At 67.0% G+C, this 187,167-nt stretch carries 151 protein-coding genes, 1 tRNA gene, 4 pseudogenes and 1 riboswitch; of the genes and pseudogenes, 77 read left to right on the forward strand and 79 right to left on the reverse strand.

Features of this window, described 5'->3' with window-relative positions:
* Positions 1-51 precede the first annotated feature (51 nt).
* Positions 52-1,314, forward strand: coding sequence for an IS30 family transposase (locus tag MCHUDSM44219_RS04215; protein WP_082162034.1), 1,263 nt, complete (start codon positions 52-54; stop codon positions 1,312-1,314).
* 180 nt (positions 1,315-1,494) lie between these two features.
* A complete protein-coding gene (locus tag MCHUDSM44219_RS04220; RefSeq protein WP_048416984.1) occupies positions 1,495-2,655 on the forward strand; it encodes an NAD(P)/FAD-dependent oxidoreductase in 1,161 nt (386 codons plus the stop codon).
* Between the two features lie 16 nt (positions 2,656-2,671).
* On the opposite strand, the gene MCHUDSM44219_RS04225 is transcribed toward MCHUDSM44219_RS04220, so the two are convergent.
* From MCHUDSM44219_RS04225 to fdh, 5 genes are all read right to left on the reverse strand, one after another.
* Positions 2,672-3,220 carry a YceI family protein gene (locus MCHUDSM44219_RS04225; RefSeq protein ID WP_048416985.1) on the reverse strand — a complete coding sequence of 183 codons (549 nt, stop codon included), beginning with the start codon at positions 3,218-3,220 and terminating at the stop codon, positions 2,672-2,674.
* Positions 3,221-3,257: 37 nt separating this feature from the next.
* On the reverse strand, positions 3,258-4,226 hold the full coding sequence (locus MCHUDSM44219_RS04230; RefSeq protein WP_236695343.1) for a DUF3533 domain-containing protein: 969 nt from the start codon (positions 4,224-4,226) through the stop codon (positions 3,258-3,260).
* The gene (gene nrfD, locus MCHUDSM44219_RS04235) at positions 4,223-5,179 is read right to left on the reverse strand and encodes an NrfD/PsrC family molybdoenzyme membrane anchor subunit (RefSeq protein WP_048416986.1); all 957 of its coding nucleotides are present in this window, start codon (positions 5,177-5,179) and stop codon (positions 4,223-4,225) included. Before nrfD ends, MCHUDSM44219_RS04230 begins: the two co-directional genes overlap by 4 nt.
* Before the next feature lie 63 nt (positions 5,180-5,242).
* Positions 5,243-6,142, reverse strand: coding sequence for a 4Fe-4S dicluster domain-containing protein (locus MCHUDSM44219_RS04240; protein ID WP_048416987.1), 900 nt, complete (start codon positions 6,140-6,142; stop codon positions 5,243-5,245).
* Positions 6,139-9,402: a formate dehydrogenase gene (fdh, locus tag MCHUDSM44219_RS04245; protein WP_109777584.1), complete on the reverse strand. Its 3,264-nt coding sequence runs from the start codon at positions 9,400-9,402 to the stop codon at positions 6,139-6,141. The genes MCHUDSM44219_RS04240 and fdh overlap by 4 nt, the downstream gene beginning before the upstream one ends.
* Before the next feature lie 107 nt (positions 9,403-9,509).
* On the opposite strand from fdh, the gene MCHUDSM44219_RS04255 reads away from it, so the two are divergent.
* Positions 9,510-10,547, forward strand: coding sequence for a TerC family protein (locus tag MCHUDSM44219_RS04255; RefSeq protein ID WP_048416989.1), 1,038 nt, complete (start codon positions 9,510-9,512; stop codon positions 10,545-10,547).
* Here MCHUDSM44219_RS04255 and MCHUDSM44219_RS04260 read toward each other — a convergent pair.
* From MCHUDSM44219_RS04260 to MCHUDSM44219_RS04270, 3 genes are all read right to left on the reverse strand, one after another.
* Positions 10,504-12,186, reverse strand: coding sequence for a selenocysteine-specific translation elongation factor (locus tag MCHUDSM44219_RS04260; RefSeq protein ID WP_048417101.1), 1,683 nt, complete (start codon positions 12,184-12,186; stop codon positions 10,504-10,506). The genes MCHUDSM44219_RS04255 and MCHUDSM44219_RS04260 overlap by 44 nt on opposite strands.
* Positions 12,174-13,484, reverse strand: coding sequence for an L-seryl-tRNA(Sec) selenium transferase (gene selA, locus MCHUDSM44219_RS04265; protein ID WP_048416990.1), 1,311 nt, complete (start codon positions 13,482-13,484; stop codon positions 12,174-12,176). Before selA ends, MCHUDSM44219_RS04260 begins: the two co-directional genes overlap by 13 nt.
* A gap of 65 nt (positions 13,485-13,549) precedes the next feature.
* A tRNA-Sec gene (locus tag MCHUDSM44219_RS04270) sits at positions 13,550-13,644 on the reverse strand.
* Positions 13,645-13,684: 40 nt separating this feature from the next.
* Between MCHUDSM44219_RS04270 and selD the strand changes: the two genes are divergently transcribed.
* A complete protein-coding gene (selD, locus tag MCHUDSM44219_RS04275) occupies positions 13,685-14,674 on the forward strand; it encodes a selenide, water dikinase SelD (RefSeq protein ID WP_048417102.1) in 990 nt (329 codons plus the stop codon).
* On the opposite strand, the gene MCHUDSM44219_RS04280 is transcribed toward selD, so the two are convergent.
* Complete coding sequence (locus MCHUDSM44219_RS04280) at positions 14,661-15,242, reverse strand: TetR/AcrR family transcriptional regulator (RefSeq protein WP_236695344.1); 582 nt, start codon at positions 15,240-15,242, stop codon at positions 14,661-14,663. The two genes, selD and MCHUDSM44219_RS04280, sit on opposite strands and share 14 nt — an antisense overlap.
* Positions 15,243-15,302: 60 nt before the next feature.
* Between MCHUDSM44219_RS04280 and MCHUDSM44219_RS04285 the strand changes: the two genes are divergently transcribed.
* From MCHUDSM44219_RS04285 to MCHUDSM44219_RS04295, 3 genes and pseudogenes are all read left to right on the forward strand, one after another.
* Positions 15,303-15,761 carry a nuclear transport factor 2 family protein gene (locus tag MCHUDSM44219_RS04285; protein WP_048416991.1) on the forward strand — a complete coding sequence of 153 codons (459 nt, stop codon included), beginning with the start codon at positions 15,303-15,305 and terminating at the stop codon, positions 15,759-15,761.
* Entirely contained in the window at positions 15,754-16,581 is an 828-nt protein-coding gene (locus MCHUDSM44219_RS04290; protein ID WP_048416992.1) for an NAD(P)H-binding protein, read from the forward strand. The genes MCHUDSM44219_RS04285 and MCHUDSM44219_RS04290 overlap by 8 nt, the downstream gene beginning before the upstream one ends.
* Before the next feature lie 88 nt (positions 16,582-16,669).
* Positions 16,670-17,697, forward strand: a pseudogene (locus MCHUDSM44219_RS04295) (cupin domain-containing protein).
* On the opposite strand, the gene MCHUDSM44219_RS04300 reads toward MCHUDSM44219_RS04295, so the two are convergent.
* Positions 17,694-18,449, reverse strand: coding sequence for an NADPH-dependent F420 reductase (locus tag MCHUDSM44219_RS04300; protein ID WP_413783581.1), 756 nt, complete (start codon positions 18,447-18,449; stop codon positions 17,694-17,696). The pseudogene MCHUDSM44219_RS04295 and the gene MCHUDSM44219_RS04300 sit on opposite strands and share 4 nt — an antisense overlap.
* On the opposite strand from MCHUDSM44219_RS04300, the gene MCHUDSM44219_RS04305 reads away from it, so the two are divergent.
* The gene (locus MCHUDSM44219_RS04305; protein ID WP_048416994.1) at positions 18,419-18,976 is read left to right on the forward strand and encodes a TetR/AcrR family transcriptional regulator; all 558 of its coding nucleotides are present in this window, start codon (positions 18,419-18,421) and stop codon (positions 18,974-18,976) included. The genes MCHUDSM44219_RS04300 and MCHUDSM44219_RS04305 overlap by 31 nt on opposite strands.
* Here MCHUDSM44219_RS04305 and MCHUDSM44219_RS04310 read toward each other — a convergent pair.
* Positions 18,939-19,319, reverse strand: a complete 381-nt coding sequence (locus MCHUDSM44219_RS04310) for a nuclear transport factor 2 family protein (protein WP_082162037.1) — start codon at positions 19,317-19,319, stop codon at positions 18,939-18,941. The genes MCHUDSM44219_RS04305 and MCHUDSM44219_RS04310 overlap by 38 nt on opposite strands.
* A gap of 124 nt (positions 19,320-19,443) precedes the next feature.
* On the opposite strand from MCHUDSM44219_RS04310, the gene MCHUDSM44219_RS04315 reads away from it, so the two are divergent.
* Positions 19,444-20,358, forward strand: coding sequence for a quinone oxidoreductase family protein (locus MCHUDSM44219_RS04315; RefSeq protein WP_048416996.1), 915 nt, complete (start codon positions 19,444-19,446; stop codon positions 20,356-20,358).
* A 117-nt stretch (positions 20,359-20,475) separates the two neighbouring features.
* On the forward strand, positions 20,476-21,423 hold the full coding sequence (locus MCHUDSM44219_RS04320; protein ID WP_048416997.1) for an NAD(P)H-dependent flavin oxidoreductase: 948 nt from the start codon (positions 20,476-20,478) through the stop codon (positions 21,421-21,423).
* A 52-nt stretch (positions 21,424-21,475) separates the two neighbouring features.
* Here MCHUDSM44219_RS04320 and MCHUDSM44219_RS29925 read toward each other — a convergent pair whose 3' ends face one another.
* From MCHUDSM44219_RS29925 to MCHUDSM44219_RS04330, 3 genes are read right to left on the reverse strand one after another with little or no spacing between them, the layout of a single operon-like run.
* Complete coding sequence (locus MCHUDSM44219_RS29925; RefSeq protein ID WP_157868747.1) at positions 21,476-21,625, reverse strand: hypothetical protein; 150 nt, start codon at positions 21,623-21,625, stop codon at positions 21,476-21,478.
* Positions 21,622-22,563, reverse strand: a complete 942-nt coding sequence (locus tag MCHUDSM44219_RS04325; protein WP_048416998.1) for a manganese catalase family protein — start codon at positions 22,561-22,563, stop codon at positions 21,622-21,624. The genes MCHUDSM44219_RS29925 and MCHUDSM44219_RS04325 overlap by 4 nt, the downstream gene beginning before the upstream one ends.
* A 31-nt stretch (positions 22,564-22,594) precedes the next feature.
* Positions 22,595-23,104 (reverse strand): DUF4383 domain-containing protein, encoded by a 510-nt coding sequence (locus tag MCHUDSM44219_RS04330; RefSeq protein ID WP_048416999.1) that lies wholly within the window; start codon positions 23,102-23,104, stop codon positions 22,595-22,597.
* Positions 23,105-23,437: 333 nt separating this feature from the next.
* Between MCHUDSM44219_RS04330 and MCHUDSM44219_RS04335 the strand changes: the two genes are divergently transcribed.
* From MCHUDSM44219_RS04335 to MCHUDSM44219_RS04345, 3 genes are all read left to right on the forward strand, one after another.
* Positions 23,438-24,001: a hypothetical protein gene (locus MCHUDSM44219_RS04335; RefSeq protein ID WP_048417000.1), complete on the forward strand. Its 564-nt coding sequence runs from the start codon at positions 23,438-23,440 to the stop codon at positions 23,999-24,001.
* Positions 24,002-24,107: 106 nt separating this feature from the next.
* A complete protein-coding gene (locus MCHUDSM44219_RS04340; RefSeq protein ID WP_048417001.1) occupies positions 24,108-24,665 on the forward strand; it encodes a CsbD family protein in 558 nt (185 codons plus the stop codon).
* A gap of 26 nt (positions 24,666-24,691) precedes the next feature.
* Positions 24,692-25,369 (forward strand): hypothetical protein, encoded by a 678-nt coding sequence (locus MCHUDSM44219_RS04345; RefSeq protein ID WP_048417002.1) that lies wholly within the window; start codon positions 24,692-24,694, stop codon positions 25,367-25,369.
* A 97-nt stretch (positions 25,370-25,466) separates the two neighbouring features.
* Here MCHUDSM44219_RS04345 and MCHUDSM44219_RS04350 read toward each other — a convergent pair.
* The 5 genes and pseudogenes from MCHUDSM44219_RS04350 to MCHUDSM44219_RS04370 form a co-directional block, all read right to left on the reverse strand.
* Positions 25,467-26,035: pseudogene (locus MCHUDSM44219_RS04350) on the reverse strand (hemerythrin domain-containing protein).
* 206 nt (positions 26,036-26,241) lie between these two features.
* Complete coding sequence (locus MCHUDSM44219_RS04355; RefSeq protein WP_109777586.1) at positions 26,242-26,478, reverse strand: hypothetical protein; 237 nt, start codon at positions 26,476-26,478, stop codon at positions 26,242-26,244.
* Positions 26,479-26,887: 409 nt separating this feature from the next.
* Positions 26,888-27,700, reverse strand: a complete 813-nt coding sequence (locus tag MCHUDSM44219_RS04360; RefSeq protein ID WP_048417104.1) for a SigB/SigF/SigG family RNA polymerase sigma factor — start codon at positions 27,698-27,700, stop codon at positions 26,888-26,890.
* A 135-nt stretch (positions 27,701-27,835) separates the two neighbouring features.
* Positions 27,836-28,225, reverse strand: coding sequence for a hypothetical protein (locus tag MCHUDSM44219_RS04365; protein WP_048417004.1), 390 nt, complete (start codon positions 28,223-28,225; stop codon positions 27,836-27,838).
* A gap of 49 nt (positions 28,226-28,274) precedes the next feature.
* Positions 28,275-28,718 (reverse strand): hypothetical protein, encoded by a 444-nt coding sequence (locus MCHUDSM44219_RS04370; RefSeq protein WP_048417005.1) that lies wholly within the window; start codon positions 28,716-28,718, stop codon positions 28,275-28,277.
* 114 nt (positions 28,719-28,832) lie between these two features.
* Between MCHUDSM44219_RS04370 and MCHUDSM44219_RS04375 the strand changes: the two genes are divergently transcribed.
* Positions 28,833-29,525, forward strand: a complete 693-nt coding sequence (locus MCHUDSM44219_RS04375) for a TetR/AcrR family transcriptional regulator (protein WP_413783578.1) — start codon at positions 28,833-28,835, stop codon at positions 29,523-29,525.
* Here the strand turns inward: MCHUDSM44219_RS04375 and MCHUDSM44219_RS04380 are convergent.
* The gene (locus MCHUDSM44219_RS04380; RefSeq protein ID WP_048417007.1) at positions 29,522-30,265 is read right to left on the reverse strand and encodes an alpha/beta fold hydrolase; all 744 of its coding nucleotides are present in this window, start codon (positions 30,263-30,265) and stop codon (positions 29,522-29,524) included. The two genes, MCHUDSM44219_RS04375 and MCHUDSM44219_RS04380, sit on opposite strands and share 4 nt — an antisense overlap.
* A 62-nt stretch (positions 30,266-30,327) precedes the next feature.
* On the opposite strand from MCHUDSM44219_RS04380, the gene MCHUDSM44219_RS04385 reads away from it, so the two are divergent.
* Positions 30,328-31,071 carry an SDR family oxidoreductase gene (locus tag MCHUDSM44219_RS04385; RefSeq protein ID WP_048417008.1) on the forward strand — a complete coding sequence of 248 codons (744 nt, stop codon included), beginning with the start codon at positions 30,328-30,330 and terminating at the stop codon, positions 31,069-31,071.
* Entirely contained in the window at positions 31,068-32,006 is a 939-nt protein-coding gene (locus MCHUDSM44219_RS04390) for an NAD-dependent epimerase/dehydratase family protein (protein WP_048417009.1), read from the forward strand. Before MCHUDSM44219_RS04385 ends, MCHUDSM44219_RS04390 begins: the two co-directional genes overlap by 4 nt.
* Before the next feature lies 1 nt (position 32,007).
* On the opposite strand, the gene MCHUDSM44219_RS04395 is transcribed toward MCHUDSM44219_RS04390, so the two are convergent.
* Positions 32,008-32,685: a DUF1345 domain-containing protein gene (locus MCHUDSM44219_RS04395; RefSeq protein WP_236695347.1), complete on the reverse strand. Its 678-nt coding sequence runs from the start codon at positions 32,683-32,685 to the stop codon at positions 32,008-32,010.
* A gap of 152 nt (positions 32,686-32,837) precedes the next feature.
* Between MCHUDSM44219_RS04395 and MCHUDSM44219_RS04400 the strand changes: the two genes are divergently transcribed.
* From MCHUDSM44219_RS04400 to MCHUDSM44219_RS04410, 3 genes are read left to right on the forward strand one after another with little or no spacing between them, the layout of a single operon-like run.
* A complete protein-coding gene (locus tag MCHUDSM44219_RS04400; protein ID WP_048417010.1) occupies positions 32,838-34,283 on the forward strand; it encodes a DUF3375 domain-containing protein in 1,446 nt (481 codons plus the stop codon).
* Entirely contained in the window at positions 34,280-34,966 is a 687-nt protein-coding gene (locus tag MCHUDSM44219_RS04405; RefSeq protein WP_048417011.1) for a DUF4194 domain-containing protein, read from the forward strand. The genes MCHUDSM44219_RS04400 and MCHUDSM44219_RS04405 overlap by 4 nt, the downstream gene beginning before the upstream one ends.
* Positions 34,963-38,328 carry an ATP-binding protein gene (locus MCHUDSM44219_RS04410; RefSeq protein ID WP_048417012.1) on the forward strand — a complete coding sequence of 1,122 codons (3,366 nt, stop codon included), beginning with the start codon at positions 34,963-34,965 and terminating at the stop codon, positions 38,326-38,328. The genes MCHUDSM44219_RS04405 and MCHUDSM44219_RS04410 overlap by 4 nt, the downstream gene beginning before the upstream one ends.
* On the opposite strand, the gene MCHUDSM44219_RS04415 is transcribed toward MCHUDSM44219_RS04410, so the two are convergent.
* The gene (locus MCHUDSM44219_RS04415; protein WP_048417013.1) at positions 38,270-39,034 is read right to left on the reverse strand and encodes a hypothetical protein; all 765 of its coding nucleotides are present in this window, start codon (positions 39,032-39,034) and stop codon (positions 38,270-38,272) included. The two genes, MCHUDSM44219_RS04410 and MCHUDSM44219_RS04415, sit on opposite strands and share 59 nt — an antisense overlap.
* A 195-nt stretch (positions 39,035-39,229) precedes the next feature.
* On the opposite strand from MCHUDSM44219_RS04415, the gene MCHUDSM44219_RS04420 reads away from it, so the two are divergent.
* From MCHUDSM44219_RS04420 to MCHUDSM44219_RS04445, 6 genes are all read left to right on the forward strand, one after another.
* Positions 39,230-39,664: a hypothetical protein gene (locus tag MCHUDSM44219_RS04420; RefSeq protein WP_048417014.1), complete on the forward strand. Its 435-nt coding sequence runs from the start codon at positions 39,230-39,232 to the stop codon at positions 39,662-39,664.
* A gap of 252 nt (positions 39,665-39,916) precedes the next feature.
* On the forward strand, positions 39,917-40,684 hold the full coding sequence (locus tag MCHUDSM44219_RS04425; RefSeq protein ID WP_048417015.1) for a hypothetical protein: 768 nt from the start codon (positions 39,917-39,919) through the stop codon (positions 40,682-40,684).
* A gap of 1 nt (position 40,685) precedes the next feature.
* Positions 40,686-42,755 (forward strand): DUF6603 domain-containing protein, encoded by a 2,070-nt coding sequence (locus MCHUDSM44219_RS04430; protein ID WP_048417016.1) that lies wholly within the window; start codon positions 40,686-40,688, stop codon positions 42,753-42,755.
* Between the two features lies 1 nt (position 42,756).
* Positions 42,757-46,410, forward strand: a complete 3,654-nt coding sequence (locus tag MCHUDSM44219_RS04435; protein ID WP_048417017.1) for a hypothetical protein — start codon at positions 42,757-42,759, stop codon at positions 46,408-46,410.
* Complete coding sequence (locus tag MCHUDSM44219_RS04440) at positions 46,410-51,050, forward strand: hypothetical protein (protein WP_048417018.1); 4,641 nt, start codon at positions 46,410-46,412, stop codon at positions 51,048-51,050. The genes MCHUDSM44219_RS04435 and MCHUDSM44219_RS04440 overlap by 1 nt, the downstream gene beginning before the upstream one ends.
* A 3-nt stretch (positions 51,051-51,053) precedes the next feature.
* Entirely contained in the window at positions 51,054-52,793 is a 1,740-nt protein-coding gene (locus tag MCHUDSM44219_RS04445) for a hypothetical protein (protein ID WP_131722277.1), read from the forward strand.
* A gap of 11 nt (positions 52,794-52,804) precedes the next feature.
* On the opposite strand, the gene MCHUDSM44219_RS04450 is transcribed toward MCHUDSM44219_RS04445, so the two are convergent.
* A complete protein-coding gene (locus tag MCHUDSM44219_RS04450) occupies positions 52,805-53,386 on the reverse strand; it encodes a hypothetical protein (protein ID WP_048417020.1) in 582 nt (193 codons plus the stop codon).
* A 14-nt stretch (positions 53,387-53,400) separates the two neighbouring features.
* Positions 53,401-54,504: a peptidoglycan-binding domain-containing protein gene (locus MCHUDSM44219_RS04455; RefSeq protein ID WP_048417021.1), complete on the reverse strand. Its 1,104-nt coding sequence runs from the start codon at positions 54,502-54,504 to the stop codon at positions 53,401-53,403.
* Between the two features lie 322 nt (positions 54,505-54,826).
* Here MCHUDSM44219_RS04455 and MCHUDSM44219_RS31670 point away from each other — a divergent pair.
* The 5 genes and pseudogenes from MCHUDSM44219_RS31670 to MCHUDSM44219_RS29930 all read left to right on the forward strand — a co-directional run.
* A pseudogene (locus MCHUDSM44219_RS31670) lies at positions 54,827-55,129 on the forward strand (hypothetical protein); the annotation flags it as partial.
* Positions 55,130-55,131: 2 nt separating this feature from the next.
* On the forward strand, positions 55,132-56,004 hold the full coding sequence (locus MCHUDSM44219_RS28360) for an ABC transporter substrate-binding protein (RefSeq protein ID WP_157868748.1): 873 nt from the start codon (positions 55,132-55,134) through the stop codon (positions 56,002-56,004).
* A 12-nt stretch (positions 56,005-56,016) separates the two neighbouring features.
* Positions 56,017-57,645: an amino acid ABC transporter permease/ATP-binding protein gene (locus MCHUDSM44219_RS31580; RefSeq protein WP_048417023.1), complete on the forward strand. Its 1,629-nt coding sequence runs from the start codon at positions 56,017-56,019 to the stop codon at positions 57,643-57,645.
* A 40-nt stretch (positions 57,646-57,685) separates the two neighbouring features.
* On the forward strand, positions 57,686-59,140 hold the full coding sequence (locus MCHUDSM44219_RS04475) for a flavin-containing monooxygenase (RefSeq protein ID WP_053081179.1): 1,455 nt from the start codon (positions 57,686-57,688) through the stop codon (positions 59,138-59,140).
* 20 nt (positions 59,141-59,160) lie between these two features.
* The gene (locus MCHUDSM44219_RS29930) at positions 59,161-60,024 is read left to right on the forward strand and encodes an N-acyl homoserine lactonase family protein (protein ID WP_157868749.1); all 864 of its coding nucleotides are present in this window, start codon (positions 59,161-59,163) and stop codon (positions 60,022-60,024) included.
* Between the two features lie 8 nt (positions 60,025-60,032).
* On the opposite strand, the gene MCHUDSM44219_RS04485 is transcribed toward MCHUDSM44219_RS29930, so the two are convergent.
* The 3 genes from MCHUDSM44219_RS04485 to MCHUDSM44219_RS04495 form a co-directional block, all read right to left on the reverse strand.
* Positions 60,033-60,686, reverse strand: a complete 654-nt coding sequence (locus MCHUDSM44219_RS04485; RefSeq protein WP_048417024.1) for a GntR family transcriptional regulator — start codon at positions 60,684-60,686, stop codon at positions 60,033-60,035.
* Positions 60,687-60,783: 97 nt separating this feature from the next.
* Positions 60,784-62,007 (reverse strand): M20 family metallopeptidase, encoded by a 1,224-nt coding sequence (locus MCHUDSM44219_RS04490; protein WP_048417025.1) that lies wholly within the window; start codon positions 62,005-62,007, stop codon positions 60,784-60,786.
* Positions 62,004-63,470, reverse strand: coding sequence for a gamma-glutamyltransferase (locus MCHUDSM44219_RS04495; protein ID WP_048417026.1), 1,467 nt, complete (start codon positions 63,468-63,470; stop codon positions 62,004-62,006). The genes MCHUDSM44219_RS04490 and MCHUDSM44219_RS04495 overlap by 4 nt, the downstream gene beginning before the upstream one ends.
* A 93-nt stretch (positions 63,471-63,563) precedes the next feature.
* Between MCHUDSM44219_RS04495 and MCHUDSM44219_RS04500 the strand changes: the two genes are divergently transcribed.
* The 8 genes from MCHUDSM44219_RS04500 (at position 63,564) to MCHUDSM44219_RS28375 (ending at position 73,108) form a co-directional block, all read left to right on the forward strand.
* Positions 63,564-64,049 carry a GlcG/HbpS family heme-binding protein gene (locus MCHUDSM44219_RS04500; protein WP_082162041.1) on the forward strand — a complete coding sequence of 162 codons (486 nt, stop codon included), beginning with the start codon at positions 63,564-63,566 and terminating at the stop codon, positions 64,047-64,049.
* On the forward strand, positions 64,046-64,792 hold the full coding sequence (locus MCHUDSM44219_RS04505) for an SDR family NAD(P)-dependent oxidoreductase (RefSeq protein ID WP_048417028.1): 747 nt from the start codon (positions 64,046-64,048) through the stop codon (positions 64,790-64,792). Before MCHUDSM44219_RS04500 ends, MCHUDSM44219_RS04505 begins: the two co-directional genes overlap by 4 nt.
* Positions 64,793-64,804: 12 nt before the next feature.
* Complete coding sequence (locus MCHUDSM44219_RS04510) at positions 64,805-66,025, forward strand: diaminopropionate ammonia-lyase (RefSeq protein ID WP_082162042.1); 1,221 nt, start codon at positions 64,805-64,807, stop codon at positions 66,023-66,025.
* Positions 66,026-66,036: 11 nt separating this feature from the next.
* The gene (locus MCHUDSM44219_RS04515; RefSeq protein WP_048417029.1) at positions 66,037-67,488 is read left to right on the forward strand and encodes a purine-cytosine permease family protein; all 1,452 of its coding nucleotides are present in this window, start codon (positions 66,037-66,039) and stop codon (positions 67,486-67,488) included.
* Positions 67,485-68,279, forward strand: coding sequence for an SDR family NAD(P)-dependent oxidoreductase (locus MCHUDSM44219_RS04520; RefSeq protein WP_048417030.1), 795 nt, complete (start codon positions 67,485-67,487; stop codon positions 68,277-68,279). Before MCHUDSM44219_RS04515 ends, MCHUDSM44219_RS04520 begins: the two co-directional genes overlap by 4 nt.
* A gap of 7 nt (positions 68,280-68,286) precedes the next feature.
* A complete protein-coding gene (locus tag MCHUDSM44219_RS04525) occupies positions 68,287-68,991 on the forward strand; it encodes a YoaK family protein (RefSeq protein ID WP_048417031.1) in 705 nt (234 codons plus the stop codon).
* 552 nt (positions 68,992-69,543) lie between these two features.
* Positions 69,544-71,148 carry a PE-PPE domain-containing protein gene (locus MCHUDSM44219_RS28370; RefSeq protein WP_053081185.1) on the forward strand — a complete coding sequence of 535 codons (1,605 nt, stop codon included), beginning with the start codon at positions 69,544-69,546 and terminating at the stop codon, positions 71,146-71,148.
* A gap of 280 nt (positions 71,149-71,428) precedes the next feature.
* Positions 71,429-73,108, forward strand: a complete 1,680-nt coding sequence (locus tag MCHUDSM44219_RS28375) for a PE-PPE domain-containing protein (RefSeq protein ID WP_082162045.1) — start codon at positions 71,429-71,431, stop codon at positions 73,106-73,108.
* Positions 73,109-73,118: 10 nt separating this feature from the next.
* Here MCHUDSM44219_RS28375 and MCHUDSM44219_RS04540 read toward each other — a convergent pair whose 3' ends face one another.
* The gene (locus tag MCHUDSM44219_RS04540; protein ID WP_048417112.1) at positions 73,119-73,802 is read right to left on the reverse strand and encodes an aspartate/glutamate racemase family protein; all 684 of its coding nucleotides are present in this window, start codon (positions 73,800-73,802) and stop codon (positions 73,119-73,121) included.
* A gap of 310 nt (positions 73,803-74,112) precedes the next feature.
* Between MCHUDSM44219_RS04540 and MCHUDSM44219_RS04545 the strand changes: the two genes are divergently transcribed.
* From MCHUDSM44219_RS04545 to MCHUDSM44219_RS04555, 3 genes are read left to right on the forward strand one after another with little or no spacing between them, the layout of a single operon-like run.
* Complete coding sequence (locus MCHUDSM44219_RS04545) at positions 74,113-74,727, forward strand: TetR/AcrR family transcriptional regulator (protein ID WP_048417032.1); 615 nt, start codon at positions 74,113-74,115, stop codon at positions 74,725-74,727.
* Between the two features lie 10 nt (positions 74,728-74,737).
* Positions 74,738-75,313: a TetR/AcrR family transcriptional regulator gene (locus tag MCHUDSM44219_RS04550; protein ID WP_048417033.1), complete on the forward strand. Its 576-nt coding sequence runs from the start codon at positions 74,738-74,740 to the stop codon at positions 75,311-75,313.
* The gene (locus tag MCHUDSM44219_RS04555; RefSeq protein WP_109777588.1) at positions 75,310-76,899 is read left to right on the forward strand and encodes an MFS transporter; all 1,590 of its coding nucleotides are present in this window, start codon (positions 75,310-75,312) and stop codon (positions 76,897-76,899) included. Before MCHUDSM44219_RS04550 ends, MCHUDSM44219_RS04555 begins: the two co-directional genes overlap by 4 nt.
* Here MCHUDSM44219_RS04555 and MCHUDSM44219_RS04560 read toward each other — a convergent pair.
* Entirely contained in the window at positions 76,891-77,421 is a 531-nt protein-coding gene (locus MCHUDSM44219_RS04560; RefSeq protein ID WP_048417035.1) for a TetR/AcrR family transcriptional regulator, read from the reverse strand. The two genes, MCHUDSM44219_RS04555 and MCHUDSM44219_RS04560, sit on opposite strands and share 9 nt — an antisense overlap.
* Before the next feature lie 93 nt (positions 77,422-77,514).
* Between MCHUDSM44219_RS04560 and MCHUDSM44219_RS04565 the strand changes: the two genes are divergently transcribed.
* Together MCHUDSM44219_RS04565 and MCHUDSM44219_RS04570 are read left to right on the forward strand one after the other, a co-directional pair.
* Positions 77,515-77,790, forward strand: coding sequence for a hypothetical protein (locus tag MCHUDSM44219_RS04565; RefSeq protein ID WP_048417036.1), 276 nt, complete (start codon positions 77,515-77,517; stop codon positions 77,788-77,790).
* Positions 77,791-77,799: 9 nt separating this feature from the next.
* Positions 77,800-78,810, forward strand: a complete 1,011-nt coding sequence (locus MCHUDSM44219_RS04570) for a TIGR03617 family F420-dependent LLM class oxidoreductase (RefSeq protein ID WP_048417037.1) — start codon at positions 77,800-77,802, stop codon at positions 78,808-78,810.
* A gap of 3 nt (positions 78,811-78,813) precedes the next feature.
* Here MCHUDSM44219_RS04570 and MCHUDSM44219_RS04575 read toward each other — a convergent pair whose 3' ends face one another.
* Positions 78,814-79,773: a mechanosensitive ion channel family protein gene (locus MCHUDSM44219_RS04575; RefSeq protein WP_048417113.1), complete on the reverse strand. Its 960-nt coding sequence runs from the start codon at positions 79,771-79,773 to the stop codon at positions 78,814-78,816.
* A gap of 168 nt (positions 79,774-79,941) precedes the next feature.
* Between MCHUDSM44219_RS04575 and MCHUDSM44219_RS28380 the strand changes: the two genes are divergently transcribed.
* From MCHUDSM44219_RS28380 to MCHUDSM44219_RS04595, 4 genes are all read left to right on the forward strand, one after another.
* Entirely contained in the window at positions 79,942-82,398 is a 2,457-nt protein-coding gene (locus MCHUDSM44219_RS28380) for a cadherin-like domain-containing protein (protein WP_053081187.1), read from the forward strand.
* A gap of 93 nt (positions 82,399-82,491) precedes the next feature.
* Entirely contained in the window at positions 82,492-82,845 is a 354-nt protein-coding gene (locus tag MCHUDSM44219_RS04585; RefSeq protein ID WP_048417038.1) for a hypothetical protein, read from the forward strand.
* Positions 82,846-82,949: 104 nt separating this feature from the next.
* Complete coding sequence (locus MCHUDSM44219_RS04590) at positions 82,950-83,909, forward strand: hypothetical protein (RefSeq protein WP_048417039.1); 960 nt, start codon at positions 82,950-82,952, stop codon at positions 83,907-83,909.
* 196 nt (positions 83,910-84,105) lie between these two features.
* Positions 84,106-85,308, forward strand: a complete 1,203-nt coding sequence (locus MCHUDSM44219_RS04595) for a PE-PPE domain-containing protein (protein WP_053081188.1) — start codon at positions 84,106-84,108, stop codon at positions 85,306-85,308.
* Between the two features lie 4 nt (positions 85,309-85,312).
* Here MCHUDSM44219_RS04595 and MCHUDSM44219_RS04600 read toward each other — a convergent pair whose 3' ends face one another.
* On the reverse strand, positions 85,313-86,446 hold the full coding sequence (locus tag MCHUDSM44219_RS04600; RefSeq protein WP_048417040.1) for a PE-PPE domain-containing protein: 1,134 nt from the start codon (positions 86,444-86,446) through the stop codon (positions 85,313-85,315).
* Positions 86,447-86,722: 276 nt separating this feature from the next.
* Here MCHUDSM44219_RS04600 and MCHUDSM44219_RS04605 point away from each other — a divergent pair, with 276 nt between their 5' ends.
* The gene (locus MCHUDSM44219_RS04605) at positions 86,723-87,613 is read left to right on the forward strand and encodes a hypothetical protein (RefSeq protein ID WP_048417041.1); all 891 of its coding nucleotides are present in this window, start codon (positions 86,723-86,725) and stop codon (positions 87,611-87,613) included.
* A gap of 8 nt (positions 87,614-87,621) precedes the next feature.
* On the opposite strand, the gene MCHUDSM44219_RS28730 is transcribed toward MCHUDSM44219_RS04605, so the two are convergent.
* Together MCHUDSM44219_RS28730 and MCHUDSM44219_RS04610 are read right to left on the reverse strand one after the other, a co-directional pair.
* Positions 87,622-88,023, reverse strand: coding sequence for a hypothetical protein (locus MCHUDSM44219_RS28730; RefSeq protein WP_236695348.1), 402 nt, complete (start codon positions 88,021-88,023; stop codon positions 87,622-87,624).
* Positions 88,020-89,672 carry an NERD domain-containing protein gene (locus tag MCHUDSM44219_RS04610; protein ID WP_048417042.1) on the reverse strand — a complete coding sequence of 551 codons (1,653 nt, stop codon included), beginning with the start codon at positions 89,670-89,672 and terminating at the stop codon, positions 88,020-88,022. The genes MCHUDSM44219_RS28730 and MCHUDSM44219_RS04610 overlap by 4 nt, the downstream gene beginning before the upstream one ends.
* A 124-nt stretch (positions 89,673-89,796) precedes the next feature.
* Between MCHUDSM44219_RS04610 and MCHUDSM44219_RS04615 the strand changes: the two genes are divergently transcribed.
* The 8 genes from MCHUDSM44219_RS04615 (at position 89,797) to MCHUDSM44219_RS04640 (ending at position 93,943) form a co-directional block, all read left to right on the forward strand.
* A complete protein-coding gene (locus MCHUDSM44219_RS04615; RefSeq protein WP_048417116.1) occupies positions 89,797-90,108 on the forward strand; it encodes a WXG100 family type VII secretion target in 312 nt (103 codons plus the stop codon).
* Positions 90,109-90,119: 11 nt separating this feature from the next.
* Positions 90,120-90,392 (forward strand): WXG100 family type VII secretion target, encoded by a 273-nt coding sequence (locus MCHUDSM44219_RS04620; RefSeq protein ID WP_236695349.1) that lies wholly within the window; start codon positions 90,120-90,122, stop codon positions 90,390-90,392.
* Positions 90,389-91,663, forward strand: coding sequence for a WXG100-like domain-containing protein (locus tag MCHUDSM44219_RS04625; RefSeq protein WP_048417044.1), 1,275 nt, complete (start codon positions 90,389-90,391; stop codon positions 91,661-91,663). The genes MCHUDSM44219_RS04620 and MCHUDSM44219_RS04625 overlap by 4 nt, the downstream gene beginning before the upstream one ends.
* Before the next feature lie 4 nt (positions 91,664-91,667).
* Entirely contained in the window at positions 91,668-92,039 is a 372-nt protein-coding gene (locus tag MCHUDSM44219_RS04630; RefSeq protein WP_048417045.1) for a hypothetical protein, read from the forward strand.
* Between the two features lie 23 nt (positions 92,040-92,062).
* A complete protein-coding gene (locus tag MCHUDSM44219_RS28735; RefSeq protein WP_236695350.1) occupies positions 92,063-92,407 on the forward strand; it encodes a hypothetical protein in 345 nt (114 codons plus the stop codon).
* A 23-nt stretch (positions 92,408-92,430) separates the two neighbouring features.
* Positions 92,431-92,823 (forward strand): DUF6188 family protein, encoded by a 393-nt coding sequence (locus MCHUDSM44219_RS28740; RefSeq protein ID WP_236695351.1) that lies wholly within the window; start codon positions 92,431-92,433, stop codon positions 92,821-92,823.
* Positions 92,824-92,866: 43 nt separating this feature from the next.
* A complete protein-coding gene (locus tag MCHUDSM44219_RS04635) occupies positions 92,867-93,127 on the forward strand; it encodes a hypothetical protein (RefSeq protein ID WP_048417046.1) in 261 nt (86 codons plus the stop codon).
* A 77-nt stretch (positions 93,128-93,204) separates the two neighbouring features.
* Positions 93,205-93,316: riboswitch (SAM riboswitch) on the forward strand.
* A gap of 183 nt (positions 93,317-93,499) precedes the next feature.
* A complete protein-coding gene (locus tag MCHUDSM44219_RS04640) occupies positions 93,500-93,943 on the forward strand; it encodes a hypothetical protein (RefSeq protein WP_236695352.1) in 444 nt (147 codons plus the stop codon).
* Positions 93,944-94,081: 138 nt separating this feature from the next.
* On the opposite strand, the gene MCHUDSM44219_RS04645 is transcribed toward MCHUDSM44219_RS04640, so the two are convergent.
* Entirely contained in the window at positions 94,082-94,762 is a 681-nt protein-coding gene (locus MCHUDSM44219_RS04645; RefSeq protein ID WP_048417048.1) for an SIMPL domain-containing protein, read from the reverse strand.
* Between the two features lie 230 nt (positions 94,763-94,992).
* Positions 94,993-95,616: a DJ-1/PfpI family protein gene (locus tag MCHUDSM44219_RS04650; protein WP_048417049.1), complete on the reverse strand. Its 624-nt coding sequence runs from the start codon at positions 95,614-95,616 to the stop codon at positions 94,993-94,995.
* An 83-nt stretch (positions 95,617-95,699) separates the two neighbouring features.
* On the opposite strand from MCHUDSM44219_RS04650, the gene MCHUDSM44219_RS04655 reads away from it, so the two are divergent.
* On the forward strand, positions 95,700-97,037 hold the full coding sequence (locus MCHUDSM44219_RS04655) for an aminotransferase-like domain-containing protein (protein WP_048417050.1): 1,338 nt from the start codon (positions 95,700-95,702) through the stop codon (positions 97,035-97,037).
* 578 nt (positions 97,038-97,615) lie between these two features.
* Here MCHUDSM44219_RS04655 and MCHUDSM44219_RS31585 read toward each other — a convergent pair.
* The 3 genes from MCHUDSM44219_RS31585 to MCHUDSM44219_RS31675 form a co-directional block, all read right to left on the reverse strand.
* On the reverse strand, positions 97,616-97,966 hold the full coding sequence (locus tag MCHUDSM44219_RS31585; protein ID WP_237157327.1) for a metallophosphoesterase family protein: 351 nt from the start codon (positions 97,964-97,966) through the stop codon (positions 97,616-97,618).
* A 65-nt stretch (positions 97,967-98,031) separates the two neighbouring features.
* The gene (locus tag MCHUDSM44219_RS31590; RefSeq protein ID WP_272818929.1) at positions 98,032-98,154 is read right to left on the reverse strand and encodes a hypothetical protein; all 123 of its coding nucleotides are present in this window, start codon (positions 98,152-98,154) and stop codon (positions 98,032-98,034) included.
* A 63-nt stretch (positions 98,155-98,217) separates the two neighbouring features.
* Positions 98,218-98,622, reverse strand: a complete 405-nt coding sequence (locus MCHUDSM44219_RS31675; protein WP_413783580.1) for an NrtR DNA-binding winged helix domain-containing protein — start codon at positions 98,620-98,622, stop codon at positions 98,218-98,220.
* Between the two features lie 299 nt (positions 98,623-98,921).
* Between MCHUDSM44219_RS31675 and MCHUDSM44219_RS04670 the strand changes: the two genes are divergently transcribed.
* Complete coding sequence (locus tag MCHUDSM44219_RS04670) at positions 98,922-100,394, forward strand: GmrSD restriction endonuclease domain-containing protein (RefSeq protein ID WP_131722280.1); 1,473 nt, start codon at positions 98,922-98,924, stop codon at positions 100,392-100,394.
* 447 nt (positions 100,395-100,841) lie between these two features.
* On the opposite strand, the gene MCHUDSM44219_RS04675 is transcribed toward MCHUDSM44219_RS04670, so the two are convergent.
* The gene (locus MCHUDSM44219_RS04675; protein ID WP_131722281.1) at positions 100,842-101,549 is read right to left on the reverse strand and encodes a PDDEXK family nuclease; all 708 of its coding nucleotides are present in this window, start codon (positions 101,547-101,549) and stop codon (positions 100,842-100,844) included.
* A 214-nt stretch (positions 101,550-101,763) separates the two neighbouring features.
* Here MCHUDSM44219_RS04675 and MCHUDSM44219_RS04680 point away from each other — a divergent pair, with 214 nt between their 5' ends.
* Positions 101,764-103,545: an alpha/beta hydrolase family protein gene (locus tag MCHUDSM44219_RS04680; protein WP_048417052.1), complete on the forward strand. Its 1,782-nt coding sequence runs from the start codon at positions 101,764-101,766 to the stop codon at positions 103,543-103,545.
* A 1,066-nt stretch (positions 103,546-104,611) separates the two neighbouring features.
* The gene (locus MCHUDSM44219_RS29730) at positions 104,612-104,998 is read left to right on the forward strand and encodes a hypothetical protein (RefSeq protein ID WP_131722282.1); all 387 of its coding nucleotides are present in this window, start codon (positions 104,612-104,614) and stop codon (positions 104,996-104,998) included.
* A 118-nt stretch (positions 104,999-105,116) separates the two neighbouring features.
* Here the strand turns inward: MCHUDSM44219_RS29730 and MCHUDSM44219_RS04685 are convergent, their stop codons facing one another.
* The 8 genes from MCHUDSM44219_RS04685 to MCHUDSM44219_RS29735 form a co-directional block, all read right to left on the reverse strand.
* Positions 105,117-107,276, reverse strand: coding sequence for a GmrSD restriction endonuclease domain-containing protein (locus MCHUDSM44219_RS04685; RefSeq protein WP_162232085.1), 2,160 nt, complete (start codon positions 107,274-107,276; stop codon positions 105,117-105,119).
* Between the two features lie 55 nt (positions 107,277-107,331).
* On the reverse strand, positions 107,332-109,548 hold the full coding sequence (locus tag MCHUDSM44219_RS04690; RefSeq protein WP_048417054.1) for a 3'-5' exonuclease: 2,217 nt from the start codon (positions 109,546-109,548) through the stop codon (positions 107,332-107,334).
* Positions 109,549-115,929: a DEAD/DEAH box helicase gene (locus MCHUDSM44219_RS04695; RefSeq protein ID WP_048417055.1), complete on the reverse strand. Its 6,381-nt coding sequence runs from the start codon at positions 115,927-115,929 to the stop codon at positions 109,549-109,551. It abuts the gene before it with no gap.
* A gap of 3 nt (positions 115,930-115,932) precedes the next feature.
* Complete coding sequence (locus MCHUDSM44219_RS04700) at positions 115,933-116,628, reverse strand: DUF8548 family protein (RefSeq protein WP_048417056.1); 696 nt, start codon at positions 116,626-116,628, stop codon at positions 115,933-115,935.
* 3 nt (positions 116,629-116,631) lie between these two features.
* A complete protein-coding gene (locus MCHUDSM44219_RS04705; RefSeq protein ID WP_048417057.1) occupies positions 116,632-121,233 on the reverse strand; it encodes a DNA methyltransferase in 4,602 nt (1,533 codons plus the stop codon).
* 3 nt (positions 121,234-121,236) lie between these two features.
* Positions 121,237-124,134: a helicase-related protein gene (locus MCHUDSM44219_RS04710; RefSeq protein WP_048417058.1), complete on the reverse strand. Its 2,898-nt coding sequence runs from the start codon at positions 124,132-124,134 to the stop codon at positions 121,237-121,239.
* Positions 124,135-124,707: 573 nt separating this feature from the next.
* Entirely contained in the window at positions 124,708-129,684 is a 4,977-nt protein-coding gene (locus MCHUDSM44219_RS04715) for a DEAD/DEAH box helicase (protein ID WP_048417059.1), read from the reverse strand.
* On the reverse strand, positions 129,681-133,007 hold the full coding sequence (locus MCHUDSM44219_RS29735; RefSeq protein ID WP_131722283.1) for a hypothetical protein: 3,327 nt from the start codon (positions 133,005-133,007) through the stop codon (positions 129,681-129,683). The genes MCHUDSM44219_RS04715 and MCHUDSM44219_RS29735 overlap by 4 nt, the downstream gene beginning before the upstream one ends.
* Before the next feature lie 739 nt (positions 133,008-133,746).
* Here MCHUDSM44219_RS29735 and MCHUDSM44219_RS04720 point away from each other — a divergent pair.
* Positions 133,747-136,677, forward strand: a complete 2,931-nt coding sequence (locus MCHUDSM44219_RS04720) for a Kelch repeat-containing protein (protein WP_048417060.1) — start codon at positions 133,747-133,749, stop codon at positions 136,675-136,677.
* Here the strand turns inward: MCHUDSM44219_RS04720 and MCHUDSM44219_RS04725 are convergent.
* From MCHUDSM44219_RS04725 to MCHUDSM44219_RS04745, 5 genes are all read right to left on the reverse strand, one after another.
* Positions 136,670-137,287, reverse strand: a complete 618-nt coding sequence (locus MCHUDSM44219_RS04725; RefSeq protein WP_048417061.1) for an FHA domain-containing protein — start codon at positions 137,285-137,287, stop codon at positions 136,670-136,672. The genes MCHUDSM44219_RS04720 and MCHUDSM44219_RS04725 overlap by 8 nt on opposite strands.
* A gap of 92 nt (positions 137,288-137,379) precedes the next feature.
* A complete protein-coding gene (locus tag MCHUDSM44219_RS04730) occupies positions 137,380-137,751 on the reverse strand; it encodes a hypothetical protein (RefSeq protein ID WP_048417062.1) in 372 nt (123 codons plus the stop codon).
* Positions 137,752-137,964: 213 nt separating this feature from the next.
* The gene (locus MCHUDSM44219_RS04735; protein ID WP_048417063.1) at positions 137,965-139,116 is read right to left on the reverse strand and encodes a serine hydrolase domain-containing protein; all 1,152 of its coding nucleotides are present in this window, start codon (positions 139,114-139,116) and stop codon (positions 137,965-137,967) included.
* A 36-nt stretch (positions 139,117-139,152) separates the two neighbouring features.
* Positions 139,153-140,007, reverse strand: coding sequence for an SPFH domain-containing protein (locus MCHUDSM44219_RS04740; RefSeq protein WP_048417118.1), 855 nt, complete (start codon positions 140,005-140,007; stop codon positions 139,153-139,155).
* An 11-nt stretch (positions 140,008-140,018) separates the two neighbouring features.
* Positions 140,019-140,486: a membrane protein gene (locus MCHUDSM44219_RS04745; RefSeq protein WP_048417064.1), complete on the reverse strand. Its 468-nt coding sequence runs from the start codon at positions 140,484-140,486 to the stop codon at positions 140,019-140,021.
* Positions 140,487-140,851: 365 nt separating this feature from the next.
* Between MCHUDSM44219_RS04745 and MCHUDSM44219_RS04750 the strand changes: the two genes are divergently transcribed.
* The gene (locus tag MCHUDSM44219_RS04750) at positions 140,852-141,874 is read left to right on the forward strand and encodes a zinc-dependent alcohol dehydrogenase (RefSeq protein ID WP_048417065.1); all 1,023 of its coding nucleotides are present in this window, start codon (positions 140,852-140,854) and stop codon (positions 141,872-141,874) included.
* Between the two features lie 343 nt (positions 141,875-142,217).
* On the forward strand, positions 142,218-143,255 hold the full coding sequence (locus MCHUDSM44219_RS04755; protein WP_048417066.1) for a Gfo/Idh/MocA family protein: 1,038 nt from the start codon (positions 142,218-142,220) through the stop codon (positions 143,253-143,255).
* 1 nt (position 143,256) lies between these two features.
* Here MCHUDSM44219_RS04755 and MCHUDSM44219_RS04760 read toward each other — a convergent pair whose 3' ends face one another.
* A complete protein-coding gene (locus MCHUDSM44219_RS04760) occupies positions 143,257-144,117 on the reverse strand; it encodes an oxygenase MpaB family protein (RefSeq protein ID WP_048417067.1) in 861 nt (286 codons plus the stop codon).
* A gap of 96 nt (positions 144,118-144,213) precedes the next feature.
* Between MCHUDSM44219_RS04760 and ponA2 the strand changes: the two genes are divergently transcribed.
* The 3 genes from ponA2 (at position 144,214) to MCHUDSM44219_RS04775 (ending at position 148,162) form a co-directional block, all read left to right on the forward strand.
* Positions 144,214-146,685 (forward strand): transglycosylase/D,D-transpeptidase PonA2, encoded by a 2,472-nt coding sequence (gene ponA2 / locus MCHUDSM44219_RS04765; RefSeq protein WP_048417068.1) that lies wholly within the window; start codon positions 144,214-144,216, stop codon positions 146,683-146,685.
* Between the two features lie 77 nt (positions 146,686-146,762).
* On the forward strand, positions 146,763-146,984 hold the full coding sequence (locus tag MCHUDSM44219_RS04770) for a hypothetical protein (protein ID WP_048417069.1): 222 nt from the start codon (positions 146,763-146,765) through the stop codon (positions 146,982-146,984).
* On the forward strand, positions 146,981-148,162 hold the full coding sequence (locus MCHUDSM44219_RS04775) for a N(5)-(carboxyethyl)ornithine synthase (RefSeq protein ID WP_048417070.1): 1,182 nt from the start codon (positions 146,981-146,983) through the stop codon (positions 148,160-148,162). Before MCHUDSM44219_RS04770 ends, MCHUDSM44219_RS04775 begins: the two co-directional genes overlap by 4 nt.
* Before the next feature lie 7 nt (positions 148,163-148,169).
* Here MCHUDSM44219_RS04775 and MCHUDSM44219_RS04780 read toward each other — a convergent pair whose 3' ends face one another.
* From MCHUDSM44219_RS04780 to MCHUDSM44219_RS04805, 6 genes are all read right to left on the reverse strand, one after another.
* Entirely contained in the window at positions 148,170-149,315 is a 1,146-nt protein-coding gene (locus MCHUDSM44219_RS04780; protein ID WP_048417119.1) for a fatty acid desaturase family protein, read from the reverse strand.
* 98 nt (positions 149,316-149,413) lie between these two features.
* Positions 149,414-149,812: a hypothetical protein gene (locus MCHUDSM44219_RS04785; RefSeq protein ID WP_053081191.1), complete on the reverse strand. Its 399-nt coding sequence runs from the start codon at positions 149,810-149,812 to the stop codon at positions 149,414-149,416.
* The gene (locus MCHUDSM44219_RS04790) at positions 149,809-151,290 is read right to left on the reverse strand and encodes a glycoside hydrolase family 130 protein (RefSeq protein ID WP_048417071.1); all 1,482 of its coding nucleotides are present in this window, start codon (positions 151,288-151,290) and stop codon (positions 149,809-149,811) included. The genes MCHUDSM44219_RS04785 and MCHUDSM44219_RS04790 overlap by 4 nt, the downstream gene beginning before the upstream one ends.
* Complete coding sequence (locus MCHUDSM44219_RS04795; RefSeq protein WP_048417072.1) at positions 151,287-152,309, reverse strand: hypothetical protein; 1,023 nt, start codon at positions 152,307-152,309, stop codon at positions 151,287-151,289. Before MCHUDSM44219_RS04795 ends, MCHUDSM44219_RS04790 begins: the two co-directional genes overlap by 4 nt.
* Positions 152,306-153,421, reverse strand: a complete 1,116-nt coding sequence (locus MCHUDSM44219_RS04800; protein ID WP_053081192.1) for a glycosyltransferase — start codon at positions 153,419-153,421, stop codon at positions 152,306-152,308. Before MCHUDSM44219_RS04800 ends, MCHUDSM44219_RS04795 begins: the two co-directional genes overlap by 4 nt.
* Before the next feature lie 200 nt (positions 153,422-153,621).
* Complete coding sequence (locus MCHUDSM44219_RS04805) at positions 153,622-154,278, reverse strand: LuxR C-terminal-related transcriptional regulator (protein ID WP_048417073.1); 657 nt, start codon at positions 154,276-154,278, stop codon at positions 153,622-153,624.
* Positions 154,279-154,377: 99 nt separating this feature from the next.
* Here MCHUDSM44219_RS04805 and MCHUDSM44219_RS30230 point away from each other — a divergent pair, with 99 nt between their 5' ends.
* The 3 genes from MCHUDSM44219_RS30230 to MCHUDSM44219_RS28750 all read left to right on the forward strand — a co-directional run bounded on the left by MCHUDSM44219_RS30230 (position 154,378) and on the right by MCHUDSM44219_RS28750 (position 155,783).
* Positions 154,378-154,533, forward strand: a complete 156-nt coding sequence (locus MCHUDSM44219_RS30230; RefSeq protein ID WP_165762037.1) for a DUF6131 family protein — start codon at positions 154,378-154,380, stop codon at positions 154,531-154,533.
* Positions 154,534-154,624: 91 nt separating this feature from the next.
* Complete coding sequence (locus MCHUDSM44219_RS04810) at positions 154,625-155,206, forward strand: hypothetical protein (protein ID WP_048417074.1); 582 nt, start codon at positions 154,625-154,627, stop codon at positions 155,204-155,206.
* On the forward strand, positions 155,193-155,783 hold the full coding sequence (locus MCHUDSM44219_RS28750) for a hypothetical protein (protein ID WP_048417075.1): 591 nt from the start codon (positions 155,193-155,195) through the stop codon (positions 155,781-155,783). Before MCHUDSM44219_RS04810 ends, MCHUDSM44219_RS28750 begins: the two co-directional genes overlap by 14 nt.
* Positions 155,784-155,921: 138 nt before the next feature.
* Here the strand turns inward: MCHUDSM44219_RS28750 and MCHUDSM44219_RS04820 are convergent, their stop codons facing one another.
* The 7 genes from MCHUDSM44219_RS04820 to MCHUDSM44219_RS04850 all read right to left on the reverse strand — a co-directional run bounded on the left by MCHUDSM44219_RS04820 (position 155,922) and on the right by MCHUDSM44219_RS04850 (position 165,170).
* The gene (locus MCHUDSM44219_RS04820) at positions 155,922-157,259 is read right to left on the reverse strand and encodes an MFS transporter (RefSeq protein WP_048417076.1); all 1,338 of its coding nucleotides are present in this window, start codon (positions 157,257-157,259) and stop codon (positions 155,922-155,924) included.
* A gap of 18 nt (positions 157,260-157,277) precedes the next feature.
* Positions 157,278-158,783, reverse strand: a complete 1,506-nt coding sequence (locus MCHUDSM44219_RS04825) for a serine/threonine-protein kinase (protein ID WP_048417077.1) — start codon at positions 158,781-158,783, stop codon at positions 157,278-157,280.
* Between the two features lie 71 nt (positions 158,784-158,854).
* Positions 158,855-160,240, reverse strand: coding sequence for a WS/DGAT/MGAT family O-acyltransferase (locus tag MCHUDSM44219_RS04830; RefSeq protein WP_048417078.1), 1,386 nt, complete (start codon positions 160,238-160,240; stop codon positions 158,855-158,857).
* Between the two features lie 30 nt (positions 160,241-160,270).
* Entirely contained in the window at positions 160,271-160,972 is a 702-nt protein-coding gene (locus MCHUDSM44219_RS04835) for a mycothiol-dependent nitroreductase Rv2466c family protein (RefSeq protein ID WP_048417079.1), read from the reverse strand.
* Complete coding sequence (locus MCHUDSM44219_RS04840) at positions 160,969-161,748, reverse strand: maleylpyruvate isomerase family mycothiol-dependent enzyme (RefSeq protein WP_048417080.1); 780 nt, start codon at positions 161,746-161,748, stop codon at positions 160,969-160,971. Before MCHUDSM44219_RS04840 ends, MCHUDSM44219_RS04835 begins: the two co-directional genes overlap by 4 nt.
* A 70-nt stretch (positions 161,749-161,818) precedes the next feature.
* Entirely contained in the window at positions 161,819-162,670 is an 852-nt protein-coding gene (locus MCHUDSM44219_RS04845) for a type IV toxin-antitoxin system AbiEi family antitoxin (protein WP_048417081.1), read from the reverse strand.
* 121 nt (positions 162,671-162,791) lie between these two features.
* Positions 162,792-165,170 (reverse strand): S15 peptidase family protein, encoded by a 2,379-nt coding sequence (locus MCHUDSM44219_RS04850; RefSeq protein WP_048417122.1) that lies wholly within the window; start codon positions 165,168-165,170, stop codon positions 162,792-162,794.
* Positions 165,171-165,732: 562 nt separating this feature from the next.
* On the opposite strand from MCHUDSM44219_RS04850, the gene MCHUDSM44219_RS04855 reads away from it, so the two are divergent.
* Positions 165,733-167,367, forward strand: a complete 1,635-nt coding sequence (locus MCHUDSM44219_RS04855; RefSeq protein WP_048417082.1) for a fatty acyl-AMP ligase — start codon at positions 165,733-165,735, stop codon at positions 167,365-167,367.
* Positions 167,368-167,417: 50 nt separating this feature from the next.
* Entirely contained in the window at positions 167,418-168,209 is a 792-nt protein-coding gene (locus MCHUDSM44219_RS04860) for a GAF and ANTAR domain-containing protein (protein WP_048417083.1), read from the forward strand.
* Here the strand turns inward: MCHUDSM44219_RS04860 and MCHUDSM44219_RS04865 are convergent.
* From MCHUDSM44219_RS04865 to MCHUDSM44219_RS29740, 11 genes and pseudogenes are all read right to left on the reverse strand, one after another.
* Positions 168,206-168,967 carry a GAF and ANTAR domain-containing protein gene (locus tag MCHUDSM44219_RS04865; protein WP_048417123.1) on the reverse strand — a complete coding sequence of 254 codons (762 nt, stop codon included), beginning with the start codon at positions 168,965-168,967 and terminating at the stop codon, positions 168,206-168,208. The two genes, MCHUDSM44219_RS04860 and MCHUDSM44219_RS04865, sit on opposite strands and share 4 nt — an antisense overlap.
* A gap of 31 nt (positions 168,968-168,998) precedes the next feature.
* Positions 168,999-169,700 carry a GAF and ANTAR domain-containing protein gene (locus MCHUDSM44219_RS04870; protein WP_048417084.1) on the reverse strand — a complete coding sequence of 234 codons (702 nt, stop codon included), beginning with the start codon at positions 169,698-169,700 and terminating at the stop codon, positions 168,999-169,001.
* A 100-nt stretch (positions 169,701-169,800) separates the two neighbouring features.
* A complete protein-coding gene (locus MCHUDSM44219_RS04875; RefSeq protein ID WP_048417085.1) occupies positions 169,801-171,027 on the reverse strand; it encodes a fatty acid desaturase family protein in 1,227 nt (408 codons plus the stop codon).
* The gene (locus MCHUDSM44219_RS04880) at positions 171,018-172,124 is read right to left on the reverse strand and encodes a glycosyltransferase (RefSeq protein ID WP_330218601.1); all 1,107 of its coding nucleotides are present in this window, start codon (positions 172,122-172,124) and stop codon (positions 171,018-171,020) included. Before MCHUDSM44219_RS04880 ends, MCHUDSM44219_RS04875 begins: the two co-directional genes overlap by 10 nt.
* Before the next feature lie 169 nt (positions 172,125-172,293).
* A complete protein-coding gene (locus tag MCHUDSM44219_RS04885; RefSeq protein ID WP_048417087.1) occupies positions 172,294-172,749 on the reverse strand; it encodes a DUF5994 family protein in 456 nt (151 codons plus the stop codon).
* Between the two features lie 215 nt (positions 172,750-172,964).
* Positions 172,965-173,168: a cold-shock protein gene (locus MCHUDSM44219_RS04890; protein WP_048417088.1), complete on the reverse strand. Its 204-nt coding sequence runs from the start codon at positions 173,166-173,168 to the stop codon at positions 172,965-172,967.
* A gap of 83 nt (positions 173,169-173,251) precedes the next feature.
* Complete coding sequence (locus MCHUDSM44219_RS04895) at positions 173,252-173,737, reverse strand: DUF5994 family protein (RefSeq protein WP_048417089.1); 486 nt, start codon at positions 173,735-173,737, stop codon at positions 173,252-173,254.
* 197 nt (positions 173,738-173,934) lie between these two features.
* A pseudogene (locus MCHUDSM44219_RS04900) lies at positions 173,935-175,275 on the reverse strand (cytochrome P450); the annotation flags it as partial.
* 23 nt (positions 175,276-175,298) lie between these two features.
* Positions 175,299-175,538, reverse strand: a complete 240-nt coding sequence (locus MCHUDSM44219_RS04905) for a DUF6480 family protein (RefSeq protein WP_048417090.1) — start codon at positions 175,536-175,538, stop codon at positions 175,299-175,301.
* 156 nt (positions 175,539-175,694) lie between these two features.
* Positions 175,695-177,455, reverse strand: a complete 1,761-nt coding sequence (stpK7, locus tag MCHUDSM44219_RS04910; protein WP_048417091.1) for a serine/threonine protein kinase StpK7 — start codon at positions 177,453-177,455, stop codon at positions 175,695-175,697.
* Between the two features lie 257 nt (positions 177,456-177,712).
* Positions 177,713-177,928: a hypothetical protein gene (locus MCHUDSM44219_RS29740; RefSeq protein ID WP_131722284.1), complete on the reverse strand. Its 216-nt coding sequence runs from the start codon at positions 177,926-177,928 to the stop codon at positions 177,713-177,715.
* Between the two features lie 135 nt (positions 177,929-178,063).
* Between MCHUDSM44219_RS29740 and MCHUDSM44219_RS04915 the strand changes: the two genes are divergently transcribed.
* The 6 genes from MCHUDSM44219_RS04915 to MCHUDSM44219_RS04940 all read left to right on the forward strand — a co-directional run bounded on the left by MCHUDSM44219_RS04915 (position 178,064) and on the right by MCHUDSM44219_RS04940 (position 184,086).
* Positions 178,064-178,735: an HxlR-like winged helix-turn-helix transcriptional regulator gene (locus MCHUDSM44219_RS04915; RefSeq protein WP_330218602.1), complete on the forward strand. Its 672-nt coding sequence runs from the start codon at positions 178,064-178,066 to the stop codon at positions 178,733-178,735.
* 85 nt (positions 178,736-178,820) lie between these two features.
* Positions 178,821-180,419, forward strand: coding sequence for an aldehyde dehydrogenase (NADP(+)) (locus MCHUDSM44219_RS04920; protein ID WP_048417125.1), 1,599 nt, complete (start codon positions 178,821-178,823; stop codon positions 180,417-180,419).
* Between the two features lie 45 nt (positions 180,420-180,464).
* On the forward strand, positions 180,465-181,394 hold the full coding sequence (locus MCHUDSM44219_RS04925; protein ID WP_048417093.1) for a 5-dehydro-4-deoxyglucarate dehydratase: 930 nt from the start codon (positions 180,465-180,467) through the stop codon (positions 181,392-181,394).
* Complete coding sequence (locus MCHUDSM44219_RS04930; RefSeq protein WP_048417094.1) at positions 181,394-182,653, forward strand: glucarate dehydratase family protein; 1,260 nt, start codon at positions 181,394-181,396, stop codon at positions 182,651-182,653. The genes MCHUDSM44219_RS04925 and MCHUDSM44219_RS04930 overlap by 1 nt, the downstream gene beginning before the upstream one ends.
* 39 nt (positions 182,654-182,692) lie before the next feature.
* A complete protein-coding gene (locus tag MCHUDSM44219_RS04935; RefSeq protein ID WP_048417095.1) occupies positions 182,693-183,163 on the forward strand; it encodes a PNPOx family protein in 471 nt (156 codons plus the stop codon).
* The gene (locus MCHUDSM44219_RS04940) at positions 183,163-184,086 is read left to right on the forward strand and encodes a LysR family transcriptional regulator (protein ID WP_048417096.1); all 924 of its coding nucleotides are present in this window, start codon (positions 183,163-183,165) and stop codon (positions 184,084-184,086) included. The genes MCHUDSM44219_RS04935 and MCHUDSM44219_RS04940 overlap by 1 nt, the downstream gene beginning before the upstream one ends.
* Before the next feature lie 73 nt (positions 184,087-184,159).
* Here the strand turns inward: MCHUDSM44219_RS04940 and MCHUDSM44219_RS04945 are convergent, their stop codons facing one another.
* Both MCHUDSM44219_RS04945 and MCHUDSM44219_RS04950 read right to left on the reverse strand, forming a co-directional pair.
* Positions 184,160-185,686: an alkaline phosphatase D family protein gene (locus MCHUDSM44219_RS04945; protein ID WP_048417097.1), complete on the reverse strand. Its 1,527-nt coding sequence runs from the start codon at positions 185,684-185,686 to the stop codon at positions 184,160-184,162.
* A 234-nt stretch (positions 185,687-185,920) separates the two neighbouring features.
* Positions 185,921-187,117, reverse strand: coding sequence for an IS30 family transposase (locus MCHUDSM44219_RS04950; RefSeq protein WP_048417098.1), 1,197 nt, complete (start codon positions 187,115-187,117; stop codon positions 185,921-185,923).
* Between the last annotated feature and the right edge of the window lie 50 nt (positions 187,118-187,167).

The raw sequence follows: 187,167 nt of genomic DNA on the forward strand, positions 1-187,167 counted from the left end.
GGCGGTTTCAAGGGGTCGATGCAACACCCCGTGTGATTGAGGAGTGTTGCGATGGGTCGCGTGCCGTTGCGGTCGCGGATGCCGGCGTTCTGGGAGTACGTCCGGGCAGGTCTGAGTCCGGCTGAGGCCGGTGTGGCTGTCAGCGTGTCAGACGGCTGTGGGAAGCGGTGGTTCCGTGACGCTGGTGGCGTGAAACCAGCAAAGCCCAAGGCGAAATCGACTGGCCCGCGTCGGCGGCTGACATTGGACGATCGCATCGAAATCCAGGTAGGCGTGTGCACCGGTGAGTCGTTGCGATCCATCGGTCGACGATTGGGCCGGCCGGCGTCGACGATCAAACGGGAGATCGATAACAATAGCGAGCTGCGGAATCGCCACACAGGCCGTAGATCGGGGTATCGACGTAAACACGCCTTTGGTGCCCGCCAGAGCGGCAAAGCCTCGTCGGTGCGTTATTTGGCCACCGCTGCCCATGACCGCTCGGCCGAACGCGCCCGTCGACCCAAACAGCGCCGACTGGCCAGCGATGGCACCCTGCGCCAGGAGGTGCAAACTCGACTGGAGCTGCGCCACAGCCCTCAACAGATCGCGAGGCGGTTGCGCAGCGATTTCCCCGACGATCCGGAGATGTGGGTGTCACACGAGGCCGTCTACCAGGCCATCTACGTTCAAGGGCGTGGGTCGCTACGCCAAGAGCTGCACCGCTGTCTGCGCACCAACCGCGCGATCCGCCATCCTCAGCGCCCCACAGGAGCCCGTCGTGGTCGTATCCCGGGCATGGTCAACATCAGCCAGCGTCCTGCCGAGGTCGCCGACCGGGCGGTGCCCGGGCACTGGGAGGGCGATCTGATTCTGGGGTCGACCGCCTCAGCCTCAGCGATCGGCACCCTCGTCGAGCGCAGCACCCGGTTCGTCATGTTGTTGCACCTGCCCGACGATCACACGGCACTGAGCGTGCAGAACGCGATCGTGGACAAGATGAGCGAGCTGCCCGAGTGCTTGCGCCGTTCGCTGACCTGGGATCAGGGCAGCGAAATGGCCAACCACGCAGCGATCGCAGCAGCGGCCGATCTCGACATCTACTTCTGCGATCCGCATTCGCCATGGCAACGTGGCACCAACGAGAACACCAACGGGCTTCTGCGCCAGTACTTCCCCAAAAGCACCGACTTATCGCTGTGGGGGCCCGGCTACCTCGACAACGTCGCCACCGAACTCAACGGCCGACCCCGCAAAACCCTCGACTGGAAAACCCCAGCCGAAGCCCTCAACGAACTACTGTCAAAACCGCCAACTGTTGCATCGACCCCTTGAACTCAAGNACCCTCGACTGGAAAACCCCAGCCGAAGCCCTCAACGAACTACTGTCAAAACCGCCAACTGTTGCATCGACCCCTTGAACTCAAGCCGCGCCGACGGGATCTGTTCGCACACTCGTGACGCAACGGGCCGGCGGCGCGGTGTGGCAGACCGTGCAGTGGGTATGTCGACACGATGACTGATCCAGGCCTGATCGTGATCGGCAGCGGACCCGCCGGGGTCGGCGCCGCCGACGCCTACCGCGCCCGCCGGCCCGACGCGCCCGTCCGCATCATCAGCGCCGACGGGAGTCACCCGTACTTCCGTCCGCCGCTGAGCAAGGACTATCTGCGCGGCGAGACCGACGACGTCGGTATGCATCCGCCCGAGTGGTTCCGCGAGCGCGACATCGAGGTCGTCCTCGACGCCGCAGTGGATCACGTCGATGCCGGGGAACGCGTGGTGACGGCCGGCGGCGACAGATACCCCTACGGTGCGCTGGTGCTGGCCACGGGTGCGAGTCCGGCGCCGCTGCCGATCCCCGGCGGTGAGCGTGCGTTGCAACTGCGCTCGCTCGCCGACGCCGAGACGTTGCGCGGCGCAGCCCGCTCCGCCACGACCGCGGTGGTGATCGGTGCGGGGTTCATCGGTTGTGAGGCCGCGGCATCGCTTGCCATGCAGGGTGTTTCGGTGACGTTGGTGGCACCCGACGAGCTGCCGCAGCAGAAGCGCCTCGGCGCCGAGGCGGGTCGTCGGCTCCGGGAGCTCGTCGAGAAGACCGGCGCCCGATACCTCGGCAGCGCGAAAGTCGAGTCCGTTCAAGCTGATTCGGTGCGCCTGGACGACGGCACCACGCTTCCGGCGGACCTGGTGTTGGCCGCCACCGGCGTGCACCCCAACAGTGCGATCGCCGGGTCGCTGGGATTGACGCTGGAGGATTCCCGCGTGGTGGTGAATGCGGACATGAGTACCGGTGTCGACGGGATCTACGCCGCGGGCGACGTCGCGTTCGCGTTCAACAGCGGCGCCGGCCGGCGGTTGGCCGTCGAGCACTGGCAGGACGCGGAGGACCAGGGCCAGGTCGCCGGTGCCGCCGCGGCCGGCGAGGATGCCACATGGTCTGGCGTGCCCGGCTTCTGGACCACCATCGGCGATGCGGACGTCAAGTACCACTCCTGGGGTGACGGCTACGAGCGCAGCACGATGGTCGAGCACGGCGACGGCGGTTTCACCGTCTGGTACAGCGCGGGCGACGGCACCACCGTTGGTGTGTTGACCTACCAGGCCGACGACGACTACGACCGCGGCGAAGAACTGATCACCGCCGGCGAGCCGCCGCCGGTGGACAGGGGCTGAGGCCTGCCGAGAGGGCTCAGTCCTTGGCGTGCTCAGCGTGGAGGGACACGGCCACCTCGTCGGCCACCTTCATCGCGCCCATCATCAGCGAGTAGGGCTTGACCCCGAAGTCGTGGTGGCTGACCACCGCGTCGCACGCCATCCGCCAGGTCTTACCCAGGTCTTCGACGCGCAGATCCACCGACCGCGGACGCGACCGGCCGTGGATCTCCAACGTGCCGGACAGCCGATAGCCCCCGTCGACGGCGGTCACCTCGTCGCTGGTGAAACGGATGTGCGGGTACCGTTTGGCGTCAAGGCTTTTCAGGGCGTTGGAGCGGGCCAACGCCTTCTCCACGCCGGTCAGACCTTTGACCCCGCCGTCGCCCCGCAGCACCTGGAGGGAGTCGACGTCGACGGTCAGCTCCACCGCGGACGGTTCGTCGCCCGACCAGGTCACGGTGGCCTGCCACGCCGTCATGGCGATCGTCAGCCGGTGGCCCATCGCCGCGGCGGGTCCGGTGACCCCGGTCGTCAGAAGCAGTTCGCCGTGTGAAGGGTCCAGTGTCCACGCCGAGGCTGCCATCGCACGAATGTAGCGGTATCGGTCGGTGGACGAGTGATTATGCCTGCGCCGGGGAACGCTGCAGCCGCCGCGACGCGACGAGAAGTACCGCCGTGGACGCGACGAGCCAGACGGCCAGCACGACGTACGGGCCGGGCCGCTGATGATCGGGGAAGTAGGTGGCCGAGTGGACCGCCGAGACCGCCGCGCCGCTGGGCAGTGCGTGGTTGAGGAATGAAAACGGTTGGGGCAGCAGGGTCGCCGACACCGCGCCGCCCGAGGAGGTGTTGCCGAGCAGGATGAACACCAGCCAGGTGGGGATGATCGCCCAGCGATGGATCATCACCAGCATCGCCGAGTTGAACATGGCGGCGACGCCGATCTGCACCGACACCAGACCCCACAGCACAGGAAACGGAGTGCTCAGCGCGCCGAGCACCGGTCCCGCGACGGCGGCCAGGGTCGCCCCGCCGCCCACCGCCAGCACGGCGAGGCAGCCCAGCCAACGGCCCAGCGTCAGCGTCTTGACGTTGGCGCGCAGCTGGAACATGGTGACGAACCCGAGGATCGTGGCGGCGATGATGAGGTAGAACGTCGCCAGGCCGGCGGGGTCGGCGGCGGGCAGCGGATGCAGGTCGACGATCTTCAGCACGGGCTGCCCGCCTGCCTGGTCGATCTGCGTGAGCAGCCGCGCCGACGACGGGTCGCTGGCGCTGGAGATCAGCAGCTCGGGCGGGGCGGCGGAGGTGTCGATCACCGCGGTGATCTCCTGCCGGTCGACAGCCTGCACGGCCGCGGCGCGGCTCGGATAGTCGTGCGGCTCGAATTCGTGGAAGCGCTGCTGCAGGTCGGCGAGCAGTTGCGGCGACGCGTCCCCCACGACGCCGACCGGCAGGTGGCGCGGCACCGGTCGGCCCAGTGCGATCGTGTAGGCAGCGACGAACGACGCACCGAGCACCAGCGCGATGCCGAGGACGGCGCCGACCTTGCGCAGCTCCAACGGGATCGCGCGCAGCCGTGCCCTCACCCGTGCGCCGACGCCGTCTGTCGCTGCGCGATCCGCTCCCGTTGAGGCACCACAACGTATTTCGGGTCCTTCGTCGACGCCACGCCCGCCTCGAACACCCCGAACCGCTGCAGCGCGCTGCCGGCGAGCAGCGCTGCCCCCGATGCCGCGACAGCCCATCGGCGTCGGCCCGACACCACCGCGCCGACGGCGCCGCCGACGGTCAGGATCTCCGACCAGCGGCGCAGCGTGTGCGGCCGCCCGGTGGTGTACGCCTCACCGACCAGGCCCAGCCGACGTTCCATGGCCCGGGACGCGGCGACTTCCAGCGCGGCGCCGGCGACCGCCATCCTGCGCGCCGGTCCGCTCTCGGTCACCGGGGCGGCCAGCATGCCCAGTCCGGCGCCGCTGGCCGCCGCCGATCCGGTGAACACGAACGGCAGGTACGGGTGCGCCTCGTGCCACGCCGGAACGGCCGTCTGCGACAACAGCACTGCGGTGTAGGAGGCCACGCCCGGTGCCACCGCGGCGGCCTCCAGCCCGGCCGGGCGCGCCGCCCAGCTCAGCAGTCGGCCCAGCCGGGAACGCCGAAGCCGCCGCGGCATCAGCTCGGCGAGCGCCGCTACCCCCGCGCCGGGGCCGTAGCCGCCGAGGATCCAGGTGCCCATGCTCATCGGCGAACTCGGCTTGGCCACCCGCAGCATGTGGTGGAACCGCTCGGGCCGGCCGAGGTCGCCGATCAGGAAGTACATGCTCGCCAGCAGGCTCGCCAGCGCACCAAGGCGCGAGACCCGGCGCAGTTCGGTCCGCCCGGTGAGGTCGGCGCCGGCGGCCAGCATCGCCGAGCCCGCCGACAGGCCGCCGGAGAACAGGTACGCCGCGATCATCCAGTTCCACACCGGTGTCTTGAGGATCTGCCGGCCGTAGTAGGAGCGGAAGTCGGCCGGCGGAACCGCCGTGTGCTCGCGTGGCATCAGCTCTGCCTCCGGCTCTTCGCGCAAGCGCTCATCGCTGCCCTCGGCTCTTCGCGCAAGCGCTCATCGCTGCTTCCCGACGAACGCCGACACCGCGATGCCCACCAGCGCCGAGGCCGCCATTCCCGCGTACCGCCACATCGCGGCGGCGTCGCGGGTCGGCACCACCGGGTCGGGCGGCAGACCGTAGACCTCGGGGTCGTCGAGCAGCAGGAAGAACGCACCGTCGCCGCCGACGCCGTCGTTCGGGTCTTCGCCGTACAGCCGGGCCTCGGTGACGCCGCGCTCGTGCAGCGCCTCGACCCGCTGCGCGGCCCGCTCCCGGAGCTCGTCGAGCACCCCGAACTGGATGGAGTCGGTCGGGCACGCCTTGGCGCACGCCGGTTCGAGCCCGTCGTGGAGCCGGTCGTAGCACAGCGTGCACTTCCAGGCCCGGCCGTCGCCCTCGCGGCGCTCGATCACGCCGTACGGGCAGCCGGACACGCAGTAGCCGCAACCGTTGCAGATGTCCTGCTGCACAACGACAGTGGAGTACTCGGTGCGAAACAACGCACCCGTGGGACAGACGTCCAGGCAGCCGGCGTGGGTGCAGTGCTTGCAGACGTCCGAGGCCATCAGCCACCGGAAGTCGGGCAGCTCGCCCACCATCTCGACGGCCTTCTGGGTGATCTCGGGCATGCCCAGGTCGATCGGCTCGCGGCCCGGCTGCTCGATGAACGCCACATGCCGCCACGAGTTCGCACCGAGGTTGCCGGTGTTGTCGAAGGACATGCCCAGCAGGTTGAACCCGTCACCCTCTCCCGAGACGGGCAACTCGTTCCACTCCTTGCACGCCACCTCGCAGGCCTTGCAGCCGATGCACACCGATGTGTCGGTGAAGAACCCCACCCGCGGCGGATGCTCGTCGTAGCCGGCGTCGCCCGCCGGATCGTCTAGCGGGCCGTAGAAGCTGTTGCCACTCATGGCGTGTCCTCCGTGTGGTCGGGCGAGCGCCGCGTGGTGTCCAGGTCGGTGCCGGTGGCCTTGGTGATGCCCGCCCGTTGGCGGTAGTCCGCGATGTACGCCAGCAGTTCGGGTCCGCGCGGTCGCCGCCCCGGCTGGATGTCGCACGTCGCGACCTTGCTCTCCTGGATGAACACGTTCGGGTCGGCGACCACACCGAGGAGGTCGTTGACCACGTCGCCGTCGATCAGACCCGAACCGCCCCAGTGATAGGGCATCCACACCTGGTGCACCACATGGTCGTCGACGCGCAGTGGCCGCATCCGCTCGGTGACGAAGACGCGCGCGTCCACTGCCGCGCGGCTGGTCACCACGTGCGCCCACTCCATGTGTTTCAGCCCGCGTTCGGCGGCCAGCTCCGCCGACACCTCGACGAACAACCCGGGCTGCAACTCGGCCAGGTAGGGCAACTGCCGACTCATACCGCCGGCCGTGTGATGCTCGGTCAGCCGGGCCGCGGTGAACACGAACGGGAACACCTCGCCGTGCGCGTCGGGCCACGACGGGTTCGACGGGTTATCTTCGCGCCCATACACTTTGCGCGCCGGGTTGCCCTGCTGCTGATACAGCGGGTTGCGCACCGGCGACTCGTGCGGCTCGTAGTGGGTGGGCAGCGGCCCGTCGAGCACGCCGTTGGGCGCGAACAGCCAGGCCTTGCCGTCGGCCTGCATCACGAACGGGTCGTCACCGCGCAGCGCCGCGACCCCGACCGCGTCGTCGTCCGGCCGGTAGTCCGGTGGCTTGTTCTTCTCGAAATCCGGTGTGTCGTAACCGGTCCACTCGTTCTTGTCGGCGTCCCACCACACCAGTTTCTTGCGCTCGCTCCAGGGCCGGCCGGCCGGATCCGCCGACGCCCGGTTGTAGAGCACGCGGCGGTTCATCGGCCACGTCCAGCCCCACTCGTTGTCGTAGGGGCCCTGCTCGGTGTGGGGTTTGCGGCGTGCCGCCTGGTTCACTTCGTCGGCGTACACGCCGCTGTAGATCCAGCAGCCGCACATGGTCGACCCGTCGGCCTTGAGCTCGGTGTAACCGCTCACCGCCCGGTCGGTGGTGAGGTCGATGCCGCTGATCCGGCGCAGTACGTCGGCACCGTCGGGTTCGTCGCCGTCCATCCGGTAGTCCCACGCCAGGTCCAGCAGCGGGCGATCGCGCTCATCCGTTGAGCCGGCGAGCTTTTCGCGTAGGATCCGGCCGAGGTGGTAGAAGAACCACAGCTCCGAGCGCGCATCGCCGGGCGGTTCGACAGCCTTCTCCCGCCACTGCAGCATCCGCTGGGTCTGGGTGAAGGTGCCCGCCTTCTCCACGTGCGACGCCGCCGGGAACAGGAACACCTCGGTCCGGCATGTCTCGGGGGCGATCTCGCCGGTCTCGATCTCCGGCCCGTCCCTCCAGAATGTGGCGCTCTCGATCTCCACGAGATCGCGCACCACCAGCCAGTCCAGGTTGGCCATACCGAGGCGCTGCAACTTGCCGTGCGCCGATCCGACGGCCGGGTTCTGGCCGAGCAGGAAGTAGCCGAACACCTTGCCGTCGACCATGTCCATCACGGTGCGGTAGGTGCCGTGGTCACCGTTGATGCGCGGCATGTAGTCGAAGCAGAAGTCGTTCTCGGCGGTGGCCGCGTCGCCCCAGTACTCCTTGAGCAGCGACACCATGTAGGTATCGGCGTTGTGCCAGAAGCCTTTCTGGTTGCGGCTCTTGATCGCGTCGAGGTAGTCGGCCAGCGTCTCCTGCCCGGCCCGCGGCATCGCGAGATACCCCGGCAGCAGGTTGAACAGCGTCGGCACGTCGGTCGAGCCCTGGATGCTGGCGTGCCCGCGCAGCGCGAAAACCCCGCCCCCGGGCCGGCCGATGTTGCCCAGCAGCAGCTGGATGATCGCGCCCGCCCGGATGTACTGCGCGCCCATCGTGTGCTGGGTCCAGCCGACGCTGTACACCAGCGCGGCGGTCTTGTCCCGGCCCGACGCCGAGGTCCACCGGCGAGCGACCTCCAGGAACTGTTCGGCGGGCACCCCGCACACCCGCTCGACCATCTCGGGGGTGTAGCGGGCGTAGTGCCGTTTGAGGATCTGATAGACGCAGCGCGGGTCCTGCAGCGTCGGGTCGCTCGGAATGTCGGCCGCGCCCTGGATCGGCGCGCCGCCGGAGCCCTGCTGATCGGGTGAAGCATTCTCCTTGGCGTCCGACCCGCCGCCCTCGGCGTCGGTGTTCTGGTACTGCCACGTCTCCGGGTCGTACGACGCGGTCGCCTCGTCGTAACCCGAGAACAGCCCGCCGAGATCCTCGGCGTCCTGATAGTTCTCGTCGACCAGGAACGTGGCGTTGGTGTAAGCGGTGACGTACTCGCGGAAGTCGAGCTCGTTGGACAGGATGTAGTTGATCACCCCACCGAGGAACGCGATGTCACTGCCCGCGCGCAGCGGCACGTGCCGGTCGGCCAGCGCACTGGTGCGGGTGAACCGCGGGTCGATGTGCACCACCTGCGTTCCCCGTGACTTCGCTTCCATCACCCACTGGAAGCCGACGGGATGGGCCTCGGCCATGTTCGAGCCCATGATGACGATGAAGTCGGAGTTGACGAGGTCCTGCTGATAGTCCGTCGCCCCGCCGCGACCGAAGGAGGCCCCCAGACCGGGAACCGTGGCGCTGTGTCAAATACGCGCCTGGTTCTCGATCTGCAAAGCGCCCAGCGCGGTGAACAACTTCTTGATCAGATAGTTCTCTTCGTTGTCCAGCGTCGCCCCGCCCAGGCTCGCCAGCCCCATCGTGCGGCGCAGCGTGTGACGGTCGGAGTCGAACTGCTGCCAACCCTTCTCGCGGGCGTCGAGCACCCGGTCGGCGACCATGCCCATCGCCGTCTCGAGGTCCAGGTCCTGCCACTCGGTGGCGTACGGCGCGCGGTAGCGGACCTTCGTCAGCCGCTGTGGACCGGTCACCAGCTGCTTGCTGGCCGACCCCTTCGGGCACAGCCGGCCGCGGGAGATGGGGCTGTCCGGGTTGCCCTCGATCTGGACGACCTTCTCGTCCTTGACGTACACCTTCTGTGCGCAGCCGACGGCGCAGAACGGGCACACCGAGTGCGCGACGCGGTCGGCCTCGGCGGTGCGCGGGGTCAGCGTGAGGGAACGGTGCGACTGGGCGGCCTTGCCGCGGCCGAGCTTGTCGTCGCCGGTGAGTTGCCGATACACCGGCCACGACTGCAACAGTCCCTTGAGGTCCACCCGTCACCCCTTTCCGGATTCGATCCAACCGTCGGCACCGCGCGTTGGCAACCCCGGATACCCGCTTCTCAGCCGATCAACTGTCGGCTCTCAGGTACAAAGGACGCATGCTCGAGATCAGCCTGTTGACCTGGGGCGTGACGATCGGCCTGATCGTCGCGCTGCTCGCCGTGGACCTGATCCTGGCCGCGGTCCGCCCGCACCGCGTCGGTTTCCGCGAGGCCACCGCGTGGTCGGTGTTCTACATCGCGGTCGCCATCGGCTTCGGGGTGTGGTTCTTCCTCACCTACGGCAGCGACTTCGGCACCCAGTACTTCGCCGGCTACATCGTCGAGAAGAGCCTGTCGGTCGACAACCTGTTCGTGTTCGTGATCATCATGGCCACGTTCGCGGTGCCCGAAGAGCATCAGCACAAGGTGTTGACCTTCGGGATCATCCTGGCGCTGATCATGCGCGCCATCTTCATCGCGATCGGGGCGACGCTGATCTCGATGTTCTCGTTCATGTTCCTGATCTTCGGTGCGCTGCTGATCTACACCGCCATTCAACTGTTCCGGCACCGCGACGAAGACCCGGACGTCGAGAACAACATCATGATCCGGGCGACCCGGCGTTTCGTGCCCATCAGCAACGAGTACGACGGCGGCAAGCTGTTCACCCACCGCGAGGGCCGCCGGATGGCGACCCCGCTGCTCGCCGTACTGATCGCGATCGGCAGTGTGGACCTGCTGTTCGCGCTGGACTCGATCCCCGCCGTCTTCGGGGTCACCTCCGAGCCCTACATCGTGTTCACCGCCAACGCGTTCGCACTGCTCGGGTTGCGGGCGCTGTTCTTCCTCGTCAAGGGTCTGCTGGACCGGCTGGTCTACCTGTCCACCGGACTGGCCATCATCCTGGCGTTCATCGGCGTCAAGCTGGTGCTGCACTGGGCTCACGAGGACATCGACAAGCGCGTGCCCGAGGTCAACACGTATCTGAGCCTGGTGGTGATCCTCGTGATCCTCATCGTCGTGACGGTCGCCAGCCTGATCAAGACCCGGCGCGATCCGACCGCCAAAGCCCATCCCGGCTCGCTGCGCGCGACGCACAAGGACCACCCGCTCAGCGAGCGAGATCGCGCGAGCCGTCGGGACGGCGTCGGGTGACACCCCGCGCGTCGAGCGCTTCGAGCAGCGGGACCGCGACGCGCCGGGTGGTGTCCAGGGCGCGTTTGGCGTCGGCGACATTGAAAGGCTGCGCCACGTCGGCCAGCGTCGCGGCGGCGCGGTCGTAGACCTCAGGTCCCAGCACCACGCCGTCGGCGATCCGCACCAGCCGGCCCGCCCGCACCGCCGCCGCGAGTTCCTTCGGCCCCAGCCGCAGTTCGGTCAGCTCGTCGGCCTCGGGTGCGCGGAACGGTTCAGCCGCCAGTCGGTCCTCGAGAGTGCGCACCGCCTTCTCGACCCGCTCGGGCAGCGCCGTCCCGGGCCGGCGGATCCGCCCGTCGGCCACCTCGAGCCCGGTGCCCGCCGCCAGCGCCGACACGAGGTCGAGGGCGGGCAACTGTAATTCGCGGCGCAGCTCCTCGGTCGGCATGCCCGCGGCGATGTCGTGGCCGTCCGACCACCGCTGCACCGCCGCGGTCATCAGCGCGCGCCGCTGCGCCCACCATGTCGGGTCGACGACCCACTCCCCCACCCGGTCACCGTCGGCGTCGAAACCCATGGCGCGCAGGTCTTTCCCTCGAGCGCACACCGGTGGCCCAACCCGGCCGGTGGCCAGTTCGGCGGCGCGGTCGCGGGCGTCGCCGCGGCGCCGCAGCGCCGGTGGCGCCACGTCGAGCACCTCGACGCCCGCGGCGATGCGGTGTTCGCCGGGGTCCCGCAGCAGCCCGATGTCACCGATCCGCAGCGGCAGCGGGCGTGAGAGCCGCAGCCGCGCCCCGGCGTCACCGAGCGGCCGGACGTGCACCGCCACGCCGGCCGATCCGATGTGCAGCACCAGTCGCTCGTGCAGTTTCCCGGCTGCCCGGAGCGCGACGTCGATCTCGGCGGTGTCCCGCCACGCGCCCGGCGTGCGGATCGTGTCGCCGCGCGCAATGCCGCGGTGGTCGACACCTCGCAGGTTCACCGCGACGCGGGCCACCGCGGCGACCTCGGTGCGGTCGCGGCCCAGGGACTGCACGCCGCGCACGGTGACGCGCCGTCCGTCGTGCACCAGGTCGTCGCCGACACGGATGGTGCCGGCTGCCAGTGTCCCGGTCACGACGGTGCCGGCGCCGCGCACCGTGAACGACCGATCCACCCACAGTCGCACGTCGGCGTCCCGGTCCGGCACCGGTATCCGATCGGTGAGGGCCACGAGTTCGGCTCGTACAGCATCGGTTTCGGTGCCGAGCACGATCGGGGCGTCGGGCAGCCGGTCGCGCACCTGCGCGACGGCGGGCCCGGGGTCGGCGAGGTCGGCCTTGCTGATCACGACCAGCAGGTTGCGGACGCCGAGCGCCTGAAGCGCGGCGAGGTGCTCCTCGGACTGGGGCATCCAGCCCTCGGTCGCGGCGACGACGAACATCACCGCCGGAACGGGCCCGACGCCGGCGAGCATATTGCCGACGAACCGCTCGTGCCCGGGCACGTCGACGAACGCGATCTCGCGGCCGTCGATGGTGGTCCACGCGAAGCCGAGGTCGATGGTCAGGCCGCGGCGCTGCTCCTCGGCGAGCCGGTCGGGCCACATGCCGGTGAGCCGGTGGACCAGCGTGGATTTACCGTGGTCGACGTGGCCCGCGGTGGCTACGACGTACACGTCGAATCCGCCGACGGGGACGCACACGCACGCACCGCCTCGAGCAGCGCCACGTCGTCCTCGGGGGCGACGGTGCGCAGGTCGAGCAGGCAGCGGCCGTCCTCGATACGCCCGACCACCGCGCGCGCCCCGGTGCGCAACGCCGCGGCGTAGCGCTCGGGCAGACTGATTGCGGCGCTGGGCAATTCGACATCGGGGGCACCTCCGCCGCCGACGGCCGCGACGCACTCGACCACCTCGGCGCCGGGCAGCTGCGCGGCCAGCGCTGCGGCCCGGACACGCAGCGTGTCGACGTCGGCGCTGAGCGCCTGTGCCACAGGCGTGGGCGGCCCGGCCAGTGTGGCCTCCAGCGCGGCCAGCGTCATCTTGTCCACCCGCAGGGCGCGGGCCGCCGGGTGGCGGCGCAGCCGGTCGATCAGCTCGGCGGAGCCGAACAGCAGCCCGGCCTGCGGACCGCCGAGCAGCTTGTCCCCGCTGGCGGTGACCACGTCGGCGCCGTGACGCAGCACGGTGGTGGCGTCGGGTTCGTCGGGCAGCAGCGGATGCGGGCTCAGCAGGCCGGAGCCGATGTCGACCACCAGCGGCGCGTCGAGCGTCGCGAGGTCGCGCACCGGCACCGACGAGGTGAAGCCGCTGACGTGGTAGTTCGACGGGTGCACCTTGAGCACGAAGCCGGTGTCGGGCCCGATCGCGTCGGCGTAGTCCCGCAGGTGCGTGCGGTTGGTGGTGCCGACCTCGCGGATCCGCGCGCCCGTCGACGTCATCAACTCGGGCAGCCGGAAGCCGTCGCCGATCTCGATCAGCTCGCCGCGGCTGACGATCATCTCCTTGCCGGGGGCGAGCGTCATCGCGGTCAGCAGCAGCGCCGCGGCGTTGTTGTTGACCACGTGCACGCCCTGCGCGGCGGGCACGGCGGCGGCCAGTGCGGCCAGCGCACCGCGGCCGCGACGGGCGCGACGGCCGGTCTCGAGGTCGAACTCCACGTCGGTGGCGCCGCTGGCGGTCGTCACTGCGTCGATCGCGGCCTGCGACAGCGGTGCGCGGCCCAGGTTGGTGTGCACGACGACACCGGTGGCGTTGATGACCGGCCGCAGCGTGGCGGCACTTCGCGGCAGCGTGGCGACGGCGTGGTCGGCGACCTGCTCGGGGTCGATCTCCCCGTCGCGCGCCCGCTGCTGCGCGTCGGCGACCACGGACTTGACCAGCGCGCGGCCCAGCGTGCGGGTGGCCTCGACCAGGCGGGGGTCGGCGAGCACAGCATCGGTGCGCGGCACCCGCCGGCGCGGGTCACCTCCCATGGCGATTCCGGCGCGCCAACCGACGCTGACTGTCGTTTTGCGCGCCCGATTCGCAGGGGGAACGGTGGCGGAGGCGGACGGGAATCGAACCCGCCAGCGACAGGAACTGCCACTCAGCGATTTTGAAGATCGGGCCGGTCACCAGACCGGATACGCCTCCCTGAGCCACCCGTCCATCATGGCAGGGCAGCATGGAGTCCATGACGCACCGGCTCACCCAGTACGCCCACGGCGGCGGCTGCGCCTGCAAGATCCCCCCTGGCGAGCTCGAAGACGTGGTCCGCGGGCTGACGCACTCCACGCCGGTGAACCCGGTCGGCGAGCTGCTGGTCGGCCTCGACGACGGCGACGACGCCGCCGCGGTGCGCATCGAGGGCGGCGTCGCGCTGATCGCGACGACGGACTTCTTCACCCCGGTGGTGGACGACGCCTACGACTGGGGGCGGATCGCCGCGGCCAATGCGCTGTCGGACGTGTACGCGATGGGCGGCCGGCCGGTGGTCGCGGTGAACCTGCTGGGCTGGCCGCGCGACGTGCTGCCGTTCGAACTGGCGGCCGAGACGCTGCGTGGCGGGATGGACGTCTGCGTGCAGGCGGGCTGTCACCTGGCCGGCGGGCACAGCGTCGACGATCCGGAGCCGAAGTACGGCCTGGCGGTGACGGGCATCGCCGATCCGGACCGGCTGCTGCGCAACGACGCCGGACGCTCCGGCGTCCCGCTGTCGCTGACCAAGCCGCTGGGTATCGGCGTGCTCAACAGCCGCCACAAGAACACCGGCGAGCGCTTCGAGGAGGCGATCGCGGTGATGACCACGTTGAACGCCTCGGCGTCGGCCGCCGCACTCGCCGCCGGTGTCGAATGCGCCACGGATGTCACGGGTTTCGGCCTGCTGGGACATCTGCACAAGCTGGCCCGGGCCGGCGGGGTCACCGCGGTCGTGGACGCCGCGGCGGTGCCGTACCTCGACGGGGCGCGCGAGGCGCTGCGCGACGGCTACGTCAGCGGCGGCACCCGGCGCAACCTGGACTGGGTGCGACCGCACATCGACCTGTCGGTCGGCGAGGACGAGGCGCTGCTGCTCGCCGACGCGCAGACCTCGGGCGGGCTGCTGATCGCCGGGGAGATCCCCGGCGCCCCGGTGATCGGCGAACTGATTCCGCGCACCGAGCACACGATCATCGTCCGCTGACTCCCAGCGCGTGCAGCACCGAGTCGACCACCCGGTCCAGGAACGCCGGGTCGGTGTGTTCCCGGCGACCGCACAGCCGCCAGAACACCGGTGCCGCAACAAGATCCAGGACATACTCGCTGTCCACGTCTGAAGGCACCTCGCCGCGGGCGATCGCGGCGTCGATCACCGCCTGCCCGTAGCCGCGGCGGGCGTCCCCCAGGCGGTCGGTGAGCGCGGCCGCCAGGCCGGGATTGCGCATCGCCTCGGCGAGCAGGTCGGGCAGGATCCGCGACATCCGCGCATCGGTCAGCCAGGCGTCGACGCCGGCCACCAGGGCCGCGACGTCGGCGGCCAGATCGCCCGACGGCACCATCGCCGCCATCGGCACGCTGAGCCCGGTCACGACGTCGAGCACCATCTCCTGCTTCGACGGCCAGCGCCGGTACAGCGCGGCCTTGCCGGCGCGAGCGCGCCGCGCGACCCCGTCCATCGAGAGCCTGCCGAAACCCACGTCGGCGAGCTCGTCGAGTACCGCCTCCACGATGCCGTCGGTCACCTGGGCCCGCAGATTCGCTTTCGTCGCCACAACCGGAATACTATCCGAGACGGAACCGTTCCGTTTCGTATGACGACGAGAGACGACACCATGCCGACCGAAGACGAACGTGCACGTGCGCACACCGACCGTGTGATCGATGCCCTGCTCGACAGCCTCCGCCGCAACGACATGACCGCCTTCGCGGACCAGTGGGCACCCGCCGGTTCGATGGAGTTCCCGTTCGCCCCACCCGGCTACCCCGTGCTCCGCAGTCGCGACGACGTCCGGAACTACCTGAAGGACTACAGCGCCACGCTGCGCATCGACACCGTGACGGAGCGCCGGCGCCACCACACGCTCGACCCCTCCACCGTGGTCCTCGAGTTCTCCGCCGAAGGTGTTGCCGTGCAATCGGATTCCCCCTACCGAATGGATTACGTCGCGGTGCTCACGGTCGGACCCGACGGTGTGCAGCACTACCGCGACTACTGGAACCCCCTGGCGGCGACCGCAGCCCTCGGTGGCGCCGACGTGTTGAGCAGCGGCTTCGGCGGGCGTGATGACTGATCCGATCCTGGTCACGGGGGCGACCGGCAACACCGGCGCCCCGGTCGTCGCCGGCCTGCGCGAACGGGGTCTCCGGGCGCGGGCGGCCAGCCGCCACCCCGATCCCGCCGATGCGGACGCCGTCGTGTTCGACTGGTCCGACGACGCGACGTTCGCCCCCGCGCTGACCGACGTGCGTGCGGTCTATCTGGTCGCTCCCACCGGGGCGGCCGACCCGGTGCCGATGGTGCGCCCTTTCCTCGAGCAGGCGACGGCACGCGGCATTCGCCGGGTCGTTCTGCTGAGTTCGTCGGCGGTCGAGCGCGGCGAACCCGGACTCGGCGAGATCCACGACCTGGTCGCCGGGCTCTTCGCGGAAGCCACTGTGCTGCGGCCGTCCTGGTTCATGCAGAACTTCGTCGGCGACCATCCGCTGGCCCGGAGCATCCGCGAGACAAGGGAGATCGTCACGGCCACCGGCGACGGCCGGCTCGCGTTCATCGACGCCGCGGATATCGCCGCCGTCGCCGTCGAAGCTCTGACCGCCCCCGAGCCCGTGAGCGAGGAGCTGGTGCTCACCGGCCCCGAGTCGCTGTCCTATGCCGAGGCCGCGGCGATCGCCTCAGAGATCCTCGGCGAGCCGGTGCGCCACGTCGACGTGTCGACGGCCGAACTGACCCAACGCCTGGTGGCCGCGGGGTACCCGGCGGACTTCGCGGGCATGCTCGCCACGTTGGACGAGCGCATCCGCGCCGGCGAACAGGACTTCGTCACCCCGGCCGTCCGCGACGTCGCCGGGCGCACACCGACATCGCTGCGACACTTCCTCGCCGAGCACTGACCCCCTCTGCGTTCAGACTGCGTCCACGGCGTCGATTTCCCGGTTTTGGCCACCCTGGACGCAGTCTCAACGCTTTAGGATTCCGGCCATGACCAGCCCGCATGCCACTTCCCTGCGAAACGGCGAGATCGTCGAGGAGAACGAGCTCGGCTCGATCCGCCGCGTCACCGCCGACACTCTGCCGATCCTCTCCGGAATGTCGATCAAACGCATCGTGATCAATCCCGGCGCGATGCGCACACCGCACTGGCACGCCGACTGCAACGAACTGACGTACTGCATCTCGGGCACGTCGTTCGTCTCGGTGCTGGACAGCTACAGCCGCTTCAGCAGCTTCACCGTCAGCGCCGGCGACATGTTCCACATCGACTCCGGCTCGCTGCACCACATCGAGAACATCGGCGACGAGCCCGCCGAGTTCGTGCTGGCGTTCCGCAGCGAGCGCCCGGAGGACTTCGGGCTGGCCGCGTCCTTCGGCGCGATGACCGACGCGGTGCTGGGCAACACCTACGACCTGCCGGCGTCGGATTTCACGGCGATGCGCCGCGACACCACCGACCGCAAACTGGCACGGCGCAGCGGCGGCGCCGAGGTGCCCGCCACCGCGTGGTTCGACGATCCGCACAAGTTCTCCGTCGAGGCGCAGAGCCCGGCGATAGGGGTGGCGGTCGGCTCGGCGCGGCTGGCGCGGGCCCAGTACTGGCCGGCGCTCAAAGACCTGTCGATGTATTCGCTGCGCATCCGTGAGGACGGGATGCGGGAGCCGCACTGGCATCCCATCACCGCCGAAATGGGCTACGTGCACGAGGGTTCGGGCCGGATGACGGTGATGGATTCCGACGGCACGCTCGACACATATCTGCTCGAGGAGGGGGACGTGTACTTCATCCCGCGGGCCTACCCGCACCACATCGAAGTCGTCGACGCGCCCGACATCCACTTCGCGATCTTTTCGACCAGCCGATGCCCGGCGACATCGGATACCGCGCGTCGGCCAGCGCCTACTCGCGGGAGGTACTCGCCGCGACGTTCAACATGCACATCGACGACCTGCCGGCGTTCCCGTTCACCAAGACCGATCCGCTGATCGTCAACCGCACCAATCCCCTCGACTAGACCAGATCCATCTCCGGCGGTGAGGCGCCGCCGATCGGCTGGGAGATGAAGCTGCGCGTGGTCAGTGGTCCGCCGAACTGCTGCAGCAGGCCACCGGCGTCGTTGCGGCCCAAGTCGATCGGCTCGAAGCCGAACCGTTCGATCAGCGCCGCCACGTCGGCGTTGGCGTCGGGGTGGCTGCCGGAGACGAACAGCACCCGCCGGCCGCCGCGGCCGTCACCGGGTTCGCGGGCCAGCACCTTGGCCCACGTGTGGCCGAACGCCTTCACTACGCGCGCGTTGGCCGCCCACTCCTGCACCAGATCCGATGACGCACGCCCACCCAGGTCCGCGGCCGAAAAAGTCCGAGGATCAATGGCATTCGTCGCATCGACGACGATGCGCCCCGACCAGTCCGGCACCTGCGCCACCAGCTCGCGGACCGCGTCGAACGGGACGGCGAGGATCACCACGTCCGCCTGCAACGCGTCGGACACCTCGGTCGGGATGATGCGGGACCCGAGCCGCTGAGCCAGCGGCGCCACCGCGTTGGGTCCGCGCGATGCCGCCACGGCGACCTCGACATCCGCGCGCGCGAAGTGGGCCGCCACCGCGGAACCGATGTTGCCCGAGCCGATGATGGCGTAACTCATGTCGCCTCTCCGAAGGGTTTTGTAGTAGTCGTTAAACTTAAACGCATCGACGCTAGCAGACAGCCGCGTCGGCTGCCTAGGATCGCGGGATGGCCCGGCCGCAGAAGTTCGATCGCGCAGAAGCGCTGCAGGCCGCCATGCACCTGTTCTGGGAGAGGGGCTTCGACGGCACGTCGATCAGCGACCTCACGCAGGCGATGGGGATCTCGCCGCCGAGCCTGTACGCCTCGTTCGGGGACAAGCAGACCCTGTTCGAGGCTGCCGTCGAGCTGTACGAGCGTTCGGCGGTCGTCCCGCCGGCTCTCGAGGCCGCCACTGCCCACGAGGTGTTCACCGCGATGCTGGAGCGCGCCGTGGAGTTGTACACCCGCCCGGCGCATCCGCCGGGATGCTTCGTGATCTCCGACCCGACGCTGAAGGCCCGGCGCGGCACGGGACGCGACGCCATCGCGCGCCGGTTCCGCCGGGCGCAGCAGGCCGGCGATCTGTCCCCGGATGTCGACGTGGGGGCGTTGACCGACTACGTCGACCTGGTGCTGAGGGGGCTGTCCGCGAAGGCCCGCGACGGGGCGACCCGCCGGCAGCTGCGCGCGGCCGCCGACGTCGCGCTCAGGGCGTGGCCGTCGGCTCCTTCGTCACCACGGTGAACAGCTGCGCGATCACCCCGTCCTCGATGATCGCGACGTCGAACCCCGACACCAGCGGCTCCCCGCCGTCGGGCCCGAACACGTCGAACGCCAGATGGCCCATGTTCGCCACCTGATGGACCGGACCGGACTGGGTGAAGTTCAGGCCCGCCAATTGTCCGTCGAGCAGCGCCTGCGCCTTCTCGTGCAGCCTGTCCTGTCCGACAACCGTCTCCTCGGCGTCCGACCAGCGGACGTCGGGAGCGTAGTTGCGCCGAATCACCTGCAGCCTGCGGTCGGGATCGCGTTCGTCGAACACCGCGAGCAGGTTCTCTTCCATCAACCGAACGACGTCGTCACTCAACGACTTCCCCTTTCCGCGGGTCCTCTCAGTTTTATAGTGGTCATGCAAGTTGGGGTCAACCGCACGCCCTCGTCTCAGCGGCCCGCGACGCGTAGCCTGATGATGCAGGCATTGAGGGGGGCTCATGCGCGCAGCCGTACTGGAAACGATCGGACAACCGCCGCGGGTCACGGATTTTGCCGACCCGACCGGCGACGACGTCGTCAGCGTGACGCTGGCCGGCTGCAATCCCGTCGACCTCGCGCTGGCCTCGGGCGAGATGGGGCGGCTCGAGATCCCCAACGTGGTCGGCAAGGAGGGCATCGGAGTCACCGCCGACGGAGCGCGGGTGTATTTCGATTCTCCGCCAGCGCCTTTCGGCTCGTGGGCGGAGCGCGCCCGGATCGACCCGGAGAAGGCCTACCCCGTGCCGGACGCCGTCGATGACGACACGGCGGTCGCGCTCGGCATCGCCGGGCTCGCGGCCTGGCTTCCGCTGACCCGGCATGCCGATGTGTCGGCCGACCAATCGGTGCTGGTGCTGGGCGCGACCGGGGTGGTGGGCGCGATCGCGATCCAGGCGGCCCAGATCCTTGGTGCGGGATACATCGTGGGCGCCGGCCGTGACCCGGAGGCCCTGGAGAAGATCCTCGATCTCGGCGCCGACACCACCGCGCAGCTCGGCGGCGACGACGATGTGGCTGCCCTGCGGGCGGAGGCCGACGGCGGCTTCGACGTGGTGCTCGACCTCGTGTACGGCGATCCGTTCGTCGCCGCGCTGCAGGCCACCGCGGTGGACGCCACGCTGATCACGGTCGGGCAGGGCGCCGGGGGCGCTCCGGCGGTCCCGTTCCACGCGCTGATGGGCCGCTCGCACGTCGGGCACCTCAACGACCTGATGCCGGCACGAATCCTGCGGGAGGCCTACGACGAGCTCATGAACCTCGCCGCCGACGGTCGCATCCAGGTGGAGACCACCCGCTACCGCCTCGCGGACGCCGAAGCCGCCTGGCGGGCCCAGGCCGACGGCCCGCACGTCAAGATCGGCATCGAGATCTGACGCCCCCTTCCCGCGAGCGCGCGTGTCTGTACGCCTCCACCCGGCGTGTCGCGTGCCGTTGCGCGCACTCGGCGGAGGCGACCCTGCGACAGTGCACACCCGCCCTAGGATCGGACCATGGACCTACCCGACACCCCGTGGTCGGAAGCGATGAGGCTCGAGGTCCCTGTCGTCAGCGCGCCGATGGGCGGGGTGGCCGGCGGGGCGCTCGCCGCCGCGGTGTCGCGCGCGGGCGGGCTGGGCATGATCGGAATGGGCAGCAGCGCAACGACATCGATGCTGCGAGAGCAACTCGGACACGTCGGCGGCCTGGACCGACCGTTCGGAATAGGCCTGATCGGTTGGCGGGTCCGCGACGAGCCCGCGCTGCTGACCACGGCACTCGAAGCGCGGCCTGCACTGCTGTCGGTGAGTTTCGGCGACGACGTCACCTGGATCGGCCGCGCACACGACGCGGGCTGTGAGACGGCCACCCAGGTCGCCGATCTCGAGGGAGCGCTCCGCGCTGTCGACGCGGGGGTCGACGTGCTGGTCGCTCGGGGCGCGGAAGGCGGCGGGCACGGCCGACCCCGGGTTGCGACGTTGACCTTGCTCGCGCAGATCCTCGACCGCGTCGAAGTCCCCGTTCTGTCCGCGGGCGGCATCGGCTCGGCGCGGGCGCTGGCCGCAGTACTCGCGGCTGGAGCGGCCGGCGCCTGGCTCGGCACGGCGTTCGCGGCGTGTCGGGAGTCCCTGCTGCCGGACGGGGCGCGTCAGGCGATGATCGCCGCCCACGCCACGGACACCGTCACCACGCGCGCCTTCGACGTCGCGTTCGGGTATCCATGGCCGGCGCACACACCGGAACGGCTGCTGCGCAACGCTTTCACCGACCGATGGGACGGACGCGAAGAGGAGATCGACGGTGCCGCTGTCGACGCACTCCACACCGCCATCGCCCGGCAGGACTATCGGGTGGCGCCCGTCAACGCCGGGCAGGGCGTCGGCGAGGTGACTGCCGTCGAATCGGTGGCCACCGTCATCGCCCGACTTGCGGGTGTGATTCATCCGGCCGACAGCCGATGATGCGCGACCGCCCCTGACGGTGAATGGGTTCAGGAGCCCGCCCACATCGCCGCTAGTTGGACGATTCGGTCGCGGTGTTGTCTGCCGCCTGCTCGGCGCCGGCCGGGTGGTCGGTTTCCCGGGGATCCAGGTCCAGACTGTCATGCTCGTCGGGACCGGAGTTCACCTCGTCGCGCTGTGCGTCGCTGTCCGTCGCGCTCACGAGGTGGAGCCATTGGTCGAGGCGATCTCGACCTCTGCGGTGGCCTGGATCAGCGCCAGCAGTTCCTTGTCGAGGCCTGGCGCGAACTCCTCGCGCCGCTCCGGGGCGATGGTCATCGGGAAGCCCTCGGGCATGACCTCTGTGCTCAGCTCGGTAACATCATTCGACGGTGACGCACCCCGGTAGAGCTTGTCGGCCTGACTCTGGTCGTCGGCGCTGAAGGTGTACTGGATGCTCTGCAGCCCCTGGTCCAGAAGCTTCTTCACTTCGGGGAACTGCTCGGCGTTGGTCTTCGGGATCGGAAGCGCGGCACCCCAGTTCACGCCGAGGCTTTCCAGCGCCTTGGCGAACGCGTTCTCATGGGCCTGATCGCGGACGATGAGGTAGGCGATGGTGGACCGGGCAGCCTTGTTGTCGGTCATCTGGTAGATGCGGCACTTCTGCAGCCTGCCGGTCGACTCCAGCATGAGGTTGTACAGCAGATCGAGCACGAGATTGCCACTGTTGTAGACGTAGGACCCGGACCACGGGTTGCCGGCTGCGTCCACCGGCAGCGCACCTTGGGCACCCACCAGATAATGGTGGATGTTGCTGGTGTCCAATGCGATCTTCAGCGGAGTGGCGCCCTTGGCACCCGGCTGGTCCACCGGATCGGTCTTCTTGCCCTGGTATTCCGGAGATCCGTCCAGCAGACGCGAGATGGTCGTGCCGATCAGCTCGACATGGCTGATCTCCTCGGTCCCGACGCCCTGCAGCAGATCCTTGTACGGCTTGGACGTGGTGCCACCGCGAAAGTTCATGCTCTGAAACAGATATTGCATCATCGTGCGCATCTCGCCGAACTGACCGCCGAGACCTTCCTGCAAGGCATTCGCCGCGGCGGGATCGGGCTCGTCGACGGCGATCTCGTTGATGAGTTGTTGGGTGTGCAAGTACATGTTTCTCCTTGAGGATTCGAGGGTTCGCGCTTCAGCGCAGGGGGCGGACCTGGGTCGCACTGTCGCTGCCCACCGGGCGGCCGGTGTCATCGCGCCTGCGTCCGAGTGCCACGCCGAGGCCGATCATCGCGATGGACAGGAAGAGGTGCAGCCAGTTGTCGGCGTCGTTGACGGGAACCACGTTGGCCGCGCTGTCGTGGTCGATGACGAGACCGTAGACGAAGAGCAGCAGGTAGACGACGCCTCCGCCGATCAGATAGGAGCGGGCACTGTCGAACGTGCGTGCCAGCATGACTCCGGCCACACCGAAGGCAAGGTGCACCAGGTTGTGGAGAACGGACACGTTGAAGATCCCCAGCAGCGCGGCCTCGGAGTGATGGCCGGCGAACGTGAGTTGGTCATAGTTCGTGGTGATGCCGGGAATGAACCCCAGCACGCCGACGGCGAGGAAGACCACGCCGACAGCGAACGCCGCTTTCTGGACTGGCGTCCCGAATCGTGAGGTGAATCCTGGCTTGTGGGCCGGAGTGGACGCAGTCAAGGGATGCCTTCGGTAGAGGTGGGCCGGCAGTGCCCGATGAGGCTCATACGTTGCCGACAGGGCCGTGGTACCCCCGGCACCCTCACGCAAACGTCGTCAGGAACATCGTCGCCGGCGCGTACACTGGAAACGTCGGGTAGGTCAAGATCGAATTTCATTTCATTCGAGCGGATTTCGTCACATCTTCACAGGGCGGGTTTCGAACCGTTCGAGATGGTGCATCCGGACACCACGAGCACTCGAGCTCGTGTAGTCGCGTCGAGCCCCGGCGTTGCCACCCGACCGGGACAGCCGTCGGCCATCCTCGACATACTCACGATCTCAAGGAAATTCATGTCATCACGCAACACCGTAGTCCGGTCCCTTCACGACCTCGGCGCCGCAGCCTGGTTCGGCGGCTCCCTGATGGGGGCCGTCGGGGTCAACGGTGCCGCCGCCTCCGTTCGCGATTCGCATGACCGGATACGCGTTGCCGCGGTGGGCTGGGCCAAATGGGCTCCTGTCAGCGCCGTGGCCATCGGCGCGCACCTGCTGGGCGGCGCCTCCATCCTCTACGCCAACCCAGGACGGGCCAGGCACCAGTCGGGCGTCACGTCCAACACCGTCGCGAGGACGCTACTGACCGGCGCCGCACTGGGGGCCACCGCCTACAGCGGCGTTCTCGGCGCCAAAACTGCTCAGGGCGAGAGTGATCCGGCAGAAGGCGCGACGGATCCGTCGGCCTCCACTCCCGACGACGTGGCGCAGGCGCAACGCCAGTTGCGGTACCTGCAGTGGGCGCTCCCCGTGCTCACGGGCTCGATCCTGATCCTGAGCGCACAGCAGGGCGAACAACAACGTCCCGGCCAGATACTCGCCGGTGTCGGGAGCAAGCTCACCCGGCGCGCGCAGAACTGATCCAACCGCTCCACTCCCGAGAGATCTCGGGATCGAACCCACACATCGAAGACATCTCGGGACGACTCACCTGACGCCGATCCCGTTGTCAGCAAAAGGAGACACAATGACAGAGCACGAGAAAGCCGATCAGGCCCGCAAAGGGCTGATCGACTCGGTCAAGGGCAAGGCGAAGGAGTTCGTCGGCGCTGTGACCAACAATGATTCTCTGACCGCCGAGGGCCAACTCGAGCAGACGCAGGCCCGGGAACGCAAGCATGCCAACACGGTCGAGGCGGTCGCCGACGCCGAGGCCGAGCAGGCCCGCACTGAGGCAGCAGACGCGCTGCGGCAGGGTGCCCAGGAGCGCCGCGCGGTCAACGCCGAAGCCGCGGCCGCCGAGAAGGCAGTCCACGACCAGAAGACCGCGCAGAAGCGGGAGGCCGAACGCGCCGCCGCTACTCAAGCGGCCGAGGAGAAGGTGCACGCCGATCTCGACGCGCAGCACGCTGCACGCCAGGCCAAGGCCGACGAGCAGGCGCAGATCTCGGCAGCCGCACGCGAGGTCGCGGATGCTGCCGACGAGCAGGCAACCGCGGAGCACATCACCTCCAACGCCCACGAGGAAGCCGACCGCATCAGGGCGCGCGCGGCGCACCTCACCCACGAAGCCGACCTGCCTTGAGCACCGGCCAACCACAGGAGTCATCGATGAAACTCACGACATTCCCCTTCGCAGTATTGGGTTTTCAGTACAAGGTCGCCCGTATCCCGCTCCAACTGATCGAGGACAGGCTGTTCGCGCGCATGGACGCCGAGACTCCCGCACGTCTGTTCTACGAGCGCTCGCTGGGCATGATGGACGCGGCAGTTGGCTCCGCGCTGGGTGACTCAGAGCTCAAGATGCGCGGTGAAGCACTCGCCGAGCGCAGCGACGCGCTCAGCCGTGCCGCCCGCCTCGACGCCGCCGCAGCACGCAAGGAAGCGCACGCCGCGGCCGACTTGAGGTCCACTCTCAACAACGTTGCCGAGAAGAGCGCGCGGGCGCGCGCATCGGCCAACCGCGATGTCAAGCAAGCGTGGACCGAGGCCGAGGAGCGTAAGAGCGACGCAGCGCAGGCTGCCGGCGAGCGTGCAGAAGCGGGCAAGCATCAGGCGGACGAGGTCGCAAAACGTCGGACGGACTCAGTCAATGAGGCCAAACGCGTTGCGCAGGAGAATATTCGTGCCAACGAGGGTAAGGCCAGCGCAGCCGCGAAGTCCCAGCTGGACAGCGCCCAGGCGAAGCAATCCGAGGCTGACCACCGTCGCGCTCAGGCAGAACGCATCGAGCAGTTGGCCGACGCCGAGAAGCAGAAGCGCCAGGAAGCGACCTCACGAAAGTCCTGACACGGCAACCACCTGAGACGAAAGATCACCGCGTTCGGCAGTCTGCCGAGCGCGGTGATCTTGTCGGCGGCCATACCCCTCGCAGACCCGACGCTGTTCACCGCATGGCTGCGGAGATGATGTCGCGAGCACGGTCGAGCATCGACGCGAACGGCCCGATGGCGAAGTTCAGCAGGGACGATTCGACCCCGGGATGGGGTCGGGTGGGGGCGATGGCCTGCGCGGCCTGTACCGCAGACACCATCCTTTTCAACTCATCTGGGGCGAGGTCGCGCTGGAGCCGGTCGAACTCCTCGGTGTCTCCTCGCGTTCGGCATGATCCACCACGGTGGCCTTGAAGACGATGAGAGCGTCCATGAATTCCTGCGAGTCGATGTCCATGTCCTCCAGGGCCGCCAGCTGCTCTTTGGCCTCGTGCTCCTCGAGCAATCGGGCGTCGACGATGATGTCGCCGCCGTCGATGTCCCGCCGCGCCCGGGGGTGGACAACCATCTCTTCGGCCGTCTCGTGTACGGCCAGCAACTGCCGCAGCTCGACGAAGGCCCTCTCCCGCGCTGGAGACCCGGACGCGTGAACCACGTCGTCGAACATGTCTTTGATCTGATTGTGTTGCCCTCGAAGGAATTCGACCACATCGTCGGTCGAATGCACGAACGTCTCCACCACGGTGAGTACCTCTGACTTGTCTTTACCGGACGTGGACGCGAGACCTGCGCACCACAGTGACGTATTGCCGGAATGGCTTACAGCGAAACCCCTTGGGCCGCGATGGCCGGGGGCGGCTTCACGCTGGACAGACGAATGCCCCCACCACTGCAGAACCGCAGTGACGGGGGCAATCGATGCCGGGGCTCAGTCAGCCCTGGTGACGATCAGGCGTCGTCGTGGTGACGGCTGCCGGCCTTGGCGATCCCGCGGCTCACCATGTAGCCGATGCTGAGGATCACGACATAGAACCACGCACGGTCGGCCCGGAAGTAGTCCTCGTGCGCATCAGTGGTGCTGACGAGGAACGAGGCGACGAGAACGCCGACGACGGCGACCACGTACACGATGAATTCCGTTGTCTTGTAAGCAGCTTTGGTCTCCGCGCCGCGACGTGCCGGCATCCGCTCATGCTGACCGTCAACCGCACTGTAAGCGGCGGCGGGACGTTGGGCGGCGGTCGGATTGTTCGTGGTCATTTTCGTACTCCTTCTGATATCGGTCGATCCTCGACCGAAGATGGTGTGGTTCGTGAGACCCTCATCGAAGTGCAGCGATCCGGGGGGCCGAAGCGCGACGAGAGGTCGTGAGAGGGGGCGCACAGAGAGTGCCCCGAAAATGGTGATTTTCCTTGGTGTCCGGTGTCGAGCGATTGCTCGCGGCATATTGGGGCGAAACCGTTCGGACTTTCAGCGATACCAGGATTCTCTAGCACCAACACTGATGACACTATCCGTCGGTAACCGATTCACCTAATCGACTCTAACGATCTTGAAAACCGAATTTGATTGCGGGAAAACGTTTCCAGAGCGCTCATATCTTCTGCGCCGGCACGACGGTGTCGCGTACCGCAGCCAGAGAGCGCGCCAACAGGCGCGAGACGTGCATCTGCGAGATTCCCACGTGCTCGGCGATCTGGGTTTGCGTCATGCTCTCGAAGAATCGCAGTTTCAAGACCAGCCGTTCACGCTCGGGCAAGGCCTCCAGAGCCGGCCGCACCGATTCGATCTCGAGCACCTTGTCGAAGCGTGCGTCCAGGTCTCCGAGTCCGCTGGCCATCGTGCGACTTCCGTCGTCGTCACCCACCCCTGCCGGCGCGTCTGTCGACATGGTCGCGTAGCAGTTGAAGGCGATCTGTGCCTGCACCACGTCCTCGCGGTCGATGCCGAGATCGGCGGCGATCTCTCCGGCGGTGGGCGCCCGTTGCAGCTTCTGAGCCAGCTCGTCGCGCGACTTGTTCAACTCCAGGCCAATCTCTTTCAGCCTGCGAGGCACCTTCATCGCCCATCCCCGATCGCGAAAATGGCGGCGCACCTCGCCCATCATGGTGGGAATGGCGAACGCCAGGAACTCTGCGCCGTTGTCGGGGTCGAAACGGTTCAGCGCCTGCAGCAGTCCGAGTCGTGCCACCTGCACAAGATCATCGAAAGGTTCGCCGCGGTTGCTGAACCTTCGGGCGATGTGGTTGGCCAGCGGGAGGCACACGTCGATGATCTGCTCGCGCTGACGCCGGTACTGCACCGACTGTTCGTCGAGCGCCGCCAGACGCCGGCACATGTCGGCCACCCCGGCGTAGTTCGACCGCGGTGCTCGTGTCGTTGTCGACGGTTGTGTTGATACGGTCATCGCGGACACCCCCGGTGGAGTAGGTCATCGGTGGTGTTCTGCGATTCAGGGATGAGTGTCGCTCCAGTCATCGTTGCGCTCGGCACCGGAGAATGGCCGCGGTCGAGAACTCACGCGTGACGCCTGCCACCGCACTCAGCGTTTGTGGGTGCTGTGCGCCGGACCGTCGGCGGCCGAGGGACTGTCCGGGTCGAGGGCATCAGCGCGTTCGAACTCGTGGCTGAGCTCGTCCCGGGATACCGTCGCCTCGCGGTGGTGGCCGAGGGCTTCCTGCTGCAGGCCCTTCGCCTGGGCGGTCTTGATGTCGGCTTCGGCCTGCGCGACACGGGCTTTGGCCGCGGTCTCGTCGGCACGGGCCTCGCGTTGAGTGACGTGTCGCTTTTCGTCGCGGGCGTGACTTCGGATGCTGTGAGCCTCGGCGCGACGGCTCTTGGTGCGCCTGTCGCGAGCGAACCAGGCGACCGCGCCGAGCAAAAGCAATGCGACGATGACGACGATGGTCAGAACGATCGTGTTGGTGTTCATGCGAATTCCTCACTGCGGGGACGTGCTGGTCCCGGATGCCCCGGGACAACTACCGCCCGTGGTCGATGGCGGCCGGCGCGGACGGGCGTCCTCGCAATCGGGACATCAGTCCACCACGGGGCCGATCCGGTTCTCCAGCCGCGGAAGCACCGAAAGTATCTGCAGCGGAAAGATTTTGATGCTCGATCAGGTCAGCTCGATCGCGGTTGATGAACGCCGTCTCGCGCTGTGAGCGGGCGAGTTGCCGTCGGGCGTCACGGCCCCGGGCGGCGGTGCGGCGGGCACCGGCGAGCAGGACGGCGAGCCCCAGCACTCCGACCGCGCCGACGACGATGCCGAACAGGAACAGCGTGCCGGTAGACCCGGTGACGTGGTAGCCCAGCAGGGAGAAGGTCTCGGTCAGTTGATGTGTGGGTCCGGCGTTGCTCAACACCCCCACCAGTCCGACGACCGTGGCGACCGCGAGGACGAACAATCCGATGATGACGATCATGTGAGCCTCGGTCCTGTGTAGGACTCCAGTAGACACCCCACCACCGGTGGTGTCAACACCGTTGGCCCACACCGGTGGTCTATGGTGTTGGTCTACCTACAGAGGATGACCACCATGGCCTTGACAAGCGCTGAAGCGGATCCGGGTGACCGCCCGATCTCCCGCGCGCTGATCCTGCAGACCGCCTTGACGATCCTCGATCGCGACGGCGAGGGTGGTCTGTCGATGCGCCGCCTCAGCGAGGCGCTCCAGCGGGACGCGACGGTGCTCTACCGTCATGTGCCCAACAAGGCAGCGGTGCTCGACGGCGTCGTCGAGATCATCCTGAGTCAGCTCGCGGTCGACAGCACCGACCCCGACTGGGTCCGCCAGCTGCGGCTGGTCGCCCACGACTTCCGCCGGCTGGCGCTCGCGCATCCCAACGCCGTACCGCTACTGGTGACGCGGCCGCTGGCGACCCCGCTCGGACAGCGGCCCCCGGGGATGCTGCGCCCGCTCGAGGGGGTGCTCACCTTGTTGACAGCGGCAGGGTTCGCACCACCCGACGCGCTGCACATCTACCGCGTCCTGTTCGGCTACCTCCACGGCCACATTCTCGACGAGCTTCAGGAGATCGTGGAACGGCCCGAGGAAACCGACCACGTGCTGCGCCTGGGTTTGCACCGGCTCCCCGTCACCGAGTTCCCGAACCTGCGCGAGCTGGCGCCGGTGCTCGCCGCCTACGACGGGGCGGCCGAACTCGACCGCGGCCTCGATCTGCTTCTCACTGCGCTGGCATCGAATCTCGGCTCCGCCGGGATCCGCTAGAGGGTGGCCCAGAACCGGTTCAGCGCGTCCGCGCCGCGGTGCGGGTCCTCCACCATCCACCAGTGCCCGAGCCCGTCGAGCACCTCGGTGCGCGCGCCGGCACGGTCGGCCGCCCGCCGCCGGTGGTCGTGAGCTCCGATGAACGGATCCCCGGTGGCGAGCAGCGACAGCCCGGGCCGCGCGGCGGCTGCCTCCAGCGCCCGACCCGCGTCGGCCATCGCCGGCTGGGCGGCCGACCGATAGAGCGCCAGGATCGCCCGGCCCATGTCGGCGTTCTGGTGCTCGGCGATCGCCGCGCCGATATCGGCCGGAATGCCCAGCGACACCATCAGATCCGTGCGCGAGGCCAGATCGCCCCCGACCATGGCCTCGATGGCCTCCTCACCTGCCCCAGGGGTCTGCCACACCTGGGCCATGTCGTGCCAGACGTAGTCGGGATCGAAGAGTCCGATGACGTCGGTGGCCCAGCTGCGGACCAGTCCGGGCCGGTGCATCACGGCGTTGACGACGTGCCCGCCGCCCCAGTCGTGACCGACGAGGTCGATCGGGCCGTCGATGGCCTCCAGCTCCGCTTCGAGCCAGTCCCGATACCGGAGCATCGTCGCGTCGAATCCGTCCGGCAGCGGCGCGCCGAACCCCGGCGGCGAGAGGAGCACCACGTCGTCGCGACCCAGCACGGCGACCAGCGGCCCCCAGATCGCCTCGGTCTCGGGGTTGCCGTGAACGAACACCGCTGCCATGGGGGCAAGACTACGGACTTTCCGGGGGTTCCTCGGTGGGCGGGGGTGCCAGGGTGGAGGATATGAAAATCACCGTGATAGGCGCATCAGGACAGATCGGATCCCGGGTGGTGGAGGTGCTCACCGCCGCCGGGCACGACGTGGTCGGCGCATCGAAACGCACCGGGGCCGACGTGCTCACCGGCGAGGGCCTCGCCGACGCGGTCGCGGGCTCGGCGGTGCTCGTCGACGTCACCAATTCACCGTCCTTCGAGGACGGTCCGGTGATGGACTTCTTCAGCAGGTCCTCGGCGAACCTGGTCAAGGCCGCAGCCGATGCGGGGGTCGGCCACTACGTCGCCCTGTCGATCGTCGGCGCCGACGGTCTGCCCGACAGCGGCTACATGCGCGCGAAGGTGGTGCAGGAGCGCACCGTCGCGGATTCCGGCCTGCCGTACACCATCGTCCGCGCGACCCAGTTCCACGAGTTCGCCGAGGCCATCGTCGCCTCGCTCGTGGTCGGCGACGAGATCCACGCCCCGCAGGCCCGCATCCAGCCGGTCGCCGCGGCGGACGTGGCCGCGACGGTCGCCGACGCTGCTGGAGGCGCGCCGGCCAACGGCATCCTCGACCTGGGCGGCCCGGACAAGATGACTTTCGCCGAACTCGCGCGCACCGTACTCACCCACCGCGGCGAGCACACGCCCGTCGTCGTCGACCCGGCCGCGACGTACTTCGGCACCCGCGTCGACGACGACAGCCTGGTCACCGGTGTCGGCGCCGTGCTGGGCGACCTACGGTTCACCGACTGGCTGGCGTCGCGGTGACCGAGCAGCCCCGCGTCCTGGTCACCGGCGCCGCCGGCTACGTCGGCAGTCACATCGTCAATCAGCTTCTCGCACAAGGCTATCCGGTGCGTGCGGCGGTGCGCACCGCCGCACGGGCCGACGAGGTCCGTCGCACCGTCGCGGCGGGCGGATTCGACGACGGCGACGTCGAGTTCGCCTACGCCGACCTCGGCTCCGATGACGGCTGGGCGGATGCAGTGGCGGGCACGCGATACGTCCAGCACGTCGCCTCCCCCTTCCCCGCCGACAACCCCCGCAACGAGGACGAGGTCATCGTCCCGGCGCGCGACGGCGCGCTACGGGTCCTCGAAGCCGCCCGGGACGCCGGGTGCGCCCGGGTGGTGATGACGTCGTCGTTCGCCGCGGTCGGCTACTCCCCCAAGGCGAATCAGCAATGGACGGAAGAGGACTGGACCGACCCGACCGACGACAACATCGCCTACATCCGGTCCAAGGCCATCGCCGAACGGGCGGCCTGGGACTTCGCCGCGGCCGAAGGCCTCGACCTGACGACCGTGGTACCCGTCGGCATCTTCGGTCCGACGCTCGGGCCGCACCTGTCGACCTCGGTGCAGATCGTGCGGTCGATGCTCACCGGCGAGGTGCAGCGTCTGCCGGCCCAGTACTTCGGGGTGGTGGACGTGCGCGACGTCGCTGACGCACAACTGCGGGCGATGACGGCCGGTGACGCCGCCGGTGAACGCTTCCTGGTGGTCGCCGACGAGCCGGCGATGACGTTCGGTGAGCTGGCGGGCATGCTCGGCGTCACCGTGCAGGACGAGGGGCGCGACCTCGGCGAACGGCCGCAGATCAGCAACGCCAAGGCCAAGGCCCTGCTGGGATGGCTTCCGCGCCCCGCCGAGGAGACGGTGCGCGACACCGCCGGTTCGCTGCGCGATCTGGGTCTGGTCTGATCTAGAAGCCCGACGCGATCAGGTTGACGACCGACGCCACGATCACGGACCCGAACAGGTACGACAGCAGCGCGTGTTTGAGCGCGGTGGCACGCATCCGCGACGAGGTCAGGTTGGTGTCCGAGATCGCGAAGCTCATGCCGACGGCGTAGGCGACGTAGGCGAAGTCGCTGTAGCGGGGCGGCTCGTCGCTGTTGAAATCGATTCCGCCGACCGGCTTCTCGCGGAAGTAGATCTTGGCGTAGCTCAGTGCGTAGAGGGTGTGCACCGCGAACCACGAGATCACCACGCTGGCCACGGCGATGCCGGGCGCCAGCGCGGCGAAATGGTCGGGTCGCGCCTTGGCCAGCAGCAGGCCGACCCCGACCAGGCTCGCCAGCGCCCCGCCGAGGATCAGCGCGAAGACGGTCCGCCGGCCCGGCTCCTCGAACTCCGCATGGGACGCGGTGCGCTCCGCGTCGAACGGCCACAGCACCGACCAGGTCCACACCATGTAGGTGACGGCCAGCGCGTCCCACCCGATCAGTACCGAGAACCAGCCGAACCGCACCGAGGCGAGCAGGCCGGCGGCGACGCCGACGATCGCGGCGCCGATCAGGCGCACCGCAGGGGTGTGCATCCGGGCCGGCGTCATCCGAGCAGTCAACCAGGCGCCGACGCGGAGCGTGAGCAACGTCATCGACTTCTCAGCAGACCCTACGATCCCGCTGGTCACACCCGTCACAGCCTGGGCCGGAAACCTCGCGACACTCCCCTCCGGACCGCAGCGGTGTCGCCGCCGTGCCCTATGTTGGGGCGTCCGGCGAGCATCGAGGGCACCGAGGAGGGTGTGTGGACGACCACGGGGGGCGATCGGCCGCTGACCTGCTCGAGCTGAATCGCGACCTGCAGAGTTCGCCGACTGTCCGGCTTCTGGCCGCCACCAACCTGAGCCTGTACTCGACGTTGATGGACCGTCACCTGTCCGGCGGGGTGGTCGCCGAGACCGAGCTCGTGGTCCGGCTCGAGCGTGACCTCGCCGACCTCGAGGACGACCAGTCCGGGCTAGCGCTGATCAAGTCATGGGCCAGCCAGGGCTGGCTGCATCGCATCGTGGACGAACGCACCGACCAGAACGTCTGCTACCTGACCCAGGACGCGCGCCGCGCGCTGGACTTCCTGCGGGGCATGCGCCGCCAGGACACGATCGCCACCGGCGGGTCGATCAACGGCATCGCCGGCCGGCTCCGGCACGTCGCGCTCAAGGTCGGCAACGATCCCGCCCGCATCCGCAAGCACCTCGAGAACGAGATCGAGACGCTGCGCCGCGAACTCGATCAACTGGACCGCGGTGAGCGCCGCACCTTTTCGGAACCCGACGTCACCGACGCCTACGACGAAGCCCGGGCGATCGCCCTGCAGATGGAACGCCTCATCACCGACATCGGCCAGTACGGCATGATGATCGAGCAGGCCACCGCCGCCCTCGACGAGCCGATCGACAGCAACGTGGAGTACCGCGACCGTCAGCGGCAGATGTACGCCGACTACCAGGCGGCGTGGGATTCGCAGGGCCGCGACAGCCACCGCGCGTTCCTGCGGATGATCAACGACCCAGACCAGCGCGCCGAATTCGAGGCGGACGTCGCCGCCGTCGCCGAGGCGCTGCCTCACCTCGATCCGGCGCTGCGCGCGGTGATGGCGGGGTTCTTCGAACTCGTCGGCCACCAGATCGACGAGGTCGAGCGCATCCAGCAGCGCTGCGCCCAGCGGGTCAAACGGTTCACCGCGTTCGGCACCCTGGAGCAGAGCCGTGGTGTGGCCCGCCAGCTCAACGAGGCCATCGGCGCGGCCCGCACGCTGCTCAAGACCTCGCTCACCGATTCGCGGCTGGACCTCGAACTGCCCCTGGCCCGCCATGCGATCAGCTCCGTCGGCGCGCTCAGCTTCAAGATCGGCGATCTGTCGAATCCCAAGCCCGCCAAGGCCGCCGACGGGGAGGTCGATCTGGCCAGCTTCGCCGCGCTCACCACGCAGGTGGACGCGCCCGCGATGTCGGACATGCTCAACGCCGCCGTCGCCCGCGGGCCGGTGTCACTGCCCGACGCGGTGGCCATGCTCGATAACGCGTACCTCGGCCACGTCATCGTGCTGTGGTCCTGGGCGCTCAAGCAGCCGAACGACGACACCGGCAGGTCGACGACCGTCCGGTTCCGGTCCCTCGACGGCCGGGACCGCGAAATGGCGGTTCCCGAGCTGTCTTTCACCGAACCGATCACCGCGGGAGTGGCCTCGTGAGCACCGATACAGAGGCCGACTTCGCCGCCTTTTCCGACCTACCGCAGGTCGACCAGAGCGCCCGCCCCCCGCATCAGCGCCGGCCCCGATTCGACGGTGACGTCTCCGAACTGCCGGACCGGGCCTGCTGGGCACTGCAACACCTGCTCACCCGGCGCTACATCAGCGCCGAATCCGACAGCGACATCTACGCCTGGGTGCTCGAATATCGTCATCAGCTCTCGGTGCGGCTGTCCGAACTGGACCTGCTGCTGCGGATCGTCGATGGCACGGACGTGGCGTTCGTCGAGCAGGCCCGCTACGAATCGGCCAAGGGCATCAAGCTTCTGCGCCGCGAGCCGCTGGGCACCTATGACTCGATCCTCGCGCTGCACCTGGCGCAGATGATGCGCGCCTCGGGTGGGCAGAGCGTGCTGATTTCCCGCGAGGAGATGCACGGACTCTTCTCCGGTGTGCTCAACGACGTCGACCGGGACGCGGTGACGTTCGCCGGACGCGTCGACGCCGCGATCGCGCGCCTGACCGGTCTGGAGATCCTGCGGCGCAGCCGCGACGACGAGGACAGCTACACCATCAGCCCGGTGATCACCGCGGTGATGACCGCCAGCGTGATCAGCGAACTGCAGCAGCAGTTCGAGCTGTTGGCCAACGGCGGAACGACCGCTGAGGAGATCCAGGAGTGACCGAGCAGTTCCACCTGTCCCGGCTGCAGGTCATCAACTGGGGCGTGTTCGACGGGTACCACTCGATCCCGTTCAGCGAGGGCGGCGCTCTGATCGCCGGCGCCTCGGGCAGCGGTAAATCCTCGCTGCTGGATGCCATTTCGCTGGGCTTCCTACCGTTCAACCGGCGCAACTTCAACGCCTCGGGCGACAACACGGCCGCCGGGTCGAGCGCGGGCCGGCGCACTGTCGACAAGTACGTGCGCGGCGCGTGGGGCCAGCGCAGCGACGGCGGAACCAGCCGGGTGATGTATCTGCGCGGCGACGGGACGGCGTGGTCGGCGGTGGCCGTCACCTATGCCAGTGACTCCGGACGCACCGTGACGGGCCTGGTGCTCAAATGGCTGACCGGTGAGTCGCGCAACGACTCGTCGAGCCGGTTCGTGCTCGGCGACGGCGACCTGGGCATCGAGGACGTCTGCAACCGTTGGGCGGCACGACGTTTCGACACCGGCGTGTTCAAGGAATACGGCTGGCGATTCACCACGAAGGTCGAATCGCAGTATCTGGCGCAGCTGTACGCCACCATCGGCATTCGCGCCTCCGACGCCGCCCAGCAGTTGCTCGGCAAGGCGAAGTCGCTCAAGAGCGTCGGCGGGCTGGAGCAGTTCGTCCGCGAGTTCATGCTCGACGAGCCCGACAGCCTGGCCCGGCTGCCCGAGGCGCTCAAGCAGATCGACCCGCTGGTCGAGGCCCGCGAACTGCTCGCGGTGGCGCAGAAGAAGCGCAAGATCCTCGGCGACATCGAGAAGATCCAGCAGCGCTACGCCTCGGAGTCGACCGATCTGGGCATCATCGACCTCGTCGACCTGCCGATGGTGCGTGCCTTCACCGACCATGTCCGGCTCGCGCAGTGCCCGGCGCAGATCGCACAGCTCGACACCACCGTCGACCAGCTCGACAACGAGTACGAGGACGTCACCCGCGCACTGAATCTGGCCAAGGCGGAAGCAGATTCGCTCAACGCGCAGATCAGCGGCACCAGTGCGAACATCGGCCCGCTGCAGAGCCAGGTGACCGCCGCCGAGGCCGAGGCCGAGCAGGTGTCGCGCCGCCGCGGCGCCTACGAGGACATGCTCGCCGCGCAGGACCTCGAGGTGCCCGACACCGCCGACGAGTTCTGGAACCTGCGCGAAGACCTCCTCGCCCAGGCCACCGAGCTGCTGGCCAAGGTCGAACGCCACCGCGAGGCGTCCACCGACGCGGAGTACGCGCAGAAGGCGGCCCGCATCGCGCGTGACGACGCCGCCAAGGAACTCAAGCGGGTGGAGCACGTGGGGTCGGCGCTGCCCGAGTTCGCGCTGCTGATGCGCGAACAGATCTGCGCCGCAGTCGGAGTCGACGCCGCCGCGCTGCCCTATGTCGCCGAGTTGATGGACCTGCGGCCGGACCAGACGCGGTGGCGCACCGCGGTGGAGAAAGTGCTGCGCGGGGTGGGGCTGCGGCTGATGGTGCCCGACCAGCACTGGACGGCGGTGCTGCAGTTCGTCAACGAGACGAACATGCGGGGCCGGTTGGCGCTGCACCACGTGCGGGCGAAGATGCTGGGCGCCGATCCGGTGGATCCGGAACCGAACACGTTGGCAGGCAAGCTGTTCGCCGTCGATCCGACGCATCCGTGCGCGGCCGAGGCGGTCGACATGGTGACGGCCGCCGGCGATCACGTGTGCGTCGACACCCCCGAGGTGTTCGCGCGGTTCCGCCGCGCGGTCACCGATACCGGCCTGTACAAGGACTCCGACCGGCTGGCGATCAAGGACGACCGGCGCCCGCTCAAGCAGTCGGAGTACCTGTACCAGGGCGACGTGTCGGCGAAGATCAACGCGCTGACGGTGGATCTGGCCGCGGCCGAGGAGGCCTACAAGAAGGCGCGCCGCATCGCCGACGACATCGCAGCGCAGCGTCAGCAGTGGCGTGACCGGGCGGCGGCGTGCAAGGCGATCGGCGAGCAGTTCCCACAGTGGAGCCAGATCGACACCGAGACCGCCGACGGGCACGCCGACCGGTTGCGCGAGCAGTACGAGCTACTGCTGGCCGACAACCCCGACATCGAGGCGCTCAACGCGCGCGCCGACGAATGCTGGTCGCAGATCCAGAAATTGATGACCCGTCGCGGCGCGATCCAGACCCGCCGCGACGATCTCGACGCCCGCCGGACGCGGCTGCTGGAGTTGTCAGAACGCCTCCAGCCGGCGTTCGTGTCGGAGCCGCTGACCGAGTTGTTGAACCGCTACGCCGGGCAGGTGCCGGTCGTGCTCGAGCTGCTCGACCCCGAGCCGCACCGCGACGCGTTGTTCTCCGCGATCAAGAAGGAGCGCGAGCAGCTGCGGGAGAGCCGGCGCCGCTCCTACGACGAACTGGCCCGCATCCTCAACACCTTCGACACCGCGTTCCCGGACGCGATCCCGAACGACTCGGACAATTTCGATGAGCGGGTGCACGACTACGTCGCACTGTGCCGGCACATCGACGAGCGTGAACTGCCCGAGGCCTACGAGCGGATGATGCGGCTGGTCACCGAGCAGGCCCCGGATGCGATCCTGACGCTGCACCGGGTGGCCGAGCAGGAGGCGCGGCGCATCGCCGAGCAGATCGAGCGCGTCAACACCGGTCTGGGCGCCGTCGAGTTCAACCGCGGCACCCGGCTGACGCTGCGGGCCACCCCGCGCAGCCTGACCGCGGTGTCGGAGCTGACGGAGATCGTGCGGGCCATCTCGCGGCGCATCGCCGAGGTGGGGCTCGGCGACAAGCAGGCGATCCTCGACCAGTACGCCGACATCCTGCGGCTGCGCAACCGGCTGGCCTCGACCGCGCCCGAGGACAAGGCGTGGACGCGCGATGCGCTGGATGTCCGGAACCGGTTCACGTTCGACTGCGCGGAGTGGGACGTCGCGTCCGACGAGCTGATCCGCACGCACAGCAACGCGGGCGACAACTCCGGCGGCGAGCAGGAGAAGCTGATGGCGTTCTGCCTGGCGGGTGCGCTGAGCTTCAACCTGGCCAGCCCGGACAGCCGTGACAACAGGCCGGTGTTCGCGCAGCTGATGCTCGACGAAGCGTTCTCCAAGTCCGATCCGCAGTTCGCCCAGCAGGCGCTGCAGGCGTTCCGCAAGTTCGGTTTCCAGCTGGTGATCGTCGCGACGGTGCAGAACGCGACGACGATCCAGCCCTACATCGACAGCGTGGTTATGGTCAGCAAGACCGAGGCGACGGGCCGTAACGCGCGGCCGGTGGCGACGGTGGCCACCCGGTCGATCGCGGAGTTCACCGAGCTGCGGCACCAGATGCGGGCCGACGCGAAGGTCCCCGCGTTGGCGCGCTGAGACAGCGCTTACGAGACTGCTGCAGAAGTTGCTGTTGCACCGCCCGGATCAGATCGTCGTACGGCACCCGGACGTTCGGACGAAAACTCACCTGTGTGTCAGCCAGGAACTCGGCCAGGGCCGGCAGGTCGCGCACATCTCCTGATTCGGCGTCCCAGAATTCGACGCCCCGCTTCTGCCATTCATGAATGAGCCGCTCGTTGTACGCGACGATCTTGAAGAGCGCTTCGAACATCTCTTCTCGACGGTCGAAGACGATGCGTACGTCGAGCTCTTGAGTGATCTGCTCCAACATCGTGGTGACCTGGACAAGCTCCACCATCCCGTCCCGCAGCATCGCGATCTGCTCCGGTCGAAGTCTCGGACGCACCGAGCTGGACTGAAGGATATGAATTCCGGCGAACTTCAAGTTGCGGCGGACCCGGCGCAGCTGTTGATAGCCCGAACTCAGCTGCTGGAAAATCTCGAAACGCAGCTCGTCGCGAGCCCGCCGACGTTCCCTGTCTGAGTCGATCCTTCGGTATGTCGCAGCCACCGCGCCACCGATCACGGTCACCACGGCAAGCTGCAGAGCGCCTTCTGCGGCGTCCATCCAAAGGTCCGCCGCGCGATCCGGGACGATGAATGTTCCTACGACGACGACGAAGGCGATGAGCAGGATCACCGTCAGTGCCAGCAACGCCTTTTGTCTCTTTGTGGCCAGCATCGAATCACGTCACCCCTCGTATGCGTCCGGTCACTGAAGCTAACTCGCCATCACGGGTGAAAGACGACTAATCGGCTACGCGATCACTGCGCGACGTTGCGGACAATTTAGGTAGTCGACTACTCATGCTCGGGCGAGCTCCTCGTGGTTACGTTCTGAGTTGCTCCAGCCGCCGACGTAATCGAAAGGTCCACTATGGCCGACACCCTGCCCAACCCCGCCAGTGGCGATACCACCCGCTTTGAAGTCGCCCCCGACGGAATCCTGATTCCCGTTCCCGCGGAGGCACCGGCGGGTAAGCCCATTCGCGACGACGCACAGATCACGGTGAGTCCGCTGCGGGCGAGCGCCTACTACGTCGAGGTCTACAACGGACCGCCGGATCCGCCAAGCGAGATCGGAGACGTCCTCGGCGATGTGCTCAGCGAAGGCGCAACAGAGGCGATCGAGCGAGCCTTCGTCACCGGCGCCGAGAGCTTCGCACTGGCCTTCCTCGAGAAGACACTGTTCGTCGCCGGGATTCTCGCTGACGTCCTCACGACGTCACCTTTGCTGAGCGAACATTACTTTCGCGGCACCATGGATGACGGCACACAGGTCACCTACGTGGTCCTCACACCCAGAGATTGAGGAGGCGCCATGCCGGCCTGCCACCGCAACACTGGTCGGATCCTCGTGGTTCGATCGTCGAAGATCGAGACCCGTCGATCATCTGGACGGATCGCCACTGTGCTTGGTGTAATGAGAACCGTCACGGCGTCAGGGGGCCATCGCGCCGGTGTCGGAAGGGCGGGGCGAATGGGCCGGATCCTTTGTATTCGCAAAGTAATCGAGTAGAAGGCAATTGCCTTGCCTACTGCCACTCCCGAAACTCTCGTCGACGTGGTTCGTGCGATCCTCGTCCAGGCGCAGCAACATGCGGCCGGCGAGGTCGAGCACATCCTCGACCAGATCGAAGGTGACGCCGAGGCCGGCTGGGCCGCGTTGAAGAAGCTCGTCGACGACAGGCCGGACTGGTCGACCTTGCTACTCCTGATCCTGACCAAGATCCGTGACCTCGACAAGGATCGCATCGCCGTCGGCACCATGTCGCATCCCACGTGGAAACGGTTGCTCACGTTGACCTACCACGTGGACGGTGATGTGGACGCGTCGGTGATGCTGGGCCTGGCACTGACCGAGCCAGACGCCGCCCACGGCATCCTGCTCAAGTTCAACGGCAGAGTCGATCTGGATCTGGTCGATGACGGTGGCTTCCACGTCAAGCTCTCGTCCGATGGTGACGAAGCGAGCTGGGAAGTCCCCTTCGGAGCGGCCATCGCAATGCCGAAGCAGCGGGCGGTCGTCGACCTCACCGCCAGCTGGGCACCTGACCTCCACCTCGGCGACATCTTCTCGCTGGGTCCGCTGCGTCTGCACGCTCACGTCGACACCAGGACACCGGGGTACCGGACGACATTGAGTCTCGGCGAAAAGGGCCGTGAGGGCGTAGAAGCGCATCTGAAGACCAAGGACAAGTTGGGATTCCTGGGCAAGATCGTCGACATCGCTCCAATGGATGCCGTCTATTCGCCCAACGTCATGCTCGCTTCAGGTCAGTCGCCGTCCTTCTCGCTGACTCTTCGCGACGACGAGACGAAAGAGGTTTGAGATGGGCGACTCGTCGATCAGTGTCGGTCTCGAGATCCTCCCACGTGACATCGCCGGGAACACCCCCACGGTCGAACTGGTGGTCACCGGATCGACTCGCCTGGAGATCTCCGGACTCCGCTTGGCGGTCGATCAGGTTGGCGCCGGGATTCCCGTCGTTCTGGATCCAGCCGGCGGCTGGCACCTGAGACTGGGCGAACTGCAGATCTACCCGCCCGCCGGCGCCATGGCCAGTATCGAACTACCAGCGTTCTCCGGCGGCGGCTACCTAGAGCACCTGGATCCCGACGTATGGCGCGGCGCGGTGACGGCCCGCGTCGGACCGGTCGCGGTCAACGGCCTCCTCATCATCTCCGGGGGCGATGACGGGTTCTCGCTGTTGGTTCTGCTGGCGGGAGAGTTCACTCCACCGATCCAGCTGTCGTTCGGCTTCACGCTGGTCGGCGTCGGCGGCATGGTCGGCATCAATCGGGGACCGAATGTGAAGGCCCTGACAGCGGCCGCCGGCAGCGGCGACCTGTCGCGGCTGCTCTTCCCGCAGGACGCCGTCGTCGACGCGCCGCGGCTGCTTCCGGTCCTCGACAACTGCTTTCCTGCTTCCCCCGGCGACTTCATCGTCGGACCCATGCTCAAGCTCGGCTGGGGCACACCGACTTTCGTGTCGGCGACGATCGGTGTGCTGATGTCCTCCACCGCGGTCGTCGTGGTCGGCCGCGCGGCGATCACCTTACCGTTCGAGCAGGCAGCGTTGATCCGTCTGGAAGGCCTGCTGCTGGGGATCATCACGCCGTCGTTGGTGATTCTGCAAGCGACACTGGCTAATTCGCACATAGTCGGCATCCCGATCGACGGTGAGATCCGATTCCTGAGCCGCAGCGGACCCGGTGCCGTGGTGGCGTTCTCCGCCGGCGGCTTCCACCCGGACTTCACTCCACCGGAGCACATGACGGGGATGAAGCGGATCGGCACCGAAATCTCCCCTGGCCCGATTCTGCGGGCCCGCCTCGGCGTCTATTTGGCGGTGACGACCAACACGGTGCAGTTCGGTGCCGAGGCAGAACTGGTCGTCGGTTTCGACGAATTCAACATCAACGGGCACTTCAAATTCGACGCGCTGTTCGTCTTCGACCCGTTCGCATTCCAGGCCGACATCAGCGCACGCGTGGCGATCGAGGTCGCCGGCTTCGACGTGGGCTCGGTTGGCATGCGCGGTCACCTCTCCGGGCCCGCTCCGTACCGGATCAGCGGGCACGCCGAAGTGTCACTGGGGCTCGACGACATCGATGTGGACCTGCCGACGCTGACGTGGGGCGCGTCCAGTGCCCGGCCCCTGCCGCCGGCCCGCGATCCGGTCGGAGTGCTCGCCGATCAGATCTGGACCGTTGCCAACTGGGCCCCCGGCGATCCGCCGACCCTGCTGTCGCGGCTGCATCCCCGGCTAGGCGCAGATGTCATCGCCGTGCACCCGATGGGGCAGGTGAGTTTCCGGCAACACGCCGTCCCGATGAACATCCCGCTGCAGCGCATGGACGGGGTACCGCTCGCGGAGCCGGTGACGGTCGGCATCACCGCCAAAGATGTCCTACCTAATCAACTGCATTGGCAAACAGTGGAATTCGTACCATCCCAGTTCTTCACCTACGACCGACAGAAGGCGCTGTCTTCGGCCGGATTCGTCGACTGCGCGGGCGGCTTCGACTACAAGCCGGAGGCTGCGGTGGTCGCCGCCGACGCCCAGCCCCGTGAGCCGACACCGGAAGTCAGTGTGCTCGGCGACGGCCAACCATTCTGGCGCCTGATCACCGCGACCCTGCCCGAGGACGTCTTCCGACTGCGTCGCGATCTGGTGCCGAAAGAGTTGCCGCCCAAAGTCCTGCTGCGCGAACCGGGTCTGGCAGCCATCGCGTCGGTCCACGATCTCGCTGATCACACCGCCGACGTGACTGCGGTCGCAGGCATCGCCGGCCTGCCCGGTCACATCGGGATGGCCGCCGGGCTGCTCGACCAACTCGAGGTGGGAGGCCTGGCGGTGTCGAATTTGCAGTCCGTTCCGGCGTGGGAGCTGAGCTGACATGACTGACGACACTCTGCAGTTCATCTCGTGGTCGCGGCGCGGTGTCGGCGCCGGGACCACCGCCGAAGTCGACGGGATTCGGCGTAGCGTCAGCTTGCCTCTCCAGGTCACCGCCGCTGGTCGCCAGGTCGACGCGCCGTCCGCTCCGATCCGGCTGCTGGGGCCGGCCGACATCGAACCACTCGGGGCGGACTTCGGAATCGTTCGGCGCAGCCCTCGGCCCGACGGTCAACCGGTCGAGCCCAACTTGGTGGCTTGCATCGAATTCGACCACCCCGACGTGCCGTGGCTGTTCACCCCGGAGGCGGTCGCCGACGGCAAGCTGAGGCCGTGGGTGATGCTCGTGGTGGCGAAGATGTCCCGTGAGCGCGAGCGGGAAGCGTTACGGCAAAGCAAGACAACGCCGTACCAGGTGCTCAGCGTGAACGGCGACGAGCTTCCCGACCCGGACAACGCCTGGGCATTCGCCCATGTTCAGGCCGTCGCCGCCACTCCCGCTGAGGGTGCGGCCGCGACGCGGGACGACCCGTACTCGCCCGCGGTGCGCTCCCGGCTGCTGTGCCCCACCCGCCTCGACGAGTGCAGTCGGTACTTCGCAGCGGTGGTTCCGGTCTACGAGGCTGCCCGCCGGCTGGGGGTGGGTGAGGGGGAAGCGCACGGCGGATCTCCGATCTGGCAACGCGACGACAACCCGCGGCTGCCGGTCTACGACGGCTGGTTCTTCGAGACCGGCCCGAGAGGGGACTTCGAACAGCTCGCGCGGCGGCTGTCCCCGCTCACCGGAAAGCAGACCGACGAACTCGGGATCGGCGTCCGCCAGGTCGCTTTCGAGACTCGCGCCGCACTGATGCAGAGGCAGGACGACGGCGAATCCGAGATCTACCACGACGTGCTGGCGGTGCCGACCGCCATCACTCGTATCGCCGACCCCGGTCCGTTCGAGCCGCCGAGCGCGACGAACGACCCGGCGCCCGAGGTCGACGCCCTGCACTTCCGCCTGAAGCAGCTCGTCGATATCGTCGCCGGCGCCCAGCCCGTGGACCCGATCGTCGGACCGCCGCTGTACGGGCAATGGCACGCGTGCACGGACTCGATCGACGAACATCCCGAGAACGGGACGCTCGCGCCGGCCCCAGCGGACAACCGCCAGACCTGGGTGGAGCAGCTCAACGCCAACCCGTTCCTGCGGATCGCCGCCGGCCTGGGTACCCGGCTGATCCAGCACGACCAGGAAGAGTACGTCGCCGAGGCGTGGCGACAATTGGCCGATATCGCCGCCGCGAACCGTAGAACCCGCTGGGCAACAATGCTTTCGGCGTCGACAGCGGTGATCCAGAACAAGCTGAAGTTGGCCCCGCCCGCAGTGGCGCTCCAGACCATGTCCTCGGCGGTCACACGGCTGCGCGCCACCGACGGCCTGGAGACCGTGTTCGCAGAGCTGCAGAAGACCACGCTGCCGGTGGAGGCCATCAGTGCCGCGCTGACCCGGACCAGTCGGTTCGCGGTACGGATCGGGCGATTCGCCGAGCAGCCTCCGGCGACGTCGGTGGTGGTGTCGGCCGTCGCCGAGGCAATGGCCGTCAGCGCCAAGGAACTGCTGCCCGCCCGATTCACCGTTGCGCGCGGTGTGGATTCGGCGAAGGTCGGCGATCTGCTTCACCAATCGGGTCTGGCCGACGCAGTCCTGCAGACACCGGCCGTGGACATCGCGACCCGGTTGGAGCGCATCGCCGACGTGCCGAGAGCGATGCAGGTGGTCGCAACGAAAATCCGCGACGAACCCGGCCTTCAGGGGCCGCAGGTCGGAGTTGAGCTCAGTGACAAACTGCGCGACGTCATCGTCAAGGTCAAGCCGGCCGCCTTCGAGAAATTCGATGCCGCACGGATCGAGGCAGTCAAAGTCCATGTAGCCAGAATCCAGGCCGCGAAAATCGAAGCCGCCAGGATCGAAGCCGCCGAAGTCGAAGCGGCGAAGGTGGACGCCGCCAAGATCGACGTGGCCAAAGTCAAGTTCGACGCCGGGAAGTTCGACGCCGGGAAGTTCGACGTTGCCAAGGTGCTCATCGAGAAGGACGCGGTCGGCGAAAAGGCTTTTGACAAGAATGCCGCGCTGAAGAAGGTGGAGCTGAACCCGTTCGACGCAAAGGTGCAAAACCTGAAAGGCGCCGGCGCGTTCGTCCCGGATGCCCCGGTCGATGCCGGGTTTGCGGCGGCCGCCGAGATCCGAGCCGAGGATGTCCACGTGGCCGTCCCAGCGGTAGAGGACGTCGCCGCCGAGCAGATGGTGCTGCCCGCACACATCTTCGCCGCGCTCGAGGAGGTGGCCACCGCCGAACCGGAAGCCGGCGCAGAGGCGATCGACTTCGCGAAGATCCGGATCGTTGACGCCGCTGAGGGTTTCACGCTTGGCACGCAGCTGCTGGGCGCGCCCGGATCGGTCGTGTCCGCGACCGACGGCGGACGCCGCGCTCTGACCGCCGCAGCGGCGCAGGGAATCAAAGAACTGATGCTCGCCGACATCGGTGACCGACTGCCGTCGGTGGACGCCCAGTTGGGTGCGCTCAACGCCGCCGATTCGGCGCTCGTCGAGGCCGAGGTGGCCACGCTGGCGGCCCATCACGTTCCCCTCGGACGCGGCCCGCTGATACCGGACACGATCACGAAGTTCTCCTTCGACATCGCCGCCAAAATGGTCGAGGAGCTGAGCCCGGTCCGTAACTACGCGAAGTTGTTGAAGTTCGCCAACGTCTTTGCGCCCGGTGCCGTGTCGCGACGTGACGCGTCCGTCGATTACCCCGACGAACTGTTTCCGGCGATGGCCGCTCCGCTCATCCAGACGCCGTTGGCGACGCGCCTGGAGAAGATGGAGCCCGACTGGCTGCTCGGCGGATTGTCCAAGCTTCCGAATAACTCGATCTGCCTGATGGAGATCAACCGTCAGTTCGTCGAGGCACTGCTGGTTGGCGCCAACCACGAATTCGGCCGGGAACTGCTGTGGCGCGGCCACCCGACCGATCTGCGCGGGACCTCCTTCCCCAGGTTCTGGGACGGCCCCGACGCGGTCAGTATCAAGCCGATCTCGAACTGGACCGGTGACCTGGGCACGCACTCCGCGGGCGACATCGACATCGACCTGGTGGTGGTCGTGATCAAGGGCGACCTACTGCGCCGATACCCGAACACGCTCATCAGTGCCGAGAAGGGCGTCACCTCCCCGCTGCGAGAGCCGACCGATTTCACCTCCGACGGTCAGGTCGCCAAGGAGTGGTTCCGCGGATTCATCGGCAGCGACGTGACGTACAGCGTGCTGGGCATCTCGCACGAACGCCTACAGGAGACGGATGGCGACGACGATCGGCACTGCTGGTACATCTCCCTGCTGGAGCCCTACGACGAACTGCGGTTCGGCCTCGACGAGGGTGACTCGACACCGAACGCCTCGACGGACGGGGTCGACAAGCGCTATGACGTGACCGACACCTGGACCTGGCAGGGCACCCACCCCGGTGGTCCGTTGCCGCAGCCACTGCACTTGACCCCCGCCGACCTGCAGTGCCACAACAGCAGCGCGATCGCCGGGGCCAGCCTGCTGCAGCGGCCCTTCCGGTTGTTGTTGCGCGCCAAGACGTATGTGCCCAAGGAGGACGACTGATGCCCGACGCACAGGCACCCCCCGAGGCGCTGTGGTCCGACCTCGACTCCTCGGTTCCGATCGCGCTCCTGCCGGTGCGCCTGGAAACACGCTACGGCACCAGGTCGGCGACTGGGCCCGACGGCACCCCCGTCGTGCTGCCGGTCCTGCGCGTCCGCATCTATCCCGACGACATCTCGATCAGTACCTCGGGTACCGGGGTCACCCCGGCGGAACGTGCCGGGGCGAAAACGTTCTGGGACAACCAGAACCCCGAACCCCTCGATCAGCAGGAAAGGGACCGCGAAACGGCCGTCCCCGGCACGGTGGAGCACCGGCGCAGAAGCGCCTGGGAGGTGCTGGTCCGCACCGTCGGCGCGGGCCGGGCGGGTTATGTCGCACGATCCTGCAAACCGGGGGCGCCGCCGGTCGCTGATCTGGAGGAAACACCCCGAATGGCGCGCCTGCTCCCGGACAGCTGGGTGATCGTCGGCAGGTTGAACGGCCAGCAGGTATTCGCCACGCATGTCCCCCGTCCGTCGCAGGACCTTCCCGTCAGTCGTCTGGTCACCGACCTCAGCGCGGAGGATCCCCTACTTGTCACAGGAGACAGCACAGTCCGGTGGCTGACGGACTTCGACAGCGCCGTGGGCGTGGGCATGGCCGCCGTGATCGATCTGGCCACCGTCGAGGACATCGCCAACGGCGTACTGCCGGCGGTCGTCACGAAGGGGCTCGACTCGCTGGTCGTCATCGGCGTCTCCGGGGCCGCCGCGCCCCCGCAGCAGGCCGACGCGCTGACCGCGCTGCTGACCTCCCACGCTGACGACGACCAAGCCGCCTTCGTCGCGCCCGGCACGCCGACCAACAACCTGACCGGTCAGCCGTCGGGCTGGACCTCGGACGGCGACATCTTCGCCGGCTATGCGCGCGTCGTGGGAGACCCGCCGTTGACACCGGCGGCCACCGAGGTGCCCGCGCTGCGGGGCGGGGCCACCGACGGCGAGATCTTCGAGGCCGCTCTCGGCCTACCTGCCGGTGTCACGGCCGGCCTGGACGGGTCCGGCGCGACGGAGCAGCGCAACGCCCGCAACATGTCGACGGCACTGTTCCCGGTGACCATCGGCGAGGTGATCGGAACACTCAACCGGCCGGCTGCCGAACGATACGACGAGGCAACGGCGTTGGCGGTGATGTCCTCGGTCGTCCCGTTCGCCCGCGAGCACTGCGCGTCGTTCGTCCGCGGCCGCGGCCCGCTGCCGGTACTGCGCATCGGCCGCCAGCCCTACGGAATTCTGCCGATCACGTCCTGGAAGCGATGGCTGCCACTGCCCTCGGAACCTGCACACCTGGACCGGCTCGGCCAGATCCTGCGCGTGCTGCGGCCCTGCTGGGAGCAGGCGGCCAAGCACGTCAGCGCGCTCACCGCGGACACCGCCAACTCGGCAATGCTGGGCAGAATCATGATGCACGGGCCGGTACCGCACCCCGGCGCCTACCGGATCCGGGGTGCCAGCGGGCTGGCACGCAGCTTTCTGAACACGATCGCCTCGGTCGATGCGGTGGGCGCCGACGCCGACCCGCCGTCGAAGTTCGCAGCGGCCGTCGTTGGGCAGGACTGGGCGGTCCGCGACATCCAGATCGCCATGTACCGGGACCTGCTCGCCGTGACCATGGGGGATCTGCTGCGCTACGGCCAGTTACAGCACATGCGCCTCGACGACGACGCCGACCCGCTGACCGCGCCGGTGGCGTCCACCAACACCAAACGTGTGGGCTGGGAGACGCCGATGAAGTACCTGGGCCGGCTGGCCAAGGCCCATCCCGCCGACGAGAACCGACCGCGCGACCTGTTGTTCGTCCTCGTCGAACACGCGCTGGCGCGCGCCGGCGAGCTCGACATCCAGGCGTTCATCGGCAAGTTCGACATCACGAGGTTCAACACCATCATGGCGGTCGTACCCGAGGTTGCGGCCAGCACTCTGTCCGCGGGTACCGATGTCCGCCTGGCCTACGACGCCAAGATCGTCGACCTGGCCGGTGTCGGGGGTTTCGCGAACAATCCCGCCGTCGCGGACATCAGCGTCGCCCAACTCATCACGACGCAGGATCCGGAGCTGCGCAAGATCCGCTTCGATATGTTCGAGATCGGCACCGGCCAGGTGCCCGGGCTCGACGGGACCCGCCAGGCGGTTCTCGATCTCAGCGCGGCTAATCTGACAGACGCGGACTACACGCGGTTGACCGGTGAGACGCTGGCGTGTGCCGCCAACCGCCTCGATGCCTGGGTGACATCGATTGCCGCCCAGCGGTTGTCGACTATGCGTGACAGCAACCCCACCGGTGTTCACATCGGTAGCTGGGGTCTGCTCGTCGACGTGCGCCCGTGGCCGGCAGCGCCGATCCCCGATATCGCGGCGATCTCGCCGGCCTGGCCGAACATTCCGGTCGACGAGGTGCCGGTCGGCTGGGCGGAAGCGTTGGCGGCGCAGGGCGTCGAGGTGCCCGCGGTCGTCAAACCGGATCGCCAAGTCGGGTACGTGCACGCGCCGTCGCTCACCCACGCCGTCACCGCAGGCATCCTCCGGGCCGCGGAACTCGCCCACCGGGGTGACGGATCATCGCTGGCCTCCATCGATTTGACGTCGTCCCGGGTGCGCGCCGCCCAGGAGATCATCCAGTCGATGTCCAACGGCCAGCCGTTCGGCGCGCTGCTGGGCTACCGCTTGGAACGCGCGCTGGGCCATGCGCACCCGGACGCGATCACCGCGCTGCGCAAGGCCTATCCGCAGCGGCGCGCGACCGGTGCCTTCGGCAAAGAGGCCGCCGGTGACGACGCCATGGTACCCGCGGAGGTCGTCGACGGTTACGAGGTGTTCCAGCACAGCCAAACCGCCGCTAGGATCGCACAACTGGAGGGCGACAGCGACTTTCAGGACGCGATGGATGAGCTGAAGTTCATCGTCGACGCCGTCGCCGACGTGGTGGTGGCCGAGGGTGTGCACACCATCTCCTCGGGGCGGCACGCGGCCGCGGGAGCATTGTTCAAGGCGACCGCAGAGGCGCTACAGCCGCCCGAGCTCAGCGTCGGCACCGAGCCGCGCAACGGCACGACCATCACCAACAAGGTAGTCATCGGTGTCGCGCCCGGCGACGGCGGTGCCGCCGGATGGACTCGCGGCCGGCGGGCCGCCCTGGCTCCGGCGGCCGAACGGTGGGCACAGTCGATCCTCGGACCCGCGGCGCAGTGGGTCATCGAGGGGGAGGCCGGCGCGACGGTCGGGCTGGACACCCTCGGGGTCAGCGCGCTGGACGTGCTCGAGGAAAGCTACACCGACCACGGCGGTGTCCGAGTGTTCGACGCACGCCTGGGCTTCACACCGACCGGCGAGGCCTACGAAGCATTGGTCGCGCTGGCCGGCTCCGCCCGTGCGGTGCTGGCCAACAGCCGCCCACTGGTGCCGGCGGACGTGAACAATCCCGAGACGGCGCAGACGAAGTCCGCCGAACCAGTGCACGTCAGCCCCGTCGCGCCGCCGAGCGCCGCTCACCTCGCGGAACTCCGCGAGAACGTCGTGCAGGCGCTGACGGACCTCGGCGACGCGGTCACCGCGGTTGTCACCGCCGCATCTTTGGACGGAATACACCCGGACGACCCGGCCGAGGCCGGGCTCTTCACCACATTTGCCGAGTTCGGGCTGCCGGGCAGCCGGCCAGCCGCCGCACCGACCGTCGCCGACGCGGTAACCGCGGCCGGGGCGGCCGGAGTGGTGATCCGCGACGTCGACACCATCCTCGACCGCGGCCTGCAAGCTGTCCCCGCTGAGCGCCGCCCGGCGGACCCTGACCGTGCCCAGAACGTGAATGCCATTGCCGGCTCGGGTGATTTCTCGACGCTGGTCGAGGTGGTCCGCCGCATCGGTGGTGACGCGGTGGTGCCCACCATCGCAGTCCACAGTCAGCTCGGTCAGGCCCACATCGATACGCCGCGCGCCGGCGACGCCGAGCGTTGGCTCACCGGGATGAGCAGGGTACGGCGGGCGATCGCCGGCTTCGACGATCTGCGCCTGTTCGTCGAGGCCCACGGAACGGCGCCCGACCCGCTGACCGTCTACCAGTTCCCGCTGCCGCAACCCGGCGACGGCGAGGATGTGGACTACTGGCTCGGGGGACCCGCACCCGCCGTCGACGATGCGCAGCAGAACGCGTGGCGAAAGCACAAACGGCTCAAGCAACCGCACACTCACATCGTCGCGGCGGGAGACCCGGCGGTGATGCACGCGGAGACGGTTCGCGGGTTCGTCGTCGACGAGTCGGTGGAAACGATTCCGTTCGACACCGCCACCACCGGTGCCGCACTGCATTACGACGCGCCCAACGCGCGCGCACCCCAATCGATCCTGCTGGCGGTGCACCCGGACCCGGCGACACCGTGGGATTGGCGCCTTTTGGTCGAGATCGCCGAGGAAGCGCTGGCGTTGGCCAAGATCCGCAGTGTGGAGTTGGACGATCTGGCCGGCACCGCTATCGACGAGTACTTCCCGCTGACCTATGTCCGCGACGACGAGGATCCGAACACCACCGCGCTCGAGGAGCTCACCAAGCAACCGATCTGGCTCGGCGCGCTGCTCAACGCCAACCGCATGGTGTTGAAAGGATAAGTGATGGCACTTCTTCCGATCTGGTCGCGCGTGGAGCCGCACGCGTTCACCAGCGATATCGACTCCGGCCTGGCTGCCGAGATCGCCGATCCGCTGTGGATGGTGCTGCGGCAGTGGCAGTTAGGAGAGCTGCATGGTGATGACTCCGGCTCTCCGGCGGCGGTCGACATCTCGGTGAGCCACACCCCGTTCACGCGATATCGGCTGGGCTCCGCAGGCGAGGCCAAGCCTCTGGACGGTGTGGCGGGACCCATCGAGGCAGTCGTCGAGCGTGAGCCGGAGATCCGGCTGGGCGGCTGGACGCCGTGGTCGGTCGCGGTCCGCGCGGGCCGCCGGCTCAGCCGCATCCTGACCGAGGACGGATTACCCGGCGTCGCCGCACGGTTCGCCGACGATGAGCGCACCCGGTTCAACGCCAGCCGCATCGACAAAGAGCCCCCGCCGGAGGAGCCGGCGCACGCGAAGGCCCGGCCCGCGGTGCAGGGCGTCGACGATCACCGCTACCGGGCGCTGCTCACCGGCCGTGGCAAGATGATCGACGGGGTGGCAGTCCTGGAGACGGTCGCGGCGGGGCCCGTCGACCTCGAGATCGTCGGCGACGCCGATCCCGACGCTGTCGCAGCCGCGATCCAGCGGTGGTCGGAGGAGATACACGCCGAATGGGGGGTGACCACCGAAACCCCGCAATCAGCGGCGTGGGATCCGGAGCGGATGGAATACGGCTTTTCGCTTGCCGCCCCGCCGCTTTCCGGCGGGGATGGTGAGATCGTGCTGCGGGCGGCCGAATACGACGGCACCGGGGTGCGCTGGGACACGGTGGATCTCGACGCTGCTTCGGAGCCGCACGGTGCGGCCGGGGACGCAGGCGCCGAGACGCGGGTGCGGTCGCTGCTGCCCAGTGCCCTGCGCTACGCGGGCATGCCCGCTGACAGGTTCTGGGAATTCGAGGACGCCGCGGTGGCGCTGGGTCGGGTGCGCAGCGGCCCGACGGATCTGGTGAAAATGGTCGCCGTTGACTTCGCGATCGTCTACAGCCCGGACTGGCATCTGGTGCCGGTCGAGGTACCCGTCGGGAGTGTGGCACGGGTCGACTGGATGGTGGTGCGGGACACGTTCGGGGTGGCGACGCTGGTCGGGTCCACCGCCACGCAAGCGGCCGACGGTGCCGGCCGGCTGTTCCAGCCCGCGAATCTCAGCGGCGAGGGCGACAATCCCGTGCTGGTGGTGCTGCCGTCGGCGCTGGGGGCCCAGACCTCCGATCCGCTGGAAGACATTGCGCTGCAACGCGATGAGATGGCCAACTTGGCGTGGTCCATCGAGAAGCTGGTGCTGGGTCCGTCGGGACGTCCGGTGTCACGCGAGTGGTTCCCGACCGACTTCGATCTTCCCGCGGCGACCTCTGAGGAGCCGTCCGAGCTGGTGTGGCGGCTGGCTACCAGGGTGGCCAATCCGTGGACACCTCTGGTCGCGGTGCTCGACGAGCCCGGGATCCTGCGCAGAGCACGGATCTTGGACACCGAGACGACCGAGCTGCGCAGCGCGCAGAGCCTCCTGCTCTCCGGTGAGCACGATGTCAGGGACGAGGAGGTCACCCGCGTGGGCCTGCAGTTGCGGATGGTGCAACAGCGAGCGCGCACCTCCGATGGAGCCACCACGGTGTGGCGGAGCCGGGAAAAGCGGCCATGGAAGGGTGAGGCTTCGTCTGGTCTGCGATTCGATGCGACCACCCCGACGGCGGGCTGACTTCCCTGCGATCAGGCGACCAATGCCGGCACCTTGAATACGGACTCTGCTGTGTGCGGTGTGTGCTCGTCATATTCGAATTTCACGTGTGCGAGCAGGTAGGTGACGTCCGCGGAAATGGTTGTCGTGAAGGTGATCTGCTCGGTGACTCCGGGCTCGACGAAAATGTAGTTCCAGGGTACGAGGTCCGTCTTGAGAATCCTTTCGAATTGGACCCGCGCGGTCCCCTTGATGAACGTGAAGGGCTCGTCCTTAATCACCCTGGCAGTCAGGGTGACCGGTTGGATCGTTTGCCGAACGTTCCCAGCGTTTCGAGCTGTCACGACGAAGGTGACGAGGATCCGGTCAGCCCGTAGTCCGTGGAATTGGCAGCCTATTCGCAGTTCGATGTGAGGATCGTTGATGCGGTGCAGTACTTCCCGCTCGACTCGCCGCCGGTCCTCTTGCTCCTCGAGCGCCTCTTTGGCGCGCTCGTCCTGCACCCTGAGGCTGCGGTTGATCAACAGACCGATTAGAGCCACGGCAACCGGAGTCGCGATGGCCACAATCAGTTTGACGATTTCCAGGCTGTTCCAGACATGCTGATCGCTCACTGTCGGCCTCCAGGTCAGCCGGCCCGCTCGGCCGCGATCTTCATCATCGCCTGCGGGATGCCCGCATGCACCTGCAGTCGCGCGGTCTGCGGGTTCGGGTCGAATGATGCCGCCCACGGCCCGCCCCATCGCTCCCGCGGGAGAGGAAAGATGTTCTGCGCCGCCTGCGCAGGAATGTTGTTGGCAGCGGATTGTTGCGCCTTCACGACGTGACCCGCGGGGCCGGTCAGTTGTTGGGATAGATTGCTGTAGCTGGAGAACCCGCCGTCGAAATCGATGACCCCTGCGAGGCGCGGGCCGAGGTTGGTGCGAGTCCGGAACTGATGGGAGTAAGTGATCCCGGAACTGAAACTCGACACAACCACGCTGCTGATGGTCAGGTGCGGTGCGCCGACGGACATGCCTGTTGCGAGGCGGCCGAGGATGCAGCCCAGATAGTTGGCCCACCGCTGAGGGAAGATGCCACAATCGGCGGCTGCGGCCTGAGTCATCAGGGGCATCACCAGGATTCGATCGCTGGCAGAGGCGCAGAACTGCGACCCGAAGCTGTCGGAAAGGTAGTGGAAGACGTCGCGGAAGGAGCCGAGCCCGTGGTACTCGCCGTCCGGGTGGCCTGCCTGTGCAGGTGTCGGGTGAAAGAAGATGTGCACCCGGTCATATCGCAATGCGCCTTCGGGAACCAGGACGCCGAACCAGCGCGGCACACTGTGCTCGTTGAGCTGGAAGTAGTGCATCGCGCCGGCTCCGGCGACCCCGGCCCACTCGAACACGAAATCGCTGACCAGCGAGGCCTCGACGGGCGCCCAGGTGGTGGAGTCCACTGTCGTCGCCAGTGCGCCGTCGACCAATTCGGTGATGCCCACTTCATCCGGGAAGAGGATCGCGTTGAGCCGGGCGATCGTGTTGCCGGCCGGGTCGACACGGCCGTCAGGAGCCTTCATCCCCTGAAAGACCTGAAACGCTCGGATCGCGTCGGTGAGCCCGTCGATACTCATTGGGACGCCGAAGATTCCCCCGTTGTCGGGGCCGACGGTGACCAGCGCGCCTCCGATGACGGCTACATCGAGTGGCGCGTTAGCAGCGTTCGCGCCCACACCGGCGCCGATGGCGATCCCCATGCGGGCTCCCCCCATTGTTCGAGTCTCGCATCGCGGCGTTCTCATCGTAACGCTCGGTCAGCGGGGTCAATCGAAAATTGAGCGGTAGTGCTCTGGCCGTTCTCGTTGGGACTGCAGCCTTGGCGAGGGGGGCGCCGTACTGCCACCTCTGCCAGCGTCAACAGCGCGCCATTGCTCATCGACGAGCCAACTGGCACTGCCCCGCTCGACTACCTCCAGCAGTCCTCGGCTTACCGAGGTGATGCTGCAGGTCGTCCTTGTTGAACCTCCACCGAAGCGACCGACGGCTTGGTCGCAGATCCCTGAATCGATGACGGGACGCGAGCCGTTCTCCGAGTCCGATCCGCAGTTCGCCCAGCAGGCACTGCAGGCGTTCCGCACATTCGGTTTCCAGCTCGCGACCGTCGCGACGGTCGCCACCCGGTCGATCGAGGAGTTCACTCACCAGATGCAGCCGGACACGAAGTTCCCCGCGCGTCTGCTGCCGGTCGATATTTCACACGGGCGTAATGCCACATGCTTGACCCCAACTATTTTATATTCTATACCTGAGCCAGTGCCGTCTTTCCCCGGGCTGCACCACCCCGACAGAGGAGACGTCTCGTGCACATTTCCAAGATGGTGACCATGGCCATCGCTGCCGCACTCGTCCTCGGCACCAGCGCCTGCTCGGAGGACGACGCGGCGAACAACGCCGTGACCAGCGACCTCGCGATCGACAAGACGACGTGCGAGTCGCTGGCGCAGAAGTACCCCGGGCTCAACGGCAAAAAGCTGACGGTCGGGATCTCTCCGGCGCCCGCGAACTACTCGACATCGGACCCGAAGAACCCGTCGAACGTCATCGGGATCGAACCCGACCTGCTGAACGCCGCGGGACAGTGCCTCGGCTTCAGCACCGCGTACTCCAAGCTGGACTTCGCCGGGCTCGTGCCGGCGCTGCAGTCCGGCCGCATCGATCTGGTGGCGGCCGGGATGTACTCCTCGGAAGAGCGCGTGAAGCAGGTCGACTTCGTGAACTACATGAAAGCCAGTGAGGCTTCCCTCGTCGCAGCCGGAAACCCGAAGGACATCAAGGCCCTCGGTGACATCTGCGGGGTGACCGCTGCGCTCGTCGTCGGCACCGTGGAGAACGCGATCTTCGACACGCAGAGCAAGGAGTGCGAGGCCGCAGGAAAGCCGGCGCTCAAGACGCTGAACTTCCCGAGTATCGACCGCGCCCAGAGCGCCTTGGCGCAAGGGGAGGCCGACATCGTGCTGACCGATGCGGGCGTCGCCGCCTATCTCGCCGAACGGAACCCCGACAAGCTGGCGGTCGGCTTCCAGCTGCCTACCGACTTCGACTTCGGGTTCGGGGTGAACAAGGAGGCGACCGAGTTGCGCGACGGGCTGAACGCGGCCCTCGGGCAGATGTACGCCGACGGCGGTCTGCAGAAGGCCATGAAGCGGTGGGGCTTCTCCGAGAGCCAGGAGCTGCAACCCGCCGTCGTCACCAGCTGATCGGAAGTCGACATGACGGAATTCCTGCACTACCTCGTCGATCCCTTCCTGTGGCGCGGCCTGGTGGTGGCCATCCAGATCACCGCCGTCTCCATGGTGCTGGCCCTGGTTCTCGGGTTGGTGCTGGCGCTGATGCGGGAGTCGCGCCATGCGGTGGTCCGGCTGCCCGCGGCGTTCTACACGTGGCTGATGCGTGGCACACCGCTGCTGCTGCAGTTGGTGTTCCTCTACACGGCATTGCCCAGCCTGGGATTCAGCCTCGGGCCCGTCGTCACCGCGATGATCGGGTTCACGATGAACGAGGCCGCCTTCTCCGGCGAGATCATCCGCGGCGGCATCAAGTCGGTGGGCAAATCCCAAGTGGTGGCGGCGAGTTCGCTCGGGATGGGACCGTTCCTCACGCTCCGGCGGGTGATCATGCCGCAGGCGCTGCGCGCCATCGTGCCCGCACTGGGCAACAACGCGATCTCGATGCTGAAGTTCACCTCGCTGGCCTCGGTCATCGCCGTCAACGAGCTCACGCTGCGGTCGCAGACCATCGTGGCGACCAACTTCGAGTTCTTCCCCGTGTTCCTGGCCGCCGGCGCGATGTACCTCGCCGCCACCACGGTCATGGGGTTCGGGCAGTCGGCGCTGGAACGCAAGTTCGCGCTCGACCGGCCCACCACCCCGCAGGCCGGGTTCTTCGCCCGCGCGGTCGGGCTCCCCCTGCGCCGCCCGAAGGGCGGCGCCGCCACCCCGGAGCCGGACACCGACGTCCTGCCACAGAGTGAAAAGACCTCTGAGACAACGGAAGCCAAAGGGACGACGGGTGTCGCCGATCTGATCGCCGCGCAGGCCACGGCGCCGTCGGACCAGGCTGACGACGCCCACTTCGTCTCCTGCCGCAACGTGGCCAAGGCCTACGAGGGACGCGAGATCCTCACCGGCGTCGACCTCGACGTCCGTCAGGGCGAGGTCGTCGTGCTGATGGGGCCCAGCGGGTCGGGCAAGAGCACCATGCTGCGTCTGATCAACCACCTCGAAGACGTCGACGAAGGCGAGGTGTTGGTCGACGGACGGCACGTCGGCTACGAGCTCAAGGACGGCACGCTGCGGCCGGTGAGCCGGCTGTCCCAGGCGCGGGCCGACGCCCGTATCGGCATGGTGTTCCAGCACTTCAACCTGTTCGACCATCTGACGGTGCTCGACAACATCTGCATCGCCCCGGTGCGCGTCTACGGCCGGGACCCGAAGGAGACGCGCGAGCTGGCCATGGCACTGCTGCGGGACGTGGGCCTCGAGCGGCACGCGCACCACCTGCCGCACCGCCTCTCGGGTGGGCAGCAGCAGCGGGTCGCGATCGCGCGCGCCCTGGCCATCCAGCCCAAGCTGATGCTCTTCGACGAGCCCACCTCAGCGCTGGACCCCGAGCTCGTCGGCGAAGTGCTGCAGGTGATCCGGCGTCTGGCCGAGGCCGGGATGACGATGCTCGTCGTCACGCACGAGGTGCGCTTCGCCCGTGAGGTCGCCGACCGCGTCGTGTTCATGGACGAGGGCAAGGTCGTCGAGCAGGGGTCGCCCGAGGACGTTCTCGACCGGCCCTCGCAACCCCGCACCCAGAGGTTCCTCAATCTCGTGGCCCAGACCGGCCGTGTCTGAGCCCGCCATGCCCGTCGGTCAGTCAGTCAGGAGCGCACCAATGTCCGTGGCCAGCCCGCCCCGCGTCGCGATCATCGGCGCCGGCTTCGCCGGCATCGTGACTGCCATCAAACTGCAGCGGACCGGGATCGACTACGTGATCTTCGAGCGTTCCGAGGGTGTCGGCGGAACCTGGTGGGAGAACCGCTATCCGGGCGCGGAGACCGACGCCGCGTCGCACCTGTACGCCTACTCGTTCGCGCCGTACGACTGGAGCCGCACGCACGTCCGCCGCGCCGAGATCCAGGAGTACCTCGAGCACGTCGCCGAGTCGTTCGGCGTCATGGACTCGATCCGGTTCAAGGAGACCGTGGACTCCGTGACGTGGGACGACGCGTCCTGCGAGTACGTCGTGCAGACGGCCGCGGGTGAGAGCGAGCGCTTCGGGTTCGTCGTGTCCGCCGTCGGCCTGTTCGCGTCACCGAAGTTCCCAGTGTGGCCCGGACTCGAGGACTTCAGCGGTGAGGTGGTGCACACCGCCGAGTGGGACGAGGCGCTCGACGTCACGGGCAAGAACGTTGCCGTGGTCGGCACCGGATCCAGTGCCGCGCAGGTGGTGCCGACGGTGGCGCCGCACGCCCGGTCGGTCACGGTCTATCAGCGACAGCCCGGATGGGTGCTGCCCAAGGGGGACCGCGACTTCTCCGCGTGGGAGAGGCGACTCTTCGCCTGGTCACTGACCCAGCGGCTCAACCGGATTCGCCTCTATGTCCGTCAGGAGCGCCGGGAGTGGCACGGCGCGGTGTTCCGGCCGGGAAGCAGGATGAACCGGCGCTGGGAGAACAAAGCCCGCGCCTACCTCGCCGAGGTCTTCGCCGATCGCCCCGACCTCGCCGAGGCCCTGACGCCCGACTACGCGTTCGCCGGGAAGCGCACCGTGGTCTCGAGCGACTTCTACCCCTCGCTGCTGCGCGAGGACGTACACCTCGTCCCCAAGGCGGTGGTCTCCTGCACGAACACCGGCATCATCGACAGCGACGGCGTGGAGCGCGAAGCCGACGTGCTGGTCCTCGCCACCGGCTACGTGGCGACGAGATTCCTTGCCTCACTGCAGGTTCGGGGCCGCAACGGCATCGACCTGAGCACGGTGTGGGGACCCGACCCCTACGCGCTGGCAGGCCTGATGGTTCCGGGCTTCCCGAACTTCTTCATCATGTACGGCCCCAACACCAACGGCGGGCTCACGGTGTCGAACTTCGAGCACGAGGCGGACTTCATCGTCACCCAGATCACACGTGTGCTGCGGAAAGGCAAGTCCCAGGTGGACGCACGTGGCAGCGTGGTGAGCGCGTACAACCGCTGGGTCCAGCATCGCATCAGCAGCACCGCCTGGGTCGACGGCAGCAACTACTTCGCGTCGTCCACCGGCCGGATCGTGACGCAGTGGCCGGAGGGTGCCGCGGTGTACGCCCTCGTGCTGCTGGCGCTGCGACGGCTCGGCACGAGAGTGTCCTGACGACGACGAAGGGCGGACCGGTGGCTGGTCAGGCGTCACGCATGTTCCTGCTGCAGTACGGCGCGGAACGGGTGCCCCGGTCGCTGTCGCTGCGTGACGGGCCAGCCGATCTGGGGTGGGAGCCGCTGTACGGGGTGCTGGTCGACACCGGCGACGGCTGGGTGCTGTTCGACACCGGCATGGGCCGCGAGGCCCTCGACGCCGACGAGACCCAGGACAGCTACCGGGCCGCGGCCGTGGATGCCGGCGCGGATCCGGACCGCCCCACCTGGTCGCTGCACCCCGCGCCGCCTGACCCGACCCGCTGGAACTGGGGTCTCGCCGGTGACCCCCTGGTCGAGGCACTGGCCACGGTCGGCCTCGCGGTCGGTGATCTGCGCCTGGCCGTGATCAGCCACCTGCATCTGGATCACTCCGGCGGTATCCCGCTGCTGGCCGAGGCCGGCGTGCCGGTCGCGATCCACCGCGCGGAGCTGGCGTTCGCGCGCAGCGGGCGGGCGACATTCGAGGAGGGCTTCCGCGCGCCCGACTGGTCCGATCCGCGCACCCGCTGGGAGGTCCTCGACGGCGACGCCGAGGTCGCACCCGGGGTCACGGTCGTGTCCACACCCGGGCACACGCCGGGCCACGTCTCCCTGCGCGTCGAGCTGCCCCAGACCGGCACGTGGATCTTCGCCGCGGACGCCGCCGATCTGGGACAGAACCTGCTCGACCGGGTGCCGTGCGGTTACTGCGCCGGCGGTGCGGTGGAGGACGAGGCCGCGGCGTCGTCGTCCCTGGAGCGGCTACTGGCCGACGCAGCCGACGCGGACGCCCGGCTGATCCCCGGTCACGACCAGCTGGTGTTCAACGCCGTCCGGCACCCGCCGTCCGGGCATCGCTGAGCGCGTCGTCACTCGTTGAACAGCAGGGCGGCGACCGCCTTGCCGGTGTCCTCGATGTGTTGATGGGCCACGCGGTCGGCGGCGTCGGCGTCCTGGGCGCGCACGTGCTCGAGCACCTCTTCGTGGACGTGCCGCCAGTCCTCGCCCAGCTCGTGCGCGACGGTGGAGAAGTAGAACCGCGCCCGCTTCTCCAGGGCCGCCGAGGTGGTGGCGAGCACCGAGTTCCTCGCCGCGGCGCGCAGCGCCGCGTAGAAGCCGGCCCCGGAGGCACGCTCGTCGCCGGCGTCCTTGCTCTCCTGGATACGGGCGGCGAGCAGTTCGAGATCGGCGTCGGTGCGGCGCAACGCGGCCCACCGGGCCACGAGTCCCTCGACCACGGCGCGGAACTCGAAGAGCTCACCGAGTTCCTCGGCCGTCCGCTCGCGCACATGGACGCCGTGCCGCGGTTTGATGTCGACCCACCCGGCTTCGTGCAGGGAGCGCAGCGCCTCGCGGACGGGGATCCGGCTCATGCCGAATTGCGCAGCCAGGACGTCGGCGTGGATGCGTTCCCCGGGCTTGAGCTCGCCCGCGATGATCGCTGTCTCGAGCGCGTCGTGGACGCGGGTGGTCAGCGTGGCGTTCGCCGGGAACGCGGGCACCGACGGCGAAGTAATGCTCACGGCCTTCCTGTCCTGTGGTCTCGGCCGGCTCGACACGTTGCTGAACGAGCCGGCGCACTGTTGATGAAGTATACGAACCCGCGCCGCGGGACCCGTCTCACGGCGCGCGCAGGTACTCCAGGGCCGTCAGCGTGTACAGCGCGGCGCACCGCAGGACCTCGTCCTCGTCGGCGTAGTCGTCGATGCCCGCGGACCAGGTCGGCTGGGGCCCGTAGCAGAGCGCCTGCACACCCTCGCGGCGCCAGCGGCTGGCATCGCTGGCGGGCAGCCGGATCGCGTAGGTCGGCGCAGCGTCGATGACGGCCCGGGAGGCGACGCCCCAGGCGCGGGTCAGCGGCGCGTCAGGCGCGGTCCAGTTGGCGTCCCAGCCCTTGAGCCGGCGAACCCGCACCGACTCGATGTCCGCGACGGCGTTCTCGACCATGGCCAGCGCGTCGGCTGCGGGAATGCCGGGCGGCAGCCGCAGGTCGACCTCGGCGGTGGCAGCCGTGGCCATCTGGCCGACGAAGGTGCCGGCCGTCAGGGTGCCGACGTTCGCCGTGAGGACCAGCCCCGGATCCGGGTCGCCCCCCGACCTGGCCATCGCGGCGAGCTCGGCAGGCAGCGTCCCGGTCCGCCCGGTGAGGTCGTCGACCCGGGCCACCGCCTCCGCGATACGCGCCGAGGCCGAGCGGCCGCGCTGCACGGCGGACGAGTGACCGGCAGGCCCCTCGGCGGTCAGCGCGACCCACAGCACGCCCTTCTCACCGAGCGCGAGACGACGGAAGCCGGGTCCCTCGCCGCAGATGAGCGCGTCGCCGAACAGATCCGGGTGCTCGCGCAGCAGGAAGGCCGCCCCGTTGTCACCGAACACCACCTCGTCGCTGACCGCGGTGAACGTGATCCTGCCGCGCCAGGCTCCCTGATGTTCGGCGAGCAGCGCCGCGGCCGTGACCATGGCGGCCACCGCCCCCTTCATGTTTCCCATGCCCAGCCCGTAGAGCCGTCCGTCGGCGCGGGTCAGTTCCCACACCGGTTGACTCCAGGCGGACTCGTCGCCGGGCGGCATCGTGTCGAGGTGGACGTTGAGGACGAGGTGGGGGCCCGGTCGGCCGGAGTCGAGCTCGGCGATGACCGACGGCATGGTCTGGACGAGACGCTCCTGATGGGAGCCGATGCCGCGGTCCGTCAGAGCCCGCGTCACCACGTCGGCCACCGCGCGGGTGTCTCCGTCGGGGTTGACGCTGGGGGCGGCCACCAGTTCGGCGCACAGCGCGACGATCGCTTCGCGCTGGGCGTCGACACTGTCTTGTACCTGCGCCGTCAGGTCGTTCACGCTCATGCCGATCCTCGGGTGTCGGTCTGGCGTCGCCAGTCGGCGATCGCATACGGGCCGGGGTCCGTGCCGGCCGCGACGACGGCGCCGAACAGGTCGGCGCCCGCCTCGCGCGGCACCACCCGATGCCCGCGCGCGGACAGCGCGTCGCTTCCTGGGTGGCCCTCCTCGATCAGCAGGTCGCCGTCCTGGCTGCGCCATCGCAGCGCGCCGACGGCGTCCGCGAGCGGGGTTCCGGTGATCGTGGTCGCGGCGAGCACCTGTAGCAGCGTCTGCACCTGACCGTCGGCGCCCGGGGTGGCGATGCCGAGCACGCCGGCGGGCGAGGTCACCATCGCCGGCGCGAGCGTGTGCACCGGCCGCTTGCCCGGCGCCGCGGCGTTGTCCCCGTCGGTGAAGCCTGCGGCCCGGTTGTTCAGCACGATGCCCAGCTCGGGCACGAACACGCCGGAGCCGAAGTCGTCGAAGACACTCACCAGCGACGAGACGACCTGACCCGTGGCGTCGGCCGTGGCCACGCCGGCGGTGTGCAGGTAGGCGCGGGGGCCTGCGCGTCCCGAGGCCCGCTCGAGGTCGACCGCGAGGTCCAGATCGAGAAGCGAGGCGCCGCTCGCGCACGACGAGCGGTGTTCGAAGGCGGCCCCGGTGACCTCGACCAGGACGTGGTCGTCGATAGGCACGCCCTGGGTGTGGAGTCGACTCACCTGCTGCAGCGCCATCGCCAGCAGCACGCCCTGCGACATCGGCGGCTGGACGTGGACGCGTCCGGCGCCCCAGTCCACCACCACCGGTGGCGGACACGGAGTCTGGTGGTCGGCCAGATCCGCCAGGGCGAGCGATCCGCCGCAGCGGCGCACGGCGTCGACGACGGCCGCGGCGCCGGGCCCGCGGTAGAAGGCGTCGCGTCCCTGATTGGCGATGCGTTCGAGCAGGTCGGCCAGCTCGGGCTGCAGCCACGGACCGCCGTGCGCCGCGGCCGACAGCAGCGACCAGTCTCCGGCGCCGCCGTCCTCCAGGCGTGCCCGCTGCTGGGCGACGGACTCGAGAAGGTCTGCGTCCGGGACGATTCCATCGCGTGCCAGCTCGATCGCCGGGGCCAGGACGACGTCCAGCGGCAGTCGTCCCCAGCGCGCGCTCATGGTCGCCCAGCCGTCGACGAGGCCGGGAACGGTCACCGAGGTGCCCCCGGAATCGTGCGGCGCCGCGTCAAGACCCTGCGGACTCAACCCGGTCCCGTTCACCGCGGCCACCTGGTCGCGGTCGTGCACGAGCGCGAGCAGGTCGCCACCGAGCCCGGCCGCCTGCGGCAGCACCACGCAGATCACCGCCTGCGCGGCGACCGCGGCATCGGCCGCGCTGCCGCCCTGCTCCAACATCTGAATGGCGGCCTGCGTGGCCAGCGGGTGCGCCGTGGAGGCAGCGCCTCTGGCTCCCGAGGCGAGCGTGGCGCGGTGGCCGGACTGGGGCAACGGAGGTCTCCAGGGAAGTCGTGGGAAGGGCTTGCCAAATGCGGCGCTGAGATAGAATATAAATCATCCCAACAGCAATGTGAAGGAGCGAGGATGACTCAGACTGTGGCCACGGTGAGCGCAGTCGGGACGCCTGACCTGGTGCAGGCCCCCGATATGTCGCTTGCGGTCGCCGAGCTCATGCTCGCAGAAGTCAAGGCCCGCGCGTCGGCCAAAGGTCTGCGGTTGGCCGCAGCCGTCGTCGATCGCGGCGGCAACCTGGTGGCGGCCATGCGCATGGACCACGCCCAGCTCGGCGCGAGCTCGCTGGCCCTCGACAAAGCGGTGACCGCAGTTTCCTTCGGCATGCCGACCGCGGCCTGGACCGAGAGCAGCGCCCCCGGCGGCAGCGACTGGGGACTGGCGCACACCCTCGGCGGCCGGGCGATCGTCTTCCCCGGCGGCGTCCCGGTGTTCGCCGGGACGCACCTGGTCGGTGGGCTGGGCGTCAGCGGAGCCGCGTCCGAGACCGACGCGGCCTGTGCCGCGCTGGCCGTGCAGGGCGGGGGCCTCGACGTCGATGCCGGGGAGACCGCGTGAGCGGCGTCCTGGTAGCGGGCGGCGCGACGGGCATCGGAGCGGCCGCGGTCCGCGCCTTCCGTCAGCGTGGCGACCGGGTGCTCCTGGCCGACCGCAACGAGGAGGCCGGCAAAGCCCTTGTCGCCGAGGATCTTCCGGGCGAGGCCGCGTTCCTGCGCAGCGACTTCGCCGAAAGCGACGCAGCGGAGGCCGCCGTGGAGGCCGCGGTCAGCTTCAACGTCGGATCGCTCGACACGGTCTTCTACAACGCGGCAGTGCTGGAGGCGCGGCCTCTCGGCGAGTGGACCGCGCAGGACTGGGACCGCAGCTCGGCGGTGAACCTGCGTGCGCCGTTCCTGATGTCGCAGGCCGCCGCTCCGCACCTCCGCAAGTCCGAGACCGGCCGGATCATCCTCACCTCGTCCACGGGGGCGTTCCGCGGGCACGCCGGCATGCCGGCCTACCACGCCACCAAGGCGGGACTGCTCGGCATGGTTCGCGCCCTGGCCGACGAGTTGGGGCCCGACGGCGTGACGGTCAACGCCGTCTGCCCCGGGTGGGTGGACACCCCCTTCAACAGCACGTTCTGGGGTCACCAGCAGGACCCCGCCCGCGCCCTCGAAGAGCTCACCGAGCAGATCCCGCTGCGGCGGCAGGCCGACCCCGACGACATGACCGGTCTGCTGCTGTTCCTCGCCTCCTCCGCGTCGTCGTACATCACCGGGCAGGCCCTGGTGATCGACGGCGGCTACACCTCCGTCTGAACAGGTGCGTGCATGACGACTGTCGAGATCTATCCCAATCCCGCCGCCCGGCCGGCGGTGCCGACGGCCGGTTTCGCGCCCGCAAGCCGGGTGCCGCTGGAGACGCACAGGACCCTGCCCGGCTACGCGCCCACCGAGCTGCGCTCGTGCCCCGGACTCGCGGCCCGGCTCGGCGTGCGCACCGTGCTGGTCAAGGACGAGTCCGAACGCCTCGGCCTGCCGTCGTTCAAGATCCTGGGCGCGTCGTGGGCCGCCCTGACGACGGTGCAGGCGGCGTGGGGCGGTGAGACGGACGGATCGCTGTCCGTCGAGACGGTGCGCGCCTCCATCGGCTCGACGGCCGGTCGCGGCCTGGTCGCGGCCACCGACGGCAATCACGGTCGCGGAATCGCTCGCGTCGCAGCACTTTTGGGCTTGGAGGCCACCATCCTCGTGCCTGCGGGCACTTCGCAGGCACGTATCGACGCGATTGCGTCGGAGGGTGCCGCGGTCGAGGTCGTCGACGGCACCTACGACGACGCGATCGCCGCCTCGGCACGACTGGCCGACGACGACCATCTCGTCGTGTCGGACACGTCGTGGGAGGGATACGAGGCGGCCCCCCGAGCCGTGGTCGAGGGCTACTCGACGATGTTCTTCGAGATCGACGACGCCCTTGCCGCGCAGGGTCTGCCCCAGCCCGATGTCCTCGTCCTGCAGGCCGGGGTGGGCGCGTTCGCCGCCTCCGGCCTGCGCCACTTCCGCGACGGCCGTCCGCAGCCGCCGGCCACCGTGGTCGCCGAGCCGTCGACCGCCAACTGTCTGATGGCCTCCGCCCGCGCCGGCGGACTGACGCTGGTACCCGGACCGCACCGGTCCTCGATGGCGGGGCTCAACTGCGGCATGCCCTCCGAGCTGGTCTGGCCCCTGCTGGCCGCCGGCACCGACGTCTTCGTCGGCATCGGCGACGACTACGCCGAGGAGGCGATGCGGGCGCTCGCCGACGAGGGCATCGTCTCGGGCGAGTCGGGCGCGGCGGGACTCGGCGCTCTGCTGGCGCTGGCCGAGCGCGGTACGCCCGAGGAGCGGTCTGGCGCAGGGCTGCACGCAGATGCGTGCGTGCTCATCGTGAACACCGAGGGCGCCACCGATCCGGCCAATTACGAACGCGTCGTGGGCCGTTCGGCCGCTGACGTCGCATCAGCTCGGGACCACCTGGTCGTCGGCAACGGCGCTGACCACCGTCACCACTGAGGAGCACGCGCATGTCCCACACACCGGAGACGGTCGAGGCCAGCCGCCTCGAAACCAGTCACATCGACGCCATCGACCCAAGCCAGCGCCACGGCACACCGCGCGACCTGTTCACCGTCTGGTTCTCGGGAAACCTGAGCATCGGCAACGCCATCTTCGGCGCGTTGGCGATCATCGTCGGCAACTCCTTCTGGTGGTCCGTCGTGGCCGTGCTCGTCGGCAACGTGGTCGGCGGCACGTTCATGGCGCTGCACTCGGTGCAGGGCGCGCGGCTGGGTGTCCCCCAGCTGATCCAGAGTCGCGGGCAATTCGGCTTTTTGGGCGCGCTCCTGCCGGTGGTGCTGGCGGCGTTCCTCTACTGCGGCTTCTTCGTGGTCACCGCGGTGCTGGGCGGGCAGGCGCTCTCGGCGGCGATGCCGGGCACGTTCAGCGTCAACGGCGGTCTCCTCCTGTTGGCACTCCTGAGCCTCGGCATCGCGCTGCTCGGCTACCGCGCGATCCACTTCGCCGCCAAGTGGGCGATCTGGCCGCTGGCCGCCGCCGTGGTCGTGGTCACCGTGGGCTCGATCCTGCACGGCGGCGTCGAGCTCAGTGCCGGCTCCTTCCAGGCCGGTCCGTTCTTCACGGCCGTCGGCCTGATGGCGACGTTCCTGCTGACCTACGCCCCCTACGTGTCGGACTACTCGCGCTACCTGCCCGAGAACAGTTCCGCGACGGCATGTTTCGGCTGGACCTTCAGCGGGGTGTTCGTGTCCGCCACGTGGTGCAATCTGCTGGGTGTGGTGCTCGCCGCGCAGATCGGGGGCACCGACATGTTCCTGGCCACCCGCGAGGTGGTCGGTGTCGAGTGGGTCGCTGTGGTGACGCTGTTGGTCACCGCACTGGCCATCGCAGGCAACAACGCGTTGAACCTCTACGGCGGCATGCTGAACCTGATCACCGCGATCTCGTCGTTCAAGGACGTGCGACCTTCGGTGCTGGTGCGGCTGGGGTTCCTGCTGCCGACCTTCGCGATCGGACTGTGGCTCGGCCTCAACGTCACCGACAACTTCTCCGCCGAGCTCACGAACTTCCTGTCGTTCCTGACCCTCGGCTTCGTCCCCTGGGGCGCGATCAACCTGCTCGACTTCTATCTGGTGCGGCACGGCAGCTACGACGTACGAGCGTTCTTCACCCGCCGCGGCGGCGTCTACAACCACGACCCGGCCACCTGGACCTACGGCGGGTTCAACTTCCAGGCACTGCTGGCCTACGCCATCGGGGTGGCCGTGTCGCTGCCGTTCGTCACCAACGGCTGGTACGCCGGCCCGATCGCGGAGAAACTCGGCGGCGCGGACCTGTCCTGGGTGCCGGGCCTGATCGTCACCGGTGCGGTGTACCTCGGCCTCACGAAACTGGCTGGTGCGCAACGCCGTCACTCCGTCGTCCCACTGAACACGGCGGTCCCGGGAGGTGCCCGATGACGACCCTGCTGGAGGGCCGCACGGCGGTGATCACGGGGGCCGCACGCGGCATCGGCCTGAGCATCGCGACCCGGCTGGCCGCCCACGGCGCGCAGGTGGCGCTGGTGGACCTCGACGAGGAGCAGACGCGGGCCGCGGCGCGTGGCGTCGAGGAGTCGACGGGCGGCCGCGCGCTGGGCCTCGCCGCGGACGTGACCGACGCCGCGCATCTGCGCCAGGCGGCGGACGCGATCGAGGCCGAACTCGGTCCGGTGAACGTGGTGGTCCCCAACGCCGGCATCCTGGTGCTCAAGACCGCGCTCGACATCACGCCGCAGGAGTTCGACGCGGTGCTGCGCGTCAATCTGTTCGGAGCGTTCCTGACCGCGACCGAGTTCGCGCGCCGGATGCCGAGCAGCGATGCCGACGGCCGGATCATCTTCACCTCGTCCCTGTTCGGTCTGCGCGGTGGAGTCGGCAACGCGGCCTACGCCGCTTCGAAGTTCGGCATTCTCGGGATGGCGCAGAGCATGGCCGCCGAGCTCGCCCCCTCCGGGATCCGGGTCAACAGCGTGTGTCCCGGCCAGATCGAGTCGGCGATGATCCGGCAGCTGTTCGAGGACCGCGCCGCCGCCAACGGCACCACACCGGAATCGGAGCGTTCGGCGTTCGCCCGTCACATCCCCCTGGGCGGCCTGGGCGACCCCGACGACGTGGCCGACACCTACGTCTACCTCGCGTCGCCGCTGAGTAGCTATGTCACCGGCCAGCACATCGTCGTCGACGGTGGCTGGACAGTCGGTTCCGCCTGAGGCGCGGATGAAGAACGACAGGTGGGTCGTGTGGTCGATGCTGACCCTGTCCTTCACCACCGGGATCCTGGACGCGGCAACCTATCTGGGGCTCCACGGTGTGTTCACGGCGAACATGACGGGCAACCTCATCTTCATCAGCCTCGGAATCACCGGCGAGGCAACGGTTCCCGTGTTCCGGGCTTTTCTGGCACTGGGTGGGTTCGCGATCGGAGCGGCCGCGGCGGGCCGGTTGTTGCGGCCCGGGTTCGGTGACTGGCGCATCCCCGCCAGTATCCTGTTCGTCGGCGTGACGCTCGCGGCCTGCGCGCTCGCACACGGGCTCAGCACCGGGAGCGCACTGGTGCTGGACGCACTGACGGTGGCCCTCGCCTTCGCGATGGGCGTGCAGGCGATGGCCGCCCGTCGGGTCGGCGTCGGGGACGTCACGACGGTCGTGGTGACGTCCACCCTGGCCGGGCTGATGGGCGAGAACCGGTTCACCGGGCGGTCGGCCGATCGTGCCCTCACCCATCGTCGCGCCCTCGCGGTCGCGACGATGGGTGTGGGCGCGGTGGTGGGCGCCCTGCTCATGCACGTCGCGGTGGAGGTCGCGATCGCGGTGCCCGCTGTGCTGACGTTCGCCGTCGCGGCAGTGCTGACCGTGCGCGCCCGTAAGGCCACCCGATCAGCCGAGCAGGTCGGTGAGGTTCTCGACCGAGCTTCCCATTGACGCGCGTAGGGAACCCAATCACCCTGCTTGACAAACACTTTCACCGGACAGCGGGCAGCTGCCCACGCCACCGACGGTGAAGGTCGCTCGCTGCTTCCGAGATCATCGGCGCATCAAATCATCGCCAAGACGGGCGGCGCCATCTATGACGCGGACGTAACTGAAACTGCGGATGGCGAGTACATCCGACCTGAGCGACAGGGGTCCACAAGCCGCGGGCCACGGTGAATACACCCGAACCCTATCCAGAATGCGAACACAGTTATTCGGTGTGGGATAGCTGGCAAATCACACCCAGGAACATCGGCAAACCTATCTCGTTGCGCGTGCAACCACCGTTCGCAAAACCAGCTATTCGAGCCGCCGCCCTGTGGGAGACTTTCTCCAGCAAACATATGAGGTCGCATCTGCGATTTCCGTCACGTCGCCCCGAAGCGGGCTAACACCCCACCGCGCGGCTGCCTTGGGTTTTCTGAGCACCATTGGAGTTGGATCATGCCTGTAGCAAATACCGCTTCGCAGGAACGCAAATCTCCTCCATCAATCCGACCCGTGCGTCGTTCGACCACCGATCCTGCGCGGTACGTCGGTCGAGTCGGCGCGCTGGCGGTCGCGCTCGGTATCGGTGCCGCGCTGGTCGGCATGCCGGGTGTCGCGTTTGCCGACACCTCCGACTCCACCACCTCGCAGTCATCCGCCAGTGACGCGGCCGGTACGGCACGACCGTCGGTCGCCCATCCCCGGTCCGCGCGTCGCACGTCGGTGGGCAATCCCGAGTCCGCCGATGCGCCGAACACGGGGCGGCGGCACTCCCGCACGACGCCGACGAAGCGCGCCGACACCGGCAAGTCCGATACCAACGGCCCGGCATCGCGACGAGTGAACGATGCCACGCGCGCGGACGATCCGGGTACCGACGGCGCCGGCGACACCACGGCGCGGGCGACACGCAACCTGCCACAGCCGACCGAGGCAGCCGTCGAGCCGGCGGCGACGTCACCAGCCTCGGCATCCCGGACGCCCAAGCGCCTCTTCACCGCGGGTCGCGCGACGCAGGAGACCTCACCGATCCCCGCCGAAGCGTCTGCCCCCGACACCACAACGGTTGCCGTCAAGGTCCTCACGACGCTCACCACGAATCGGTCGACACGTCCGAAGCCGGCGAATCCGGCGCAGGCCGCGCTGCTGTCAACCTTGCTCGCATGGACCCGGCGGACGTCCGAGTCGACGGCCGATCCCGCCACCGGCGTCACGAACACCGGCGCCCCGATTGCCGCGCAGGCGGCTGCCACGACACCGGTCACTGTCGGCGCCGGCTCCACCGCGGGCGTCCAACTGCCCGCGGTTGCCACGGTCTTCACCCTGCGCGGCATGAACGTTCGGGGAACGTCCTACGATCCGATGCCGAAGCAGTACGGCAGCATGTTCGCCAAGGCCCCCTACACGATGGTGGCGTTGAACTACTCCGCCGCCTGGAACCGGACGTCGATCACCGAAGGCGTCCAATTGCTGGATGCTGCATTGGCTTCCACACCCGGCGACATCATCGTCATGGCCCACTCCGAGGGCGCGCAGGTCGCCTCCCGGTGGATGCGCACCTACGCCAACGACCCGACCAGGGCGGCGCTGGCCAGCCGAGTCACCTTCCTGCTCAGCGGTAACCCGCTGCGCTCGAGCCAGGGCGGCGGGGGCCAGATGATCGGGTTGTGGGAGAACGACGGCACCCGAGCACTTGCGACACCGACGACCACGCCGTGGCCGATCATCGACGTCGCCCGCCGGTGGGACGGCTGGGCCGACTGGCCCGACGACACCACCAACAAGGTCGCCGTCCGCAACGCGACGATCGGCATGACGCTCTTCCACGCGAACTACAACAACGTCAACCTCTACGACCCGGCGAACACCGTCTGGCACAACGGCAACACCACGTACGTCTTGACTCGCGAGAACAAGCCACCGCTCATCACCAGCTACTTCAGGGCCGACCCCAACTTCGTCAGCGTCGTCAGAGGGCAGATCGAGGCGGCATATCACCGCCCGCCCAACGACATTCCCGTCCCCGTCGTGCCCACGACGAGCACCAACTACCAGAAGATCCTGGTCAAACTCGGTATCCCGAACGCCGCCCCGTCGCGGTCGGCCGTGACAGCCTGAGCGCGGAGCGTCCAGTGCGCCCGCCGGTGAAGATCACGCCGCCACATCCGGGCTCTTCGTCGCCGTAAATCACTGCGGAAATCGTTTAGCCCCCTCTGCAGCGCGGACGTAACTGGATTTGGGGACGGCGAGCGCACCGGTTCAGGGAAAAGTGGGGCGAAAAGCTGCGGGGCCACGGTGAACGCGTCTGCAGGTTTCGAGCCGTCACAACCCAGCTATCGGATGCGCGGTAGCTGGCAAACTACTTTCTGAGCAAGCTGGCAGCCAGTGTTTTTTGCATATGCAAGTATTGCCATCAATCGGAAAGTTCAAATGTTCGCGTGTGGCAGACTCTGACCGGGAAAAACATGTGGTGACGGTTGCGAACGTCGTCAAGCCGCGCCATAACGAGCTAATACCGCACCGCGCACGTCCCCTGGCGCTGCGCATACCACCGGAGTCTGATGGCATGTCTTCAGCAAATTCATATTCAGCTACCTGCAACTCGTCGCAGGAAATGAATGACGGGAACATCCTGGGGTCAGTCCACCGCGGGCATCGTTCGACCAGGGATTCTGGGCGGTACATCGGACGAATCGGCGCGCTCGCGGTAGCGCTCGGTATCGGTACCGCGCTGGCCTCGATGCCGGGTGTCGCGTTCGCCGACACCTCCGACTCCACCACCTCACAGTCGTCCGCCAGTGACGCGGAAGGTACGCCACGACCGTCGGTCGCCCATCCCCGGTCCCCGCGTCGCACGTCGGTGGACAGCCCCGAGTCCACCGATGCGCCGACCACCCAGCGACGGCACAGCGCCACCTCGCGCGCGACGGCGACGAAGCGCGCCGACAGAGGCCAGGCCGAGACCGACGGCCCGACGCCGCGACGAGCGGATAACGCCACTCGCGCAGTCGATCCGGGTGCCGACGTTGCCGGTGGCACCACGGTGCGCGCGGCAAAGGAGACCTCACCGAACCCCGTCGGAGAACCTGCCACCGCTACCGAAACGGTTGCCGTCAAGGTCCTCCCGACGCTCACCACGAATCGGTCGACACGTCCGAAGCCCGCGACTCCGGCGCAGGCCACGCTGCTGTCCACCCTGCTCGCATGGACCCGGCGGGCGTCCGCACAAACGGCGGATCCGCCCACCGGCGGTGCAAACACCAGCGTCCTGACCACCGCACCGGCACCGCAGATCGCCGCTGCCGCCAGCACCTCCTCGGGCATCGACCTTCCCGCGAGCGCGACGGTCTTGACGTTGCGCGGAATGAACGTTCGGAAGACGTCCTACAACCCCATGCTGAAGCAGTACGGGGGCATGTTCGCCAAGGCCCCCTACACGATGGTCGAGGTGAAGTACTCAGCCGCCTGGAACCGGACGTCGATCACCGAAGGCGTCCAGTTGCTCGATGCTGCACTGGCTTCGACGTCCGGTGACATCATCGTGATGGCCCATTCCGAGGGTGCTCAGGTCGCCTCCCGATGGATGCGCACCTACGCCAACGACCCGACCAGGGCGGCGCTGGCCGGCCGGGTCACGTTCCTGCTCAGCGGTAACCCGCTGCGCTCGAGTCAGGGCGGCGGGGGCCAGATGATCGGCTTGTGGGAGAACGACGGCACCCGAGCACTTCCGACGCCGACCACCACTCCGTGGGCGATCGTCGACGTCGCCCGCCGGTGGGACGGCTGGGCCGACTGGCCCGCCGACACGTCCAACAAGTTCGCGGTTCGCAACGCCAGGAAAGGAATGACCAGTTTCCACTTCAATTACAACAACGTCGACATCTACGACCCGGCGAACACCGTCTGGCACGACGGCAACACCACCTACGTGTTGACTCATGAGAACACCCCGCCGATCATGCGCTCGCTCTTCGCCAACCCGAACCTCGCCAGCGTCCTCAGAGGCCGGATTGAAACCGGATATCAACGCCCGACCAACGACATCGCCGCCCCGTCGCGGTCGGCCGTGACAGCCTGAGCCTAGGCAGTCATTCGAGCGCGAAGTCGACCGCAGCCTGCGCATGCAGCAGCGTGGTCGGGAACACCGGAAACGGCACGTCGTCGGCGCCGAGCAACAGCTCGACCTCCGTGCAGCCGAGGATCACACCCTGCACCCCGGCCATGCGGCCGATGACCTCGCGGTAGACGCGGCGCGATTCGTCGCGAACCACGTTGTGGCACAACTCCTCGTAGATGATGCGGCTGACCTCCCGACGATCGTCGGCGTCCGGTGTCACGACGTCGACGCCGTACGCGGCGAACCGCGAGACGTAGAAGGACCGCTCCATCGTGAACGCGGTGGCCAGCAGCCCCACCCGCGACAGGCCTGCAGCCGCCACGGCGCGCGCGGTCGTGTCGGCGATGTGCAGCAACGGAAGCTCGACGGCGGCCTCGATGGCCGCGGCGACGTAGTGCATGGTGTTGGTGCACAGCACGATCGCGTCGGCGCCCGCCGACTCGAGCCGCCGGGCCTCGTCGGCCAGGCGGGCCGCGACCGCGTCCCAGTTCCCGTCGAGCTTGAGCGCCTCGATCTCGGCGAAGTCGACCGATGCGAGAAGGATTGGCGCGGAATGCAATCCGCCGAGACGATCGGCGACGAGCTCGTTGATCACGCGGTAGTAGTGGGCGGTGCTGACCCAGCTCATGCCGCCGATCAGGCCGAGTGTCTTCACCCCGGACATGCTACGAGCGCAGCGACACGCCGGCCCTGGTGGCACGGCTCCCCCACCTGGTGACACCAGGGACCGACGCGTCTGAGGAAAAGGCTCCGCTCAACCCCTCACTGCGCGCGCCTTGACAGTCATTGCGAGAGAAACCAAGAGCATCGTACATAAACATCGGTGTTTCTGAGAGACAACAAAGTTCTTGAAAAGGAAATGACTCGCACGTCCACCGGAGGGGACCCTGGCCCGCCTATACTTTCGACACAGTCACAGCACCTGCGAGATCATGCGACGCTGCCGAGGTCAGAGGGGGAACCCCGTGGTCGAGCGGCTTGCGTCCGGTCGCCATCACCTCAGTCGCGAAGAGGTGACGGCCCACCAGAAGCAGCGGTTGTTCAAGGCCCTCGCCACGGTGATGACCGCCAATGGTTACAGCAGCACCACCGTCGACGACGTCATCAAGGAGGCGAAGGTCTCCCGGGCCACGTTCTATCAGCATTTCGACTCCAAGCAGGACCTGTTCGTGGCCGGCTATGCGCGCATGCAGCGTCATGTCATCGATGACATCCTCACGGTCCCGGAGGTCGGCACCCCGATGCAGCGGTTCGCCGCGATGCTCGAGCGGTACCTCGGCTTCATCGCGCTCGATCCGGCCACCGCGCGGCTGTATCTGGTCGAGGTGTACGCCGCCGGCCCCGACGCCATGCGGCGGCGGATCGAACTGCAGCAGGAGTTCGTCGCCGGCGTCGTGGAGATCTTCGGTGCGCGTAGCGACTCCGACCGCTTCGCCTGCGAGGCGCTCGTCGCCGGAATCTCGACGCTGGTCACCCATGCCCTGAGCACCGGCGACGCCGACGCGGTCACCGGGCTGTACAAGCCCGTCCTCGACTACACCGATCGGGTGATCGGCCGCGCTCCCGTCACGGATGCATGATGGTCCCACCATGACAATCGAGTCGGCCGGCCTGCGGGAGCGCAAGAAGTGGCAGACCCGCCAGGCCATCCGCCGCGAGGCGCTGCGGCTGTTCACCGAGCAGGGATACGCGGACACCACGGTCGAGCAGATCGCCGAGGCCGCCGAGGTCTCCCCCCGCACCTTCTACCGCTACTTCCGCGTCAAGGAAGCGGTGCTGATCTCCGCGGACCACTCGCCGCTGATCGTCGCGGCCTTCATCGCGGCACCCCGGCATCTGACGCCGATCGCCGCATACGAATACGCGGTGACCGAGGTGTTCGGCTCGCTGTCCGAGCAAGACCGGGAAGCCGACCTCATCGGTCAGCAGCTGCTCTACCAGGTGCCCGAGGCGCACGGGCTGATCTACGCCGAACTCATCAAGCTGATCGGGCTCATCACCGATGCGCTGCAGCACCGGCTCGACGAGCCGACCGACGAGGCCGAGCGCAGCGTGCTGGCCGGCGCGATCGTCGGCGTGATCATGGGCGCCGCACACAACACCCCCCTACCCGAGAAGGCGCTTCCCAGCGCGCTGTCGATCCTCGACGCCAAGATGTCGTGGTGACGACGGCTGCTCCCTCGACCTGGGCACCGCTGCGCTCGCCGGTCTTCCGCGCACTGTGGATCGCGCAGCTCGTCTCCAACCTGGGCACCTGGATGCAGACCGTCGGCGCGCAGTGGATGCTCGTCGACGATCCGCGCGCCGCGGTGCTGGTGCCGCTGGTGCAGACGGCGACGACGCTGCCGGTCATGCTGCTGGCGCTGCCGTCCGGGGTGCTGGCCGACCTGATCGACCGGCGCCGGCTGCTGATCGCCACGCAGGGCGCGATGGCCGCCGGGGTGGCGTTCCTGGCCACGCTCACCGGATTCGGGCTGACGACGCCCGCGGTGCTGCTGATCGTGCTGTTCGTCATCGGGTGCGGGCAGGCGCTCACCGCGCCGGCCTGGCAGGCCATCCAGCCCGATCTGGTTCCGCCGCAACAGATCCCGGCCGCTGCCGCGCTGGGCAGCATGAGCATGAACGGCGCCCGGGCGATCGGGCCCGCGATCGCCGGTGCGCTGGTGTCGCTGGCCGGTCCGACGCTGGTGTTCGCGCTCAACGCGGTGTCGTTCATCGGGATCGTGGCCGTGCTGATCTGGTGGCGGCGTCCGCCGATCGAGCACAACTTCCCGCCCGAGCGGGCGCTCGCTGCGCTGAGCGCGGGGGGCCGCTACATCCGCAGCTCGCCGATCGTGCGGCGCATCCTGCTGCGTACCGCGCTGTTCATCGGCCCGGCGAGTGCGCTGTGGGGACTGCTGCCGGTGATCGCGGCCGACCAGCTGGGGCTGTCGTCGTCGGGGTACGGCCTGCTGCTCGGCGCGTTGGGAGTCGGGGCGCTGCTCGGAGCGTTGGTGCTGTCGCGGCTGCGGTCGCGGTTCGGGCAGAACACGCTGCTGGCCCTCGGGGCGGGTGGCTTCGCGGTGGCGACGGTGGTGCTGGCGCTGGTGCACAGCTTCGCGGCGGTCCTCGCCGCGCTGGTGGTCGGCGGGGCGGCGTGGCTGCTGTCGCTGTCGACGCTCAACGCGTCGATGCAGCTGAGCCTGCCGGGCTGGGTGCGGGCCCGCGGGCTGTCGGTCTACCAGCTGATCTTCATGGGCGGGCAGGCGCTCGGCTCGGTGGTGTGGGGCGTGCTCGCCGGGGCCACCAGCAGCGTGAACAGCCTGCTGGTCAGCGCCGGCCTGCTGGCGGCATGCGGGGTGTCGCTGCTGTGGTGGCCGCTGCACCGCAGCACCGGCAACCTCGACCTGTCGCCGTCGTCGCACTGGCCGGAGCCGACGCTGCTGTTCGAGCCCGAACCGCTCGACGGGCCCGTGCTGGTGCTGACGTCCTACCGGGTGGCCCCGGAGAACGAGGAGGCGTTCGTCGCGGCGATGGCGGTGCTGGGTCGGTCGCGCCAGCGCACCGGCGCGGCGCAGTGGCGGCTGTTCCGCAGCGTCGAGGAGGCGTCGACCTACATCGAGACGTTCGTGGTGCGCTCCTGGGGCGAGCACATGCATCAGCACTACACGCGGTTGACGGGCCAGGATCAGCTGATCGAGCAGAACGTGGAGAAGTACACCGACGGCGAAGCCGTGTCCCAGCACTACCTCGCGGTCCGCGACTCAGGCTGACCCGACCACCGGCCAGAACAGGTCGAACAGTCGCGCTTCCCACCCGTCGGCGACGGTCCCGGTGCGGGCGCGCTCGGCGGTGTACGCCCCGACCAGCGCGTCGATCAGCGTCGCCGCGTCGACGCCGGCCCAGCTGTCCTCGATCACCTGCTCCAGCGCGGCGCGCTGACCGGCGAGGATGCGCCGGAACACCTCCGTGAACTCCGGATCCTCGTCGGTGAGCAGCGCCGCGAAGCCACCGAACCCGATGCCGGCGTCGACGGCCTCGACGGCGTGCCCGATCACCCAGCGCAGCAGCTCGCGCGGGTCGGTGTCCGCGCCGGGCGGTTCCGTCGGTGCGAGCCGCTCCAGCGCGGCGGAGAGCATCTCCCGCCGGTCCTTGTAGCGCCGGTAGATCGTGGTCTTCGCAACCCCGGACCGGGCGGTGACCGCCTCGACGGTCACGCCCCGAGGCCCGCGGGTGCGCAGCAGGTCCAGCGTCGCGTCGGCGATGCGCTGGTCGACGTCGCGCCTCGGCGTCATCGCTGCTCCTTCGCGCGGAATATCCCGGTCGCGGAAAACGCTACACTAGGCGTAGCGCTACGGTGAGCGTAGCGTTTGACGGGAGGAGACCTCATGGCGACGTTCGCCTACCTCAACTTCCTGCTGACGTTCGTGGCACTGGGACTGTTCGTGCACGCGCTGGCGACAGGCAGCGCCGCGGCGGTGGCCTACGGCACGGCGCTGGTCGTGTTCATCGCGGCGATGATCGCGGGTTCACGCGTCGGCAAGCACGCATGGGCGAAGCCGGTGCGGGACGCACAGATCGACCGGTATCTGCAGCGCTATCGCGGTGTCGAGGACGCGCCGGCGCAGCCCGAGCACGAAATCCCGGAGAAGCTCGCAGCGTAGGGTTCGACCGTGCATGTCGACGCGATGACGATGCCGCAGCCCCTGCTCGAGGTCGCCGACCTCGCCCGGCGCACGCAGACCGCGGGGTTCTCGGGCCTGCTGTTCACCGAGACCGGCCGCACGCCGTATCTCAACGCGGCGGTGGCCGCGCAGGCGGCGCCGGGGCTGGAGCTGTCGACGGGCGTGGCGGTGGCGTTCCCGCGCAGCCCGTTCGTCACGGCGGCGACGGCGTGGGAACTGCAGGAGGCCTCGGGCGGCGCGTTCCGCCTGGGCCTGGGCACGCAGGTGCGCACGCACGTGGTCCGCCGCTACGGCGTGGAGTTCGAACATCCGGGGCCGCGGCTGCGGGACTACGTGCTCGCGGTCAAGGCATGCTTCGCGGCGTTCCGCACCGGGAAGCTCGAGCACCGCGGCGATTTCTACAGCCTCGACTTCATCACCCCGCAGTGGAGTCCCGGCCCGATCGACGTACCGGATCCGAAGGTCGACATCGCCGCCGTGAATCCGTGGATGCTGCGGATGGCCGGCGAGGTCGCCGATGGCATCCACGTGCACCCGCTCGGCGAGCCCGGCTACATCCGGCGCCACGTGCTGCCGAACCGGGCCGCCGGCGCGGAGAAGGCGGGCCGCTCCGCCGACGACATCGCGGTGATCGTGCCGGTGATGACGATCGTCGGCGACACCGACGAGGAACGGCACCGGGAGCGCGAACTGGTCCGGGCCAGCATGAGCTTCTACGGCAGCACCCCGAATTACGCGTTCATCTGGGACGAAGCCGGGTTCGAGGGCACGACGGCGCGGATCCGGGAGAAGCAGAAGGCCGGGGACTTCGCCGGCATGGCGGCGCAGATCACCGACGACCACATCGCGGCGTTCGCGACGGAGTCGACATGGGACGGCCTGGCCGACGCGCTGAGGGCGAAGTACGACGGGGTGGCGACACGGTTGGTGCTGTACAACGCGCTGGCCGACCGCGAGTGGTTCGAGCGATACGGGGAAGTGGCCCAGCGCCTCTCGTGAGCGCTATTCGCCGGCAGGACCGTTGACCGCGGCCAGGAACCGGTTGCCTGCGTAGGGCAGTTCGATTCCGTTCTCGTCGAAGGCGCGCAGAATCTCGCGCCGCAGCCGGCGCTGGACCGACCACTGGACACCGGGCCGGGTCTTCACGGTCATCCTCAGGGTGACCTGGTCGGACCGCACCTCCTGAACACCGAGCATCTCGGGTTCGCCGAGGACCTTGGCGGCGATTTTCGGGTCGTCGAGTGCGCTATGGGCGGCGTCGAGGGCGACCTTCTCGGCGCGTTCGACGTCGGCGGTGGGCGCGACCGGGATCTCGATGCGGGCGACCGCGTAGTCCTGGCTCATGTTGCCCACGCGGGCGATCTCGCCGTTGCGCACGTACCAGAGGGTGCCGTCGATATCGCGCACGGTGGTGATGCGCAGACCGACGCTCTCGACGTCGCCGACGGCGTCGCCGAGGTCGACGGTGTCGCCGACGCCGTACTGGTCTTCGAGGAGCATGAACACGCCGGTCACGAAGTCGCGCACCAGGTTCTGCGCGCCGAAGCCGATCGCGAGGCCGACGACGCCGGCCGACGCGAGGAACGGCGCGATGTTGACGCCGAGCACGTTGAGAACGCCCAGCGCAACCCAGATCAGCAGCACGATCGACACCGTCGACTTCAGCACCGAGGCGATGGTCTGCGCGCGCTGCTGGCGGCGCTCGGCGGCGCGGGCACTCGCGGCCGAGGACTGCCCGCGGTCGCGCAGGCCGCGCAGCAGCGGAGGTTTCTTGGCCGGCGCCTGGTCATCCGAGACGACGTTCTTGCGGGATCTGCCGGTGGCGGCCCGATCGATCATCCGGTGCAGCACATATCGTGCGACGAGCACGACCAGGATGTACGCAACGATCCGGATGGGAACTTCGAGCAGCCAGTGCCGGTTGGTTTCGGTCCATTCGAAGGCGAGGTTGTATACGTCCATCATCTCGACCGTATGTCTACCCACGGGGCCGAACGCAAATCATCCGGTGGGTGAACGTCCCGCAAAAGCCTTCGGGGTGCGCGTTGCCCGGAGTACGGTAACTGCACGTCAACGTCGAGGGGCCCGCTTGCTGCCAGTGAGTGGCGGGCCAGATGGGGACATCGTTACATGGGAACGTCCGTGCGCTGGAGACCGCGCCCCACCGCCTGGCTGGGTGCGGGACTGCTGGCGTTCGGACTCGGTGCCGCGGCGCTGGTCGGCGCCGGGACGGCCCAGGCCGACGACGGCGCCAACCAGGCGCCGTCGCGCATCAGAACCACTGTGGCCGAGCCGAATCCAGTGAGCGGACGGGTGACCGGCGCGGTGAGCGCAACGGACCCGGACGGTGACTCCGTCACGTTCCGCGCGGGGCGCCCGTCCCGGGGTGCGGTGACGATGGAGTCCGACGGGTCCTTCGCCTACGACCCGACCGACGACGCGCGTCGCCGGGCGCGGGCAACGCGCTTCACCGACGTCGACAGATTCCGGGTGACGGCCGACGACGGCCGCGGCCGGTCCCGATCGACGGCGGTCAGGGTGAAGGTCGCACCCAAAAACAGCGCACCTGTCGCGGGTGCGCCGAACCTCGAGGCGCCCCGGTCGACCGACGGGGCGCTCACCGGGTCGGTACCGGTCACCGATCCCGACGGCGATCGCATCTCCTACCGTGTGTCGACGGCGCCGCAGCGCGGCGACCTGTCGGTCGGCTCCGACGGGTCGTTCACCTATACACCGACCGGCACGGCCCGGCACACCGCGGCGACCGGCGCTGCCGGGACGACCACTGACGCCGCGGCACTGGCGGCCACGGACCGCTACGGAGCGGTGACGACCATCCCGCTGACGCTGACGATCGCGCCGAGGAATGCGATCCCGACCAACGCGAGGGTGACGGTGGGTCAACCGGATTCGTCGACGTGGATGGTGACGGGGACGGTGCGCGCCGACGACGCGGACGGTGACACCCTCACCTACCGCGGACCGACGGCCACCCCTAAGGGCGAAGTTGCCGTGACGGCTGTGGGTGCGTTCACCTACACCCCGTCGGCGACCGCGCGGCAGAACGCGTCGGCTCCCGGCGCGAGCGCGGCCGACCGGGCCGACACGTTCGTCGTGACGATCGACGACGGCCACGGCGGCACCGTCATAGTGCCGGTCGCCGTGCCGATCGGCCCGGGGCCGGTCACTCCCCCGCCGCCGCCCGGCGCGCTGCCCGCGTTCCCCGGAGCGGAGGGGTTCGGCAGTACGACCACCGGCGGGCGCGGCGGCGCCGTGGTGTACGTGACGAACACCAACGCCTCGGGTGTCGGCTCGCTGCAGTGGGCGATCGATCAGCCGGGGGCGAAGTACATCCTGTTCAAGGTCAGCGGTCTGATCGACACGCAGATCCATCTGACGAACGGGGATGTGACCATCGCGGGCCAGACGTCGCCGGGCGGGATCACGATCCGGGGTTTCGTCACCGACGAGACGCCGTTCCAGGACCAGGCGGTACGGGCGCCCGGTGACTACGCGGAAAACTGGGTGCTGCAGCACATTCGAATCCGGCCGGGTGTGAACGGACCGAGCGACGACGGGCTGCGTTTGCGCTACACGCGCAACGCGGTCGTCGACCACGTGTCGATCGGGAACGCCACTGACGAGGCGGTGGAGATCTCGTACTCCAACAACATCACGATCCAGAACTCGGTGATGGCCGAGACGGTGGGCGGCCACTCGTTCTACGGCGGGGTGCTGATGAACTACTCGAACCCGGCCCACGGGTTCGAGTTGAACAACATCACGCTGCACCACAACGTGTTCAACCGGATCGAGGGTCGGTTGCCGGAGGGCAGCCGGGAGTCGCTCGCGGCGGCGAACTCCACGATGAACCTGGAGCTGTCGAACAATCTGTACTGGGATCCGAGGTTCTTCATCGCGCTGGGGGTGAGCACCAACATCGTCACCGACAGCCGCGGCAACCCGTATCCGATCTACTGGAACCTCAACGCGGTCAACAACTATTTCCGGGTCGGGCCGCAGTTCCCGTACGGCATGTTCGACGATCAGATCCTGCGCGTGGCGGGCAACCGGCTCTACGTCAGCGGCAACCAGATGAGCAGCTATCCCGGCCGGTCCGACTATCAGCTGTTCCACTGCTGCAACGACTTTCCGACGGCGGGCATCCCGGACGCCGCGACGATCCGGGCGCAGAAGTTGACGGCGCGCAACCCGTTCCCCGCGATCACCTACACGCCGACATCCCAGTTGGTCGCCGAGTTACTCACGCGCGCGGGGGCATGGCCGCGCGACCCGATGGACCGCCGGCTATTCGCCTCGATCGCGAGCAACACCATCGCGACGGCCGCCCCGAACACGAACCCGGCCAATGATGCGTTGCTGCCGGCGTATACGGGTCAGCCGCCGACGGCGCCCGTGGATACCGACAACGACGGGATGCCCGACGCGTGGGAGATCGCCAACGGGCTGAATCCGTCGGTGGCCAACCAGAATGCGACGACGCTCTCGGCGTTGGGCTACACGGACCTCGAGGTGTACCTGCAGGAGCTGTCCGCCCGCCTTGTCGGGAGCGGGTCGATCGTCTAGTCGCGTCGGCCCGGCCATGTGCGACGAGTGCCCGATGTCAGCGACAATGTCGGCGTCTAGTGAGGTGTGCTGACAACGAGGGAAGATGAGGCGATGATTCGCGTTGGGCTCGCTGCAGGGTTTCTGTTCGGCGACGACGCGATCCTTCTTGCGATGGATAGCGAAGGCATCACCGCCTTCAAGAACACAGTGAGCGATGCCCTGCGCGAGGGGGCGTCGCACCTGGATGGGGACGGAGTCGCTCACGACTTCGTCGTCGACGCCGACGCCTCCTGTGTCGAACTGAGCGACGGTCGTGTGGTGTGGCGTTTCGATCGCACGACGGCCGGCGAGGTGGTTGATCACCTGAGCGCTCTGGCGTCGCACGACCATCCCGGCCACTCCTACGTCGATATCACCTCCCCGGTCGACACGCTCGTGTTGTCGCGCGACGAATACGCCGGGTAACGGAGGCCTCTGCGACGAGATCCACGTTGTGCAGACGGCTACGCGCACCTTCGCTGCAGAAAGTGGATCTCGGACTTGTCGGTGCCCGCTCGTATGGTCGGCGCATGGCCAGGAGGGACTCGGGGGGCGGCGGCTTCGTCGGCGTCCTCGGCGTGCTGTTCCTGCTCGGCCTGATCGTCAAGTACATCTGGTGGATCGTCGGCGCGGCGGCCGTCATCGGACTGTCGGTGGGCATCTACTACGCCAGCCGGGCCGCGATCCAGCGCGCCGAGGAGCGGCAGCGCCTGGCGGAACGTCGCGAGGAGGAGTTGCGGATCCGGGCCGAGCGGCAACGCCGGTGGACGCTACTCGGGGACAGCCGCGCCGTCTACGGCAAGGACGGCGAGGCCCCGACGCGCGCGGTCGCGCAGCCACCGGCCGACGACGACCGTCCCATCGCGAGGATGGCCACCACCGCCGGTGAGCTGGCGGCGCTGAAACGGGACAAGCCGCAGGCGTGGGAGCACGCGTTGTTCGCGTCGGTCCTGATGCAGCGCACCTCTGCGGTCCTGCCGCGGCTGCGCGACAGCGAGCTGGGATTCACCGCGTCGGGCAGCATGCACGTGTCGACCGGCCCGTATCTGGCGTCGGCGCTGAGCGACCTGCTCGACCAGATGCTGGCCACCACGCAACAGCTCGCGGCGTTCGTGAACGCCCGCGCATTCATGGCCGCCTTCGGGCGAGAAGGCGGCGACGGCGAGCCCGACGCCGAGGCGGTCGAGCACATCGCGCACCGCCTGATGGACTACCAGGAGCGGCTCCTCGAACTGTCCGAACAGTGCCGTGAGCTCGCCGCGCCGTCGGCTTACACCGACGTGATCGCCGACTGCGCAAGGCTTCTCGACATGCCGCTGCAGGGCATCCGCGAGTTCACCGCCGAGTATGTCGACATCATCGAGGCGCTGCCCCGCGTCCTCGAGCACGCCACCGGCACGATCCATCTGGGCGGCCTTGCGCTGGACCTCGACGTCGACGACGACTTGCTGAGCAGGACCGAGAAGCGCCTGCACGCCATGGTCCGCTGATTGCTCGCGAGCGCTCGATACTGACGACCATGTCAAAAGTCATAGATGACGTTTGACTGACGTACCGGACACGGCCCGCGCCCACCTTGTTTGCGACAAGATCGATGGCTAGTCTCGTCGCTACCGGGAAATCGTTGAAGAGCAGCGTTCCGGGCTTCGTCGGGGAACCACATCACGTTCCAGGAAAGATTTGCCCATGAGCGCTTCAGGCCGCCATCACGCCGACGGAGATCGTCGCCACCGCAGAGGTCCCCTGCTGGGGTTCGCCGTCGCCGGGGCGTTGCTGCCGCTGGTCGCCGCACCCACCGCGAGCGCCGCGAGTGTGATCCCGGAGGGGCCGCTCACGGTTCGGACGATCAGCCCGGTGAAGGGCAACTACATCAACGAGACGCTGCAGGGCGTGGTCTGCCAGGCACCGAACACGTGCACCGAGATCCCCTACCTCAGCTTCATCACCCCCTTCGGGGTCGCGCGGCTCGACAACGTCCTCAAGGCCGAAGCCAACGACGAGCCGATCGTCATCTACGCCTACAGCAACGGCGCGCAGATCGCCCAGCACTGGATCACCGACCACGCCGACGATGCGGACGCACCGCCGGCGGAGAACGTGACGTTCATCCTGATGGGCAACTCCACCCGCAAGTACGGCGGCGCGGACAAGGAGTTCGGCGTTTCGCAGCCGAGCCAGTACCACGTCATCGATATCGCCCGCGAGTACGATCCGGTGGCCGACTTCCCGGACAACGGGCTCAACCTGCTGGCGGTCGCCAATGCGCTCTCCGGGTTCATCACGCTGCACGACTACCGCGACGTCGACATCAACGACCCCAACAACATCGTCTGGGATGAAGGCAACACCACCTACGTGCTGGTGCCGACGGAGAATCTGCCGCTGCTGAACCCGCTGCGGCTCATCGGCTTGAACGCGCTCGCCGATCAGCTGAACGGACCGCTGAAGGAGATCGTCGACCAGGGTTACGACCGCAGCTACATCCCGGAGGACGCGCGGCCGACGCCGACCGTGGCCACTGCTGTCGCCGCCAAAACCCCCGTCGCGGAGCCTGATCCGGCACCGGTGCAGGCCACGACGAAGAAGGCCGCGGTCACGACGGAGGCGGTGAAGAGCGCACCGGAGCCCGACTCCGATGTCGAAGGAGACGTTCAGGAAGCGAAGCCGGCGAAGTCCACGACGACGTCGACGAAGGACGACGACGTGGCGGACGCGGTGCGGTCGATCACGACGACCGCGACGCGGGAACTGAAGAAGTTGACCGAGCCGCTGAAGTCCCTGCGCCCCTCGCGCGCATCGGCCGACGATGCGTCGTCGTCGAGCAAGCCGTCATCGCGGGATTCCGGGTCGTCGGATCGCAGCAGCGCCGGCGGGGACAGCGGCCAGTAGACCGCTACTCGCTGTCGCCGCCGGCGGAGGCGGTGGCCTTGTCGGCCTTCGCCGGCTCAGACTTGGTGGTCTCAGCTTTGGCGCTTTCCGCCTTGGTCTCGGTGGCCGAGGAGTCCTCGTCGGCGGTTTTGGCCGGCTTCGTGGCCTCTTCCGCGTCCGAATCATCGTTGCGTGCAGACTTTTTGGCTTCGACGGCTTCGCGCAGCTTCTCGATGCGCTCCTGCCGGCGGGTGACGGCGTCCTTCCACGAGGTCGCCCGCTTGAGGGAGCGCGTCGGCGTGGGTGCGTCGTCCTCCGGCTTGGCGGCGGTCTCAGCGACGAGCGTGGTGGTCGTCGGCTTGGGCGCGGGCGGCCCGGTCAGGGTCGGCGGGATGCCGGTCTCCATGGGCGGTCGGTTGTAGGCCGAGTCGATGATGGGCCGCAGCTTGCTGTCGAGGGCGGCGACGAACTTCGGGTCGAAGTGGAAAGCGACCATCGGCGCCAGGATCGGCAGCACCTCGGCGGGAATCAGGATGGTGGTCGTCGTTCCGCCGGCGCTGTTCACCTCGATGGTGTATTCGGTCGGGTTGTTGCGGATGTCGAAGTTGGAATTCTTCACGTGCAGGGTCATCGCTCCCATGACGGCGTTGCTGACGGCGAGCATGTTCCAGGTGTTGTCCGGGAAGTCCGCGAGACCGTCGTACTCGGTCTTGACGATGAGGACGTCATAGGGGGTGACGGGGGTGGGCAGGTCGGCGAGCTTGCCGAGGAAGCGCTTGCTGGGCGCGCCGTAGATGGCGACGTTGAGTTCCGAGGGCGGCGGCGGTTCCTTGCCGTCGGTGGTGTTGGCGCGGTCGGCCTCGAGCCGGCGCAGCACCTCCATGACCGACGGCGCGCCCTCGGAGACGCCGCCGATGGTCTTGGGTCCGGCGTAGGCGGGGTCGTAGACCGCGGCGTAGAGGTTGTCGGCGCCCTTGGCGACGGAGGAGTAGAGCTCCTTGCCGGGGAAGGGGACGTTGACGCGCCGGTCGTAGTCGGCGAAGTAGCCGCCGAACGCCTCGGCCATCTGCTGCTCGGTGAGTTTCGCGTACACGCCCTTTCCACCGAGGAGCAGCGCGGTCGAGGCGTTCGCTACCCCGGTACTCAGCGCAACGATCATGGCTCCAAGAAGGACGGCCAAGCGATACATTTTCCACCCCGTGTTCACGCAGAGAGCTCCCCGAGCCTGATAATTCTGACGCTACGGGCCGGCGCCGTTCGAGGAATCGGGGAAACCCCCCGTGTTTGCTTGGTCCGTTCTGCGTGAACGGGGCTTCATCGTCGTTCGCAGCATTCGCGTGGTCGCCGCACCCTTAGTGCGCAACGCAGCTTGAGCAGGTGTCGGCCTTGCGCCCATGTCCTAGCCTGTCGCACAACGCCGATCCCCGGGGAGACGATGAAGCCGTATCACGTCCACGCAACAACCACAGCCGTCGAGGTATGGACTGGCTACCGCGTCCAGTTCGGCGGGATGGAGAGACACCAGTGGCAGAAGACGCTGAAGGCGGAGGTGAAGGCAGCGTTCTGCGGTATCGCGGATTCGAACGCACCGTTCACCGGTTTCTACGACACCACCGACCGAGCGGTGTCCGATGTAGAGAACAGCTTGTTCACAAACTGGCTCGGCCACTTACCGACCGGAATCACGCTGCTGCGGTTCGAGCGTGGCCCCTTCGCTGCGCCTGAGCCCCCCGTAGATATCGACCGGGTTGGCGGTCACCTTCACTACTACCGCTACACGATCGGGGGCCGGTGGACGACCTGGGACGCCGACGCGGTGCTCGCCCGCTGGGACCGCGTCCCGCGACGACTGGCACTTGACGGCTCTGCAGGGCCGGGCTGGATGGCGCTTCGCCATGGCCGAGCAGACGGCAAGGTAGAACTGACTGGCGCGAGCCTCTATCCCGACGAGAACTTCGGCGTGCGGCTCACCGTGCACGCGACCAGCCAAGGTCCCAAGAACGCCATCACGGTCAGCGAGAATATTGTCGACGGCACGCTCGCGGCCTTCCACTCAGATGTTCTTTCGGAAGCCCTGTTTCCGAATCTCAAAGGGAGGTTCCCTCGCGTCACGGAGGACGAACTTCGGCGCGCGCTTGACAATCCGATAGGTCCGCTCTTCCTCACGCCGGCGATTCGTCCGTTCGGGAAATCCGTTCAATTCAGTCCGGCAGACGAGCGGTGCATCGTGGGCGAGGTGGAGATCCGTCGAGACGCCACCGGGTCGTGCTCGGAACTCAGCGGTGAGCTTTTCACCGTTAAACCGGTCCCGCAGTCCAGCTACTGAGCGAAATATCATTCAGCACTTCCAGACTCGGTGACCAACTGCAGAACAACCGGACGACTTGATTGGACTACCACATCGGGGAAGAGCGCGAGCAACGCGCAGACAAAGGCGGAGCGCTTCACGTTGAGGTGGTTGAGTAGGACGACTTGGCTGAGTTCGCCGTTCCGACGGAGATGATCCCACGCACGGACGATCATCCAGGCTGGAACATGCTGGGGACCCGTTCCCCGATCGCGAGACCGAGCGGTTTCTACGTACACACCCTCACGGTCAAGTCCGGCAATCCTGTTGACCTGTTTGTTGGCGATCGTCTCGATGTCGTCGCCCTCCCGCACTGCGGCGGCGACTCTTTCGAAAAGACCTTCGTCCATTTCGCGAGGCCGGTCTTCGTTCCGATGATGCGTGCTCACGGGATGTTCAGCCGCCGCGCGAGGTCCGGTCCCCCGACTTCCCGCAGGAAGTCCGGGTCACCGCAGACGACCAATTGATCTCGGGCGCGGGACAATCCGACATAGAGACGCTCGCGGGAGCGCTCGAACGCCGACTCCTCGTTGACGACGAGGACGACCGCTCGGCGTTCGAGGCCCTTGAAGCCGAGCACGTGACCGTAGAAGACCTGATCGGCGTCCCAGAAGCTGTCCCAGTAGGCGGCGCTGCCCGCGGCTTGGCGTTCGCGTTGCTCGGGATGGCGGCTGCCGGTGGTCAGCAGCGCCACGTCCTCGGGCCGCCAGCCCTGCTCGAGCAGCGCCTCCACTTCGTCGTCACCGACGTCCATCGCGTCCTCCCGCGTACACGCCACATACTTGACCGCTGGGCCTTCGCCCCCGAGGAAACGCATCGGGTGATCGACCAGCGGCTGGAACGCGTTGGCGATCTGACGGGTGTTGCGCAGGTTGTGGTCGAGCACGAGCGGAACCAGCGGCACCGGAGGTGAGCCGTGCCGGTGGAACACCCGCTGGCCTTCGTCGGTGAACACGTAGAGCCCGCCGGTCTCGTCGTCCCGCAACGCGGCCAGCAGCGGATCCCACCAGGCGTCGGCGAAGTCCTGCGCCTCGTCGACGACGATCGCGTCGAACCGGTGGCCCTGGTCGAGTTGCATTGCCAGCTCGGTCATCTGAGCCGGTAGGTGCCGTTCCCAGAACTCCACCGTCTCGTCGGTGCGCAGCGACTCGTCGGGTCCGGCGGGAGCGCCCCACGTCTTGCCGAGGTCGTGGAACTCGCCGACGTAGGCCGGCTGTTGACGCCGGTTCCAGGTCGCGGTGATCCGCTCGAGGTAGGAGGCAAGGCCGTGGGAGTAGCAGACTAGGGCGACGCGCTGCCCGTCGCGGGCCAAGCGGCGGGCCTGTTCCATCGCCAGGAAGGTCTTGCCGCTGCCGGCGCCGCCGCGGATCTCGACGCGATGCAGCAGCCGGATCGCGTCGAGGATGACGGACTGGTGTTCGGTGAGAACGTCTGCCGCGTCTTCGTTTTCGAGTGCGCGGGCGACGACGCTGCGCTGCGGGAGACCACGCCCGCTCAACGATTCGTTGAGTTCGGCGATTCCGAGACGGCTGAGCAGCGGCCGGTCGAGTTCCTGGCTGTGCAGGACCTCGCGCAGTTTGGCGACGATGTCGGGCAGGTCGGTGCGGTCGATGACCTTCCAGCGTGGACAGTCGGGCAGGGCGAAGTCGTCGGACAGGTCGGTGTTGGGCAGCACCACGACGTGGTCCCAGCGCAGTCGACCCTGCGTCCAGCGGGGATCCTTCTCGACGAAGTCACGCAGCGCGTAGCAGGCCTCACGGGCCTGACGGACGGGGTCGATCTTGTGCTCGTGGCCGCGGCGCTTCTGCCGCCAGGTCTCCCCGTCATGCCACACCTCGCCGCCCTTGACCTCGACGCAGACGATGCCGGCGCCCTCGATGGCGACGAAGAAGTCGATCTCGTGGTCTTTGAGGTGGTCGGTGACGCGTTTGCCGGGGATGACCAGGTCGCCGGGCTCGAGCTGGTCGATCAGGGCCTGCCAGACCCTGCGCTCGGCGCCGTTGGCCAGCCGTGGTGTCTCGGACACGGTGATGGTCATGCGTCGCCTCCCCCTTGAGTCGTTCCCGATGGTAGCGAGGACCGCGGACATGGCGAGAAATTGGCGTCAGGACCCCCTCCCGGCGGCGGCTAGCCTCGAACTACCGACGCTTTCGAGGAAGGTCATGCAAGAGCTGAGAGTAGATGTCGATCAGGCATTCGCCGCGTCCCGCGCGTTGGGCAACGACGCTGTGGAACTGAGCGAGGAGCTCGAGGATTTGACACGAGAGTGGGAGAACCTGACTCGCGGCTGGTCGGGTGTCGCTTCGTCCACGTTCTCCGACGCATGGGGAGAGTGGCTCGAGGTAGCAGTGACTTTGATCGACGCACTTGCCGAGCGGTCACTCAACATCGGGCAGGCTGCGGTTCGTTATGCCGAGCAAGACGTTCAGTCCGGCGAGGTGATCGGCTCCATCCAGACGGATCTGTACATCTGATGCGTTACAGGGTGGAACTCGATGAGCTGTTGAGCTTTGTCGATCGACTGCAGTCATTCCAGCAGCGAGCAGAGTCTTTGGCAGCCCGGATCGACGGGCAGGTTGAGGCCTTGCACGCGACGTGGTCCGGCGAGGCGGCAGAGGAGCACAGGGCGCGCCACACCGAGTGGATGACAGCTTCCTCCGAGATGCGCGAGGCGCTGGCCCAGCTTCGGGCGGCTGCGCACAACGCCCACCAGAACTACACCAGCGCGGGTCAGCTGAACGTCGCGATGCTGACGTGACCCTTCAGGATGTTGACACCGACACCTATTACGCGGTCGGTACGGGACTCTTCGAGAAGGCGGGCAAACTCTATAGTGCCTTCAACGTCAACGTGGGCATCCTCGGCACTACCGGATCGATGGCGGGCACCGACGAGTCGGGGGTGGCGTGGGCGGCCTCCTACGACGAGCGAGCGGCTGAAGTCCTCGGTGCTGCAAATGATCTGATCGCAGCGATGGAGAACTACGGCGGCGTGATCATCCAGGCGGGGTACAACCACGCCGTCGCCGAGCACAACGCGACTGCCGGCAACCAGGGTGCTCCACCAACGAAACCGCCCGAACCGCCGAGCACAGCCGGTGTTCTGACAACGCCTCCCTCCGCCGGCGGTCCCGGCAGAGGCCTGCTGGACACGATCGGGCTGATGCAGCAGGTGGGCGTCCCGGTGCCCGACGGCGACACGGACAAGGTGTCGAAGGCTGCCGATGCCTGGGACAGGATGGCTACGGTCTACCAGACGACGTCGATCGCCGAGGCGCTGGAGGTGGATGCCCGGGCGTTCCGCGACACGCACTCGCCCGAGGTGGAGATCATCGTCCGAGACCTCGAACAGCTGCGGGATGCCACGTCGTCAGTCGTGAACGGATGCGCTGAGCTGGCGCAGTCATGCCGAGACTATGCATCGGCTCTCGGTGACCTGCGGACGCAGCTGGAAGGCATCCTAGGGGATCTGGCCGTGGAACTGGCGATGACCGCGGCGATCGGCGTCGCGGCATCCTTTGTGTCGTTCGGAGTAGGCGGGGTAGCCGCGACGGCCAAAGCAGCGCAGTCGATTACGAAGTTCGCCCGCATCATCGCCGAAGCCGTTGGCGCTTGGAAGATCACCAAGAACATCAGCAGGGGCGTCAAACGGGCACATGACATTGCCGGGCTGCGTCAGAAGCTCCAGCGGATCAAAAACCTGGGACGGAAGGGCAAGCCGGAGGGGCCGCCACCACCACGGAACATCGGCGACCTGTTCGCCGGACGTATTCCGAAGGCCAGCGAACTGGAAAACTACGCGAACTCGCAAGGTTGGGCGAAGGTTCAGACACCTGGCGGACCACCGAAGTACGTGGACGAGAATGGTGTCGTTCGTATGACAATCAAGGAGGGAAGCCCGCGGACCCCGGGTAGCGAGGCTCCGCATGTCGAGCTCAGAGACGCGACCGGACAGAGGATCGATCCGAATGGGAATCCTGTGACGAGACGTAGTGAAGGCAACCACACGCCGATATTGTGGGATTGGTGAACCGATGATCGACTACTCGAAGTTTCCTGGCTTGGCAGGCGTGTATCTCGAGGACAGCTACGTACTCGAGATCGTCGAGACGCCCCAACAGATTGTCTTCAGGCTCGACGCGGTCTTGACACCCGAGAGTCCCGCCTACCATCCGCCGCGCCCCGGCGAGCACTACTGCTATGCCGCAGCGAATCTCGTGTTCCCTGACGTAGCAGTTGTCGAATGGATTCGTCGCACCGAGAAACACTTCACTGACGCGACTGGTGAGGAAGACCTGGGCAACATTGACATCCTCCAAGACGAGGGCGACGGCTTTATCGTGGAGGGCGATTGGGGCCGGCTGCGGATCGTCGGTCGGCAGCCCATCCTGAAGCTCACCTCGTGACAGAACAGTCGAGATGGCGACCGATGTCGGCGGACGAATCAGACTTGATCCGCGCCATCTTCACCTCGGCAGGCGTTCGCGGTGCAAAAGCGCTTCTGCGTGACCTCGACGGTGCCCTCGTCTCCAACGAAACGCACTGGATCCTCGATGTCAAGACACCGAACTCCGCAGCGGCTGCGCCATTTCCAGACGGCCCATTTCCAGCGCGCACATTTGTATCCAACGAAAGCCACTATCGGGGCGAGATCATCATCTGGCTCAGCGATGGCCACGTCTCAGGACTGGAATTCGCGTGGGTCACCGATCAGCCACCGTCGAGATGGCCACGTCCCGATGAGATCGAAGTGCACACAGGCGACGTCACCTGAGATGCACACTGAAGGAGTCAGCCATGATAGATCTGGGCTTGGGCGGAAAAAGGTTGCGGTCCGTGCTCATCGAGCATTCGGTGCTCCTGCAGCTATCAGAGGGGCATTTCGTCCTCATCGCGTCGCCCTTCACGCTGGTTCGCGAAGGAATGTTAGTCGCCTTTTCACCAGAGGAGGATCCTGACGAAGCCTTCGGACCGATCCGCCAGCTGATCAGACGAGCGGTCGTCGAGGCGACTGCAGATGAATCGGGATTACTCAGAATCTGTTTCGGAGATGGCACTGCGTTGCAGGTGCCATCGGATGATGCGTATGAGGCGTGGAACGTGTCGGGTCCGGGTGGCGCACTCGTCGTCTGCATGCCCGGCGGAGAGCTCGCCGTCTGGAATAAGGACACTTCAGGACTTAACAGTTGAGCGTGGGCCTCTCCCCTGCCCTGGCGACTGAAAGGATGACCTCGTGGACGCCCGTTTCAGCTTCCTCAGCATTTCTGACGCGGCATTGCTGAATGACGTTCTGGCTCGCCGCAACCCCAACCTCCTCGAGGGGCTGACACAGCTGAACCGATTGTCACTCGAACACGCGGAGCAGGTCGTGCTCCTGCTCAGCGACGAGTTCATCAATGCGCTGGACGACGACTGGGAACCGACCGAGTACGGCAAGAGGATCAGCGACCTCCTTGCTCAGGTCAATGCGGTCAAAATCGCGGAATGGCCGTGAATAGGGCGCCACTATGCGAGACGGTCGCTGTGCCCATCAGGTCCCGCCTTGTCGCTGCTATCCCATAAGCTGAGGGAGCTCACGAGCGGACGACTGTTCGGGTACCTGGCCCGTCGTCCCGGCAACCGCGCCACACCGCACGGTGCCCCAGGGGAAGAGCCGGCACGCGAAAGCGTGCAAGCGGTGGACGCCTGAACGCGGCGTCGCCAGAAGGCGCAAGATATGTCGGACAACATCGACAGTCCCACGGATGCGGCTGTGCGCGAGCGAGTCAAAGCTCTCTCTGTCCACGTCCCGTGCGGTGGAATCCGCGGCCCGATCCAACGAGGCACACGGTCGCGCTGGCAGTCCTGCCGATGTGAGGACCACCCCGTGCGTTGGGAAAAGGCCGACGTGTCGCGTGAGTACGACCTGTGCATCGTCTACTTCCGTGCAACGGCCGGCGGTACGTCGCGCTGGGCCTGGCTGGCATGCGAGCACTGCCGCGCAGTCAACAGCGACGTCGGAAGGAGTTGGGGATTCGAGCCGTTCAGGCTGGGTCGGCACAGCCTGATGCACGGAGTAGGGGTACGCATCGATGCGCCGCCCCACATCCGCGATGAGCAGAGTGCGCGTCTGAAGGAGTTCGCCCGCGGCGACGTCCGCCTTCGTGACTGGCGTCGCGCTGAGTACCCCGCGCTTGCGGCGAGTTTCGATCCTCTCGCCGATGTCCCGCTGGAAGTCTGGAGGCAGAAGCATCCCGCGAGCTGGGAAGCGTCGCAGGATGCCTTCGCTCGATTGATCGGCCCGGGCTTCCCCCAGGTCCGCCCGATGTGACCAACGCGCCCGGGATTGTCACCGGGATCGCCGGAGGTGTTGTGTCGAAACGCAATTCACGTACACCGGAGCGACGTCGGGCAAGACCTCGTCGGGCGACCGCACGGTCTAATTGTTTCGGCCTGCGACGAGGAGCCGTCAGGAGGCCGCGGCTGCGACGAACCGCGCGTCAACAGTCGCCGACACCCTGATGTCTTCCGGCACGAGCTCGACGTCCGGGCCGCTGCGAGAGGACGCCGGTGCCGCGTCGACGGATCCGAACCCGTCGCCAAACTGGGACTGTGCTTGGCCACCGAGCATGCCGGCATCGGCGATCGCGATGGGGCGGACGGTTCCGAGATCGAGAGCGTCGGCGTACAGCTGCGCGCGGGCTGCCGCATCCTGAACAGCCCGGGTACGGACCCGTGCGACCAGTTCCTCCCGGCTCTTGGTGGTGAGCGCCCACCTCACGTAGGAGAGTTCGAATCCTTCGGTTCCGGTAACGTGTCCGCCCACCCACTGTGACAGTGCGGTGAAGTCGCGGAACTTCACTTCGACGCGGACGCTCGCGTCATAGACGGGCGGGAGCTCTTCACCATCCTCGTTTCGGGGCCGATGGGACCAGGTGCGCAGCTGTGCTGCTGACCACCACGTGACGGCGCCATGGTCGCCGTCCTCGAGCCTGCGGATCGATTCCTTGACGACCTCGAGGTCACGAGCCACCTGGTCATAGACCCAGTCCTTCTCGGGGCCGTGATAACTGACAGAGGCGTGCACGGTCCCCCGCTCGGGCGGCTGGAAATCGGAGAACGAGCCCCGAACTGTGATCTCAGTGGACATTTGCCTGACGCTAGCGGGAAGCACCGACAGCCGACGTCACCATTCAGAACTTCGTCGGTTCGCCACGCGTCGGTTCTGCGGAATCAGGTTGCCACGCAGCAGCACTCTCTCGATGCATGACCAGCGAACCGCTCGTGCCGAAGGTGCAGTCCTGCGGTAGTCGACCCGCGGTCACGCCCACTGGGCCGGCAGCCGCTTCACCCGTCCTCCGTGTATTCCGGCACCCCACATCAGAGCAGCGCAGGCACCGCAGCGGGCAGATACGGCGCGACGTTGCGCCAAGCCCGATCGATGTAGTCCTGCTTTTCGCCGACCGGGGCGACGTAATGCAACGCCTCGAGGGCCTCGTCTTTTCCACGTAGGCGCGCGATCAGCCAGGCGGCCAGGTACTGCGAAGCCAAGCAGCCTCCGGCGGTAGCGATGTTGTCTGTGGCGAAGAACGGCTGGTTGAGCACGTCCACGCCGGCAGCGATCACCCAGGGCTTCGTCGTCAGGTCGGTGCACGCGGGCACATCACGCAGCAGTCCGAGCTTCGCCAGGACCAGCGCTCCGGAGCATTGCGCAGCGATGAGCTGGCGCTGCGGGTCGAGTCCCCGCAGAACATCCATGATCGCCGGGGTGTCGACGACCTCGCGGGTGGCGATGCCGCTGCCGACGATGACCGCGTCGGCAGCAACAGCGTCCTCCAGGCTGGACATCCGCTCGATGGTGACCCCGTTCATCGACGTCACCTGCGCAGTCGGGGCGGCGATGGTGACCCGCCAGTCATCGTCCTTGATGCGATTGAGGACCCCGAGCGCAATCAGGGAGTCCAGCTCGTTGTAGCCCTCGAAGGTCAGGATGGCGATGTGCATGACAGCGTCCTCTCGGCGTGATGATGCGACCGTAGAAGCGGCGATGCATGACGGACAAAGAATTGTCATGCATACAATCGGGGGTGCCCACCGCCAGGTACAAGCGCATCGTCGATGCCTTCGCCGCCGAGATCCGGACTGGGCGGCTCAGCGCCGGAACGCAATTGCCGACTCATCGCGACCTCGCCGCCCGCGAGGGCATCGCCGTCGTCACCGCCTCGCGTGTCTATGCCGAACTCGAAGCGATGGGCCTGGTCAGCAGCGAACAGGGACGCGGGACGTTCGTCCGCGACCTCGCACTTCCCCCCGGGCACGGCATCGATCAGCACGCCCTCACCGCAGACGCTGTCGACCTGAACTTCAACTATCCCGCGCTTCCCGGCCAGGCCGACCTGCTGCGTCAGGCGTTGCGTGAGCTGGCCGGCTCGGGCGACCTGGACGCGCTGCTGCGCTACCAACCCCACGGTGGGCGGGATCGCGATCGGGCCGCGGTGGCCACCCATCTGCTCAGTCGCGGACTCGACGTCACTCCCGACCGCGTGGCCGTGGTCAACGGAGCCCAACACGGGCTGGCGGTCACCGCGCTGGCCATGCTGCGACCTGGCGACGTCGTCGCTGCCGATGCCGTGACCTACCCCGGGTTCAAGGTGCTCGCCGAATCGCTGCACCTCGAATTGACGCCCATCCCAACAACTGTGGCCGGTCCCGACATGGACGGGCTGGATAGCCTGTGCCGGCGCCGGCCGGTACGCGCGATCTACGCGATGCCCACCCTGCACAACCCGCTGGGCTGGGTGATGACGGAAGACAGCCGCCGACATCTGATCGGCATTGCCCGCCGCCACGAGCTGCTCCTGATTGAAGACGGCTCGTATGCCTACCTTGTCGACAGCCCCCCACCACCGTTGGCCGCGACCGCTCCCGACATCACCGTGTATGTATCCGGGCTGTCCAAGAATGTCGCTACCGGACTGCGCGTCGGGTTCGTCGTCGCACCGCAAGAGCACATGCGCGCCATCGAACGAGCAATACGGGCGACGACGTGGAACACCCCTGCCCTCACCGCGGCGATCGCCGCACGGTGGCTGGAGGACGGCACGGTCGCCCGCCTCGAAGCCGAAAAGCGCGCCGACGCCACGCTCAGGCAGACGATCGCCCGAGAAACGTTGCAGCCCTTCGAACAGCTCGCGTATCCGGCGTCCTACTTCACGTGGCTACCGCTACCCGACGGCGCCCGCGCCGACCGGATCGCTGCGACCCTGGCGACACGCCAGATATCGGTCTCGACAGCCGAGCCCTTCGCGATCACCGCGAACCCGCCGCAGGCCCTTCGACTCGCCCTGGGTTCCGCCGCCTTGAGCACACTCGCCGATGCTCTCGCTGCCGTCCGTCGCGCCATCGAGGACGACGTTCATCGGTGACCACCTGTGGCGTCGTGACTCCGACCTTCGTGATCAACGACGAAGCGCGCCGCCTCGCAACGACTCCCGCTGGGACGCAGGATCATTCAGTTGAAACCCACGAGACGTGGCTGCGAGCCGACGGTGACGTAGTGGCCCGGATCGATCCTGCTCTCCCTCGACCAGCGGTACGCCGTCCAGGCGTCCGCCTTTGACCGCGCTGAAGTCGACGCATGCCGTGTAGTCGGTCCAGTCACGCAGGTGCTCGGGAGCACCCTGCCGCCAGTAATGGCCATAGACCACCGGCACATGTGCCTCTTACACGAACGTCCGTTCCCTCTAAGGGACAGCAACATCGGGCAGAGGCGGATAGGGCTCACCGGTTCTCGTCGTGAAGTTTCCGCCCACCTCTGCCAAGTCGCGCAGCGTGGTTGCGCCGTCGTTCCACCAACCGCATCCGCGCCTGGTTCCGCGGGTGACCGTCCTTGTCCAAATACGGTTTCTGACCATGCTCCGTCAGACTGATTTTTGGTCCCTTGAGTAAGGTTTCGACCGCGTCGTAGACAGCATCTTCTTCGGTCGACGTCCGTACGAGGTCATCAACCGAGCGGAGCCGGTTCCCGCCGAGCTCGCCTTTCAAGCAGATCGATCGAGTCCTTATGCCAGCAGGCGTGCACCACCCGTAGCTCGCCCAGATCGAGCCATATCGGCTGCGTCCAGAACCACTCCAGGTATCTCTCGCGAGTCTCACCGGCCACCTGGTCGAGGAACGCCCGGTATTGATTCTCGTTCTTCTCCGACCAGGGGTTGGTCGAATCGTCGTGAGGTCGCGGGTAATTCCCGGGCCTGTCCGGCGATTCGGTGGCATAAGCCAGAGCGTTGAACTTATGTTTTCCCAACACCATTCGTGCGGTGCCGGCGTCGGCCATCGCTTTGACCACCTCGAGCACCCGCAGCTGCTGCGAACCCCGTCGATCAGATCACCGACCAAGCTGGCAGTGCGGTTGGGATGCCGCTAGGCGCCCGAGTTTCCGGACCGGTGATAGCCCATCGCCGACAGGAGCGCCTCGAGTTGATCGGCGCATCCGTGGATGTCACCGATGATGTCGTAACCGTTGCTCCGGCGCTTATCCGTCATGCCTTCTCCTTGCTCGGCGCGGTCTTCACTGCGAAGCACTGTGTCTGACTACCTCCGTCCCGTTCAGCTGTTGTCGCGCGCGCGGGGCGGGTGGCGGAACAGCTCAGCGGGCCGCCCCCGACCTCGGGCGGTCATCACGCCGGTTGCGACGAGCTGCGGCTCCATAGCGCGCCGGAACCAGTCGCGCTGGATCTCACGTCCGGCGATGTGCTGATGGAGACTGTGCAGGTCCGGCATGGTGAACTCGAGACCGAGCAGACGGTCGGGATCGGGCGTGTTGGCATAGCGTCTGCGGACACGACACCGAGAGTTTGACGATGTCGGCGTGGTCGTAGATAAGCCGGCCCGGCGCTGTGACGGGCACCAGCCGCGTCGTGTCCGCGGACCGGGCTTTGAGTCGGTGCCGCGGCACCAAGTTGACGTGCGCCACCGACGGCAACCAGCCGCGGTCAACCCGGCCAGGGCCATCGAACACGGGCAGCGCGGAGAAGTCACGTGACACTTCGCCCACTTCCCGGCACAGACGCTCTGGAGCTGACATACACAGCCGGCGCAGTCGGCCAACAGCTCACGTTCCTCAAGGACCAGGTCTACCTAACCGTCCTTTTAAAGGGTTACCTCTCCATCGCCGCTAAGCTTTCCAGGCGAATTGAAGCGTCGCCGTCCGTGCTCACTCGCGCGGTCTTCGTCAGCCTGAAGCCACACAGCAGTACCTGTAGGTACTGTTGCCCGGTCAGCAACGTCGTCAACGAGCTGAGAGGTTCTCGGTGTCAGACTCCAGTCCCAATGAGTATCAGTGTGATAGTTGCGGGTGGATATACCGCGCGCCAGAAAATGCAGGCGTCGATCTTGAGGACCAACCCGAGGGGTGGTCGTGCCCCGACTGCAACGCCGAAGCCGGGTTCTTCAGGCTGATTGTTCCGCCGGACACAGATCTAGGTGCGGACGATGAAGACTACGAACCCCAGGCGGACATCTCAAAGGGCCCCGCGATTCTGGCCAAGCCGTGGACCCCCGACGTTGATTCTTTGCTCAAGCGATGGCACAAGAAGAAGCTCGACACTCAGCCTGACTTTCAGCGGTACGAGGTATGGCCGATTCAGAAGCGAAGCCGTCTTGTCGAATCTGTGCTCTTAGGGCTACCAATTCCGCTGTTTTATTTCGCTGAAGAAGAGGACGGAACTGAGGTAGTTATCGACGGTCAGCAAAGGCTGACTAGCCTCTTCCGATTTATAGATAACGAGTATTCCCTAAAAGGGTTGGGGCCGCTTCGCTCTTTGGACGGGAAGAAGTATCAAGACCTCGAGGAACGTCTCCAGGACGAGATCAGCGACTTCAGCTTGTCGGTGATTACTATTCAGAAAAATTCTGATCCAGACGTTCGTTTCACCATGTTCGAAAGGCTTAATGAAGGAGCAACAAAGTTAAACGATCAAGAGCTGCGAAACTCAGTCTATCGAGGTGAGTACAACGAGCAGCTGAAGCAACTCTCCTCCAACAAAGACTTCATGACGATTCTTAAGCAGTCTAAGCCTCATAAGCGCATGGTCGATGTAGAGCTAGTCCTTAGGTTCATGGCGTTCTACAACCAGACCTATCTCAAACATCCCGACAAAAAGACTAAAGAATTCCTCAACAATGAAATGGAGCAGTGGCGCCACCGCAAGGCGAAGGACCAGAAGAAGGCCGAGAAGGCATTCGGCGAAGCAGTTAAATCAGCGTTGACCGTGTACGGCGACAGGGTGGCACGCCGCTATGTCGCCGGAGATGCTAAAACCCCAGGGAAGTGGGAGCCTCGACTCAACCGGGCGCTCTACGACGTACAGATGTACGGGTTCACGCGTTACTCACGATCTCTAGTTACTAAGAACTCTGACGCGATTTACGAAGCAAGCTTGGATTTGATGTCCAACGGAACATTCAACGATCTTATTTCGCACACTATTTCTGAGTCTAAGCGCGTAGCGAAACGATTCACAATGTGGCTGGACATGCTTGAATCTGTCATAGGCAACCAACAGCAAGGATCGAGGATATTTCCGGAAACAGTGAAGAAGAAGCTCTATGATGCCGATCCGGCGTGCACGATATGCAAGCAGCAGATCAAGATTATCGATGATGCACATATTGACCATATAGTGCCCTGGAGCAAGGGCGGTACAACAACTGAAGATAATGCGGCGCTGACGCACCGCTTCTGCAATCAGCAAAAACAAGCGAACGATTCGATCACCGACTAGGCGGAGGCTCCGTTGCCCGATTGCAGCGCTTATCAGTGTCCGCACGCAGGAAAAGGGGGTGAGGTGGCGTCGCAGGTATCCCATCACGGCCGTTACGCGCCGCCCAGCCGAATTTGTGAACGGCGTCACGTGGAACTCGCGGCAGCGAAGTGAGCGATGGTGCAGTTTGCCGCTTAAACAGACTTAGATCACCGGACCGGGGATTCTGGGCCGTTGACATCAGAGTCGAAAACAGCGATAGCCATAACGTCCGTGATGGGTCGAACTGCACGTAAGGACGGTCTGATCAATATTGCCGCGATCGACTGTGCACGCTCGGCGCGCAATCTCTAGGCGTAGACGCCACGCACTACACGCATGCCGATGAAGAGCCCGGCCCCGGGTTGCTTATGGTGGGGCCTAAGTGGGTCGCAGTCGCACTACCCTGGCGTCCGGTTGACTCGCGCCTCATTGCTTATTCAGCTCGAACCGGACTCGATAGAGATACCAATCAGTCTTCACGCCCAGCTTCTCAGCCTGAACCTGAACGAGCTCGGCGAGATCGTCGTCTGGCTGTCCCGTGATGATGACCAGGCGAGCGCCGGGACGGTCACTTTTCTCCGCAAGAGACTTCAACGCTCTCATGTACTTCGACGCCTGCGCAACGATTCCCTGATCCGGTTCTTCCGCCTTGAGCTCGATACCGACCAGCTCTCGTGTCCTCGTATCGACCGCGAGCAGATCGATCTTGGAGCCTGGAGCCAGTTGCTTCTCCCGCTCGATGATCCGCAGATCCTTGGTCGCTTGGTCGAGAAAATTGTGATTCAGCCAAAGGAAGCGGGACAGCTGGCTTTCGACCTTGAACAATTCGCGGGTTGGCTGGAGTCCTTTGATTGGACGCTCCGCGTCGAAGAAGTAGATCAGGGACGCCGGCGTGTTGGCCGGGTCGAGCAATTCCGGACTGAACTCCAACCCTGCATTTCTGAATCGGTCACTCAGCTCCTCCAAAAGCTTCGTAGAAGTCCGCTCGTATCCTGCTTCACGAACGAGGACGCCTAGCTTGCTCTTCGGCATATGCCTCAGCAGCCGCGTCGTCGTGGACGCCGCGTCGACGCGCTGCCGCATCTTTGCGACCAGACGATCCAAACGATCTTCTCTCGTCAGTCGCGCCGCCATGTTCCCCCTCCACCAGCGCTTGCTTGACTCAGCTTCCCATCGTCCGCTAAGCAGGCGTTAGCCCGATTTCTATCACGGACAGTTGCTGCACGGTTCGATTCGCACATGCTCGCTCACTCCGAGCAAATCCGCTCGAACATTGGTCGGTTGCTTTCGGTGGTTCGATCCGGGCAGCTTGCGTGGAGGTCGCAAGTGACCATCAGGAGGGGAACGAATGAAGATCATCTTTCTGCACGGCATCGGCGACGGCGACCCTCACTATTCGTGGCTCGACGGCCTGAACAGAGGTCTTGTCCAAGCGGGCCATGAGCCCGTCGACCGGGAACAGGTCATCGCCCCGCGCTACTCCTCTTACCTCAAGACGGAAGGCCGCGGCGGCAAGCTTCCACCAATCACGTACAGGCCGCAGGACGAGGCTTCCGCGCGCCAGGAGTTCGAGCGCCGACAGGCTAGGGTGCAGCGCCTGCTCCGTACACAGCACGGCGTCCGGACCTTCGGCTTCAATCTGATCCCCGCGCCCGTATGGGACGTCGCACCTGAGTTCTTCGTGAGCCACGCCTCCGTCATGAATCTCGATCAGGTGCGTCGGTATGTTCGCGACGACAAGGTTCGAGCCGACGTCATGAACCACATCATCGACCATCTCCCTTCATACGGTGACGTCATCCTTATCGCTCACAGCCTCGGCTCCGTGATCGCAATCGATCTTCTCGATCACCTGCCGGAGAACCTCCACGTGCGTCGGTTCATCACCATCGGGAGCCCGGCGAACATTCGAGCCCTTCACGAGGGCAGTGAACGGCTCCTGAAGAAGTTTCCTTACTCACGGGTCGACGATTGGTCGAACTTCCTCAACGTTCGGGACATAGTGACCGGGGGGCGGGGGCTAGCGAGCACCTTCCCAGGAGCCCAAGATTTTCTTCTTACCACGATCACTGGCCACGATGCTGCAACCTATATAGGCGAAGCGTCCGTCTCGGCGCTGATCGCCGACGTTCTGTACCCCGGCAAGGAGGTGGTGAGAGCCTCAGCCGACATCGCGGTGCGAATGGGAGATGGCGAGGCGTCGATGCTCCTTCTGCAACACTTCGCAGAAGCCGTCGCCAACAACCTCAAAGACGACAACGCGCGGTCTCGGTACCGCGCCGCACTGCAAATTCTTCGCGATGACATTGCGGCGCAGCTGTTGCAGCAGGAGGCCTCAGGACAGCTACTCTCGCCGGAGATGGTCCAACTGTCGAACGGATCCTTAGCACCTTTGCCGCACCGCTGGGAATTCCATGACGCCGTCGCAGAGCTGGTAGTGCTCGCCCTGACGAATCCCGTGACGCCGTACGAGATCGACGCCGGTTCCGCCATCCCACTCGCGCTCGAACACATCTCTGTGGAACTCGGATTCACTCGCCGGATAGGTAAAGTCGTCGTCGCGGCGATCAACGACGTCCAACGATCTGTGGCCCCAAAGGGCGGGGTGCCCTGGGGACGTGTACTCACGGCGGCGGCAGGGGTCGCCTTGCTCGCAGCGGGACCCGTTGGTCTCGCCGTTGCCGCTCCGGCGGGTCTTGCTGGAGCTGCCGCTGTCACCAGCAGCCTCGCCGCATTCGGTCCCGGCGGGATGATGGGCGGACTGGCGATGCTCGGAAGTCTGGCTGGAACCGGAGCCGCGGCAGCGACAGCCGCCGCAGTCTCTGGACCCGGGGCTCAAACCACAGGACCGAACCTCGAAAGCCTGACGATGAGTGTGGCGACTGAGCACGCCCGCAAGAAGCTCGACCTGCCGCATGACCGGACGCTCTGGTACCAGCTCACCGACTTCGAAAGCCAGATCTCTTCTGCGCTCAACCGACTGCAACCGTTCAACGATCCGAAATCGCAGAGGCTTGTTCAGCTCGCTGCAGCAAGAGCGGCGGTCAAACAGCTGCTTCGATTCATGATCGAGAACGGATTGTCACCAGTTTCCATCACCGACGGCGAGCCCAAACAAGTCGGACGGTGATCGAAACGTCCGAGGATCTGGGCTGACTTTCTGTTCTTGATGCTGGCGACCACGTCTCCCCCTCCCTCGCCGGACGCGATGATGGCAACACAAACTTGAGCGATCGCCTAAACCGTCGCGGAGGTACGGGGGCAAGGTCTAGGAGATTGCTCGAGTTAACGTGCTGACTTCGCTTGGTTAGAGACGGCGTCATCGCGACGGCTTTGGAAACGTACTCCCGCGAGGCGTTCGCGATTAACTACGAAGACGTGCGCGTATTCACAGTATCCGGCGCTGGGTACAGACAACTATCCAAGATTCTGGACTTATCGGCGGAGGCTTGGGCGCTGTAGGCGCGATAACGGGAATGCCTGTGGCAGAGGTTCTTAACGCCGGCGGACGACGAACATTCTCATACGTGGATACGGTCGTTGAGTTCCGATCGGGGGCGGTAGACTTGATGCTGCAAGCAATGCCTTTTCCTCCGTTAAAATTGCGAACCCTTATGGGCCCGGCCTTCAACCGAATCGAGCTCGCGCACCAAAGCGGAGGGTGGCCAGCAGGTCTGCCCAGACCGGAGTGAGTTGACATACTGCTGGCAATAACACCTAAGGGTTCTCTTGGTCAGGCACGGGAACAAGACGCAAGCCATGTGATGGTACAAGGACAGGAAGTCGATTGCGTTCATTGAGTCACCAAACGATTCGCCGATGAACGGCGTAACTCGGCGCCTTTCCGGCCCTCATCGCCACCGGCTCAATTACGGTGGGCTTCGTGGCGAAAATTCGATCCCTTAAACCCGATCCCGAACCGGCCCGCCCTCCGAGGACGGAAGTCGACTGCTTGTACACAACTGTCTTTGATGACGCCGGCACGAAGCTGCTCCGATTGGCGACACTGGGGTCGGACTTAAGGAAGTTGGGGCCCAAACCCAGCCAAATAATTGAGATTGACGAAGCGACGGCAGATGCACTGGTCCGGATAGTGTTGGAGACATTCCCACGGATATCTGGTAACCCGACAAGCCAGTAGATGCGACTGAGTGTTCGCAGCTACGGCCCGCCTTCGGCAGCTATAAAGGGATTTCATGTCCAGCAATGAGTTTCATGACGAAATCATTCAGCTGGTGCGCCACGTCGACTGTCACTACGGCAGCGCACTTCGCGACGAAGAAGAAGGTCTAAGCATCGAAGACGCCGCCCGAAGGCGCGACGAAGTTCGACTCGACCGCATCATCGATCTCCGCCGCGCCGTTCACATGGTTGCGCTCGGCGAGCATTCCCAGAACAAGGCTCAGGCCGGCCACGAGGACGGGGTCCTGCGAGCACTTCTGCACTATGAAGGGCGCATGTCGGTGGGACTGCGGCGCCATATTCATGCACGGCTAGCGGAAATCCAACCCAAGTTTGGCTTGCGCGAGACCACGCAACCGTTGAGATGTGTCACCCGTGGAGCCCAAGCACGTCGACGTTGACCTCATAACCGGAGGGCGGTTGTACCAAGGCCCGGCACGACGAAGACCCGACCAATTCTATGTGATCGCAGCTAGGGTCCGAGCCGCACCTGATCTCCCTCGCGCGGTCCCGCCAACATCAACTATCAGTCGATTCCAGCTGGTCACCAGGCACTTCATCGTCGGTCTCCAACTCGGCGTCATCGCTCATTTCCGGGACCTGGTCAAGGTACTCGTTCCACATCTCAGCAAGAGAACGATGGTCATTCGCGCCAACGTTGAAGAACCACCATCCGTTTTCACTCTTGCCAGATATCCAGCGCGCCGCGCCAGACGGGGTGTCGAAGACGTGCCCGTCAACGTCAATACGACCGTCTGGCAGGACGATGGCTGTTCTTCCGCTTAACGACTTTCGGCGCACGTAGATAGTCGACCCCGCTTCGATCAAGCCGGCGCCGATAAGGTCGGCCATTGTGACGCGTCGGCGCGGCTGCTCTTCTGCATGTCCAAAGTTTGACCGGTGACCGTCTGGCACCGGCCAGATTTCGATGATCGCTTGTGTCATCACCGCGGTGCGCGCGCGCACTTTGGTGTCGTTCCATTCGAGGCCCGCTTGGCCGAGCAGATCCGAATTCAGTTTGAGCACATCGTGTTGCTGCAGGGCAGCGCGCTTCGTTTCCCACGGCGCGTTTGAGACCTTTGCGTTCAGCTTCGAGGTGAGGAGAGTCAAGTTCCCGATCGTATGAATAAGGCGGTCTCGTGCAGCCTCGTCTGGGGCTTGTTGTAGCGGCCAGTGCGCTTGCCACTTCTGCGGGAGCACGTGCTCGATGTGGTACGCCCCTCGGGCAACGCGTTCACCGCCAAGACCCGGGACGAGTCCCTTCCATCCTCGTCGATGATCCTCGATTGCCTCCAGAACCATCCGCAGCCGACCATTGCTAATCCGTTGGTAGGCCGGTGCGGCCGTCAGATCATTGGAAAGCTCAGCGTCATCAGGCCAGTAACGGCTGCTAACGTTCTGGCCCGCGAAGTACTGTTCAACCACGTCGCCGGCCTCGTCGCGTTCACCCTTGCTCAGCTGGGTGACCAACTCTGCAGCAACCTGTGTGTAAGAGCTCGTGCGAGCTCGGACGAGCATTCTGCGTACAAGCCAACTCTCAAGAACCTCAAGCACTTTTAGCTCTTGCTCCGGAGGCACTGGGTTCAATTCGGGGTCCCGAAGCCAAAGTACGACGGGCTTGAAGACCTCACTTTCCAACATGCTCGACCGGTAAGCGAAAAGTTGCAAACGGTCGACTGGATTGCTGGCAGTCGCGCCCTCGATGAATCGTCGATACACGACACTCGCTCGTGCAATCTGACCCACCAGCTGAATCATTGGCACTTCAGCTTCGTAGTCCGCGTAGCGCTTGAATCTGGCGAAGACCTCACGCGCAACGATCTCTTCGCCGGTGCGCGCAATGAGCCAGTGATTAAGGAAAATTGACGAACGAGAATAGCGCAACCGCCCGAAGGTCACCTCCGCTTCCCAGAATCCGGTCTCGAATTCTTTCCAATGCGATTCGTACGCAACCTCAACATCGACGCCCTGCTCGAGGAGGCGCTGGAACACGAAGTTCTTGATCAAGTCTGCGGCTGTGAGGCCCGCACCCCTGGCATTGAGCGTTTCGAAAATTTCCTGAGCGTTTTCGTCAGCGGCGAGATCGATTACTACGAGTTGGAGTAGTTCTCGGACGGCAAATTCGATACTGTCGGCCCTCTTGTTGACACCTTCGGGGCCGTCCAACTTTAACCACTCGCGCGCCTGCTCGGCAAAATAGCGATGCGCCTCAACGAGGCGCTCGCCGGCATGCGGAAGTGCTGCGTATTCGATCGGTGGCGGCGCGTCCATGACCGCATTGAATGACGGCCTGTCCCGGTTCGTTGGCCAAACCTTGAACTTGTCTTCGTGGTTCTCACAGAATGCTTCCGGGTTTCTGACGAGCGTTTCCAGGCGAAGCGCAGGCTGTCGCACGCCGGCCTGTGCAATTTCTGCATGTAGCGCATCGAGAAGCACCTGCAATGTAGTGAGTCGTTGCTGTCCATCGATCACGGTGCGGACCTGGAGCGAACCCACAGGATTCTGCAACTGTTGCAGGACTACAGCGCCTAAAAAATGGGGTTGCTGCTTTGTATTCGGCTCCGCGCGATGTCGTTCTGCCACTCGTATTACGTCGTGCCACAACGGCGCCCACTGGTTCTCCCGGTTCCAGACGTACGGCCGTTGAAACAGGGGCACAATCAGCCGCTGCGGCTGCATGAACACCGATTGTGGAGTTCGAACTTGAGTTTCCATCAGCTGTAGTGCCTTTCGCTTATTCGCCGGCCCCGAGCAATTCAGAACGCTTACCACTCCACGTCACAACCAATGCATCTCGCGCACGGCTACTCGCGACATAGAGCAGCGAACGCTCGCGCAACAGCGCCTCAGCACGTTCTTCATCCGGGACGTTCCGCAACGTCGCCGGCGACGGGACATGCTTCTCATCCGCCCCTGCGAGAACAACCCTGGAGAATTCCATCCCTTTAGCGCGGTGCATCGTCATGACAAGCGGCTGACCCGTTGTCGAAGCATTCTTGTCCACTGCACGGGCCGACACACCGCGCTCGCTGAGTCCTCGGACGAAGCGATCTCGCTCGTCCTGACTGCGCGTGAGCACGGCAATGCTCTCGGGCTCGACATCATCGTCCACCAACCACGACTTCAACTTGGTTGCGACCGCCTCCAGCTCGGCGGACATGTCAGCACACGGAATCAGTTCCGGCACAGGCCCATTGCGGGCGGAACGGTATTCGCTGGTCGACTCCTCGCCCTGTTCGAGATCGAGGTACTCGGCACCGGAGAGCACGCTCACAGCGAAGTGGAGGTTCTGCGCGGTGGTGCGGTAGTTCAGCGTCAGTCGGCGCGACCGGCCGACGATCTTGACCCCGAAGCGGCTCAGCACCACCGGGCTCCCATAGATTCGCTGGTGCGAGTCCTCGGCAATGAAAAGATCATTGGGACCTTCTGCGACCAGTGCTCGCAACAACGCCCAGTGGGTTGCGTGCAGATCCTGCGCCTCATCGACGATCACGTGATCGGCCAGATAGCTTCCGTCGCGCTCTGTGCGAACTCGTAGCGCCTCGGCGGCAAGCGCAAGAACCTCCGGGAAGCTTATGGTTTCGTCCATTTGGCTTCGCCGACGAAACGCCTCTACCAGCTTCCACACCGCGATGCGTTGCGGGCGGCTCAGTCGCACACCGCGTCCATGCCGTGCCACCTTCGCGTATTGCTCCAGTGTGGTGACGCGGTTCGCCAGAACGACGGCCACGTACTCGGTCTCAAGAAAGGCCGGGGTGGCGATTATCGAGTCGAGTCCGGAGTCGACGGATTGAGCAACTTCTCGCCAGACGGCGTCCGATGAGGTCCGCTTCGAACCGAATTCGATGGCGTGACGGAAAACTCGCTCGGAGGCTGCGGCCGCAGCATCGCCGGATCGATTCAGGACGTCTCTGCCGAGCGCGTCAATGCCGCCGACGTAGACGCCAGGGTCTCCTGGCCTCTCAGCCAGGAGCAACCCCGGGTCCAATGCCTTGAGGTCGGTCTTGAGTCCCTGCGCGAGTGTGGCGTTGAAGGTGGTCAAGACAATCCGGGCATCCGGGTTGTTGCGGGCGAGTCGGCGTACTCGATGGATCGCGACGACAGTCTTCCCTGTGCCGGCTCCGCCTGAAAGACGGAATGCACCAGAGAAATCGGACTCCACGTACTTCCGCTGTTCGGGGTGGAGGAACGTCCGCCATGCGGCGAAGTCTCCGCCTTCGATGACTCTACGAAGTTCTTCGTTGTCTTCAATGAAGGCGAATTGCATTTTCGACGCCGGACGTTCCAGAGCGGCAATGATCTGCTGGTCATCGTCAAGGGAGTCGTCGACTGGCTTTGTCGCGAATCCATGGTTTTCCCTGATGGTCTCGATGGCGAATCCGGTCGCCAACTCGAGGAGTGCGCTGCCCTCCCATTCGAGTCCGGTCGCCGCGGCCTCCAACAACTCGGACTCGTCCGAGGCCTCCATCGCTTTGGATGCGAGCGCGGCGTTGATACCCAACCCGTCCGTCAGATCGGAGAGCGTATAACCGACTCCGCCAAGGTAGGACGCCGCGGGCTTTTGGACGGGTGGCGAGACCGGCTGCTCCTGCGCGGGCGTCGCGGGCGCGGACTCTCCGATGAGTCCCTCGAGGGTTCCATTGATGGGGTTGACCCGCAGGGTCGCCCGTTCGGCGAGCTTGATCGCGTCGTCATGCGGCCACGTACCCATGTAGATGTACGTCGGCCCACTCTGCTTGTCGTCGATACGGAACAGCACCGCCCGCCAGTACAGATCGACGCGACCGGTACGGACTCTTGGATCGACAGCGCCCTTCATTGGCTCGATGTGCAGCTTGGCGGAGGTGTCGTCTGCGGCCAGCTTCTCGAAGAAGTCGTACACCTTGTTCTTGACCGAACCGTCCAGCTTGGACATGCCCTTGCTGTTTGACGCAATGACCAGATTCGCCACCTACACCACTCCGTTCAGTTTCAAGGCTTCGACGATCTCATCTATCTCGGGGGCGCACAGCGTCCATCCGTCCACTGATGCACTATGTTCGAACACCACCGCCACCCGCCCACTGGCCCAAGCCATGTCGAGTACGTCACCATCGGCCGTCTCGTAGCCCAGTTCGGGTGCCGTCGCACCAGCTGAAGCCAGCGCGCGGATGAGATCCCGCTCGGCGTCCGATACCGCCTCGTCGAACAGCTGTTGCCATTCCGCCGACAGCTCGGGCTCGTCGGTCTGGATGGATGGAGCCGACGCCCCATACGTCAGCAACGTACGAGCAGTAACCCGGTCGGGGTCGGCGATCCCCAGCCAGTTCGACAGCCGCAGCCATTCCTTCCAGGCTTTTCCGTCCAGGCTTTCCAACCGCTCGTCGCGGTCGTCGACAGCGAGCACCGCCCGCGGCGGATCCGACGTGGTGCGCACCCCGGCGGCAACGGTGACGCCGCCGTCGGTGTACGCCCAGCAAATGTCGGAACCGGCCGCGTCGAACGGCGCCGCGCCGTCCAGCGCCGCCCTAGCCGCAGCAGCGACCGAGTCGGCGTCGGACTTCACCCGGTTGTCACCACGCACGAACAAGTACGGCATCCAGGTGCTGAAGTGTCGCCACGCCTCGATGTCGGGCGCGACGACGAACTCCAGCAGCTGGGAGACCGGGTCCTTCGCTTGCAGGCGAATCAAACCCGGTTGGACGTGGAAGCGGCTGGTGACAAAGCTGGTTGCCTTCGGATCGAGCCAGGCCGGCTCGACCGACTCGCCGGATTTGAAGCGCTGTAGATCCTCGTGACCGAAGGACCACACCAGATAGCCCGCGGCCCGCAGCGCGGCACGCTTGTCGGCGTCGTCGGCCACGCGATTGCAGCCGGGGACGGCGTGAAAGGAGCGGCCGTCGGCGAAGATCGCGATACGTGGGATATCCGGGTCGGCCGTCTGCAACACGAAGTCGGGCTTGACGAAGTCCAGTGAAACCTGCGGTCGCAGTGACCATTTCCGCGCCTTGCTGCCCTGCAGCGTGATGGTCGCCGACGGACCGTAAACTCCTGGTTTTTCCACGACGGCCGCACCCATCAGCTTGAGCCGTTCGATGAACGAGCTGTAGAAGTCGCGCTCCAGGAATGACTCGTCGCTGAGCGGCGTGCTGGGTGGCGCCTTCTCGGTCACCTCGGCGGTCCAGGCAACCACGTCGGGAGTGCCGTGGGCGCCGACGTCCAGGATGTCGTCGAGCAGCTTCAACGCGGTGAGCCGGGACACCTTGTCCATCTCGTAGGGCGCGGCGAACGGGAGCAGGCATCGGTGGCAGGCCAGCCGCTCCTCGTCCCGGCACGGGCATTCCCGCAGGATCTGCCGGGCCGCGGCGAGGACCGCGAAAACCTTCGTGTGATCGGCGAATTCGGCGAGGTAGCCGGTCCCGCCGGGGACGGTGTCGTGGATCAGCAGGGCACGCCGGTCAGGTGCCCACAGCGCGTCGCTGATGGTGGCGACGTCGAGATGCTCAGGGGATCCGCCGATCACCTCGCGCAGGCCGAGCAGGATCGCGGCGGCCATGCTGGGGTGGGCGAAGTTGTCGTACTCCATCTGCGCCGGCAGGTGCAGCAGCACACCCTGAGTACGCAGCCGTCGCGCCAAGGCGATGTCACGGACGTCCTCGACGGCCGAACCGCGCAGGCGGCACCACGTGCGGTGCTCGTAGCGACTGTTGCGACCGGCGTCGCGGTCGAGTTGCCCGCAGGACGCACAGACCCGGAACAGGCCGCTGGCCGATTCCTGCCCGGCGATCATCCGCGTCTTGCCTTTGGATGTTCGTGCTCCGAGGTTGAGCCAGCGGATATCCAAGCGCCGCAGGTACTCCGCGCCGAAGGACGAGCTGGAGCGGTACCACGTGCGGCCAACCTGGGTCGGATCGATATCAGCAGCGGTAACCACCGTGAACGGTTCCTGTTGGCGGTTGTCGCGGAGGTCGTTGATGGTGGCCTCGTCCCGACGTACTTCGGCCGAGACCCGTGTCATCTCGACGACGGCGAGGTGCTGGCTCACATCGGCGATGCCGGTGCTGTGGCAACGCGGGCAGCTCGACACGGGCGCGGTCACCGCGGCAGCCGGTCCGCTGTGCACCCATCCGCATTGCGGGCAGATCTGCCACGCGTGGATGTTAGATTCACCGGCGCCCAGGTCGACCGCGTCGATGGCGACCGCGAGGCCTTGGGCGTAGAAGGTGGCGCCGGGGGCGAGTTCGGTGAGCGCAACCCGGGAGCCACGCTGGTAGCTGAGTTGTTCCCCCATGTAGTCGTTGCTGTCTGGGTCAATCCAGGTGACACCGACGTCGAGTGTCACCGCGTCGTCGAGGAGTGTGTAGTTGGGGAGCACTCCGTAGCGTTCGAGAACGGATATCCAGTAGTCGCGGGTCAACGAGGTGATCTGGGCACCAAGCAGTCTGCGCGATCCCTTGGCGATCTTGAAGGCACGCCGGTCGTCGTCGGTGGCTGCGGGTGAGGTGGCTCGGCGTTCGAATTCGGGCAGGTCGGCCTCGACGGTGGCCAGCCGCTCGTTGAGTTCCTTGAGGTCGACTTGCCATTGATGGGCCGCGGCCATCAGGCGCTGGGTGAGTCCGCTGGGTCCGCCCTGCGATGGCGGGCTCGCAAAGGAGCGCAGCGCCGCGACGGCGTCGGGGCCGAGATGGGAACCGAACTGGGCCTGGAAGCGGTCCAGCAGCGCGTCGGCGCGGGTGGCGGCGGTGTCCATCAGCTGGGTCAACCAGCCGTCGGAGCCGTTGTCACCGAGCACCGATCGCGCGTCCTTGGGCACCGCCACCTGGGGGTCGCGGGCGAACTGGTCGACGATGTGCGCGATGTACTGGCGTTGCAGGATCTCCTCCGCGTTGAGGAACGTCGCCGGTGGCCGTACGTCCCCTTGGATCACCGACAGCGGTTCGAACAGTTTGGGCAGATGTTCGCCGCGGCCGCGAACGTAGGCCAGTACCAGGGAGTTTCCGGTGAGTCGGCCGGCGCGCCCGACTCGTTGCAGATAGGAGGACACCGAGCGGGGCAGCGACCCGAGCATGACGGTGGACAGGTCACCGATGTCGATGCCCATCTCCAGGGTGGGGGTGGCGACGAGCACGTTGGGTGCCTGCGGGTCGGTCCCGCCGCGTTTAAAGGCGGTCTCGTAGTCGAGCCGGGTCTTGGTCGGCAGCAGGCTGGTGTGTTCGCGCGCGACGACGCGTTTCATCTGTGTGGAGTCATAGAGCCTGCGGTAGAAGTTGTCGGTCTTCGCGCTGCGGTGCAGTCGGCCTGGGCAGCGGATCAGCGTGCAGGGTGCGCCGTCGAGTTCGTCGACGGTGGTGGCGCTGCCCGGCGTCGGGGTTTGGCAGATGTCGCAGACCAGCAGGTGTCGCCCGTCTTCGAGCGAATCCATGGTCGGAGCGCTGACCTGGACGGTGGCCGCAGGCAGCCCGTAGACGACGGAACCTGTCTCGGTCGTGACGGTGGACAGCAGCATCTGTTCGGCGAGTTCGGCGAACAGCGCCTTAGCGAGAAAGGTGCCGTCGTGGGGGCTGACGTCAAGGCATCGCGATGTCCACTGCGCGTACCAGGACGATGGTGCGGTGATCGGGTCGAAGCCCTCTGGGAGAGCACCGGTTCCAGATTTGAGGGCCGGGAATGCCGGGGCGGGGCGTCCTTTCGGGAAGGCGGGCATGCCCTGGCCGCGTGGCCGCCCGCCCCAGAGGTGGTAGCGGTTGGCGTTCTTCTCCAGATAGGGCCGCAGCCAGTCGTGGTGGATGCCGCCACGGGTACGGATCCGTTCGACCGTACCCCGCACCCAGCGGGACAGGGCTGCATCGGACACGCCGGTCAGCGGGAGCTGGGTGGGGTCGTCCTTTTCGAGGGCACGGCGCCCGAGGATTGGGGCCTTGTGCGCCGCCCCGAGATAAACCTCGGCGACGACACTGCCGGTGAGCTCGAGGGTGCGGCCGGTGCGGGACTGCAGACCGAATTCCAGATCGACGTCGAACCGTAGCCGGCGCTTGGCCTTGTTCTCCGCCGCCCGCCGCGAGTTCGGGTGCACGTCGGACTTCCAGAACGGGACGAACTCATCGCGGTCCACCAGATCCGGCGGCAGCAGTTGGTAACGCAGCATCGGGTCGTTGCCGGCGCGGTCGATGACGGCCCTGGCGAGTTCGTCGAGGTCGAGTTCGGCATCGCCGAGCGCCCCGCGCAGCGCCGTGCGAAGGCTGAGGCTGTGCGAGCGGGCCTGCACGAACGCGGCGCGGTGCGCAGCGTCTTGCACGCTGTCGGTGAACATCAACGCCTTCTTCTCAGCGGCGTCGAGGTGCTTGTCCCCGAACATGTTCGACAGGGTCACCGACAGTTGCGTGGCGACTGCGCTGCCGAGGAAGCGAATGCCATCGACGGCCCCGCATGCCGGACACACATCGTTCTTGGATTCCTCGTCAGCTTCCGGCCCGACAAGGGTGAGCACCGGCAGCACTCGACCATCCACGACCTCGGGGCTCTGCGGATCCGGTGTGGTGTCGAGCAGTTCACGGTGGTCGAGGTGGAACCACCGCAATCCCTGGACACCGCCAGAGACTTGCGCTTCGGCAGGAGCCGAGATCAGCGATCGGAACCGGGAAGCGCCGGCGGCGTGGTCGGCGCGGATCGCCTCATCGGTGACATCCAGCGCGCTGCCGGTCGGCGCGAGTCGCGCTCCCCAGCCCGACCTTCCGCAGTGCCGACAGAACACCGCGGGCAGATACAACTCGTCGTCGACGGAGGTACCGTCGTCGGACCAACGGTATTCGGCGGCGGTCCGGACTGCTCGGTCCACGCGGCTGAGTTCTCGGATCCACAAATGCACGTCGACCCCGAGCGCCGCGCGTCCGGTCTCGGCGCGCACGTGCGACAGCATCGCAAAGACGAACTCCAGGAACCGAATCTGGATGTCACGCGTGCGGGCAGCATCGCGGTCGACAGGAACCGCCGGGAAGACCTTCTCAGCCAGGTCGGGCAGGGATACCGCATCGACGGCGTGCTCCAGCACGGCCTGGATGAACCGATGCCGCTTGAGCTGATCCAGCATGTCGGCGATGGTCAAGTTCGAACCGACAGCGGGACCGCCCGCATGTGTGGACTGCTGGAAGAGATCGGACTGTCCGGGTGTCTCGAAGAGCTCGGATTGGGTGGGATTTCCGAAGAATTCGGATGGAATGGGTCGCTCGAAGAGCTCGGCGAAGACCGCGGCGGCAATGGCGTGATTGTCGGTGGCGGAGGCTGCCGCGTTGGTGATCCGGTCGAGTGCATCGGGTAGGGCAGGTTCGATCGGCCGCCAGGCATGGTCGTGGCTGCCCAACCGTGCTCTGCGCCACTCGTCGGGAGTGAGGCGAGTTTCTTCGATCACCGCACCGGGGCCGAACGGTTCCCCGAAGACGGTGTGGGCGAAGTCGAGCATGGCCGTCGGAGCCGCGCGCGATCCCAGGGTGGCCGACGTCGCGACCGGGGTGACCTTGCCGAGCGGACGGGCCCGGTCGTCCTCGGTGACGCGCGACGCGGCGGTCCAGTGAGCTTTGAGCGTCAGGCCGAGGCGACGCAGCAGCATGGCGACGTCAGTGCCCTGCGCCCCGTCGTAGGTGTGGAATTCGTCGAGCACCAGATACTGCAGCGACTCGGCGGACAGCCGCCAGATGTCGGCGCGACCCGGATGCAGCAGCATGTGGTCGAGCATCTTGTAGTTGGTGAGCAGGATGTCGGGCGGCGAATCGTGCATGAGGTCGCGATCGGTGATCAACCCGTCGGCCGAGACCCGGGTGCGCCCGCCACCACCCCGCTCACCGGTGTAGAGGCCGGCGGTGACCGCGGTCAGGGCCGGGTCGCCAGAGATCAGTGTGGCCAGTCGCTCGGCCTGGTCGTTGGCGAGCGCATTCATCGGATAGAGGATCAGTGCCTTCATGCCGCTGACGCCGGATTTCTTGGCCCGCAGTACGTGATCGAGGATCGGGTACAGAAATGCCTCGGTCTTTCCGGAGCCGGTGCCCGTGGTCACCAAGGTGGGTTGGGGACGGTCTTGGTGCTGTGTGGAGAACCGCTCGAATGCCCGCGCTTGGTGCCCGTACGGCGTGAAGTCGGGCGGCCACCAATCCAGATGGTCACGCCAGCCATCGCTGGCTGGGGCGAACGGCAACCGCAACCGTACATACGGCCCTTTGAACATCCCGTTGTCGGGATCACCGATAAAGTCGGTGAGCGCCGCCTGCGCGTCGGGATCGGTCAGCGCGAATGTCGTTGCCAGGTAATCGGTCAAGCCCTCCCGCAGGTGCGTCGCCTGGAGTGTGGGAAGCAGTGCGCTCATCGGCTACATCCCTCGCCCGGCGTTCCACAGTGCATGGTCTATCTCCCAGGCTGTCACGGGGCACTCCAGTCCGGCGCTGACGGCCGGCACGAGTGCGGCAATGAGGTCACGCGCACCCACAGGATCGACAGTCACTTCGTGAAGGCGAAACCATCGCAGCACCATTCGGTCGGGCTTGATGAGATCGTCCTGGCCGATGAGCATCCACAGGTAATCCCGCCGCACCGCATGGGCTCCCTCGCCGGGGATCTTTCGCAAGTCCGCGTTCACGGCGGCGAACCGCTCGTCGTCGCCGAACAGTGCAATCGCATCACCTAGATCCCCCACACCATGTGATCGAAACGCGTGGATGTGCCGAAGCACGGCATCGGCCTTCCGGATCCCGCCTCGGGTCGATGTGTTCTGCCGGTTGGTGGGCGAAATCAACTCCTCGACGCTCAGGTCAGCCAGTTCGGCAAGCGGGAGTGGATCGGGGCCGAGCGGCTCGCTCATCGGAATCGTGGGTTGCTCGACGCCGAACTTCGTGGCGAGTCTGCGCACCAATGGGACAACGACGTTGTCGTAATGTGCTCCAATGCTCCACACGGCGTCTGCGATGCACAAACTGAGGCTGACCCAACGCCGTTCTCGTGGTTGAGGATCGAGTGTGACGATGGCCTTGACTAGCGCATCGAACTTGGCTGCGTCTACACCGTGCATCAATCACGCTCCTGCGCTTGCGATGTCGCTGAAGTGCTTGTGTGCTAACTCCATATCCCGTTCACGGTCAACACCGACGAACGGCTCGACATAGGTAACACCGTCGACCATCAAATCTTCGGACGTCAGCGCTCCCTTCTTCCGATACTCGGAGGCGAGCTTGCCCGGCAGTTGTCGGCCGTTCGCGTCGTACAGCGCGTCCCGCTCGTACTTCTGCAGCACCGGGAACTGAGTGCGGTAGATGGTCAGCAGCTCCTCCGCGGTGATGCCGAGCATGATCGCGACGATCGCGTCGACCTCCACAAGTGCTTGGCGGCGGTCGGCGGCACGGCGAAGCGGTGTCGCCCACTCCCATTTCGGTCCGGCCTCGCCCAGTGCTACGCGGTCAGCGTAGTCGACACCAATATGGGGAACCCACGAATCCTGTTGCCATGCATTGTCATAAAGCTCTTGCCAAAGCGGCCCGTAAGGGCGAACGAGGCAGTTCAAACGAAGGGTGCGCAGGAGAAGCTCAGATTCCAGCGCATGGTTGCGAATGTGTGGAAAGCGACGGACCACGTTCTGTGTCAGGTCAGCTACTCCCGCGACCTTCGCAAAGAAATCCACAGGTATGGACGACCAAAGCCCGCACGCCAGCACTACATCACGAGTGGTCTCTAGGCGTCCGGACAACACCAGGTGCATATGGGTCGGCTGTGGGGGAATTAACGCAGGATGCACTGTGCGGACCGTCGCGGGGTCCGCCATCCGTCTCCATACCAACCGGAAAAACGCGCAGCTCGGCTCTCCGCCCCATCGCGGGTAGCCGGCGATGAATTCGCGGTATTCCTTTGCGATCTTGTAACTGGTTCGCGGAATGAAGTCGCCATCGATGGTTTCCAAGTCGACAATCGCGGTGTCTTGCCGACTTCGCGCGTTTGGATTGGGTTGCTGGAAAATCGGATTCGAGACCGTAAAATGCGGACCTTGAAGAATCACGTCTCGCCATCGGACGGGAACCTCGGAAGCGGATTCAAAATAACCAAGCTTACGATCTGCAGTCTCGTGCCAGCCTGCCGTCCAGTCGAACTTCGTTTCACCTAGTCGAGGTGCCGCAGCAATCTTGTCGAGAACTGCTGCACTAGCGAGGTTCACCGGATACACCATTCGCGCCTCGTCCGCCGGCGTTCCGGGCTCATCGAGCAGTGCAGCCCAGTTGGCTAGAACCGTCTCGTTCACGCTTACGATTCGCTCGCGGTGAGGTCGCATGTCCCAGTGATCGTCCTGGTCACGTACGCCAGGACTCGGTCCCGACCCATCGTGCTGAAATGAACGTTCGAGAACATTCGGATGGTAGAGCCAACCTGCCTGGAGGAAGCTCACGTAGTCACGACGGATCCCGTAAAGATGTACGCCGAAGTCACGCTTATCGCTGATTTCTCCAAAAATGTATGCGTTGTTCTTAAACTGCCAGTGTCTTCGTAGTCTCCGATAGGTCTCACGACGCAAATCCTTGGCACGAAGTTCGCTGAAATGACTTTCTGGGTGGATTAGGCAAACACGACCCGTCTGAGACATCGACCGCCACGTCCGGTCCATGAAGCAACGGTACAAATCAGGCTGAAGTCCTATAAGGAGAGGCCGCTCAACGCCTGAACGAAGATGCTCGGTTGTACCTGCTTGCGCCGCTCGCTCGTTAATGAAAAGGTCTAGTGCTTGTGACTCAGACAGTGTCTCATCACGTTTGATGCGCTTTATCTCTTCTGAAGGTTTATCTGTTAGCTGCCACCACGGGTCGAACTCGGCCAGTACCCCTGCCTCATCCCAGTCGGGACGCACCCACGGCGGGTTACCAACCTGCAAGTCAAAGCCGCCCCGCGCGAACACCGACGCAAAGTCGAGTTCCCAGTGGAAGAAGCCCTGCACCTCGGCGATGCGAGCCGCAACCCCCAGCCACGGAAATCCATCGAGCGCCTTGACGATCGGGAGCGCTTGACCGAAGGTGCGGTCGTTGTCCTCTGCGATATCCAGGTCTTGCCAGCTCAGATCGCCGGCGAGGCTGATCTGCCCGTGCTTTTCGAACTTTCCTGCTTTGGGTGGCACACCCAGGATCGCCTCCAGCCCACCGATCCATTGGTCCCAGTCGGGTGGCTCGATGTCGGTGGTCAGCGGCCAGGACCACAAGGCACACCAAGCGTCCATCACCCGGCGCAGCCGTCGGTAGGCGCCGTTCTCATCGTGCAGCACCGCCTCGATCTCTTCGCGGGTCACCGCTGCGCCAGACCCGTCGTGGGATTCCAAACCCCACACGTCGATGTCGCGTCGGATCTCCGACTCAGCGATGGTCAACCGGCGTAATGTCAACTCCCACAGGGTCTCTACGCGCTGCGCAAGTGCCGCCAGACGTTTCTTGATCGCCGTGCTCGGATTAGAGCGAATACCGTTGCGCCACTGCCGCAATTCTTCACGCTTATCGGGTGCGTAGGTTTTAGCCTCGGGAGTGTCGATGACCGCGGCCCAGCCCTCGGACGGCAGCAAGAAGTGGTGAATGCCCGCACCGATCTCGTCGCCGAGCGGCACGTCCTTGGGTACCTCCTTCAGCCACGCCTTCTTAGCCAGCGATGTCGGTGCGTAGACGGCTCGCCGCGCACCGATCAACGAATTACCCCGCCGCAGGTGGAGCCCGAACCACGGTGCCTGCAGGCCGGCGACCATTGTGTCCAGCCACAGCGAGATTTCGGCCAGCTCAACCGCCGTGGCGTTCAGGTCCACTCCGTACACCTGGTGCAGCGCAAGGTAGGCCTTCACCTTCTGCAGCTCGACCTGATACTGGTCGGCGTCGATGACCTCGCCGCGGTCTTCCTGCTGACGCTTGAGGTATTCGGCAGCCAACTGGCGGACCGCCTCGATCGCGAACGCCCCCGACCCGAGCGCGGGCTCGCAGATGGTCAGCTGGAGGATCTGCTCCGGCGTCGTCCGCTGCCCGTTCTGATCAAGAAGCTCTTCCAACGCCTGCGACACAACGAACTTCGTCAACACCTCAGGCGTGTAATACGAGGCCGACTGCTGGCGTTCCCGACCGGCGAGCCGGAACACGAAGGTGCCCTGTCGGTGGATAACCGGAACGCGCTCGCCGGTGGACTCGTCCTCCACCGTTACGAAATCGGACTCCGAGAGGTGATCGGCGCGAGTCACCGGCACCACCCACGAACCCTTCTCCGGGTCGCCGTTCTTGGCGACCTCGTAGAGATCTTCGTCGGCGAAGAAGCCGGTGTAGGACATCAGGCCCTCATACACCGCGCCGAGCTGGTTGATGCCGAGCTCGGCGTAGGAGATGAACCCGCGGTCGGCACCCCTGCGTCCCTTGGACTCTTTGGAGAGCAGCAGGTGTTGCAGTACCTGTTGTGTCGCCTCGTTGCTGAGCCCGACCTGGTCGATGAGCACGGTGGCAGTGGGGGCGAAGAGGTCGGCACGCAGCGCGTTGAACTCCAAACCGGCTGCCGGATCATCAGTTCCGTCACCGGCGACCGGAGTGCGGGGATGATGCCCGCGGTCGACGAGGTGGAACAGTTTGGCCAGCGACTGGTACAGGTGCGTGCCGGACCTGGCAGTGGGCGAGACCAATTCGGTCAGGGTCAGCTCACGCAACCGGTCCAGGCCGTAGCCCTCACCGTATTCCGGGGCACCGGACGGCAGCACACGCATCTCCGGGGATGCTTCGGCGTAGAGCAGGAACAGGATGCGGTATAGAAAGCGCAGCGAGTGCTTGGCGAGTTGTTGGGCGTCGATCTCCTCCAGCGGCAGGCCGCGCTCGGCCCGGCGGCGCACCACATCGTTGGCGATGATCTCGATGGACAGCCGGATGCCCTCGCGCAGATCCTTGGACACCCCGACGGTGTGTTTCACCGAATCTTCGAGAACGCTCGTCCACCAGATGTTTCCGTCCGCATCGGGCAGCAAGGCCTGACGTCCGAGAATTGCTGCGGCGCGGTCGAGTTCACCACCGCGTTTGTCGTCGCGACGCTCGGTGACCACCAACAGATCGACGGCCAGATACCGACCCTCCGCCCACCGCTGAGCCTCGGCCAGCAGCACCCATTGCCCGGCCTGCACCACGATGAATGCGGGGGGCTCGTCGGAGCGGAACGCGGCCGACACCGCCTTAGGCACCGACTCGATGGGCTTGCCGTCCTCCTCCCCCGCGTCGAGCAGCAACCCGGTGTCGGGGGCGAGCAGGTCGTCGACCGATTCGACCGGGCGGGCCTGCAGGAACAAGGTGCTCGTCACACCGGCCGGCCGGGCGTTGGGCAGCCGCAGCTCGGTACCGGCACGCTCGCCGGTGTAGTCGGTCAGCGTCTCGGGGAAGCCGAGGACGGTCCGGATCAGGGCATGTGCCGCGGGCGCCCCGTCCGAATCCTCCGCCAGCGTCGACAACGCAGTCTGCAGGTCACCGGCCGCGCCGACCAGCCGTCGTCGCACCGTGTCCCGACCCTCGGCAGCTTCGGCGTCCCACTGCTTGCGCAGCTCGAGCACCTTGCCCTGGAAGGACTCCCGAGGCGAGTCGGTGGTGAAGTAGTGCTCGCTGATCCAGTCTTCGCCGACGACGATGGAATCGTAGGACGGCATGGCTCAGAGTTCCTTTCCGGCAACGGGGGTGGCGGTCGGCACGATGACCAGCAGCGGGCGAACCAGCTGCTGGGTGGGGGCCAACAGGTCGGCCAGGCGCTGTTCCTCGGTGATGCGCTGCCCGAGCTTGCCCACCTTCGAGCGCTGCGCTCCGACCAGCTCAAGTTGTTGCGCATCGGCGTGCCAACGCTGGGCCCGCTGACGCCACTGCGCCAGGCGTTCGGTGGTCACCTGTTCCTGCACATCGAGGATCCGACGCATCTCGCGGCTGGCGTGCTCGACTGCGACGGGGATCAGCGCCTGGTAGCGATCGGGGTCCGCGATGGCTCCGGGGTTGGAGGCGCCAGGTTTGAGCCCGGTCTGTGTGGTGAGAAAGCTGATGTCCTCGAGAGCCTCCACCATGCAGAAACCGGGGTTGGCCGGGTTCGGGAACTCGGCGGTGGAGAACACGCGCGAGATCAGTTGTCCTCGTTTGTTGCTCAGTGTCCCCATGAGCAAGACGGTGGGTGCATCGACGTCGCCGCGGATCGCGAACACCTGGTTGCGGCCCAATGCCGTCAACGCGCGGTCGCTGGCCCAGTCCAGCACGGGGTGCAGCGGGCCGAGGAAGTGAGCCTCCGGCCAGGTGGTGTTGTTGACGCCCTTGCCTTCTCGCGCGATGCGCAGTTGGGCGGTGCCCACCGTCGGGTTGGTGGCGAGCTTGAGGCGCTCCAATACCCGACCGTGATGCAGGTAGTTCTGCGGCAGCTGCGCCAAACGTTGCCGAAGGTCGCGGGGCGGGGACAGCTCGGCGATGCCGTGCGGGGCGCTGACGGTCCAGCCGATGCCGCCCTGCTCCGGTTTCGCGTGCGGTTTGTCGTGGAATGCGGCGTGCAGTGCCTCGTCGAGGAAGGTCAGGTCGTCGGGATAGAGGCTCTGGCGGGGTGAGGCCGGAAGCGGCGTCGCGGTCGCCTCGGCCGCGTCGAACTCGGCGAAGAACGCGTCCAGGTCGTCCCCGGCAGCGACCTCGTCGGCGGTACGGACCGCGTCGTCGAGGTCGGCACCCTTGGCGAGCACATCGCGGATCGCGTTCTCTTCCTCGGTGACGCTGTGCTTGCCCATCAGCGAGGTCACGTCACCGAGCGTTTCGTGGGCCTGGTTCTCCCGCTCCAGCAGCCGCGACAGCACCCGCAGGTCGCCGGAGAACTCGGGGTCGGAGGGTTCGAGGATCAGCGAGGAGATCACCGGCGGATGCTTCTGCCCGTAGCGGTCGATGCGGCCGTTGCGCTGCTCGATGCGGATGAGACTCCACGGGATGTCGTAGTGAATCAGGTGGTGGCACTGCGCGTGCAGGTTCACCCCTTCGGAGGCGACGTCGCCGGTCACCAGCACCCGGATAGGTGAGGTTTCCAGCTTGAAGTTGTCGACGATCTCCTGCTGCTCGACGTCGGAGAGTCCGCCGTGCAGCATGGCGATGTTCTCGTCCTTTAGACCGAGCGCCGAGGGCAGGCTTCTCCTCAGCCAGGCCAATGTGGCGATGCGTTCGGCGAACACAACCGCCCGCGTCTCGGATCCCTCGCCGACCCCGATCTGCTTGAGACGCTTGACCAATGCGGCGAACTTGCCGGCCTGCTCCCCCAACGCTGCCGAGTTGAGCTTGTCGAGGGTGTTGAGGGCCTTGAGCTCGGCCCGCTGCGCCGGCACGTTCTGGTCGAGCTTGGCGCGACGCTGTTTGATCGACTCGGCCAGCGCCGCCGGCGAGGACAGGAACGCTTTGGCCAATGTCCACGGGAACAACGCCTTGGTGTCGCCGGAGTAGGGCGAGCTGCCGGTGGCGGGGTGCAGCCAGGTCTGCGACAGCTCGGCGGCGACCGCGTCCTCCGCGGCGGACGGCTTGACCAGCAGGTGCACGGGCTCGGCGCGTTCGGCCCAGTCGCTGCCGACCTCGGCGGCCACGTCCGGGCTGTGCCGGTGCCGACGGATCAGCAGTGACTCGACGTCCTCTTTGGTGAAGCTGCCGTCGGCGTGCACCACCGTCGGGTCCAGCAGCCGCAGCAGTTCGGCGAAGGATCCCTCCTTGCCGTTGTGCGGGGTGGCCGACGCCAGGATCAACGCCTCGGTGTTCGGGGCCAGTACGCGGGCCAGTTCGTTGTTCTGGGTGCCGGCGTTGGTGAGGTTGTGGGATTCGTCGATGACCACGGCGTCCCATTGCTGGCGTTCGAGGTGGGCTTTGTAGCGGGGGCTCTTGAGCGTATCGATGGAGATGATGGCCCGCTTGAAATAAGTGAACGGGTTGCGGGTGGCGGGCAGCTTCTGGCGGACCTTCTGGATGCCGGTCGAGTCGAGGCGGACGAACGGCAGCGCGAACCGGCACCACAGTTCGTGCTGCATCTGCTCCAGGACATGCTTGGGGGTGACGATCAGAATGCGTTCACCGCGGCCCCGGCGCACCAGCTCAGACAGGATCATGCCGATCTCCAGCGTCTTGCCCAGACCGACGGCATCCGCGATCAGGATGCGCGGACGGATGTGCTGCGGGTCCAGCGCCTTCGTGACCGCCGCCTGTTGATAAGCCAGGGCATCGGCGAGCATGTGCGTCGAGACCGTCAGGGTCTGGTCGCCGTACGGGACCGGGGTCTTGCGCAGCAAGGCCTCCAGCCACAGGCGGGAGTCGCGGTAGCCCGACGAACCGTCCGCTACGACCTTCGCCTTGCTCGGATCTTGAACCTCAATCTTGTCGAGGCTGGAGTAGAACGCTGCCGTGGTCTCGGCGACCAACTCGGAGAGCCCACGCACCCGGACCAGCCAGCCGTCGGCTCCCTGCTCAGCAGAGGTGACCAGCCATTCTTCGTCACGGATGACGACGATCGAGCCGGGGGCGACGTTGAGTTCATGGGGGTTGTCTACAACGGGGGCGGACACGTCATCTCCGGGAGGTGGTTTAGCTGGGACGGGTTTACGGACAACTGCGATTGGCGGGAACAATGGTGTCGTCACTTCTGGCTCCGCTGCACTGGGCTCTGCTTCGCCAAGCGCAATGAATGCTTCGAGAACTACCGCGCGCAGCGTCTTGGCATTACGGAGTTCGCGCAAGTAATCCATCTGCGCCCGATGACTCCTCGTGCGCGCGTCGTCGTCTCGTAGCTCACGCAATGTGGCGACCACCCAGTCTCGCGAAGGCTTGTCGCGGTCGAGCCACAGTTCTCGTAGTGGCTCCCACGCCTCGACGACGAAATTCTCTTTGGGTCGAGCGCCATACGCGGTTTGGAGCACTTCTGCTGACGATAATCCACCGTCGTCGACGAACAGGTGATCGGAGAGCTGATCGAGCAGCGACTCGGGCAAGTTCGACCAGCGGAATTTGTATCTAGGCACAGCGTGCCCGCCTAGTGAACGTCGGAAACACCCCCATGCTGACGCTAGCCACGAGCCTTAGTCGCGTCATCGGCCTGAGAGGGAGGTACTCGCCTATGCGCCGGCCCGTGGGCTCAAAGGTCACGACTGACCTGCTGCCGGTGCTAAGACGGCCGACAGCTCGTCAGGCGTGACAACCGTCCAACCTTCCGACTCGAGCTCGGCACGGTCGGCAGAACCGAGTCCGAAATCGCAGGCGAGGAAACGGTCCGGCCACGCGAACGAGATCGGAATGCCACCTGGGGTTTCGAAACCGAGCTCGGGCTTGGGAACACCTGCTTCCGCGAGCGCGAGCACCAGCTCCCGTTCGGCCCCGACAGCACTTGCATAGGTCGGCGCCCATTCCGGCGGCAGCGCGCCAGGAATCGCCGGCCCGGTGACGGCTTCGTCGATCGTGCCTTCGTTGTCAACCAGTCGCAGTAGGACCTGCTCTGCTGCCCCCCGTGACAGAGAGTCGTGATCGCGCTGGTTCTGATAACTGCGGAGGCATCCGTAGCACGACGTCTCGGGCCCGCACTCACATTCGCTGACACGGCGGAGTGCGACTCGCAGGACTCGCTCCAGGTTCTGCTCAACCTGCAACACATGTCCGGCACCTCCCGGCACGGCATCGAACAAGGTGATCGACCAGCGGTCCGCGCCCGACGGTGTAAGTGAGCCGCCGATATCTTCGCGGGCGATTTCCAGCGTCTCCGAAGCGGCTTCGACGATCGCATACATCGTCGAGAGCCACGCCGCGTGCGTGGGATACACCCCGAAAACGGTGACGTCGACGGAGAGAAGATCAGTCTCGTACGAATGAGCAAGATCGAGAAGCCGCTGGGGCCCAGTGCAGGGCAGATTCTTCAGGAGATGGTTGTGCTTCGGCGGCTTCTTAGGGCTTTTCAGCCTCTGCGACCCGTACCCACACCAGTCGCAGATCCAGTAGCCCATCTTGTTCGGTCCGTCGGCTAGAGCAATGAGTTGGCCACGCGGGCCGGCATTCACAAGGACTGATCCCCCGCTCATCGGCTTCATGTACGAGCGCACCTCAGGGGGTTGCGCCAGAACGTGCACATCTCCGCTCCACGCTCGGCGTGGCGGACGTGGGCCCGGTTTGGCCGGCTCAGGGGCCGCCACAAAACCAAACTCGGGAATGGTCAACCGACGCATCGCGGTCTGCGCGACCTCTCCGCAGTACTGACACTTCTCGTCTGCAGACTCGATGCCGTAGCGGAAGCCACCACACCTGTTACACACGTAGTAGTAGTACTCAACGAGGTCCTTGTGCGGAAGCCGGTAGATTCCACGGGATGTCCAAAGATGACCCCCTGCAACGATTTCAGCGTCAGGAGCGTACTCGTAGATCGCCTGGGAAAGATCGCGGCTCAGGTCGAGCAGGCCGCCCTTGGATTTGCCGGTCCCGAAGTTGGTCCGCAGCTCCACCGTATCGACCGGGAACCCGTATTTAGGCAGGACATTGTGATTAGCCAAAAAGCCAAGAAGATCACGCTCCCGCAGTGTCTTCCCAACTCGCTGGTAGCGCTGGGCCAGCGCGTGCTTGCCTTCGCTTGATGCTCGCTGTTCCAACTCGTACATTGTGTTTACCTGGTCTTCAAATTCCTTGCGCACAAGTTCAATGTGCTCGATGAGCAGGTTCGCCCAGGTGCCCGCGACCAGATCGATTTCCGCTGCAACCTCGGGCGGGAGAATCCGACCTAGTGCCTCGGTGATCCCCGGCGGAACCGGGGTCAGAAAGTCCCTCACAAGACTGGCAGAAGGTTCGTTTCCGTTCTGTTGCAGGAAAAACTCACCAGCCTTCCGGTCGATGCGACGCGCAGTTTCGAAAAGCCAGCGGAAGAACGCGGCCATGGCCACCGACTGCGCGTGCCGGCGGTCGATGCGTAGATTCGTGAGCGGAACGTAGGGTGCTCGAACGTGTCCGGCGATCATCACCTCGGGCTCGCTGAACCGCGTGAGGTCGTGGGACCGTCGCATCGCATAAGTAACTACTAGGGCCGCGGCCCCAGAGCGGCGACCCGCCCGTCCGGCTCTTTGGAGGTAGTTGGCTGTACTTGGCGGCATGTTCCGCAACATGACAGCTTGCAGTTCGCCGACGTCGACACCGAGTTCGAAGGTAGTCGAACATGAGAGCGCGTTGATCTCACCTCGTACGAACTGGTGCTGAATCGCGGCAGCTTCGGTGTTGACCCATTGCGCGGTGTGTTCCTTCGCCGCCATGGGAACCGCATTCATGGTGCGATAGAGAGTCCGGTAGTGATCGTGGTCGCCGTCCTCTTGGGGTGCGAACTCGTCGAGTACTCCGTCGCACCCGAGGGCCGGGCAGACGTTGCGGACCGAGAATGACGTCACCCGCCGGCAGGTCCCACACTGAAAGGCCGGGGCTGCGGCATTTACCCATCTGAGCCGCAGGCACTCGTGGTCGAGCTGGTACACCTGACCCAGCCCGGATTCGGTCGAGCTGACGAGCCAATCCACGGGCGTCTCGGGCCGCACGATGAATTCCCAGATACCCCTCAAGAGCGCTTCGGCGTCGTCACTCTTGTCGAGCGCGGCTAGGACTCGCCGGGTGTAGTCGACGCGTCGGTTCGTACCGCGTCCTGGTAGCCAGGACAACACCTTTCGAATAGCCTGCGGGCCCTCGCGTCGCACACGGATAGGCCCTAACCGAGGCGCAAAGATCTCATCGTTGGGAGGCACATCTTCGGGCATCGTCACCGCACCCTGTTGGCGGAGGGTGCGCACAAGCTCCTGAAGGAACGCCCACGCCTCTTCCTCGGCGAGCCCAAGCTGCAGCAGCGGCATCGGGGCGCGCCACCGAGGATCGCGATACATGGTCACACCGATAAGCCCGAGACCTTCCAAAGACTGGCGGTCGTCGGTTGCGAGCACTTCGGCCATGACCCACGGAGCAACGATGCGCGTCTGCTGTTGCGACGTCATTCGGCCCGGGAAGTGTTTGATGGCGGCCGCCTTCGCGCGGGTCTTAAACACGACGTCTTCTATTGCCACCTCCTCTTCATCCGCGCGCAGCGCCAGCATCCCCTGCGATATAAGCCGGCGGCGCTGCAGCCGGCCGTAGGAATCCTCAAGATAAGGGGCAAAGTACGCGGCAGATTGTCGACTGTCACTGAAGGCCAACAACTTTCGACCCTCGCCCGGCGACAGAGCGCCGTGAGGGTCGTCCGCAATCGGCAGATTCTGGTAGAGCGCGGTTGTAATGACCGCACCACTTGCATCGGATCCCGTCTCGAACACTCGGACCGTTGCCGCTCCACGAGCACCACACACAAGACAACCGGCGATCTCCTCGCCCCGCTGCTTCAACTTGCGAACTGGTCTCAGTTCCGAAGCGCCGCAGGCGGAGCAAGATTGCTCATTTGGTTGCGCGAGGACACCGCACCCCGTACACAACTTCGCCGCGTCACCCGATACCTCGCTGTTGTCATCGACGACAGCGGCTTCATCCTCATCGTCAAGGCCATCATGATCGCCTAGGACAAGCCAGATGCCCTTGCTGCCAGCTTTGCGGGGCCGCAGCCGGACTACGCCGCCCTCAGGCGTCGGGGTGCCGTAGACATGGACTGCGCCACACCGCTTGCACGAACCGATTTCGAAGACTGGGGCATCGCAGTCGGGACAAACCTCGTGTCGGGCCAAGTGGACGTGCGGGCCACGCGGAGACAGGCAGGTGAATGCACCTTCGGTCGCACGCAGAAAGAGGTGATAGCGCGCAGAAAGTGGCGTCGTACCATCGGCTTCTCGCAGAGAACTCGCTAAGTCCACCATGGCTGCCAGGCCGGCGGCGCTGTCTGCCGCTTCGTCAAAAGTCCGTCTGGCCACCGTGGTAAACGGTTGCGGCGCTTTCGCCAAGATTGCGCGCATCACGGAGAGTGACTTCTCGTGTGAAAGCGCGGTGGCTGCGGTGGATTCCGCCGCTTTGGACCAGCCCGCCTTCTGCGCGGCTTCGAGCACCGCGGCTCCGGGGTCGGGTTCATTCGCAAGCGCTTCGTATTCCGATGCCGATAGCGGCCCCCAGAAGGGCCCCGAAGGTGCGGCGACACGTTCCGCCATCACAACATCCTGGTAATCCGGGTTGTGTTGCGACCATTCGAAGGGTTGGCCGAACAAACTGGACGCAAATCGGGTGACGGCGGACGGGTCGGAGTCGCCGCCGACCGTCGCCGAAGTGGCGATGCACTGGATCGGGTGGGAGGGCGCGACGCGGTCCTGCACACGCCGCAAGAGCATCGCAATCTCGGCGCCTTGTGTGCCGTCGTACACGTGGGCTTCGTCGACGACGATGAATCGCCATTTTGACTGTTCGCCTGTCGCAAACAAGTCCATGTCCTGTGGCCGCAGCAGGAGGTATTCGAGCATCGCGTAATTCGTCAACAGAATGTGCGGTGGACTTTCCCGCATCTCTTGGCGACTGAGAATCTCGTTCGACAGTGTCGGCTCACCGATATTGAGCTCCGCGAACAATTCTCGCGCCTTCAGCGGATCGGTCTCGGTTTCGCCGGTGTACCGACCGAATGTGATGGCGGGGTATTCGGCAAGCAGCTGGCGAAGCCTCTTCATCTGGTCGTTGGCCAGCGCGTTCATGGGATAGAGCAGCAGTGCCCGCACACCGGGCCCAAGAATTCCGCGCTCCTGCTCACGCAACAACGCATCCAAGATCGGGATGAGGAAGGATTCGGTCTTACCCGAGCCGGTTCCCGTGGCGACCACTATGTTCCGGCCGCTGTTAACCTTCCTTATCGCCTGCTCTTGGTGGACGTAGAGGGGGCGGTCGAGGGGTAGGGCGTCGCTCGCGAGATCCACGAATCGCGGCGCCAAGACTCCCTCATCGATGAGTGTTGTCAGCGCTGATCCCGGCGCATAGGGCGGAGTGGCTTCGAGGTACGGCCCTTTGTCCAGCATGTCGGTGTTATCGATCGCGTGCCGCAGTGCTGCGTCGATCTTCGGGTCACGAACTGCGAGTAGCGATGACAGGTAACGGCGATACGTCGCCTTGATCGAATCGGACGTCGCGACGGCATCAATACTGGTGGTCATTGCGATACACCACTCTCTTGCTTCAATCGGGTGCCAACGGTCAACTCAGCGATGATCAAATCGATGGTGACGAGCTGAGGTGCGACCTCGGCAAGACCTGCCCATGCCCGCTGTTCCCTGAGCATCCACTTCTCGGCTTCTAGATGTCCTCGTGCAGCGTGTCGTGCGGCTAGGGCGAAAGCCATCGAGATTGCGGGCACAACGCGCCACCCATCATCTCGGCTATGGTAGCGGCGGGCCTCAAATGCCTTCTGAGTCTTGGGATCCCCAATCATCCGCATGAGTCTCTCGCTCTCCGTCAACACGCTGCGCGCGTGTCGCATCAGCCATTCAAGCCGTGGGTCACGCCGCTTAGCGACGAAGTCCATCGCTGCAAGGACACGAGAATCCGCCGACAGAAGGCCTTGAGGAATCAAGCCCGCTGCGTGAATGAATTGCTCGCGTAGCAGTGGGTTCTGGTCTAGCAGCTCGGCAGAATCGTCCAGGCGGCCAGCACTCGCATATGGATCCTGACCGTCTAACAGACCATTCACGGCGTCGCCACAAACACTGATTGCGGCGTCGATCTCTTCGTCGGACCACAGCGAGTCTGCCGCTGACAGCAATGCGGCGGGAAGTGCTCCGCGCTTCGTCCATGGCGGCGCAGAGGTTTCATGCGCCTCTGCCAAGTTTGCCCAGGCTAAGCCTGAGCGAACCATCAGAGTCGGGATTGTGTCGCTTGGAGCCTCCGAACTCGACAGAGCGGCTAGTGCTGCCGCCGGGTTCGCATAAACCTCGGTATCGATTGCCTCAGAGACTTCGGCGATCCGCGCCCCAAGTCCCAACGATGGCAACAAAGCTCTTGCTGTCCATAACCGAACGAAGTCGACTATCTCGACAGGTTGTGAGTTATCGCCCGCAAGAAACATCGAAATGGCGGTTTCCTCGACGTCACCGTCGGTCACCCACCCTTCAGCTTCCACCAATCTGGACTTGCCTGCGAGTGGCCAATCAGGCGTCGGGAGGGGTATCCAAGGGTCGTCAACACGCGCCATCACGCGTATCGGGCCCGCGTCAACCAACCAGGGGGGCAACGCAACTCGACCATCGACAACGGGGACACAAGCGGGCTCGCGCCATGGAGCGCGAGTAGCAAACAGATAGGCGCTGAGACCCTCGACAGCGACACAATCCAGAAGTACGAGCTCGTCGCCGTCGAGCTCGATTCCGGTGAAGAGCGTCCGCGGCCTCACGTTCGCAACAACCAGTGCGCCGTCCTCGCTGAGCGCGAGCGTGACCTGTGGGCAATCCCTCAGCGTGTCGACAATCTCTGCGAAGTCAAACCGATATACGCCGGCTCGACCTCCGCGCGCTGCGAGCGATTGGACTACAACATTGTTCGCGATGAGGTGCAACGCTGGCTCTGCGCTAGCGCCGATATCAAGAAGCAGCTCGCCGGGAGTGTCCTGCATGTCCTCTCGCACAAGCGACAGCGGCCGAACCGACGGACTCATCGTGAGTCGTGCACTTTGATAAGCAACTGTCATGTGCGGTGGCACAATGGCAAGTGAACGGTACTGCGACTGCGCACCGGCCCGAATTACTTGTTCTCGCTTACGGGCATCGAAGTCCAACTGGCTGCGCGACAGCTCAACGCCGTCGGCAACCCGCACATTCGCGACGCACGGCAGTAGGCCGCCCGGTACGAAGCGGCGCCAACCCGGTGTGCAAGCAACTGCCAGTCCTTCGACAACTGTGAAGCTTCTGGTCGCCCCACGCCCCCATGGCCCGCGAACGCGAATGGTGTAATCACCGACGAGCGGGCGAGGCACTTTTTCCCAGAGCTGGTTGGGTCCCTCGTCTGAGGCAACCCGATGCCTCGCAATCACTTCCCCCGCTGTGTCGTGCAACGTGACGTCCCATTCGGCCTTGGACATGTTGGCCGGCACCGTAATGCGCGGCAACTCAGCGAGGACAGGTAAGCCGCTGGTCGTTCGAACGCCGCGTACAGGAGCTGCTGCGTCGATGCGAGCGGCATCAAACTTCCTGACTGTCCGAGTACTGCCGCCCAACGAGACTGACACGGCGTCACTCATGTCTGCTTGAACTAAACAGAATCCCGACCACCGCGGTGGTAGCGGGCTTTCGGCGACAATTTGAAACGATCCCGCAATCCGCAGGGACTCGAGATCGCCGGGGAACAACAGCCAAACCCTGGCTGCCGGGAGAGGCAAGCCGCGCGGTATCAGCTCGCAATCTTCGCCGAAGACAAGCAAAGGATCCTCATCGTCCACAACACTCAAGGAGAGCTGCAGGTGTTCACTACGAGCAAGCGCAACTGATGCCGAACGCACCGGCCTGCCGAGTGCCACGTCTGTTTGTGGAGCCGGCTCCGTAGAACCGGGCCAAAGCGACTCTGTCGCAACACGCTGGGTGTCCTCGTCGAGTACGACTATCCAGACAGCCCTTCCGTCCGGCGCGTCTCCGACAGGCGGCAATCTGAGAATCAGACCCTGCCCGAATGGATCGAGCACCAACCGCGGCCTCAGATCGGAATTGTCCTGCCGCACCCGCCCTGGCATAGACACATAGTCAATTGCTCGCTGCTGGTGCAGCTGTTCTGCCACGTCCCAAAACCGCTGCGGTAGAAGCACGTCTCCTGCGGATAGTCCAGCGGTGACGGCGTCAAGCAGGTCGAACGTACGGTCCGCAACGTCCACCGCGAATTCATCGCCGAAGCGAACGAACCTTTGAACAGGAACGTCGACGTTCTTGAATCCCGAACCTGAAGACACCTTGGCCGAAGCCCAAGAGATGAATTCTTCGGGCGTCAATCCGGGAGTTGTGCTGCGCTTCCAGGAGATGATTCTGAAGAAGTCACCGAGGCAATACGTCGGGATTCCCGCGTGAAGAAGAATCCTCCCTACGTACCTGGACCCGGCATCTTCGTTCTTGTCAAAGGTCGGCAGACCTAACCTGCGTAGATTGTCGAGGAAAGCCTTGCCCCAGGCCGGCTGAAAAGAAGGGTCTGGGTCGATGTCAATCAGACCGAGCAACTTCGGCCAGAACGTCGCTCGCTCGTAGTGCTCAGCAGCAACGCCGGCAGTTGCTAGCACATGAACCGACGGCCATCGACGCAGCATCAATTCGCCGGCCATTCCCGGCCCAACGTCCGCATACAGGCGCCCGAGTACTTTGAGCGAACGTTCGCGGTGGTGGACCGCGATGTCATCAAGCACCTCAGCGGCGAGCGAAGCTAGGTCAATGCGCTTTCGCCAGGTGCGTTCGCAGATATCGAGGAACTCGCGCGGCGATACCTTGCGCTTTGCCGCCGGCTCAGACATTGCTCGCCCCCTCGACCAGCGCTGCCCCGGCATAGCACCGTGCCATATCAGCCTCCCCCGAAGCTCTCGGCCTTTCCGTGAGCCCCACACATTCGCACAAGGCGCCGACAACTACGCGGAATAGTCCGCGCACTTTGGCTCGAACATCACGAAACGTCCCGAACGGCCTCGATATGGGTGTGATCAACCCGCTAACCCTTGCAACCAGCCAACGCATTCCTCCCGTACGCCTCCTCTAAGCGCGTACCCAGAAGCGCCGTTCTCACCCTGGCGGAGGAGCAATCAACAACATGGCACATCTTGACACAGAGTCGCTGGCCACACGTTCGCTAACCCAAATAACGCCGCCGATTGCATACTGGAACTCTCTGTCGACCGCAGTCGCCGACCGCGGATCAAGTGTAAATACCAGCTCAGCGGTGTTTCAGCGCATGGCTCCGACTGTGCTGATCCTTGTATCGCTGGCGATTCGACTCCGAGCCACAGCGCCGACTTCAGGTCCGAGTTGTTTGCCATCCACAGGCTCACATCGATACTTTTGAGGACATCCGCCCAGTATGGATGTCCAGGCAGTTTCTAGGAATCGGGGATCACCCTTAACTTGCAGCAATCGGTCGTCGACGTGGTGGGCACGCCGGTCGCACCGTGAGTTCGTCGACCAGCGCATTCCGGGCCCTTCCGGAGCCCCAGGTGGGTACCGTAAACCCACTACTCGCACTTCACCGGAGGACGTGGGGCGATGGCGGGCGAGATCGCGTACGAGCTGGCAGCCGCCGGGTTCGACGACGCCATCGAAGTGGGCCGGGGCGGTGGCGGCGTCGTCTACCGCTGCCACCAGCAGTCGCTCGGGCGCACCGTCGCGATCAAAGTCCTCGCGTCCAACCTGGACCAGGACGACCAGGAACGTTTCCTGCGCGAGGGCTACGCGATGGGCGGACTGTCGGGCCACCCGAACATCGTGAACATCCTGCAGGTCGGAATGACCGAACGGGATCGGCCCTTCATCGTCATGCCCTTCCACTCACGAGGTTCGCTCGCCGACCAGGTGCGGCGGCAGGGCCGCATCCCGTGGCCCGACGCCCTGCGCATCGGCGTGAAACTGTGCGGCGCGCTCGAAACCGCGCACCGCACAGGCACTTTGCATCGCGACATCAAACCCGCCAACGTCCTCGTCAACGACTACGGCGACCCGCAGCTCAGCGACTTCGGCACCGCTCGCATCGTCGGCGGCTACAAGACGGTGACCGGGTTCTTCACCGGCACGCTGTCCTACACCGCACCGGAGGTGCTCACCGGCAAGCCGCCGACCGTCGAGGCCGACGTCTACTCCCTCGGCGCCACGCTCTACGCGCTGATCGCCGGCCAGGCCGCCCACGATCGCAACACCGACGAGGAGCTGATCGCCCACTACCTCCGGATCACCTCCCAGCCGGTCCCGGACCTGCGCGACCACGGCATCCCGTCCGACGTGTGCTCGGCGATCGAGAAGGCGATGTCGCTCGACCCGGCCGAGCGGTTCGACTCGGCTGCCCAGATGGGCCGCGCCCTCCAGGAAGCTCAGCGGCACAACGGGTTGACCGCCGACGCGATGGCGATCGGTGAGCCGCCCCCTCCCCCCGCGGAACCGGAAGGCACACAGGCACTTCCGTTCTCCGAACCCTCCCACCCGACCGTCACGCCACCCCTACCGCCGGCGCCCCCACCGCCACCCCCGTCGCCCGACATGGTCGCCCGCAGCCCGTCGAACCCGCCGTCGGTCCCCCCTCCCCCGATGCCCGCCGCACCGAAGAACCGCAAGAAGACTCTGATCGCGCTCGCCGCCGCGGCGGCCGTGGTGCTGCTGGTCATCGGCGCCGTCGTCATCGTCGCGACGAACCGCGACACCACCAGCGACGCGACCGCCACCTCCTCAGCGCGGCCGACCGCCGAAGCGCAACCCGGGTGGCGGCCGATCGCCGACGCCCGCAAGGCCCTCGATGCGGCGGCGGCCACGCAGTCCGACGGCACCATCTGGATCTTCGGCGGCATGGGCGCCGACAACCGGGTCAGCGGCGCCCACGAGGGGTACGACCCGGCGATCGACAGCTGGAAGGGCGGCGAAGCCCTGCCGGTGCCGGTGCAGCGGGCGATGTCGGTGACGTGGCAGGACACCCCCGTCGTGCTCGGCGGCTGGCGCACCGAGGGCGCCAACACCAAAGTCGCCACCGACCAGGTGTGGCGCGTGGTCAACAGTCGCTGGGTGCAGTTGCCGCCGCTGCTGCAGCCGCGCGCCGCGGGGGCCGCCGCCGTGGTGGGCGACCGCATCGTCGTCGCCGGCGGAGTGGACGCCGACGGCAAAGTGCTCGACACCACCGAGGTGTTCGACGGCACCGCGTGGACGCTCGGCGCACCGATGCCGACGCCGCGGCAGCTGCTGGCTGCGGCATCGGACGGCAAGCTCGTCTACGCGGTTGGCGGCACAAGCGGCGCGGACCTGGCGACCGTCGAGGCGTACGACCCGGCCGCGAACACCTGGACGGCCATGCCCCCACTTCCCCAGCCGCGCAGCGACTTCGGGGTCGCGGTCACCGACGCCCGGCTGGTGGCGGTCGGCGGCACTGCCGCGGGGCGGCCCCTCAAGACGGTGTCCGCGCTCGACCTGACGACGGCCACGTGGTCCGACCTGCCGGACCTCGGCACCGCGCGGCACGGCGCGGCCGTGGCGGCCGTCGGCAAAACGGTGTACGCGATCGGCGGGTCGACCGGCCCGGGCGACGGCCAGGCCACATCGTCGGCCGAAGCACTGAAACTCGCGCCACGCACGCCGCAACCCGCGGCACAGTGGCGGTCACTGCCGGACGCGCCGACGCCGCGCTTGATGACGGCGTGGACCGTGCTGAACGACAAGATCTGGCTCATCGGCGGAATCCGCGACGGCGAGACCTTGCAGACCGTCGAGACATACGACCCCGCGACCCAACAGTGGCAGCCGCAGCAGTCGCTGCCGATCCCGCTGAACCACGCGGCGGCGGCGACCTACCGCGGCGAGGTCGTGGTCATCGGCGGCGCCACCGACACGATCACGCAGGCGTCGGACAAGGTGTTCGCGTTCCGCGACAACACCTGGGTCGAGCTGCCGAGCCTGCAGCACGCGCGGGCGGCGTCCGCGGCGGCGGTGGTCGACGACAAGCTCGTCGTCGTCGGCGGCCAGAACGACAAGCAGATCGTGCCGCAGACCGAGGTCTTCAACGGCACATCGTGGACACAGGCGGCCGACATGCCCACGCCCCGTGAGCATCTGGCGGCAGTATCGGACGGCGTCTACGTGTACACCGTCGGTGGGCGCTTCCTCAGCGCCGACGAGAACTCCGGGGCCTTCGAGCGGTTCGATCCGGCGTCCGGGAACTGGGAGAAGCTGCCGGACATGCCAACCCCGCGCGGCAGCTTCGGCGCCGCGTTCATCGACGGCCGCATCGTGGTGGTCGGCGGCGAGGAGCCGACTCGGGTGCTGCCCACCGTCGAGATCTACGACATCGCCAACCGCAAGTGGAGCACCCAGGCGCCCATCAACACCCCCGTGCACGGCGAAGCGGTCGCGGCGGTCGGCAACACCGTTTACAGCATCGGCGGCGCCGATCGGCCGACCCACGAAGGGCCGGTGGCGACCGTCGAGGCGCTGGACTTCACGTAGTGCTGTCGCGCAGCTGCGCGAGCGTCACCGCACCCCGGCGCAGCGCCTCGTTGGCCAGCCGCACCCGCCGGTCGCCCTCGCTGGGAATGGCGAACTTGTCGTAGAGGTTCTGCAGGTGCTGTTTGACGGCGGCCTCGGTGACATAGAGCTCGCCGGCCATCGCCCGGACCGACGCGGGCTCGGGGAACGGGTCGTCGGAGACCAGCGGGCGGCACAACACCACGAGCACGTCGTACTCCCGCCGGGTCAGCCGCGGCGGCCCCTCGACGGGCGCGGCGGAGACGGTCGCCTCGTCGCGGCCGCCGGCGGCGGACTCGCGCACCATCCAGAAGATCAATCGAGACTTGCCGACCCGCACCTCGTCGCCGGAGTGCAGGACGCGTTCCGCGGTGAGCTTCTCTCCGTTGAGGTAGGTGCCGTTGCGGCTGCCCATGTCACGGATCGACCATGCGGCCCCGAGGTTTTCGAACACGGCGTGCAGCCGCGACACCGTGGCGTCGTGCTCGAGAGCGATGTCGTTGCCCGAGGCCTTGCCGAGGGTCACGCGTTGGCCGGCCAGGGGCACGAGCTCCCGGCCGGACGGCGTGAAGACTTCCAGGTGGGAAGACATGGCATCGATTCTGGCGTAGCGAGACGGTTCATGGACGGCGAACGCGACTCGGCCCGTCACCGTGGTGGCGACGGGCCGAGCCGGGGAGGGGATCAGGGCTGAGCGAGGACGGGCGCGCGGTTGATCACCGGCGGCCGGAAGACGCTGCCGCCACCGGACTCCGTCGGCTGGAAGACGCCACCGTTCTTGGGCCCCGTCGGTTGGAAGACGCTGCCGCGGCTGGGCGCCGTCGTGACGACGATCGTGCCGCCGCGGCAGCTGACGATCTTCCCGTCGACGAAGACGTCCTGGCCGTCGTCGATCGGGATCGGGTAGCCGTCCGCGTCGGTGTAGGTGCAGCCGCCACCGGGGGTGGGCTCGTTGTCGGTGGCGAAGGCGGTGGCCGGAGCGACCGCGAGGACGGCGAAGGCGCCGAGGATGGTGGCGGCGTACTTGAGGCCCCTGCGGGTGGTCGATGCGCTCATGATGGTTTCCTCTCGGGTGGAGCTGGGTTGTTCTGCTGTTGAGAGGAATACTGCTGCTCAGAGGCCTACGCCGTAATCGCCGGCAAGCCAGAGTCCAGTGCCGGGGAAGGAAGAGTTTCCTTCCCCTGAGGTAAGGCAGTCGACCGTTGAGGGTGCGCTCACGGCGGCGAAATCGGCGAAATGTGCGCCGTCAGCGCAGTCTGAACGTCTGGCTCAGGAAACCGCTGAGCCGAGTTCCGCGTAGACCGCGGCTTCGAAGCCGAGGATCGTCTCGACCACCTTGTCGTCGAAGAACGGCAGCAGCTGCGTCGCGATCACCGCGCCGATCCCCGCCTTGCGGTCGATCCAGAAGAAGCTGTTGAACAGCCCCGACCAGTCGGCCGACCCGGCGCTGCGCATGCCGGGCAGGTCGATCAAGTACAGGTGGAACCCGAGGCCCCAGCCCTGGGGGACATCGAGCAACTGGACCGGCTTGGTCAGCTCGGGGATGGTCGGCTCCATCTCCTTCGGCAGTGGCGCCCCGTCGAGGTGATCCCGCAGCGCCAGGTCGACCGTCTCCTCCTTCAAGATGCGCGCGCCGTCGAGCTCACCGCCGGTGAGCCAGGCACGCACGAAACGCCCGTAGTCGGCGACCGTCCCGTAGGACCCGTGCCCCGCGGCGTCCCACTCCGGCTCGGCCGGCAGGTCGAGATCGGTTGCCAGCAGGCCACCGTCCGGCGCCCGGAAACGGATGGGCAGCAACCGCGCGCGCTGCTCGTCGCTCGGGTCGAACGTCGAGTCCTTCATACCGAGCGGACCGTAGACGTGCTCGGCGAGGTAGTCGGCCAGCGTCTGGCCGCTGACGGCCTCGACGAGCATGCCCAGCCAGTCGGTGCTGACGCCGTACTCCCACACCGTGCCGGGATCGTGGACCAACGGGGCGCTGAGGCTCTGCTTGATGCCCTCGAGCGGGTTGGGAAAGTTGTGCTCGTTGCAGTAGGCGAAGAGCTTGTGGTTGAGGAAGTGATAGCCGCAGCCGGCCGTGTGGTTCATCAGTTGCCGGACAGTCGCCTGCGTGGTGGGCGCCCGCAGGACCGGCTCAAGGCCGTCGACGTGGTCGAGCACCTGGAGTTCGCCGAACTCGGGCACGATCGACGCCACGGTCGCGTCCAAGTCGACGCGCCCCTGCTCGACGAGCTGCAGCGCTGCGGTGGTGGCGACGGCCTTGGTCATCGACGCGTTGCGGAACATGCTGTCCGGCTTCGCATCTCCGGCGGCATGCTCATAGAGGACGCCGTCACGGCCGACCACCGTCGCGGCGACACCATGCAGCGCCCCGTCGGCGGTCACACCGTTCAGAAGATCGTCGATCCGCTCGAAACCCATCCCACGCTCCTCAGCTGTCACTGGATACGTGCGCCATCATCGCACTGTGGCTTCCCGTTGAGGCTGCGTCAGCGCAGCCGAGATGTCCGACAGCGACACCGTCAGCGCAGCCTGAACATCGTCGGCGTGCTCCTGCGGTGTTGACCGTTCGAGGAAGCGCAGCAGTTCGACGGGGAAGGGCAGCACCAGTGTCGAGTTCTTCTCCGCGGCCACCTCGACCACCGTCTGCAGCAGCCGCAGTTGCAGCGCCGAGGGCTGCTCGGACATCACCGCGGCGGCCGCGGCGAGCTTCTGCGAGGCCTGCAATTCGCCGTCGGCGGTGATGACCCGGGCCCGCCGCTCCCGCTCCGCCTCGGCTTGCCGGGCGATCGATCGCTTCATCGAGTCGGGCAGGATCACGTCCTTGATCTCGACGCGGTCGATGTGGATGCCCCAACCGAGCGCCGGGCTGTCGATCATCAACTCCAGGCCCTCGTTGAGGTGCTCCCGGTTGGACAGCAGATCGTCGAGGTTGCTCTTGCCGATGATGGACCGCAGCGATGTCTGCGCGACCTGCCCTATCGCCGACATGTAGTCCTGGACGTCGACGGCCGCCCGCACCGGATCGGCCACCTTGAAGTAGATCACCGCATCCACCCGGACGGTCACGTTGTCGCAGGTGATGCCGTCCTGGGCCGGCACCGGCATCGTGATGATCTGCATGTTCACCTTCTGCAGATGATCGGCGACCGGGATCAGCAGTCTCAGCCCGGGCTCGCGCACCCGGGATTGCACCTTGCCGAACCGGAACACCACACCGCGCTCGAACTGCTGGATCACGCGCACGCTGGTCCCGAGAATCGAGAGCAGTGTCAGGGTGACCGCGCCGGCCACCACGTAGAGGGTGATCATCATGCCCCCGGCTACACAGCCGGAGTCACGTCGCGGCTCGCGTCCGTCGCGTGCGCGGCCGGCCGATGGCGCTCCGGCGCCCAGCCGACGTACGTCAGGTACACACCGATCAGCGCGGCCACGCCGCACACCGCCACCCACCACGCCGTCGCACCGATCATGCTGTCGGCCAACGACATCAACGTATCGGGGAAGAACAACAGCAACACCGCGCGGACGACGATCAGCCAGCCCAGCGCCGAGACGATGATGGCCGCGGGTCCGTGCCAGTACTGATGCAGGGCGACGACGACAAGGCCGGCGATCAGGATGAACGCACCCGATATCCACGGCCACGCCGAGGACGACGAGAAGTCCGACAGCAGCGCCGGCATATGCGACGCTCGCAGCACGGCCGCGAGGTCGACGATCACCAGGAAGGGTCCGAGCACACGGGCGAACATCCGCGTCCTGTCGTGGACCTGTTGAGACGTGTTCATTGCAGTGACCTCCATCCGACGGACGGCTCAGTCCGCCGGTCCGGACAACGCCGTCCCGTCAGATCCATCAGAGCACCGGGTTCTCTTCGGTGATAGGGACGGAAGTCACCAGGTTGCCGTTCATGCTGGACGGAGGGTCTCCGTCGTGCCACCGTGGACACAGCTGCACAGCATCTGAGGAGGTGCCGGCCATGGAACAGACCCAGGCGCATCAGGAGTGCCCCGACTGTCATGCGCTCACAGCAGATTTGGCGGCCCACAAGCAGTGGCATTCTCGGCTCGTCCACGACATCGCCACCGCGGTCGACAAAGACGCCAAACGTCGGGTGGGCACTCAATAACCATCCACCTGCCAAGCTGTTTCCATGCGCCATCTCGTCTTCGTCGAGCCGGGACGGCTCGAATGGCAGGACGCCCCCGACCCCGAGCCGGGTCCCGGGCAGGCCGTCGTCCGTCCGCTCGCCGTCGCCCGCTGTGACCTCGACCCCGCGATGGCCGGCTTCGGTATCTTCCCCGGCCCCTACCCCGTCGGCCACGAGATCGCCGGCGAGGTCGTCGCCGTCGGCGACGGCGTCACCCACATACAAGAAGGACAGCGTGTCGCCGTGCCGTTCCAGGTCTCGTGCGGCCGATGCACCCCCTGCACCGGCGGCCGCTACGCAGCCTGCGACCCCTACTACGCACGCGCCGGCGCCGCCTTCGGGTTCGGCGAATCCGGCGGTGGTCACGGCGGCGGCCTCGCCGACCTGCTGCTCGTCCCCGACGCCGACCACCTCCTCGTTCCCGCGCCGGAGTCGATCAGCGCCATCGCGCTCGCCACCATCCCCGACAACGTCATCGACGCCTACCGCACCGTCGTCGACGGCCTGCGCGCGCGCCCCGGCGCCGACGTCCTCATCGTGGGCGGTGACGCCCCCTCGATCAGCCTCTACACCATCCTCTGCGCGCGGGCCCTCGGCGCAGGCACCGTCCGCTACGTCGACAACGATCCGCAGCGCCTTGCCGCCGCGGCCGACCTGGGCGCCGACGTCATTGACGTCGGTCCGCAGTTCCCCCGCCGGCTCGACCGCGCGCCGATCGTGGTCGGCGCCTCGCTCAGCGTCGACGGGTTGCACTGCGCGATCCGTTCCACCGAGCCGTACGGGCGCCTCACCGTGGTGACGATCCACTTCTCCGCCGCGACGCCGCTGCCGATGCTCGAGATGTACACCCGCGGCATCACCCTGCACACCTCCCGCGCCGACTCCCGGCGCTACCTTCCCGATGTCCTCGAGCTCGTCGCCGCGGGCACCATCGATCCGCTCGAGGTGCCGACCACGCTCGTCAACTGGGACGACGCCGCCGACCACTGGCTCGAACCGGCGCTCAAGCTCGTCGTCACGCGCTGAGGCTCGCCTGACCGTCGGCTCAGTCAGTAAGCCCGTCGAATGGTCCGTCGGCGAGACCATACCGTTGTATGACCGCCCGCCACAGCATCTTTCGCTACCCACCGGTAACGATGGGATGTTGCGAGACGATGACAAGGACTACCAGCAGCCCTGCATGACGCGATTGACAGCTAAGGTATCCCCCTATGTCCCCGCACGCCCGCCCGGCGGCACGCATCAGCCAAACCTGCGCTGACACCGCCTACTTCGCTCAGGCGTCAAGTGGCACAGCATGCCGTGAATTATTCACACGGCTAACACGGCTGCCACCGTTCGCTCACACTCCTCTCCTGGGTGTCAAACCATGATCGACACCGGCGCAGCCATCGTGGGCACCGGCCTGATGGGCCGGGTGCACGCAGAAGCGTTGGCGCGCATCGGCGTTCCGGTGGTCGGCGTGGTCGGATCAAGCCCGGACCGCGCCGCCGCCTCCGGACTGGGCGCCTACTACTGCAGCTTCGAGGAGATGCTCGACGACCCCCGCGTCCGCTCCGTCCACATCTGCTCCCCCAATCATCTCCACTACGCCCAGGCGATGGCCGCTATGCGCGCAGGCAAGCACGTCATCTGCGAGAAGCCGCTCGCCCTCACCCCCGCCCAAGCCAGTGACATCGTCACCGCCGCAAAGGATTTCGGCGTCGTCAATGCCGTTTGCTTCATCTCCCGCCTCTACCCGCTGTGCCAGCAGGCCGCGCAGAGCGTCCGCGCCGGCGACCTCGGATCCCTGCGACTTGTCACCGGGTCCTACCTCCAGGACTGGCTGTCCAAGGAGACCGACACCAACTGGCGCCTCGACCCCGAACTCGGTGGCCCGCTGCGCACCGTCAGCGACATCGGTTCGCACTGGCTCGATCTCGCCGGCTTCATCAGCGGCCAGCGCGTCGAATCCGTGATGGCCGACCTCACCACCGCCCTGCCCGAGCGGTCCAGCACCGAGGACACCGCCGGCATCCTGCTCCGCTTCGACGGCGGCGCCCGCGGCGTCCTCACCCTCTCCCAGGTGTCCCCCGGCCGCAAGAATCAGCTCGCCGTCGAGCTCAGTGGATCCGGCGCGTCGCTGCGCTGGGACTCCGAGAACCCCGAGCAGCTGTGGACCGGTCACCGCGACCAGCCCAACCAACTTCAGCTGCGCGACACGGGCGACTACCCGGCCGGCCACGTCCAGGGCTACCCCGACGCGTTCAAGGCGTTCTTCCGGGCCGTCTACGAGGCCATCGACGCCGACGAACCCCCGGCCCAGCCGGCCTACCCCACCTTCGCCGACGGCTTCGAGCAGGTGCTCGTCGCCGAGGCCGTCGCCGAGAGCGCCCGGCTGGAGACCTGGGTCTCCGTCCAGCGCTGACCTACCCCGCGTTGGCCGTCATCGCCCACCGGATGCCGCCGACCAGCACGTGCCCCGCCGAGCGGACCACCGTCGCCTCGACCGGCGGCAGGTACGGCAGCCACAGCGGACTCCGCGCCCACCGCGGCAGCATCGCGACCGCGGCCGCGGCCAGTGCCGTGTACGGCGCCCGCGCCAGCACCGGCAGCGGCGGCGTCAGCAACAGGAACCGCGCCGCATCCCGCGCCGCGGCCGTCCCGCCCAGCTCCGGCCGGTACGCCGCGAGCCGCTCAGCCAACTCCGCTTCCGTGCGCGGCGGGTCGACCACCCCGAGCTTCACCGCCACCTGCGCGGTGTCGGCGACGTACCCGTCGCGGCCCTCCTGATCCAGCGGCTGCGAGCCGTACAGCTGATGCGCCCGCAGGAAGCTGTCGGTCTCGGCGATGTGCACCCACTCCAACAGGTGCGGGTCACCGGCCTCGTAGGGGCGGCCGTCCGGCGCCGTCCCGCGCACCCGGCGGTGGATACCGCGCACCTTGTCGACCGCGCGCTGCGCGTCGTCGGCCGCGCCGAACGTCGTCACGGCGAGGAAGGTGCTCGTGCGGGCCAGCCGGCCCCACGGGTCGCCGCGGTAGTCGGAGTGCTCGGCCACCCCCGCCATCGCCAGCGGATGCAGCGACTGCAGCAGCAGCGCGCGCAGACCCCCGACGAACATCGACGCATCGGCATGTACCTGCCGGATCGGCCGGTCCTCGGGGAACCACCGCGGGCCTGGCGTCTCGTGGATCCGCGCTCGGTTCTCCGGGCCCTCGGGGCCGGCCACCATGCCGAACAGGGCGCTGCCCATCCGGGTGCGGATCGCGCCGAGGTCATAAGGGGTCATGCCCCCATTGTCCTTGCCCGGCGGCTCGCCTTTGGTGCCGAAAGAATTTGGTCACATCCGCCCACCGGGCGTACCGGGCAGCCATAAGCTGACGCCATGCGCGGCCGTCGTCGGGCAACGTGGGGGGCCATCGCCCGGCTGGCAGGTTGCTGCGTCCTCGCCGGGCTGCTCGCCGCTGCGTTGATGTTCCCGTTCGTCGGCGGTGCCGGATCCGTGCTGATGCGTGTATCCGCCTCTGCCACAGAGGAATCCACGCAACTGCTCGAAGGAGAGGTGCCGACGGTGTCCACTATGGTGGACGCGGCGGGCACTCCGATCGCGTGGCTGTACGAGCAGCGCCGCTGGGTGGTGCCCAGCAATCGCATCGCCAACACGATGAAGCTGGCGATCATCTCGATCGAGGACAAGCGCTTCACCGAACACAACGGCGTCGACTGGCAGGGCACCCTGACCGGCCTGTCCGGCTACCTGCAGGGTGACGGCAACACCCGCGGCGGGTCGACCATCGAGCAGCAGTACGTCAAGAACTTCAACCTCCTCGTCACCGCACAGACCGATGCCGAACGGCGCGCCGCGGTCGAGATCAGCCCCGCCCGCAAGCTGCGCGAGATCCGGGCCGCCCTCGACATGGACGCCGCGCTGCCCAAAGCCGAGATCCTGGCCCGCTACCTGAACCTGGTGTCGTTCGGCAACGGCGCGTTCGGCGTGCAGGACGCCGCGCGCACTTACTTCGGCATCAACGCCGCCGACCTGAACTGGCAGCAGGCCGCCCTGCTGGCCGGGATGGTGCGCTCCCCCAGCGCGCTGGATCCCTACACCCACCCCGAGGCCGCGCTGGAGCGGCGCAACGTCGTGCTCAACACGATGATCGCGAACCTGCCCGAGCAGGCCGAGGAACTCCGGCTCGCCAAGGCCCAGCCGCTCGGGGTGCTGCCGCAGCCCGATCCGCTGCCGCAGGGCTGCATCGCCGCCGGTGACCGCGCGTTCTTCTGCGAGTACGCGCTGCAGTACCTGGCGCGCGCGGGCCTGAGCAAGGACGATGTGGCCCGCAACGGCTACCTGATCAAGACCACCCTCGACCCCATGGTCCAGGACCGCGTCAAGAACGCCGTCGACGAGCTGGCCGACCCCACCGCCGACGGCGTCGCCAGCGTGATGAGCGTGATCCGGCCCGGCAGGGACGCCCACCACATCGTCGCGATGGCCGACAACCGCACCTACGGCCTCGACCTCAACGCCCGCCAGACCGTTCAGCCCCAGCCCTTCTCCCTCGTCGGTGACGGCGCCGGGTCGATCTTCAAGATCTTCACCACCGCCGCGGCGCTCGAGATGGGCCTGGGCATCAACGCCACCCTCGACGTGCCGCAGACCTTCCGCGGCACCGGCCTGGGCGACAGCAGCGAGCCGGGCTGCCCACCGAAGACGTGGTGCGTGAAGAACGCCTCGAACTACTCCGGGCAGATGAACGTCACCGACGCGCTGGCCAAGTCGCCCAACACCGCGTTCGCGAAACTGATCGCCCAGATCGGGGTTCCCCGCGCGGTGGACATGGCCGTCCGGCTCGGCCTGCGCTCCTACGCCGAGCCCGGAACCGCCCGCGCCTACGACCCCGGGAGCAACGAGAGCCTCGCCGACTGGGTCAAGCGGCAGAACCTCGGCTCCTTCACCCTCGGGCCGCTCGAGCTCAACGCGCTCGAACTGTCCAACGTGGCGGCGACGCTGGCCTCGGGGGGCATGTGGTGCCCGCCGAACCCGATCGACACGGTGTTCGGCCGCGACGGCCGCGAGGTGCCACTGGAGACCGCGCCGTGCGAGCAGGTGGTGCCCGAGGGGCTGGCCAACACGTTGGCCAATGCGCTGGGCAAGGACCACACCAGCGGCACCGCGGCGGGCGCCGCGGGATCGGCCGGCTGGGACCTGCCGATGTCCGGCAAGACCGGCACCACCGAATCGCATCGCTCCTCGGCGTTCCTCGGGTTCACCAATCAGTACGCGGCCGCGAACTACATCTTCGACGACTCCCCGAACCCGTCGGGGCTGTGCACGTCTCCGCTGCGCAAGTGCGGCAGCGGAAACCTCTACGGCGGAACCGAACCGGCCCGCACGTGGTTCACGGCGATGGAACCGATCGCCGACTACTTCGGTCCGGTCGCGATGCCGCCCACAGACCCGCGCTATGTGGACGGCGGACCCGGCAGCGAGGTACCCAGTGTGGTCGGACTCAAGCTCGACGCGGCACGAAAGAAGTTGACGGACGCAGGATTCCAGGTCGCTCCGGACCCGACCCCGGTGAACAGCTATTCGAGCAGGGGCACCGTCGTCGGCACCACGCCACGCGGCAAGACCATCCCCGGGTCCATCATCACGATCAACACCAGCAACGGCATTGCCCCGGCGCCGGTGTACCAGCCGCCTCCCCCCAGCGCCCCGGCCGCGCCGCCGCCACCCGACGCGCCACCCCCTCCGCCGCCGCCGAACGTCATCGAGATTCCCGGCCTGCCGCCGATCGTGCTGCCCTGGCCGGCACCCCCTCCGCCACCGCCGCCGCCCCCTCCCCCGCCTGCGTGACGGGTCACGACGTCTGTGTTGACACCCACCCTGATCGAGCGTGTACTGAATCTCTTACCAGCAGAACGGATATAACCATGTTCTCCGCCATCGAGTCCCGGCTGCTCGCGCTCCTCGAATCCGGCGCCAAGGCATCGCGTCAGGTGCTGACGGGCATTCGTTCCTCCACGAGCCGGGGAGCCGACTCCCGACGCGATGCCACGCACCTGCGTGACAAGGAGGCGTTCGTCGAGCGCGGCCGTGACACCAAACTGGAACACCAGATCCGTGCGGACAACGCCCCGAAGACAGCCGAGTGACGACACACACCGACACCCCGGCGCTGTCTCTGGGAGTTCTCGCCACCTCGCGCAAACCCGACGAACGCCGGCTGCCCATCCACCCCGACCACTTCGCACGCATCGACCCGTCGATCGCGGCGCGCATCTTCGTCGAACAGGGTTACGGCGCCCATTTCGGCGCCACCGACGACGCCCTCGCCGACCTGGTCGGCGGCATCCGGACCCGCGAGCAGCTGATCGCCGACTGCGACGTCATCCTGCTGCCCAAGGTCGAAGCAGAGGACCTTGCCGAATTCCGCGAGGGGCAGATCGTCTGGGGCTGGCCGCACCTGGTCCAGAATCCCGACGTCACTCAGGCCGCCATCGACCGGCGCTTGACAATGATCGCGTTCGAGTCGATGAACCACTGGAACTCCGATGGAAGCTTCGCGCTGCACGTCTTCCACAAGAACAACGAGATGGCCGGGTACTGCTCGGTGCTGCACGCCCTGCAACTCATCGGTGTCACCGGGAACTACGGCCGGCGCCTGAGCGCCGCGGTCATCGGGTTCGGCGCCACCGCGCGCGGCGCCGTCACCGCGCTCAATGCGCACGGCGTCGACGAGGTCCACGTGCTGACCAACCGCGACGTCGCCGCCGTCGCCGCCCCGATCCCCTCGGTGCAGCTCTTCCAGATGAGCCATGACGATGACGACCCGCCCGAGGCGACGTGGGTCGACACCCCCGATGACGGCGTGATCCCCGTGGCCCAGCTGCTCGCCGGCCACGACATCGCCGTCAACTGCGTGCTGCAGAACCCGAACAATCCGTTGATTTTCGCCACCGAGGCCGACCTGGCCGCATTCACCCCCGGCAGCGTGATCGTCGACGTGTCCTGCGATGCCGGGATGGGGTTCACCTGGGCCGAGCCCACCTCGTTCGCCGATCCACTTCGTCTGTTGCCCAACGGTATCCACTACTACGCCGTGGACCACAGCCCGTCCTACCTGTTCAACTCCGCGACGTGGGAGATCAGCGAGGCGCTGCTGCCGCACCTGGAGACGGTCCTCGGCGGCCCCACGGCGTGGGAGGACAGCACCACGGTTCAGCGCGCCGTGGAGATGCGCGACGGGGTGGTGCTGAACGAGGAGATCCTGTCGTTCCAGGGACGCGGCGCCGAGTATCCGCACCGTCCGACGGCGTCCCCCGCCGACTGAGCAGCCCTCAGGCCGCGGCCTGCCGGCGGGCGGCTGCCCTGGCGGCGCGGCGTCGCGGCCGCATCGGAGCGACCTGCGCCGACCGCCGAGGTTCGAAGAATCCGTCCGGGAAGGCCAGCCGGTGGATGATGCCCAGCGTCGAACCATATTGGTGCGCAAAGGACGCGGTGTTGTAGGGCAGACCGTACTTCTCGCAGAGGGGACGCACCCGCCCGGCGATCTCGGCCAGCCGGTTGCTCGGCAGGTCGGGGAACAGGTGGTGCTCGATCTGGTAGCAGAGGTTCCCGCTGGCGAACGCCAGGAAACGGCCGGCCTTGAAGTTGGCCGCCCCGAGCATCTGCCGCAGATACCACTCCGCCCGCGTCTCCGCCGTCAGGACGTCGGCGGTGAACTTCTGCGTCCCGTCGGGGAAGTGCCCGCAGAAGATCACCACGTACGTCCACAGGTTGCGCAGCAGATTGGCCACCGAGTTCGCCGCCAGGGTCCGGCGCCAGCGCCGCAGGCTCAGCAGCGGCCACAGCAGGTAGTCCTTGAAGCCCTGCCGAACGGCTTTGGCGCCCAGTGCTTTCATCTGCGCTCTCCACTCGTCCTTACCGCGCCGCATGTCGATACCGTGCAGCGCGATTCCCCACTCGAACGTGAGCGCCAGGAACAGGTTCTGCAGCGGCTGCAGCAGATGTTTGCGCTCCCACGGCTGATCCGGTGTCACCCGCATCACGCCGAACCCGATGTCGTCGTCCTCGCCGAGCACATTGCTGAACACATGGTGGCGGTAGTTGTGGGAGGACTTCCACTGCGACGACAGCGCGACCATGTCCCACTCCCAGGTGCTCGAGTGGATCTCGGGATCGTTCATCCAATCCCATTGGCCGTGCGACACGTTGTGGCCGATCTCCATGTTCTCGACGCTCTTGGCGAACCCGAGCGCCGCCGTTCCGGCGGCCCAGCCCAGCTTCGATCGGGTGCCGGCGAGGAGCACGCGTGAGGCGACGTCGAGTGTGCGCTGGAACAGGATGGTGCGACGGATGTACGCGGCGTCGCGCGCACCGAGCGATTCTTCGATGTCGGCGCGGATGTCGTCCAGTTCGCGCCCGAGGCTCTCGATGTCACGGGTGGACAGATGGGTATACGCGGCGACGTCCGTGATGGCGATGAGGTGTCCTTGCGTGGTCCGGCCGATGATGTGCAGCGGGACCCGATGTTTCGAGATCCGGAGCCGGGGTGCCACAGGCAACGCGCCGGCGTGTACTTCTAGTGTACGCGGCCGCCGAGGTACTCAGGTCCTGACGGAAGGCGGACCGTCCTGGCGCGGTGCCGGCGATGCTGCAGCGGTTCGCGCGCCACCTTCTGCTCCTTGAGCTGCCGGATCACATCGTGTTTGGCCTGGGCGATCGCGTAGGCGAGGTTCGCGTCCGTCGAGACGGCGATCAGCGGGGGAAGCTCGGGCACGACGGTGCGCAGCGTGACCCGCTGCTCGCGGCGGCCGCGGTCCTGCAGTGACACCTGGACGCTGACCTCGTCGATGTCCCACCTGCCGAGGTGGGGCCGCAGCGAGGACAGGTCCTTGCGCACGAGCGGTCTCTCCTTGGCGGCGAAGCCCGCCCCGACGTGGACGACAAGTTCGCTTGGGTCGTGCTGACGTTCCCTCATGGCTGCACTATCTCGTCGAGCAGATCGGCGAGCGGCACCGTCGCCAGCCCGATCGCGGCGTCACAGATGCCGTACGGGATCACCAGCGTGCCGGCGTGCACGAGTCCGCCGCAGGAGTAGACGACGTTGGGTACGTAGCCGTCCCGATCGTCGGCGGCCGGTGTCAGCAGCGGCCGTCGTAGCCGCCCGATCATCCGCGTGGGGTCCTGCAGATCGAGCAGGATCGCCCCGATGCTGTACGTGCGCATCGGTCCGACACCGTGCGTAAGCACAAGCCAACCCGCGTCGGTTTCGATGGGCGGACCGCAGTTTCCGAGCTGCACCGTCTCCCACGTCTCGATCGGCTGCTGGCACGGCGACGCCGTCGGCCACACGGCCAGATGGTCGGCGAAGGCGACGGTGTTGGTCTCCCGGTCGGACCGGGACATGGCGGCGAAGCGGCCGCCGATCCGCCGCGGGAACAGCGCCAGACCCTTGTTGGCCGCAGCGCGCCCGACGAGCGGCCCTGAGGTGAATGTCCGGAAATCCGTGGTCTCCAGCAGCTGCTGACTGATGTGCGAACCGCTGTAGGCGGTGTAGGTGGCGTAATAGGTGACAGCGCCGTCGTCGTGGATGAACCGGACGAACCGGGCATCCTCCACACCGGCCTGCTCGGCCTCCATGGACGGCCACAGCACACGCTCGGACAGAGTGACATCACGGGCGAAACGGACCGCGTACGAGCGTGCGGCGACCTCGCGCACCATGCCGATGGTTTCCTCGGCGTGGCCGCGGGTGCGCAGATGGGAGCGCAGACTGTCCAGCCGCTCGTCGAGATCGGACCGGGTGAAGAGCTCGCCGAGCGCGCCGAAGATGTAGTCCGATGCCTCGCCGGCACGGTCCCTGCTACTCAGTTCGGCGCGCAGCACCGCGGCGTCCATCAGCGTGGACTCGACACGTCCGGTGGACGCGAACGGCGCGGCCTCATCGATGGTGGCCGCACCTGTCGCGTCGACGACACCGGTGCGGAAGCCGATCGAGGACCGGTGCCCCTCCCCGATCCCGCGCACACTCATCACGAACCGCAGACTCCCCGGCGGCAATCCCGTCTGATCGGGATGGGCGACCATGCTCGGATTGCACAGAGCCGCCCCCTCTATGGCGTACTCATTGGTGAACGTCGCTCCCAGCAACATCATTCGCGCATCGCTGAGGGTGCGGGCGGGGTCGAGGCGGTCGGCGAGTTCCTCGGCGTGCCTGCGGAAGGTGCCGCGCAGATCGCGGTGTCGGGCATCGAAGCGGACGAGGATGTCGTCCATGCCCGCCTGGACTTCGCCGTCGGTGAGCGCGAGCAGCCGCGAGAGCACCACACCGGCGCGTGACTCTTGGCGCTCGAAGCCCTCCTGACCTGGGACGAACAGCCGGGTGATCACCCGTGCCGGGTCGGCGTCGACTCGCGTAGCGCTGCGGGTCGCGAGCTCGGCTCGCGCCGATGTCATTGCGGCACAGGCGAAAAACGACGCGCCTGCTGCATGGTCGACAAAGCGGCCAGCGTGGACTCCGCACCTTGGTTCAGGTTCACCCGGTCGCCATGCAGGCCATCGAAACCTCCCCCGGTGCTGGGGTCCCACATCGGCATGCCGAGGTCGTTGTCGCCCTCGAACCAGGCGGCCGCTGCGCGCAGGCCCTCAGGCCAGGCCGGCCGCGGATCAACGGTGGCGGCGCGGGCGCACGCGTCGGCCAGGCTCGCCACTTCGATCGGCTGCTGGTCGAATGCGGGCCGCCGGTCGCCGGGACCCCGCCCCGCGACGGGTGTCGGGGACAGATGACCGTCGACCGTCTCGAGGTCGAGCAGCCACTCCAGCAGGTCCAGGCCGCGGTCGAGCAGCGCCGGATCGTCGAGGGCGACACCGGTCGCGATCATCGCTTCGACGAGCGCGCCGTTCGCGTAGCGCAGACGTGGCTCGGGCCAACGCCATTCGGGATCCTGCGGGGCAGCCGGAATGGAGCGCGCGTAGTCGGTCAGCAGGGCGCGCGCGGCCGGGTGTCCGGGGGTGACGTCGAGGAGTTCGGCGGCGCCGATCGCGGCGAAGGCCATCGCCCGCGGATGGGGTGACCTGGTCTGGGCCGCCCGCTCGAACTGCACGGTCGCGAGCCGGCGCACGAGGCTCACATCGCTGTGCGCGGCGGCGGTACCCAATGCCCACACCATCCGGCCCCAGTGGTCGTCGGTGCCCGGCTGGTCCTGCCAGCGTCCCGCGCTGTCCATCCGGTTGCGACATCCGCCGTCATAGGACTGGGCGTCGTTGAGGAAACCCAGGGCCTTGCCGGCCAGCCCGTTCACCGGACCGCCTGACCCCGGCTCCCGGGTGGCGACGATGAGCACCCGGGCCATGTCGTCGACGCAGTATCCGTGCTCGCGACGCGGCTGGGTCAGCTTGGCGTGCTCGAACGTGGCACGGTGGTCGGTCATCCGCAGCAGGTGCGTGAACACCACCGCGGGCACCGGGCCGGTCACGCGGACGCCATCCGCGCGGCGACCAGGCGCTGCGCGACCTTGATGTAGGACCCGGCCACCACGGGCCACGCCATCGACGGGGCCAGCTCACGTGCTTCGGAGGCCATGGTGCCGGCAACCCGCGGGTCGGTGAGCAGCCGGCGCAGGGCGCGCACCAGCGCATCGGGATCGTCGTGGGCGACCAGAGTGCCCGCGCCGTTGCCGAGCAGTTCGACGGCGTGCGGGAACGCGGTTGCCACGATGGGTCGTCCGCTGGCGATCGAGTCGACGAGCACGCCGGAGGTGACCTGCTCCTTCGAGTCGTACGGCAGCACGACAACCGAGGCGGTCTGCATCAGCGCGGTCAGCGCCGCGGGTGTGCGGTAGGCCGCGTCGAAGGACACCGAATCCTCGACACCGAGACGTTTTGCTTGTGCGACAAGGCTTTCCCGGTAGGTATCACCGTGCAGGGCCAGCACCTTGGGGTGCGTGCGGCCCGCGACGAGGTATCGGGGCTGCTGGGCGAGATCCTTGAGCGAGACCATCGCATCGATGACCCGCTCGATGCCCTTGCCCGGCCCCAGCAGACCCCAGGACAGGAGGATCGGCCGGCCCGACCGCTTCGATGCGGCGACCGTGGGCAGCGCCGCCCCGTGCGGGATGGTCGCGACCTTGCGGTCGTTGACACGGAAGCCCGCGCGCAGCCGCAGGCGCGCGGTGTTCGACATGACGACCACCTGATCCGCGCGTGCCATCACCTCGTCCAGAACCGAACGTTGATGGGGCGTCGGCGTTGTCAGCACCGTGTGCACGATCACGATCGAGGACACCGTCAGGGCCTTCATGATCTCGATGACCTCGTCGCCGTCGGCGCCGCCGTAGATGCCGTACTCGTGCTGGATGATCGCGACATCGCGCCGGTTGAGCAGCTCCGCGGCCGCCGCGACGGAGGCCGCGGAGCCGTTGACGAGCTCTCCCACGACATCGGTGCTGGCCGAACGGGTGCCGTCGGAGATGCGCACGACGTTCACATCGACGCCCCGCGCGGACAACCCGTTGGCCAGAGCGGCGCTGAACGTCGCCAGACCGCAGACGGTCGGCGCGTACGTGCTCAGGATCCCGACGGTCGGCAGGAAGGGGAGGTTGTCGAGCCCGAAGGGGGCGATCAGCGGACTGATGGAGGTACGTACATTCACAAGATTCCCGACTGGGCTGTTGCCACCGGCGTGACCGGCGTGTGCGAAGACTCGGGAAGACCTATGCGAAAACGAGAGACGGTCCAAGCGGGACTGCTGGGTGGACCAGCTTTGACCAGTCTACGCCCTCGGGGCCTCTACGGGCCGCCGCGCCAGTGCTCGATGCGGCTGTGGTCGGGCAGGAAACCGTGCTGCATTCCCCACAGCACGGCCTGCGTCCGGCTCTCGACGCCCACTTTGCGGTACAGCGACCGGATGTAGGACTTCACGGTGTTGGGACTGAGGTAGGTCAGCCGCGCGACGTCGGCGTTGCTCTTTCCCTGGGTGATCAGCGCCAGGATCTCCGCCTCGCGGTCGGTGAGGCCCTCGCTGCGGCCGGGCCAGTCGTTGCCCGGAGCGGGACGCGTGCGCGGCGGTGTCTCGCTGACCACGGTCTGCCCTCGGTGCACTGCCTCCAGGGCCGCCACCAGGTCACGCGCAGGCAGTGTCTTCGACAGATATCCGTGAGCGCCACGCTCGCGCGCGCTCGCGACCAGGTCGGGATGAAAGTTCCACGTGTACACGACAACTCGGCGAGCGCACGGATTGGCGACCAGAACGCCGATCTCCTCGTGGTCCGACTCCGGTTGCGCGAAGCTGTCATACAGCGCGATGTCGACGGTGTCCTTGAGCGGCATCGAGGCGTCGAGTTCGGCGACGACCACGCGATCGCGATACGGCTCGAGCATGTTCGCCACGCCTTGCACGACGACGTCGTAGTCGTCGATGAGTGCCACCGTGATCGCCTCGGTCACGGCGCTGACATTACCCCCTTAGGGGTGTACCGCCACACCCCTGAGGGTGGTCGACTGACATCGGTCTGAACGGCCGAAAGTCCAACGGAAGGTTCGATCATGATCATTCTCGGCATCATTGCGGTGATCGCAGGTCTGCTGCTGAAGATCTCCATTCTCACCACCATCGGGGTCATCCTCGTCGTCGTCGGGGCCATCCTCGCGGTCCTCGGCTCCACTGGTCGCGCGGTCGGTGGCCGCCGGCACTACTTCTGACCCCCTGACCTGCGGCTGGTGACACCGGTCACAAACTGACGTTTGCGTAGACGGTGCCCTGGCTATTCGACTTCCACGAGAGGAGTTCAAAATGCCTACCTGGCAATGGATTTTGATCGCTGCAGCAATCATCGTGGTGATCGCTGTCGTGATCCTGGCTGTGCGTTCCGGCGGCGGCCGCAAACGCAGTGAAGAGCTCAAGCAACACTTCGGACCCGAGTACGACCGGGTGGTCCACCAGACCGGCGACCCGAAGGCCGCGGAGAAGGAACTCGCCGCTCGCGCTCGCAAGCGCGACAAGCTCGACATCGTCGCGCTGCCCCCCGTGGCACGCAACGACTTCGAAATGCGCTGGGCGCAGGTGCAAACCGACTTCGTCGACGACCCCGCTCGGGCCGTCGGCACTGCCGACCTGCTCGTCACCGAGGTCATGCGCCAGCGTGGCTACCCGGTCGACGACTTCGAACGGCAGGCGGCCGATATCTCCGTCGACCACCCGCACATCGTCGAGAACTACCGCGCCGCGCACAGCATCCACGATGCGCAGCAACGCGGCGAGATCGACACGGAACGGCAGCGGGAGGCCTTCGTGCACTACCGCGCGCTGTTCGAACGACTGCTCGACACCACTGACAACGACACCTCTAAGGAGGCACGGCATGACCACGCATGATCAGCACACCGACGCCTGGGCCAACCAGGCACCGCAGGGCCAGCCCCAGTACGCCACGGAGGGGCAGAACTACATCCCCGAAGATCAGGTCGCCCCGGTGCAGCACGACACCACCGCGACGCACGGCGCCGGTCCGCCGACCACGCCGATGGACCCGGAGGTCGCCGGCGTCGCACAGCAGCACGGGCAGCACGGGCAGCACACCGACGTGCAACGCACCGACATGCAGCAGGACGCGGCATCACCGCGCACCGACCACACGGAGCACACCCAGCGCGCCGAACGCTCCGGACATGAAAGCGACGTCGACGGAAAGCTTTTCGCCGACGACGAGCTCGCCGGGCTACGGGCACGCTGGGATGCCGTCCAGGCCGGTTTCGTCGACGATCCGAAGGATTGCGTGCAGAAGGCCGACGGCCTGGTCGCCGACCTCGTGCAGCAGCTCACCACCGGCTTCGGGCAGGCGCGCTCGCGCCTGGAGGAGCAGTGGGGCCGCGGTGAGCAGGCCTCGACCGAGGACCTGCGCGTCGCCCTGAAGCGCTACCGCAGCTTCTTCGAAAGGCTGCTCTCGGTCTGACTTTCTGACACGGCTGCGCTGGCGGCGGGTTGAGACCGGTCGTCAGCGCGGCCTGTCGTCGACTGTGGGGGTTGTGCACGTAGATCACCGATTTAGCGTGCACAAGCCCCACAGTCGGAGCCTCAATGAGTCAGTGGCTCACGCCCGGAAGGCCGAGCCCCGCTCCCGATCGAGATACGTGTCGGCCTTGTTGCGCAGGAAGAACACGTACACCACCAGCGACACCGCGATGCACACCGTGACGTAGCCGATGAACAGCGGCACCTGGCCATTCTCCTTGGCCGCCTGATAGATCAGTGGCGCCGTCCCGCCGAAGATCGAGTTCGCGAGCGCATACCCGACCCCGACGCCGAGCGCCCGCACATGCGCCGGGAACAACTCCGACTTCACCAGCGCGTTGATCGACGTGTATCCCGTCAGGATGATGTAGCTGACCGCGACGAGCGCGAAAGACGTGAGCGGTGAACGTGTCTCGGGCAGGTACGTGATGAGCACATAGGTCCACACCAGCCCGCCGATGCCGAAGAACACCAGCATCGGTTTGCGCCCGATCCGGTCACTGAGGATCCCGCCTAGCGGCTGCAGCAGCATCAGGAAGATCAGCCCCGTCAGGTTGATCCACGTCGCGGTCATACCCTCGCCCTTGTACGCGGTCTTGACGATCGCCGGCGCGTTGACGCTGTAGGTGTAGAACGCGACCGTGCCGCCCAGCGTGATCAGGAAGCACAGCAGCAGCGGCCGCCAGTACTGCGTGAACAGCGCCCGCACCGACCCCGCGCCCGGATCCTCCCCCGCCTTGGTCGCCTCGATGACCTCCTCGGACAGCGACTCGTCCATCGTGCGCCGCAGCCAGAACACCACCACCGCCGCCACGCCACCGACGGCGAACGCGATGCGCCAACCGAATTCGCGCAGCTGGTCGTCGTCGAGTGTGGTCTGCAGGATCAAGAGCGTGAACTGCGCCAGCACGTGCCCACCGACCAGCGTCACGTACTGGAACGACGAGAAGAAGCCGCGCCGCTCCCGCGTCGCCGCCTCCGACATGTACGTCGCCGACGTGCCGTACTCGCCGCCGGTCGCGAACCCCTGCACCAACCGCGCCACGATCAGGATGATCGGCGCCGCCATCCCGATCACTGCCTGCGACGGCACCAGCGCAATCACCAAGGAGCACAGCGCCATCAGCGACACGCTCACCGTCAGCGCCGCCCGGCGGCCCCGCCGGTCGGCGAACCGGCCGAAGAACCACGACCCCACAGGCCGCATCACGAACGTGATCGCGAAGATCGCGTACACGTACACCGTCGAGTTCTTCTCCGACTCGTCGAAGAACTGGCCCTCGAAATACGTTGCGAACACGGTGTAGACGTAGACGTCGTACCACTCGACGAGGTTGCCCGACGAGCCCCGGATCGTGTTCCAGATCGCCCGCCGTGTCTCGGCGGCGCTCGACCGCGGCACTGTCGTGGTGGTCATCGTTGCCCTCCCCCTGTGTCAGCCCGAACCGTACTCCAAAGCCGGCTCCGGATCGACACTCCTGCTGCTGGAAATCGTCAACTGATTCGGCTGCACGTCGTAGCGGGTGCCGTCGGCGGGATTCGACACGGTGAAGCCGCTGCCCGAGCGCTGCGCGTTCTGCAGTTCGAGGCTCGCACCGTCGCTGAGCCGCTCGCCCCGGTAGTAGTAGCTGTCGCCTGACTTGCACACCACCGCCAGCGACAGCGACGTGCGGATCGCCGCCGCCGGCTTGCTGCCCTCGTCGCAGCGCGCCGAATGTCCCACGAAGCCTTGGGAATCCGTGCCTGACACCCCCTTGATCGGCTTACCGCTCGCCGTCGAGGTGGTGGTCGTCGTCGACGTGGTCGTCTCCTCGGTGGACGTCGAGGTGTCCGCGGACGACGAAGACGACGACGTCGGTGGCGGCCCGGCGAGCCGCGACGTCGGCGCGGTGCCGCTGCCGCTGAACGCCAACACCAGCGCCAACACCACCGCCGCGGTCAGCAGTACGATCGTCGCCACCATCAGCGCCACCTGGCCCTGACTGAACCGCCGGGCGGGTCGCTGCGGACGCGGCGGCGGTGCCGGCGCATACGGCGGCGGGGTCGGAAAGGCCGCGGAGAACTGCCGCGTCGACGGCGGTGTTGCTGCGGGAGGGACCGGCGCCGCGCTGGGCGCGCGTTCGGCTGCCGCACCCGCCGCGCGGGCCAGGTCCCCGGCCGAGGTGTACCGGTCGGCCGGCGCCTTCGCCATGCCGCGGCCGACGACGTCGTCGAACGCCCGGGTGATGCCGCGCCGCATGATGCTCGGCCGCGGCGGCGCCGAGAACATGTGCGCGCTCATCACCTGGCGCACGTCGGCCGCCTCGAACGGGGCCCGGCCCGTCAAGGTCTCGTAGAGCAGGCACGCCAGCGAGTACACGTCCGACGCCGGCCCACCGCGATCACCGCTGAACCGCTCCGGCGCCATATAGGCGCACGACCCGACCACCAGCCCCGTCGACGTCACGGTCGCCTCGCCGCCGCCGTGCGCGATCCCGAAGTCGACCAGATAGGCGAAGTCGTCAGGCGTCAGCAGCACGTTCTCGGGCTTGATGTCGCGGTGCACCAGACCGTTGGCGTGCGCGGCGTCGAGCGCCGCGGCGACCTGCCGGATGATCGCCACCGCCCGCCGCGGCTGCAGCGCGCCGTCGGTGCGCAGCACCTGCTTGAGGCTCGCACCCTCCACCAGGCGCATGTCGATGTAGAGCACGCCGTCGATCTCGCCGAAGTCGTGCACCGGGATGACGTGCGGTTCCTGCAGCCTGGCCGCCACCCGCGACTCCCGCCGGAACCGCTCCTGGAAGGAGGGGTCGGCGGCCATCTCGGGCCGCAGCAGCTTGATCGCCACCATGCGCTCGCGCGAGGTGTCATAGGCGCGGTACACCTCGCCCATGCCCCCGACCCCGATCACCGACTGCAGCTCGTAGGGTCCGAACCGCGTGCCGACCTTCGGGGAGCTCACATCCAATCCTTTCCGTTCGTCGCCGGGCACGCCGCAAGGCTTCCCGCTCCGAGCGGCTCCCTAACTGCTGGTCAGCAACCGCGCAGCAATTCGCCCAGCTCGGCGTCGAAGCGATCGGCCAGATCCCACAGGTCGTCGACCAGTTGCGGGCACGAGATTATGCCGACGTTGAGGCGGTCGGCCACCGACATCACCGTGATGTTCAGCCCGGAGCCATGGAAGATCGGGCCGAGCGGATACAGCGCGGTCACCTCGGCACCGCAGCTGTACAGCGTCGTCGGCGGGCCGGCGACGTTGGAGATCACCACGTTGTGGATCGCCGTGCGTGTCAGCGGCGTGTGTGACATCACACCCAGCAGCCAGCCGTACATCCCCCGGGACAGCAGCTGCGCCAGGTCGATGAGCAGCGTCGGTCCGAGCGACCCGCTGTGTTCTTTGGCGCGCGTGTTCGACTTGGCGATCGCGTGCAGCCGCTCGAGCGCATCGGCGACATCGGTGTGCAGGTTGCTGAACATGCCGGAGAGCTGGTTGCGGCCCGGCCGCGTCGACTCGCCGTGCACCGACGCCGGCACCACCGCGATCAGTGGTTTGGCGGGCAGCTCGTCGCGGTCGGACAGATAGCCGCGCAGCGCTCCCGCGCACAGTGCCATCACCACGTCGTTGACCTTCACGCCGCACGCGTTCTTGACCTTCTTGACGTCGGCCAGATCGAGCTGCACCAGCGCGATCGAGCGCTCCGAGGTCAGTTCGTCGTTGAACCGCGTCCTCGGCGCCGCGAACGGCGCGGCCATCGCGGTGCCCGTCACCGCCCGGTTGACGGTCTTCGCGACCATCGCCGCGGTCTCCGGGACCACCCGGGTGAGCTGCCAGGGTCGGGTCACGAACCGCACGAGACCGTCGGCCGCGATCGCCCACGGCGGCGCGTCATCGGGACCCTCGACGGGAGCCGGCGGCGGCGCGTCGGGCTCCAGATCGCACAGAGTCTCCAGGAGGTTCGCCGCGGACACGCCGTCGACCGCGGCGTGGTGCACCTTGATCATCAACGCGAGCGGGCCACCGTCGTCCAGTGCGGCGCCGTCGATGCCCTCGATCACCCACATCTCCCACAGCGGCTTGCTGCGATCCAGCGGCACCGACGCGATGTGCCCGCACACCTCGGCGAGCTCCTTGCGCCCGCCGGGCGACGGCACCCCGATGCGGTTCAGATGCCGATCGAGGTCGAACGACTTGTCCGGCACCCACACCGGATGGTCGAGATTGAGTTGGTTGTCGCCGAGCTTGGCGCGCAGTTCGGGCAGCGCCTGGATCCGCTCGCCGGTGTCGTGGTGGAACCGCTCGAAGGTGAAGCCGCCGGGCACCGTCGACGTGTCGACCATGACGACCGAGCACACGTGCAGGGGCACGGTGGCCGATTCGCTGTACAGCAGACCCGCGTCCAGACCACCCAGCCGTTCCACCCCGCGGAGGTACCCCCTTCTACGGCGGCGTCAAACTCCCGGCGGATCGAACGCGATGACCTTCCCGCGGTTGATCGACACCCAGTTCCTGGCCTCCAGGTATGGGCGGAACGTCTCGGCGATCGCCAGCTGGTCGGCGGGGGTCTTCGGCCGCTGCAACTCGTAGAGGTGCGGGAACTCCGTCCACGCGACCAAGGCGTCCCACAGCCGCACCGCCGCCTCGCCCGTCGGCGGGTCGATCAGCACCGGCCCGAACAGGCACTGCCCGTCGGGGAAGAACAGGGTCGGCACCCCGTAGCCGTCGGCGTCGACGACGCGCTGGTGGTCGGCCATCACCTCGTCGCCGGTGGTCGGATCGGCGATCGCCTGATCGACCAGGCCCGGGTCGAAGCCGAGCTCCTGCAGCAGGTGTTGCGCGACGGCCTTCTCGTGCGGCTTGTGCCCCTCTTCGTGCAGCGCCCGCGCAGCGCGCTCGTACCAGGCGTCGACGTCGGCCATCGACTGCCGGCGCAGCAGCGCACCGATCCGCATCATCGACCACCCGTAGGACCATTCCCGCTCCCATGGGTGCTTCTTGCCCTCCTGGCGGTTGATCTCCTCGAGGCTGAAGAACCGCCAGTTCACGGTGAGGCCGGTCTGGTCGCGCACCTCGCGGATCCACCGCGACGTCTGATACGCGTAGGGGCACATCACGTCGAAGTGGAAGTCGACGGAGTCGGGTCGGTTCGTCACATCGTGAACCTCAGGTTGCGGGCGGCGCGGTCGCCGAGCGCGTCGTCGCCCTTCCACGTGACCCTGCCGGCGTCGATCTGGGCCTGTGGGTCGATCCGTCCCGACCCGAGCTGGATGAACGTGGTCGAGTCGGTGGTGACGACGACGTCCGGGTCGTCGAGCTGGTCGACCTTCTTCGCCTTCCCGTCGACGCGCACGTGCAGCTGCCGGATGACCGGCCCGGTCAGGTCGAACGTGACGCTCCTGCCGTCGGGCAGCCCGATCTTCTTGCCGACGATGTAGCCGATGGAGTTCTCGACCTGGTCGAGTGCCAGCTCGGCGGCGATGCCGCCGTCGTCGGAGGCACGGCCCAGCGCGGTGGTGACGTCGCGTTCGTGGACCCAGATGTCGAAGACGCGGATCGCCAGGAACCGGCCGAGCGTGCCGGGTCCGACGGGCATCCAGGACGGCCGGTCCATGTCCTCGGCCGTCATCGACGTCAGGTCGCGCCGGCGCAGATCGAACACCGTCCGCATCTTGTCGGGGTAGGGGGTGGGGTCGTCGACGAACTCGGCGGCCCGCTCGAACGGGGGCAGCTGCTCGACGGTGTCTGGCCACCAGCCGGCCAGCACGGCCTCGATGCTGACCACGTGGTCGAAGACTTGGCGCACCGTCCAGTCGGGGCACAGCGACTGCGCCTGCCAGTCGGCGTCGCTCAGGCCTTCGGCCAGGGCTTCCATCGCGGCGTAACAGTGTTCGGTGGCCTGGCGGATGTCATCCAGCGTGCGGGGTGCCATGTGTCTTCTTTAGCGTTGAGACTGCGTCCACGGCGGCGTTTCGGGTGAAATGTGCGCCACTAGCGCAGCCTCAACGGGGTGAGAACCCGCCTCGCGCGATCACGGCACGGTCGACGCGCCGGAGGATGTCCGCCTGCCGGTGGCCTTTGAGCACCCGCACGACAATCCAGTCGAGTGACGCCACATACTCCGACCGGATGATGTCGTTGCGGTAGGTCCTGTCGTCCTTGCGATGGTGCTCCCCGTCGTACTCGACGGCAACCTTCAGCTCCTCCCACCCCATGTCGAGGTAGTAGCGGGGGTAGCCGTCGGGCGCGAGCACCGGGATCTGGGTGGCGGGCTTCGGATAGCCGGCGCGCACCAACATCATTCGCACTCGCGACTCCTGCGGCGATTCTGCTCCGGCGTCCACCCAGTCGAGCACCCGATCGACGCGGCGCAGATGCCGGACGTGCGGATGCCGCTGCGCCAGCCGGCGGACGTCGTCGTCCTTGTAATGCGTGGCTCGGGCCAGCGCGTCGAGCCGGGCGACCGCCTCGATCTCGAACCCGTGCCGAGCCAGATCGAACGCCGTGCGCTCAGGCGTCGTGACCGGCAGCCCACGAAAAGCGATCTCGTCCTCGAGCAGGGTGTCCTTGCGGGTGAGAACTCCAGGCGGAGCACGGTGATTCGGCCAGTTCAGCTCGATCACCGCGTCATCGTCGACCCACCTCGCACCCCACAGCGCCGACGCCGCCAGCCCCGATACGATGCCCTGCCTGCCCGACCACAGCCACGCCGCCGCCGCGCGGTGCCGCAACGCCAGCACGGCGTCTGCGGGCGCATAGACATCCGGCAGTATTCGTCGGTGCGCCGTCCGCAGTTGATGGCGTGTCAGTGCCCCACTCGCCAGCGCCTCGGACCCGAGAAACACCCCCTCCATGAACGAAGGGTCGCATCCGCCCGGAAGGCCCCGCCGAATCTATCCACAGGCTCGTTGAGACTGCGCCCACGGCGGGAAAAACGGGGAAACCGCCGCCGCCAGCGCAGTCTCAACGGAAACCTCAGGCCGCGACGGTCTCCTGCACCGCGTTGGCGGCCAGCGTCGGCAACGACACCGCCATGCCCTCGACGTCGATCCGGCCCCACGAGTAGAAGTTCAGGAAGTCGATCGTCGAGGTGACGATCTGCACGGTCACCGATTGCCCCGGCTGCAGCGTGTGCGCGACCTGCTCCAGCGAGTAGGTCACGGTGTGCGTCTGCCCGTCGAGCACGACCGGGATCGGCGTCGCCTGGTTGCCGAGCACCAGCCGCGTCTTGTCGTCGACGATCTGCGCGTAGACGTGCGTGGCGGTGCCGGTACCCGAGTAGGTCAGCGTCAGCTCCGGCGCCCCGACGATGTGCGTCACCTCCGTCGCGGCGGGCACCTCGAGATTCACCGCGTTGAGTGCCGGTGCGGCAGAGGGCAATCCGAGCACGATGCCGAGCAGTCCGCTGAAGATGACCCGCGGCTGCGGACCCGAGCCGCCGATGAACGGCACGAACGGGATGGTCTTCGGGTCGGTGCGCTCGCCGGTCAGCGGTGTGCCCGTGGTGGCGACGGGGTAGGTGTCCGACGAGTACCACTCGCCGTTCTGGTCGGTCCACTCGAACTGCGGTCCGGTGTCGGCGGTCGCGTCGTCCTTGACGTAGTGGTCCAGCCACGCCAGCGTGCGGTCGATGACGAGCTGCCCGTCGTTGCGGGTGCTCACACAGGCGCCGTGCCCGCCGCAGTACCAGACCACCTTGGTCGTCGTTCCGGCCGCGATGAGCGCCTTGGCGTTCGCGTCGGCCTGATTCAGCGTGAAGAGCGTGTCCACGGTGCCCTGGAACAGCAGCGTCGGCGTGGTGATGAGACCGATCCGATCGGCATAGCCGCGGTCGTTGAGCAGATCGACGTCGGCCGGGTCGACCGTGCCGAACAGGATGCCGCGGATCGCCGCCGGCAGGATCCGCTCGTTCGGCCGGGACAGCGTGAGCACCAGCACCGACGACAGCAGGGTGGCCCAGCCGCTGCGGACCGCCTCACGCGGGAACAGCACATCGGTCAGGCTGTTCCACGCGATCGTCGGGACGATCGCGTCGATCCGGTGATCGTAGACAGCCGAGGCCAATTGAATACCGCCGCCGTACGACGCCCCGACCATCCCGATCTTCGGGTCGTTGATGCCGTCGAGCGCGACGTCGGGCCGGGTGGCCAGCCAGCTGATGATGCTGGAGATGTCGCGGCCCTCGAAGTCGGGTGACTGCAGCTGCATCCGTCCACCGGAGCGCCACTCGCCGCGCGGATCCCAGGACACCACGTTGTAGCCCTGCTCGCGCAGCAACCCGATGCCGATGACGTCGTGCGGAAGCAGGCTGTCATAGCGCAGATTCAGCGTCGTCGGCCCCGGCAGTCCGAGGCCGGGCCCGTCGAGCACGGTCGGCGCCTGGCCGTTCTCGTCGTAGACCAGCGAGGGCATGAAGTTCACGAAGATCTTCGTGCCGTCGAACGACGTCACCCGGTAGCTCTTCGCCTGTGGCGTGCCGGGCGGCGCGAAGTGGTCGATCGGGAAGCCGATGATCGGTTGCAGGAAGTCGCCGACCAACGGAATCGCATGCAGCGCAGAGACGATCGGCGTGACGATGAACGTGCCCACCACCGGGATGTTCTGCAGCCACAGCAGCGGCGGATGCACCTCCTCGACCGTCACCCCGGTGGGGATCGGGTACCCGTCCGGGCGACTGGTGGTGGTCAGGTCACCGACGCTGGTCGGTGTCTCGTTGGTGGCATCGCGGCCCGCGGTCACCACCGACATCACCAGTGACGCCAGCGCCGGCAGCGCGGGATCCTCATCGGTGTCGGCGTCCGCATGCTTGGCGGCGAGGCGTTGGAACAGCGTGGTCGTGGCGCGGACCGGCGTGTCCGGTTCGTCCTGCTCGACCTCGACGGCCGCAGGCTCCGCCTCGGCCGACGGCTTCTCGACGACGGCGGTCGGCTTCTCCTCGGCGGCCGGCTCGGGCGCGGCGACGGGTTCGGGTGCGGCGGCCGGTTCGTCGGGCTCCGTCTTCGAGGCCTTGTCGGCGTCGGCCTTGTCGGCCTTATCGGCCTTATCGGCCTTGTCGGCCTTGGCGGCGGGCTTGTCGAACGACAGCTTGTGCCGTTTGCGGGCGGGCCTGGTGCCCGCATCCGGCGTGCCGTCGTCCGTCTTCTCCGCCGCGGTCCTGGTCGGCGCGGTCCTGGCCGGCGCGGAGACGGTGTCGGTCGTCGTCGTCGATCCGGACGACGCCGACGTCGATGACGTGTCCGACGCGGAACCCCCGTCGTCCGCGACCGCGACCCCGGCACCCGCGACGATCGCGGCTCCGATCCCGAGTGCTACCGCCAACCCGCCGACACGACCCACGAAAGACCCCGCACCCATGGGCTCCATAGATACCGTTCGGGTCCGATGTCCGTGGCGGGTTCGACCGATCGCGCCGGATACCGCCGTCGATTCCGGCGAAGACCACCGAAATCAGCCGCCGGTCGACGCCACCGGCAAATCATCGAAGGTGCGAACGTGGCACGGTAAGGTAGGCCCAGGTTGATTCCCCAGCCTCCCGGAAACGTCGCGGCGGCGATCTGATCCCCGCCGAGTCTCTGACTCGACGTCAGCCGACCTGTCATGGATGTCGGCGCCCGAGGGATCACGGTTGAGACACAGCTACTGCGACGTACGTCTCTTTCGGCGTGCTTTGTCGTTGATCGAGGTTCGTGTCGGTACAGTCGTTCCGTCTGACATGCTTCCCCGCGTTCCGACCGGACCGGGGACCGTCTGGGGTGACCCCAAGGAGGTCACGCGTTACCGCCGCCCGATCCTGGTCGGCGGTGGTCGAATTCCAGCGACACCCCGCACGAGTAGCGGCCCAGAGCGACAACGCCGGGCCGGCCGACCGAACACACCTTCACCGTCCTTCGCAGACCTGAAGCTTTAGGGGCCTGTCATGAGCTTTTTCACCGACACCATGTACGCCAACGCCCGCACCAGCACCAAGGGACTGAACACCGGCGAACCGCACGCACCCGTCCGCCACACCTGGGCGGAGGTGCACGAACGTGCCCGCCGGGTCGCCGGCGGACTCGCCGCCGCGGGCATCGGGCCCGGCGATGCCGTCGCGGTCCTCGCGGGCGCCCCCGTGGAGATCGCACCCACGGCCCAGGGCATCTGGATGCGCGGCGCGAGCCTGACCATGGTCCACCAGCCCACGCCGCGCACCGACCTGGTGCGCTGGGCCGAGGAGACCACCGCGGTGGTCACCATGATCGCGGCACGCGCCGTGGTGATCTCCGATCCGTTCATGGCCGCCGCGCCGGTGCTGGAGTCGCTGGGCATGACGGTGCTGACCATCGAGGGGCTCCTGGACTGCGCCCCGACCGACCCGGTCGACACTGATGACGACAGCGTCGCGCTGATGCAGCTGACCTCCGGGTCGACGGGGTCCCCCAAGGCCGTGCAGATCACCCACGCCAACATCGTCGCCAACGCCACGGCGATGACCGTGGGCTGCGACTTCGACGTCGACACCGACGTGATCGTGAGCTGGCTGCCGTGCTTCCACGACATGGGCATGACCGGCTATCTGACGGTGCCGATGTACTACGGCGCCGAGCTGGTGAAGATCACCCCGATGGACTTCCTCAGCGATATCCTGTTGTGGCCCAAGCTGATCGACAAGTACCGCGGCACGATGACCGCCGCACCGAACTTCGCCTACAACCTGCTGGCCAAGCGCCTGCGCCGCCAGGCCGCCCCCGGCGCGTTCGACCTCTCGTCGCTGCGGTGGGCACTCTCTGGCGCCGAGCAGGTCGATCCCCTCGACGTCGAGGATCTGTGCGACGCCGCCGCACCGTTCGGGCTGCGGCCCGAAGCCATCATCCCGGCCTACGGCATGGCCGAGACGACGGTGGCGGTGTCCTTCTCCAAATGCGGTGGCGGGATGGTGGTCGACGAGATCGACGCCGACCTGTTGGCCGTCCTGCACCGCGCGGTACCGGCCACCAAAGGCCACACCCGCCGGCTGGTGTCACTGGGCAAGCCACTCGACGGCCTCGAGCTGCGCATCGTCGACGAGGACGGCAGCGAGCTGCCGCCCCGCGGCGTCGGGGTGATCGAGGTGCGCGGCGAGCCGGTGACCAAGGGTTACACCACTGTCGCGGGTTTCCTTGCCGCACAAGATGATCGAGGCTGGTACGACACCGGCGACCTCGGCTACGTCACCGAGACCGGCGAGGTCGTGGTGTGCGGACGCCTGAAGGACGTCATCATCATGGCCGGCCGCAACATCTACCCGACCGACATCGAGCGCGCCGCGGGCCGCGTCGAGGGGGTGCGACCAGGCTGCGCGGTGGCGGTCCGCCTCGACGCCGGCCTCTCCCGGGAGACCTTCGCAGTTGCTGTGGAATGCAAAGACTTCCGCGACGAGGCCGAGGTGCGCCGCGTCGAGCGGGCGGTCGCCCACGAGGTGTTCGCCGAGGTCGACGTGCGCCCTCGCAACGTGGTGGTGCTCGAACCGGGGACCATCCCCAAGACTCCGTCGGGCAAACTGCGGCGTGCGCACGCTCTCTCGCTGGTGAGCTGACCAAAGACCCTTCTCCCCACCCGTGGAGAAGAGTACGGTCGGAAAACACCATGGCCGACTACGACGCGCAGCTGGGGCGCGAGGAACCGGTGGAACGGTCTGCCGCGCAACGCGAAGCCGACGATGTCGACCTGCTCGCCGGCCTGCGCGGAGTGACCGAGTTGGTGGCCGACTCCCGGACCGTGGCGGAGTTGCTGGGCGACGTCGCACACTTCGCGGCCGTCGCGATCCCGAACGTCGACGGCGCGAGCACGGCACTTGTCGGGGAGCCTTTCAAGGTCCGCGCCGTCACGGCGACAGCGGATTTCGTTGAAACCATCGACAAGGTGCAGTACGACGAGCTACGCGAAGGGCCGTGCCTGACGTGCATGCTGACCGGACGGGTGGCCGTCAGCGGCTCCCTGGGCAGCGACGATCGCTGGCCGCACTTCGGCGGCCGGGTGGCCCGGATGGATGTGCATTCGGCGCTGTCCCTGCCCCTGACCGTGGGCGGTGAGGTGATCGGCGCGATCAACGCCTACGCGAAGGCCCGGGATGCGTTCGGCGAGCACGCCGTCGTCATCGGCATGCAATTCGCCGGGTCGGCCGCGGTGTCGGTGTACCACGCCCAGCTGCTCAATGCCGCGCGGGCGCGCACCGAGCAGTTGCAGCGAGCACTCGGCAGCCGGGCGGTGATCGACCAGGCGATCGGGATCATCCGCAGCCGCACGGGCGCGAGCGCCGAGCAGGCATTCGAGCGGTTGACGCAGTTGAGCCAGCAGGACAACGTCAAGCTGGTCGCGCTCGCCGAGCGGATGGTGGACGAAGCCGTGCGTCGGGCCCGTGCCCGCCACCGGAGTTAATGTACTGGCCGCTGGGCGAATTGGGTGATCTCGGCGATCAGCGTCGGGCGGGAGTAGCGGTCGTTCATCAGCTGCCGAGCCAGTTCGGTCAGATGCCTGCCGTTGGCGTGCGAGTACGCGCGCAACGTCACGAACGCCTCCTCGACCGAGACGTCGAGGACTTCCCGTAGCAGCCCCTTCGCCTGCTCCACGACGGTGCGGCTGGCCAGCGCCGCGCGCAGCTGCGGCAGAACGGTCGTCGGCGTCGGCGCCTGCCCCTGCAGGATCGTCACGCATGCGATGTGCGCCAGCGTCTGAGCGAGCAGCAGGTCGGCGTGGGCGAGTTCACCGGGAGAGGTCCCGAACAAGCCGAGAGCACCGAGCACGATCCCGGCCGCGCGCATCGGCACGGCATGCACGGCGGCGAAGCCGTCGGCTACCGCTTCCGGGACGAAGCGTGGCCAGCGCGCCTGCGCATCAGCATCGAGCTGCGCGACCGACACCGGGGCGCCGGTCGTGTAGCAGTCGACGCACGGTCCCTCGTCGGCCTGCAGCTGGAACAGCTCCAGATCGCGGGCCTTTGAGGTGGTGGCCGCCAACAGATGCAGCTGACCTAACGGGTCGGCGAGCAGGAAGCCGGCCGCGGCCACGTCGAGGAGATGCCCGCAGCGTTCGGTGAGCTCGGTCAACAAATCCACCACGTCGAAATCGACGAGCAGACTGTCGACGAGGGAGTTCACCGCGTCGAGCACGCGTTCTTCACGCGGGGTTTCGGTCATGTCAGCCTCCATCCTGGTCCCTGTCGCGCCGTCACTCCAGCCGCAGTCGGCGTTCGAGGATGTCCCGGGCCACCTCCGTGGCGGAGCGGCCAACCGTGTAGGAGTGTGCGCGCAGACGCAGCAGCGCCTCAGCCGGTTCGACACCCAGTTGCGCGACAAGCATGCCGGTGGCCTGGCTGACCTCGGCACGCGACAGCGCGTTCAGCTCGGCCCACGCGGCGCTGTCCGGGTCGTTGACGGCGGCGTTCAGATCCGCGTCGAGAAGATCGAGCACCGGGATGCCGGCCAGCTCGGCGGCCGCGATCGCTCCGGCGAACTGTTCTTCCGCCAGCCGGCCGGGTGCCTCGCGGAACAGGTCCAGAGCTCCGACGTACTCGCCGGCCACCAGGACAGGCATCGCGAAGACACCCCGGATGCGCAGGTCGAGCATCGCGCGCCCGTAGACCGGCCAGCGCTGTTCACGCGGATCAGCCAGGTCTGCCACCATCACCGGCGCAGACGTCATGACCGACTCCAGGCACGGGCCCTCGCCGACGGTGAACTGCAGTTCGTCAAGGGCCCGGGCGATGCCGCCGCTGGATCCCAGCGTCCCGGTGGACGCGCCGTCGAAGACCAGCGAGAGGGCTGCGGCATCGACGTCGAGCAGGCTCACGCACGCTTCACAGAGCCGATCGGCAGCGTCGGCGCCACGGCGGCCGTCCACGGCGTCGAGAAGTTGTTCGCGGATCGCCACCCCTACCGCGCCATCGGCCCGACGCGGGATCGTCCCGGGGCGGGCGGCAATACGTTCATGTGTTCTGGCCTCGGTTCCGCGGGGAACAGCTGACCGGTGTTCACTTCCCCGGTCGCCGGCCTCGTAGGCTCAGGCTACGCCGCTGGGCGGCGCGCCGGGCTTGAAGCGCCGAACGGAGTCCGCCCTGTCGCCCACCCGGGACCGCCGCGGCCGCAACGAATTTCTTCTCCGAGGCGGTTTCCGGGGCGTCGTCGGCGGTCGCAGTCAGGAACCGGTCGGGTAGCGCGAGCTTGTGGATGGTGCGCAGGACCAGCAGGTACTGACGCGGCAGCGACGCGGTCGTGTAGGGCAGGTCGTACTTCGCGCACAGCTCGCGGACCCGCACCGAGATCTGGGCGTACCGATTGCTCGGCAGATCGGGGAAGCAGTGGTGCTCGATCTGGTAGCAGAGGTTGCCGCTGGAGAACGCCAGCGCGCGGCCGGCGCGGAAGTTCGCGGTGCCGAGGATCTGTCGCAGGTACCACTCCCCCCGGGTCTCCTCACCGAGCACGTCGGCGGTGAACTTCTCCGCCCCGTCGGGGAAGTGGCCGCAGAAGATCACGACGTAGGCCCACAGGTTGCGCAGCAGATTCGCCACACCGGCAGCAAGAAGCGTTCTGCGCCAACGCTTCACCGTCAGTGCGGGGAACACCACGTAGTCCTTCAGCGCCTGCCGGGCCACCTTGCGACCCAGCATCGAGCGGCGCACACCGTCCGACACCGGCCGGTCGCGCTCGGAGTGCACGCCCTGAAAGGCGATTCCCCATTCGAAGACCGCGGCCAGCAACGCATTCCGCAGCGGCTGGAACAGATGCGCCGGCTGCCACGGTTCGTCGCGGGTGACGCGCATGACGCCGAAGCCGAGATCGTGGTCGTGGCCGATGATGTTGGTGTAGACGTGATGGCGGTAGTTGTGGGAGTACCTCCACTGCGACGAGACCGCGACCATGTCCCACTCCCAGGTGCTGGAGTGGATCTCGGGATCGTTCATCCAATCCCATTGGCCGTGACCGACGTTGTGTCCGATCTCCATGTTCTCGACGCTCTTGGCGTACGCGAGAGAGGCGGTGCCGAGCAGCCACCCTGTGCGCGACCCGCTCAGCCCGATGACGAGTCGGGAGGCGACGTCGAGGGCGCGCTGGAACAGGATGGTGCGCCGGATGTAGGCGGCGTCGCGGGCACCGAGCGACTCTTCGACATCGCGTCGGATGGCGTCGAACTCGGCGCCCAGTGCCTCGATGTCGGCGTCGGTCAGATGCGCATAGGCGGCAACGTCGGCTATCGCCACGGACGTGTCCTCTCGATTGGTGCGGACGATGCGTCGATCTCGGCGACGGCGCGCTCGGCCACCAGGCGTTGACCCAGGGTGGTGTAGGCACCGCCGACTGCGGACCAGGCGAAATCGGGGGCGAGCTGTCGGGCCTCGGCGGCCATCGCGCCGGCCAGCCGCGGCTGGGTCAGGATCTGGCGCAGCGCAGAGGCGAGCCCGTCGGAGTCGTCGTGGTCCACCAGGATGCCCGCCCCGCCCGACAGTAGTTCCACCGCGTGCGGAAACGGTGTCGCCACGACGGGTCTGCCGTTGGCGATTGCTTCCACCAGGATCGCCGAGGAGACCTGGTCGGTGGAGTCGTAGGGAAGCACCACGACCGACGACGACTGGATGAGCGCGGTCAGCGACGCGCGGTTGTAGGAGCGGGGGTCGAAGGACACCGAGTCCGCGACGCCGTTGCGGCGGGCCCGGTCGATGCACGCCTCGCGGTAGGCGTCGCCGTGCACGGCTGCCTCCCGGGGATCCGTCTGACCGACGACCACGTACCGCGGACGGCCCGCGACGCTCTGCAGCGAGCTCATCACGTCGATGACCCGCTCGATGCCCTTGCCCGGAGCGAGCATGCCCCAGGTCAGGATGGTGGGACGACTGGGCCGCTTGAGCCGTGGCCCCGAGAACACGGTTCCGCCGTGCGGGATCAGGACGACCTTGCGCGGCTCCACCCCGTAGTCGCGGCACAACCGGGTCCGCGCAGCCGCCGACATCACGATCACACGGTCGGTCATGGCGACCATGCGTTCCATCACCCAGCGCTCGTGCGGGCGGGGGTGCTCCAGGATCTCGTGCGCGACGAGGACGGACGGAACGCGCAGGGCCTCGATGAGGGACAGCACCTCGTCACCGTGGGTGCCGCCGTAGAGCCCGTACTGATGCTGGATGATCGCGACGTCGCCGAGGTTCAGCCGGGCAGCGCAGGCCGCGACCGAGGCGGCCGAACCGTTGACCAACTCGTCGTCTGGCGATTCGGTCTCCGCGTCGTCGGCGATTCGGACGAGGTCGACATCGTTACCCAGCGCGCGCAGCGCGTCGGACAGGCCGGCGCTGAACCGTGCCACTCCACACAGGGTGGGCGCAAAGGTGCTGAGCACTCCGAAGCGCACGGGCCGTGACATCGGCAGTGCATGTGATGCAGACATGATCAGCCACTCGTGCCGTCGTCCGAAAATCGCTGAAAAATGTTGCGTGCCTTCACTTTCAAGTTATAGGGCCATCTGACACTGCTGCTCAGTCGGCGCCTCTGGTTGCGAGCAGCGCCCGGATGCTCGATGCGTTCTCCGAGGCTGCGGTCGCCATCATGGCGGCGTGTGCCTGGTCGGGGTCGGTATGCGCGGGTATCACCAGCAGCAGCATCTCACCGCCCCTGGATCCCTGCACCCCCAGCGTGCCGGCCGGATGCCGGTCGTAGCCGTCGAGCCGGACCAGCTGATCGGCGAAGCGCAGCTTCGCCGGAGCGTTCACCCACTCGGCGCGGTTGTACCGCACCCTCTCGATGTTGCCGAGTCGTACCGAGAGAACAGTCAGGAGATCGGGCAGTTCGGCACTCAGGTCGTCGCTGTGGGGCCACCACGCTCCGTCGACGAAGCCACTGATGGGTGCCTTGCGCTTGAGGCGCAGTCGGGGCGTGTTCTCGGGCCCCTGATGGAGTTGGTCGGATTCTTCGGTGTCGGTGTGTTGTGTCATTGGGGTGATCCCGCCTGGGCCCACGGGGACCCAAATCCGACCCGGCGACGACGCGAACTCAGACGTGCCGCGTGCAACTATTCTCCGGTTGTCCCAGCATACGCCTGACCAGTGAGAATCCTTGGCCAGATTGACGACTGGCCGGAGAACGATACCGAAATGAAAAGTGGGCTGGTGAGTGTGCCTCACCAGCCCACGATCGAAGCTCGTGCCGCTTAGACGGCCGTCACGTTCACGGCCTGCGGGCCCTTGTTACCTTGCTCGACGTCGAACTCGACGCGCTGATTCTCCTCGAGCGAGCGGTAGCCGCCGCCGGAGATCGCGGAGTAGTGGACGAAAACGTCCTCTGCACCGCCGTCGGGGGCGATGAAGCCGAAGCCCTTGTCGCCGTTGAACCACTTCACAGTTCCCTGTGCCATACTTTTTCAACTTCTCTCATGTGGAAGAACGCCAGTTTTCGGCGTCCCGACGCAACCGTATCACGTGGTCGCGCACACTCAGATCACGAACCGGTGGGCTGGCACCACTTCGCACTCTCGGTGCGAGCGAGACCCAGTACGACACAAGCGGTTTCGTAGAGCCGGCCGTTCTCGGTCTCGATGGATGCCGGGAGACCGGCTGCCGTGCGCAACACCATCGTGCCGAGCGCCTGCGATGTCATACTCGGTACGACAAGCAATTTCGCTCCGGCGTTGCGTCCCACGATCGACATCAGCCGAGGCCGCCGGTGATGCTCACCGGGCAACATCATCCGTGAGCCGGTGGCGATGGTCTCCAGGTCCAATTGACCCTCGGTGGCCGACCAGTTGATCTGGATGGTCTCGATCTCCCCCAGCGCCTTGTGCAGCGCCCCGATGAGATCAGGAAGTTCCGCGGCGATCGCGGAGGTATGTGGCCACCACGCCCCGTCGATGCCGCCGCCCAGTTCGGGCGCGAGTGTGACCCGAACAGGCTTCGACGCGCGACGGGCGCGCGGTATGCCGTTCACCGATGAGGCGAATCAGCAGAATGATTCTTCGACGGCAGATCGGAGAAAACGGGGGCCTGCACCGGCTCGTCGGACGACGAGGACGGGGCGGCGACTTGCGGTGCCTGACGATGTGAGAAAAGTTCAGACGATTCCATGAGCACGTCCTTGTGTGTTGAGAGAGTCCCCGCGGTGGTTGCGCGCGGTTCGATCGCGTCGGCGGCGGGACAACCCTGTGGTCCACGATACACCCCGGTGCTGCCCCCGGGCGTCGTGCGTCGCGTCCGCACCCGAATGCGCGCGCCGCGGTGGGGCACGAAGATGACGTGCCGGAGCCGTCGTCGCTCACCGCGTGACGTCGTGGTCTCGAGCTCCACACGACGCAGAATCTCCCCCAGGACCACCCGGAACTCCACCGTCGCGAACGTCGCGCCCAGGCACCGGCGGTTGCCGCCGCCGAACGGTAGATAGGTCGACGGACTCAGGGACGCCCCGAGCATGCGCCGCGGGTCGAACCGCAGCGGATCGGGGTAGTGCTGCGGGTCGGTGTGCACCCACACCATGCCCGGCACCGCCATCACCCCGGCGGGCAACAGGCGGCCCGCCAGCTCCACGGGCTCCGTCAGCACCCGGCCGACGTCGAACACCACCGGACGGATCCGCAGCGTCTCCCTGACCACGGCGTCGAGGTAGTCGTCATCGCCGTCGCGCGCCGCCCGGACCGCTTCCGCGAGTACATCCGGGGTGCGGGTCAGCCGCTCCAGCGCCCAGGACAGGCCCGTCGCCGTGGTGTCGTGACCGGCGGCCAGCAGTGTGATCAGTTGATCGCGCAGCTCCTGGTCGGACATCCCGCCGGCGCGCACCAGCATCGCCAGCGCATCGGAGCGCTCGGCCAGCGCGGGGTCGGCGCGATGGTCGGCGATCTCGGAGTACAGCAGCCGGTCGGCCTCGGCGATCGCCTCGCGCATCCGCCGCCACGGCCGCCTGCGCAACAGGTCCGGGTCGGCGATGGCCAGGGACTGCCAGGGGCCGAGGTTGAGCACCCGCGGCATGACCTCCCGCAGCGCGGCCAGCCGGACCGGGTCGGAGGCGCCGATCACGGTGCGCAGGATGGCCTCCAGCGTGATCTCCGACATCCGCGGCGCGACCGGGAACGTCCGGCCGACCGGCCAGGTCGCGATGTTGTCGGCGGCGATCTGCGCGATCAGCGGAACCTGCGCGGCGACGGCGTCGCGGGCGAACGGCGCGAGCATCAGCCTGCGCCGGTCGCGGTGAGCGTCCTCATCGACCACCAGAACCGAGGACTCGCCGAGCAGGCCGGTGAGAATCGAATTCGCTTCTCCGGCATGGAAAGTGCGGGCATCACCGGCGAACACGGTCCTGATGTCGGCCGGATCGGTCAGGTAGACCATGGTGCCCATGGTCGCCACCCGCAGCGTGAACGACGAGCCGTAGCGGCGCCGGCACGCCGCGATGAAGCGCGGACCGCAGGTGAACATCAACCCCGCCTGGACGGCCCGCGGCAGCCGCGGCCCCGGCGGCAACGACGTCGTCGCCATCACCCCAGCGTACGAGTTCCCGCTCAGCCCCAGAACTGAATGACGAGCACCACGGCCACGGCGGCGAAGATCGCCACGAAGAGCACGACGGCGACAACACCGACGGCCGTGCGCGGGTTCAGGTTGCGACCGGCGGTCAGATCGGCGTTCTTACTGGCGGAGGTCTGCGCCGATTGAGGCGAGATCTCCCCCGGGGGGACACCCCCAGCGCGCTCCTCGCTGGGGGTGTCCATGGGGTCGGGATCCGGGGGCAGCGCGGTCATGAGGAGTCCGCTTGTCGCTTGTCCTTCTCGCTGTCACTCAGGTCCTCGATCCGGTCGGCGTGCACCGAGGTCTGGGCAGCGTTGCCGTCTGTCATCGGGCCTCCTTCGCGGGAGGCGTACCCCTACTGGACCGATCTACACGCCGCAGCAGGGCGCTTATTTCGCGGCGCCGTTGATACTCGGCTGGTCGATCATGCCGCGCTCCACGCCCCAGATCGTGGCGATGGCGCGGTACTCGCCGGTCTCTATCAGGTGCTCGAGCGCCCTGCGCAACGGCTCCGCCAGCCCGGACCCCTTCTGCACCGGCCAGCCGTACGGCGCGGAGTCGAACACATCGCCGGCGGGCACCAGTTCTCCGCGGCTGAGCTTGATCGCGAAGCCCGTCACCGGCGAATCCGCTGACATCGCGTCGACCTCACCCTTGAGCAGAGCCGTGGTGACCTCGTCCTGGCTCTTGAACACGACGATGTCGATCGGCGCCAGGCCCGCCGCGGTGCACTGGTCACTCTTTTGCGGCAGCTCCTCGGTTTCCTGCAAGGTGCCTTGTGCGACACCGATTTTCACGCCGCATGCCGATGCCGGCCCGAGCGCGGTGCCCGGCCGGCGGGCCCACTGCGTGCCCGCCTTGAAGTAGGTGACGAAGTCGACGAGCTCCTCGCGTTGGACGGTGTCGGTGACCGACGACGTCCCGATGTCGAACGTGCCGTCCACCACCGCGGGCAGGATCGTGTCGAACGGAGTGTCGCGGAAGTCCGGCACCAGGCCGAGCACCTTCGCCACGGCCGTGATCAGCTCGACGTCGAAGCCGACGAGCTGACCGTCGGCGTTCTTGAACTCCATCGGCGCGTACGGGACGTTCACCCCGATCACCAACCGACCGGTCTCACGGACGTCCGCCGGCACCATCGCCGCGATCGACGCCACGGCACCGTCGGGCAGGTTCTGGTCAGCGCCGGCGCCGTCGCGCCACGGCGCCCACGTCCACAATCCGGCTGCCGCCGCGGCGAGCACCACCACCGCGGCGGCCGCCGCCAGGGCCTTGACCGGAACCCGGCGGCTCTGCCGGGCTGCGTGCCGGGACCCGCGCCCGGCCCGGCGCACCGGGGCGGTGAGCGCATGCCGGGCGGCGATCGCGAGCTCTCCCGCGGTCTGAAAACGCTTCTCGGGCTTCTTGGCCATGCCCTTGGCGATGACCTCGTCGAACGGGGCGAGCCGGGGATCGGTGTCCGACGGCCGCGGCAGCGGCGACACCATGTGTCCGGCGATCTGCTGTTCCAGGCTGTCGGCCGGGTAAGGCCTTGAGCCGGTGAGACATTCGTAGAGCACGCAGGTGAGCGCGTAGATGTCCGAACGCCGATCGACCTCGCCGCCCTCGAACCGCTCTGGCGCCATGTAGGCCAGCGTGCCCAGCGTGCTGCCCGCAGTGGTCAGCCCCTGCTCGCCGGCGGTGCGCGCCAGCCCGAAGTCGATCAGGTACACGAAGTCGCGGCCGGTGATGAGGATGTTGGACGGCTTGATGTCTCGGTGGATCAGTCCGGTCGCATGCGCGGCGTCCAGGGCGTGGGCGACCTGCTCGACGATCGTCACGGCGAAGGGGGCGCCGAGAGGCTTGTCCGTCTCCTGGAGGATCGTGCCGAGGTTGCGGCCCTCGATCAGCCGCATGTCGAGATAGAGCCGGCCGTCGATCTCCCCGAAGCCGTGGATCGGTACGACGTGCGGGTCGTTCAGACCGGCGGCGGCCTGCGACTCACGCCGGAACCGCTGCTGAAAGGTGGCATCGGCGGCCATGTGATACGGCAGCACCTTGAGTGCGACGACGCGATCGGTCCTGGTGTCGTAGGCGCGGTACACCTCACCCATGCCACCCTGACCGATGAGCTTCTCGAGACGGTAGTGACCGAATGGTGTCGCATTCACCGGTGTTCTCCTCGGCTGCGGCCAATCGGTGCGTCGTTCGAAGCTACAACAGATTTGCCGGGGGTGCCCGGCCGCATGTCAGTCGGCTCTCGCCGGGTTGCCCGTTTCCGGACAGCGCGACGCAGAACCTCTCGCGGTGGTGCGTGGGTGCTGCTTTTGTACCACGGCGAGACGACACACGGTCCGGTTGGAGAAAACGGTGGACGTGTGGTTTCGGTGCCCGCTTGCCGCCCACGGTCGAGGGCACCGCTGCATGCTCAGAGGCGATACATCTCCCGCGCCATCGCCGCGTGCTCGATCACGCGGTCACGTTGCGGGGGGTAGTGACGTCGCGCCCGCCGACCCTCAGCGGCAGCGACGGCGGCCTCCGGTACCGCGACCCGTGTCCGCGGGGCGGGTTGCAGCCGTCGGAGCAGGGCCGCCACCGCCCAGCGTGCTCGTCCGGAATGGCCGGCATCAGCGATCGAAGCCATGTGCCTCACCTCTGTCTGTCCTCGCGGGCCGGGGTGGTCCGCTCACAGTTCGGAACGTAACATAAGATTTAGAAGCGTCAAGTAGATTGTGAAGCAGAAGACTGAATCGGGAGCGCGATGGGTACCATGCAGGCCATGCCGCGGAAGACGTACGGACAGTTCTGCGGCCTTGCTCATGCCCTCGACGTGGTCGGCGAGCGCTGGACGCTGCTGATCGTGCGGGAACTCGCGTCGGGGCCGAAGCGGTACTCCGAGCTGGCCGACGCGCTGACCGGGATCGGAACCAGCCTGCTCGCCACCCGGATGCGTCAGCTCGAGGCCGACGGTGTGGTGACCCGCCGGCTCGCTCTCGACCAGCCCGGCTCGGCGGTCGTCTACGAGCTGTCCCCAGCGGGCCGCGAGCTGGCAGCGGCCGTCGTTCCGCTGGCCATGTGGGGCGCCCGCCACCAGATGGACGACGCCGACGTCGGCAACGAGTCGTTTCGCGCCGAGTGGCTGCTGAGCTTTCTGGCAGCCGACCTCCGCCGCGATGCGCCGAAGGATCTCGAGGCGGTGTACGAGTTCCACATCGACGACAGCGTCGCCTGCCTGCGGGTGAGCGGCGGCCGGGTGTGGGTCACGCCCGGACCGAACAACCAGCCCAGTGACGTCACGGTCCGGGCGAGCGCCAAGACCGTCGCCGCGATGGTCGGGCGCACCCTCACCGCCCGGGAGGCGATCACCCAGGGGCGCCTCGAGGTCACCGGCGAGCGGACCGCCGCGGCGGCGCTGACCGACGTCGTCGAAAGGCGTCTCGCACCGCGCTGAGCGGATCTGCTCGATACGGTTCCTGCATCAATCGAGTGCCAATCGGTCTTGGACAGGCATGGATATGCCTCCTACCGTGGACTTCATGACAGCGACGATGTCTCCCGCCACGCGTCTGACCGGCCAGATGATCATCGCCGGCGTCCCCGTCTCCGGAACGGGCACCGAGATCCGCGGCTTCGATCCCGCCGGCGATCGGCCCCTGGACCCGCCGTACCGGTATGGCGACGCCGACCACGTCGATACCGCGTGCGCCGCCGCCGCCGAGGCGTTCGGCCCCTACCGTGCCACCACGTCCGAGCAGCGTGCCCAGTTCTTGGAGGCGATCGCCGCCAACATCGAGGCGATCGCCGAAGCGCTGGTCACCAGGGCGGTCGCCGAATCCGGTCTGCCCCAGGCCCGCCTCACCGGCGAAATCGGGCGCACGACCGGCCAGCTGCGGCTGTTCGCCGACGTGCTCCGCGAGGGCAGCTGGACCGGCGCCCGCATCGACCCGGCGCTGCCCGACCGCTCGCCCCTGCCGCGTCCCGACATCCGGCAGCGCTCCATCCCCCTCGGCCCGGTCGCCGTGTTCAGCGCGTCGAACTTCCCGCTCGCCTTCTCCGTCGCCGGCGGCGACACAGCCTCGGCGCTGGCCGCCGGCTGCCCCGTCGTCGTCAAGGGCCACGACGCACATCCCGGCACCTCCGAACTCGTCGCCCGCGCGATCACCGACGCGGTCGCTGCGACAGGCATGCCCGCGGGCACGTTCTCGCTGCTGTTCGGCTTCGGCCCGGAACTCGGCGTCACGCTCGTCACCGATCCCCGCATCAAAGCCGTCGGGTTCACCGGATCCCGTTCCGGCGGAAAGGCTCTCGTCGCCGCGGCTGCCACCCGGCCCGAGCCGATCCCGGTCTACGCCGAGATGAGTTCGATCAACCCGGTGTTCCTCCTCGACGGCGCGCTGACCAGTCGCGGCGCCGATCTCGGCCGGGCGTTCGTCGCGTCGCTGACGATGGGCTCGGGTCAGTTCTGCACGAACCCCGGTCTCGTCGTCGCCGTCGACGGCCCCGGCCTGGACACGTTCGTCGCCGCCGCCACCGACGCGCTGGCCGCCAGCCCCGCGACGCCGATGCTCACCCCGCAGATCGCGCGCAATTACGCCGCGGGCGTGGAGACACTGACCCAGACCGCGCAACTGATCGGCCGCGGGGAGACCGCAGATCAGGAGAACGCCTGCCGGGCAGCGCTGTTCACCACCGATGCCCGCAGCTTCCTGGCGTCCGACGAACTGCAAACCGAGGTGTTCGGCTCGTCCAGCCTGATCGTGCGGTGCGCCGACGTGGCCGAAATGCACGCCGTTGCCGCCGGTGTCGAAGGTCAGCTGACTGCGACCGTGCACGCCGACGACGCCGACCTCGACACCGCCCGGTCGCTGCTGCCGCTGCTCGAGCTCAAAGTCGGCCGGATCCTGTTCGGCGGCTGGCCCACCGGCGTCGAGGTGTGCCACGCCATGGTCCACGGCGGACCGTCGCCGGCCACCTCGGACTCGCGCACCACCTCGGTGGGCGCACGGGCCATCGAGCGCTATCTGCGGCCGGTCTGCTACCAGAACGTCCCGGCTTCGTTGCTGCCCAGCGCGATCGCCGACGGCAACCCCGACCGGCTGTGGCGGCGCATCGACGGCCGGCTCACGCAGGACTGACCACCACCACTCATCATTCTCGTCACCCCTAGGAGCCTTTTCGCCATGCGTCCCCACTTCGACGGCGTGCTGTTCTTCCCCGTCACCCCGTTCACCGACTCGGGTACGGTCGACCTCGACGCGCTCGCCCAGCACATCGCCAAGGGCGTCGACGCCGGCCCCGGCGGCGTGTTCGTGGCCTGCGGCACAGGCGAATTCCACGCCCTCGACGACCGCGAGTTCGGCGACGTCGTGCGGACCGCGGTCGAGGTGGTGGCCGGCCGGATGCCGGTGTACGCGGGCGCCGGCGGATCTGTCGCACAGGCGAAGCGCTTCGCGGTGGCGGCCCAGCAGGCGGGCGCCGACGGCCTGCTGCTGCTACCGCCCTACCTCGTCGAAGTACCGCAGCCCGGGCTGGTCCACTACACCGAGGCCGTCGCCGCCGCGGCCGACCTGCCTGTCATCGTGTACAACCGCAACAACGCACGCTTCACCGAAGAGTCCGCCGTCGCCGTCGCCCGCATCCCCAACGTCGTCGGATTCAAAGACGGCACCGGCAATTTCGACCAGGTGGCGCGGATCGTGCAGGCCGTCACCACCCGAGTGGATCCCGACTTCCTGTTCTTCAACGGCCTGCCCACCGCCGAGACCACGCAGCTGGCGTTCCGGGCGATCGGCGTCCCGCTGTACTCCTCGGCGACGTTCGCGTTCGCCCCGGATCTGGCGCTCGCGTTCTACAACGCGCTCGAGTCGGGGAACACCGAACTGGTGAACGCCCTGCTGAACGCGTTCTTCATCCCGCTGGTGCGGCTGCGCGACACCGTGCCCGGCTACGCGGTGTCGCTGGTCAAGGCCGGCGTCGCGATGGAGGGCACCCCCGCCGGGCCGGTGCGCCCGCCGCTGATCATGCCGACCGCCGACGATCTCGCCACGCTGGCGTCGATCATCGAGGCGGGTCGCGAGGTGCTGGCCGGCGCGCTGACACGGGCAGTGTGATGCCAGGCATCCGGATCACCGGAGCGCGGATCACCCCCGTCGCGTTCGCTGATCCACCGCTGCTGAACACCGTCGGCGTGCACCAGCCGCACGCGCTGCGGGCGATCATTCAGCTCGACACCGACGCCGGCCTCGTGGGGCTCGGCGAGACTTACGCCGACACCCGGCACCTGGACCGGCTGCGGGCTGCCGCCGAGGCGATCAACGGTCTGGATGTGTTCGCGCTGAACGAGATTCGCGCCGCGATCGCCGCACGTCTGCAGGGCGACACCGCCGCGGTGGGCACGGCCGGCATGATCACCACGGCCAGTGCCGGCGACCAGGTGCTCTCCCCGTTCGAGGTGGCGTGCCTGGACGTCCAGGGACACGCCCTCGGCCGGCCGGTCTCGGACCTGCTCGGCGGTGCGGTGCGCGCGGCGGTGCCCTTCAGCGCCTACCTGTTCTACAAATGGGCGGCCCACCCCGGCGCCGAGCCGGATGCGTTCGGGGAGGCGCTCGACCCGGACGGACTGGTTGCCCAGGCCCGTCGCATCATCGACGAATACGGCTTCAGCGCCATCAAACTCAAGGGCGGGGTGTTCCCTCCCGAGGAGGAGATGGCCGCGATCGAAGCGCTGGCGAGCGCGTTCCCGGGCGTGCCGCTGCGGCTGGATCCCAACGCGGCCTGGACGCCGCAGACCTCGGTGAAGGTGGCCTCCGGGCTGGCGGGTGTGCTCGAGTACCTCGAGGATCCGACGCCGGGCCTGGACGGCATGGCCGAGGTGGCGCAGCAGGCACCGATGCCGCTGGCCACCAACATGTGCGTCGTCGCATTCGACCAGCTGGCGCCCGCGGTGGCGAAAGACTCGGTGCGCGTGGTGCTTTCCGATCACCACTACTGGGGCGGGCTGCAGCGATCCCGGCTGCTGGCCGGGATCTGCGAGACCTTCGGGCTCGGCCTCTCGATGCATTCGAACTCGCACCTCGGCATCAGCCTGGCCGCGATGGTGCACCTGGCCGGCGCCACACCGAACCTGACCTACGCGTGCGACACGCACTGGCCGTGGAAGATCGAGGACGTCGTCAAGCCCGGCACGCTGCGCTTCGTCGACGGGTCCGTCCCGGTGCCGACGTCGCCGGGGCTGGGTGTCGAGATCGACGCCGACGCGCTCGATGCGCTGCACGAGCAATACGTGCGGTGCGGCATCCGCGACCGCGACGACACCGGCTACATGCGCACCGTCGATCCCGCCTTCGAACTGCGCAGCCCGCGCTGGTAGGGACTTCCGCCGACTGTGCCGGAGTCCTACGGTGAAGGGATGGCAGCGATCGAGGCCTCCCATCCGCCGGAGGTCATGCTCAAGACCGTCAACGTCATCCTGCGGAGGGTCCTGGGCACACCGCTGGGCCGGCCCCTCTCGGAGTTCATGGTGCTGGAGTTCACCGGCCGCAAGTCCGGGCGGCGCTTCTCGATACCGGTCAGCGCCCACCGCCTCGACGGCGATCTGTACGCGGTGCTGGAAGCGCAGTGGAAGTACAACTTCCGCGACGGCGCCGACGCACAGGTGTCGCACGGCGGCAGGACGACCACCATGCACGGGGTGCTGCTCACCGACCGGGACACCGTCGCCGACGTCGTGCACCGCCTGACGTCGGGCTACGGCGCGAAGAAGGCGCAGCGGATGATGGGCATGAAGTTCCCCGGCGGACGGGTGCCGTCGCGCGAGGAGTGGGCCGAGGCCGTGGACCGGCTGAAGATCGCCGCGATCAAGCTGACGCCCAAGGCCTGATGTTCTCGCTTGCCCGGCTGCAGTGCTTCGTCGCCGTCGCCGAGGAACTGCACTTCGGCCGCGCCGCCGAGCGGCTGCACATGACACAACCACCGCTGTCGCGGCAGGTGCAGCAACTCGAAAGCGAACTCGGGGTGCAGCTCATCGACCGCACCACACGCACCGTCACGCTGACGCCCGCGGGGGCGGCGTTCCTGCCCGACGCGCGCCGCATCCTGCAGCTGGCCGAGGGGGCCGCACAGACCGTCAAGCGCATCCCCGCCGGGGATCTGGGCACCGTCGTCATCGGGTTCACCGCGGCGTCGGCGCACGCGGTGCTGCCGCGACTGCTGGAGCGGGCCCGGGACCGACTGCCCGACGTCAAGCTGGACCTGCGCGAGATGGTGACGGCCGCGCAGATCGAGGGGCTGATGACCGGCGAGCTGGATCTGGGCATGGCGCGCCCGCCGTTGAAGCGCCCCGGGCTGGTGTCGCGGCCCCTGCTGCACGAGCAGCTGATCGTGGCGCTGCCGGCCGGGCATCCGCTGGCCGACCTGCCGCGGCAGTTGACGCTGACCGACCTCGACGGCCAGGACGTCATCATGTATTCGCCTGTGCAGGCACGCTATTTCAACGAGTTGCTGATCTCGACGTTCACGATCGCCGGGGCGACACCGCGCTATGTGCAGTACGTGACGCAGGTGCACACGATGCTGGTGCTGGTGCGCTCGGGCATCGGCATGGCACTGGTGCCGGCATCGGCGGCCACGCTGCATCCCGAGGGCGTGGTGTTCCGGACGATCGGGGCCTTTCGGGAGCGGCCCGTCGAGCTGGACGCGGTATGGCGGGGCGATTCGACGAACCCCGCGCTGCTGCGGTTGCTGCGCGATGTGCTTCCGCAGCAGGAGTGGACGACCGACGACCTCGTCGAGGGTGTGGGCTGATTTCCTCCTGCGCCGGAATAGCATTCCGGGTTGCTTCGAGCGCTGAATCGCGACCAGGAATGCGCTTCCGCGGTCAGAGAAGTTGGGGTATCCGGTCGGGGACGGTGAACGTTGCGCCGGTCTGCACCGGGGCGCCCGGCCGCGACACGTACGGCACGGTGCGGAAGTCGGCCCGCAGTTCGTCGGGCGTGACGTGGGCGCGGATATAGCCTCGGCGGTTGCTGAAGTACCGGATGTGCGGGTTGTCGGGCAGGATCGCGTCGACGTCGGAGCGGGTGTCGGAGCCGTCGCCGCCCGACGTGATCGATGTCGTCACCAATTCCGTTGCGGCCCTGCGCGACAACGGATCACCTGTACGCTCGCGCACCTCGGCGGCCCAGTGTGCGTGCACATCGCCGGTGAGGACGACCGCGTTGCGCACCGGCGAGTTCAGCATCCCGGCCACGACGCGGTCGCGGTTGGCGACATAGCCGTCCCACGCGTCGGGATTGATGCCAGTGCCTAGGCCCGCCACCAGATCGAGCTGCGAGAAGAACACCTGCTGCCCGAGGACGTCCCACCGCGCCCGGGACTGCTGAAAACCGTTGAGCAGCCACTGTTCCTGCATCGGCCCGGTGAGCGAACGGAGGACGTCGAACCGCTCGGGGCAGTCGCTGCGGTACACATCGCCGCAGGCCCGGTCGGTACGATACTGCCGGGTGTCGAGCATGTGGAAGGTGGCCAGCGCACCCCAGTCGACGCGGCGGAAGAGCTGCATGTCGATGCCCCGCGGTCGCGCCGCCGACCGCAGCGGCATGTTCTCCCAGTACGCCTGCAGCGCCGCGGCCCGGCGCGCCGGGAAGTCGGATTGCGGTTGCTTGGGCGTACGGTCGGCCCAGTTGTCCGAGACCTCGTGGTCGTCGAAGACGACCAGCCACGGGGCGGCGGCGTGCGCAGCCTGCAGATCGGCATCGCTCTTGTACTGGGCGTAGCGCCGCCGGTAGTCCGCCAACGCGACGGCCTCGGGGCCGACATGCCGGCGCACCGCACCCGGTCGCGTGGCGTACTCATAGGAGTAATCCCCCAGGTGTACAACGAGATCCGGCGCGTCCTCGGCCAAACGCCGATACGCCGTGAACCAGCCGTGCTCGAAGTTCGAGCAGGACGCCACGCACATCGTCAGCGCCGCCATCGACTCCGGTGCGGGCGCGGTGCGGGTGCGCCCGGGCGGCGACAGGAAACCCGCGGCGCGGAAGCGGTAGAAGTACTCGGCGCCGGGCCGCAGGCCCGTCAGTTCGACGTGCACACTGTGCGCGGACTCCGGGACCGCGTCGACGACGCCGCGCCGCTCCACGCGGGCGAAGCGCTCGTCAGTCGCGACCTCCCACTCGACGGCCACGGGGCGGGCCGGCACGCCGCCGAGCCCGTCGTCGGCCAGCGGGTCGGGCGCGAGTCGCGTCCACAACACCACGCCGTCGGGAGCCGGCTCACCCGAGGCCACCCCGAGGGTGAACGGATCAACCCGGACAGGGCCGCGGGGGAGGTCCGTGGTGAAACCGACCAGGGGAAGGATCGAGACTCCGAAGGCACCCTTGAGAACCGCACGGCGCGATACCGACACGGCGAAGTGTCAGATGACGACCTTGCCGACCGGTGACGCGGAAGCGTCCAGCGTCCCTCCACGCGCCGAACTTGCTTGCCGGAACAGCATTCCGGGCTGTAGATCGCGCCTCAAAGTCAAGTGGTCATGACAACGGTTAGGCCGCTTGGTTAATGAGGGCGGCCATGCGTTGGGCTGGTGTGTCGAGGTCGAGGGTGGGGCGGGGTNCTCAAAGTCAAGTGGTCATGACAACGGTTAGGCCGCTTGGTTAATGAGGGCGGCCATGCGTTGGGCTGGTGTGTCGAGGTCGAGGGTGGGGCGGGGTCGGGTGTTGAGTTTGTCGGCCACGGCTTGCAGGTCGGCTTTGGTGTAGCCGCTCAGATCGGTGCCCTTCTCGAACCAGTGGCGCAGCAGCCGGTTGGTGTTCTCGTTGCTGCCGCGCTGCCACGGGGAGTGCGGATCGCAGAAGTACACCGGCGCTTGGAGTTGCAGTGAGATGTCTTGCCAGCGGGCCATTTCGCTGCCGCGGTCCCACGCGATCGAGCGGCGCAGGTGATCGGGCAGCTCGGCCATCGCGGCGAGCATCGCCGCGGCGACGGCGGCGGCGCTGTGGTCGACGGGCAGGTGCAACAAGATGGTGAACCGGGTGCTGCGTTCGACCAGGGTGCCGATCGCGCTGGTGCCGCGGGCGCCGATGATCAGATCGCCTTCCCAGTGCCCGGGCACAGCACGATCAGCGGCTTCGGCGGGCCGTTGACTGATGCGCAGCACATCGTGGAAGGTGCCGCGGCGTTCAGTGTGTCCGCGCGGCTTACGGGCGGCCCGTTTCGTCGACAGGCATTTATGCAGGTCAGCGCGCAGCTGGCCACGAGTCTGCACATACAGGCTGCGGTAGATGGTTTCGTGGCTCACCCGTGCCAGCTTGTCACCGGGGTGATCGCGGGCCAACACCTCGGCGATCAGTTTGGGGCTCCACCCGTCGTCCATCCAGGACTCTATCGCCGCGCACAGGGTCGGATCAGAGAGCTTGAACACTTTCGGCCGCTTGGCGTTGCGTGCCGCCCGGGCGTGCGCCAGCTGGGCGTGGTAATCCCCGTCGGCGGTGCCGTTGCGTTGGACCTCTCGCCAAATCACCGAGCGGCTCCGCCCCAGCTGGGCGCCGATCGCTGCGTAGCTCAACCCGGCATCGAGGCCGCGCATGATGACGATGCGTTCCTCGAAACTGAGCCGCCGGCCTGGTCCACCGGCCCGAGCGAGATCGCCCGGCTCGGCCAACCCTGATCCGCCGTTGCCATTGAGCAGTCGCATCCCGCCAGCCTTGCGCCACCACTGATAGCCGGCCTGGAAAGACACGCCCAACTCCACCGACGCGTGCTTGACCGGCGCACCGGCACACACCCGATCGAAGAACTCGCGCCGAACCTCAGACCCGAACCGCCGCCCACTGCCCACTCAGCAACCCCCCAGAACACCGGATGTTGCAGTGACCGTATGAATCCGCC

The organism is Mycolicibacterium chubuense (genome assembly GCF_001044255.1).
In the GTDB taxonomy this organism is placed as follows: Bacteria; Actinomycetota; Actinomycetes; order Mycobacteriales; family Mycobacteriaceae; genus Mycobacterium; species Mycobacterium chubuense.

What these genes read in the sequence shown, in the direction of transcription:
- MCHUDSM44219_RS28380 (WP_053081187.1), top strand. Translation starts at nt 79,942, where the DNA reads ATGGGAACGTCCGTGCGCTGGAGACCGCGCCCCACCGCCTGGCTGGGT.
- MCHUDSM44219_RS04860 (WP_048417083.1), top strand. Translation starts at nt 167,418, where the DNA reads ATGGCCGACTACGACGCGCAGCTGGGGCGCGAGGAACCGGTGGAACGG.
- MCHUDSM44219_RS04685 (WP_162232085.1), bottom strand. Translation starts at nt 107,276, where the DNA reads ATGCAGCCGCAGCGGCTGATTGTGCCCCTGTTTCAACGGCCGTACGTC.
- MCHUDSM44219_RS04585 (WP_048417038.1), top strand. Translation starts at nt 82,492, where the DNA reads ATGATTCGCGTTGGGCTCGCTGCAGGGTTTCTGTTCGGCGACGACGCG.
- MCHUDSM44219_RS28375 (WP_082162045.1), top strand. Translation starts at nt 71,429, where the DNA reads ATGCAAGTATTGCCATCAATCGGAAAGTTCAAATGTTCGCGTGTGGCA.
- MCHUDSM44219_RS29730 (WP_131722282.1), top strand. Translation starts at nt 104,612, where the DNA reads ATGTCCAGCAATGAGTTTCATGACGAAATCATTCAGCTGGTGCGCCAC.
- MCHUDSM44219_RS04365 (WP_048417004.1), bottom strand. Translation starts at nt 28,225, where the DNA reads ATGAACACCAACACGATCGTTCTGACCATCGTCGTCATCGTCGCATTG.
- MCHUDSM44219_RS04435 (WP_048417017.1), top strand. Translation starts at nt 42,757, where the DNA reads ATGACTGACGACACTCTGCAGTTCATCTCGTGGTCGCGGCGCGGTGTC.
- MCHUDSM44219_RS04725 (WP_048417061.1), bottom strand. Translation starts at nt 137,287, where the DNA reads ATGTCTTCCCACCTGGAAGTCTTCACGCCGTCCGGCCGGGAGCTCGTG.
- MCHUDSM44219_RS28360 (WP_157868748.1), top strand. Translation starts at nt 55,132, where the DNA reads ATGGCCATCGCTGCCGCACTCGTCCTCGGCACCAGCGCCTGCTCGGAG.
- selD (WP_048417102.1), top strand. Translation starts at nt 13,685, where the DNA reads ATGACGCACCGGCTCACCCAGTACGCCCACGGCGGCGGCTGCGCCTGC.
- MCHUDSM44219_RS04360 (WP_048417104.1), bottom strand. Translation starts at nt 27,700, where the DNA reads ATGACCGTATCAACACAACCGTCGACAACGACACGAGCACCGCGGTCG.
- MCHUDSM44219_RS04255 (WP_048416989.1), top strand. Translation starts at nt 9,510, where the DNA reads ATGCTCGAGATCAGCCTGTTGACCTGGGGCGTGACGATCGGCCTGATC.
- MCHUDSM44219_RS04855 (WP_048417082.1), top strand. Translation starts at nt 165,733, where the DNA reads ATGAGCTTTTTCACCGACACCATGTACGCCAACGCCCGCACCAGCACC.
- MCHUDSM44219_RS04760 (WP_048417067.1), bottom strand. Translation starts at nt 144,117, where the DNA reads ATGACCCCTTATGACCTCGGCGCGATCCGCACCCGGATGGGCAGCGCC.
- MCHUDSM44219_RS04905 (WP_048417090.1), bottom strand. Translation starts at nt 175,538, where the DNA reads ATGACCGCGCTGCCCCCGGATCCCGACCCCATGGACACCCCCAGCGAG.
- MCHUDSM44219_RS04925 (WP_048417093.1), top strand. Translation starts at nt 180,465, where the DNA reads ATGCGTCCCCACTTCGACGGCGTGCTGTTCTTCCCCGTCACCCCGTTC.
- MCHUDSM44219_RS04605 (WP_048417041.1), top strand. Translation starts at nt 86,723, where the DNA reads ATGAAGCCGTATCACGTCCACGCAACAACCACAGCCGTCGAGGTATGG.
- MCHUDSM44219_RS04720 (WP_048417060.1), top strand. Translation starts at nt 133,747, where the DNA reads ATGGCGGGCGAGATCGCGTACGAGCTGGCAGCCGCCGGGTTCGACGAC.
- MCHUDSM44219_RS04490 (WP_048417025.1), bottom strand. Translation starts at nt 62,007, where the DNA reads ATGAGCGTGAACGACCTGACGGCGCAGGTACAAGACAGTGTCGACGCC.
- MCHUDSM44219_RS04915 (WP_330218602.1), top strand. Translation starts at nt 178,064, where the DNA reads ATGCCGCGGAAGACGTACGGACAGTTCTGCGGCCTTGCTCATGCCCTC.
- MCHUDSM44219_RS04885 (WP_048417087.1), bottom strand. Translation starts at nt 172,749, where the DNA reads ATGACACAACACACCGACACCGAAGAATCCGACCAACTCCATCAGGGG.
- MCHUDSM44219_RS04935 (WP_048417095.1), top strand. Translation starts at nt 182,693, where the DNA reads ATGGCAGCGATCGAGGCCTCCCATCCGCCGGAGGTCATGCTCAAGACC.
- MCHUDSM44219_RS04695 (WP_048417055.1), bottom strand. Translation starts at nt 115,929, where the DNA reads ATGAGCGCACTGCTTCCCACACTCCAGGCGACGCACCTGCGGGAGGGC.
- MCHUDSM44219_RS04820 (WP_048417076.1), bottom strand. Translation starts at nt 157,259, where the DNA reads ATGACCACCACGACAGTGCCGCGGTCGAGCGCCGCCGAGACACGGCGG.
- MCHUDSM44219_RS29740 (WP_131722284.1), bottom strand. Translation starts at nt 177,928, where the DNA reads ATGGCTTCGATCGCTGATGCCGGCCATTCCGGACGAGCACGCTGGGCG.
- MCHUDSM44219_RS31675 (WP_413783580.1), bottom strand. Translation starts at nt 98,622, where the DNA reads ATGGCCCTGGCCGGGTTGACCGCGGCTGGTTGCCGTCGGTGGCGCACG.
- MCHUDSM44219_RS04345 (WP_048417002.1), top strand. Translation starts at nt 24,692, where the DNA reads ATGAAACTCACGACATTCCCCTTCGCAGTATTGGGTTTTCAGTACAAG.
- MCHUDSM44219_RS04730 (WP_048417062.1), bottom strand. Translation starts at nt 137,751, where the DNA reads ATGAGCGCATCGACCACCCGCAGGGGCCTCAAGTACGCCGCCACCATC.
- MCHUDSM44219_RS04560 (WP_048417035.1), bottom strand. Translation starts at nt 77,421, where the DNA reads ATGACGCCGAGGCGCGACGTCGACCAGCGCATCGCCGACGCGACGCTG.
- MCHUDSM44219_RS04315 (WP_048416996.1), top strand. Translation starts at nt 19,444, where the DNA reads ATGCGCGCAGCCGTACTGGAAACGATCGGACAACCGCCGCGGGTCACG.
- MCHUDSM44219_RS04375 (WP_413783578.1), top strand. Translation starts at nt 28,833, where the DNA reads ATGGCCTTGACAAGCGCTGAAGCGGATCCGGGTGACCGCCCGATCTCC.
- MCHUDSM44219_RS04225 (WP_048416985.1), bottom strand. Translation starts at nt 3,220, where the DNA reads ATGGCAGCCTCGGCGTGGACACTGGACCCTTCACACGGCGAACTGCTT.
- MCHUDSM44219_RS04430 (WP_048417016.1), top strand. Translation starts at nt 40,686, where the DNA reads ATGGGCGACTCGTCGATCAGTGTCGGTCTCGAGATCCTCCCACGTGAC.
- MCHUDSM44219_RS04840 (WP_048417080.1), bottom strand. Translation starts at nt 161,748, where the DNA reads ATGGCACCCCGCACGCTGGATGACATCCGCCAGGCCACCGAACACTGT.
- MCHUDSM44219_RS28735 (WP_236695350.1), top strand. Translation starts at nt 92,063, where the DNA reads ATGTCGGCGGACGAATCAGACTTGATCCGCGCCATCTTCACCTCGGCA.
- MCHUDSM44219_RS04520 (WP_048417030.1), top strand. Translation starts at nt 67,485, where the DNA reads ATGACGACCCTGCTGGAGGGCCGCACGGCGGTGATCACGGGGGCCGCA.
- MCHUDSM44219_RS04475 (WP_053081179.1), top strand. Translation starts at nt 57,686, where the DNA reads ATGTCCGTGGCCAGCCCGCCCCGCGTCGCGATCATCGGCGCCGGCTTC.
- MCHUDSM44219_RS04285 (WP_048416991.1), top strand. Translation starts at nt 15,303, where the DNA reads ATGCCGACCGAAGACGAACGTGCACGTGCGCACACCGACCGTGTGATC.
- MCHUDSM44219_RS04755 (WP_048417066.1), top strand. Translation starts at nt 142,218, where the DNA reads ATGATCGACACCGGCGCAGCCATCGTGGGCACCGGCCTGATGGGCCGG.
- MCHUDSM44219_RS04595 (WP_053081188.1), top strand. Translation starts at nt 84,106, where the DNA reads ATGAGCGCTTCAGGCCGCCATCACGCCGACGGAGATCGTCGCCACCGC.
- MCHUDSM44219_RS04440 (WP_048417018.1), top strand. Translation starts at nt 46,410, where the DNA reads ATGCCCGACGCACAGGCACCCCCCGAGGCGCTGTGGTCCGACCTCGAC.
- MCHUDSM44219_RS04240 (WP_048416987.1), bottom strand. Translation starts at nt 6,142, where the DNA reads ATGAGTGGCAACAGCTTCTACGGCCCGCTAGACGATCCGGCGGGCGAC.
- MCHUDSM44219_RS04335 (WP_048417000.1), top strand. Translation starts at nt 23,438, where the DNA reads ATGTCATCACGCAACACCGTAGTCCGGTCCCTTCACGACCTCGGCGCC.
- MCHUDSM44219_RS04740 (WP_048417118.1), bottom strand. Translation starts at nt 140,007, where the DNA reads ATGATCACCCTCTACGTGGTGGCCGGCGCGGTCACCCTGACACTGCTC.
- MCHUDSM44219_RS04525 (WP_048417031.1), top strand. Translation starts at nt 68,287, where the DNA reads ATGAAGAACGACAGGTGGGTCGTGTGGTCGATGCTGACCCTGTCCTTC.
- ponA2 (WP_048417068.1), top strand. Translation starts at nt 144,214, where the DNA reads ATGCGCGGCCGTCGTCGGGCAACGTGGGGGGCCATCGCCCGGCTGGCA.
- MCHUDSM44219_RS04920 (WP_048417125.1), top strand. Translation starts at nt 178,821, where the DNA reads ATGACAGCGACGATGTCTCCCGCCACGCGTCTGACCGGCCAGATGATC.
- MCHUDSM44219_RS04500 (WP_082162041.1), top strand. Translation starts at nt 63,564, where the DNA reads ATGACTCAGACTGTGGCCACGGTGAGCGCAGTCGGGACGCCTGACCTG.
- MCHUDSM44219_RS04320 (WP_048416997.1), top strand. Translation starts at nt 20,476, where the DNA reads ATGGACCTACCCGACACCCCGTGGTCGGAAGCGATGAGGCTCGAGGTC.
- MCHUDSM44219_RS31590 (WP_272818929.1), bottom strand. Translation starts at nt 98,154, where the DNA reads ATGACGGATAAGCGCCGGAGCAACGGTTACGACATCATCGGTGACATC.
- MCHUDSM44219_RS04645 (WP_048417048.1), bottom strand. Translation starts at nt 94,762, where the DNA reads ATGTCCACTGAGATCACAGTTCGGGGCTCGTTCTCCGATTTCCAGCCG.
- MCHUDSM44219_RS28740 (WP_236695351.1), top strand. Translation starts at nt 92,431, where the DNA reads ATGATAGATCTGGGCTTGGGCGGAAAAAGGTTGCGGTCCGTGCTCATC.
- MCHUDSM44219_RS04770 (WP_048417069.1), top strand. Translation starts at nt 146,763, where the DNA reads ATGTTCTCCGCCATCGAGTCCCGGCTGCTCGCGCTCCTCGAATCCGGC.
- MCHUDSM44219_RS04615 (WP_048417116.1), top strand. Translation starts at nt 89,797, where the DNA reads ATGCAAGAGCTGAGAGTAGATGTCGATCAGGCATTCGCCGCGTCCCGC.
- MCHUDSM44219_RS04750 (WP_048417065.1), top strand. Translation starts at nt 140,852, where the DNA reads ATGCGCCATCTCGTCTTCGTCGAGCCGGGACGGCTCGAATGGCAGGAC.
- MCHUDSM44219_RS04790 (WP_048417071.1), bottom strand. Translation starts at nt 151,290, where the DNA reads ATGACATCGGCGCGAGCCGAGCTCGCGACCCGCAGCGCTACGCGAGTC.
- MCHUDSM44219_RS04590 (WP_048417039.1), top strand. Translation starts at nt 82,950, where the DNA reads ATGGCCAGGAGGGACTCGGGGGGCGGCGGCTTCGTCGGCGTCCTCGGC.
- MCHUDSM44219_RS04370 (WP_048417005.1), bottom strand. Translation starts at nt 28,718, where the DNA reads ATGATCGTCATCATCGGATTGTTCGTCCTCGCGGTCGCCACGGTCGTC.
- MCHUDSM44219_RS29735 (WP_131722283.1), bottom strand. Translation starts at nt 133,007, where the DNA reads ATGTCTGAGCCGGCGGCAAAGCGCAAGGTATCGCCGCGCGAGTTCCTC.
- MCHUDSM44219_RS04385 (WP_048417008.1), top strand. Translation starts at nt 30,328, where the DNA reads ATGAAAATCACCGTGATAGGCGCATCAGGACAGATCGGATCCCGGGTG.
- MCHUDSM44219_RS31580 (WP_048417023.1), top strand. Translation starts at nt 56,017, where the DNA reads ATGACGGAATTCCTGCACTACCTCGTCGATCCCTTCCTGTGGCGCGGC.
- MCHUDSM44219_RS04565 (WP_048417036.1), top strand. Translation starts at nt 77,515, where the DNA reads ATGGCGACGTTCGCCTACCTCAACTTCCTGCTGACGTTCGTGGCACTG.
- MCHUDSM44219_RS04575 (WP_048417113.1), bottom strand. Translation starts at nt 79,773, where the DNA reads ATGGACGTATACAACCTCGCCTTCGAATGGACCGAAACCAACCGGCAC.
- MCHUDSM44219_RS28750 (WP_048417075.1), top strand. Translation starts at nt 155,193, where the DNA reads ATGACCACGCATGATCAGCACACCGACGCCTGGGCCAACCAGGCACCG.
- MCHUDSM44219_RS04735 (WP_048417063.1), bottom strand. Translation starts at nt 139,116, where the DNA reads ATGGGTTTCGAGCGGATCGACGATCTTCTGAACGGTGTGACCGCCGAC.
- MCHUDSM44219_RS04680 (WP_048417052.1), top strand. Translation starts at nt 101,764, where the DNA reads ATGAAGATCATCTTTCTGCACGGCATCGGCGACGGCGACCCTCACTAT.
- MCHUDSM44219_RS04445 (WP_131722277.1), top strand. Translation starts at nt 51,054, where the DNA reads ATGGCACTTCTTCCGATCTGGTCGCGCGTGGAGCCGCACGCGTTCACC.
- MCHUDSM44219_RS04325 (WP_048416998.1), bottom strand. Translation starts at nt 22,563, where the DNA reads ATGTACTTGCACACCCAACAACTCATCAACGAGATCGCCGTCGACGAG.
- MCHUDSM44219_RS04215 (WP_082162034.1), top strand. Translation starts at nt 52, where the DNA reads ATGGGTCGCGTGCCGTTGCGGTCGCGGATGCCGGCGTTCTGGGAGTAC.
- MCHUDSM44219_RS04810 (WP_048417074.1), top strand. Translation starts at nt 154,625, where the DNA reads ATGCCTACCTGGCAATGGATTTTGATCGCTGCAGCAATCATCGTGGTG.
- MCHUDSM44219_RS04940 (WP_048417096.1), top strand. Translation starts at nt 183,163, where the DNA reads ATGTTCTCGCTTGCCCGGCTGCAGTGCTTCGTCGCCGTCGCCGAGGAA.
- MCHUDSM44219_RS04395 (WP_236695347.1), bottom strand. Translation starts at nt 32,685, where the DNA reads ATGACGTTGCTCACGCTCCGCGTCGGCGCCTGGTTGACTGCTCGGATG.
- MCHUDSM44219_RS04705 (WP_048417057.1), bottom strand. Translation starts at nt 121,233, where the DNA reads ATGCCGTCCTACGATTCCATCGTCGTCGGCGAAGACTGGATCAGCGAG.
- MCHUDSM44219_RS04785 (WP_053081191.1), bottom strand. Translation starts at nt 149,812, where the DNA reads ATGAGGGAACGTCAGCACGACCCAAGCGAACTTGTCGTCCACGTCGGG.
- MCHUDSM44219_RS04630 (WP_048417045.1), top strand. Translation starts at nt 91,668, where the DNA reads ATGATCGACTACTCGAAGTTTCCTGGCTTGGCAGGCGTGTATCTCGAG.
- MCHUDSM44219_RS04865 (WP_048417123.1), bottom strand. Translation starts at nt 168,967, where the DNA reads ATGACCGAAACCCCGCGTGAAGAACGCGTGCTCGACGCGGTGAACTCC.
- MCHUDSM44219_RS04715 (WP_048417059.1), bottom strand. Translation starts at nt 129,684, where the DNA reads ATGACCACCAGTATTGATGCCGTCGCGACGTCCGATTCGATCAAGGCG.
- MCHUDSM44219_RS04845 (WP_048417081.1), bottom strand. Translation starts at nt 162,670, where the DNA reads ATGGAGGGGGTGTTTCTCGGGTCCGAGGCGCTGGCGAGTGGGGCACTG.
- MCHUDSM44219_RS04930 (WP_048417094.1), top strand. Translation starts at nt 181,394, where the DNA reads ATGCCAGGCATCCGGATCACCGGAGCGCGGATCACCCCCGTCGCGTTC.
- MCHUDSM44219_RS04850 (WP_048417122.1), bottom strand. Translation starts at nt 165,170, where the DNA reads ATGGGTGCGGGGTCTTTCGTGGGTCGTGTCGGCGGGTTGGCGGTAGCA.
- MCHUDSM44219_RS04220 (WP_048416984.1), top strand. Translation starts at nt 1,495, where the DNA reads ATGACTGATCCAGGCCTGATCGTGATCGGCAGCGGACCCGCCGGGGTC.
- MCHUDSM44219_RS04515 (WP_048417029.1), top strand. Translation starts at nt 66,037, where the DNA reads ATGTCCCACACACCGGAGACGGTCGAGGCCAGCCGCCTCGAAACCAGT.
- MCHUDSM44219_RS04380 (WP_048417007.1), bottom strand. Translation starts at nt 30,265, where the DNA reads ATGGCAGCGGTGTTCGTTCACGGCAACCCCGAGACCGAGGCGATCTGG.
- MCHUDSM44219_RS04510 (WP_082162042.1), top strand. Translation starts at nt 64,805, where the DNA reads ATGACGACTGTCGAGATCTATCCCAATCCCGCCGCCCGGCCGGCGGTG.
- nrfD (WP_048416986.1), bottom strand. Translation starts at nt 5,179, where the DNA reads ATGCCACGCGAGCACACGGCGGTTCCGCCGGCCGACTTCCGCTCCTAC.
- MCHUDSM44219_RS04355 (WP_109777586.1), bottom strand. Translation starts at nt 26,478, where the DNA reads ATGCCGGCACGTCGCGGCGCGGAGACCAAAGCTGCTTACAAGACAACG.
- MCHUDSM44219_RS04305 (WP_048416994.1), top strand. Translation starts at nt 18,419, where the DNA reads ATGGCCCGGCCGCAGAAGTTCGATCGCGCAGAAGCGCTGCAGGCCGCC.
- MCHUDSM44219_RS04610 (WP_048417042.1), bottom strand. Translation starts at nt 89,672, where the DNA reads ATGACCATCACCGTGTCCGAGACACCACGGCTGGCCAACGGCGCCGAG.
- MCHUDSM44219_RS04745 (WP_048417064.1), bottom strand. Translation starts at nt 140,486, where the DNA reads ATGAACACGTCTCAACAGGTCCACGACAGGACGCGGATGTTCGCCCGT.
- MCHUDSM44219_RS04675 (WP_131722281.1), bottom strand. Translation starts at nt 101,549, where the DNA reads ATGGCGGCGCGACTGACGAGAGAAGATCGTTTGGATCGTCTGGTCGCA.
- MCHUDSM44219_RS04290 (WP_048416992.1), top strand. Translation starts at nt 15,754, where the DNA reads ATGACTGATCCGATCCTGGTCACGGGGGCGACCGGCAACACCGGCGCC.
- MCHUDSM44219_RS04550 (WP_048417033.1), top strand. Translation starts at nt 74,738, where the DNA reads ATGACAATCGAGTCGGCCGGCCTGCGGGAGCGCAAGAAGTGGCAGACC.
- MCHUDSM44219_RS04455 (WP_048417021.1), bottom strand. Translation starts at nt 54,504, where the DNA reads ATGGGGATCGCCATCGGCGCCGGTGTGGGCGCGAACGCTGCTAACGCG.
- selA (WP_048416990.1), bottom strand. Translation starts at nt 13,484, where the DNA reads ATGGGAGGTGACCCGCGCCGGCGGGTGCCGCGCACCGATGCTGTGCTC.
- MCHUDSM44219_RS04340 (WP_048417001.1), top strand. Translation starts at nt 24,108, where the DNA reads ATGACAGAGCACGAGAAAGCCGATCAGGCCCGCAAAGGGCTGATCGAC.
- MCHUDSM44219_RS04650 (WP_048417049.1), bottom strand. Translation starts at nt 95,616, where the DNA reads ATGCACATCGCCATCCTGACCTTCGAGGGCTACAACGAGCTGGACTCC.
- MCHUDSM44219_RS04700 (WP_048417056.1), bottom strand. Translation starts at nt 116,628, where the DNA reads ATGCACGGTGTAGACGCAGCCAAGTTCGATGCGCTAGTCAAGGCCATC.
- MCHUDSM44219_RS30230 (WP_165762037.1), top strand. Translation starts at nt 154,378, where the DNA reads ATGATCATTCTCGGCATCATTGCGGTGATCGCAGGTCTGCTGCTGAAG.
- MCHUDSM44219_RS04420 (WP_048417014.1), top strand. Translation starts at nt 39,230, where the DNA reads ATGGCCGACACCCTGCCCAACCCCGCCAGTGGCGATACCACCCGCTTT.
- MCHUDSM44219_RS04415 (WP_048417013.1), bottom strand. Translation starts at nt 39,034, where the DNA reads ATGCTGGCCACAAAGAGACAAAAGGCGTTGCTGGCACTGACGGTGATC.
- MCHUDSM44219_RS04600 (WP_048417040.1), bottom strand. Translation starts at nt 86,446, where the DNA reads ATGATCGTTGCGCTGAGTACCGGGGTAGCGAACGCCTCGACCGCGCTG.
- MCHUDSM44219_RS04890 (WP_048417088.1), bottom strand. Translation starts at nt 173,168, where the DNA reads ATGGCACAGGGAACTGTGAAGTGGTTCAACGGCGACAAGGGCTTCGGC.